At 65.2% G+C, this 171,154-nt stretch carries 146 protein-coding genes and 1 CRISPR repeat array; of the genes, 45 read left to right on the top strand and 101 right to left on the bottom strand.

The genetic code is table 11. From position 1 onward, the window contains the following. Window positions 1-37: 37 nt before the first annotated feature. Window positions 38-1,165: an integron integrase gene (locus ACYQ2W_RS00730; RefSeq protein ID WP_459862407.1), complete on the bottom strand. Its 1,128-nt coding sequence runs from the start codon at window positions 1,163-1,165 to the stop codon at window positions 38-40. Between the two features lie 344 nt (window positions 1,166-1,509). On the opposite strand from ACYQ2W_RS00730, the gene ACYQ2W_RS00725 reads away from it, so the two are divergent. The 7 genes from ACYQ2W_RS00725 to ACYQ2W_RS00695 all read left to right on the top strand — a co-directional run bounded on the left by ACYQ2W_RS00725 (window position 1,510) and on the right by ACYQ2W_RS00695 (window position 6,660). Continuing rightward, window positions 1,510-2,505, top strand: a complete 996-nt coding sequence (locus ACYQ2W_RS00725; protein ID WP_459862405.1) for an ABC transporter substrate-binding protein — start codon at window positions 1,510-1,512, stop codon at window positions 2,503-2,505. Beyond that, on the top strand, window positions 2,502-3,257 hold the full coding sequence (locus ACYQ2W_RS00720) for an ATP-binding cassette domain-containing protein (protein WP_459862403.1): 756 nt from the start codon (window positions 2,502-2,504) through the stop codon (window positions 3,255-3,257). The genes ACYQ2W_RS00725 and ACYQ2W_RS00720 overlap by 4 nt, the downstream gene beginning before the upstream one ends. Before the next feature lie 18 nt (window positions 3,258-3,275). Beyond that, complete coding sequence (locus ACYQ2W_RS00715; RefSeq protein ID WP_459862401.1) at window positions 3,276-4,598, top strand: hypothetical protein; 1,323 nt, start codon at window positions 3,276-3,278, stop codon at window positions 4,596-4,598. A 2-nt stretch (window positions 4,599-4,600) separates the two neighbouring features. Continuing rightward, complete coding sequence (locus tag ACYQ2W_RS00710) at window positions 4,601-5,377, top strand: ABC transporter permease (protein WP_459862399.1); 777 nt, start codon at window positions 4,601-4,603, stop codon at window positions 5,375-5,377. A 29-nt stretch (window positions 5,378-5,406) separates the two neighbouring features. Next, the gene (locus ACYQ2W_RS00705) at window positions 5,407-5,889 is read left to right on the top strand and encodes a cupin domain-containing protein (protein ID WP_459862397.1); all 483 of its coding nucleotides are present in this window, start codon (window positions 5,407-5,409) and stop codon (window positions 5,887-5,889) included. A 127-nt stretch (window positions 5,890-6,016) separates the two neighbouring features. Then, window positions 6,017-6,307: a type II toxin-antitoxin system RelE/ParE family toxin gene (locus ACYQ2W_RS00700; protein WP_459862417.1), complete on the top strand. Its 291-nt coding sequence runs from the start codon at window positions 6,017-6,019 to the stop codon at window positions 6,305-6,307. Window positions 6,308-6,318: 11 nt separating this feature from the next. Then, on the top strand, window positions 6,319-6,660 hold the full coding sequence (locus ACYQ2W_RS00695) for an addiction module antidote protein (RefSeq protein ID WP_459862395.1): 342 nt from the start codon (window positions 6,319-6,321) through the stop codon (window positions 6,658-6,660). Between the two features lie 47 nt (window positions 6,661-6,707). Here the strand turns inward: ACYQ2W_RS00695 and ACYQ2W_RS00690 are convergent, their stop codons facing one another. From ACYQ2W_RS00690 to ACYQ2W_RS00675, 4 genes are all read right to left on the bottom strand, one after another. Beyond that, window positions 6,708-7,520: an acyl-CoA dehydratase activase gene (locus ACYQ2W_RS00690; protein WP_459862392.1), complete on the bottom strand. Its 813-nt coding sequence runs from the start codon at window positions 7,518-7,520 to the stop codon at window positions 6,708-6,710. Then, window positions 7,517-8,017 (bottom strand): 2-hydroxyacyl-CoA dehydratase, encoded by a 501-nt coding sequence (locus tag ACYQ2W_RS00685; RefSeq protein WP_459862390.1) that lies wholly within the window; start codon window positions 8,015-8,017, stop codon window positions 7,517-7,519. The genes ACYQ2W_RS00690 and ACYQ2W_RS00685 overlap by 4 nt, the downstream gene beginning before the upstream one ends. Window positions 8,018-8,929: 912 nt before the next feature. Continuing rightward, window positions 8,930-10,057, bottom strand: a complete 1,128-nt coding sequence (locus ACYQ2W_RS00680) for a TonB-dependent receptor (RefSeq protein ID WP_459862388.1) — start codon at window positions 10,055-10,057, stop codon at window positions 8,930-8,932. Between the two features lie 65 nt (window positions 10,058-10,122). Next, window positions 10,123-11,181: a TonB-dependent receptor plug domain-containing protein gene (locus ACYQ2W_RS00675; protein WP_459862386.1), complete on the bottom strand. Its 1,059-nt coding sequence runs from the start codon at window positions 11,179-11,181 to the stop codon at window positions 10,123-10,125. Between the two features lie 425 nt (window positions 11,182-11,606). Here ACYQ2W_RS00675 and dmeF point away from each other — a divergent pair, with 425 nt between their 5' ends. Further along, complete coding sequence (gene dmeF, locus ACYQ2W_RS00670) at window positions 11,607-12,575, top strand: CDF family Co(II)/Ni(II) efflux transporter DmeF (protein WP_459862384.1); 969 nt, start codon at window positions 11,607-11,609, stop codon at window positions 12,573-12,575. A 340-nt stretch (window positions 12,576-12,915) separates the two neighbouring features. On the opposite strand, the gene ACYQ2W_RS00665 is transcribed toward dmeF, so the two are convergent. Next, window positions 12,916-14,397, bottom strand: coding sequence for an ABC transporter substrate-binding protein (locus ACYQ2W_RS00665; RefSeq protein ID WP_459862382.1), 1,482 nt, complete (start codon window positions 14,395-14,397; stop codon window positions 12,916-12,918). A gap of 45 nt (window positions 14,398-14,442) precedes the next feature. Between ACYQ2W_RS00665 and ACYQ2W_RS00660 the strand changes: the two genes are divergently transcribed. Further along, a complete protein-coding gene (locus tag ACYQ2W_RS00660) occupies window positions 14,443-15,291 on the top strand; it encodes an SDR family oxidoreductase (protein ID WP_459862380.1) in 849 nt (282 codons plus the stop codon). A 136-nt stretch (window positions 15,292-15,427) separates the two neighbouring features. Here ACYQ2W_RS00660 and ACYQ2W_RS00655 read toward each other — a convergent pair whose 3' ends face one another. Beyond that, the gene (locus ACYQ2W_RS00655; RefSeq protein WP_459862378.1) at window positions 15,428-16,324 is read right to left on the bottom strand and encodes a MerR family transcriptional regulator; all 897 of its coding nucleotides are present in this window, start codon (window positions 16,322-16,324) and stop codon (window positions 15,428-15,430) included. Window positions 16,325-16,416: 92 nt separating this feature from the next. On the opposite strand from ACYQ2W_RS00655, the gene ACYQ2W_RS00650 reads away from it, so the two are divergent. Continuing rightward, window positions 16,417-17,670, top strand: coding sequence for a methyltransferase domain-containing protein (locus ACYQ2W_RS00650; RefSeq protein ID WP_459862376.1), 1,254 nt, complete (start codon window positions 16,417-16,419; stop codon window positions 17,668-17,670). Between the two features lie 234 nt (window positions 17,671-17,904). Here the strand turns inward: ACYQ2W_RS00650 and ACYQ2W_RS00645 are convergent, their stop codons facing one another. The 4 genes from ACYQ2W_RS00645 to pgi all read right to left on the bottom strand — a co-directional run bounded on the left by ACYQ2W_RS00645 (window position 17,905) and on the right by pgi (window position 22,227). Then, window positions 17,905-18,516, bottom strand: coding sequence for a LysE family translocator (locus ACYQ2W_RS00645; RefSeq protein WP_459862374.1), 612 nt, complete (start codon window positions 18,514-18,516; stop codon window positions 17,905-17,907). Window positions 18,517-18,536: 20 nt separating this feature from the next. After that, a complete protein-coding gene (gene ybaK / locus ACYQ2W_RS00640; protein ID WP_459862371.1) occupies window positions 18,537-19,013 on the bottom strand; it encodes a Cys-tRNA(Pro) deacylase in 477 nt (158 codons plus the stop codon). Window positions 19,014-19,083: 70 nt separating this feature from the next. Further along, a complete protein-coding gene (locus tag ACYQ2W_RS00635; protein WP_459862369.1) occupies window positions 19,084-20,277 on the bottom strand; it encodes a PP2C family protein-serine/threonine phosphatase in 1,194 nt (397 codons plus the stop codon). Window positions 20,278-20,583: 306 nt separating this feature from the next. Then, window positions 20,584-22,227 carry a glucose-6-phosphate isomerase gene (gene pgi / locus ACYQ2W_RS00630; RefSeq protein WP_459862367.1) on the bottom strand — a complete coding sequence of 548 codons (1,644 nt, stop codon included), beginning with the start codon at window positions 22,225-22,227 and terminating at the stop codon, window positions 20,584-20,586. Between the two features lie 234 nt (window positions 22,228-22,461). On the opposite strand from pgi, the gene ACYQ2W_RS00625 reads away from it, so the two are divergent. From ACYQ2W_RS00625 to ACYQ2W_RS00610, 4 genes are read left to right on the top strand one after another with little or no spacing between them, the layout of a single operon-like run. Then, complete coding sequence (locus ACYQ2W_RS00625; RefSeq protein ID WP_459862365.1) at window positions 22,462-23,457, top strand: glycosyltransferase family 2 protein; 996 nt, start codon at window positions 22,462-22,464, stop codon at window positions 23,455-23,457. Next, a complete protein-coding gene (locus ACYQ2W_RS00620) occupies window positions 23,454-24,476 on the top strand; it encodes a lysylphosphatidylglycerol synthase transmembrane domain-containing protein (RefSeq protein WP_459862364.1) in 1,023 nt (340 codons plus the stop codon). The genes ACYQ2W_RS00625 and ACYQ2W_RS00620 overlap by 4 nt, the downstream gene beginning before the upstream one ends. Then, window positions 24,473-25,816 carry an NAD(P)/FAD-dependent oxidoreductase gene (locus ACYQ2W_RS00615; RefSeq protein ID WP_459862362.1) on the top strand — a complete coding sequence of 448 codons (1,344 nt, stop codon included), beginning with the start codon at window positions 24,473-24,475 and terminating at the stop codon, window positions 25,814-25,816. Before ACYQ2W_RS00620 ends, ACYQ2W_RS00615 begins: the two co-directional genes overlap by 4 nt. A 32-nt stretch (window positions 25,817-25,848) precedes the next feature. Further along, a complete protein-coding gene (locus tag ACYQ2W_RS00610) occupies window positions 25,849-27,489 on the top strand; it encodes an ArnT family glycosyltransferase (protein WP_459862360.1) in 1,641 nt (546 codons plus the stop codon). A gap of 138 nt (window positions 27,490-27,627) precedes the next feature. On the opposite strand, the gene ACYQ2W_RS00605 is transcribed toward ACYQ2W_RS00610, so the two are convergent. From ACYQ2W_RS00605 to gnd, 3 genes are all read right to left on the bottom strand, one after another. Next, a complete protein-coding gene (locus tag ACYQ2W_RS00605) occupies window positions 27,628-27,777 on the bottom strand; it encodes a hypothetical protein (RefSeq protein WP_459862358.1) in 150 nt (49 codons plus the stop codon). A 97-nt stretch (window positions 27,778-27,874) separates the two neighbouring features. After that, entirely contained in the window at window positions 27,875-29,386 is a 1,512-nt protein-coding gene (gene zwf / locus ACYQ2W_RS00600; RefSeq protein WP_459862356.1) for a glucose-6-phosphate dehydrogenase, read from the bottom strand. 3 nt (window positions 29,387-29,389) lie between these two features. Next, window positions 29,390-30,304: a phosphogluconate dehydrogenase (NAD(+)-dependent, decarboxylating) gene (gene gnd, locus ACYQ2W_RS00595; RefSeq protein ID WP_459862354.1), complete on the bottom strand. Its 915-nt coding sequence runs from the start codon at window positions 30,302-30,304 to the stop codon at window positions 29,390-29,392. Window positions 30,305-30,449: 145 nt separating this feature from the next. Here gnd and glgA point away from each other — a divergent pair, with 145 nt between their 5' ends. Further along, a complete protein-coding gene (glgA, locus tag ACYQ2W_RS00590) occupies window positions 30,450-31,913 on the top strand; it encodes a glycogen synthase GlgA (RefSeq protein ID WP_459862352.1) in 1,464 nt (487 codons plus the stop codon). 172 nt (window positions 31,914-32,085) lie between these two features. Next, complete coding sequence (gene ppc, locus ACYQ2W_RS00585) at window positions 32,086-34,881, top strand: phosphoenolpyruvate carboxylase (protein WP_459862351.1); 2,796 nt, start codon at window positions 32,086-32,088, stop codon at window positions 34,879-34,881. A gap of 216 nt (window positions 34,882-35,097) precedes the next feature. Here the strand turns inward: ppc and ACYQ2W_RS00580 are convergent, their stop codons facing one another. From ACYQ2W_RS00580 to rluC, 9 genes are all read right to left on the bottom strand, one after another. Then, window positions 35,098-35,427 carry a Dabb family protein gene (locus ACYQ2W_RS00580; RefSeq protein WP_459862348.1) on the bottom strand — a complete coding sequence of 110 codons (330 nt, stop codon included), beginning with the start codon at window positions 35,425-35,427 and terminating at the stop codon, window positions 35,098-35,100. 319 nt (window positions 35,428-35,746) lie between these two features. Continuing rightward, window positions 35,747-36,187 carry a universal stress protein gene (locus tag ACYQ2W_RS00575; protein ID WP_459862347.1) on the bottom strand — a complete coding sequence of 147 codons (441 nt, stop codon included), beginning with the start codon at window positions 36,185-36,187 and terminating at the stop codon, window positions 35,747-35,749. Window positions 36,188-36,546: 359 nt separating this feature from the next. Beyond that, window positions 36,547-36,933: a NifB/NifX family molybdenum-iron cluster-binding protein gene (locus ACYQ2W_RS00570; protein WP_459862345.1), complete on the bottom strand. Its 387-nt coding sequence runs from the start codon at window positions 36,931-36,933 to the stop codon at window positions 36,547-36,549. Further along, on the bottom strand, window positions 36,930-37,343 hold the full coding sequence (locus tag ACYQ2W_RS00565) for a DUF6858 family protein (RefSeq protein WP_459862343.1): 414 nt from the start codon (window positions 37,341-37,343) through the stop codon (window positions 36,930-36,932). The genes ACYQ2W_RS00570 and ACYQ2W_RS00565 overlap by 4 nt, the downstream gene beginning before the upstream one ends. A gap of 46 nt (window positions 37,344-37,389) precedes the next feature. Continuing rightward, complete coding sequence (locus tag ACYQ2W_RS00560) at window positions 37,390-38,352, bottom strand: SLAC1 anion channel family protein (RefSeq protein ID WP_459862341.1); 963 nt, start codon at window positions 38,350-38,352, stop codon at window positions 37,390-37,392. 11 nt (window positions 38,353-38,363) lie between these two features. Next, entirely contained in the window at window positions 38,364-38,780 is a 417-nt protein-coding gene (locus ACYQ2W_RS00555) for a hypothetical protein (RefSeq protein WP_459862339.1), read from the bottom strand. 413 nt (window positions 38,781-39,193) lie between these two features. Further along, complete coding sequence (locus ACYQ2W_RS00550; RefSeq protein ID WP_459862337.1) at window positions 39,194-39,574, bottom strand: DUF6164 family protein; 381 nt, start codon at window positions 39,572-39,574, stop codon at window positions 39,194-39,196. Next, window positions 39,574-40,245 (bottom strand): HAD family hydrolase, encoded by a 672-nt coding sequence (locus ACYQ2W_RS00545; protein ID WP_459862335.1) that lies wholly within the window; start codon window positions 40,243-40,245, stop codon window positions 39,574-39,576. The genes ACYQ2W_RS00550 and ACYQ2W_RS00545 overlap by 1 nt, the downstream gene beginning before the upstream one ends. 4 nt (window positions 40,246-40,249) lie before the next feature. After that, window positions 40,250-41,200: a 23S rRNA pseudouridine(955/2504/2580) synthase RluC gene (gene rluC, locus ACYQ2W_RS00540; RefSeq protein WP_459862333.1), complete on the bottom strand. Its 951-nt coding sequence runs from the start codon at window positions 41,198-41,200 to the stop codon at window positions 40,250-40,252. Between the two features lie 316 nt (window positions 41,201-41,516). Here rluC and ACYQ2W_RS00535 point away from each other — a divergent pair, with 316 nt between their 5' ends. Then, window positions 41,517-42,704 (top strand): hypothetical protein, encoded by a 1,188-nt coding sequence (locus ACYQ2W_RS00535; RefSeq protein ID WP_459862331.1) that lies wholly within the window; start codon window positions 41,517-41,519, stop codon window positions 42,702-42,704. 273 nt (window positions 42,705-42,977) lie between these two features. Next, on the top strand, window positions 42,978-44,279 hold the full coding sequence (locus ACYQ2W_RS00530; RefSeq protein WP_459862329.1) for a Glu/Leu/Phe/Val family dehydrogenase: 1,302 nt from the start codon (window positions 42,978-42,980) through the stop codon (window positions 44,277-44,279). Here the strand turns inward: ACYQ2W_RS00530 and ACYQ2W_RS00525 are convergent. After that, window positions 44,276-44,968, bottom strand: coding sequence for a 2OG-Fe(II) oxygenase (locus tag ACYQ2W_RS00525; RefSeq protein ID WP_459862326.1), 693 nt, complete (start codon window positions 44,966-44,968; stop codon window positions 44,276-44,278). The genes ACYQ2W_RS00530 and ACYQ2W_RS00525 overlap by 4 nt on opposite strands. Before the next feature lie 287 nt (window positions 44,969-45,255). Between ACYQ2W_RS00525 and ACYQ2W_RS00520 the strand changes: the two genes are divergently transcribed. Then, window positions 45,256-46,164, top strand: coding sequence for a hypothetical protein (locus tag ACYQ2W_RS00520; protein WP_459862324.1), 909 nt, complete (start codon window positions 45,256-45,258; stop codon window positions 46,162-46,164). Further along, window positions 46,161-47,006 carry a sulfotransferase domain-containing protein gene (locus tag ACYQ2W_RS00515; RefSeq protein ID WP_459862321.1) on the top strand — a complete coding sequence of 282 codons (846 nt, stop codon included), beginning with the start codon at window positions 46,161-46,163 and terminating at the stop codon, window positions 47,004-47,006. Before ACYQ2W_RS00520 ends, ACYQ2W_RS00515 begins: the two co-directional genes overlap by 4 nt. Window positions 47,007-47,274: 268 nt before the next feature. On the opposite strand, the gene ACYQ2W_RS00510 is transcribed toward ACYQ2W_RS00515, so the two are convergent. From ACYQ2W_RS00510 to ACYQ2W_RS00490, 5 genes are all read right to left on the bottom strand, one after another. Beyond that, on the bottom strand, window positions 47,275-49,038 hold the full coding sequence (locus ACYQ2W_RS00510; RefSeq protein WP_459862318.1) for an asparagine synthase-related protein: 1,764 nt from the start codon (window positions 49,036-49,038) through the stop codon (window positions 47,275-47,277). A 192-nt stretch (window positions 49,039-49,230) separates the two neighbouring features. Beyond that, on the bottom strand, window positions 49,231-49,404 hold the full coding sequence (locus tag ACYQ2W_RS00505; RefSeq protein ID WP_459862317.1) for a hypothetical protein: 174 nt from the start codon (window positions 49,402-49,404) through the stop codon (window positions 49,231-49,233). A 94-nt stretch (window positions 49,405-49,498) separates the two neighbouring features. Further along, window positions 49,499-49,780: a PqqD family protein gene (locus ACYQ2W_RS00500; RefSeq protein ID WP_459862315.1), complete on the bottom strand. Its 282-nt coding sequence runs from the start codon at window positions 49,778-49,780 to the stop codon at window positions 49,499-49,501. A gap of 174 nt (window positions 49,781-49,954) precedes the next feature. Further along, the gene (locus ACYQ2W_RS00495) at window positions 49,955-50,563 is read right to left on the bottom strand and encodes a hypothetical protein (protein WP_459862313.1); all 609 of its coding nucleotides are present in this window, start codon (window positions 50,561-50,563) and stop codon (window positions 49,955-49,957) included. Between the two features lie 276 nt (window positions 50,564-50,839). Next, entirely contained in the window at window positions 50,840-51,682 is an 843-nt protein-coding gene (locus tag ACYQ2W_RS00490; protein WP_459862311.1) for a hypothetical protein, read from the bottom strand. Between the two features lie 154 nt (window positions 51,683-51,836). On the opposite strand from ACYQ2W_RS00490, the gene ACYQ2W_RS00485 reads away from it, so the two are divergent. Both ACYQ2W_RS00485 and ACYQ2W_RS00480 read left to right on the top strand, forming a co-directional pair. After that, window positions 51,837-52,763 carry a lysylphosphatidylglycerol synthase domain-containing protein gene (locus ACYQ2W_RS00485; protein ID WP_459862309.1) on the top strand — a complete coding sequence of 309 codons (927 nt, stop codon included), beginning with the start codon at window positions 51,837-51,839 and terminating at the stop codon, window positions 52,761-52,763. Beyond that, a complete protein-coding gene (locus tag ACYQ2W_RS00480) occupies window positions 52,760-54,610 on the top strand; it encodes a hypothetical protein (RefSeq protein ID WP_459862307.1) in 1,851 nt (616 codons plus the stop codon). Before ACYQ2W_RS00485 ends, ACYQ2W_RS00480 begins: the two co-directional genes overlap by 4 nt. A 106-nt stretch (window positions 54,611-54,716) precedes the next feature. On the opposite strand, the gene ACYQ2W_RS00475 is transcribed toward ACYQ2W_RS00480, so the two are convergent. From ACYQ2W_RS00475 to ACYQ2W_RS00445, 7 genes are all read right to left on the bottom strand, one after another. Continuing rightward, window positions 54,717-55,436: a glycosyltransferase family 2 protein gene (locus ACYQ2W_RS00475; RefSeq protein WP_459862305.1), complete on the bottom strand. Its 720-nt coding sequence runs from the start codon at window positions 55,434-55,436 to the stop codon at window positions 54,717-54,719. After that, a complete protein-coding gene (locus ACYQ2W_RS00470; protein ID WP_459862303.1) occupies window positions 55,433-56,941 on the bottom strand; it encodes an NTP transferase domain-containing protein in 1,509 nt (502 codons plus the stop codon). Before ACYQ2W_RS00470 ends, ACYQ2W_RS00475 begins: the two co-directional genes overlap by 4 nt. Continuing rightward, window positions 56,941-59,241: a hypothetical protein gene (locus tag ACYQ2W_RS00465; protein WP_459862301.1), complete on the bottom strand. Its 2,301-nt coding sequence runs from the start codon at window positions 59,239-59,241 to the stop codon at window positions 56,941-56,943. The genes ACYQ2W_RS00470 and ACYQ2W_RS00465 overlap by 1 nt, the downstream gene beginning before the upstream one ends. Beyond that, on the bottom strand, window positions 59,238-59,852 hold the full coding sequence (locus ACYQ2W_RS00460; RefSeq protein WP_459862299.1) for a PI-PLC domain-containing protein: 615 nt from the start codon (window positions 59,850-59,852) through the stop codon (window positions 59,238-59,240). Before ACYQ2W_RS00460 ends, ACYQ2W_RS00465 begins: the two co-directional genes overlap by 4 nt. A gap of 109 nt (window positions 59,853-59,961) precedes the next feature. Next, window positions 59,962-61,389: an arylsulfotransferase family protein gene (locus ACYQ2W_RS00455; protein ID WP_459862296.1), complete on the bottom strand. Its 1,428-nt coding sequence runs from the start codon at window positions 61,387-61,389 to the stop codon at window positions 59,962-59,964. 57 nt (window positions 61,390-61,446) lie between these two features. Next, window positions 61,447-62,571, bottom strand: coding sequence for a sulfotransferase (locus tag ACYQ2W_RS00450; protein WP_459862294.1), 1,125 nt, complete (start codon window positions 62,569-62,571; stop codon window positions 61,447-61,449). A 9-nt stretch (window positions 62,572-62,580) separates the two neighbouring features. Further along, complete coding sequence (locus tag ACYQ2W_RS00445) at window positions 62,581-62,808, bottom strand: hypothetical protein (protein WP_459862292.1); 228 nt, start codon at window positions 62,806-62,808, stop codon at window positions 62,581-62,583. 438 nt (window positions 62,809-63,246) lie between these two features. On the opposite strand from ACYQ2W_RS00445, the gene ACYQ2W_RS00440 reads away from it, so the two are divergent. The 4 genes from ACYQ2W_RS00440 to ACYQ2W_RS00425 all read left to right on the top strand — a co-directional run bounded on the left by ACYQ2W_RS00440 (window position 63,247) and on the right by ACYQ2W_RS00425 (window position 68,923). Then, window positions 63,247-64,773: an arylsulfotransferase family protein gene (locus tag ACYQ2W_RS00440; protein WP_459862290.1), complete on the top strand. Its 1,527-nt coding sequence runs from the start codon at window positions 63,247-63,249 to the stop codon at window positions 64,771-64,773. Between the two features lie 153 nt (window positions 64,774-64,926). Further along, complete coding sequence (locus ACYQ2W_RS00435; RefSeq protein WP_459862288.1) at window positions 64,927-66,792, top strand: hypothetical protein; 1,866 nt, start codon at window positions 64,927-64,929, stop codon at window positions 66,790-66,792. Window positions 66,793-67,093: 301 nt separating this feature from the next. Further along, window positions 67,094-68,002 carry a JmjC domain-containing protein gene (locus ACYQ2W_RS00430; protein ID WP_459862286.1) on the top strand — a complete coding sequence of 303 codons (909 nt, stop codon included), beginning with the start codon at window positions 67,094-67,096 and terminating at the stop codon, window positions 68,000-68,002. A 12-nt stretch (window positions 68,003-68,014) separates the two neighbouring features. After that, window positions 68,015-68,923: a 2OG-Fe(II) oxygenase gene (locus ACYQ2W_RS00425; RefSeq protein WP_459862284.1), complete on the top strand. Its 909-nt coding sequence runs from the start codon at window positions 68,015-68,017 to the stop codon at window positions 68,921-68,923. Window positions 68,924-69,053: 130 nt separating this feature from the next. On the opposite strand, the gene efpL is transcribed toward ACYQ2W_RS00425, so the two are convergent. Then, window positions 69,054-69,617 carry an elongation factor P-like protein EfpL gene (gene efpL / locus ACYQ2W_RS00420; protein WP_459862282.1) on the bottom strand — a complete coding sequence of 188 codons (564 nt, stop codon included), beginning with the start codon at window positions 69,615-69,617 and terminating at the stop codon, window positions 69,054-69,056. Window positions 69,618-70,148: 531 nt separating this feature from the next. Here efpL and ACYQ2W_RS00415 point away from each other — a divergent pair. From ACYQ2W_RS00415 to ACYQ2W_RS00405, 3 genes are all read left to right on the top strand, one after another. After that, a complete protein-coding gene (locus ACYQ2W_RS00415; protein WP_459862281.1) occupies window positions 70,149-71,168 on the top strand; it encodes a glycosyltransferase family 2 protein in 1,020 nt (339 codons plus the stop codon). 123 nt (window positions 71,169-71,291) lie between these two features. Next, a complete protein-coding gene (locus ACYQ2W_RS00410; protein WP_459862279.1) occupies window positions 71,292-72,251 on the top strand; it encodes a substrate-binding domain-containing protein in 960 nt (319 codons plus the stop codon). A gap of 17 nt (window positions 72,252-72,268) precedes the next feature. Next, window positions 72,269-75,349 (top strand): ATP-binding protein, encoded by a 3,081-nt coding sequence (locus ACYQ2W_RS00405; protein WP_459862277.1) that lies wholly within the window; start codon window positions 72,269-72,271, stop codon window positions 75,347-75,349. A 234-nt stretch (window positions 75,350-75,583) separates the two neighbouring features. On the opposite strand, the gene ACYQ2W_RS00400 is transcribed toward ACYQ2W_RS00405, so the two are convergent. The 12 genes from ACYQ2W_RS00400 to ACYQ2W_RS00345 all read right to left on the bottom strand — a co-directional run bounded on the left by ACYQ2W_RS00400 (window position 75,584) and on the right by ACYQ2W_RS00345 (window position 86,607). Then, window positions 75,584-75,775, bottom strand: coding sequence for a Fe-S-cluster oxidoreductase (locus ACYQ2W_RS00400; RefSeq protein ID WP_459862275.1), 192 nt, complete (start codon window positions 75,773-75,775; stop codon window positions 75,584-75,586). Between the two features lie 47 nt (window positions 75,776-75,822). Beyond that, on the bottom strand, window positions 75,823-77,583 hold the full coding sequence (locus tag ACYQ2W_RS00395) for an ATP-binding SpoIIE family protein phosphatase (RefSeq protein ID WP_459862274.1): 1,761 nt from the start codon (window positions 77,581-77,583) through the stop codon (window positions 75,823-75,825). A gap of 13 nt (window positions 77,584-77,596) precedes the next feature. After that, window positions 77,597-77,902: an STAS domain-containing protein gene (locus tag ACYQ2W_RS00390; protein WP_459862272.1), complete on the bottom strand. Its 306-nt coding sequence runs from the start codon at window positions 77,900-77,902 to the stop codon at window positions 77,597-77,599. A gap of 91 nt (window positions 77,903-77,993) precedes the next feature. Next, window positions 77,994-79,196: a methyl-accepting chemotaxis protein gene (locus tag ACYQ2W_RS00385; RefSeq protein ID WP_459862270.1), complete on the bottom strand. Its 1,203-nt coding sequence runs from the start codon at window positions 79,194-79,196 to the stop codon at window positions 77,994-77,996. A 277-nt stretch (window positions 79,197-79,473) separates the two neighbouring features. After that, a complete protein-coding gene (locus ACYQ2W_RS00380) occupies window positions 79,474-80,547 on the bottom strand; it encodes a protein-glutamate methylesterase/protein-glutamine glutaminase (RefSeq protein WP_459862268.1) in 1,074 nt (357 codons plus the stop codon). Between the two features lie 36 nt (window positions 80,548-80,583). Continuing rightward, on the bottom strand, window positions 80,584-81,231 hold the full coding sequence (gene cheD, locus ACYQ2W_RS00375; RefSeq protein WP_459862265.1) for a chemoreceptor glutamine deamidase CheD: 648 nt from the start codon (window positions 81,229-81,231) through the stop codon (window positions 80,584-80,586). Window positions 81,232-81,238: 7 nt separating this feature from the next. Beyond that, window positions 81,239-82,093, bottom strand: a complete 855-nt coding sequence (locus ACYQ2W_RS00370) for a CheR family methyltransferase (protein ID WP_459862263.1) — start codon at window positions 82,091-82,093, stop codon at window positions 81,239-81,241. A 46-nt stretch (window positions 82,094-82,139) separates the two neighbouring features. Further along, window positions 82,140-82,664, bottom strand: a complete 525-nt coding sequence (locus ACYQ2W_RS00365; protein WP_459862261.1) for an STAS domain-containing protein — start codon at window positions 82,662-82,664, stop codon at window positions 82,140-82,142. Further along, window positions 82,661-83,419: a ParA family protein gene (locus ACYQ2W_RS00360; RefSeq protein WP_459862259.1), complete on the bottom strand. Its 759-nt coding sequence runs from the start codon at window positions 83,417-83,419 to the stop codon at window positions 82,661-82,663. The genes ACYQ2W_RS00365 and ACYQ2W_RS00360 overlap by 4 nt, the downstream gene beginning before the upstream one ends. A gap of 47 nt (window positions 83,420-83,466) precedes the next feature. Then, window positions 83,467-84,057, bottom strand: a complete 591-nt coding sequence (locus ACYQ2W_RS00355) for a chemotaxis protein CheW (RefSeq protein ID WP_459862257.1) — start codon at window positions 84,055-84,057, stop codon at window positions 83,467-83,469. A 23-nt stretch (window positions 84,058-84,080) separates the two neighbouring features. After that, window positions 84,081-86,198 (bottom strand): chemotaxis protein CheA, encoded by a 2,118-nt coding sequence (locus ACYQ2W_RS00350; protein ID WP_459862255.1) that lies wholly within the window; start codon window positions 86,196-86,198, stop codon window positions 84,081-84,083. A gap of 46 nt (window positions 86,199-86,244) precedes the next feature. Next, entirely contained in the window at window positions 86,245-86,607 is a 363-nt protein-coding gene (locus ACYQ2W_RS00345) for a response regulator (protein WP_459862253.1), read from the bottom strand. A gap of 224 nt (window positions 86,608-86,831) precedes the next feature. On the opposite strand from ACYQ2W_RS00345, the gene ACYQ2W_RS00340 reads away from it, so the two are divergent. The 3 genes from ACYQ2W_RS00340 to ACYQ2W_RS00330 all read left to right on the top strand — a co-directional run bounded on the left by ACYQ2W_RS00340 (window position 86,832) and on the right by ACYQ2W_RS00330 (window position 90,565). Continuing rightward, window positions 86,832-87,953 (top strand): carbohydrate porin, encoded by a 1,122-nt coding sequence (locus tag ACYQ2W_RS00340; RefSeq protein WP_459862251.1) that lies wholly within the window; start codon window positions 86,832-86,834, stop codon window positions 87,951-87,953. 321 nt (window positions 87,954-88,274) lie between these two features. Beyond that, window positions 88,275-89,666, top strand: a complete 1,392-nt coding sequence (xseA, locus tag ACYQ2W_RS00335) for an exodeoxyribonuclease VII large subunit (protein ID WP_459862249.1) — start codon at window positions 88,275-88,277, stop codon at window positions 89,664-89,666. Between the two features lie 17 nt (window positions 89,667-89,683). Then, window positions 89,684-90,565 (top strand): peptidoglycan DD-metalloendopeptidase family protein, encoded by an 882-nt coding sequence (locus tag ACYQ2W_RS00330; protein ID WP_459862413.1) that lies wholly within the window; start codon window positions 89,684-89,686, stop codon window positions 90,563-90,565. Window positions 90,566-90,675: 110 nt separating this feature from the next. Here ACYQ2W_RS00330 and ACYQ2W_RS00325 read toward each other — a convergent pair whose 3' ends face one another. From ACYQ2W_RS00325 to ACYQ2W_RS00310, 4 genes are all read right to left on the bottom strand, one after another. After that, window positions 90,676-91,149, bottom strand: a complete 474-nt coding sequence (locus ACYQ2W_RS00325) for a Fe-S cluster assembly transcription factor (protein ID WP_459862247.1) — start codon at window positions 91,147-91,149, stop codon at window positions 90,676-90,678. 217 nt (window positions 91,150-91,366) lie between these two features. After that, the gene (locus ACYQ2W_RS00320) at window positions 91,367-92,719 is read right to left on the bottom strand and encodes a phosphohexomutase domain-containing protein (protein ID WP_459862245.1); all 1,353 of its coding nucleotides are present in this window, start codon (window positions 92,717-92,719) and stop codon (window positions 91,367-91,369) included. Next, complete coding sequence (locus ACYQ2W_RS00315) at window positions 92,712-94,142, bottom strand: mannose-1-phosphate guanylyltransferase/mannose-6-phosphate isomerase (protein WP_459862243.1); 1,431 nt, start codon at window positions 94,140-94,142, stop codon at window positions 92,712-92,714. The genes ACYQ2W_RS00320 and ACYQ2W_RS00315 overlap by 8 nt, the downstream gene beginning before the upstream one ends. Before the next feature lie 62 nt (window positions 94,143-94,204). Next, complete coding sequence (locus ACYQ2W_RS00310) at window positions 94,205-94,768, bottom strand: Uma2 family endonuclease (protein WP_459862241.1); 564 nt, start codon at window positions 94,766-94,768, stop codon at window positions 94,205-94,207. A gap of 347 nt (window positions 94,769-95,115) precedes the next feature. On the opposite strand from ACYQ2W_RS00310, the gene ettA reads away from it, so the two are divergent. Both ettA and ACYQ2W_RS00300 read left to right on the top strand, forming a co-directional pair. Then, window positions 95,116-96,783 carry an energy-dependent translational throttle protein EttA gene (gene ettA, locus ACYQ2W_RS00305; protein ID WP_459862239.1) on the top strand — a complete coding sequence of 556 codons (1,668 nt, stop codon included), beginning with the start codon at window positions 95,116-95,118 and terminating at the stop codon, window positions 96,781-96,783. A gap of 316 nt (window positions 96,784-97,099) precedes the next feature. Next, window positions 97,100-99,592, top strand: a complete 2,493-nt coding sequence (locus ACYQ2W_RS00300; protein ID WP_459862237.1) for a motility associated factor glycosyltransferase family protein — start codon at window positions 97,100-97,102, stop codon at window positions 99,590-99,592. On the opposite strand, the gene ACYQ2W_RS00295 is transcribed toward ACYQ2W_RS00300, so the two are convergent. The 13 genes from ACYQ2W_RS00295 to ACYQ2W_RS00235 all read right to left on the bottom strand — a co-directional run bounded on the left by ACYQ2W_RS00295 (window position 99,573) and on the right by ACYQ2W_RS00235 (window position 114,555). Then, window positions 99,573-99,803 carry a hypothetical protein gene (locus tag ACYQ2W_RS00295; RefSeq protein ID WP_459862235.1) on the bottom strand — a complete coding sequence of 77 codons (231 nt, stop codon included), beginning with the start codon at window positions 99,801-99,803 and terminating at the stop codon, window positions 99,573-99,575. The genes ACYQ2W_RS00300 and ACYQ2W_RS00295 overlap by 20 nt on opposite strands. A gap of 77 nt (window positions 99,804-99,880) precedes the next feature. Then, a complete protein-coding gene (gene glf / locus ACYQ2W_RS00290; RefSeq protein ID WP_459862233.1) occupies window positions 99,881-101,032 on the bottom strand; it encodes a UDP-galactopyranose mutase in 1,152 nt (383 codons plus the stop codon). Window positions 101,033-101,046: 14 nt separating this feature from the next. Beyond that, window positions 101,047-101,544: a glycosyltransferase family 9 protein gene (locus ACYQ2W_RS00285; RefSeq protein ID WP_459862230.1), complete on the bottom strand. Its 498-nt coding sequence runs from the start codon at window positions 101,542-101,544 to the stop codon at window positions 101,047-101,049. After that, the gene (locus ACYQ2W_RS00280; protein ID WP_459862228.1) at window positions 101,544-102,428 is read right to left on the bottom strand and encodes a glycosyltransferase family 2 protein; all 885 of its coding nucleotides are present in this window, start codon (window positions 102,426-102,428) and stop codon (window positions 101,544-101,546) included. The genes ACYQ2W_RS00285 and ACYQ2W_RS00280 overlap by 1 nt, the downstream gene beginning before the upstream one ends. Window positions 102,429-102,432: 4 nt before the next feature. Next, the gene (locus tag ACYQ2W_RS00275) at window positions 102,433-102,993 is read right to left on the bottom strand and encodes an NUDIX hydrolase (protein WP_459862226.1); all 561 of its coding nucleotides are present in this window, start codon (window positions 102,991-102,993) and stop codon (window positions 102,433-102,435) included. A gap of 4 nt (window positions 102,994-102,997) precedes the next feature. Beyond that, entirely contained in the window at window positions 102,998-104,179 is a 1,182-nt protein-coding gene (locus ACYQ2W_RS00270) for a radical SAM protein (protein WP_459862224.1), read from the bottom strand. Window positions 104,180-104,185: 6 nt separating this feature from the next. Beyond that, window positions 104,186-105,187 carry an NAD-dependent epimerase/dehydratase family protein gene (locus ACYQ2W_RS00265; RefSeq protein ID WP_459862222.1) on the bottom strand — a complete coding sequence of 334 codons (1,002 nt, stop codon included), beginning with the start codon at window positions 105,185-105,187 and terminating at the stop codon, window positions 104,186-104,188. Between the two features lie 37 nt (window positions 105,188-105,224). Further along, window positions 105,225-106,484 (bottom strand): nucleotide sugar dehydrogenase, encoded by a 1,260-nt coding sequence (locus ACYQ2W_RS00260; protein ID WP_459862220.1) that lies wholly within the window; start codon window positions 106,482-106,484, stop codon window positions 105,225-105,227. Window positions 106,485-106,581: 97 nt separating this feature from the next. Continuing rightward, window positions 106,582-108,519, bottom strand: coding sequence for a glycosyltransferase family protein (locus tag ACYQ2W_RS00255; protein WP_459862218.1), 1,938 nt, complete (start codon window positions 108,517-108,519; stop codon window positions 106,582-106,584). Next, a complete protein-coding gene (locus ACYQ2W_RS00250; protein WP_459862216.1) occupies window positions 108,516-110,477 on the bottom strand; it encodes a glycosyltransferase family protein in 1,962 nt (653 codons plus the stop codon). Before ACYQ2W_RS00250 ends, ACYQ2W_RS00255 begins: the two co-directional genes overlap by 4 nt. After that, window positions 110,461-111,666 carry an FkbM family methyltransferase gene (locus ACYQ2W_RS00245; protein ID WP_459862214.1) on the bottom strand — a complete coding sequence of 402 codons (1,206 nt, stop codon included), beginning with the start codon at window positions 111,664-111,666 and terminating at the stop codon, window positions 110,461-110,463. The genes ACYQ2W_RS00250 and ACYQ2W_RS00245 overlap by 17 nt, the downstream gene beginning before the upstream one ends. Window positions 111,667-111,771: 105 nt before the next feature. Further along, window positions 111,772-112,962: an FkbM family methyltransferase gene (locus tag ACYQ2W_RS00240; protein WP_459862212.1), complete on the bottom strand. Its 1,191-nt coding sequence runs from the start codon at window positions 112,960-112,962 to the stop codon at window positions 111,772-111,774. After that, window positions 112,963-114,555 carry a B12-binding domain-containing radical SAM protein gene (locus ACYQ2W_RS00235; protein ID WP_459862210.1) on the bottom strand — a complete coding sequence of 531 codons (1,593 nt, stop codon included), beginning with the start codon at window positions 114,553-114,555 and terminating at the stop codon, window positions 112,963-112,965. Between the two features lie 379 nt (window positions 114,556-114,934). Between ACYQ2W_RS00235 and ACYQ2W_RS00230 the strand changes: the two genes are divergently transcribed. After that, window positions 114,935-116,875 carry a CgeB family protein gene (locus tag ACYQ2W_RS00230; protein ID WP_459862208.1) on the top strand — a complete coding sequence of 647 codons (1,941 nt, stop codon included), beginning with the start codon at window positions 114,935-114,937 and terminating at the stop codon, window positions 116,873-116,875. Between the two features lie 23 nt (window positions 116,876-116,898). Here ACYQ2W_RS00230 and ACYQ2W_RS00225 read toward each other — a convergent pair whose 3' ends face one another. The 26 genes from ACYQ2W_RS00225 to ACYQ2W_RS00100 form a co-directional block, all read right to left on the bottom strand. Further along, a complete protein-coding gene (locus tag ACYQ2W_RS00225) occupies window positions 116,899-118,206 on the bottom strand; it encodes a hypothetical protein (RefSeq protein ID WP_459862206.1) in 1,308 nt (435 codons plus the stop codon). A gap of 2 nt (window positions 118,207-118,208) precedes the next feature. Continuing rightward, entirely contained in the window at window positions 118,209-119,369 is a 1,161-nt protein-coding gene (locus ACYQ2W_RS00220; protein WP_459862204.1) for a class I SAM-dependent methyltransferase, read from the bottom strand. Between the two features lie 127 nt (window positions 119,370-119,496). Beyond that, a complete protein-coding gene (locus ACYQ2W_RS00215; protein ID WP_459862202.1) occupies window positions 119,497-120,744 on the bottom strand; it encodes a glycosyltransferase family protein in 1,248 nt (415 codons plus the stop codon). A 111-nt stretch (window positions 120,745-120,855) separates the two neighbouring features. Continuing rightward, a complete protein-coding gene (locus ACYQ2W_RS00210; protein ID WP_459862410.1) occupies window positions 120,856-121,377 on the bottom strand; it encodes a class I SAM-dependent methyltransferase in 522 nt (173 codons plus the stop codon). A gap of 200 nt (window positions 121,378-121,577) precedes the next feature. Continuing rightward, a complete protein-coding gene (locus ACYQ2W_RS00205) occupies window positions 121,578-122,495 on the bottom strand; it encodes an SDR family oxidoreductase (RefSeq protein ID WP_459862200.1) in 918 nt (305 codons plus the stop codon). Window positions 122,496-122,584: 89 nt separating this feature from the next. Continuing rightward, a complete protein-coding gene (locus ACYQ2W_RS00200; RefSeq protein WP_459862198.1) occupies window positions 122,585-123,850 on the bottom strand; it encodes a methyltransferase domain-containing protein in 1,266 nt (421 codons plus the stop codon). A 111-nt stretch (window positions 123,851-123,961) separates the two neighbouring features. Further along, entirely contained in the window at window positions 123,962-124,504 is a 543-nt protein-coding gene (locus ACYQ2W_RS00195) for a WbuC family cupin fold metalloprotein (RefSeq protein ID WP_459862196.1), read from the bottom strand. Next, window positions 124,494-125,720: a class I SAM-dependent methyltransferase gene (locus ACYQ2W_RS00190; RefSeq protein WP_459862409.1), complete on the bottom strand. Its 1,227-nt coding sequence runs from the start codon at window positions 125,718-125,720 to the stop codon at window positions 124,494-124,496. Before ACYQ2W_RS00190 ends, ACYQ2W_RS00195 begins: the two co-directional genes overlap by 11 nt. A gap of 87 nt (window positions 125,721-125,807) precedes the next feature. Beyond that, window positions 125,808-126,470 (bottom strand): class I SAM-dependent methyltransferase, encoded by a 663-nt coding sequence (locus tag ACYQ2W_RS00185; protein WP_459862194.1) that lies wholly within the window; start codon window positions 126,468-126,470, stop codon window positions 125,808-125,810. 9 nt (window positions 126,471-126,479) lie between these two features. Further along, on the bottom strand, window positions 126,480-128,006 hold the full coding sequence (locus tag ACYQ2W_RS00180) for a PfkB family carbohydrate kinase (protein WP_459862193.1): 1,527 nt from the start codon (window positions 128,004-128,006) through the stop codon (window positions 126,480-126,482). A 23-nt stretch (window positions 128,007-128,029) separates the two neighbouring features. Continuing rightward, window positions 128,030-129,097, bottom strand: a complete 1,068-nt coding sequence (locus ACYQ2W_RS00175) for a radical SAM/SPASM domain-containing protein (RefSeq protein ID WP_459862191.1) — start codon at window positions 129,095-129,097, stop codon at window positions 128,030-128,032. Window positions 129,098-129,102: 5 nt separating this feature from the next. Then, window positions 129,103-130,023 (bottom strand): transketolase family protein, encoded by a 921-nt coding sequence (locus tag ACYQ2W_RS00170; protein ID WP_459862189.1) that lies wholly within the window; start codon window positions 130,021-130,023, stop codon window positions 129,103-129,105. Beyond that, window positions 130,020-130,892 (bottom strand): transketolase, encoded by an 873-nt coding sequence (locus ACYQ2W_RS00165; protein ID WP_459862188.1) that lies wholly within the window; start codon window positions 130,890-130,892, stop codon window positions 130,020-130,022. Before ACYQ2W_RS00165 ends, ACYQ2W_RS00170 begins: the two co-directional genes overlap by 4 nt. Next, on the bottom strand, window positions 130,873-131,922 hold the full coding sequence (locus ACYQ2W_RS00160) for an aminoglycoside phosphotransferase family protein (protein ID WP_459862186.1): 1,050 nt from the start codon (window positions 131,920-131,922) through the stop codon (window positions 130,873-130,875). The genes ACYQ2W_RS00165 and ACYQ2W_RS00160 overlap by 20 nt, the downstream gene beginning before the upstream one ends. 22 nt (window positions 131,923-131,944) lie before the next feature. Beyond that, window positions 131,945-133,447 carry a hypothetical protein gene (locus ACYQ2W_RS00155; RefSeq protein WP_459862184.1) on the bottom strand — a complete coding sequence of 501 codons (1,503 nt, stop codon included), beginning with the start codon at window positions 133,445-133,447 and terminating at the stop codon, window positions 131,945-131,947. Between the two features lie 15 nt (window positions 133,448-133,462). Then, complete coding sequence (locus ACYQ2W_RS00150; protein ID WP_459862182.1) at window positions 133,463-134,803, bottom strand: TIGR04372 family glycosyltransferase; 1,341 nt, start codon at window positions 134,801-134,803, stop codon at window positions 133,463-133,465. An 89-nt stretch (window positions 134,804-134,892) separates the two neighbouring features. Then, entirely contained in the window at window positions 134,893-136,638 is a 1,746-nt protein-coding gene (locus ACYQ2W_RS00145) for a radical SAM protein (RefSeq protein WP_459862180.1), read from the bottom strand. 243 nt (window positions 136,639-136,881) lie between these two features. Continuing rightward, a complete protein-coding gene (locus tag ACYQ2W_RS00140) occupies window positions 136,882-137,715 on the bottom strand; it encodes an SDR family oxidoreductase (RefSeq protein ID WP_459862178.1) in 834 nt (277 codons plus the stop codon). Between the two features lie 34 nt (window positions 137,716-137,749). Continuing rightward, complete coding sequence (locus ACYQ2W_RS00135) at window positions 137,750-138,820, bottom strand: radical SAM protein (RefSeq protein WP_459862176.1); 1,071 nt, start codon at window positions 138,818-138,820, stop codon at window positions 137,750-137,752. Window positions 138,821-138,859: 39 nt separating this feature from the next. After that, entirely contained in the window at window positions 138,860-140,143 is a 1,284-nt protein-coding gene (locus ACYQ2W_RS00130) for an FkbM family methyltransferase (protein WP_459862174.1), read from the bottom strand. Between the two features lie 4 nt (window positions 140,144-140,147). After that, on the bottom strand, window positions 140,148-141,020 hold the full coding sequence (locus tag ACYQ2W_RS00125; RefSeq protein ID WP_459862172.1) for a tetratricopeptide repeat protein: 873 nt from the start codon (window positions 141,018-141,020) through the stop codon (window positions 140,148-140,150). Next, window positions 141,017-141,988: a sulfotransferase domain-containing protein gene (locus tag ACYQ2W_RS00120; protein ID WP_459862170.1), complete on the bottom strand. Its 972-nt coding sequence runs from the start codon at window positions 141,986-141,988 to the stop codon at window positions 141,017-141,019. The genes ACYQ2W_RS00125 and ACYQ2W_RS00120 overlap by 4 nt, the downstream gene beginning before the upstream one ends. 73 nt (window positions 141,989-142,061) lie before the next feature. Next, a complete protein-coding gene (locus ACYQ2W_RS00115) occupies window positions 142,062-142,697 on the bottom strand; it encodes an HAD family hydrolase (RefSeq protein WP_459862168.1) in 636 nt (211 codons plus the stop codon). Window positions 142,698-142,701: 4 nt separating this feature from the next. Then, entirely contained in the window at window positions 142,702-143,331 is a 630-nt protein-coding gene (locus tag ACYQ2W_RS00110; RefSeq protein ID WP_459862166.1) for an SIS domain-containing protein, read from the bottom strand. A gap of 1 nt (window position 143,332) precedes the next feature. After that, complete coding sequence (locus ACYQ2W_RS00105; protein ID WP_459862164.1) at window positions 143,333-144,319, bottom strand: SDR family oxidoreductase; 987 nt, start codon at window positions 144,317-144,319, stop codon at window positions 143,333-143,335. Between the two features lie 16 nt (window positions 144,320-144,335). After that, window positions 144,336-145,439, bottom strand: coding sequence for a radical SAM protein (locus ACYQ2W_RS00100; RefSeq protein WP_459862162.1), 1,104 nt, complete (start codon window positions 145,437-145,439; stop codon window positions 144,336-144,338). A 382-nt stretch (window positions 145,440-145,821) separates the two neighbouring features. Here ACYQ2W_RS00100 and ACYQ2W_RS00095 point away from each other — a divergent pair, with 382 nt between their 5' ends. The 6 genes from ACYQ2W_RS00095 (at window position 145,822) to ACYQ2W_RS00070 (ending at window position 151,264) form a co-directional block, all read left to right on the top strand. Further along, the gene (locus ACYQ2W_RS00095; protein ID WP_459862160.1) at window positions 145,822-147,120 is read left to right on the top strand and encodes a motility associated factor glycosyltransferase family protein; all 1,299 of its coding nucleotides are present in this window, start codon (window positions 145,822-145,824) and stop codon (window positions 147,118-147,120) included. After that, entirely contained in the window at window positions 147,117-147,386 is a 270-nt protein-coding gene (locus ACYQ2W_RS00090) for a hypothetical protein (RefSeq protein WP_459862158.1), read from the top strand. The genes ACYQ2W_RS00095 and ACYQ2W_RS00090 overlap by 4 nt, the downstream gene beginning before the upstream one ends. Window positions 147,387-147,389: 3 nt before the next feature. Next, a complete protein-coding gene (locus ACYQ2W_RS00085; protein ID WP_459862156.1) occupies window positions 147,390-148,127 on the top strand; it encodes a VOC family protein in 738 nt (245 codons plus the stop codon). 216 nt (window positions 148,128-148,343) lie between these two features. Continuing rightward, entirely contained in the window at window positions 148,344-149,255 is a 912-nt protein-coding gene (locus ACYQ2W_RS00080; protein ID WP_459862154.1) for an Rpn family recombination-promoting nuclease/putative transposase, read from the top strand. 167 nt (window positions 149,256-149,422) lie between these two features. After that, window positions 149,423-150,508: a pseudaminic acid synthase gene (gene pseI, locus ACYQ2W_RS00075; protein WP_459862152.1), complete on the top strand. Its 1,086-nt coding sequence runs from the start codon at window positions 149,423-149,425 to the stop codon at window positions 150,506-150,508. Window positions 150,509-150,661: 153 nt separating this feature from the next. Continuing rightward, window positions 150,662-151,264 carry a Uma2 family endonuclease gene (locus tag ACYQ2W_RS00070; RefSeq protein WP_459862150.1) on the top strand — a complete coding sequence of 201 codons (603 nt, stop codon included), beginning with the start codon at window positions 150,662-150,664 and terminating at the stop codon, window positions 151,262-151,264. Window positions 151,265-151,520: 256 nt separating this feature from the next. Here the strand turns inward: ACYQ2W_RS00070 and ACYQ2W_RS00065 are convergent, their stop codons facing one another. The 8 genes from ACYQ2W_RS00065 to pyrC form a co-directional block, all read right to left on the bottom strand. Further along, window positions 151,521-152,132, bottom strand: coding sequence for a hypothetical protein (locus ACYQ2W_RS00065; protein WP_459862148.1), 612 nt, complete (start codon window positions 152,130-152,132; stop codon window positions 151,521-151,523). Window positions 152,133-152,419: 287 nt separating this feature from the next. Beyond that, window positions 152,420-154,684 carry an HAD-IIIC family phosphatase gene (locus ACYQ2W_RS00060; RefSeq protein WP_459862146.1) on the bottom strand — a complete coding sequence of 755 codons (2,265 nt, stop codon included), beginning with the start codon at window positions 154,682-154,684 and terminating at the stop codon, window positions 152,420-152,422. Further along, a complete protein-coding gene (locus ACYQ2W_RS00055; RefSeq protein ID WP_459862144.1) occupies window positions 154,657-157,053 on the bottom strand; it encodes a glycosyltransferase family 4 protein in 2,397 nt (798 codons plus the stop codon). The genes ACYQ2W_RS00060 and ACYQ2W_RS00055 overlap by 28 nt, the downstream gene beginning before the upstream one ends. 43 nt (window positions 157,054-157,096) lie before the next feature. Beyond that, complete coding sequence (gene pseG / locus ACYQ2W_RS00050) at window positions 157,097-158,170, bottom strand: UDP-2,4-diacetamido-2,4,6-trideoxy-beta-L-altropyranose hydrolase (RefSeq protein WP_459862142.1); 1,074 nt, start codon at window positions 158,168-158,170, stop codon at window positions 157,097-157,099. Further along, window positions 158,163-158,906 (bottom strand): cytidylyltransferase domain-containing protein, encoded by a 744-nt coding sequence (locus tag ACYQ2W_RS00045; protein ID WP_459862140.1) that lies wholly within the window; start codon window positions 158,904-158,906, stop codon window positions 158,163-158,165. The genes pseG and ACYQ2W_RS00045 overlap by 8 nt, the downstream gene beginning before the upstream one ends. Before the next feature lie 4 nt (window positions 158,907-158,910). Further along, window positions 158,911-159,843, bottom strand: coding sequence for an aldo/keto reductase (locus tag ACYQ2W_RS00040; protein ID WP_459862138.1), 933 nt, complete (start codon window positions 159,841-159,843; stop codon window positions 158,911-158,913). A gap of 15 nt (window positions 159,844-159,858) precedes the next feature. Continuing rightward, on the bottom strand, window positions 159,859-161,763 hold the full coding sequence (locus tag ACYQ2W_RS00035; RefSeq protein WP_459862136.1) for a glycosyltransferase family protein: 1,905 nt from the start codon (window positions 161,761-161,763) through the stop codon (window positions 159,859-159,861). Between the two features lie 10 nt (window positions 161,764-161,773). After that, window positions 161,774-162,811, bottom strand: coding sequence for a dihydroorotase (gene pyrC, locus ACYQ2W_RS00030; protein WP_459862134.1), 1,038 nt, complete (start codon window positions 162,809-162,811; stop codon window positions 161,774-161,776). Between the two features lie 113 nt (window positions 162,812-162,924). Between pyrC and ACYQ2W_RS00025 the strand changes: the two genes are divergently transcribed. Both ACYQ2W_RS00025 and ACYQ2W_RS00020 read left to right on the top strand, forming a co-directional pair. Next, window positions 162,925-164,637, top strand: coding sequence for a putative bifunctional diguanylate cyclase/phosphodiesterase (locus ACYQ2W_RS00025; RefSeq protein ID WP_459862132.1), 1,713 nt, complete (start codon window positions 162,925-162,927; stop codon window positions 164,635-164,637). Between the two features lie 283 nt (window positions 164,638-164,920). Then, window positions 164,921-165,709, top strand: coding sequence for a hypothetical protein (locus ACYQ2W_RS00020; RefSeq protein WP_459862131.1), 789 nt, complete (start codon window positions 164,921-164,923; stop codon window positions 165,707-165,709). 212 nt (window positions 165,710-165,921) lie between these two features. Here the strand turns inward: ACYQ2W_RS00020 and ACYQ2W_RS00015 are convergent, their stop codons facing one another. Next, on the bottom strand, window positions 165,922-166,206 hold the full coding sequence (locus tag ACYQ2W_RS00015; protein WP_459862129.1) for a (2Fe-2S) ferredoxin domain-containing protein: 285 nt from the start codon (window positions 166,204-166,206) through the stop codon (window positions 165,922-165,924). A gap of 65 nt (window positions 166,207-166,271) precedes the next feature. Here ACYQ2W_RS00015 and ACYQ2W_RS00010 point away from each other — a divergent pair, with 65 nt between their 5' ends. Beyond that, window positions 166,272-166,880 carry a DNA-J related domain-containing protein gene (locus ACYQ2W_RS00010; RefSeq protein WP_459862127.1) on the top strand — a complete coding sequence of 203 codons (609 nt, stop codon included), beginning with the start codon at window positions 166,272-166,274 and terminating at the stop codon, window positions 166,878-166,880. Between the two features lie 284 nt (window positions 166,881-167,164). Beyond that, complete coding sequence (locus ACYQ2W_RS00005) at window positions 167,165-167,800, top strand: flagellar brake domain-containing protein (RefSeq protein WP_459862125.1); 636 nt, start codon at window positions 167,165-167,167, stop codon at window positions 167,798-167,800. Between the two features lie 528 nt (window positions 167,801-168,328). Further along, window positions 168,329-170,546: direct repeats of the CRISPR family, unit length 36 nt; unit sequence GCTTCAATGAGGCCCCGGCAAAATGCCGGGGAATAG. Window positions 170,547-171,154: the final 608 nt, after the last annotated feature.

The following is a 171,154-nucleotide window of genomic DNA, read 5'->3' as shown; positions in this document are numbered from 1 at the left end:
ACCTAGGTGGTGGATGCCAGATCAGAGATTGAGACGATCAAATTCGTCCTTCAGTAGAACGAATAGCGCTCACTGGGAGGGCATCAACGGAGACGCCATCAACGGTTTCGACCGCGCGCGAAAACGAGCCGGGTCGTTGGGCGTCTACCGTACTATCAACTCCCGCGAGCGCGTCCATTGGACTACGCACCCCTGCACTACCTCGTTGCAGGACGTGGGTATATATTTGAGTGGTCTTCACGTCATTGTGCCCCATCAACTCCTGAACCGTACGGATATCGTAACCGGACTCCAGCAAGTGAGTAGCGAAGCTATGTCGAAGGGTGTGAGGCGTCGCCCTCTTGCGTATTCGGGCACTGCGCACCGCTTGCTTGAACGCTTTCTGGACCGGACTTGGATCCATATGGTGGCGCTTCTCACGCCCGGACATCGGATCGATCGCGCGGTTGAGCGAGGGAAACAGATACCACCACCCCGCCTCGAACGGCGCGTTCGGGTATTTCCGTTCCAACGCATCAGGCAGCGACACCTCGCCGAATCCATCGTGGAGGTCGGACTCCCGCACCCGCTCCGCTTCGCCGATCTGATCCCGTACCGCCACGACGAGCGAATCCGGCAGCGGCACGAATCGGTCCTTTCCTCCCTTGCCGTGGCGCACCACGAGCTGGCGGTATCCGAAATCGACATCCTGAAGCCTCAGCCGCAGGCACTCCATAACCCGAAGTCCCGCCCCGTACATCAGGCTCGCCATCAACCAATAGCGGCCCCGCAGCCGGGAGAGTACGGCCGCCACCTCCTTTCGGGTCAGTACCACCGGCACCCGCTCCGGACGCTTCGCCCGCACCACGTCGTCAAGCCAGTCGAGCTGGATCTCCAGGACCTTCTGGTACAGAAAGAGCAGCGCGCTGAGCGCCTGATTCTGGGTAGAAGCCGCGACGTGCCGCTCCGTGGCGAGGTAGGAGAGAAATCGTTCCACCTCCGGTTTTCCCATCTCCCGAGGATGGCGCATCCCAGAAAAGCGGATGTAGAAGCGAATCCAATAGAGGTAAGACTGCTCGGTGCTGTAGCTATAGTGCAGCATACGCAAATGGTCCCGTACCTGCTGGAGCAGGCGGGGCGATTGTCGGTGGTTGACGACGGACTCCATGCGGCGCACCTCGAACATGCTGGTTTTTCATACACCATACATTCAAGTACAGCTACACGAAAAGCGCAAGCGCTGCGTCGTCTATTTCTCCAGCCTGGTAAGCATCCTGTTGTTTTTTGGAATATTTTCAAGAAAGCCAAAAGGGGTTTTATGCGGCTGGTATTCCAATCCGCGAAATATGCCGCTAAGCAGCGGCATAGCGTCCCTGGAGAATCCCTTGAATGTGGCAATCAAGCATGTGTAACTAAAGGTAATTTTTGGAATACTTGGCGATTATGGTGGCTTTGTGCCGCCGATAATGCTTTGAATTGTAGTTAGCGCCCAAAGACCAATTCCTGTCAAAATGTTAACCGGAGATTCAAATGAAGAGCACTTTTCGTAAGGCAATAAGCTTTTACTTGCCTTTCCTCACGTTTTTAGCGCTTGTGGGATGCGGGGACCAACAACAACCGTCAACTACGGCAACATCACAAACTGAGTCAGTAAGAGTTGCGTACCTCCCTATAATCCCCGATCTTCCGATTTTTGTAGCCCACGAACGTGGGTTATTTGAGAAACATGGTTTAAGACCCACTTTAAAAAAAGTCGCTGGAAGCGGTAACCAAGTGTTAGAAACTCTCGCCAGGGGGGATGCTGATTTTGCCTACTTGGCTTACTCTACTGTCCTAGAGGGAGAACTTCAGGCACCTGGAAGTTTTATGGTTCTTCAGCACAATATTGACTCCAACGAATACCCTGGATTATATGCGCTAATAGTTTCACCCAAGTCGGGGATCAGTTCTGTTCATGATCTAAGAAATAGAACAATTGGTACATTTCCTGGGGCGGCAATGCTTGTGCTTACCAAATTAATGCTGTCAGCAGAGGGCATTCAGCCCGGGCCAGAAGCTAGAATTGTCCAGCTTGCGCCCCCTGCACAGGTATCTGCATTGCAAACAGGCCAAGTTGATGCTCTTCTCGCTCTGGAGCCAATCGGTGCGCTAGCCGTTAACGCTGGCGTAGGAGCTTATGCCGATCATTGGCCGCTTACTCCTCGTGTGTCTCCACTAATTCCCACAGGTGGCTCCGTTGTTATGAAAGAGGCGTATAAAACACGTAGAGACTATGTGCTAAATATCGCTACTGCAATCGATGAGGCAATTGACTTCATTCGTCAGCACCCTGAAATGATGTCGGAGTACTATGTAAAGTACTGCGATGTCCCTGAAACGGTCGCAAAGAAACTACCGGTTCTGCACTTCTGGAAGAGTACGGAGATAGAGGTAGAAGCTGCACAAGCATACGCAAATCTTTTGGCAAATGAAGGTGTCTTGGCTAGACCAATCAATGTTTCAGCCATGTATATGCGCGCACCATGATTATTACCAACAATGCATTGGAGGCGGTCAATCTGTCTGCTGTTTTTGATAATCGAGTCATATTCGCCAATATCGATCTTTCCGTAAACCGAGGTGAGGTTGTTTCTATACTGGGAGCAAACGGCGTTGGAAAAACTACTCTGCTGCGTACGCTCGCTGGCTTGCCTCTGTTAAGACAACAGAAGACAAATGGCGAACTGCGACGTCATGTTTCATTTGCGTTCGTCCATCAACAATACCAAGCATCACTTCTTCCATGGTATTCCGCCCGCCGAAACATTCTTTTGGGAACGGAGTTCACGAAATCAAATAAGTTAGCGAAGCCTGAATACTTAGAGGAAAAACTTGCTGAATACGGTTTTGGTGGTCGTTTGCCACTTGATCGCCGACCTGAACAACTTAGCGGAGGACAAAGACAAATGGTCGCATTAGGAAGAGCGCTTATACTAGAGCCTGAATTACTTTTTTTGGACGAACCGATATCCGCTTTAGATAAGAATGTGCAAATAGACTTTGCTATGAATTTACGGCGGTCCACTAAAGAAAACAAACGAGCCGTGCTTGCTGTGCTTCATGATGTACACTTGGCAGCATTTTTATCTGATCGCTGTATAGCTTTGTCGGGAAATCCCGCCGGGGTCGCACTGGATATTCGATTAGACGAAAAACATAGAGAAGACATTACAGAGTTTCTTGCTCAGAAAAAAACACAAACAGACATATCTCTTCTCGCCGAAGCGATATATTCTTGATTGAGGAAGAAGGTAGCAATGAGTGATAACTACACGGCCTGGGGGCTTGTCGCTGGAAATGATGCATTTTATGCAGAGTCGCTTGGCTATCTATACCTTTTTTTGGCCGAAGGAATACTAAAGCATCTAAAGGATGATAGCATAGAGGAAGCATTGATCCTTAATTTTCATGTTGGGCTTCGTTGCTCTGGTGAATTCAAAATCAAGAGCGTCGCAGGATCTGATGAAAAGATAAGGATTCCTTTTGATATTTCTCTTTCAAATCCGTCCGGTACTTTAGTAGCGAATAGTAGCGATTTTCGTCCTAGCTTAATTTCAATGATAGCGGAACGTTTAGGAGGGAGATCGCTCAAGCTGGGTGTATGTTCCGCAGCCGTGGTAACAGAGGCGTATAGGGATGTAGCCAGGAATTCAGGGAAGATGGCGAAGTTTATGTGCTTGGACTATTCACCAGGGTACTGCCTTAGCGGACCGCAGTTTGAAAAGTCAGTAATGCGGCGACTACAAGAATTGGCGGCACAGAATATTGAACCTCATTTGTTTCATAGTGCATCAGATTTGCCTCTAACTGTATTATACCTAAAGTTCTCTAAGCCTATACTGCCTTTGGCCCCTTATGCTAATGTTGAGCCAGACCACGACGCATCCAAAATCACAGAAATACTTGCTACAGGTATTTATGAACCGCGAAATCCAACCGATGTACTACAGGAAGGAGGCGATATAGAGATTCCAACGCAAATACTAGTTGCTAGAGGACACCAGGGAAATAGTAAGATTTCTCGTCAAATTACAAGTTTACGCAAGATGTACGAGGCCCATCTAACCCGATCTTCGGTTCCATTAGCTGGCGTCGGCATGGATGTGTCGGCCCCGCACAAGACAAGAATATTTTTTGTGCACCAGAATAGACCTCGTGATTGCAAAGTAGCAGAGCGCATAAAGGATTTAATCGCGGGACATAGCGCAAATCATGATCTTGAAGTTCAAGTTGTTGGAGGGTTAGATGAGGATACATGGCAGCACGGCCAGACTTTTTACGCTAAGCTACAAGAATGGGTTCAAGCATGTGACTACGCGATAGTTCTGCTCCCGGTAAACGGTGGGCGGTATAACGTACCATATGAACTTGGCCTTTTTCAGCAAAGATATATAGGAAATTACAAAAAACCCAGTGCTAGAGCAATATTAATTGCAAACTCCGAGTCTATCCCAGACAAGTTCAGCGACTATTCTGGTGTATTTGTAATATCGCGAGAACAAGAAGTGGAATCATGGGATGCAGAGGGAAGCGAATTATTTGCAAAGCTCGCGTCACATATACCTTTTTTGGAGGCATAATCTTGCGAAACTATACTGGCAATTATATTGGCATTTCGCTGATTATAGGCGGGTTGCTAGCACTGGAATTTATGAATGTTACCTCTACTTGGGCTCGCCTTGTCTTTCCACGCCCAATAGCCGTGACCGAAGAGCTTTACGTTGCGCTTTACCCATCAGACCAATCTGCTCTCGGCGATATCGCGATCACTTTAGGTCGGATCGTTACTGGATTGCTGCTAGGGTCGTTAATAGCCGTACCCCTGGGATTATCAGCCGGCGTATTGGGTAAAGCTTTTGGCAGTCTCCGTGCTATCGTGGATTTTTTACGATCAATACCGCAAATTGCATTATTCCCGATATTTGCATTACTTTTTGGTATCGATAATTTTGGAAAAATTATGATGGCTACGGTATCGAGTTTTTTAATTGTATTTGTAGCTGCAGCTGACGGTGCTACCTATGGTGTTCAGGAGCGCCATGAAACGATGGAATGGATGGGCGCAACATCTTGGGAGCGATTTATTCATCTTACATTCCCGCAAAGTCTTCCTGCTATAGGAGTAGGCATTAGAATCGCGGGGTCAGTCGCGGTTATTGTAGTTTTGGTAGCAGAAATGTTGTATGGCACACTGGATGGAATTGGTTATCGCTTATATTTAGCTCAATTAGGATACCGGGTTGATGAAATGTGGGCCTATATAATGGTAATTGGGCTTCTTGGAATGACGATTAACTGGCTATTATCGTATCTACAAGCAAGCCTAGTCCCTTGGGATCGTATTTCTTCACATGGCTGATTAGAACTTTGATTATCACGGGGAATAAAATGAATGATCTTTTGCCGAAGTCCATAGTTACATTTCCTGGCGGTTACGTTCAAATATTCAATCCGCGATATCCAATTCGGAAGGTGTGGAGCGACGTATTGCACCTTGATCCAAGATCGGTTTTGCCAGCGCACATCCATGCAGAAACGTCATCGTTACTTATATGTATAAATGGAGCCGGCGAAATTGGAGTTGATGGGAATAAGGTCCTATTAAAAAAGGGGAGCTGTGTTTTTATCCCGGCAAGGTCGGTTCATTACGTTAAATCCTCAGAAACACAATCTTTGGAATGCATATCGATAAACGAAGGAATTATTAGGCCGGGAAATGGTACCGACCTTCAATTCCTAGATGACGGAGGACAAGAAAAAGAGGGATGGGATGATTTCTCAAATACATGTTCTTTGCGCTCGAAAGAATTACAGAGCTACCTGATGAATTATTCCGGTTTGTTTGCATTTGATTTAAAACTCGAAGAGTAACAGTATGCCAAAAAATTGCGCTAACAAAACCATCCAGCGGACGCGCCAAAGGCGCGCGCCGCTGATGGTTGGCGTTGGGCTTGCAGGGAAGGTTGACGAAGTGTAGCCAGGGGGCTACAGTATGGCCATGGTGGAGATTCGCAAAACGGATGTCTATGCCAAGTGGCTCAATGGGCTGAGGGATATTCGGGCGCGTGCCCGTGTTCTCGTGAGAGTTGAACGCTTGGCGGCAGGAAATCCAGGAGACGCCGAACCCGTCGGAGAAGGAGTCTCTGAATTGCGAATCAACTATGGCCCCGGCTATCGGGTCTACTACAAACAGCAAGGAAGAGAGCTGGTGATCTTATTGGCTGGTGGTGACAAAGGCAGCCAATCGAGGGACATCAAGACGGCTCTACGGCTTGCTCGTAATCTGTAGGAATTCTCTCCATGAAGAAGACAGCAACTTCCCGCTACGACGTTGCCGAGCATCTGCGTACTCCCGAAGAAATGGCCGCTTACCTGGAAGCATGCCTGGAAGAAGCAGGCGGTGATGCCGCGTTTATAGCAAAAGCTCTTGGAGATATTGCGCGTGCTAAGGGTATGTCGCAAGTCGCTCGTGATGCAGGCGTGTCGCGGGAAAGCCTTTACAAAGCGCTTTCTGGTGAAAGATCTCCCAGCTTTGACACGATTCTCAAGGTGGTGGCGGCGCTAGGTATTAGGCTTCATGCCGAACCATCCTATATCGTGAACCATGCCCAACAAGGTGCTCCAACCGACGCTTGTCCGTAGCGCGGTTGAGTGCTGGCGTTGAGCCCTGTCACCACGAAATGCCCAACCTACTCCTCCCCCTCCCTCTCCGCCAAATACTCCTCCCACGCAAGAATCGCCGCCCCGAACGCCGTCGTGGTCTGCGGCTGCTCCGGCACCACCAGCTCCCGCTGCAACTCATCCTCGATCGCGGCGACCAGCCCGCGGTTGAGCGCCGGCCCGCCGTCGAAATAGACCCGCTCCTCGATCCCCACCCGTTTGGCCAGGCGCACCGTGCGCTTGGCGATGGAGAAGTGGATGCCGGCGACGATCGCCTCCTTGGCGTGGCCGCCGGCGAGCAGGCCGATGATCTCCGATTCGGCGAACACCGTGCAGGTACTGTTGATGGTGAGCGGCGCCTCGGAGCCGTTGAAGTGGTAGTCGCCCAGCTCTTCGAGGTCGATCTCCAGGTTGCGCGCGGCGACGTCGAGGAAGCGGCCGGTGCCGGCGGCGCACTTGTCGTTCATGGCGAAGTTGGCGACGTGGCCGTCGGCGTCGATGCGGATCGCCTTGGAGTCCTGGCCGCCGATGTTGATGATGGTCTGCACCCCGCCGAACGCCTTGCCCGCCTCGTGGGCGCCGATGGCGTTGGCGGTGATCTCGCTGATCGAGTCGTCGGCCTCCTTGAACAGCTTGCGGCCGTAGCCGGTGGCGATCAGGTACTTCACCTGTTCGCGCGCGACGCCGCTCTGCTCCAGCAGCCGCGCCAGCGCCTCCTTGGCGTTGCGCTGGAACAGGCTGCCGGAGGCGGTGACGTGGCTGCCGACCCGTTCCCCGCGCTCGTTGACCAGGGCGGCCTTGATCGCGGTGGAGCCGATGTCGAGTCCGGCGAAATAGTTCATGGGCGCCTCCTGCGGCGGGTCTTGATCGATTCGAGAAAGGCCTCGACGCGGTTGGCCGAGCAGGTCTCGTCGGCCACCACCACCCCGCCCGACTCCTCGATCAGCAGCGGCAGCTTGAGGTTGGGGAAGATCGACGGCGAGCCGGTGAAGAGGATCCGCGGCGCCTTGCGCTGGGCGGCCTGGAAGCCCGCCTCCCGGCGCGCGGCGAGCTCGGCGTTGAGCCGCTCCACGGCGTCAGTCCAATTCTCTATATTGTCGAAGAAGAAGGCGTTGGTGACCAGGAAGGCGTCCTTGCCGAGGAACGGCGCGGGGGCGGCGCGGCGCAGCTCGTGGAGCCGGCGGAAGGCGGCGCGGGCGCGGGCGGTGCGCGCCATCGCGGCCTTCAGCCCGGCGCGGGTGAGGCGGCGGCCGGTGGCCTCGCTGAGCCGTTCGGCGAGCTGGTGGATCGAGTCGCGCCAGTAGAGGCGCGCCGCCTCGCTCTCCTTGCCCGGCGGCACCCTCACCGAGCCGCAGGCGGTAGAGGAACACCCCGAAGCCGAGCGCCACCACCACCGCGATCACGGTGAGGAAGGCGGGCTGCTTGGCCGCCCACTCCCGGGCGGAGGGGTGGTAGGTGAGGGGCCGGGTCATGCGGTAGTGGACCCGTTGATAGGGCTGTCCCGCCCACTCGCCCGTCGCCGCCAGCTCGCTCTCGGCGGTGACCAGCAGGCGGTACTTCACCCGGCGGCGCTGCTCGATGCCGACGTGGGCGGTGGTGGGGAGTTCGAAGCGGGCGAAGCCCTCGGCGTCCGTGCGCAGCCGCCGGCCCCAACCATCGGCGGTGAGCAGTTGCAGGGTGGCGTCGGCGGCGGGTTGGCGGTCACGGTAGACCTTCACCCCGGCGATGTCCCCGGCGTAGACGCAGCAGGAGACGTGGTGCTCGCGCTGCGGCTGCTGCAACACCAGCTCGAAGGGCAGCTCCTCCAGCGGCGGGCGACCGTATTTGGAATCGCTGGTGCGCCCGCGCACCTCCTGGAGCAGCGCCTCGCCCGGCGAGCCGCCGCTGTTGTAGAGGCGGTACTTGGCCAGCTCCACCTGGAGCACGCCGTCGCGCACCGTACGCTCCAGGTAGACCACCCAGTGGTGCCCCTTGCGCGGGGTGTCGAAGTGGAGCCAGCCGCGCTCGACACGGGCCGGCGCCACCGCGCCTTGGGAGTCGATCAGATAGGCCTCGACCGCCGACGGCGCGGCGAGGTGGAGCCGCCCCTCGGGGAACGTCCCCTCGACCACCCGCAGGCGCCCCTCCCCGCCGCCGGGCGGTGGCTTGGCGATCCAGATCGAGGCGGCGGCCAGCGGCGGCAGGGGCAGCAGGAACAGCGCCAGCAGGGCCCGCCGGCGGGCCACAGGGATTCCATGCATGGCCATACCGCTCAGAAGTCGATCGAGAGGTGGGCGCTGACCACCCGCCCCGGCGAGACGTAGTACTCGGTGTAGCCGCGGTCGAACAGGTCGTTGACCTCCAGACTGACCCGGTAGCCCTCGCCGAAGCTGCTGGCCAGGTTCAGGTCGACCAGGGTGTAGCCGTCATAGGGGGTGTTGTTGGTGTCGTCGGAGTAGCGCTTGCCGACGTGGCGCACGGTGGCCTTGGCGGAGAGGCCGGCGGGGTCGGCGTAGGTGAGGCCGAAGGCCCCCTTGTGGCGCGGCACGTCGGGCAGCCAGTTGCCCTCCAGCGCCGGATTGGGGTCGTAGCGCTCCACCGTCGAGCGGCTATAGGTGTAGTTGGCGAACAGCCCCCAACGGTCGTCGATGGCGTGGTGCAGCTCCGCCTCCAGCCCCGCGGTGGTCACCTCGCCGACGTTGCCTTTGCGGTAGCAGCGGGTGAAGGCGGGGTCGGTGCAGGCGACCGAGAGGGTCGAGATGAAATCCTCGGCGTCGTTGCGATAGAGGCTCAGCGAGAGATCGGTCGAACGGCCGAATCGCCGCTCCAGCCCCAGCTCGTAGGCGAGCACGCTCTCCGCGCCGAGGTTCGGGTTGGGGGCGTAGACGGTGGTGCCGGCGATGTAGGTGCGGTAGAGGTCGTAGAGGGTCGGTGCGCGGAACGCCTTGCCCACCGAGCCGCGCACGGTGGTCTCAGCGGTGAGCCGGTAGCTGGCGGCGAGCTTGGGATTGAACGAGGTGCTGGTATCCGTGGCGAAAGTACTCGCCGTCGGCGAGGCGAAGGTGTCGAAGCTGTAGCCGTCGTAGTTGTGCCAGTAGTCGTAGCGGCCACCGAGGTTGAGCACCAGCGCGTCATCGAGCAGGAACCACTCGTCCTGCAGGTAGAGCCCGGCGTAGCGCTGGCCGCCGGAGGTCTTGACCAGGCGGTTGCTGCCGTCGAAGTAGTGGTCCTCGCGGCTCACCTCCCCCTGGCGGAAATCGAGGCCGGTGGTGAGGATGTGGTCGCCGCCGACGGTGGCGAAGAGGGGGTGGGTGTATTGCAGGTTGCCGCCGAAGTTGTCCTGATCGCTGGCGCTGTCGGAGAGGGTCGAGGTGTAGCCGGTGCGCGAGTACGCCCGCACCCAAGTCTCGGCAACATCAGCGCCCCCCAGATGCGCTCAGGCAAGGCGCCGTCCGCCGGCCAGGGTCACCCCTGGTCAAGGACGGCAACACCGCATGAGCACATCTGAGGGGCGCCCTGCGGGCGAGCTGCTGGCCGGCCTTCTGCGGCGTTGCACGCTCTTGAAAGGGGGTGGCCCTTCCGGCGAGCGTGCGACTTGCAGAAGGCCGGCCAGCGACTCGCTGATATTGCCGAGACTTGGGTGCGGGCGTACTGGCTGACCGAGTCGTAGCCGCTCTCCTCCGACTTGCCGTAGAGGCTGAGCGAGAGCTCGCGGCCGTCGCCGAGGCGGCCGGTGAGCGAGCGGTTCTCCTGCTCGTAGGGGTTGTAGCCGGCGATCGCGTAGGTGCCGGTGCTCTGGTGGTGGTAGTAGTCGCCGCCCAGTTCGAGCGACGCGGCGTCGCCGAGGTCGAAGGTGACGCTGCCGCGCAGGTTCTCCTGCTCGCTCCCCTTGTCGATGGAGGTGGCCTTGCGGTCCTTGGCCTGCAGCGGGTCGTAGCCGTCGCTGCGCATCACGCTGCCGGAGAGGCGGTAGCCGAGGCGCCCGTCGGTACCGCTGACGGCGAGCGAACCGTCGCGGGTGTTCATGCCGCCGTAGCCGACCACCGCCCGCACCTGGCGCTCCGCGGTGGGCCGCTTGGTGAGGATGTTGATCACCCCGCCCATGGCGTTGGAGCCGTAGAGCGCGGAGCTGGCGCCGCGCACCACCTCGATGCGCCGGATATCCTCCACCGGGATCAGGTTCCACTCCACCCCGCCGTTGTAGACCTCGTTGACCGGCACCCCGTCGATCAGCAGCAGCGCGCGCGCCTCGGTGAGTCCGCCCATGCCGCGCAGGATCACCTTGTTGGAGGTGCCCACCGAGAGCGGGCCGATGCCGTGGCGCACGTCGACCCCCGCCAGCTCCTGGAGCAGCTCGTCGGCGCTGCGCGCGTTGGAGCGGGCGATCTCCTCGGCGGTGATCACCGAGACGCTGGCGGGGACGTCCGCCACCTCGCGCTCGGTACGCGTGGCGGTCACCACCACCGTCCCCAGGTCGACCGCCTCGGCGGCGGGGGCGGCGAACGGCAGGGCGGCGCAGAGCATCCACCCGACAGGGGATTTGACGGGAGGAGTGCGGGATAACGCGCACGTAATATATTTCCTACTCCTTATGTCGACATCTGCCGATACCCACCGACACCCGACGAACCCTGCGTAATGGAATAGCCACACAATTGCCAATCATTCTCAGTTGCATTTGTTGCTGAGGCGCCGTATAACAAAAATGGTGTGTGGCGGCACTGCGCTGCGAGGAACGCTCCATGCGCCATGGTGGATCGGCAACCGCGCAATTTGCCGGGCTGGAGTGAATTCCGGCACAGGTGCCTTCGTTGGCGGCGGATTACGCTGCGCTAATCCGCCCTACCCGGCTATCCGGCTGCGGGGCGCCGTGGATGCCGTTGCCGCCGGGTTTGGCGCCAAGTGCGCGGTGCCTTTCTCCTCCGCCTTCGATCTTCAGGAGCCCTTCCATGAACGCCCACGATTCGAGCCAATGGCAGCACAGCCACGACTTCGGCACCGCCGCCGAGGCGCGGGCCGAGCGGCGCACCCGCTGGGTGGTGGCGCTGACCCTGGTGATGATGGCCGGCGAGCTGCTGTTCGGCTGGATCACCGGTTCCATGGCGCTGCTCGCCGACGGCTGGCACATGGGCACCCATGCGCTGGCCCTCGGCCTCACCCTTTCCGCCTACGCCTTCGCCCGCCGCCGCGCCGACGACCGGCGCTACACCTTCGGCACCGGCAAGGTACCGTCGCTGGCCGGCTTCACCAGCGCCCTGCTGCTCGGCGCCGGCGCCATCGTGATGGCGGTGGAGTCGTTCAGCCGCCTCGTCGAGCCGGTGCCGATCCGCTACGGCGAGGCGATGGTGGTGGCGGCGCTCGGCCTCGCGGTCAACCTGCTCAGCGCCTGGCTACTCGGCCACGACCACGGCGACAGGCACGATCACCACCACGCCCATCACGACCACGACCATCACAGTCATAGTCACGCTCACCACGACCACAACCTGCGCGCCGCCTATCTGCACGTGCTGGCCGACGCCCTCACCTCGGTGCTGGCGATCGTCGCGCTGGCGGCAGGGATGCTCTGGGGGTGGGCGCAGCTCGACCCGTTGATGGGTCTCGTCGGCGCCGCGCTGGTCGGCTCGTGGGCCTGGGGGCTGCTGCGCGACAGCGCGCTGGTGCTGCTCGACGCGGGCGACCACCGGGCGCTGGCCGACGCCATCCACGAGGAGCTCAACGCGGCGGGCGACAGCGAGGTGGCCGATCTCCACCTGTGGCGGGTGGGCCCGCGCGGCCATGCCTGCATCCTCTCGGTGGTGACCCACTCGGAACGGAGTGCCGACGACTACCGCCGTCGGCTGGAACACATCGCCGGGATCTGCCACCTCACCATCGAGGTGCGCCACTGCCACGACCGGCGCTGTCTCGCGGCCTGAACGACAGGGAAACCCGTCGAGGTCCTTCTTCCGATTTCCGCGCATCAGAAAGGCTATGTCGGAGTTGGCTGTTGCGGCTACCCAAACGGTAGGAGCGGCCCTTAGGACCCGCGTGGGAGTGCAGCCGGCGACGCTCCGGCGTCGCGTCAAGCAGGCGGCAGGGCAATAGGATAGGGACGCTGGAGCGTCCGGGAGGCGTTCCCACGCTGGAGCGCGGGAACGATCGGATGACACCCTCTCCGCTCGCCCCCGCCGGCATATTTGAACACCGCCACTCCGCACCATCGCGGCCTTGGGGCCGCTCCTACAGGGATGGGGTAGCGATTGTCGAGGAGGGGGATCAGGGACGCCTCAGGCGCACCGCGGCGAGCGCGTCGTAGCTGCCGTCCGCCACCGGCCGGTAGCCCTCCACCCGGCCGCCCAGGGCGACCACCTGGGGCTCGTACCAGAGCGGCACGTAGGGCAACTCCTCCGCCAGATCGGCCTGCAACCGCCGGTAGAGGGGCGCCTGGGCCTCCAGGTCGGGCGCCGCTTCCGCCGCCTCGATCAGCCGGTCGGCCGCGCGGCTGCGGAAACGCCCGCGGTTGGCCCCGGCGGGAGGCACCGAGGCGCTGTGGAAGACGTAGCGGAAGATGTCCGGCGTGCGCAGCCCGACCCAGCTGAGGGAGTAGAGCTGGAAGCGCCCCGCCTTGATGTCGCCGTAGAAGGCGCCCCAGTCGAAGCTGCGCACCTTCACCTCAACCCCCACCCGCGCCAGCTGATCCTGGATCACCGTCGCCAGCCGCACCCGGAACGGGTCGGCGGAGGTCTTGTACTCCAGGCGCAGCGGGCGGCCTGGCCCGTAGCCCGCCTGCGCCAACAGCCGCCGCGCCTCAGCCGGGTCGTAGGCGACGCCGTGGAGATCGGGATGACCCGCCCAATGCTCCGGCGGCAGCAGCGCGCCAGCGAGCCGCGCGCCGGGCAGCAGGTGACGCACGATCGCCTCGCGGTCGATGGCGTGGGCCACCGCCCGACGCACCAGCGGACGGCCGGTGTCGCCATCCTCCAGATTGAAGCCGAGGTAGGTGAAGTTGGCGCCGGGGCCGCGCAACAGCCGCACCCGCGGGTCGCGATCGAGGTAGTCGGCCAGCTCCGGCGGCAGGTCGTTCTGCAGCAGATCCACCTCGCCGCGCAGCAGCTTGAGCACCCGCACCGTGGGGTCCTTGACGGTGACGAAGTCGATCGCCTGACCGTCTTCGACGCGGCGCAGCCGCAGCCGCCCCTCGTCGGGCCAGTCGACCAAGGCCAGCGGCCCGCTGCCCATCGGCTGGCGGTTGAAGGGGTGGCCCGCCGTGGCCAGTGCCCGCGGCACGATGCCGAGCACCAGCAGCGCCGGGAACAGCGGATCGGGGCGCGACAGGTGGAACCGCAGTCGCTCCGCGTCGAGCCGCTCGATGCGCTCGATGTGGGCCAGGGCGAGGCGGTGGGGCGAGCCGTTGGCGGGATCGAGGACGAAGTCGTAGGTCGCCTTCACATCATCCGCGGTGAGCGGGGTGCCGTCATGGAAGGTGCGCGCCGGCCCCGGTTGCAGGGTGACCCGGTAGTCGGTGGGCGAGAGCCGCTCCCAGCGGGCCAGCGACGGCTGCGGCCGGGAGGCGTCGTCGAACTCCACCAGCCGGCGGTAGAGCAGGCGGTTGATCCGCTCCGAGGCGGCATCGGTGGCGAAACGCGGATCGAGGGTGACCGGCCCCTGGGAGAGGGCGAAGCGCAGGGCCGTATCGGGCGACGGCGCACAGGCGGTGAGCAGCGACAGCAGCAGGAGGATCGGCAGGAGACGCATCATGCGGCCATAGGATATCCGAAGCGGGAGTCCCGTATAATCCGCGCCATGAAACAACGCTCGATCCTCATCACCGGCTGCTCCAGCGGCATCGGTCTGTGCTGTGCCCGGGGCATGCAGGCCCGCGGCTGGCGGGTCTTCGCCACCGCGCGCAAGGCGGCGGACGTGGTGCGGCTGAACGGCGAGGGGCTGGAATCGCTGCAACTGGACCTCGACGACTCCGCCTCCATCGATGCGGCGGTGGAGGCGGTGTTCGAACGCACCGGCGGGACCCTCGACGCACTGTTCAACAACGGCGCCTACGGCCAGCCCGGCGCGGTGGAGGACCTCTCCCGCGAGGCGCTGCGGGCGCAGTTCGAGACCAACCTGTTCGGCACCCACGAACTCACCTGCCGGGTGCTGCCGGCGATGCGCCGCCAGGGCCACGGCCGGATCGTCCAGGACTCCTCGGTGCTCGGGCTGGTGGCGATGCCCTACCGCGGCGCCTACAACGCCACCAAGTTCGCCCTGGAGGGGCTCACCGACACCCTGCGCCTGGAGCTGCGGGGGAGCGGCATCCACTGCGCGCTGATCGAACCGGGCCCGATCCTCTCGCGCTTCCGCGCCAACGCCTTGGAGAAGTTCCGCGCCAACGTACCCATCGAAGGCAGCGCCCACGAGGAGTACTACCGCGGGGTGCTCGCACGCCTCAAGAAGGAAGGCCCCGCCGCCCCCTTCACCCTGCCGCCGGAGGCGGTGTTGGAGAAGCTGATCCACGCCGTCGAGAGCCGCCGCCCCAAGGCGCGCTACTACGTCACCTTCCCCACCTACCTGCTCGGCTACCTGCGGCGGGCCCTCTCCAGCGCCGCCATGGACCGTTTCCTCCACCTCCTCGGCGAGCGGGAGAACCGCGAATAGGGCGCCCCGCGGGCGCCGTCGGCATACCAGAACGGGAGGCGGTTTCGTTCGGCACGGCACCCGCGGGGCGCCCTATGCCGGGTCCGGGCGAACGGGGTGTGCCGACATGCGACGCGCACCGCCGTCCGACGAAAGCTCATGCCCCCTCTGAACGTTCCATCAACACACCAAGCATACGCAGGGCATCGCCCTCCTCCGCCCCCACCGACACCACCCGGCCGACCGTCTCCTCCAGCCCCACCGCCACCACCGGCAGTGACACCTCGCGCTCCAGCCGTTCCAACTCGGCGCGGATCAGCCGCCGCGGGAGCGCGCGGTCGACCCGCACCAGCAGGACACGGGCGTCCCCTCCGGCGATCAGCGGGGCGAAGGTCGCCGGCGACAGGGAGGCACCCAGATAGAGGGGGCGCCAGCCGCGGGTCTCGGCGGCGACGCAGAGCGTCAGCAGCTCCAGCTCCTCCCCCTCCCCGGCCAGGGCGACGGCGGCGAAGCGGGGGGCGTGGTGCTCGCTGCGACCGTGGGCGAGACGGGCGACCAGCTTGTTGCGCAGGATCAGACGCAACCAACGCTCGCGGGCCGCGCCCCCCACCTCCTCCCGCCTCGCCGCCGCCTCCGCCAGCAGCGGTCGCAGCAACTGCCGGGAGACGGTCTCCGGCGGATAGAGGGCCGCCAGCTCGTTGTAGAGGGCATCCAGCGCCTCCGGCCGCACCGCCTCCAGGGCGGCGAAAAATCGCTCGCGGGCGCGGCCCCATTCGTCCTCCACCCCGCCGCCCGCACCACCGGTCTCGGCGACCACCGGCTGCGTACCGCACACCTGACGGGCCGCCTCGCGGATCGCCATCCCTCCGGCGAGCAACGCATTCACCCGGTTGATCCGCTCCACATCCTGCGCACTGTAAAGGCGGTGCCCCTTGGCGGTGCGCTCGGGCCGGAGCAGGCCGTAGCGCCGTTCCCAGGCGCGCAGGGTGACCGGGTTGACCCCGGTGAGCTGGGCCACGATGCGGATCGGATAACGGGGGTCAGTGGCGTCCACAGGCGGCCTTTTGTATAGAAAAAAATATTTTTATTTGTACAAAATAAAAAAATAGCTATACCAGTATGAACGCTTTTACGGAGGAAACCACCATGAGTTCACCGGCACTCTCACTCCCCGCCGAACCCCGCTCCCGCGCGCTGAACGTCTCCTTTGCCCTGGAATGGGCGTCGGAGCGGATGCGTCACACCGAGGAGCGGGTGATCCCCAAGTACAACACCTGGCGCGACCTGCCCCCCACCGGGCTGGAGGCACTGCTCGCCGAGGGCGTAGCGGGAGACGGCGAGAGCTGCCGCTACCGTCCCGGCGAGCTGGCGCCCATCAGACATCCGCGGCTCACGGTGGAGGTCCCCGCGGCGCGCTTCAACCGAGGGCCGGGGCGAATCCCGCTGGAACCGCAGGTGGGGCGTTTCTATCCGCGCGGGATGATCGCCGGGGTGCGCGGCATTTTCTCCTCGGAGTACCAGCCGATGCGCCTGATCGAGGCCGATGGCGGACGGCTGCGCTTCGATCTCAACCACCCCCTCGCCGGGCGCGAGCTGACCCTGCGGGCGACCATCCACGAGGCCCGCGACCTGCCCCACGAGCACGGCGGCGCGTGCAATGACGTGGCCGCGCTGATGACCGGCTACGGCCCCGGGATGCAGGCGCGCCACGACGACCGCCCCACCCACTTCCTCGACGACTCCGCCCTGCGCCGCGGCGATGGGGGGGACGACGCCCGCTTCTACGCCGCGCCGCGGCTGGTCAGCCACCTCGACGCCACCGCACGGGCACGGCTGGCCGCGCGCATGGAGGGGCTGATACCGGCCGGCAGCCGGGTGCTCGATCTGATGAGCAGCATCGACAGCCACCTGCCCGACGGACTCACCGCCGCGGTGACCGGCCTCGGCATGAACGAGGAGGAGCTGGCCGCCAACCCACGCCTCGCCCGGCGGGTGGTCCACGACCTCAACGCGGAGCCGCGCCTGCCGTTCCCCGACGGCAGCTTCGACGTGCTCACCTGCCACCTCTCGGTGGAGTACCTGATCCGCCCGCTGGCGGTGTTCGAGGAGGCGGCGCGGGTGCTGCGTCCCGGCGGCCGGGTGGTGGTGAGCTTCTCCAACCGCTGGTTCCCGCCCAAGGCGATCCACCTCTGGACCCAGCTCCACGAGTTCGAGCGGATGGGACTGGTGGCGGAGTATCTGCTGGCCGGCGGGCGTTTCGAGGCGCTGGAGAGCTGGTCGCTACGCGGCCTGCCGCGGCCGCTGGACGACCGCCACATCCGCCGCTCACTCGACGCCGATCCGCTCTATCTGGTCAGCGGCGTGCGGCACAGAGAGAACCACTCTTTTGGCGATATCTGAGTTAGCGATTGCGACATTCATCGAATGTAGGAGCGGCCCCGAGGCCGCGATTGCCGACCGGGAAGTAGGTACTTGGCGGATGCAGGATGCGGAAGCCGGGCGCCATGTCCGTTGCAAACAGTTGCCAAATCGAGGCGCCTCACTCCGTCGTGATCGCGGCCGCTCCTACAGTGAAGCGCGGCGCTATCGATCGATCGCAACAAATAATTCGGACATCGCCATTTTCTTGACCGATCACCGATCGGTCACCGCCAACCTCGCCGCCAGGGCGACGAACACCCCGGAGAAGGCGCGCTGAATCCAGCGCACCGGCCCGGGCGAGTGGGCGAGGTGGTGGCGCACCCGGTCGGCCACCACCCCGTAAAGGGCGAACACCACCAGGGTCATCGCCATGAACAGCGCCCCCAACAGGAGCATATGGCCGAGCGGTGAGGCCGTACCGGCGGGGACGAACTGGGGCAGGAAGGCGAGAAAGAAGATCGAGAGCTTGGGATTGAGGATATTGATCAGGAAGGCGCGCAGCGCCACCGCGGCGCCGCTCCGTTCGGCCGACCGGCCGTCCAATTCCACCACCCCGCTCTCCCGCCACATCGCCCAGGCGAGGTAGGCCAGATAGGCGACGCCGAGAAACTTCACCGCCTGGAAGGCGACGGCGCTGGCGTGGAGGATTGCGGCCAGACCGAGCACGCTCGCCAACAGATGGGGAAGAATGCCGGCGGTACAGCCCAGCGCCGCAAACAGGCTGGCGCGCGTGCCGCGGGTCAGACCGACGGAGAGGGTGTAGAGGACGCCGGTACCTGGCAGCAACACGACGATCAACGAGGTAACCAGGAATTCGATGTTCATCACGGATTCTCCTCAGCAGGCTAGGTTCGAGCGATTTCGGCAACCTTTGCCCCGATCAACCGCTGGAGATCGGCCGGGGCCAGCTCGATCTCCAAACCGCGGCGGCCGGCGCTGACGAAGAGGGTCTCGAAGTGGAGGGCGCTGCGGTCGAGCAGTGCCGGCAGCCGCCGCTTCTGTCCCAAGGGGCTGATCCCACCCACCACATAGCCGGTGGCCCGCTCCGCCGCGGCGGCCTCCGCCAGCGCCGCCTTCTTCGCGCCGATCGCCGCGGCGAAGGCCTTCAGGTCGAGCTGCGCGCTCACCGGCACCACCGCCACCGCGAGCCGCCTCGAATCGCCGTCGAGGGCGGCCACCAGGGTCTTGAAGACCCGCTCGCGGGGAAGACCCAGGGCCTCGGCGGCCTCCTCGCCGAAGGCGCGCCGGGCCGGGTCGTGGGCGTACGAGTGGACCCGATGCGCCACCTTCGCCCGCTGGGCGGCGACCACCGCGGGGGTCATCGCGGCACCCTGTGCAGGGCGGCGGCGCGCGACGGGAGACGGGAACAGGGCATGATCGAATCGGCAACCATCAGGCCAGGCGCACCGAATACCCCTCCTCGTCGGCGTGGTCCTTGTCGCAGACCAACTCGATGAAGGTGATGTCGTCGCGCTGCTCGGCGTAGCCGATGTGGCGGGAGACGGTCTGGCGGATGTGCTCGACCATCCCCACCGCGAGCCCCTCGCGGATCAGCGCCTCCAGCCGCTCCTGGCCAAACATCCGCGGCTCCAGGTCCTCGGCCTCGATCAACCCGTCGGAGTAGAGATAGACCCGGTCCCCCTGGGAGACCGGCACCCGCTCCAGCTCCTTGCCCATGCCGTCGCCGGGCATCACCGCCAGCGGCAGGTTGCTCGACGGGACCCGCCGGATCTCGCCGTCCCCGGAGCGCACCAGGATATCCGGCAGGCCGCCGTTCCACACCGTCACCCCCATGCGCACGGTATTGAACTCGACCACCGCCATGGCGAGGAACAGGCCGGTGGGGAGCAGCTCCTTCAGCTTGCGGTTCATCACCGTCACCATGTCCTCGATGGGGAAGCCCATGGTGGTCATGTTCTGAAAAATGTCGCTCACCGGCAGGGCACCGATGGCCGCGGTCAGCCCGTGGCCGGTGAAGTCGCCGAGCAGGACGCGCTGATCGCCGTTGGGTTTCTGGCCGACCAGCACCAGATCGCCGGAGGCGACGCTCTGCGGCTGAAGGAAATAGTGGATGTTGGGCGCCTCGAAGCGGCGGTTGCCGGCGACGCTGTTGAAGATGTTCTCGGCGATCTGGTATTCGCGCTGCAACACCGCGCGATGGAATTCGAGCTGGCGGTGCTGCTCGCGCAGAGTCATCTCCATCTTGCGGTCGCGCACCAGGGTCGCCACCTTGGTGCGGATCGCGGTGGGGTTGAGGGGGCGCAGCACGAAATCGTCGGCGCCGCAGCGGGCGCACAGCGCCATCCCCTCCTCGTCCTCGTGATCGGCGAGGATCAGCACCGAATTGCGCCCCCTCTCCGGGTCGTCGGAGGCGGCCCGTTTGAGCAGACGACAGCCGTTGGCCGAGGCGGCGACCACGTCGAGCAGGACAATGCACGGCTTGCGCCGCCCCACCCCCTCGCGCAACTCGCTGGAGGGGCACTCGAAGAACTCGTATCCCTCCTTGCCGAGAATCCGGCGCAGCGCGGCGCGCTCACGCGCGTCGTCCAGCGCGATCAGGATCCCGGCTGCCGGTTTTTCTGCCATCTAATAAACTTCCCGCAAGGTAACTGCTCACCCCACAACGAGACTCAACCGCAGATTAAGGGACGCGGAAAGAATAAATTACCCCAAATCGCTTGTCTCGCGGCCCGTCTTCGGCGTTGCGGCAAGGGTTACATAGCCGGGCTATGCGCCCCTTGCCGCGCCTTGAAGACGAACCGCGATCCGGCGCGATTTGGGGTAATTTATTCTTTCCGCGCCCCTAACGCCGATTCCCGCAGATCGGGCCAACAGCTCATCTGCGAAAATCTGCGTCAATCTGCGGTTCAATTCCGAGGGGCGACTCGCGCCCTACCGTCTCCCTTTGTAGTGGTTGATCAATCCGTTGGTGGAGGCGTCATGCGCTTCGACCACCCCCTCCCCCTCCAGTTCCGGCAGGATCGCCTTGGCCAGCTGCTTGCCCAGCTCGACGCCCCACTGGTCGTAGGAGTTGACGTTCCAGATCACCCCCTGGACGAAGATCTTGTGCTCGTACATGGCGATCAGCGCCCCCAGGTTGAAGGGGGTGATCTTCTGCACCAGGATCGAGTTGGTGGGGCGGTTGCCCTCGAACACCTTGTGGGGGAGCAGTGCCTCCAACGCTTCGCCCTCCACGCCGGCAGCCGCCAGCTCGGCGCGGGCCTCGTCGCGGCTCTTCCCCTTCATCAGCGCCTCGGGCTGGGCGAAGAAGTTGGAGAGGAGGATCTTGTGGTGCTCGCCGAGCGGGTTGTGGCTCTCGATGGGGGCGATGAAGTCTGCCGGGATCAGCTTGGTCCCCTGATGGATCAGTTGGTAGAAGGCGTGCTGGCCGTTGGTGCCCGGCTCGCCCCAGATCACCGGTCCGGTCTGGTAGTCCACGCGGCTGCCCTGGCGATCGACGAACTTGCCGTTGGACTCCATGTCGCCCTGCTGGAAGTAGGCGGCGAAGCGGTGGAGATACTGGTCGTAGGGGAGGATGGCGTGGCTCTCGGCGCCGAAGAAGTTGTTGTACCAGATGCCGAGCAGCGCCAGGATCACTGGCAGGTTGGCCTCCAGCGGCGCCTCGACGAAGTGGCGGTCCATGGCGTGGGCGCCGGCGAGCAGCTCCTCGAACCGCGCCATGCCGAGATAGAGCGCGATCGGCAGGCCGATCGCCGACCACAGCGAGTAGCGCCCGCCGACCCAGTCCCAGAACTCGAACATGTGGGCGGTGTCGATGCCGAAGGCCGCCACCCCCTCGGCGTTGGTGGAGAGCGCGCAGAAGTGCTTGGCCACATGGGCCGGATCGCCGGCGCTCTTCAGGAACCAGTCGCGGGCGGTGTGGGCGTTGGTCAGGGTCTCCTGGGTGGTGAAGGTCTTCGAGGCGATGACGAAGAGCACCGTCTCCGGATCGACCCGCTTCAGCGTCTCGGCGATGTGGGTGCCGTCGACGTTGGAGACGAAGTGGACCCGCAACAGGTGGTCGTCGCCATAAGCCTTCAACGCCTCGGTGACCATCACCGGTCCGAGGTCGGAACCACCGATGCCGATGTTGACCACGTCGCGAATCACCTTGCCGGTATAGCCACGCCACGTCCCGGAGCGGACCCGCTCGACGAAACCGCGCATCTGCTCGAGCACCCGGTTGACCGCCGGCATCACGTCCTCGCCGTCCACCGTCACCGGCGAATTGGCGCGATTGCGCAGGGCGGTGTGGAGCACCGCCCGATCCTCGGTGAGGTTGATCTTCTCGCCCGAGAACATCTTCCCGCGCCACCCCTCCAGATCCGCCTGACGGGCCAGCTCGAAAAGCAGCGGCATCGTCCCGTCGGTGATGCGGTTCTTGGAGTAGTCGAGAAGGATCTCGCCGAACGCGACGGAGAACTTGGTGAAGCGCTCGGGATCGGCGGCGAAGAGCTCGCGCATATGGAGGTCGGAGACCTCGGCAAAATGGTGTTCGAGGGCCATCCAGGCGGGGGATTTGGTAAGATCGGACATGGGATTTTTCGTTGGAATGCTCGGCCGGATCGGTGACGAAAAGGATATCACGGTTCGCACCGTTTCCCTGACTGCCCGGAGATCCGCGCGGCGTGGAAACGACGAGAGAAACGACTTGTCGCAGGCAGACGCTTATGTTGAGATTCGGCGGCGACCGATCCCCCCGATCCTTGCAAACCCACCCGCTTGCGGACGCCCCGCCCCGCTCGACGGCACCGCCCGAAGTCTGCACCCGTGACCGACACCTCACCGCCTGCCACTCTGCTCTCCGTCGTCATCCCCTGCTACAACGAGGAGGCGGTCGTCCGCGAGTCCTACTCGCGAATGGTCGCCGCGTTCTCCACCTTCGACGGGGTGGAGTACGAACTGATCTTCGTCGACGACGGCAGCAGGGACGATACCGGGACGATCCTGCACGCGCTCCAGGCGGCGGACCCGCGGGTACGGGTGCTATCGTTCTCACGCAATTTCGGCCACCAGATGGCGGTGACCGCTGGCCTGGAGCACGCCGCCGGTGATGCCGTGGTGATCATCGACGCCGACCTGCAGGACCCGCCGGAGGTGATCGGCGAGATGCTCGAGCGGTGGCGCCAGGGGGTCCAGGTCGCCTATGGCCGGCGCACCGAGCGGCAGGGCGAGGCGCCTTTCAAGCGCTGGACGGCCAAGGCGTTCTACCGCCTCGTCAACCGCATCTCCGACATCCCCATCCCGTTGGACACCGGGGATTTCCGGCTGATGGACCGGCAGGCGGTGGACGCCCTGCTGGCGATGCCGGAACGCGACCGCTTCGTGCGCGGCATGGTGGCGTGGATCGGCTTCCGCCAGGAGGCGGTCCCCTACCGCCGCGAGGCGCGCTTCGCCGGCACCACCAAGTACCCGCTGTTCAAGATGCTGCGCTTCGCCACCGACGGCATCCTCTCGTTCTCCCTGGTGCCGCTGCGCCTGGCCAGCTGGATCGGTTTCCTCGCCGCCGCGCTGGCGCTGGTCGGCATCCTCTACGCCCTGTTCATGCGCCTGCTCACCGAGGTGTGGGTGCCGGGCTGGACCCTGCTGTTCATCGCCCTGCTGTTCATTGGCGGCGTCCAGTTGCTGTTCCTCGGCATCTTCGGCGAATACCTCGGCAGGATCTACGGCGAAGTCAAACGCCGCCCGCTCTACCTGGTGAAGGAGCGCCTCGGCTTTCCCCAGGACGACGGGGAGGCTCCGCCGCCGGGACGGCGTGGGCGATGAGTTTGCCGACGCGCCTCCTCCGCCCGCTGTTGGGGCTGGCGGTCACCGTGCTGTTCCTCTGGCTGTTCCTGCGCCAGTTGGACGGCGACTCGCTCGGCGCACTGTTCACGCGCCTCTCGCCGTCGATGGTGGTCGGCGCGCTGCTCTTCCTCGCCGCCGGCTACACCCTGCGCGTCGTGCGCTGGTGGTGGATGCTGCGGCTGCTCGAACCGACCGTCCCGCTGCGCGCCTGCGGCTGGCCCTTCCTGGTGAGCATCGCGCTGAACAACCTGCTGCCCTTCCGCGCCGGTGACATGGCGCGGGTGGTCGGCTTCCGGCGCCAGCTGAACGCCCCGCCGATGGGCGTGCTCGGCACCCTGGTGGTCGAGCGGCTGCTCGACCTGCTGACCCTGCTCGGGCTGTTCTTCGTCGGCCTGTGGGGCGGCGCCGGCGACGCCCTGCCCGCCGGCTTCGTCTGGATCACCTCGGCGATCGCCGCCGGCGGCATCGCCACGGTGGCCGCGCTGCTGCGCTTCTCGCCGCAGATCGAACGCCTGATCCACTGGCTGGCACACCGGCCGCTGTTTGCGGAGCGCGGCTGGTCGGCCACGCTGGTCGACCACGGCGGCCATTTTCTCCGCTCGCTGCATACCGTACGCGCCCCTGCCGTGGTGTTCCGGCTGCTCCTGGTCTCGCTGCTGATCTGGATCCTGGAGGGGGGCGTCTATCTGGCGGTCGCCCGCGATCTGGTACCGGGCGCGGCGCTCCTCGCCCCCTGGTTCTCGCTGGCCACCGGCACCCTGGCCACCCTGCTGCCGAGCTCCCCCGGCTACGTCGGCACCTTCGACTACTTCGCCATGCTCGGCATGGTCGCCTACGGGGCGGAGCGCAGCGCCGCCGCGGCCTTCGCGGTGGCGGTGCACCTGATGTTGTGGACCCCCCTCACCCTGGCGGGGCTCGCCTACTTCCTCCGCCCCGCCAACCGCACCCTGCGCCGACGGCTCTCCGGCGCCCTTACCGAAGAGGGAGGATTGAAATGAGCGATCGGCAGGGCGCACCGCGCGCGGCGATCATCGGCGGCGGCTTCTGCGGGCTCGCCGCCGCCCTCGAACTGAGCCGGCGCGGGGCGCAGGTCACCGTGTTCGAGCGCGACCCCGAGATCGGCGGCCTGGCCGGGAGTTTCCCGGTGGGCGGGGCGGCGCTGGAGAAGTTCTACCACCACTGGTTCACCAACGACCGGCACATCATGGGGCTGATCGACGAACTGGGGGCCGCAGAGGAGGTGGTGGCACGACCGACCCGCACCGGGATGTACTACGCCAACCGCTTCTACCGTCTCTCCTCGCCCCTCGACCTGTTGCGCTTCGAAGCGCTGCCTTTGATCGACCGGCTGCGCCTGGGGCTGCTCACCCTGCGTGCCCGGCGGGTCAGCGACTGGCACCGCCTGGAGTCGCTGACTGCCGCCGAGTGGCTGCGCGCGATGGGCGGCGAACGGGTCTTCGAGGTGGTGTGGGAACCGCTGCTGCGCGGCAAGTTCGGCGATTTCGCCGATGAGGTCTCGGCGGTCTGGTTCTGGAACAAGCTGAAGCTGCGCGGCGGCAGCCGGGGCAAGGGGGGCGAGGAGCGGCTCGCCTACTTCCGCGGTGGTTTCGCCGCCCTCGCCCAGCGCATCGCCGAACGGATCGAGGCCGACGGCGGGCGCATCCTCACCGCCACCGGCGTCGACGGGCTGGAGGTGGAGCAGGGACGGGTGAACGCGGTGGTCTGCGGCGGACAGCGCTTCGCGACGGACGCGGTGATCGCCACCCCGGCGCTGCCGCTCGTCGCCGACCTGCTGAATCCCCACGTCGAGCCGGACTACGCCGAGCGACTGCGACGCATCCGCTGGCTGGGCAACGTCTGCCTGGTGCTGAAGCTGGACCGCTCCCTGTCGAGCACCTATTGGCTCAACGTCAACGACCCGGACTTCCCCTTCGTCGGGGTGATCGAACACACCAACTTCGAACCCACCTCGGCCTACGGCGGCCACCACATCGTCTACCTGTCGAAGTACCTGCCGGTCACCGAGTCCCTCTACCGGATGGCCGACGACGAGCTGCTCGACTTCACCCTCCCCCACCTGCGGCGCATGTTCCCCGACTTCAAGCGGGAGTGGATCCAGGACTACCACGTGTGGCGGGCCGCCTACTCCCAGCCGGTGGTGGAGCGCCACTACAGCACATTGATCCCGCCTCGCGAGACGCCGCTGTCGAACCTCTATCTCGGCTCGATGGCCCAGATCTACCCCGAAGACCGGGGGACCAACTACGCCGTGCGCGAAGGACGACGGGTCGGCGAGGCGATGGCCACCACCCTCGGCCTGCCGTCCGCAGCGCCCTGACCCAAAAGAGCCCCGGCAAGGAGAAGCGCAGCATGACCCAACCCCACCCCCCGCTGGCGTACCGCACCCAACTGATACTGGCCTGGCTGGCAATCCTCGCGGTCTACATCCTGTTCCGTCTCAATCTTGTGGATATCCCGCTGGAACGGGACGAGGGCGCCTTCGGCTACATGGGCCAGCTATTGAACGCAGGGGGGATGCCCTACCGCGACGCCTTCGACCACAAACCTCCGCTGGTCTACCACCTCTACGCCTTCGGCCTGCAGTTCTTCCCGGCCAGCGCCCGCGGCATCCACCTCTACGGCCAGCTCTACAACCTCGCCACCGCGATGGCGCTCTTCTTCGCCGCCCGCCTCTATTTCCGCGCCACCCTGCCGGGGCTGCTCACCGCGTTCTCCTTCGCGATCTTCTCCAGCAGCCGGGCGATCCAGGGCTTCACCACCTCCACCGAGCTGTTCATGCTGCTGCCGATCGCCCTCAGCCTACTCTTCGCGGTGGCGGCGCTGCGCGCGAGCCGGCGGTCGCGGCGCTTCGGCGCCCTCCTCCTCAGCGGCCTGTTCGGCGCCGCCGCCTGCTGGACCAAGCAGCCCGCCTTCACCAGCGTGCTGGCGATCTTCCTGATGGTGACCCTGCCGCGGCTGGGCGCGAGCCCCGCCGACGAGGACACCCCCCGGGCGATCCGGCTGCGCGCCGCCCTGACCTGGCTGGCCGGCGGCATCGCCTTCAGCGCCCTGGTCATCGGCTACTACGCCTACCACGGGCTGCTCAAGGAGCTGGTCTACTGGGCGTTCCAACACAACACCGTCTACGCCGAACAGGGGCGTACACCGGGCCAGAACCTGGCCGACGTCGGCAGCCGCGTGCTGGAGATCATGAAGGGGGAAGGGGTGGTGATGCTGGCGGCCCTGCTGGGCATCGTCCAGGCCCTGCGCCGGGAGCGCAAGACCGGCCTGTTCCTCGCGGGCTTCCTGTTGCTGTCGCTGGCGGCCACCGTGCCGGGCCACAACTACTCCCACTATTTCCTGCAACTGGCCCCCGCGGTGGCGATCGCCGCCGGCTACGGCTTCACCGCCCTGCTCCGTTCGACCCGGGCCCCGCTGAGGCCGGTGGGATACGCCGCGCTCGCCGCCGCGGTGGCACTGCCGCTGGTGGTCCGCTCCGAGTACTACTTCACCGGAGACCCGACCACCCTCAGCCGCACCTACTTCGGCCTCAACCCCTTCCCGGAGTCGGAACTCATCGCCGACTACCTGGACCGCCACTCCCTGCCCACCGACACCGTCCTGGTCTTCGGCTCCGAGGCGCAGATCCCGTTCCTCGCCCAACGGCGCAGCGCCACCCGCCACATTATCTTCTATCCGCTGATGCGCTCGTTCCCGCGCCACATGGAGTTCCAGCACCAGGCGTGGGAGGACATCGAGCGCAACGCCCCGCGCTACGTGGTGGCGGTCAACGTCCCCACCTCGTTTCTCTGGGACGGACAGGCCCAGACATGGATCGCCACGCAGATCGACGGGATGCTGAAGAAGGGGTATGGACTGGCGGCGTGGATCCCCATCAGCGTGAAGCTCCAGACGATACGGGAGATCACCGCCGCCAACGCCACCGCCGAACTGGAGGCGATGAAGCACTACAAATACGCGATCCGCATCTTCCGGCGGAACGGGCCATAGCGACCCGCTGATTCGGTTTCCATACGCCGATATTCTCAACGCGAAGGGCACGAAGATAGAGGTACGAAGAACACGAAGGGAAAAGTGCTTTTCCTTCCTCCGTGTCCTTCGAGCGCTTCGTGTCTCTTTCTTGCAGGGCTAATGCCCGAGAAAAGCCGAGGGCATGCTCGCCAGACCGGGAAACAGTCCCAGAAGGCGGCGATCGAACGTCACGACGCGAGTGCCGCGCAGTTCCGCCGCGGCGATGAACAGGGTGTCGGGCAGATTGCGGATGGTAAGGGTCGGCATGGTGGACTCCGGAAACGGATGGTTGCGCCCATCCCGCGGTAGCGAAGAGCTGTGTCCGCGTACCTCTCCGGCTACGCGGCGGGAGCGGCGGATCGGATCAATCCTCGCTCCCCTCGTCCATCAGGTCGTTGCGCCAGCGCTGATCCTCCCGCTCGAACAGGCGGTTCGACTCGCGCGGCCCCCAGATGCCGGCCGGGTAGGTGTGGATGTAGTCGCGCTCCATCGACCAGATCTTGAGGATCGGATCGACCACCTTCCACGCCCAGCTCACCTCGTCGTAGCGCAGGAACAGCGAACGATCGCCGACGATCACGTCGAGCAGCAGCCCCTCGTAGGCGTCCAGGGTACGCTCGCAGGCGGTACAGTAGGCGGCATCCAGCTGGGTGGTGGTGGTGCGCAGCTCCAGCCCCGGCTGCTTCACCTGCAGCTCCATGCGCAGCACCTCGTCGGGCTGGATGCCGAGCAGCAGCCAGTTGGGCTTGATCTGCTCGATCGGCGTCTCCTGGAAGAGCTGCTGCGGCGGGCGCTTGAAGCGGATGGCGATCATCGAGTTGCCGCGCGCCATGCGTTTGCCGGTGCGCAGGTAGAACGGCACCCCGCGCCAGCGCCAGTTGTCGATGTAGAGCTTCACCGCGGCGAAGGTCTCGGTGGTGGAGCCGGCCGGCACCCCCTCCTCCTCCAGGTAGCCGGGCACCTTCTCGTGACCCACCCGGCCGCGGGTGTACTGGGCACGGAAGGCGTGGGCATGCACCGCGTTCTGCGGGATCGGGCGGATCGAGCGCAGCACCTTCACCTTCTCGTCACGCAGCGCCTCGGCATCGAGGCTCGCCGGCGGCTCCATCGCCACCAGGGTGAGCATCTGCAGCAGGTGGCTCTGGATCATGTCGCGCAGCGCGCCGGAGCCGTCGTAGTACTCGGCGCGGGTCTCGATCCCCTTCGACTCGGAGTGGGTGATCTGCACGTGGTCGATGTAGTTGCGGTTCCACAGCGGTTCCAGCATCAGGTTGGCGAAGCGGAAGACCATCACGTTCTGCACCGTCCCCTTGCCCAGGTAGTGGTCGATGCGGAACAGCTGATGCTCCTCGAAGTCCTTGTGCAGCCGCGTGTTGAGGATCTCGGCGCTCTCCAGGTCATAGCCGAAGGGCTTCTCGATCACCAGCCGGCGCCAGCCGCTCTCCTCCATCTGCAGGCCCACCTCGGCGATGTTGTGGCTCACCGCGCCGAACTCCTGGGGGCGGATCGCCAGGTAGAAGATCATGTTGTCGGGGTATTGGGCCCCTTCGGTGAGGTGGAGCTTGAGGCGGTGGAACGCCTCGCGGTCGGTCATGTCCGCCTGGAAGTAGTCGACCCGTTCGAGGAAACGGTCGAGCAGGTCGTCGCCCAGCCCGCCCTTCACCTGATCGCCGAGGATCTCGGCCACCTCGCGGCGCCAACCGGCGTCGTCCAGCTCGCGCCGGCCGATGCAGACGATCCGCGTATCGTTGGGCAGCCGCCCCGCCTCCTCCAGGTGGATCAGCGCCGGCAGCAGCTTGATCCGCGCCAGGTTGCCGGTCGCCCCGAAGATGACGAAGGTGCAGGGCTCGATGCTTTTCAGATTCGCTGTGACCATGATTCAACCGGACTTCTTGATCGCGTGCCCGCCGAAGGCGTTGCGCATGGCGGCGAGCAGGCGGTTGGTGTAGCCGCGCTCGTCCTGACTGGCGAAGCGCATCTGCAGCGCCAACGTCATCACCGGCGCGGCGATCCCCTGGTCGATCGCCTCCATCGCGGTCCAGCGCCCCTCGCCGGAGTCGGCCACGTAGGGGGCGATCGCCTCCAGCTTCTGATCCTCCTTCAGCGCCTCGGCGGTGAGATCGAGCAGCCAGCTGCGCACCACCGAGCCGTGGCGCCAGATCTCGCTCACCTCGGCCAGATCGAGATCGAACTCCTGCTTCCCTTCGAGCAGCGCCAACCCCTCGGCCAGCGACTGCATCATCCCGTATTCGATGCCGTTGTGGACCATCTTGGTGAAGTGGCCGGCGCCCACCGGGCCGACGTGGGCCCAGCCTCGATCCTCGCCCGGAGCCAGCGCGCGGATCGCCGGCTCGATGGCGGCGAAGGTCTCCGCGGTGGCCCCGACCATCATGCAGTAGCCGTTCTCCAGCCCCCACACCCCGCCCGAGGTGCCGGCGTCGGCGAAGCCGATCCCCTTCTCGGCAAGCAGTGCGCCGCGACGCTGGGAGTCGTGGTAGTTGGCGTTGCCGCCGTCGACCACCACATCTCCCGGCGCCAGCAGCTCGCCGAGACGGTTCAGGGTCTCCTCGGTGGGTGCTCCCGCCGGCAGCATCAGCCACACCACCCGCGGTGCGTCGAGGGCCGCCACCGCCGCCTCCAGGGTCGGCACCGCAGTGGCGTTGGGCTCCTCGGCGGCGAGCTTTTCGGCCGCCTCGTGGCTGCGGTTGAAGCCCACCACCTCGATCCCGGCGCGGGCCAGCCGGCGCGCCATGTTGCCGCCCATGCGGCCCAGTCCGATCATCGCCAATCTCATGAACGCTTCCCCTCGTAGCTGCGGTGAATTCGTCAAATATCCAGGGTACAGTATAGCGATCCCGATCACCCCAAAATGGCCACCAAGAACGACGACGACTCGCGTCGAGGCACATCCACCCAGTTTGCCGGAACCAGATGACACCATGAAGATCCTGTTCGCCGCCAGCGAAGCCCACCCGTTGATCAAGACCGGCGGCCTTGCCGACGTTGCCGGCAGCCTGCCGCCGGCGTTGAAAAGTGCCCGCCACGACGTCCGCCTGATCCTCCCCGCCTACCGCACCACCCTCGCCCGCGCCCTGTCGTTCAAGCTGGTGGCGGTGCTCGATGAGCTGCCCGGCAGCGACGCCCCGGTGCGCCTGTTCGCCGGGCGGCTCCCCGGCAGCAACGTCACCGCCTACCTGGTCGACGCCCCGGAGCTGTTCGACCGCGACGGCGGCCCCTACCTCGACCCGGAGGGCCTCGACTGGAGCGACAACGCCGAGCGTTTCGCGCTCTTCAACCGGGTGATCGTCGAGCTGGCCCAGGACCGCCTCGGCCTCGGCTGGCGCCCCAAGGTGGTCCACTGCAACGACTGGCAGACCGGGCTGGCACCGGCGCTGCTCTCCCTGGAGTGGCCGCGGCCGGCCACCGTCTTCACCATCCACAACCTCGCCTACCGCGGCCTCTTCCCGGCCGAGGCGCTCAAGCGCTTGGAGCTGCCGGCGGAACTGTGGTCCCTCCATGGTATGGAGTTCTTCGGCGGACTTTCGTTCATCAAGGGCGGGCTGGCCTACGCCGACTGGATCACCACGGTGAGCCCCACCTACGCCGAGGAGATCCGCACGCCGGACTTCGGCTGGGCGATGGAGGGGCTGCTAAGCGCCCGCGCCGGGCGCCTCACCGGCATCCTCAACGGCATCGACTACGAGGAGTGGGACCCGCAGAACGACCCCTTCCTGCCGGCCCACTACAGCGTCAAGGAGCCGGCCGGCAAGGCGCTGTGCAAGGCGGAACTGCAGCGCCGCTTCGAACTGCCGGAGGAGGAGGATACGCCGCTGCTCGGTCACGTCGGCCGGCTGGTGGACCAGAAGGGGATCGACCTGCTGATCCGCGCCCTGCCTCAGCTCAACCACCACCGCCTGCAGATCGTCATCCTCGGCGCCGGCGACAAGTGGTACGAGAAGACCCTGCGCGACGCCGCCGCCCGCCACCCGGAGCGGCTGGCGGTGCGCATCGGCTACGACGAGGAGCTGGCCCATCTGGTGGAGGCCGGTTCCGACATCTTCCTGATGCCCTCGCGCTTCGAGCCCTGCGGCCTCAACCAGATCTACAGCCTGCGCTACGGCGCGGTGCCGGTGGTACGCCGCACCGGCGGACTGGCCGACACCGTGGACGACGTCACCGAGGAGAGCCTGGCCGCCGACGAGGCCACCGGTTTCCTGTTCGACGAGCCCTCCTCCGACGCGCTGCACCACGCGGTGGAGCGGGCGCTGGAGCTCTACGCCGATCCCGTGCTCTGGGCACAGGTGCGCAACCGCGGCATGAAGCGCAAGTTCGACTGGGAGCACAGTGCCCAGGCGTACATTGCCCTCTATCGCCAGGCGGTGGAGTCCCTGGAGGGCGGCTGAGCACCAGAAGATTTGCCCCGCCCATCCGGGTATAATGCCGCCCACCCCGGCACCCCAGCGCGCCATTCCTGTTTTCACAGGGACCTTCCCGGACCACCCCCGCGGGGCACTCCGCCCCGCTCCCCGACCCCGACCCCATTCCGCGATCGTCCCCCAGCGAGAGAGGCTCTGTATGAGCGAGACCGTGCGCGACAAAGAGTTGACCACCCAGGTACGCCAGTTCGGCAACCTGCTCGGCAATGTGCTCCGCAACCACACCCGCAAGCGGGTGCTGGTGGTGGTGGAGCGGCTGCGCAACGGCTTCATCAAGCTGCGCAGCGAGGAGGATCCGGAGCTGCGCGCCAAGCTGATGCACATGATCGAGGCGCTCGACCCCGACACCCTGAGCGACGTGGTGCGCGCCTTCAGCATCTACTTCAGCCTGGTCAACATCGCCGAGGAGGCCTACTTCCACCGTCAGCGGCGCAACCTGGTGGCGAAGAACGGCCCGCTGTGGATCGGCTCCTACGACGACGCCCTGCGCAAGTTCAAGGGCATGGGGGTCACCCCCGGGCAGATCCAGGAACTGCTCGACCAGATCAGCTACCAGCCGGTGTTCACCGCCCACCCCACCGAGGCGAAGCGCCGCGCCATCCTCGAAGGGATGCGGCGGATCTTCGTCATCACCGAAGACCTGCGCAACCTGCGCCTCTCCCGCGAACAGAAGACGGAACTCACCCGCGCCCTGGAGACCCAGATCCAGATCCTGTGGAAGACCGACGAGGTGCGCGTCCACAAGCCGAAAGTAAGCGACGAGATCCGCAACGGCCTCTACTACTTCCGCAATTCGCTGTTCCGGGCGGTGCCCGAGTCCTACCACAACCTGGAGAAGGCGCTCTCCCGGGTCTACGGCCCCGACCACGGCATCACCGTCCCCAGCTTCATGCGCTTCGGCTCGTGGATCGGCGGCGACCGCGACGGCAACCCCTTCGTCCAGCCCGAGACCACCGAACTGGCGCTGCGCCTGCAGGGCAAGCAGATCCTCGAGGAGTACATCAAGCGGGTCTCCCTGCTCGGCCGCCAGCTCAGCTTCTCGATCTCCATGTGCACCCCCAGCGAAGCGCTGATGACCCGCCTGGAGCAGGCCGCCAGCCTCTGCTCGGAGCTCTTCGGCGACAACCCCGAGCGCTACGCCACCGAGCCCTACCGGCGCATGTTGCTGGTGATGCAGCGCCGCCTGGAGTGCAGCCTGAAGGTGGTCGATGCGCGCATCGACCAGCGGCCGATCACCGCCCCCGCCGGGGTCTACTGCGGCGAGCAGGAGTTCCTGGACGATCTGCGGATGATCCGCAACTCCCTTGAGAGCCACGGCGACGGCGCCGCCGCCGAGGGCGAGCTGCGCGACCTGATCCGGCTGGTGGAGACCTTCGGCTTCTACCTGATGCAGCTCGACGTGCGCCAGGAGTCGACCCGCCACACCGAGGCGGTGGCCGAACTCTTCTCCCGCCAGCCCGGCGCGCCGATGTACCTGGCCCTCGGCGAGGAGGAGCGGATCGCGCTGCTCGCCGAGACCATCGCCGAGCCCCGTCCCTTCGTCATCGACAAGGCGACGCTGACCCCCAACACCCGTGAGACCATCGAGGTGCTGGAGGTGATGGCGCGGATGCGCGCCGAGGTGAGCCCCGACTGCTTCGGCTCCTACGTCATCTCGATGACCCACCAGGCGAGCCACGTGATGGAGGTGATGCTCCTCGCCCGCCTCGCCGGTCTGGCCGGCCGCGGCCACCAGGGGTGGTTCTGTGACGTGCGCATCAGCCCGCTGTTCGAGACCATCGAGGACCTCGGCCACATCGAGCAGGTGATGACCCGGCTGCTCGACAACGAGACCTACGCGGCGCTGCTGGCCGCCTCCGGCAACACCCAGGAGGTGATGCTCGGCTACTCCGACTCGTGCAAGGACGGCGGCATCGTCGCCTCCACCTGGAGCCTCTACCAGGCGCAGAAGAAGATCATCCGCCTGACCGGCTCGCGCGAGGTCAAGTGCCGGCTGTTCCACGGCCGCGGCGGCACCGTCGGCCGCGGCGGCGGCCCGACCCACGACGCGATCCTCGCCCAGCCCCCGGGTACGGTCCACGGCGAGATCAAGTTCACCGAACAGGGCGAGGTGCTCTCCTACCGCTACTCCAACATCGAGACCGCGGTCTACGAGCTCTCCATGGGCTGCAGCGGCCTGATGAAGGCGAGCCTCGGCCTGATCATGGAGCCCGACCACGACCGCGACGAGCACCTCGACATCATGGCCGACCTCACCTTCCATGGCGAGAACGCCTACCGTGAGCTGACCGAGCGGACCCCCGGCTTCCTCGACTACTTCTACGAGGCCACCCCGGTGGACGCCATCGCGCTGCTCAACATCGGCTCGCGCCCCTCCCACCGCAAGAAGGCCGACCGCTCCAAGGGCTCGATCCGGGCCATCCCGTGGGTCTTCGGTTGGGCCCAGTCGCGCCACACCATCCCCGCCTGGTACGGCATCGGCACCGCCCTGGAGAAATGGCGTAGCGACAACCCGCAGCGCCTCGCCCAACTGCAGCAGATGTACGCCGAATGGCCCTTCTTCCGCGTGCTGCTGGCCAACACCCAGATGTCGCTGTTCAAGTCCGAAATGCATACCGCCGAGGAGTACGCCGCCCTGGTCGGCGACCAGGCGATGGCCCAGCCGATCTTCGCGCGCATCCGCGAGGAGAACGCACGGACCATGGGCCAGGTGTTCCAGGTGGCCGGCATCGGGGCGCTGCTCGAAGAGAACCCCTCGCTGCAGCTCTCCCTGCTGCGCCGCGAGCCCTACCTGGACCCGCTCAACCACGTCCAGATCACCCTGCTCAAGCGCTATCGCGACGAAAACCTCTCCGAGGAGGAGCGCGAGCGCTGGCTCGATCCGCTGCTGCGCACGATCAACGCGATCGCCGCCGGCATGCGCAATACGGGATAGGCTATCGCCTATCCCGTATTATTGGGGTGCAAAAGTGAAAAGGGGGAAGGCTGGCGCCTTCCCCCTTTTTCGTGTCGGCTCCAAGGGAAACGGATGGATGTGGGTAGGGTGTGCCGACGATAGGAGGCGCACCGGTTTCGGAGTGGCGCGCCTCGTACCGCGGCCCACACCTCCCGCTTCCGCATCCTTTCTTTGAACTCCGATCCTTGCTCCGCTTTACCGCCGGTCTTCGAAGTCGTAAATGACGACTCTTTCGACCAACGGCTGGAGGACCACACGTCTGGCCTGGAGGTGGATGGGGTGGGTAAGGTAGGTTTCCAACCCCCGGCGGTCGGCGAAGGAGACGTCGACCGCCACGTCGAAGCTATCGTCGACGATCTTCCGCTCGCTCGCCACCGGCTCGCCCAGCTGGACGTCGAGGACGCCGGGAATCGAACGGAAGCGCTCGGAGGCGGCCATGATCGCCTGCCGTTGGGCGGCATTGCCGGGCTCCTTGAGCCAGCACAGGACCACGTGGTGGAGCCGTGCCTGATCGGCCGGCGGCACGGAGGCGCATCCGGCCAGGAGAAGAAGGAGGAGAAAAAGAATCCCTGTTCGTAGCGTGCGCACCATCCGTCCTCATTGGGTTGGGGGAGTCGATCCACAACTCGAATGCCGGCATACGCCGGACTCCTTGCAGAGCGAGCGTCGCGATTCGGCAACTCGAGGTGAATTTCGGCACGCCAGTATAGACGCAAGCACAGCGCTCTGCCCCACACCGACCGGCCGTGAGTCACCGATGGCCGAATTGCAGGTAACGCGCTACGCAAGCGTGGGCGCCGCGCGATTGCGGCGCTTCACAACCACCCGACCGAGACACCGAGGATCAGGCGACGTGGACGACCTCCAGCGGGCCGTGGGCATGGCGGAGGACGTTGCCGGCGACCGAGCCGAACGGCTCCTTCGCCCCCTCGTGTACCCGGCTGCCGATGACGATCAGGTCGCAGTGGTGCTCGTCGGCGTAGTGGATGATCTCGTGGCCGGCGTCGGCGCAGGTGAACACCACCTCCGGCTCGGCATCGTCGCCATGCACCCGCTCGACCTGGCTCGCCAGGGCCTCGCTGGCCTTGCGCAGGCGGAACGCCTTGGGATCCACGTTCTCCGGGGCGATCCACTGGTTGGAGCAGTCCACCGGGAAGTGGTCGACGACGTGGAGCAGGGTCAGCTTCGCCCCGTTCTCGCGGGCCAGGGCCATCGCGCGGACGATCGCCCGGTCGCTGTCGGGAGTGAAATCGGTGGCGCAGAGGATGTTGCTGTAACGGGTCATGGTCAATCCCTCCGAGGATCCACGGAAGCGGGGTGGAGTGACCGCACGCGGATACGGATGACCCGCGGGAACCGGGTCACTCCACCACCACAAAGATAGTCCGGAAATTGCTCGAGGGTGCCGCCCGCGACGCCTCAATAATCGCCGCAGTGATCGTCCGCAACCCCGCTACCGCGTCCTGCTCTCGCGGGGTATGTGCCGCGTTTCACACAGGATTTCTTCTCCTTGCCGCAGTGATCGTCCGCAACCCCGCTACCGCGTCCTGCTCTCGCGGGGTACCTACATCCTGTAGGCAAAAAAAAGGGCCCGAGAGGGATGGGCCCAAAAGTCACGAGGACGTCGCGGAGAAAATCGGGAAATCAGTGTCCGCCGTGATGGTGATGGTGGTGGTGATGTTCGTGGTGCTCATCCTCCGGCGCCGGCGGCGGCAGCGGGCGGCCTTCGAGCAGCGCCTGGGCGGCGGTCAGCGGATCACTCTCGCCGGTGGTCACCACCCGCACGCCGCGGGCGCCGAGACGGTTGGCGAAGCCGGCACCACAACCGCCGGTGATCAACGCATCCACCCCGTCCAGCGGGTGGGCGCCGTGACCGTGGAACTCGTGAAAGGCCATCTCCTTCGGCAGATCGAGCCGCTCCACCTCCTGCAGCCGGCCGTCGCCACCGGGGGAGTAGATCAGGAAGCGCCGGGCACGGCCGCCATGGCCGGTGACCGTACGGAAATTTTGACTGGTGACCGCGATCTTCATGCTGCCTCCTCCGCCGCCGGCGTGGCGCGCAGTGCCCGGACCCACCCCTCCATGGCCTGATTGGCCATGGGCATCGGGGCTTCCAGGAAATTGACCACGAAGCGGTCCGCCAGTTCGGTGACGCCGATGGAGCGGGGACGCACCGCCATCACCCCCGGCGCCGGCAGCTTGGTGCCGAAGCAGAAGACGATGTTCTTGGCAGCGCGGATCTCCTCGGCGATCTCGCCGTCGGGCAACTCCCGGGTGTGGGCGTAGTGGTCGAAGACGGCAATGAAGCGGGCCACCGGATGCAGCTCGATCCGCGCCTTCAGCTCGGCAAGGATGTCGTCGACCGAGCCGCAACGGCTCTCCGACTTCTCCAGTTCCAGGGTGTAGATGGGGTATTTCTCTTGCAGCATGCTCTGTTTCATGAACAGGGACTCCAGTGTGTGGACTCGTCGTGGGGGGGCTGGCGGACTATTCCTCCACGCAGATCTCGCCGCGGGCCATGGCGAGCGCGGTGCGCCCGAGCAGGCCGGCGATGATCAGGGTGAGTAGCGTCAACAACAGTACGCTGAGCGGCCGCAGCAGCGGGCCGCCGAGCCGCTCGTAGAGGACGAAGGTGGCGATGGTGATCGCCGCCATCGGGAAGGAATAGGCCCACCAGGAGAGGAAGAAGCGGAGCTTGGCGAAACGTCCCACCTGGGTGAACAACAGCAGGGTGAGGAACAGCCCCGCGTAATAGAGCACCCGGGCGAAGGCGTCGAGCTCGCCACCCAATTTCAGGTAGGCGATGAAACCCACCGCCGGCGGTGCGATCAGGATGAAGAAGGTGGGCACCAGCTTCCCCGGCAGCGGCGGATGGAAGATCACCCGGTAGAAGACGATCACCAGCAGCACCAGCCAGAACAGCAGGCCGATGCTGAAGAAGAACCAGGAGGTCTCCGGGTAGCCGTGGGCCACGCCGGCCACCGGCACGATGATGTTGCCCACCACCGGGATGAACCACGAGGGATTCATGTGCTGGATCTCGAAATGGGTGTGGTTGATCCACGCCCCCAGCACGTAGACGGTAAAGCCCAGGTGGAGCGCCGCCCCCGCCAGCCACAGCCCTTCGGAAAGCGCCGGCTGCCGGTGCAGGGTGGCAACGGCGAGCAGCAGCAGGCTGATCGAGACGGCGGGGAAGAAGCTCAGTTTGATCGGGTGGTGGAGTTCGGCCACCACCGCCGCCCGACGGCTCACCAGCTTCATCAGATAAGCCACCGCCAGAAGCCCGAAGAGCGCCGCGGTCAACCACAGCAGGGTGGCGCTCACCGGCGGCAGCCCGAGCACCGCCTCGGCCTTCTCCCAGGCGATGGTGAGCCCGGCCAGTCCCATCACCACGGAGAAGAAGGAGATGGGGAAGGCGGCCAGTCGATCGGTTCGATCCATGTCGGTCATCTCTCGCTCCGCTACGGCAACATCACGCCGTGTTCGTGATACCACTGACGATCCACCTCCCAGCGCACCCGCTCGATACCGGACTCGGCCAGCACCCGCTTGCGCGCCAGCCCCTGGACTTCGCCCAGCTCACGCTGCGCCGCCACCACCGCCGGATCGTTGGTCCCCTTCCCCGCCAGCTCCGGGTGGAGGATCGCCAGGAAGCGAACCGCCGGCACCTGGGGCGAGCGGGGGGTGGTGAGGGTGGCGGTCCCACCGTCCACCGCCACCACCTTGAAGCGGTAGGGGTAGGCGGCGAGCCGCGGCTCCCCGGCCAGACGGTCGCTCAATTCACCGGCGCGAAAGTCGAGGCTCGACAACCAGGCGACCAGCAGACCGAGGGCGATCACCGCCAGGGCGATGGTGTAGTTGCGGGTGAAACGGTCCAAGCGGGACTCCTTCGGGGCATGGGAACCCACGGCGTGTCGGTGTTGCGTCAGCCACATAAGTGCAACCCGCGGGCCAAAACCCGAGCAAACAGGTTGGGTTCGACAACATGCCGACAACCAATTGTTTTTACGTAAAATTATTTAGCCAAACGGGAAAGCGGGTGGAGAGAGAGGAGGTACGGCAAAAGGCGCTGCCGCCGAGAATGGCAGCCAGCACCGACAGCCAACGCCATTTTTGACAGAACGGTACCTTCGTTCGACGACTCGGAAAGGATTCGCTCCATCCATCCCGAGCGGTGCCCTCGTTCGGCATGGCGCGCCCCACAGGGCGGGCCGCGCCCACCGGCGCCGTGGAACCCACTCCCGGACGCCGATGCCTGGAGGGAGCATCAACGAGCAAGACCCGGCCGATTTCAGGGCGAGGGGGCGTGGCGTATCAGACCGACGAACGGAGTGATGGAGAAGTAGAGGATCAGGACGACGGCAAGCAGCGCGAAGAGCACCTCCAGCGGCCGCTCCCGGATGCGATCGAGCAACCCTTCGGCCCGCCCCTCGCGGAGCGCCTGCCGGTACTCGCCGCGCACCCGCCGGCTGCGCGCCTGCTGGTACTCGCCGATCAACCTCCGCGCCTCCTCCAGGCGATGATCGTCGCGCAGCCAGATCGCCGCCACCGAGATCCGCCAGCGCCCCGCCTCGGTCTCATAGAACTCGATGCCGTGGTCGGTGAGCAGCGCCCGCACCTCGTCGGCCTCCTCCTCACCAACGCCATTGAGCCGAAACAGCAGCACCCGCATCAGCAGGCGGCCCCGGAGCAACCGAGCCAGGCGGGCAGCTCGGTAATGGCGTCGATGCAACCCACCGGGTGGTGGCGGACGAGCCGCTCGGCGTCGTGGACCCCGTAGGTGACGCCGAGGGCATCCATCCCCGCGTTGGCGGCCATCACCAGGTCCCACTCGGTATCGCCGATCATCAACGCATCGCTCACCCCGGTCTCCAGCTCCTCCAGGATCTGGTGGAGCATCAGCGGATCGGGCTTTGAGCGGGTGACGTCGGAGGTCCGGGTGGCCTGGAACAACGGGCGGAGGCCAGTCTCATCGAGCACCCGATCGAGCCCGCTGCGCCCCTTGCCGGTGGCCACGGCCAACCGGTAGCCGGCGCCGCGCAGCGTCTCCAGGGTCTCCCTCGCGCCGTCGAAGAGCGGTGTCGGCGAGGGACCCGGGGGGAGGTAGTGATCGCGATAGCGATCGGCCAGCTCGCGATGGAAGGCGGATCCGCGCCCCGGGTAAAGGGCGTCGATCGCCTCGGTCAGACCCAATCCGATGATGCCCTTGATCCGCTCGTCGGGGAGGATTTCCAATCCCATCTCGGCGGCGGCGAGCTTGATGCAGTGGACGATGTGGGAGACGGAATCCATTACCGTGCCGTCCCAGTCGAAGATCAGCAGTTTGTAGTCGCGTGAAGTCATTGCGCTATCCCTTCCGTTCCAAGCGCTGGAGCAGCGCCTCCAGCTCCTCCGGCAGCGGGGTGGAGACGATGATCTCCTCCCCCTCGGGCAGCTTGACGGCCAGCGAACGGGCGTGCAGGAAGAGCCGCTTCAGCCCGCGCTCGGCGACGTAGCGGTTGAACGCCTCGTCGCCGTACTTCGGGTCACCGGCCAGGGGGTGGCCGAGGGTGGCGGCGTGGACGCGGATCTGGTGGGTTCGCCCGGTGAACAGCTCCGCCTCCACCAGGGTCGCCCCGCGATAGCGCTCCACCACCCGGAAACGGGTGTGGGCCGGCTTGCCGTCGGGGGCCACCTTGACCACCCGCTCGCCGCCGCGCAGGGTGTTCTTGCGCAGCGAGAACTGGGCGTCCACCACCTCCCCCTTGACCCTCCCGGCAACCAGGGCCAGGTAGCGTTTATCGACCCCGTCGCCGCGCAGCAGTTCATGCAGGGTGCGCAGCATCGAGCGCTTCTTGGCGATCATCAGGCAGCCGGAAGTGTCGCGGTCGAGGCGGTGGACCAGCTCCAGGAAGGGGGCGTCGGGACGGGAGGCGCGCAGCGCCTCGATCACCCCGTGGCTCACCCCGCTGCCGCCGTGGACCGCCATCCCCGCCGGCTTGTCCACCACCAGCAGCCCCTTGTCCTCGTAGATCACCGACTGCTCAATCCGCTTCGCGGCAAAGAGCGGCGCCCCCTCCTTCCCGGCCGCCACCCGTACCGGCGGGATGCGTACCGAATCGCCCTCCTCCAGCCGGTACTCGGGCGCGACCCGCTTCTTGTTCACCCGCACCTCGCCCTTACGCAGGATCCGGTAGACGCGGCTCTTCGGCACCCCCTTGAGCTGGCGCAGCAGATAGTTGTCGATGCGCTGACCGGCCTCTTCGGGGGCGATGACGGCAAACCGCACGGCGGCGGCAGGGGGGGAGGGTTCGTTCATTAGCAAATCATAACACTCGGACGGCCGATACCGGATGCCTACAACAACCGGCCGAGGCCACCTCTGGTTACCACGCTCCGCGTGGTAACCCGGCCTCGGCAGCGGCCGCCAACCGAACGCTCCGCGTCGGCGCCCTTCTCCGCAGCCACCCCGACCGAAGCAGGACGCAGAGCGTCCAAGGCGCCTTGGTTACGACGCAGAGCGTCGTAACCAGGAGAGACCTTTTAACTTTCGCCTTTGACCTCGCATCCGAATACCGCTCAAGCCGCTCCCCCTCCGGCCGCTAATGAAGTTACCGGCTAATGGAGTCCCCCCCATGAAAATCGAACAGGCCCAGGTTCAACTCTCCTCCAGCCACCGCAAAACGGAGAACAGCGAGACCAGCGAGCATCTGCGCGCCTGGCAGGATGGCGTCGGCTCCCTCGAATACCAGAGCGACACCGGCTCCAGCTCCCTGCGCGCCGAGGCGGAGCGGCTACGCGACGCCCCAGCCGACGGCGCCAATCCCGGCCCCCCCTCCCTCGACGACGTGCACAAGCGCATCGACGACCTGCGCAAGCGCCTCGGCGACGACGACCAGGTGAGCCTCTCTCCCGAGGCGCTGGCCGTCCACGCCGGCGAAGTGGCCAAGGCCAAGCAGGCGAGCGGCGAACTGGACGTCGAAAACCTGGGCGACCTCAAGCTCTCCATCACCAAATTGATGGTGGAGGCCTATACCGGCCGCAAAATCGAGTTCTACCACCCCAACCAGGATGGTGCTTCCGGCGGCAGCGGCGGCACATCGCCGGTCGGCGGGAGCCAGGGACGGGACGCCACCCAAGGCACCGACGAGCGCGAGGGGTGGGGCATGGTCTACGAATACCGGGAGAGCCACAGCGAATCCGAGCAGACCAGCTTCGCGGCCCACGGGGTAGTACGCACCGAAGACGGCCGGGAGATCAACTTCACCGCCGCGGTGGAGATGGCTCGCGAGTTCACCAGCAACGAAAGCCTGTCGATCCGCGCCGGCGACGCCCTCAAGGACCCGCTGGTGATCAACTACAACGGCACCGCCGCCCAGCTCAGCGAGGAGCAGATGGCCTTCGACATCGACAGCGACGGCAAGAAGGACCAGATCGCCGTGCTCTCTCCCAACAGCGCCTTCCTGGCCCTCGACCGCAACGGCGACGGCACCATCAACAACGGCAACGAGCTGTTCGGTGCGCAGACCGGCGACGGATTCAAGGAGCTGGCCGCCCTCGACGAAGACGGCAACCGCTGGATCGACGAGAACGACTCCGGCTACTCGAAACTGCTGCTGTGGTCCCCCAGCGCCGAAGGGAACGGCAGCCTGAGCACCCTGGCCGAGCGGAACATCGGCGCCATCTACCTGGGCAACGTCTCCACCCAGTTCGACCTCAAGGACAGCAGCAACGACCTCCAGGGCCAGGTGCGTTCCAGCAGCGTCTACCTCAACGAAGACGGCACCCCCGGGACGATCCAGCAGATCGATCTGGTGGCCTGAAGGCATTCGACGACAATCACGACAACGGGCCAACGCCCCCGCCCGTTCACCGAATTGGGCCACTCCCCCAGTGATGGGGAAACGCCGGCGACCGCCGGCGTATTTTTTTCCGATTTGGCATGCCCTCACCTGTAGGAGCGGCCCTAAGGGCCGCTCCTACAGGGAAGCAAGGTGCCCGACCCGGGCCTCGCCGGATTCTCCTCCCCCCGCTGGCACCACACCCCGAAACACGGTTTAATCCTCCACACTCCCCGACCAGAGGCAGGACCCACCATGACCGATCAGGAATTCGACTCCCTGCGCAGCCGGCGGCTCCAGTTCGAACGGGCGGCGGCCCACGTCGAGCTGCTGAAGCAGGGATTGGTGGGGTTCCTCACCGCGCCACGGCGCACCATCACGGTCAACTTCCCGGTGGAGATGGAGGATGGCTCGGTACTCACCTTCACCGGCTACCGGGTGCTGCACAACACGGTGTTCGGCCCCGGCAAGGGGGGCATCCGCTACCACCCCGCGGTGGACGCCGAGGAGGTGGCGGCGCTGGCCGCGCTGATGACCTGGAAGTGCGCCCTGCTCCAGCTCCCCTTCGGCGGCGCCAAGGGCGGCGTGGTGTGCAATCCGAAGGAACTCAACGAGTGCGAGCTACGGCGCATCACCCGCCGCTTCATCTGGGAGCTGGGCGAGAACATCGGACCCCACACCGACATCCCCGCCCCCGACCTCTACACCGACGAGCTGACCATGGCGTGGCTCTTCGACACCTACGACATGACCCATCCGGGGCGCAACAACCGCCCGGTGGTCACCGGCAAGCCCCTCGACCTGGGTGGCTCGCTGGGGCGCAAGGGGGCCACCGGCCGCGGCTGCGTGCTGGTCGCCGAGCGCTTCCTGGAGAAGAGCCCGTGGGGCGGCATCTCCTCGCTGGAGGGGGCGCGGGTGGCGGTGCAGGGGTTCGGCAAGGTGGGCCTCTCCGCGGCGCGGCTGTTCCGCGAGCGCGGCGCCAAGGTGATCGCCATCAGCGACACCCAGGGCGGCATCCTGGCGGAGAACGGCGAGGGACTCGACATCGACGCCATCGCCGCCCACAAGGCGGCCAACGGCACCGTGGTAGGGCTTCCCGAGACCCGCACCATCACCAACGACGACCTGCTCGCCCTGGAGTGCGACCTACTGGTGCCGGCTGCGCTCGGCAACCAGATCCACAGCGGCAACGCCCACCGGGTCAACGCCAAGCTGATCGTCGAGGGGGCCAACGGTCCGGTCACCCCGCAGGCGGACGAGGTGCTCGCCTCCCGCGGCATCCCGGTGGTGCCGGACATCCTGGCCAACGCCGGCGGCGTCACCGTCTCCTACTTCGAGTGGGTGCAGAACATAGAGAACGAGCAGTGGCCGCTGGGCGAGGTGCTCGCCAAGCTGCAGGAGAAGCTCTACGGCGCCACCGACGCGGTGGTCGAGGAGTGGAACCGGCTGAAGGTGGAGAACCCCGAAGAGCCCGCCCTCGGCCCGCGCACCGCCGCCTGGACGATCGCCCTGCGGCGGCTGGCCAAGGCGACCTTGGAGCGCGGGATCTGGCCTTAGGGCCCGCGGAACCAGGCCACATGGGAAATCCTGTTTTTTGTGGCGGCCTCTGGAGAGTGAGGGGTGACGTGATGTTGCGTAGTCCGGGAGGGGATGAACAGCACCACGCGATTGAAGACGCAGTGAATCTCCTGCTCCCCGCCCTCTTCCATTCCCATCATGAGGCTGCCGCCGTCACCGTCTTGCCATCCGCGGCTCAGATAAAAGATGGCGCACAGCTTCCGCTTCATCCCGGCATCGTTGTGCGACTTGATGAAATGGCCGGCGGCGTGGGAGTGGGTGACCTGGCTTTCCAAAGCCAGGGGGGCGCCGATCAGCGATGACAGATAGGCCGGGAGCAGGCGGTGACAAAACTCCCAGAAGCCCCGATAGGCCAGGAAACACGGGCTCAGCTCGCATCCTCTCCTCGCCCCCACCACCCGGAGGAAGTGCAGCATTCGCTCCTCTTCCGGGGCCTGCCGAAATCGCTTCTCGTCGACGAAGTGCGGTTCGCCGTACAACTTGTACTGATCCTCGAACTTCGCCTCGTATTCGACGGCCTGGAAGAGTTCGTCGGCCTTCGGCTCGCGGAGGAACCGGTCCAGGCCGACCCCGTTGCGGAAGAGCCGCGGGGAGCGTTGCAGGTCGCGGAACCGCTTCCCTCCTTCCCGGTAGGCGGGGTCGATCCAGTCGTTGGCGCCGATGTTCATCAGGTTGCCCTTCTCGATTCGACGGCTGCAATCGGCCTTGCCTCCGGCCCCTTCCCGGCCCGCGGCAGCCGAAATCATCGGATTGGCGGAGTACGGCGAAGCGTAATCCAGCGTAACGTCGAAACAATTAATTTTGTCCGCCTTCTGAAGGAGGGGCGGGGTTGTCCGACTCCTTTATCGTACTCCAGAATAACGGTCGTCTGATGCCCCGCCGATGCAGCAAAGATCGCGCTAGTGTTGTAATATTTTTCTTACAGCACGCTCACTTTCCGAGAATCACGATTACCATGCATCACGACCTGACGCTGTGCGACTGGCGTTTGAGCAGCGAATTACCCCTTCCCGGCCTCGCCCCCTGGCGCGGCGACGACCGTCCCGCCGATATCGTGTTGACCCTGGGCGAAGTCCCCCCCATGGAGGATCCTCACCCCCTCTACGACGGCCCGCTGGTCAAGCTCGGGCGCGATCACTCGGTTCGCTTCGAGGTTCCCGGCGTGATCACCTTCCAGCTGAGCGAGGGCCGCCGCATCGTGACCCAATTGCACGGCGACGACCCCACCGACCCGACCATTCGCACCTTCCTGTTCGGCGCCATCCTCGGCCTGATCTGCCATCAGCGCGGGCGCCCGATCCTGCATGCCAGTTGCGTCGAGATCGACGGCCGGGCGGTGGCGCTGGCGGGCCCCTCGGGGATGGGCAAGTCGACGCTCGCCGCGGCCTTGATGGCCCGCGGGCATCGCGTGCTCTCGGATGACCTGTGCCTGATCGATCTCGACGGCCCCGTGGCGATTCCCACCTTTCGCCGTCTCAAGTTGTGGCGGGACAGCAGTGAAGCGTTGCAGATCGATACCGCCGCCTTGCCGCGGGTTCGCCCTGAACTGGAAAAGTACGAGCTGCCCCTCGACGAGGACTTCTGTTCCCGGCCGGTTCCGCTGGCCGCCGTGGCGTTGCTGGCCCCTCCCACCCAAACGCACTTGGTGACATTCGGACGGCTGCACTCCGTGCAGGCCGCCTCGAGCCTGCATCGCCAGGTGTTCCGGCGCAGCCTGGCCAATCGAATGGGGCGGCATTCGGCGATGTTCGCCGAGATGACCCGCCTGGCCGACGAGGTCCGCGTGGAGCGGACGATGGTGAAACCCGGTTTCGAGGCGCTCGGATCGATGACGCGATGGGTGGAGGATCTGGCCCGGGCATGAACGGCTTCGTCTGGTTGGTCTCCTACCCCAAGTCCGGGAACACCTGGATGCGCTTTCTGCTCGACAGCGTCTTGCGCGGCGGGGCGGCGGTGGACATCAACCGCCCGGAATTGCCGACCTTCTCCTCGTTCAACCGGGCCGGGCTCGACGACATGCTCGGGGTGAATACCGCCGATCTCACCGAGGCGGAGTGCGACGAGTTCCGTGGCGAAGCCTATCGGATGGTCGCCGAGGAGGCGACCTCAGCGATCTTCTCCAAGGTGCATGAACGTTGGGCCAGGAGCCTCGGCGGACGGACGATCTTCCCCCCCGAGGCCGGGAACCGCGGTATCTATCTGGTGCGCGACCCCCGTGACGTCGCCTGCTCCCTGGCCAACCATCTCGGCTATTCGCTCGACGCCACCATCGACTTCATGGAAGACCCCGATGCGGGGCTGGCGGTAACCGACAATTGCCGGGGGAGCGGCCAGATCGTCCAGCGCCTGGGGGTGTGGAGCGACCATGTCACCAGCTGGCTCGATCAGACCGACATCGCCATGCATTGCATCCGTTATGAGGATCTGCTCGCCGATACGGTGGGGACGCTGGCGACGATGTTTGCGTTCCTCGGGATGGAGGTGGAGAGAGAGGTCCTGCGCAAGGCGAGCGAGGCGACCCGCTTCGAGACACTGCGCGAGGCCGAACGGAGCGTGGGATTCCGCGAGCGCCCTTCGAGTTCTCCCCAGTTTTTCCGCAGCGGCAGGGCCGAGCGTTGGCGCGAGGAACTCACCGCCGGGCAAGCCGGCCGCCTCCAGCGGGAGCACGGCGCGGTGATGGCGAGGCTGGGTTATGTGCCCGAGTAGCCTGTTGTGCCATGGGGGATCGGCCTCGGAAGCGGGATGACGACTTATCACTGGCAGCGCCCCCGCCGTCGGCGCGGTAGCGCCCTCCCGTAGGTTGGCGCTACCGCGCCGACGCGAACGAAGGCAGCGGGCTCACGGCCATGCGGACCCTTCCGAGCGGAACACCCCATCCGGAAGGTTCGGTGGAGACAGCGAAGGGCCGCTGACCTCGTTCGCGTCGGCGCAGTAGCGCCAACCTACGCCCTCTCCCCCACAGTCCGGTAGGCTCCTACGATCCAAGCCGCTCCGCCCACATCAGGAATTGCCCGAGGTGGATGCCGCGTAGCAGCGCCCCGCGCAATGGAAAGGCGGCCCTCTTGGCGGCCGCCGCGTCGGCGGGCCAATCGTCGATGATCCGCTGCATCATCGGAAGATCGAGGCAGTGGCTGGCCAAAGGGGAGCTCCGCATCTGCTCCAGGACGGCGGCGAACTCGTCGCGCCGCCCCTGCACCCGCGAGAACCACTCGGGGCATTGATTGCCCCGTAACCGGTTCTCGAACACCTCCGGCGGGGAACGATCGGCGGCGACCCGGCGGGCCAGGCGGCGGCGGACCCCGTCCTTGAGAAACTGCTCGTCGGGGAGCGACAGACAAAAATCGACCATCCGGGGGTCACCCAGGGGGTCGCGGGGCTCGACGCCCCACCACTGCCGCAGGGCGTTCGTCATCTCGCGCCCCCCCGCCTGCCCCTCGATCATGGCCCGGCGCATCTCCCGGCCGGTAACCCGCCACCCCGCGGGAATGGGGCGAGCCTTCACCCCGCCCACCTCCCGGGCAAACCCGGGGGCGATGCCGCTGACGGTGGAAAGCACCTGCCATTCGCGACGCTTGCGCCGCAAAGGGCTCAATATCTCCTGGCGTAAGGCCCCCCGCCAACCGATCCCCTCGCTCTCCCCCACCAAGGCCAGCTCGCGGGCCGCACGCCACCACCGCCCCCGGCGCAGCTGTCCGATCACGGCCTGGTTGCCGAACCAGCTCAACGTGTGGTTGCCCGAGGTTCCGGTCATCACCACGTGGATCCCCAGCTCCCTGATGCGCCGGTAGAGCGCATCGAACCAGAAGATGTTGATCACCTTGAGCAGCGGCATGGCGGAGCGTTCGAAGAGGGGGGTTGGATCGACCTCCAGCGGGTGGGGTCCACCACCTGGCGTCAGATGGAGGTGCATGTTGGGATGCATGTCGGCCAACGCCTGAACGAAAGGGGTTTCGTCGTCGTACCAAGGGAGATGGGGCGGAGAGCGCGGGACTTCCGGCCGGGGAATGGCGGTCAGGACGTGCAGCGGGTCGGGTGCGATCAAGCGGGCGGTGGTGGCGGCGACGGTCGACGAGTCCAGGCCGCCGGTGGCGAAGGCCGCGACCGGGCCGGCGTTGCGCAGATGGGCCGCGACGATCCGATCGAGCAGCTCGCGGGCCGCCTCGACATACTCCTCATCGCGGGCAAGGCGCAGGGTGGGTCGATCCCCACCCGGACGCCAATACCGCTCACGCCGGAGTCCGGCGGGCGAAAACCGCGCCCAGGTCGCCGCGGGCAGCGATTCGATTCCCTCGAAGAAGCTCTCCCCATCGGTGGGATAGCGATCCATCAGGTAGGCGGCAATGGTCTGGAGATCCACGCGACAGGGGACTCCCGGCAGGGCCATCAGGGTGGTGGCGTCGGTGGCGAAGGCGACGCGCTTGCCGCCTTGATGGAAGAGCAGCGGGCGCCGCCCCTGCGCCGATGCGAGCAACCACAAGCGGCGGCCGGACTCGTCCCATGCGGCCAGGGCGAAATCACCGATCAGTCTGCCGATGCCCTCTTCGCCCCAGCGCTCGAGGACGGCCAAGGCCAATCGGGCATCGCCGCAACGGTCGGGGAGATCGAAAAGAGGAACGAGTTCGTCCCGATTGTAGAGATGGCCATCGAAGAGCAGCGCCAAGCCGCCGGCGCCGCGGAGAAAGCCCTCGCCACCTTCATCCCCGGCATGAACCAGAAACGCCGAGGTGGCGTGCCACACCCTTCCTTGCGGGAACCTCGCCCGCAAAGGAAGCGCTTGGTCAGCGGACACGGGGCCACTGAGATCGACGATGCCCGCAAAGGCCATTCACATGAACCCAAACGCAAAGGGGTAAAACATCAGGGGAGACGAGCGGAGGAGACGAAAACGCCCGCCCCGACCAACCACCGCAAGAGGGCCGGTGTGGCCCCCTCAAGAGGCTTTGGGTGCGAAACTCCCATCGGTATAAATCGGGCCGTTGGAATGTTGCGTCGAAGGGCCGATATCGGCCGCGGTCAGTTTGGGGCGAGACCAGCGGGGACGTTCGTCGAGCTCTTCCGTTTCGGAATCGACGGATGCAGGCGGCGTAAGATCTTGCTCGGACACGGTGACGCTCCTTACTGAAAAGGGAGGGATATAACCAACTCCGCAAGGTGGAAGTGACCCGCCTTACGAAAAAATTGGGGAGAAACGGACGGGCTCAGTGAATCTGAAGCAACCCTTTTTCGAGAAGTTCTCCCAGCAGATCGACGGTATCCCTACGTATTTCTCCTTCATCGGCCCGGTAATGCTGCTCCAGGGCGGCGAGCAGGGCCTCGACACGGGTCGGCTCAGCCAACCGCTCCCAAACGTCACTACCTACCGCGTCCAGGCCGTAGTACTCTCCGTTACTCACGCTCATCAAAACCACCTCACCGTTGACGACGGCGTGCAGGATGTCCGGATGGCGGGCAACAATGGTGCGTTCATCAATACTGGACATGAGGAATCTCTCTCCGGAAAACGGGCTGCGCTGAACATCAAGCCCACCTAAAGATTATAGCGCCATTTGCCGTGTCAACCAATCTAACGCGCGTATTCCGAAGCGATTCAGGCCACCCGTTGCAGCGTTCCTCTTTGCACGCCTATCTCGACGCCCAACAGCAAGAAGTCATGCCTAAATCGGGAGCCAATGATTCAGATTCCGGCGTGGATCGATGTGCTTCCCGGGAACGATATCGAACGCTATGGTGACTCGCGGCCGATCGCTGTTCCATTGGGACGACCGGTGCCGGTCGTCCTCGCTCTTGCCGAACACCAGCAGATTGTCCTTGCTCGGGATCCTGATCGTATTTTTCATGAACGGGAACAGGTATTCCGTATAACTCGGCTCCACCTCCACATCCACGCAATAGAATCCGTGCCACACCCCCATGCCCGCCGGCCAGTGACGATGCCAGCCGATAAACTCCCCCTTCTGGAAGACATTCAACCAACATTGAATATAATATGGATCGGAGGGATTTACGACACCACGAAAAATAGACCTGATCGCTTCATACAACTCATGTAATTGCGGAAAAGGATACATCAATACATTGTACTTTTCATAAAGATTGGTGACCATGGTCGCATGCCCGCCATAGTGATTCACACCCTCCTCGTAGAATTTCTCCGCGATCAAATCATAGAGCTTTCCGCCACTATCCCGGATCGCGCCAAGATCCAGACTCAGGCGCTTGGTATACAAATAATCGAAATAATTATCATCGTACATCTTGTCCAACCCCAACAGATCGTGTTGACTCGAACCGGATCCCACCCTCATCCCGTGCGGCACCGGATTCCACCCGGCTTGGAATTCCCGACAGGTCGTGAACCTCTCTTGAACTCACTCCGGGGCGTCTCCGAAGTGCACCGGTACGATGACCGATATATCCAGAGGCTCATTGGAATCAACAGGTGTCATGGCAACCAGGTCGTGGCTCGTGGATTGCACCCGGCGGCGGCGCGGGCTTCATCCGTCCCTGGAAGGATCGCAAAGGCGAGGCCGGGAGCACGATCAATACGCGATCTGTCCCTTGCTTCGGAGCTTCTTGAAGCGAGTGAACCCGGCCTCGGCCAGGGCGGCCACGTCGAATTCGGTCATCTCGTCAAGGCTGGCGATGAACGCATTGTAGCGGGGATTGTGCAGTTGGGCACAGCTGATTTCAGCACCCGGAAAGCGCTTGTTCATCAGCGTGAACGACTCGTAGCACTCCATGGTGGGACAGCGATACATGCAGCCGGCATTGGCGAACAGGCGAATGCGCTGCTTCGCCGCGATGGTGGCCAGTTCGTCCCGTTTGGTGTTGAGTCGGGGATGCAGGACCACCACGTCGTAGATCCGGAACCAGGCATCGAGGTCGTCGACCGAGGTGATGCGGTTGATCACTGAGGCCTCGATTTCGTAGTCGGGGAAATCCTCGCGAATCCACTGGGCGAGATCCGTGTGGGTGACGATCACGCTGTTGCCCTTGCGGTGATAGCGGGCCAGGAACGGTTGGTTGCGCAGGTAGTCGGCCCGGTTGAGCAGCGAGGTCTGCAGCGGGATGCGGTAACCGATCCCGTGATCGTACATCCAGGCGACGTCGGCCTCGGACAGCTCCGGCTCGACGAACCGTCGTCCACCATACAGCGACGAGTATTCCCGGAAGGCGAACACGCTCCTGACCGGAACGTCGGAAAAAAACTCCGCCAGAAACGCGCCGATCGGCTGATCGGGAGCCTTCCTGCGGGCGGAAACGGAAAAGTCGAGGGAGGCGATATCCATTGGATGAGGGTAGGCGCAACCGGTGGAAAAGGGAAAGCGCTCTGTGCCGGCCTCATGGACCTCCTCCAACTCCGGAGAGACTGGCGCCGACATCTTGACAGGCTCCCGAAGGGCCGGGATGATTCGGCGCAACCAATTGGATTTAAGATTCTTTTTCTTCTTCCCGGAGTAAGGTCGCGCGCCTCGCACGCATCCCCAAAGCAAATTGACGAGTGTTAATACCCTTCTCGTGTCAGGGGCGAAGCTGGTGGTTGCCGCGGCCATCATCTGGCTTATCCGCGATCAGTTCGAGCCGAAGCATTTTCGGCTGCTCCTGGAGCAGCCGCTGATCGCCTTGGTGGTGCCCCTCTCCTGGATCCTGAACCAGCTCGCCACCGGCATACGCCTCGCCCATCTGCTGCGCTGCGTCGCACCGGTCAAAGCCCAATCGGAGATCCTGCGGGCCAATTTCATCTCTCTCTTCGTCGGCACGGCGGTGCCCGGATTCGCCGCCGACGTGGTGAAGCTTTTCTACCTCAAGCGCGCCTGCCCCTCGCTCGGCAAGACGGAGATCGCCGTTCTGCTGATCCTGGATCGCCTTCTCGGCCTCCTCGCCATCCTCTTTTTCGCGGCCCTGTCCAGCCTCTGGCTGTTGCCGGGAATGGAGGGTCGAAACCGATTGCTGTTGCTGGTGCCGATTGGCCTGTTGCTGCTCTTTTTCGCCTCGATCGGGCTCAGCGGGGGCGTGGCCAAGGCAATCTCCGGCCGGGTGAGCCGTTCCCGGTTCCAGCGGGCGTTGCAAGTCGTCCGGCAGGTCGCTCGCCGGGAAAATCTCCCGCTGCTGGGAAAGGTCCTCCTGTGGAACCTGGCGGCGGTCTTCGTCCTGATCTTCGGCCTGACCCTTGCCGGCGGCTATCTGCATGAGACCTTTCAGGGCGAGGCCCACTACGCCTTGCAGTTCCTGCTCATTCCGGTATCGCTGATCGTCGCCATGATTCCGCTGACGCCGTTGGGGATCGGGGTCACCCAGGTCAGCCTGGGTGTCCTGTACGGCGGGTTCTCCCTCGCGGCCCAGGTCGGGGTCTCGGTCAGCAGCCTCAGCCAGATCGGCTACCTGGTGGTCGCCCTGTCGATTGGCGTCCCGCTGTTTATCGGCTATCGTCGGCGAATCGAAGAAGAGAGCAAAGCCTCATGAAGCCCGGCACGATCAAGGCGATGGTGGTGGTCGCTGGCGCGCTGGTCGGTCTCGCCTACTGGGCCGCCGCTTTCCTGCTCTATCCCGACGAGCCGTTCTACCTCAAGGTCGTCTTCCGCCTCGGCGACCTGCAGTATTTCCCGCTCATCGAGTCGCTGGCGCGCCTGGATCTGTCGCCGACCTACAGCGCGGTATTCTCCGGCTCCGGCCTGGTCCGCTTCCCCCTGCCGCCGCTGATCCCCCATGCCGTCGGCTTCGCCCTGGCCGGCCCCGCCGGGCTGATGGCGGCCGACGTGGTGGTGGTGGCGGTCGCCGGCTACGCCTTCTATTGGCTGTTTCGGGTCGCCTCGGCCTCCCGGCAGTGGGCCGCGGTGCTCGCGCTGATCTGTATCAGCACCTACTTCGTCCTGCCGACCCACGGCATGGTTTACGGCCTTCGCCTGCCGCGCCCCGAGGTCACCAATCTCTTCATCGTGGGGTTCCTCGGCTATCTGCTGCTGTGGATCCGCCGCCCCGGGCGGCTCCTCAAGCGCGGCTGGCGGATCGTCGCGTTCGGTGCGCTCACCGCCCTGGTCTTGCAGGGCTCGGTCTACTTCTTCCTCATCGGCGTGACGCTCCTGGCCGCGGCGGTGGCGGAGAGTCTGCTTTCGTGGCGGGTCCTCCTCGACCGGCGCCTCGGGCGGGCCGCCCTCCTCTTCGTCGCCGCCTTTCTCGTCGTCGGCCTGCCGTTCGCCGTGCAGGCGCTGTGGGGGGCACCCGATCTGGCGACCCGCTTCGGCCTCTATCCGGCCGAGCAGCGCGCGGCGGTGGTGGCCACGTTTTTCCGGCCGCTGCTGGCCGCCATGGGGCCGCCCTGCATTGCCGCCGCGGCGATCCTCGTGCTCCTGCGCCTGCGTGGCCGCAGTACCCGGCTGGCGGCCGCCCTGCTGAGCTTTCCGCTGCTGGCGGGCGGGGCGGCGCTGATCTTCTTCCTCCTCAGTCCGGCCTACGTCCAGCTCTTCCATTTCCCCGACAGCGTGGCCGACACGGGCCGCTTCGTCCTCATGCTGCTGCTCGCTCAACTCGGCCGCCTGGGCCTGCCATCGCTCCCGCGGCGCTGGAGCGGGCCGGCGACCGCTGCCGCGCTGCTCGCGTCGGTCGCGCTGATCTTCGGCTGGCAACTGCACAGCCTGCCCCATCACAAAGTGACCGGCTCCGCCAACACCTTCGCGGCGGAGCGCCAGCGGCTGCGCGACGACGTGGCGACGCTCATCCAGCGTTTCGGCGCGGCCCCCGGCGGGGCGCCCCGTCAGTTGCTGACCAACGACCACCACCTGCTGACCTGGTGGGTGATGGCCGGCCAGGGGACCCTGCTGATGCCCGACGTGTTCGAAGTGGTGCTCACCGACCAGCAGATCGAGACCCAACTGGTCCAGGTGGGCAAGTATCTCGGCTGGAGCGGGGCGACCTGGTCGGGCTATATCAATCAGGACCGGTTGATGCCCCACCACGTGCATAACAGCGTCCTGCTCTATTTCCACAGCCACGCCAAGTATCAGGCCTCCTCGCTGCACTCGCGGGCACCGCCGGCCGACTATCCGGCGCGCCTGCGCCCGGTGATCGCCCGGGCACGCTCGACCTGGAGCCTCGCCCTCCCCTTCTCCGCCCGCCAACGGTTGGACACCGCCTACGCCGCGACCGGGCGGGACCCGCGCTTCGCACCGGATCTGATCGTGTGGGGGAAGTATCGGGGCACCCCCGCGGCATCGCCGCCGGCGGAGTACCACCGGGTGCTCGACCTGCCGAACTACACGGTGTGGCAACGGCAAGCGGGGCTTGGAGAGCAGACGCCGATCCCACTACCGTAGGATGGGCAAAGGAGCACAGCGACGTGCCCATCAAACGAAGGCAGTGAACGTCACGTTGGCAGTTTCGTTTTGATGGGCACGCTGACGCTTTGCCCATCCTACGAACTCAAATCCACCCACCGGCCACCCGCAACACCACCAGGTACCACAGGTTCCTCGCCATGAAGCGCAGCCGTGAAGGGAGGGAGAAGGCCCATTTGGAGCGGCCGGCCTGGCGTTCGAGAAACCGCACCGGCACGCTGACCACCTCCCTTCCGGCGCGCACCGCCTTGTAGTAGGCGTAGATGTCGAGTTCATAGCCCACCGGCGGGTGGCGGAACTGCTCCAGCAGGCTGCGGTGGAACAGCTTGGGCTGGGCGTTGATCTCCTCCAGGCGCAGGCCCAGGATCAGCCGCGAGAGGCGGGTCTGTAGCCGGGTGAGCCGCCCGGCGCGGCCACGCTCGTTGACCCGATGGCCCTTGCCGAAGCACGCCCGCGGCGCGGGGCGCGCCAGCACCGCGTCGAACAGGCGCACCACATCCTCCGGCGGGCACTGCAGGTCGGCGTGGGACCAGGCCAGGTAGTCGCCGCCCGCCTCGGCCAGACCGCTCAGGATGCCGTGACCGTAGCCGCGGTTGTGCGCGACGGTGGCGCCCTTGATGGCAAACGGCGCCCCCTTCGCCACCTCTTCGGTGATGCGCCGGGCAGTGTCATCGGTGGAGCCGTTGTCCACCAGGATCAGCTCGACGCCGGCACGGCCGGCCAGCGCCCGGCGGTAGCCATCGACCAGCCGGCCCAGGGTCGACCCTTCGTTGTAGCAGGGCAGGACAATCGAGAGCGTGTTCATGAAGCGGCGAACAGCTCGCGGCGCTCGCACCAATAGCGATGTTCCATGAACTCCTCGGGGGTGCCGAGGTGGACGTACTGCTCCAACGGATAGGCCATCACATCGAGTCCCTCGGCAACGAAGTGGGCGAAGGCGTTGTCGGCCACCATCTCGCCGCCGTGCCACGGCGGCACCCGGTCGAGCCGCTGGAAGATCGCGCCATCGGCGACCCAGAAGAAGCCGGCCAGTCCCGGATCGTCCTGCGCGCCCTTCCCTTTCACATGGACCGCCGTTACCCGGTCGCCCTCGACGCTGACGTGGGTGTGGTGGGCCGCCATCTTGCGCTGGGTGAGCGAGGGCCGGAAGGTGAAGATCACCGCGTCGGGCCGCCGCCGCGCCAGCGTGGCGCGGAAATGCTCGGGGTCGAACAGGCCGAAGGCGTCGCACGAGGTGAGGAAGAAATCGCGCTGCCGGCAGAGCAGCGGGGCGGCCTGGCGCAGGGTCTCGAACTGGGAGCCGGTCTGCTGCGGCAGGACCAGCCGCTCCTCCTGATCGCCCCGGGGGGAGCCCAAGGCGTCCAACTGCCCGGCGATCGCCGGCGTGGTGATCAGGGTCGGCGCGGCGGCGGGGAAGCGCGCCGCGCAGTAGCGGTACATGGGCTGCCCGTCGATCGGAATCAGCGCCTTGGGCTGCGCGGAGAGGCCGTCCATGCGCTGGCCCAAACCGGCCATGGTCAGGATGTTGCGCCCCTCGCCCGCCTCGGCCACCGGCGGTGCCGAGGTCAGCACACGCTTCCAGCGGAGAAAATCCACGAGCTGTGCGGGCACCCCCCAGTGGATGAAGAAGGGCACCGGTTGCAGCGACACCTCCGCCCCGTCGGCCGCCAGGTAGTTGAAGATCAGCGAGGGAAAGAACTCCCCGCTGACCCGGACGTCGTCCTCGATCAGGCGTCGCGTCGCCGCCATCATGGCACGGCCGTCGCGCACGAAAAAGGCGCCGATGGAGAGCGGCTCGGCCATCCAGTCATCGGTGAACGAGCCCTTCTCGCGCAGCGCGTCGAGCCGCTCCGGGGCATCGGCACGCGGCCGGCAGAAGGCCGAGTAGTTGTCGGCGATCAGGTGGGGGTGGAAGCCCTGGTGGGTGTAGATCACCGCGTCGTGGTCGAGCCGGGCACGCACCGCGTCGAAGTCCCAGCGCCAGGCGATGTCGCAGTAGGCGATGAAGAACGACTCGTCCAGCGGCAGTTGATCGGCCGCGGCGGCGAGCGACCAGGCCGGCCCCTCGCGATGGGGCGGGATGAAGATCAGCGTGCAGCCGAGTTCACCCTCCAGATAGCGGACCTCGCCCGGCGAGAGTAGCTCGCGGCAGGTGACGATGAAGCGGCGCACCTCGGTCGGAAAGCGCTCCACCACATGGGCGATCATCGGCCGGCCGTCGATCTCGATGAACGGCTTGAAGGTGTCGTAGCCGGCCTCGCGGAAGCGGCGGCCCTGTCCGGCCATGGGGATCACCAGGTTAAGGGGCATCACGCCTCCGCCAGCCGCTGTTGCAGGCGCCGCAGCCGATCGAGGGTGGCCTCCTCGCCGTCGGCGCGGACGATGGACCAGCCGGCGAAGAGCCGGGCGCCGGCACGGCGGCACGGCTCGATGACGTCCAGGGTCAGCCCGCCGTCGATCTCGATCAGGAAGCGGCGGCCGTCGGCCCGCGCCAGGCGCTGGAGCGCCGCCAGCCGCTCCAGGGTGGCCGGGTCGAAGCGCTGTCCGCCGCGACCCACCGGCACCCCCATCACCACCGACCAGTCCAGGTCGGCCTGGCGCACGATCGTCCACAGGGCGTCGTCGATGGGCCGGTCGGTCTCCAGCACCAGGCCGGGCCGGGCCCCGCGGCGGCGGATGTGGTGCAGCGCCGCGATCAGCGCCTCCTCCCGTGCCACGGCACGGGGGTGGAGGGCCACGGCGTGGCAGCCGGCGTCGAGGTAGCGATCGATGAGCGAGACGCCGCCCTCCTCCGCGGCCTGGGGCTCTTCGGCCATCAGGTGGGCGTGCAGCCGCACCTCGGGATGATGGCGGCGGAGGTAGTGCACCTTGTCGAGCACATCGATCACCCGCGGGATGAAACGGCCGTCCCCCACGTCGATGTGGAAATGGCGCACCCCTTCGGCCACCAGCCGATCGACCAGGCGGCAGTAGTCGGGGCCGAACGGGACCTCGATCATCGAGGCGGAGAAGGCGCAGTCCATCTCGTCCGCGGCCGGAGTGTTCCGCCGGAACGCCTTGAAACGTCGGCACAACGCCTCGTCGTCGCTGCGCAGGGCGATCAGATGGTGACCCGCGCGGACCGATATGCCACCGCCGGCAGCGACCAGTTCGTCGAACAGCGCCAGCTCCGCGAAACGGGAGAAACGCTGCACCCACACCCCGCCGCGGTCGAGGAGACGACGCAGCCCCTGCGTCGGCGAGAGGGCCTCGTCGGCTGCCTCGATCGCCAGCGGATAGTCATGCAGGAAATCGGGCAAGGTGAACGGCGCGGGGGTAAGCAGGCGCGGAGGGACTTCGTGGACAGGGAGCGGATGGTACGGTGCGCTCACCCGCAGCCGCACTCCGTCCGGCGGTGTCACCGCGCCAATCTCCCGCTCGATCCGCACCCGGGAGCGCCCCCCCGCCCACACCACCTGGATCTCCAGCGCGCCGTGAGCGACCTCGGCCAGGAGATGGAGCGGCTCGCCGCGCGGGGCGGTAACCGAGACGCCCAGCGACAGCGGCAGCCGGCGGGCATCGACTCCCGGCGAGGCGTGGGTGTGGCGCAGACGGAAACGGATGGCGTGGTCGGCGAAACGCCGCTCCAATCCGGCGAGCAGGGACTCGGCCTGCTGAAACGGATCGCCGCCCACGCCCCCCGCATCTTGGCGCAGGTACTCGCCCACCATCCGATCCCAACTCACCACGGCGTCGAGCAGGGCCTCCAGCGCCGAAGATAGGGCTGACTCCACGAAAAGCGAGGGGGAGAGGAGACGTGCGGCGACACCGGAAACCCCTTCGTGGAGGCTCTCCCCGGACGGCGCGTCATCGCCCAGCCAGGCACGAACGAAGGCGAGCGACTCCAGGCGGGGCGCGCGGTAGTCGCTGTTGTCGACCACCCGGTCGAAACGGCTGCCGAAGCGGGCGAGGTGGTGGCGGAACGAGGGGAGGTCGATACGCTGGAAATAGTCCACCGCCTCGGCCTCGCCGCGGTAGCCGCTGACCCGCGCCACCTTGCGCCGCAGCAGCTCCTGCGGGCTGCTCAACAGCAGCAGGTTGAGGTCGATCAGCTCATCCAGTTCGGGACGGGCGGTGTAGTGGCCCTCGATCAGGATCACCAGCCCCGGTTCGAGCCGGCACTCGGCGCCGCCGACCGCGCGCCCGCCGTCGGGCCGCGAATAGAGGCGGTCGAGGCGGATCACCTGCGATCGACGGGGGCCCGTGGGATCGGCGCACAGCGCCTCGCGGAAGCGGCGGACCTGTGCGAGAAACCCGCGGGCCAGATCGAGCCGCATGTGCAGCTCCCCCTCGAAGGGGAAGGTGTCGACCCGCGCCTCACGCAGGTGGGCCAGATCGGCCAGCCGCGGCTCCCGCTCGGCCAAGGTCCAGTCCAGGCGATAGGACCAGACCGGCCGGCCGTCGCGGCGCAGCAGCTCGGCCAGATCGTCGGCGAGGATGGTCTTGCCGGCGGCGGTCGGACCGTCGATGCCGATCACCGCGACGGTGTCCTCGTAGGCCGCCAGGGTCTGCGGCAGGACCTCCTCGTAGAGCCGCCGCGCCAACGGACCGGGGATGCGTTCCGCGCTCACGCGGTCTCTTCACCGCGGAAGGGGGCGCCGGCCCACGCCTCGGGCGTCTTGGTGCAGACCGCGTCGATGGCGATGCCGCGGGTCGTCAGCTCGGCCCGCATCGCCGCCACCGGCGCGGAGCCGCTACGGCCCACCAACTCGGGGGAGACCAGGCAGAGCCGCAGCCCCGCCTGCTGCAGGCGTTGCGCCTCCTCCCCGGTCAACGCCAGGTGGGTGAAGGTGTCGACCCATACCCAATCGACCCGCCCGGCGAGGCGCAGGGCGGTTTCGACGCTTTCGTATTCGGACACCCGCACGGCGCAGCGGCGTTCGCCGGCCAGCGCGCTTTTGAGCAGGAAGGGGAAGGACTGGTCGAGGAAGAAGAACGCCTCGATGCGGTGCTCGGCCAGCCGCGCCAGGACCGCCCGCTCCAACCCCTCCTCCTTCACGTTGACGATGAGGAAGCGGTGGCGGTAGGCGGTGAGCCAGTCGGCGAATCGCTCGCCGGTGACGAAGGGGTCGTGGGCCAAGATCAGCTCGCCGTCCCGGCTGCGCAGGTCGATCTCCACTCCCAGTTCGGGAGGCGTCGCCTGGAGGTCCGAAAGCGTGTTGCAGCGATGGCGAATGATCAAGGCGGGTCGGTCGGTCAGGTACGAGGCCAATAATGCCGCCGGAAGCGGGCGGTAATGATAGCGTAGAAACGAACGGTCGGGACGGCGTTTCGACGTTCACCATCCCCCGTCACCGGCAGGCACTCCCGGCCAGCTCGGCGAAGCGCGGAGGATAGCGGGTGGCCTGGGTGATCCTCGCCACGTGCGTCTCGTCATAGCGGTTGATGAACTCCCACACGGTCTTGCCGCCCGGCGTGACCTCGAAGGCCCTGCCACCGTCGAAATCGGTGATCAACAGGTTGCCGTTGCCGAGACGCTGCACCTTTCCACCGATCTGCGAATAGAACGGGTCGGTGGCGTCTCCCTGGTAGCCAATGGTGACCTTGCGGGTTGCGGGGTCGATCACGGCGATACGGCTGCCGCCCAGATTCCGCCCTCCCGCCCCGTCCGATCGATTGTCGAACAGCAGGATCGTGCCGTCGGCGAGGAACTGCGCGTCGTGCTGTTGCCGGAACGGTCCGGTCTGCGTCCACACGATCCGTCCGCTATCCGGCCGGATCACCGCGAGCATGTTGAGCATTCTCAACGAAACCAGGATGTCACCGGCCTGGAACATCGGAAACCTCGCGGCGTCCCTCTCCTGCAAGACGGCGACGGAGTTCAAATGGGTCAGATCCGCCACCCGCTCGCCCTCCTCGGCACCGGCCCCGGAGCCCTCTCCCGGATCGCCGGCGATCTGGCCATTCCGCGGGGCGGTTACCAGATGGTTCCAGCGGCCGTTGAACAGATCCGCTTCCAGCCCGCTCTTGTAGAAGGCGTCGATGACCGACCATTGGCGGAGGATCGCTCCATCCGGGGCGACCTCGGTGACGAAGTTCTCGTAGTAGGCGATATCCAGGGGGCGGTAGTGGATCGCCTGCTCGTCGTGCACCTTCTGGATGGGGACCCAGAAGTGCCCCTTCTCGTCCAGGAACAGCGAGTGGTGGGTGTGCTCCGGCAGGATCCAGGAAACCTCACCGCACCGGTTCATCCGAACCAGCGCATGGCCGTCGTAGTTGAAGGCGATGCCCCCATCGGGAAGGAGGATGGCGCCGTGAATCAGGACGTTGAAGTCGTCGCTGTCGTCGCCGATGGCGTGGCGGAGCTTGCGGTAGGCCACCTCCCACTCGTGGAGAATGGCGCCATCCCCGGCGAGGAGCTTGATACCCACGTGATCGTCCCAGAAGCCGGTAATCAGCGTCGGCCCGGGCTCCATCGCCTGCCGGTCATGGATCACCACCCCGGAGCCGGGACGGGTGGCGGGGCGCAACTGGCGGGTCGGCTTCAGGTCGAGATTGTCTCCCCAGTTGCCCATCCAATCCCTCGCCGCCATGCGCGCCTCGGTGAACAGACGGTCTCCCGCGTCGAAGAGGTGGAAGGGATAGATCCGGTGTCGTCCCACGGCGAAGCCGTAAATCATGGCGACAAGGAGCAGGGTCAGGACGAAGTAGACGAAGAGGAGATTTTTTCCGCTCCACTTCATCACGTATCCGCGGGTCTTGGAATCGATTTTTGGCATGCTGTTTTCGTTTCGTTCGGGTGCCGGGGAGAGGACGCCACTTCCGGCACGACGCCCCTATGTTGTCGGTGGCGAGCCGGCGAGAGCGCATAGGCGTTGGTAGACCTCATCGGTCTCTTCGCGGATGGCGGCAAGCTCCGCGACGGAAAATTTCGGTGTGTAGTAGGTGGGGCTGCTGATCCGGGCGGCGTGGGTCGCCAGTTGCCCGGGCGTGATATCGAGCTGGCAGTGCGCGAACAGGCGTGCCAACAGATTGCCGGGATTGCGGCACAGCTCGTCGTAGTCCGCGATGAACAGCTGTCGCGATATTCGCGGATCGCGCTCGATCAGCTCCGCGACGTGGCCGTACAGCGAGGCCCAGCTCGCCGCCGTTCCCCGGACCTCCTCACCGGCCTGCCAGAGTCCCTGGATCCGCTCGACCGCGCCGTGCTCACCGACGTTTACCGCACGGCGATCCAACCCGAACTCGAAATGCCCGAGCCGCTGGAGGTAGCGGAGCACGGCGGGATTGCGGCGCCCGGCGGCGACGAACAGCCGGTGCTGCTTGATCAGCGAGGCGACCTGCGCCACCGGATGGCGGACCGGAACCACCAATCGGGCATCGGGAAAGAGCCGCAGCAGGTAGCCGAGCCGGGAGAGGTTGTAGTTTCCCTTCGCCAAGTACCGGCTGCCCCCACGCAGCAGCAGGATCTTGCGCAGGTGGTCGCGGTAGAAGGCCTCGAATTCCGGGTGGTGACCGGTGGCGTCGAGCACGTTGTCGACGGCGGGGTCATGGGCGTGTGGAAAGAAGGCCATCCAGACCATCTCCTCGACGGCCTCCGGGCTGTCGGGGGTGATCTTGATCCGGTCCTTGTGCGCCCGTTCGACGGGTTCCATGGAGCGCTTCGCGGCGCGGTCGAGGAACGCATTCCAGATTACCGGGGTGAGGGCGAAGGGGTAGTCGCGGTAGCGGTGGCTGGCCGTCTCCCGGTGCTGCTCGAGCATTTCGAGCAGCACGGTGCTTCCCGAACGGGCCATCCCGGCGATGTAGATCGGGCGATCGATGGGGATTGCCCGCAAACGCCCGGCAAGCCATCCGGCCTCGATTCGCCCCAACCGGACGAACAGCCTCTGCCACGCTGCGGCCAAGCCGCCGGCCCAGTCGTCGAACCGCGAGACCTCGATGGCGGCCCCCTGAGACAAGGCCCTGCCCTACTCCCCGGAGGTTTCGTCCGGTGCATCCTTGCGGTCGGCCTCGGACCGACCCTTTTTCAGCTTTTGCCGCAACATCCGGATCGGCCACGCCAGCAGCCCCCCGGCGGCGATCGCCAGAAACGAGATAACGGCGCCCAGCGAACCCAGCAGGGTGATGCCGGCACCGGGACCGACGTAGGCCATCGCCGGCGGGGAGAGCGACACGATCCAGGTGGCGACGAGCAACGCGGCAGTGGTCGGGAGTTTGCGACCATTTCGACGTGAGCATTTCATAACGACGTTTCTCGAACGATCAAAGGAAGGCCACCGATAAACAGATAAAATAACTTTAAATACAATAGGTTGAAAAGGAGTATTTCAGCCATCCCCAACCCTGTCAAGGTAGCGTGGAGCGCCCGGGTCGGCGCGCTGGCAGCGGCGCCATTTTCGCGACCGCTACCGCAGCCACGCCGACCAGGCGTGATCGCGCTCGACCTGGCATCGGCCGCGAACGCCGCCACCACCCCTTCTTGTCCACGCGATTCCAGACGCTTAGACTGTCGCCCCCGCCTCGCCGCACAAGGCCGTTCGTCCCGGGGCCAATTGCTCGGAAGAGACGATACCATGCCCAGGCCTGCCTTCGGCCCACTCCTGACAACGCCCGTCATCCTCGCTGTCGCCCTTGTGGGCATCCCTTTCGGGCTGGCGATGTGGAGCTTCCTCGCCGGTCAGCCGCCCTCGCAGTTCATCCCGTTCGCCGCCTTCGGTCTCACCACCGAGGACTGCTTCGCGCTGTCCGCAATCGGCTTGGTCGTCGTGTTGTCGTTCAACTGGATCCGGCGAAATCCGCTCTTCGCCTACTTCATCGTCTCCCTGGTCGTGCTCTCCGTCACCTACGGTTTCGCGGTCGGCAAGCACAGGATCTACCCCTATCCTCTCTTCGCCGCCGGCGATCGGTTGTGGGCCCAGGCGCGTATGGCCGCCACGGACTGGGGGAGCGATTGGCAAGACAACCTCCAGCTCCGGCCCACCCGCCAACTTCACCGCACCACCCGCTCCGGAAACGGCGTGCTGCGCCGGTCACCGCAGGCGATGCAACCCGGCCCGACGCTGCTCGTCGGCTTTTGGGACAACCACCTGGGCGTGAAGCTGATCGCCGCCGACGGCGCGCTCCTCCACGAATGGGATGTGGCGTACGGGAAGTTCAGGCAGGCGGTGTACAACAAGCGCAACGACGCCAACGGGGACAGCGACTTCAACCGCTTGATCCACGGCGTCGTCCTGCTTCCCGACGGGGACATCGTCTTCAACTACGACAACAACGCGATGGTGCGGATGAGCTGGTGCGGGACGGTCTCCTGGATCCTGGAGGAGAGCACCCACCACGCCATCTCCCGGGATCAGCAGGGCAACTTCTGGGCCCCGCTCCAGCGCCCGCGTGACGGACGGGAGCAGAATCTCCCATTTCCCGATGGTTTGTATTGGGAAGAGTCCGTGGCGAAGATCTCACCCGATGGCAAGATTCTGCGGGAGTTCCCGGTGATCGAGGCCCTCTATCGCGGGGAGTTCGAATCGGCCTTGGCCACCCGCTGGAACACCTTGTCAAAACAGATGCGCAATCCCCGGGGCGAACACCTCGTGGAGGACCTCTCGATGGTAATAAACGGGGCGATCATCCCCAACGTCACCCACCTCAACTCGGCTCAGGTCCTGTCGCCGGCGCTGGCCGACCGCTTCCCCGCGTTCAAGGCGGGCGACATCCTCGTCTCCCTGCGCGGCATCGACATGATCGCGGTCATCGACCCAAATACGGAGCGGGTGGTGTGGGCGCAATCGGGGCCGTTCCTGCGCCAGCACGACGCCCAGTTCCTGCCCGACGGCCACCTGCTGGTGTTCGACAACTATCTGCAACCCCTGGGAGGCAGCCGCATCGTGCTCGTCGACCCCGATACGCGCAAGGTCACGACCCGCTATCGTGGAACGCCGTCCGATCCCTTCTTCACCGCCATGGGCGGGAAGGTGCAGCCCCTCGCCAACGGCAACCTGTTGATCACCGAGTTTGCCGGCGGACGGGCGTTCGAGGTCACCCCCGCCGGGCAGATCGTCTGGGAGTTCCTGAACCGATACGACCAGGATCACGTGGCGACGCTCACCCAGGCGACCCGTTACCCGCCGTCATTCGCCGATTTGGCGGGGCGCTCCTGTCATTGAAGATCGGCGTTGACCTTGCCGTTGGGATGTCCCCACCGGTTGATCTTGAGTTCCGGATCGTGGCGGTACCAATCCTTGACGAGTGGCAGGACGATCGATCCCGACGCCTGCCGAAGGGGACATGAATCCATGCGGACATCGGTTTACAGGACCATGGTACTGGTCGCCGGGGCGCTCATCGGCGCCTCGTATTGGGCGGTCGCCTATCTGCATTACCCGGCGGAACCGTTCTACGTCAAACTCCTTCTGCGCATGGATGCGCAGTACTTCCCGCTGATCGAGTCGCTGTCCAGGCTGGAGTTTTCCCCCACCTACAGCGCGGTGTTTTCCGGTTCCGGTCTGGTCGATTTTCCCCTGGCGGCGCTGATCCCTCACGCCATCGGCTTCGCCCTGGCCGGTCCGCACGGCTTCATCCTCGTCGACATGCTGGCGGTCGCCATCGCGGCCTACGCCTTCTATACCCTGTTTCGCCTCGGCACGGCGCCGAAGTACCTGGCCGCGCTGCTGGCGATCGTCTGCGTCGGCTCGATGTTCATCCCCTTCATCCACCACAAGATCTACGCCTTCCGCATCCCCCGCCCGGAGATCAGCAACCTCTATTTCACGCTGTTCCTCGGTTACGCCCTGCTCTGGTTTCGCCGTCCGCGCCTGTTTCTCGCCGGTCGGGGAAGCAGACGGCGGACGGTCGCCTTCGGTGTAGTCACCGCGCTGGTGCTGCAGAGCCAAATCTACTTCTTCTTCATCGCCCTGGCGGTCCTCCTCTTCCTGCTCACCGAGAGTCTGGTGTCCCGGCGAGTCGCGCTCGACCGGGGCACGGGAAAGGCCGTCGGGCTCTTCGTGCTGTCGTTCGTCGTCGTCGGTCTGCCGTTCCTGATCCAGCTGCAGTGGGGCGAACCGGACCTGAAGGCACGAATGGGCGTCTACGCCGCCAGCCACCGCGAGCTGGTCCTGGGATTGTTCACCAAGCCCATCCTCGCCGGCCTTGCCTTGCCCTGCGGGCTGGCCGCGGTGCTCGCCTATCTCTCACGCCGTCGCCGCCGCGCGCTGCGTGTCGCCTGGTTTTCCACCGTTATGCCGCCGCTGGCGGCGATCGCCGGCATCGGCTTTCTTGCCGCCAGCCCCCTCCACATCCTGCCCTATCACGTTCCGTCGAGCGTGCGGAACGTCGATCAGATCGCCCTGCTGTTGCTGATTCCGCTGCTGCGCCTGCTGTTGTTGCGGGTTCCGAGAAGGTTCACTCTTTCGCTGCGCAAGATCCCCCCACGCCTGACCGGCGCCATGGTCGGCGCGGCGATCCTGGTGGTGGTCGCACGGAGCTTCACCGACCGCTATGCGGGCATGCCCACCAATTCACTTGCGGTAAGCGCCCGCTTCGGGCTCCAGGCCCTCGACCGGTATCGGGAAGATCTGGGAGCCGTCATCGACCTGCTGCGACGAGCGCCGGGGAGCGCGCCTCGTCTGCTGTTGACCAATGACTACTACCTGTCGGTGTGGTGGGTGATGGAGCGCCAGGGGACCCTGCTGATGCCGAACGTGTTCAACGTGGTCCTCACCGATCGGCAGGTCGAGGAGCAGCTGATTCAGGCCGGGAAATATCTGGGGTGGAACACCGCGGCGTGGGCCTCCTTTCTCACCCAGGACGCGCTGCACGACGGACGGATCGACAATCTGAACCTGGTGTTTTTCCTCGGCTGCAACAAGTACCAGGCCTCCGCGCTCCATTCATGGGCCCCGCTGGACGACTATCCCGTCGAGCTGCGCGATGCGGTGAGCGGGTCCACCTCGTCATGGAGCACCTCCCTGCCATTGTCGGAGCGACGCCGGCTGAAGGCGGCCTATTCGGCGGCCCCCCTCGATCCCCGCTTCGCCCCCGATCTCATCGTCATGGGAAAACTGCGGGACACGCCCCCGGTTTCGCCGTCCGCGAACTATCGTGTGACGAACGATCTGGCCAATTTCGAGGTGTGGCAGCAACGCGCCGCGGACGATGTCGTGGGGACGAAGCGCGTGGTGCCTTGATCCCGATGAATGCCCCCGCTAGAGTTGGTCCCTTGCCCGGAACGGATTCCAGTGGAGGAATCGGCCGCGAAAGTGGGATGATGGCTTATCGCCGACGGCAGCCGCCCGCCGTAGGTTGGCGCGAACGGGGGCTGCGGCCTTTCGTCGTCTCCGCCGAACCTACCGAACGGGATGTTCCCTCGAAAGGATCCTCATGGCCGGAAGCCCGCTGCTTTCGTTCGCGTCGGCGCGGTAGCGCCGACCTACGCCGCCCCCCCCGTAGGGGCCCTGTCGGTTCCGGTGAAGGCGTGAATATACCCTGATGAACCTCTCAGACCTGCTCGGACCGGTGGCATTGGCCGACATCACGGCCGCCATTCAGGAGCGCCGGCTGCTCCATCAGCCCTGTGGCCAGGGCGAGCGACTCTCATCGCGGTTCAGCTGGGAGCGATTCGTCTCCATCCTCAATCTGCAGAGCACGGACATGACGGGTATCCGCGTCTTCAAGGATGGCCGGCGGGTCCCGCTGGATTGGCTGACCGGCCGCCCTGCGGAGGTCTCCATCGACGGAGATGCGTTCAAGGCGTTGGCCCAACAGGGGATCAGCGTGGTCCTCAACCGGATCGAACACCGCGCCAAGGAGGTCCACGACCTGTGGCGCGAAGCTCGCGAGATATTCGCCTGCCCCCTCCAGATGGCCTATTTCGCGAACTTCGGCCCCGGCTACGCATTGAATGCCCATTTCGATCGGGACGATATCGTGATCATCCAGATCGCGGGCAGGAAGGAGTGGGAGATCATCGGCGAGGTGGTCGACGTCGCTCCCAACCGCAAACCGACCCGGGTCGACGACGATGCCGTCACCCGGCGCTTCGTCATGACACCGGGTGACGTCCTGGTTCTCCCTTACGGCCTCGCGCACCGCTGCCACACCCCCGAGGCGTCACTCCAGTTGGGCATGCTGGTGGAACGTCCGCACGGTTGGGACTACTTCAAGCGGCTGGTCGAACTGGCGGGTAGCCGGCCGGAGTTTCGTCGACCGGCACCGGTCGACCGCCGGGACAAGGCGGCCGTCGACCGCTACGATGAAGAGCTCCGGCAGGCGGTGGTGGCATTGATGGATTCGTATGGACCACGACAGTTTCTGGCCGAGGCGCTGCGGGGGAGCGGAAACCGCACGATCACCCTGGCCGACCTGCCGCCGACGGTGGATTTGAACGCTGACGACTAGCGAGAGACCGCCTTGACGCCCAACGACGCCCCCCGACCAAGAATCACCATCCCCCGGGTCGAAATCCCCAGCGCGGCCCGACGGCAGTGGCGTGAGGCGATCCGCGAGCGGCTTCAACGCGACCCCGGACAGCGGGAGGCGTGGCTGGCGTTGGGTAGCATGGAACGGGCCCTGGGCAATCTGGAGGCGGCGGCACAGGCCTATGCCGCGTGCGGCCCCGACCACCCGCTGGCCGCCTATATGCACGACCTGCTGGTCGGCGCGCCCCGTCCCGAGTCGACACTCGGGAGCGAGCTGCGCACCCCCCCGTTTATCTACCTGGAAGATTTCCTCTCCGAAACGACCGTCGCCGAGATCCACTCGGCCTTCGAGCGGCAGCGGGAGGCCTTCCATCCCCACGAGGTCACCTCGGGCGGCGGGGTCACCGGCCGCCTCGACGACTACCGCCGCTCCTTCGGCACCCGCGGGGACGATGAGACCCGTGAACTGATCCTGACCCCGGTGCGTGCCGCATTGGCCGAACAGCGCATCCCCGAGCGGCTGGGGGTGTCGTTCGATGCGGGCGATATCGAGATCGAACTCTCCTCCCATCTCGACCACGGGATGTTCGTCCCCCATCGCGACGCGGTACCCGCCGTTCCGACCCGCCGCCTGACCTTCGTCTACTACTTCCATCGCCTGCCCAAGCGTTACCAGGGGGGTGACATCCTGTTCTACGACGACCACGGCCCGCGGCAGCTCTGGATCCGCTCCTGTTTCACCCGCCTGACCCCCAAACACAACAGCATCCTGTTCTTTCCCTCCGACCGGGTGCATGAAGTCACCCCCGTCTCCTGTTCCAGCGACGATGTGTTCGACGGCCGGACCACCATCCGCGGCTGTTTCCACGACGGCTGGATGTCGCCGGCCCAACCGGCCTAGCCGCCTGTCGGCCTATGGCTCGTAGGTTGGGTTGAGCGCAGCGAAGCCCCTCCCCCATGGGTCAGCGAAGAGGGGTCAATGCGGGTCGAGACCGGTCCGGCTGACCAGCCCCTTCGGCGTCCACGTGGCCCTACGCCCGCGACATGAACTCGCCGCTGGTGGTGTTGACCTTGATCCGTTCGCCCTGAGCGATGTACTCGGGCACCTGCACCACCAGGCCGGTGGTCAGGGTGGCGGGCTTGGAACGGGCCGCGGCGGTGGCACCCTTGATGCTCGGGGTGGTCTCCACCACCTCCATCTCCACCGAACCGGGCAGCTCGACGCCGGCCGGCGCCCCCTCCACCAGCAGCACGTTGATCCCCTCCAGGCCGTCGATCAGATAGGGCAGCTCCGCCTCGATCGCCTCGTTGTCCAGGGCGTACTGCTCGTAGCTCTCGTTGTCCATGAAGGTACAACTGTCGGTCTCGCGGAACAGGAACTGCACCGCGCGGCGCTGGAAATCCGCCTCGGCGAGCACGTCCTCCCCCTTGAACGCCTTGTCGAACTTGCGCTTGGTCACCGCGTGGCGGAACTCCACCTTGTAGAGGGTGTTGCCGCTGCGCGAGGAGGAGGTCTGCACCTGCACCCCCTTGACCACGTAGGCCTCACCGTCGATGGTCACCACCGCGCCCTTCTTCAGCTCGCTCGCTCTCATCGCCTCGATTCCCGGTTGTTGCGAAAGGGCGGAAGGGTACCCGAGAACGGCGGCCTGCGCGACGGGGAAGAGCCCGTATACTTCGGCGTACCGATCCACATATTCATCGCTATACTCATCCGCACGCGAACCATACGGATGACCCTGGACGACGAGCTGGTGGCGGGGGTGGATTCGATCGTCGCCGCGCAACACACCACCCGCTCCGCATTCCCCCGTGAGGCGCTGCGCCTGGCGGTGGACGCTACCGGAACAAACCGATGGAGGCGGACGAATTCTCCGCCCGGGAGTCGGAACCGGCGTGGCGTGACGGGTGAAGGGGGGCGAGGTGCGCTGGAGTTGTAATCGGTAACGGGGCGACGAGCCCGGCCGCTCCGTCCGGCGGCGTTGCGCAAAGGATTGCATACGGCAAGTATGCGCCCCTTTGCGCGCGTTGCCGGACGGGCGTCTCGACGCCCCAAAACAGGAAGTTATTCTTTCGCGGGCCCTAAACGTTTTCGCCTGAAACCCGAAGCCTGACCCCCCCCGCCCATGCCCTCCCCCCGCGTCTCCGTCCTCCTCCCCCTGCACAACGCCGAGACGACCCTCGACGAGTGCCTCGACTCCATCGCCGCCCAGACCCTCGCCGACTACGAGGTGGTGGCGGTGGACGACGGCTCCACCGACCGCACCGCCGAGCGGCTGCGCGCCCGCCGCGACGCGCGCATCCGGCTGCTCCAGCCGGGGCGGCTGGGTCTGGTGGAGGCGCTCAACCTCGGCCTGCGCGAGGCCCGCGCGCCGCTGGTGGCGCGGATGGACGGCGACGACCGGATGCACCCGGAACGGCTCGCCGCCCAATGCGACTGGCTCGACGCCCACCCCGCGACGGCGCTGCTCGGCAGCCAGGTACGCCTCTTCCCCGCCGAGCAGGTCAGCACCGGTTACCGCGAGTACCTCCGTTGGAGCAACGGCTGCCTCAGCGCGGAGCAGCTCGATCACCAACGTTACGTGGAGTCTCCCCTGATCCACCCCTCGGTGACCTTCCGCCGGGAGGCGGTGCTCGCCCTCGGTGGCTACCGCGATGGCGACTTCCCGGAGGACTACGAGCTGTGGCTGCGCATGCTCCGCCACGGCCTGCGCCTGGAGAAGCTGCCGCGGATACTGCTGGAGTGGCGGGAGGCCCCCACCCGGCTGTCGCGCACCGATCCCCACTACGCCCGCGAGGCCTTCGACGAGCTGCGCGCCCGCTACCTCGCCGACGACCCCCGGCTACGCGCCGCGCGGGCCGCCGGCCGCCCCTTCGCCTTCTGGGGCGCGGGCCGCAAGACCCGCCGGCGCAGTCAACGGCTGATCGAACGCGGCTACCCCCCCGCCGCCTGGATCGACATCGATCCGCGCAAGCTGGGCAACCGACTGCGCGGGGTGCCGGTGGTCCCTCCCGAGTGGCTGGCGCGCACCGAACGCCCCTTCGTCCTCAGCTACGTCGCCAACCACGGGGCGCAGGCGGAGATCGCCGAGCGCCTCGCGGCCATGGGCTACCGCCTCGGCGAGGATTTCCTCCCCGTCGGTTGACTTTCCGCCTGCCGGCGCGTTGCCTATAACTACCTTATTTCCTCCAGGCCCTTTCGCCGCCAAAATATGTAAGAAATTTGCCTATAATCGAGTAAGAAAATAGCGATACCAGGAACGTACACCATGCACCACCCACGCCTCGCGGCGATCCTCGCCCTGCTCTCCTCCCTCGCCCTCGCCGCCCCGCCACCGGAACCACCGCCGGCGCCCCGGACGACCGCGACCCGGCTGGTCGGCTTCGCCCAGGACAACTTGGCCAACGACTGGCGTCTCGCCCAGGTCCGCGAAATGGAACAGGCGCTGGCCGATGAGCCCGGCGTCCGCTTCATCTACAGTGACGCCGGCGGCAGTACCGCCCAACAGGTCCTCGACATCGAGGAGATGATCGCCCGGCGGGTCGACGTGCTGGTCACCAGTCCGCGCGACAGCCGCGCCCTCGCCCCGGCGGTGGCCGCGGCCCGGAACGCGGGAATCCCGGTGGTGCTGCTCACCCGCCGGGTAAGCAGCGACCACTACACGGCCTTCGTCGGCCTCGACGACCGCGAGATCGCCCGCCGGGCGGCCGAGCGGATGGCCGAGCGCCTCCATGCCAGGGGACAGGAGCGGGGACGGGTGCTGATCCTTCAGGGCCTCCCCAACACCACCACCGCGAAGGCCCGCACCGAGGGCTTTCTCGCCGGGATCGCCGCTCATCCGGAGATGCAAGTGGTGGCGCTCAAAGCAGCCAACTATCTACGCGCCGACGCCATCCGCGCGGTCGAGGAGACGGTGGCCGAAGGGATCGTCTTCGACGCCGTCTTCGCCCAGAGCGACAGCATGGCGAGCGGTGCCCGACTCGCCCTGCGCCGCCTCGGCGTCGATCCGCGCTCCCTGGTGATCGTCGGCATCGACTACATCGGCGAGGCCCGCGAGGCGATCCGCTCCGGCGAGCAGGACGCCAGTTTCACCTACCCCACCTGCGGCGCCGAGGGGGCCCAGACGGTGATGCGCATCCTGCACGGCGAAACGGTCGCGAAGGAGCGACTGGTACCCTCGCGCATGGTCACCCGTGAGAACGTGGAGCGGGTGGAGCCGATTTTCTGATGGGAGGCGGTCGAAGCATGGTGCCGTTCAACAGCCTGAAGCACCGCCTGGTGGCCCTCTGGTTCGCCTCCTTGCTGCTGGCGCTGCTGGCGCTCGGCGGCATCTTCACCCACCTGGTGGACGAGCTCCACGAACAGGGTGCCCGCGAGGCGATCGATTCGGCCTTCCTCACCCTGCGCGGCCGGCTGACCGGCAAGGAGGCGGCCCTGGAGGCCCACACCCGGCTGCTCGCCCGCCGCCGTGAGGTGGTTGCCGCCCTCAACCTGATCGACCGCTACCAGGACCGCAAGGACTACCAGCCGCTGATCTTCGACCCGGAGAAGCGCAAGCTGGCCGGCGAACTGGCGCGAGCGGCCCTCGGCGGCGGACTGCGGCTGGTCGCCGCCTACGACACCGCCGGGGAGCTGGTGGCCTTCCGCGACCGCGGTACCGACGGCACGCGGATCGGCTACCTCAGCTACCGCGATGGGCAGGCGGTCGTCCTGGTGAGCGACAACCAGGGACGCGACTTCCACCCCGGCGAGGGTCCGGGGTGCCTCGCCCAATCCCCTGACGGAGTTCAGCCGATGCCCCGCCTGTTCTCCTGTCCGCAACCGCCGGGTCTCGCCATGGCCGCACGCATGCCGGTACAGCGGCGGCTCGCCGACGGCAGCGAGCGGACCATCGGACGGATCGAGGCGGTGACCCTGCTCGGCGATGCCTTCGCCACCGAGCTGGCCACCGAGCTCCACCTCCACTTCGCCTTTCGCGCCGGCGATGCCCCGCCGATCGGCGACCTGTCGAAGGCGGAGCTGGGCGAAGGGGTGATCACGGACGAGGGCAACGGGCGGGGGATCCGCTGGCGGGTCACTCCCGAGCTCTACCTCGGCGAGAAGCGCCTGGCGGGCGTGCCCACCCCGATCCGCTTCTACTTCGCCCGCGACAACAGCGCCCGCACCAGTGAGCTGGAGACCTTTCGCAACGCCCTGCTGCTGTCACTGCCCGCCATCGGGCTGGTGATGATCCCGCTCGGGCTGTGGCTGATCGGCCGCACCATCCTGCGTCCCCTGGAGCGGCTCTCCCGCGGTGCGGCCGAGGTCCGGGAGGGGCGCTATCCCACCTTGGAGGGGTTCACCGGCAATGACGAACTGAGTGGCCTGGCCCACGCCTTCAACACCATGAGCGAGGGGATCCACCGCCGCGAACGGGATCTCCGCCGCCTCTCCCAGGTGGTGGAGCAGGGCCCGGTGAGCGTCATCATCACCGACACCAGTGGACACATCGAATACGTCAACCCGAGCTTCTGCCAGATCACCGGCTACCGCGCCGAAGAGGTGCTCGGCCGCCGCCCCAGCCTGCTCAAGAGCGGCCACACCGACGAGGCCACCTACCGCGAGCTGTGGCGCACCGTGCTGGCCGGCGGCATCTGGCGCGGCGAGCTGCTCAACCGCACCAAGGAGGGGCGCCTCTACTGGGAGTCGGCCGCCATCAGCGGGGTGCGCGACGAGCAGGGCCGGATCGCCCAGTTGCTGGCGGTAAAGACCGACGTCACCGAGCGCAAGCGCGCCGAGCAGGCGCTACGCGACAACCGCGCGCTGCTCGCCGAGGCCCAGCGCATCGCCCACCTGGGAAGCTGGCAATGGGAGCTATCCGAGCGGCGGATGCAGTGGTCGGAGGAGCTCTACCGCATCTTCGAGGTGGACGAGGAGCGCTTCATTCCCACCCTCGACGCAACCCTCGATCGGGTCCACCCGGACGACCGCCCGCTGCTGCAGCGGCGGATCGCCGGGGCGACGACCGGCCGTCGGCGCTTCAGCGCCATCCACCGCGTCCTCCGCCCCGGCGGCGGCGAGCGGGTACTGCACACCGAGGGGCGGGTGGAGTGCGACGGCAAGGGGGAACCGCTACGCCTGTTCGGCATCTCCCAGGACATCACCCAGCGGCGGCGGATGGAGGACGAGCTGCGCGCCGCCAAGGAGCAGGCGGAGAGCGCGAATGCCGCCAAGGGGGAGTTCCTGGCCACCATGAGCCACGAGATCCGCACCCCGATGAACGCCATCATCGGCATGGCCGACCTGCTCGAAGAGACCCCTCTGGACGATCGGCAGCGCCACTACGTGGAGGTGCTCGAACGCAACGGTTCGATCCTCCTCACCCTGCTCAACGAAGTCCTCGACCTGAGCCGGCTGGAGGCGGGACGGATGGAACCGGACCGGATCCCCTTCGAACTCGCACCGCTGATCGACGAAATATTCACCCCCTTCCGCAACCCCGCCGCCAACAAGGGACTGCGCCTCGAAGCGGTGGTCGACCCGACCATCCCCCCGCAACTGCTCGGCGACCCCGGCCGGCTACGCCACATCCTGCTCAATCTGGTGGGCAACGCCGTCAAGTTCACTGAACGGGGGTACGTGGAACTGCGCGTCGAGCGGCTCCCCGACGACCCGCAGACGCTCCGTTTCCGGGTCACCGACAGCGGCATCGGCATCCCCGCGGAGAAGCACCGCACGGTGTTCGAGGCGTTCACCCAGGCCGACGGCTCCACCACCCGCCGCTACGGCGGCACCGGCCTCGGCCTAACCCTGTGCAAACGGCTGGTGGAGCTGCTCGGCGGCGAGATCCGGCTGCGCGACAATCCAGGCGGGGGCACCTTGTTCGAATTCGAGCTCCACCTTCCCCCCCACCTCGACAACGACGGGCAGCACCCCGCTCCACCACCGCCCCAACTGCCCCGCGGTCTGCGCGTGCTGCTCGCCGAGGATGCGGAGGACAATGTCCTGCTGGTCGAACGCTATCTCGCCGCCAGCGGCGCCGAGGTGAGCGTCGCGGAGAACGGCCTGGAGGCCCTGGAGCGGTTTACCCATGGAGAGTTCGACGTGGTATTGATGGACGTGCAGATGCCGGTGATGGACGGCATCGAAGCCACCGAGGCGATCCGCCGCTGGGAGAAGGAGAGCGGACGCCAGCCCACGCCGGTCCTGGCGCTCACCGCATTTACCCTGAGCGGTGAGGTGGAGCGCTGCCTCGCCGCGGGCTGTGACCGCCACCTGGCCAAACCGGTGAAGAAGGCGACGCTGTTGGCCGCCATCACCGATAGTCTGCGGCGGGACGCGGCGTGAAGGTGGGCCTGGATGCCGGATGGCACAACGACGACGCAGAGCGTCGAAGGAGACGCCGCTACCAGCGGAGAGGCTGAGGAGGTTACCACGCGGAGCGTGGTAACCAGGGGGGGCGTCTGGCAATGGAAATCCTTTGTCCTGGTCACCACACGGCCCTGGTCAAGGCCCTGACCAAGGCCCTGGTTACGACGCTCCGCGTCGTAACCGGTAACCTTGGACGCTCCGCGTCCTACCCTACGTCTCTCCATTCGCGGTCAGTCGCTCCAGCTCTCCGATCAGCGCCATCGCCTCCCCGGCGCTGCCGCCGCAGAGATCGGCCACCGGACGCTCCGCCGCGCCGAAGATCCGGCAGCGCAGCGCCGCGTCGAGCTGCGCGCAGGGCACCCCCGCCGGCTTCCCGGCGGGCATTCCCGGGATCGATTGCAACCGGTGCGCCTCCTGTCTTCGGCACACCCCAGGGGCACCCCCGGCAGTTACCAAGTATAGAGCGCCTCAACCTCGTTGCCGTCACCGAGGAAACGGACCTCCGAACAGAGGGTGCGGACCAGGGCGATACCGCGCCCCTGGCGCTCGACGTTGCCACTCAGCCCCTTCCCCGCCTCCTGGTGATCGAAACCGCCGCCGCTGTCGGCGATGGCGATGCGCAACCGCCCGCCCCCCTCCGCAAGCGGATGGTGCTCGAAGGTCAGCCGGATCCACCCCTCCTCCAGCCCTTCCAGGGCCGTCTGGCGCCGGGTGTAGTACTCGGCGAAGCCGTGGGGGTTCTCCTTCAACCCGGAATCGAGCCGCAACACCCCGTGCTCGAGGGCGTTGGAGTAGAGTTCCGCGAGCACGGTGTAGATACGCGCGCGGTGCTCCTCCAATCCCTGCAGCTCGGTCAGCACCTGCACCAGTTGCGGCAGCGGATCGACGTTGCGCAGGGTGTCGGCCTCCATCCGCACCTCCACCCCCCAGTTCATCGGGGGCCGTCCCGGCAGGTGGACCGACTGGCGGTCGTAGCCGGAGGCGAGCAGGTCGGCATCACAGGTCACCTCGATCAGGGTGATGTCGTCGCTCTGCGCGGCGCCGTCACGGAAGCGGTTCAGCGACTCCTGCACCTCGCCGAACAGCGCCTCGGGCGCATGACCGGCATCGAGCACCCCTTCCAGCCGCTCCTGGCCGAACATCTCGCCGGCGGGATTGACCGCCTCGATGACGCCGTCGGAGTAGATGTAGATGCGGTCCCCCTCCATCACCTCGAAGATCTCCAAGCGGTTGTCCAAATGGTTGCTGTCGACCACCCCCAGCGGCAGGTGGTTGGAGGCGACCCGCTCGACGATCCGCCCGCCGCGGCACAGCAGCACGTCGGGCAGACCGCCGTTCCATACGGTCAGCGTGCTGTGGGAGGCGTCCAGCTCGATCAGGGTGGCGGCGAGGAACAGGCCCGTCGGCAGGCGATCCTTCATCCGCTGGTTCAACTCCACCACCAGGTCGAGGATCGAGTAGCCCTTCTCGGTCATCCGGTAGAAGAGGTCGGACACCGGCATCGCACCGATCGCCGCGGAGAGACCGTGGCCGGTGAGGTCGCCGAGCATCACGTGCTGGCCACCGGAGGGCTTGCCCGCGGCGAGCAGCAGATCGCCGTTGGCCACCGCCATGGAGGAGAGCAGGTATTTGAGGTTGGCCGCCTCCAGGCAGCCGGGCTGGACGATGTTGGCGAAGACCTTCTCGGCGATCTCCTGCTCGCGCTTCAGCCGCTGGTTGTGCAGCCGCAGCTCGTCGTGCTGGCTCTGCAGGGTGGCGTAGAGGTTGCGCACCCGCCTCATGGCGTCGATCTTCGCCTTCAGGATCACCCGGTTGTAGGGCTTGGCGAGAAAATCATCGCCGCCGTACTCGACGCATCGGGCCAGCGCCTGGTCGTCGTTCACCGCGGTGAGGAAGATCACCGGAACGAAGCGGTCGCCGGACAACTCCTTGATCCGCCGGGTCGCCTCGTAGCCGTCCATGACCGGCATCATGACGTCCATCAGCACCATGTCGTGGCGGTCCCGGTCGAACAGCTCGACCGCCTCCCGGCCATCCTCGGCCATGGCCACCGAGTAGGATTCCTTGACCAGCATGGCACGCAGGATCAACCGGTTGGTGTAGTCATCATCGACGATCAGGACGCGCAACGGTGCCGCCGGCCTGCTGGCCGACGGCACGCCTCCCGCCACCGGTGAGCCCCCCGCGGGGGGGGTATCGTCGTACTCCATGCCGCGCCGCCGCTCAGTCGATCTTGAACAGTCGCTGGAAATTGGAGATGGTGAGGATCTTCTTGATCTCGGGCTTGGTGTTGATGATCTTGATGTCGCCCTGATCGCCGCCCGCCCGCTCACGCAGCAGCAGCAGCATGCCCAGCGCCGAGCTGTCCATGTACTCGGTCTGGCCGAGATCGATGACGTACTTGGTGTCCTGATGCTTGGCCTGCTTGTAGGCCTGACGGAATTCCTGATAGATGTTGAAGTCGAATCGACCGCTGATCTTGATCGTGATCGTCTTCTCGTCACCGGAGAGTTCGGTGTTCAGTGGCATTGTCCCGCTCCTGTTTTTGACATCATTCGTTACGGACCCGGCCGGGGGGACCCGTTTGCGCTAGTTTAACCCAGCGCCCCCCTGATGGCCGCTAGAAAAGTTCCACCTCTCCCTCTTCCATGGACTCCTGGGGAACCGGTTTGTGACGTTCGGTGGTCCATTGGCCGCGCAGCGCTTGCAGCTCTCCACGGATGGAGAGGATCCGTCCGGTGTAGCGGGAGAGGTCACCATCCTCGCGGGCGGACTCCAGGCCGTCGAGGTTCTGGCGCAAGGTGGCGGAAAAGGCGGAGAGCTGATCCAGCTGGGTGTTGGCGAAACCGAGGATCTGGGTCACGATGTCCTCGAACTGCAGCGCGCGCACCGCCAGACCCACGCCGTCGTTGATCTCGCCGGTGATCTCCGCCACCCCGGCCAGGGTGCCACTGATCCGATCCTCCAGGTTCGCCAGCTCGGCCAGCATCTCGTCGGCCTTGCCCTTGCCGTTGATCGCCACGTTCATGTCCTTGGCGGCGATCTCGCCGATGATGTCGCGTGCCTCGTTGACGGTGGTCTTGGCCTGCTCGACCTGGCTGCGGATCTGCTCGTTGAACGCGTTGGAGTGGCGCGAGAGCTTGCGCACCTCGTCGGCGACCACGGCGAAGCCACGCCCGGCATCCCCGGCGCGGGCCGCCTCGATCGCCGCGTTGAGCGCCAGCAGGTTGGTCTGGTCGGCGATGGTGCGGATGTCGGCCACCAGGGTGAAGATGCCGTCCATCTGCTGGATCATGTCGTCGATCTTGTAGACCGTCTCGATGCTCTGCTTGGAGATGTTGACCAGCAGATCGATGAGGAAGTGGAGGACCTCGCCGGTCTCCTCGATGACGTCGTGCATGGTCACCTTGCGCTCGCCCTCCTCGCGCATCGCGCCGGCCATGCTCTCGACCAGTGCGGTGACCATCCGCTGCTGACGCATCGCCTGCTCGTTGAGGGTGGTAAAGCTCCGGCTGAGGGAACCCACCGCCTCACGGACGATCTCCTGCATCTGGTCGTTGTCGCGGCGCAGGGCGGCGAGCTCCTCCTCGACGATGCCGGTGATATCGTCGATCAGCCCGCGCAGGGCCCCCTCCAGCTCCTCCACGCCGGTGCGCTCACCGCTCGCCCGCGACACCTCGCGGCGACGACCGGAGAGCGCCGCATTGACCGCCCAGGCGGCGCCGGTGAAGGCCACCGCCAGCATCGAAACGATCGGCGACGGGAAGAACAGCGGCAGCGCCGCCGCCGCCACGGTCGCCGCGGCGGCAGGCCAGAAGGTCAACACCCCCCGTCCGTCATTGTTCGGCTGATCCAACGTAACCCCTGAATCTTCTTCTAATTTCGGTTGCAACCGTCGAGCACCGCCAACTCCGTTTGCGTTTCCTGTCCGGATTTTCCGTCGCGGACTTCACAGGCGGGCGCCGACTCGTAAGATCCGAGGATCCGCATCCATCGGGGTATCCCGCGGTTCCGTTTGACTGAACGGTGACCTGCGCCCCATGCAGGCACCAGGCGGGGTAGTGTAACGCCTTCCATCCGCCAACACCCAACGGTGCGGATCAGCGCGCGCTCGCCAGTTGCAGGATCCGCTCGGCCACCTTCAGCAGCGGCAGCACCTCACCCGCGCCCCCCAGCTTGACCGCGGCCCCCGGCATCCCCCATACCACCGAGGTCTTCTCGTCCTGGGCGATGGTCGGCGCACCCGCCTCGCGCATCTCCTTCAGGCCACGGGCGCCGTCATCGCCCATCCCGGTGAGCAGCACCCCGATGGCGTTCTGCCCGGCGTTCTGCGCGACCGAGCGGAACAGCACGTCGACGCTCGGCCGGTGGCGGTTGACCGGCGGCCCGTCGCTCAGCCGGCAGACGAAGCGGGCGCCGTCGCGGGCGAGTAGCAGGTGGTGACTGCCGGGGGCGATGTAGACGTGGCCCGGCAGCACCTGCTGGCCATCGCGGGCCTCGAACACCTTGACCGCCGAGCAGCCGTCCATGCGCTGGGCAAAGGGGCCGCTGAAGGCCTCCGGGATATGCTGGGCGATGACCATGCCGGGGGCGTCGGGGGGCAGTCGGATCAACACCTCCTTGATCGCCTCGGTGCCGCCGGTGGAGGCGCCGAGGGCGACCACCCGGTCGGTGGTGCGGAAGTGACGCGGGTGGGCCCCCTGCTTGATCACCGCGTCGGCGGAGTACTTCGGCACCACCGCCGGGACGCTCGTGCGCTCCAGGGTGCGCACGTGGGCGCCGGCGGCCGCCTTGACCTTCGCCACCAACTCCTCGGCGTAGTCGCGGAAGGTGTGGGCGAGGTCCACCTTGGGCTTGGAGACGAAGTCCACCGCGCCCAGCTCCAGCGCCCGCAGGGTGGTGTCGGCCCCTTTCTCGGTGAGCGAGGAGACCATCACCACCGGCATCGGCCGCAGCCGCATCAGGTTGCCGAGGAAGGTCAATCCATCCATCCGCGGCATCTCCACGTCGAGGGTCAGCACGTCGGGGTTGAGCGCCTTGATCTTCTCGCGGGCGGCGTAGGGATCGCTGGCGGCCCCCACCACCTCGACGTCCGGATCGGCGTTGAGGGTCTCGGTGAGGATCTGCCGCACCAGCGCGGAATCATCGACGATGAGTACTCGTACCTTGGCCATGGATCACATCTGTCGAGCAGCCTCTCCGGGAACGCCTCAGAAGAGCTCGATCTCTCCCTCCACCGGTTGCTGTTTGAGGGCATCGAGGTAGGCGTTCTCCCGCGCGAGGATGGTGTTGTTGTGCAGCGAACGAAGCTTCTTCACCCGCACCTTGCCGGTGGTGGGGAAGAAGTAGACCTTGCGCGGGTAGATGTCGCCGACGTCCTCGGCGGAGAGTCGCAACCCCTCGGTGTGCAGGTAGTCGTGAACGAAGGCGATGTTGCGCCGGCCGATGTCGGTCATCTGGGCCAGGATGCGGCCGCCGCCGAACACCTTCACCTCCAGGTTCTCGCGCCGCCCGCCGTTTTTCAGGATGTCGTTGATCAGGTGTTCCATGGCGAAGTTGCCGTAGCGGGTGGAGTCGCTCAGGTCCGAGCTGCGCCAGGCGTCGGAAGCCCCCGGGCTGACGGCGGAGCTGGGCAACATGAAGTGGTTCATGCCACCGATGCCGAAGACCCGATCACGCACGCAGGCGGAGACGCAGGAGCCGAGCACGGTGACCACCGCCTCCTCGTGGAGGGTGACGTAGTACTCGCCCGGCAGGATCTTCGCCGTATAGACGTCGTGGAGCGGATCCCAATAGCGGTTGATGTGGCCGAATCCCTTCAGGGGCCGCTTCGGCGGATGGGGGCCCTGCCTGTCCATTGCGGGATTATATCCGCTTCCGGTAGATGGTGTTGCCGAGCGGATCGAAGCGCTCGGTCACCTTGAACAGCGATTCGGAGTGGCCGATGAACAGATGCCCCTGCTCGGGCATCAGGTCGGCATAGCGGTCGAACAGGCGACGCTGGGTCTCCTTGTCGAAGTAGATCACCACGTTGCGGCAGAAAATCACGTCGATCGGCCCGCGGATCGGCCACTCGTGCATCAGGTTGAGCTGCTTGAAGGTGATCATCTCGCGCAGCTCGCCGGCCACCTTCACCAGGCCCTCCCGCGCCCCGGTGCCGCGGCGGAACCAGCGGCGCAGGCGCTGGCCGCTCAGCCCGCTCACCCGCTCCAGGGTGTAGACCCCGCGGGCGGCGGTGGTCACCATGTTGGAATCGAGGTCGGTGGCCAGGATGCGCACGTCCCAATACTGCCCCGGCGGCAGTGCTTCGCGCACGGCGATGGCGATGGAGTAGGGCTCCTCGCCGCTGGAGCAACCGGCCGACCAGATGCGGATGCGGCGGTCCGCGCCCTTGCGGCGCATCAGCTCCGGCAGCAGCGTCGTGGTGAGGAACTCGAAGTGGTGGTTCTCGCGGAAGAAGGCGGTGAGATTGGTGGTGATGGCATTGATGAAGTTGACCAGCTCCTCACCGCTCTGGTGGTCGAGCCGTTGGAGATAGACGTCGAAACTGGTCAGCCTCAACTCGCGCAGCCGCCGCGACAGGCGGCTGTAGACCATGTTCTTCTTGGCATCCGAGAGATGGATCCCGGCGTTCTGCTTGACCAGTTCGCGGATGCGTGCGAAGTCCCGGTCGGTGAAGACGAACTCGCGTCCCGGTGCGCCCCCCTCCGATCCTGCCATGGGCGTTCGGTCCGTTGCTGCGCAGGTCGACGTGGGTCACCGCCGCTCAGGCGGCGAGACCCAACGCCTCCCCCAGGTCGAGGAGGCGTGCGGCCTCGCGCAGCGGCGCCGCCGGCTCGCCGCGCCACTCCAATCGCCCCCCCAGCCCCTTCAGCTCGCGGCCGTAGGCGGCCAGGAGTTGCACCCCGGCAGCATCCACCCGCTCCAACGCCGTGGCGTCGAGGGCCGGCTGCCGCCCCTGCCGCAGCACCTCGACCAATCGCTCGTAGAGCTCACCGACATGGGCGATGTCGAGGGCCTCGCCGAGGACGACGACCCCCTCGTCGAGCGGCTCCACGGCCGCCACCGACTCCGCCGCCGACTCCGCCGCCGTGGCGACTTCGCGGCCGTCGTCCGCGGCTTCGGCCGCCGCTTCCAGCGGAGCGGAGGCCGGCTCGGGCGGCGCCGGCCGGGTGGCCGGCGGAACGGGCGGGATGGCCGCCGGAGCGGGCGCCGGCGCGGCCGACGTCTCCTCCTCGCGCATCCAGGCCAGGGGATCGAAACCGATCAGACTCTCGTGCTCTTCGCTCATTTCAACGCCCTCCCGAGGGCGAGATCCTCAGCCAGGGTGCGGTAGTCCTCCGCACCACGGCTCTCACCTTGGTATTCGAATACGCTCTTGCCGAAGCCGGGGCTGATCGCCAACTCCTCCGACTCGCGCACCACCGTCGCCAGCACCTGCCCCGGAAAGTAGCCGAGCAGGGTCTTGCGCACGTCCCATCCGAGGCGCCGCCCCTCGTCGAAACGGGTCAACGCCAGCAACTTGCCGTGGTCGATCTTCAGCACCTTCTCGATGTGGCGGACGATGCCGAACAGCCGGGAGAGCCCCTGCAACGCCAGATAGTCGGCGGAGACCGGGATCAGCAGCTCGCGGGTCGCCAGCAGGGCGTTCATCGACAGCAGCCCCGAGGAGGGGGGGCAGTCGATCAGCAGGTAGTCCGCCTCGCCGTGGAAGGCGTCCAGCGCCCGCTTCAGCAGCCAGCCGCGCTTGGCCCCGCCCTGGGCAATGTGCTCCAGCTCGCCCAGCTTGACCCCCGCCGGCACCAGGTGGAGGTTCTCGCGTACCGGCCGCCACATGGCCTCGATCGGCACCTGCTCCAGGATCACCCGATCCAGCCCGCGCACCGCGCGGTCGGTCACCCCGAAGCTCACCCCCAGGTGGCCCTGTGGATCCAGATCGAGGGCCACCACCCGTTCCCCGCGCAGTGCCAGGGCGTGGGCGAGGTTGAGGGTGGTGGTGGTCTTGCCTACCCCTCCCTTCTGATTCATTACCGCGATGATGCGCATCCAGATCCTCGCCGGACAGCGGAGCCCGATTCCCGAAAGTGAGGGGCCTACTGTAGCGTCGGCGCCTCGGTTCCGCGAGCGCCGTCGCGATGACTGCGGCGGGAGGGGCGCCGGCTCAGGTCCACCTCGTCGAACTCCTCGACATTGAGCAGCTTGTCGCTGTCGAGCAGGATCACCATCTTCTCGCCGACGGTGGCCAGCCCGCGCACGAAGTCGGTGCTGATGACGCTGCAGAAGTCCGGCGGCGGACGCATCTCCCTGGTGGCGACGTTGTAGACGTCGGAGACCGCGTCGACCACGATCCCCATCACCTTGGAGGCATTGCCCTCGCCCACCTTGAGCACGATCACCACGGTGCGCGGACCGTAGGGGATGCTCTCCAGGGCGAAACGCTCGCGCAGGTCGAGGATCGGCACGATGGTGCCGCGCAGGTTGATCACCCCCTTGATGTAGGCGGCGGTATTGGGCATGGCGGTGACACTCTCCCAACCCTTCACCTCCTGCACCCGCAGGATGTCCACGCCGTACTCCTCACCGGCGAGGATGAAGGTGAGGTACTGGTTGGTGTCGGCGTTGACCTCGAAGCCCTCCTCGGCGGCTTCGTCTCCCGGGTTCGGTCGCTTCACCTTATCGGTCATTAGGTTCTTCTCCCCTGCGGCGATCAGGCGGCCTGGCTCTCACCGGAGACCCGGTCGCTCAGGCTGATCAGTCCGGAGATGTCAAGGATCAGGGCGACGGTGCCGTCGCCGAGGATGGTAGCCCCGGAGATCCCCTCCACCTTGCGGAAGTTGCTCTCCAGGCTCTTGATCACCACCTGCTGCTGGCTCAGCAGGTCGTCGACGAACAGCCCCACCTTCTGGCCGTCCCCCTCCACCACTACCAACAGCCCGTCCCTCAGGTTGGTGCTGTCGGGGACGATGCCGAAGACGTCGTAGAGGCGGACGATGGGGATGTAGTCGTCGCGCAGCTTGTAGAGCTCCGCCTGGCCGGCGATGGCGTTGATCTGCTCGGCGCGGGTCTGCAGGGTCTCGATGATCGAGACCAGCGGGATGATGTAGGTCTCCCGGCCCACCCGCACCAGCTGACCGTCGAGGATGGCCAGGGTCAGCGGCAGGCGGATGGTGAAGGTGGAGCCCTTGCCCACCGCGGAGCGCACCTCGACGGTGCCGCCGAGATCCTTGATGTTGCGCTTCACCACGTCCATGCCGACCCCACGGCCGGAGACGTCGCTGACCACCTGCGCGGTGGAGAAGCCGGGCTGGAACAGCAGGTCATAGACCCGTTCGAGGGGCAGGTTCTCCTCGGCACCGACCAGACCGCGCTCACGGGCCTTGGCGAGGATCGCCTCCGGATCGATCCCCTTGCCGTCATCGGTGATCTCGATGACGATGCTGCCCCCCTTGTGATAGGCGTTGAGATGGACGGTACCCACCTCCGGCTTGCCGGCGGCGAGCCGCTCGGCCGGCGATTCGATGCCGTGGTCGAGGGAGTTGCGCACCAGGTGGACCAGCGGGTCGCCGATCTTCTCCATCACCGTCTTGTCCAGCTCGGTCTGCTCGCCGGAGATCTTCAGCTCGACCTCCTTGCTCAGCTTCTGACAGAGATCGTGGACCATCCGCGGGAAGCGCGAGAAGGAGAAGGAGATCGGCAGCATGCGGATGCTCATCACGCTCTCCTGGAGCTCGCGGGTGTTGCGCTCCAGTTGGGCGAGACCGTCGCGTAGCTGCTCCAGGCGGCTCATCTGGAACTCGGCGCCCATCTGGCCGAGCATCGACTGGGTGATCACCAGCTCGCCGACGAAGTTGATCAGGGCGTCGATCTTGTCGATGCTCACGCGGATCGAGCCGGTCTCGGGGGTAAGCGGCTTCTTCGCCCCGCCCTTGCGCGCCGCCGCGGGTGCCGCCACCGACGGTCCCGTCGCCGGGGAGGCGACTGGAGAAGCCGCGGGATGCGCCCGCGCCGCGACGGTGGCCGGGACCTCGACCTGCTGCGGTCTCTCCTCCGCCACCGGCGGCACGGCCACGCTGGCCGGGGCCGGGGCCGGAACCGCCCCGCCGATCGGGGCGATCTCCAGCTCGCAATCGCCGTCCACCCATTCGAAGACCTCGTCCACCTGCTCGCGGGGAATCGCCCCCTTCAGGGTGAGGGTCCAGGCGGCATAGGCCTCTTCCGGCTCCAGATCGGCCAGGGCCGGCAACCGGGAGAGGTCGCTCGCCACCTCCAGCTCGCCGAGGCTGCGCAGCTCGCGGAACATCCGCACCGGGTCGTTGCCGGTGCGCATCAGGTGGGGCAACGGACGGAAACGGATGGTCCACCCGATGATCGCCTCCCGCGGGTCGGGGGCGGGTTCACCGGAAGCCGCAGCCGGTGCCGCGGCACCGGCCTCGCCGCCACCGGTGAGCAGCGCCTCCATCTGGCCCGCCAGGGCGGCGATGCGCTCCTCGTCCAGCGTCTCCTTGGCGCGCACCGCGGTGAGCATCTCGCGCAGGCAGTCCACCGATTCGAGCAGCAGGTTAACCGTGCCCTCGGTCACCGCCCGCCGCCCGTCGCGCATCTCGTCGAGGATGGTCTCCATCTTGTGGGTGAACTCCGCCACCGCGACGAAGCCGAAGGTGGCGCTCCCCCCCTTGATCGAGTGGGCGGCGCGAAAGATGGTGTTGATGGCCTCCGCGTCCACCCCGCTGGTATCCAGTTCCAGGAGTCCGGACTCCATCACGTCCAGCCCTTCGAAGCTCTCCTCGAAAAAGGTCTGGTGGAACTGCTCGAGGTCGATATTCATTGTTCTGCTACCCCCGGGCGAAGAGTTTCGATCGACACTGAGCCGGCTAACCCAGCACCTTCTTGACGGTGGCCAGCAGCTGGGTCGGATTGAACGGCTTGACGATCCAGCCGGTCGCCCCCGCCTGCTTGCCCTCCATCTTCTTTTCCGGGGCCGACTCGGTGGTCAAGGTAAGGATAGGTGTAAATTTGTAGTTGGGCAGCGCACGCAGTTGGCGAATCAGGGTGATCCCATCCATGTTGGGCATGTTGACGTCGGTCAACACCAGATCGACCTTCCGATTCTTGGCGCTCTGCAGCGCCTGCACCCCGTCCGCAGCCTCGACCACGTCGTAACCGGCCCCCTTCAGGGTGAACACCACCATCTGGCGCATGGAAGCGGAGTCATCCACCGCGAGAATCGTTGCCATTCCAAGCCTCCGGAAAAAAAAACAGAAAATGGGGATTCCGAGTAATAGCCGGTGATTATAAAGACCAGCGCGCAAATGTCAGGTGATTTGTCCGCCCCACCGCATCGCCGTACCGCAATCCCTTCCTTTTCCGCAAACGTCACCGAATCCATCGCCCCGTCTTCGCAATGGACTCCGCTTGCGGCAAAATGTGCGCATCAGGAAAACCCAACGGACCCCCCGCCATGCACCACCACCGACTCAAGCCTCTGCTCACCGCCCTGCTGCTGACCGGCCCCGCCGCCGTCCCGGCAGCCGAATCCGGAGCCTCCTTCGAAGGGGGCGTCACCGCCATCTTCCAGGATGCCAGCGGCAGCCGCATTCGCCACGACGGCACCTTCTCGGTGGACCTGGTGGCCACCCTCCCCGCCGGCCGCGGGGTCTGGACGGTCTATCTGGAGGGGGGCAACGCCCCGGCCGACGACGGCCCCGCCGCGCTGCTCGGCGAGGCCAACGGCGACGCCGGCTCGGCCCTCGACAGCAGCGGCAACGGCCGCCTTCAGCTCTCCGAGCTGCACTACGCCCTGCCCCTCGGCGACGGCACCCTCACCGCCGGCCTGATGGACACCAGCGCCTTCCTCGACACCAATGGGGTGGCCAACGACGAGACCGCCCAGTTCCTCAATGCCAACCTGGTCAACAACCCCACCATCGGCTTCCCCGACTACACCCTCGGGGTGGCATGGCAGGGCACGCTCGGCGGTGGCCCCGGCTTCACCCTGGTGGCCGCCCGCTCCCACGGCCTGGGTGACGACTACGCCTCCTACTCCAGCCTCTTCGACAACGACATCGAAGACGTCGATGGGGACGGCCAGCCCGACGACAAGGGGCTGTTCCTCGCCGGCGAGCTGGCCTGGGCGGTGGGCGAGACGGCGCTCCAGGCCGGCCTGTGGGCCAACACCTCCGACCACGCCCACCTCGACGGCAGCGCCGGCACCGACAACAACGCCTGGGGCCTCTACGGCCTCGCCGAGGGGCCGATCGGCGGCCACCTGAAGTGGAACCTGCGCGCCGGCTGGGCCGCGCCGAAGCTTTCCGAGGCCAACGCCTTCCTCTCCGGCGCCCTGGAGATCCCCACCGAGCTGGCCACCGTCGGCGTCGGCGCCGGCCGCACCTGGGTCTCCGACGATCTGGCGGGGGGCAAGGACACCTCGGTAGCCGAGCTCTACGGCCGTTTCGCCCTCACCGAGCAGTTCGCCGTCACCCCGTCGGTACAGTGGATCGGCAACTCCAACTTCGACGGCAGCGGCACCGTCCACGACGACGACGAGTGGGTGATCAGCGTGCGCGCCCAGCTCGATTTTTGAGGGGCGGGGCGCTGGGGGCGCCCACCCCTCGAAAATCGCGTATGGGGTTGATGGGAGTGGGGTTGTGGTAATCGGAAAGGTCCTCGTGTAGTCATGCTCCGTTGTCTCCGGTTGCCGTAGGTCGTCGCTACCGCGGCGACGTGAACGGAGGCACTCCCGCGAAACCTCACGCCAATCTCTCCGAATGGGACGAAACCGTCGGAAAGCGACTGCCAATTCGAATCCCGCTGCCTCCGTTCGCGTCGCCGCGGTAGCGGCAACCTGCTCGCCGCCCGGCGCCCTCCTTCCCTCCCCGCCCGTTTCCCTTTACCCTTGCCGCCCATGTCCTCCCCCACCCCGCAGGCCGCGCGTGAGCGTCTGGTCCTCACCGTCAGCCAGCTCAACCGCGAGGTGCGCGCCACCCTCGAAGGGAGCTTCCCGCTGCTCTGGGTGGAAGGTGAGATCTCCAACCTCGCCCGCCCCGCCTCCGGCCACCTCTACTTCTCGCTGAAGGACGGCGGCGCCCAGGTGCGCTGCGCGCTGTTCCGCAACCGCGGCCAAGGGCTCCGCTTTCGCCCCGACAATGGCCAGCAGGTGCTCGCCCGCGGCCGGGTCAGCCTCTACGAGCCGCGCGGCGACTACCAGTTCATCGTCGACTCCCTGGAGGAGGCCGGCGGCGAGGGGGCGCTGCGCCGAGCCTTCGAAGAACTGAAGAGGAAGCTCGCCGCCGAGGGGCTGTTCGACGCCGAGCGCAAAAAACCACTGCCCACCCTGCCGCGGGCCATCGGCGTGGTCACCTCCCCCTCCGGGGCAGCGGTCCGCGACATCCTTACCGTGCTGCGCCGCCGCTTCCCGGCGATCCCGGTGATCCTCTATCCCACCGCGGTACAGGGCGAGGGGGCGGCCGAGTCGATCGCCTCGCAGATCCTCACCGCCGACGCCCGCAACGAGGTGGACGCGCTGATCGTCGGCCGCGGCGGCGGCTCCCTGGAGGACCTCCAGGCGTTCAACGAAGAGGTGGTGGCGCGCGCCATCGACGCCTGCTCGATTCCCACGGTGAGCGCGGTGGGCCACGAGATCGACTTCACCATCGCCGACTTCGTCGCCGACCGCCGCGCCCCCACCCCCTCGGCCGCCGCCGAACTGCTCGCCCCCGACCGCAACGAGTGGCTTGCCCGCCTGCAACGGGAGGTCAACCGGCTGGAGGCCGCCCGGCGCCGGTGGATGGAGGGGCGCCGCCAACGCATCCAATGGCTCGACCAGCGGCTGGAGCGGCTCCATCCGGGACGCCGGCTGGAGCAGCGCGCCCAGCGCCTCGACGAACTGGAGGGCCGGCTACGCCGTGCCTGCGCCCACCGCCTCAGCCGGCACGGCGGTACCCTGCGCGAGCTCTCCGCCCGCCTCGCCCGCCACCTGCCCAGCCACCGGGTGGAGCGGCTGCGCGACCGCCACGGCCAACTGGCCGGGAGGCTGCGGGGAGCGCTCGAACACCTGCTGGAGCGGCGCGGCCACCGCCTCGCCGCCGCCGGCCGGGCGCTGGAGGCGGTCAGTCCGCTGGCCACCCTGTCGCGGGGCTACGCCATCGTCCGCCGCGATGACGGCCGGGTGATCCGCGCATCCTCCGAGGTCGTGGAGGGCGACCGGCTGGAGGCCCGTCTCCACCGCGGCCGTCTCACCTGCCGTGTCGAAACCATCCATTCGCCAAAGGAAGAGAAAAAGGAGGTCCGCAAATGAACGCAAATGCACGCAAATTGAAGAACAGTCACCCTCTTATTCGCGTTCATTCGCGTTCATTGGCGGACAAGATCCTTCTTCTGCTACTGCTTATTCCCGCCGCGGCCTCTGCGCTACCGCGAAACGATCCGGTGCCCGGCGGGGTGGCGCTGGTCCCGCTGGAGGCCGCGGGCGACGCCCGCCCGGAGGTGCGCTACCGCCAGCGCAAGGTGCTGGTGCTGCGCGACGGGGATCAATGGACCGCGGTGGTCGGCATCCCGCTCTCCGCCGAGCCGGGGGAGCAGCAGGTGGTCGAGCGGCAGGGGGGGCGGGAACTCACCCATCCCTTCCACGTCGAGTCCAAGGCGTACACCGAACAGCGCCTGACGGTGAAGAAGAAGTACGTCGCACCCAGCGCGGAGCAGCTCGCCCGCTACCGGCGCGACCGCGAGAGCATCAACCGGGCCAAGGCGAGCTGGCTGACCCCCGCGACCATCGAGACCGACTTCGACCTGCCGGTCCACGGCGTGCGCAGCAGCCCCTTCGGCCTCAAGCGCTTCTTCAACGGCGAGCCGCGCAGCCCCCACAAGGGGCTCGACATCGCCGCCGCCGAAGGGACCCCGGTGAAGGCGCCGGCCGGCGGCACGGTAGTGGGGGTGGGAGACTACTTCTTCAACGGCAAGACCGTCTTCATCGACCACGGCCGCGGCCTGCTCACCATGTACTGCCACCTGAGCCATATCGACGTCGAGCCGGGGCAGGCGATCGGCCGCGGCGAGGTACTCGGCAAGGTGGGCAAGACCGGCCGGGTCACCGGCCCCCACCTCCACTGGAGCGTGCTGCTCAACCGCACCCTGGTCGATCCGGGGCTGTTCATCAGCGAAGAGGACTTGGCGAGCCTAGTGCCAACCAAGGAATAGAGTAAGAAATATTAACCGCAGATTAACGCAGATTAGCGCAGATTCAGACGAAAAAAATCTGCGTTAATCTGCGTTAATCTGCGGTTCGATTTCTTCCTCTTTGCGGGGCGTCAGGCAGCTGAACGGTGCAACGGCTGCTCGCGGGCGCCGACGTCGTCGATCCGCTCCGCCGCCAGGCGAACCTCGGGGCGGTTCACCAGATCGGAGAGCGAGATCCCCGAAAGGAAGGTGAAGATCTCGTTGCTCAGGTCACACCACAGCTCGTGGGTCAGGCAGGTCACCCCGTCGCGGCAGTTCTGTTTACCGAGGCAGCCGGTGGCATCGACCTTCTCATCCACCGCGCTGATGATCTCGGCGATGGTCACCTCGGTGGCCGGCCGCGCCAGCCGGTAGCCGCCACCGGGGCCGCGGATCCCCTCGACCAGCCCGTTGCGGCGCAGGCGGGCGAACAACTGCTCCAAGTAGGAGAGCGAGATGCGTTCGCACTGGGAGATGTCAGCCAGGGTGACCGGCTTCTGGTGCTCGTGCAGCGCCAAATCGAGCATGGCGGTGACCGCGTAGCGGCCCTTGGTGGACAGTCTCATAGCTGGGTTCCTCCCGGCCCCCGGCGGTCTTCACCGCGGGATGCCAATAACCGATGAAAGTACATGGTTTTGAGTTATATGATACCCAAGCTATTTAGTCAACCTTTTATCCAATAATTTTCCTGGGAAATAGAGGGAGCGATCGGCGAGTAGGGTAGAGTATCCGAACCGGCGCGACTTCGATCAGCGCCGTTTTCCGACACGAAGGGCAGGAAGATCAATCTTGCAGCAGGGCGAGCAGTTCGGCGGTACGCGCCTCCATCAGGGCGCGGTCGCCGCGGGACTCGACGTTGAGGCGCAGCAGCGGTTCGGTGTTGGACTTACGCAGGTTGAGGCGCCAGTCGGCGAACTCCAGGCTGAGGCCGTCGAGGTTCTCCTCGCGTAGCGCCTCGTGACCGTAGCGCTCGCGCACCGCCGCGATGGCCCCGTCCGGGTCCTCCAGGCGGGTGTTGATCTCGCCGCTGGCGGGAAACAGCGCCTGGCGCTCGGCGACCAGCTGCGAGAGCGGTTGGCCGCTGCGCGAAAGCAGCTCCAGCGCCAGCAGCGCGGGAATCATCCCACTGTCGCAGTAGGCAAATTCGCGGAAGTAGTGGTGGGCGCTCATCTCACCACCGTAGAGCGCATCCTCGGCGCGCATCCGCTCCTTGATGAAGGCGTGGCCGGTCTTGCTCTGGATCGGCTCGCCCCCGGCGGCACGCACCACGTCGATGGTGTTCCAGGTGAGGCGGGTGTCGTGGATGATCTTGGCCCCGGGGTGATGGGCGAGCAGCGCGCTCCCCAGCAGGCCGACCAGGTAGTACCCCTCGATGAATTCGCCCCGCTCGTCGAAGAAAAAGCAGCGGTCGAAGTCGCCGTCCCAGGCGATCCCCAGGTCGGCGCCGTGCTCGCGCACCGCGCTCGACGTCCCCGCGCGCCGCTCCGGCAGCAGCGGGTTGGGGATACCGTTCGGAAAGCGCCCGTCCGGCTGAAAGTTCACCTCGACCAGCTCGATCGGCAGGTGCCGCGCCAGCTCACCGAAGACCAGGCCGGCGCCGCCGTTGCCCGGGTCGGCCACCACCTTGAGCGGCTGCATCGCCGCGGGATCGATGTAGCCCAGCAGGTGCTCGATGAAGGCGCCACGGCTCTTCAGGGGCGTCACCCGCACCCCCGCCACCGGCGCTCCAAACTCCCCCTGCGCGGCCAGCCGCTCGATCTCGAACAGCCCGCTGTCCCCGCTGATCGGTCGCGCATCCTCGCGCACCAGCTTCATGCCGTTATAGTCCATGGGGTTGTGGCTGGCGGTGACCATCACCCCGCCATCCAGACCGTGATGGAAGGTGGCGAAGTAGACCTCCTCGGTGCCGCAGACGCCGATGTCGAGCACCTCCACGCCGGCGTCCACCAGCCCCCGTGCGAGCGCCGTGCAGAGCGCTTCGCTGGTCAGCCGCACGTCGCGCCCCACCACCACCCGCCGCGGGCTCAGATGCGCGGCGTAGGCGCGGCCGATGCGATAGGCCAGCCCCTCGTCGAGCTGATCGGGAATGCGGCCGCGGATGTCGTAGGCCATGAAGCAATCGAGCCACTCACCCATCGCCGTTGCCCTCGCGGCCGTAGTAGTCCTCGAAGCGGACGATGTCGTCCTCCCCCAGATACGACCCCGACTGCACCTCGATGATCTCCAGCGGGATGATGCCGGGGTTCTCCAGGCGATGCCTCACCCCCACGGGGATGTAGGTGGACTGGTTCTCCGCCAGCATCACCACCTCCTCACCGCGGACGATCCGCGCCGTGCCCTTGACCACGATCCAGTGCTCGGCGCGATGGTGGTGCATCTGCAGCGAGATGCTGGCACCGGGGTTGACCCGGATCCGCTTCACCTTAAAACGCGACTCTTCGTCGATAGTCTCGTAGCAGCCCCACGGACGGTAGACCTTGCGATGGAGCACCGCCTCCTCGCGGTTCTCCGCCTTCAACCGATCGACCAGCGCCTTCACCTCCTGGGCGTGGTCACGGTGGGCCACCAACACCACGTCGGCGGTCTCCACCACGATGTGGTCGTTGAGCCCCACCGCCGCCACCATCCGCTCCTCGGCGTGGATGAAGCTGTCGCGCACGTCGTGCAGCAGCACGTCACCCTTGACCACGTTGCCCCCCTCGCCGCGCTCGCCCACTTCCCACAGCGCCGACCAGGAACCGACGTCGCTCCAACCGGCGTCGAGCGGTACCATCACCGCATCGCCGGTGTGTTCCATCACCGCGTAGTCGATGGAGTCGGCGGGCACCGCCGCGAACGCCTCCTCGCCGACGCGCACGAAGTCGGCATCGCGCCGCGCCTCCCGGTGGGCCAGACGGCACCCCTCGGCGATCTCCGGACGGAACCGCTCCAGCTCCTCCAGATAACGCGAGGCGCGGAAGGCGAACATGCCGCTGTTCCAGTAGAAATCCCCCGCCGCAACATAGCGCTCGGCGGTGGCCAGATCGGGCTTCTCCACGAACTCGGTGACCACGAAGGCCACCCCCTCCGCCCCCTCGACCCGTGCACCGCCACGGATGTAGCCATAGCCGGTCTCCGGCCGCTCGGGCACGATGCCGAAGGTGACCAGGTGCCCCGCCTCGGCGTGCGCCACCGCGTCGCGCACCGCCAGCAGGAAGCGCTCCCCCTCGCGGATCAGGTGATCGGCCGGCAGCACCAGCAGCACCGGATCATCGCCGTCGGCCATCGCCTCCAGCGCCGCCATGGCCACCGCCGGGGCGGTGTTGCGGCCGACCGGCTCGAGCAGGACGCGTCGCGTCCCGCCGACCGCCTCCATCTGCTCGGCGACCACGAAGCGGTGGCGGCTGTTGCACACCACCAGCGGCCGCTCCACCCCGGCGAGGCCGTGCAGCCGCGCGGCGGTCTCCTGGATCATCGTCCGCTCGCCGGTCAGCGCCAACAGTTGCTTGGGATAGGCCTCACGGGAGAGGGGCCAGAGACGGCTGCCGACGCCGCCGGAAAGGATTACGGGAAGGATCATTCGGGAGGGTATTTCCAAACAGGGCCGGGGTCTCGCCCACCCGGCAAACGAGCGGTAACGGATCAGCGGAACAGATCGCCGTGGGAAAGGAGGCAATCGGGAAGCTGGCGAGGCGAAAACTCACCATCTTCCACCACCCGGCATTCGCCGTAACTACCGTCCTTCAAGCCGGAGTGGCACTCTACCCGCCGCGCCGAGAGATCGACGATCCACACCTCGGGCACACCGCTCGCCCCGTAGAGGGGCAATTTGGTGTGACGATCGAAGGCCAGGCTGCGGCTGAAGACCTCCACCACCAAATAGGCATCGGCGGGAGTGGGCAGCGCCGCCTCGTAGTCGTCCTCCCGCGGCCGCAGCACCACCAGATCGGGCCGTGGCTCGCTCAGCTCGGAGAGACCCAACGGATTCTGCACGCTTACCCGGCCGCACCCGGCGACACAAGCGGCGAACAGCGAAGTCAGGCGATTGACCATCGAGACGTGCGGACTGCCGATCGGCACCATCTCCAACACCTCCCCCTCGATCAACTCCACCCGCGAGTCCCCGTCGAGGATCCCCGACTCGGCCATCTTGTGGAAATCGTGGACCGTGAAGTGGTGAAGTTGTGAATACGCCACGCTGCCCATGGCCCGCTCCTCGCTGCTCAACGCCTGGATGAACCCATTATACCGGGGTATCCGCTGGAAGAGAGAAGAGAAGAATTGGACAGGATTTTCAGGATTAACAGGGTGGATACGGGGCGCACCGGTTGGAACGGATCGAGTGTCTCGCACCTTGGCTCCCCCTGCGCTCTCCTCCGTTTCCTCACGCACTTTGAACAATGATCGGGAACAGCCTGTCAATCCTGAAAATCCTGTTAATCCTGTCCAATTCTTCTGTCGAAACCGTGCGCGGGGGTCTCGGCTGCTGCGACGGCGCAAATTCCGTATACTCTCCCGAGCTTTTCCATATCCAAATATGAATCGGACGCCCAATGGCCCAGTACATCTACACCATGAACCGCGTCGGCAAGGTGGTCCCGCCGAAGCGCGAAATCCTCCGCGACATCTCCCTATCCTTCTTCCCCGGCGCCAAGATCGGCGTGCTCGGCCTCAACGGCTCCGGCAAATCGACCCTGCTGCGGATCATGGCCGGGATCGACACCGACATCAACGGCGAGGCCCGACCCCAGGCCGGCATCCACGTCGGCTACCTGCCCCAGGAGCCGCATCTCGACCCGGAGAAGGACGTGCGCGGCAACGTCGAGGAGGCGCTCGGCCACATCCAGGAGGCGATGGCCGAACTGGACAAGGTGTACGCCGCCTACGCCGAACCGGACGCCGACTTCGACGCTCTGGCCGCCAAGCAGGCGGAGCTGGAGAACATCATCCAGGCCGCCGACGGCCACAACCTCGAGCGCAAGCTGGAGATCGCCGCCGACGCCCTGCGCCTGCCGCCGTGGGAGGCCGACGTGACCAAGCTCTCCGGCGGTGAGCGCCGTCGCGTGGCGCTGTGCAAGCTGCTCCTCTCCAACCCCGACATGCTGCTGCTGGACGAGCCGACCAACCACCTCGACGCCGAGTCGGTGGCGTGGCTGGAGCGCTTCCTCCACGACTACGCCGGCACCGTGGTGGCGGTGACCCACGACCGCTACTTCCTCGACAACGTCGCCGGCTGGATCCTCGAACTGGACCGCGGCCACGGGATTCCCTGGGAGGGGAACTACTCCACCTGGCTGGAACAGAAGGAGAAGCGCCTGGAGATGGAGCAGAAGCAGGAGCAGGCCCACATCCGCGCGATGAAGGAGGAGCTGGAGTGGGTGCGCGCCAATCCCAAGGGGCGCCAGGCCAAGAGCAAGGCGCGCCTGCAGCGCTTCGAGGAGCTCTCCAGCCAGGAATACCAGAAGCGCAACGAGACCCGCGAACTCTACATCCCGCCGGGCCCGCGGCTGGGCAACGTGGTGATCGAGGCCAAGGGGGTGCGCAAGGCGTTCGGCGACCGCCTGCTGGTCGACGACCTCAACTTCAACCTGCCCCCCGGCGGCATCGTCGGCATCATCGGCCCCAACGGCGCCGGCAAGACCACCCTGTTCCGCATGCTGGTCGGCCAGGAGCAACCCGACGCCGGCGAGATCCGCGTCGGCGAGACGGTGCAGGTCGCCTACGTCGACCAGAGCCGCGACGCGCTGGCCGGCGACAAGACGGTGTGGGAGGAGATCTCCGACGGCCAGGAGATCATCCAGGTGGGCAGCTACCAGGTGAACTCGCGCGCCTACGTCAGCCACTTCAACTTCAAGAAGACCGACCAGCAGAAGCGCGTCGGCGACCTCTCCGGCGGTGAACGCAACCGCGTCCACCTGGCCAAGCTGCTGAAGAGCGGCGGCAACCTGCTGCTGCTCGACGAGCCGACCAACGACCTCGACGTGGAGACCCTGCGCGCGCTGGAGGAGGCGCTGCTCGAATTCCCCGGCTGCGCGGTGGTGATCTCCCACGACCGCTGGTTCCTCGACCGCATCGCCACCCACATCCTGGCCTTCGAGGGCGACTCGCAGGTGGTCTGGTTCGAAGGCAACTACGCCGACTACGAGGCGGATCGCAAGCGTCGTCTCGGTGATGAGGCGGATCAGCCGCACCGGATCAAATACAAGCCGCTGGAACGTTGAGCGAGCGAGGGACGCCCACCGGTATCTCGCGCTCTGGCAAGGGGCGCAGCGTACCCATCGGAACGGTCCACCACCGCGAAGTTCGCTGCCTTCGTTCGATGGGCACGTCGCTGCACTCCTTTGCCCATCCTACGGCGGGAAATCAGTGTCTCGAAGAAAGGGAAGTATCGTATATCAAACCGACCGCTGGGCCGGCGTTCCGCCCCCACGCCGTCAAGTATCCGGTAGGCCGGCCGATTCGTTACAGGCGCCACGGGGACAGCACGGCAATGTCGGCTTACCTCCACGCCTCAGAAAAAATCAGGAGTAGCGAGTAATGGCGGAAACCCGCAACGCCGAACCGATCGACCTCGGCGCCTTCCTCACCAACCCTCACGGTGAGGAGTACCTCTACACCGTCAACCGCTCCGCCTTCGCCAACACCGCCTCGAAGAGCGTCTTCGACGCCCACTTCGCCGACCAGCTGTTCCGCGAGGACACCCTCTACCTGATCAGCGGCAGCGACTCCGGCCTGCTCATCCGCCATCTGCTCAACCACGACCCGATCCCCGGCACCCGCTACCTGGTGATCGAATTGCCCGAGGTACTCTCCACCCTGGAAGGACGCCTTCCCGATCTGCAAGCGGACCGACGGGTCGTGCTCGCCGGCTCCACCGACTGGACCCGGGTGGCGACGGAACAGATGGATATCGAGGGCTATCTGTTCATGGGCAAGGTGCGGCTGATCCGCTCCATCGCCGCCATCGACGGCCACTACACCAACTACGTACAGCTCGCCGAGCAGGTGAAGGACGTCTTCGACCAGTGGGAGTGGAGCACCCAGGCCGGCCTCGGCCAGGAGACCTTCATCAATGCGCAGATGGCCAATCTGGCGGAGAACCGTATCTCCACCTACGCGCTGCGCGGATTGCTCGACGACCTCACCTGCGTGCTGCTGGCCGGCGGCCCATCCCTCGACCAGACCCTCCCCTGGGTGAAGGAGAACCGCGACAAGCTGGTGGTGATGGCGATCTCGCGGGTCTGCGAGCAGCTCTATCAGGAGGGGATCACGCCCGACATCATCTTCGTCATCGACCCCCATCCCGCGGCACTGGCGGTAAGCCAGGGGATCTACCGGTTTGCCGAAGACGCCCTACTGCTCCATGCCTACCACGTCTACCCGCCGGCCCTCCACCAGTGGTCGGGGATCAGCGGCTTCATCGGCTACCTGCTGCCGTGGCAGAGCGAGCTCAATCCCGACAACTTTCTGGTCACCGCACCGACGGTCACCAATACCGCGCTGACCGTCGCCATCCGCTGCGGCGCCAGGGAGGTGATCCTCGCCGGCGTGGACCTCTGCTATACGGTCAACGGCTACACCCATGCCTCCGGGAGCGCCGAATTCGCGGCGGGCCCTTCGCTGGCCGAATTGACCACCTACGTGGAGACCAACGACGGCTCCCGCGCGGAGACCAACCACGCCTACAAGAACGGGGTGGCGACCCTCGCCCAACAGGTCGAACAACTGACCGTCGAAAATCCCTGCAAGGTGATCAATCCGGCCCCCCACGCGGCAAAGATCCCCGGGGTCCACTACCTCCCGCTGGAACGGATCGAACTGCAAGCGATTCCGGCGGAACGGCGGGAAGCCTTCCGCGCACCGTTCGCCCACGACAGTCGGGAGGAGCGACTACGCCATCTGCAAAAGGTACTCACCGAGCTGTTCGCCATGCGCCGCGACACCGAGAGGGTGAAGGAGTTGACCGACGACGCCTTGAAGGCGGTGCAACTCGCCTTCGATGCCGGCGGCAAGCTGGTCAACCCGAAACAGAAAAAGGAGCTGGATCGCATCGAGCGGCGTCTCGACGACAAATACAAGCGAGCCGCGCGGCTGATCAAGACCTACTCGATCCTCGCCTTCACCCGTGCCCTGCGTCCGGGGGGCAAGGAGTGGACGGAAAAGGAGATGAAGAGTTGGGCCAACGCCTACTACGGCGCCTACCGCAGCGGTGCCGAGCGGGTGCTCTCGCTGCTCGACTCCACCATGCACCGTATCGAGCTACGCATCGAAGAGGAGCTACCCGACGCCGACCTGCTGCGCCTGAGTGGTTTCTGGCTGAAGGAGAAATGTCCCGGACGCATCGAGGTCTTCCGTAAGCGCCGCGGACCAAGCCTCGAAGAGCTCAGCGCGCGCTACCCGATCGTATCCCGCCTGCACGAGACCTTCCTCGGCCAGCGCAACGCAAATCAGACGATGGCCCACGCCAAACACGCCGACTTCACCGACCACAAGCAGTTGCTGATCAAGGCGCGCACCCTTTTCTCCCAACAGAACCTCGCCGGCACCGAGCGCCTCGCCGCGGGCCTGGGCAAACTGGACGATCCGGAACTCGACCAGCTCAAGCTGCTGGTCGACGGCCACCTCGCCGAGCTGCGCGGGGAGAGTGAGCCGGCAATCGACGCCTACTACCGGATCACCGACCCCGAACTGCTCGAAGAGAGCCTCTCGCGACTGTGCAACCTGCTCCTGGACCGCCAGGACTACGACAACGCTCTGCTCGCCCTGGAAGCGCTCACCCACCTCTCGCCCACCTACATGCCCCAGCACGCCGAACTGCTGCGCCTGACCGGCGCCACCGACCGCGCCCTGGACGAATACGCCCGCTACTTCGGCCTCGTCCCCAACGATACCCGCACGATGTTCAAGCTGGCGCAGCTCTACCGCGACCTCGGCTCCCGCGAAGGGGCGCAGGTGGTCCTCGAACACATCCTTGAACACGAACCGGAGAACCGCGCCGCCCTCGCCATGCTCAAGGAGATCGGGGAATAACGGACACGGAAGACGGGCCGGCACAGGCGGCAAAGTAGGCATTGAGCTGGTTGACCACGGCGACCTGGCGGCTGCCGATCGGGACCATCTCAACTACCTCCCCCTCAATGAGTTCCACTCGCGAATCCTCCGACAGGATCCCGGCATCGACCATCCGGTGATAGTCGTGAACCGTAAAGCGGTGAGGTTGTGCGAACGCCGTGGCGACCATGTTTCCTCCCCCAACAACACCAAAGCAGATGTCTTCACCCGACGGTGGAATGATAGAACACCCCCCGGAAAAAGACCTCAACCACCCTCGATTCGGGCAAAACAATCCAACGCGCGCGCCACCGCATCATCCATATCGAAATACTTGTACTCCGCCAAGCGGCCGAGGATCACCAACCCTGGGACCCGCTCGGCATACGCCCGATAACGTTCGAAGAGTCGCTGATTCTCCGCGGTGAACAGCGGATAGTAGGGCATCCCCTCCCCTTCCCGCTCGCCGTCATAGGCCTTCGGATACTCGCGCATGATCACGTCGGGACCGTCGGCACGGCCGACGAAGTGGCCGAACTCGGTGATCCGGGTGAAATCGTGGTCGTTGGGATAGTTGACCGTCGCCACCGGCTGCCACGGCCCGCTCACCGCCTCCAGCTCGAAACGCAACGACCGGTACGGCAGCCGTCCGAAGCGGTAGTCGAACAAGGCATCGATCATCCCCGTGTAGATCACCCGCCCCGCAAACGGCCGCCCGTCGAAAAGCACCCGTTCGCACTCCCCATCCACCCGCAACCGCTCCGCCATCGGCGTGTTCAGGCAGAGTGCGATCCGCGGATGATCGAGCATCCGCTCGACCATCCGCGTATAGCCCTCCCGAGGGATCCCCTGGTAGGGGTCCAGAAAGTAACGGTCGTCGCGGGAGATCCGCACCGGGACCCGGCCGGTCACCTCGGGTGCGAGGCGATCCGGATCGACCCCCCACTGCTTGCGCGAATAGCCGCGAAAGACGTTGGCATAGACATACTCCGCCAACGCCTTCAGCGCCGGGTCGTCGGTCGCCCGCAGCTCGAGGATCGGCACCTGCGCCCCCTCGCCTAAGCGCCCGATCAACGCCCGCTCCAGCGCCGCCGCACGCTCGGCGGGAAAGAGCTGCTCCAGGGTATTGAGGTTGAAAGGTAGCGGTACCCGCTTCCCCTCGATACACGCCAACACCCGGTGCTCATAGGGAAGCCAATCGGTGAAACGGGAGAGGTACTGCCACACCATCTGGCGGTCGGTGTGGAAGATGTGCGGACCGTAGCGGTGCAGGTAGACTCCGGCGTCATTGGCCTCATCATGGCAGTTGCCCGCCACATGATCGCGCTGCTCCAACAGCAGCACCCGTCGCCCGGCGACGGCCAGTCGCTCCGCCATCACCGCGCCGGAGAGCCCCGCCCCGACGACGACATCGTCCACCGGCGCCCCCCCCCTCATCGCCGCAACCGCCCCAGCCACCACGGCAGCCACAACGACGCGACGACCACCAGCGGGACCGCCAAAAGCATCGCCAACGGCGCCGTCAACACCTTCGCCGCGACCATCCGCGCCAACCGGCCGACACCCAGCTCGCTGATTTCACCGAGCGAGCTGCACACCACACGACGACTCGCCGGCAGCGAGAACGAGAACAGAAAGACGTTGAAAAAGCCGCCCCCCGTCGGATTGGCTACCGGCACCACCACCCGATCGAAATGCTCTCCGCGCAGCTCCTCCAGTCCGCGTCCGAAGCGGAACGGCCCGGAGTGACGATAACGGTAGACGTGCTCCAATGCCGGATACTTCTCCACCGCCGCCACACCATGGGGATGGGTCAGAATCGAAATCGAGTGGTCGGGGAAGGCGGCGCGAATCGCCTCGAGGTTGCCGTCCAACTGCTGTACGCTGACCGAGCGGACGATCAGCAATCGAGGCCTCTGCTGCATGCTCATCAGCGAAACTGCGCGAAGGCGTTCTCGAACGCCACCCGCGCCCCGTTGACGATCTCCCGCGCCACCGGCTTGCGCTTGCCGCGCAGGCAGCCGCCGTCGCGAAACGCCGCCCACATCGCCCGCAGGTAGACCGAACTGCGCTGCTCCAGGGCATGATAGAGGCAACGGTGAATCAATCGCGCGGTAGTGGTCAACGCCAGATCCAGCGGATAGTTCTTCCACACCATCCAGAAGGCGTTGCGGGTGTAGAAGAAGGGCGCGCGCTCGCTGGCGCGGTTACGCGGGGAGAATTTGTGCAGGGCGATGATGTCGTCGTGGGTCTCGATGCGGTAGCCGGCATCGAGCACGCGGAACGCCGTGTCCTGTTCGTTCCAATAGAGGAAGAACTCCGCCGGGTACCAGCCGACCTGCTCGAACAGCACCCGCCGGATGCCGAAGCCAGCGCCGTTGAACGACATCTGATAGGCGACCGCCGCGCCGGGCGCCGCCGGAGCGGCACCGGGCCGCCACTGGAAACTGGCCGCGTTGCGCACATCGAAGGCCACCACCCCCAGCTTTGGGTCGGCGGCGAAACGCTCCACCATCCGCCCCAGCGCATCGGGGGCCGGGTAGGAGTCGTCATCGAGGACCACCACGTATTCGCCCCGCGCCGCCTCGAAACCGGCGTTGTAGCCGGCGATGCCGAGGTTCTCCGCCATCCGCAGCAGGCGTGCCCGAGGGTGGCGCTCGGCGACCATCTCCGCCGTGCCGTCGTGCGAGGCGTTGTCGACGACGATCACCTCCAGCCGGGGATACTCCACCTCGGCGATCCGCCCCAGCACGTCGTCCACATCCTCCCGACGGTTCCAGCAGAGCATGACGATGGAGACCAGCGGTTGCGCCATCCCCTCACCCTCCGCCGAACAGCGCGGGGAAACGCAGGCGGGCGCGGAAATAGGCGCCGACCTGGGGGCCCATGGAAAACTCCCCGCGATCGATCATCCGCTCCAGTTCCGCCACCGACACCCGCTCCACCTCCAGCCACTCGGTCTCGTCCAGCGCCTGCTCGCCGAGCCGCTCGACCCCCTCGACCACCACCACGTGGTAACGATTGCGGAAATGGGAGGGATGGACCGTCATCGGTTCGAGCAGCACCCCCTCGCCACCACCGAAACCGCTCTCCTCGCGCAGCTCGCGCATCCCGGCGGCGAGCGGACCATCATCCTCGACATCGATCACCCCGGTAGGGAACTCGATGGTCACCTCATCGGAACCGGGCCGGTACTGACGGACCAGCACCACCTCCCGCTCACGGGTCACCGCGATAGTCACCACCCAATCCGGATAGTGGAAGAGATAGTAGGGCTCGATGATCCGACCGTCGTACTCGAAACGGTTGGCGCTGAGGTCGATCCAGCGGTCCCGATGTACGCTGCGCCGTTCCAGCTGACGCCACTTGCCGATACTCATAGGCTCACTGTGGACAGAAGTTGCAGATGGCGTTCCCCTCGGCGGAGAACATCGATTGACGAAAACGGCGATAACCCTCGCCGAACCAGACCGCGCGCAAGCCGCCCTCCACCGCCTTCCCCAGCCCGGCGAACTCCGGTTCCATGCGGATGCAGCAGGGGGTCACCCAGCCGTCGCAGCTGAGGAACATGCCGGCGAACGGCCAGTGGCACGCCCCCCGGCGGGGCGCCGAGCCGGTGTAGGTGACGCGCACCCCCGCCGCCGCCAGCGGCGCCCGCTGCGCCTCGATCAGCGCAACGATCTCCGCCTCCCGCGCGCGCGCCGCCAGCGCCGCCGCACGCCCCGCCTCGAACCCCTCCTGCCCCGGCACCTTCCAGTTCTCCACCAGGTGGAAGTGCAGCTCCTGCGGCGGATGGCGCAGCGCCCAGCGGGCGATCCGCGGGATCCCGGCGAGACTCTCCTCGCCGACCACATAGTTGTAGGAGAGACGCACCGGGGCATCGCCGCGCAACCACAGGAACTCCCCCAGGTGCCCCTCCAGCTTCTCCAGGGTGCCGCCGATGCGGGAGACGAAGGCGTTGCCCTCGCCGCTCTCGTCCACCGACACCACCAGGCGGTCGAGGGCCTGCAACTGGGACTCCGTCAGACGGTGGAACGGGGCCATCGCATTGCTGGTCAGCGACACCGCGATCCCCCGCCCGGCACACGCCTCGATCATCGCCCCCAGATCCCGGTTGAGCAGCGGTTCGCCCAACCCTTGCAGATGGACCCGCTTCACCCGCGGCAACTCGTCGAGCCACCCGGCCAACCGCTCGGCGCTCAACTCGTGGCTCTTGCGCGCCTCCGGCAGGCCCTCGCGGGTGCAGTAGCTGCACGCCAGGTTGCAGCGGGTGGTCGGCTCCACCTGCAACAGGAACGGGTCCCACCACACCTCGCGGCAGATCCGCTCCGCGCCGATACCGAGCGCGCGCAGCCGCTCCATGGCGCCGGCGAAATCGAGGGTGGCGACGATCACCTGACAGTCGGCCAGCCCCCCCAGGCGCGCCAACGGCTCCACCCGCCACGCCCCCAGCGCGGCGCCGAGACGCCGCTCGTCATCGTCGACCACCGCCGCCACCCGCTCGGCGTCGAGCGCCTCCAGGATGTGCTCGGCGAGGCCGAGGGAGCCGTAGAGGACGAAGCGCAACGGCCGCTACGCCTTCCGCGGCAGGGAGTCGAAGTGGTCGCGGATGTAGCCGATGGTGTCGTCGAGGATGTAGTCCACATCGTACTGCGGCGTCCACCCGAGCATCTCCTTGGCCTTCTCCGAGTAGCCCACGCGGAAACGGACGTCGGCGGCGGGCGCCTCCAGGTGTTCGAACGGCGGCATCGGCTCGTCGGGATTGATCCGCTCCCAGATGGTGCGCGCCAGGTCGGCGACGTTGAACGGGGTGGAACCGCAGAAGTTGAAGTCCTCGTTGACCACCCCCTTCTCGATGGAGAGCACCATCGCCTCGGCGATGTCGCGGGCGTGGGTGAAGGTGCGCACCTGCTCGCCGTCGCCGAGGATCTGGAACGGGTTCTGTTTGACCAGCGCCTTGTAGATAAAATCGGGGATCACGTGCGCCATACCGAAGGCCACCTCGCCCTGCCGGTCGAGCATCGGCAGCTCGCCGCTGCCCACCGCGTTGAACGGCCGGAAGATCAGATAGCGCAGCCCCAGCTCCTGGGCGGCGCCGCGCACCAGATACTCGCCGTAGAGCTTCTGCATGCCGTACTGGGTGAACGGCACCAGTTGGCTGTAGGCATCCTCCTCGGTGACCGGACGCTGCACCCGCTCGTAGACCATGGAGGAAGAGGAGTAGACAAACAGCGCCTCGGGACAGGCGGCCAGCGTGCAGTCGATGGCGTGGGCGAGGATCTCGTTGTTGTCGCGGGCAATCTGGTAGGGGATACGGTGGAAGTAGCGTATGCCGCCGATCAGTGCGGCGAGGCAGATGACCACGTCATACCCCTTGAACTCCACCGGATACATCGCCCGCACGTCCTTCACCACCAGGGTGACGTTGGGATGCTTGAGGAAGTCGTGCTCAAGATGGCCGTACTTGCTGAAGTTGTCCACCAGGGTAATCCGGTAGTCGTGCTTGAGCATTTCGCGGACCACATAGGAGCCGATGAAGCCGGCCCCCCCCAACAACAAGACATTCTTCGACATGATGCAACCTTCGCTGTTTGCTAATTGAAATGGTGAATCAGGCGGTTTGATAAAACATCTTTCCGCGCCCGGTCATGTTCCAGACGTCGACGATCAGCGCGCCCGGCGGAATCTTCTCCAACAACACATCCCACGATTCATCGAAGGCGCTATGATTGTTGGCGATGATCACCACATCGGCACCCTCGACGGCCTCCTCGGCCGAGTGGTTCGGGAACTGGAAATAGCCACAATCGAGCGGCTCGTCGCCAGCGATATTGGGCTCACTCACCTTGATCGACTCCGGCACCTCACGTAACAGATAGCGCAGCAACTTGGGCACCAGGCTGTCACGGAAGTCGTCGCTGTCCTTTTTGAAGGTAAAACCGAGCACCGCCACCCGCTTGTCGCCGAGATCCATCCGCGTCTTGACCTCCTCCACCAGCGTCTTCGGCAAGGACTCGTTGATCCGCCACGCCGCGGTGAAGAGATCGGACTGCGGAAAGAGCTCGCTGATCATGGCGAAGTCCTTACGCAGGCAGGGCCCGCCGGCAAATCCGGGAGAGTAGAGAATGGGCCGCGGATAGTGCTTGTTGGTCACCTCCAGCAGTTCATAGATGTCCTCACCAAACTTGTTGGCCACCATGAAGAAGTAGTTGACCAGCGCGAAATAGACGTAACGGCCGGTATTGCAGAAGAGCTTGACCAGCTCGGCACCGCGGAAGGTGACGTGGAAGATCTCCGGGGCGATCACCCGGAACAGCGCATCGGCGGCAGCAAAACTCCCCGCGTCCTCCGCGCCGATGGGCTGGGGCAGCGTCGCCAACTCCTCCAGCGCCTTGCCCTCAAGGATACGCTCGGGAGCGAACGCGAGGAAAAACTCCTCCCCAACCTTCCACCCACGCTCCGACTCGATTCGTCTTTTGACGAACTCGGTGGTTCCCACTGCAACGGTGCTGCGCAGGATGATCGTCTGCCCGGGATGCAACGCGGGAATCAAACTCTTCAACGCCTCGTTGAGGTGACCGAGGTTCATCTCGATGTGCTCGGTGAAGGGGGTGCCGACCGTGATCACGATCTTCTCGGCGTAAGCGCATTCTGCGGCATCGAAAGTGGTGTCGATGGTCACACCCTCGTCGAGCAGCGGCTGACACCCCTGCTCCTCGAACGGCATCTGCCGACCACGCACCGCCTTGATGATCCACTCGTCGCGATCGACGCCGAGCACGCGCAGCCCCTTGGCGGCAAACAGCAACGCCAACGGCAAGCCGACGCGGCCGATGCCGATCACCGCCAGATCATATTTCCACTCACTCATCCGGATTTCCTAAGCTGTTCACAAACCCGATGCCCTACACCACACGGGTGGCCGGGAGTATACCCCACGCCTCACGCCCCCGACGGGCCACACCATTTCAGGACAACACCACCTGCCACACCGGATCATACGGATCGAAGAGCGGCAGCAGAGTGACGCGCGCCTGCAGGTGACCCAATCCCCGATAGATCGCAGGCCCCGAAGTCTCCGCCGCGATCAGCAGATATTCCGGCAGCAAACGCTCGATCGCCTCGGCCGGGTAGACCGGCAGCCCAGCCACTTCGCCACCGGCCAGCGAGCGGTCGACGAATCCGATGAGCGCGCCGTCGAGCCCCTCCCGACGCAGCAAGGCGATCAGCTGATCGACCATCTCCCCGCGCGCCGCGTACACCAGCATCCTCTCCCCGCGACGCACCGCATGTGACGTCAGCTCACGCACCAGCGACAGGTAGCGCGGCTCCGGCATCGCGTCGCCGGGCCTCGACGGCAGCCTGAAGTCACCGACCACCCGCCCCGTATCCTCGATCCGCAACGCCCTCAGTCCCGCCACATCCTCTTCGAGGTAGGCCTTCAACAACGCGGGCAGCGCCGCGGGACGCACCAGGCGGTTGCAGAGCGGATAGGCCCACCGCTCATCCTCGATCCAAACCACGTCCCGCCGCAGGCGTCGACGCAGCGAGGGGTCGAATCGCCCGACCTCGACCCGCTCGCCGAATGCCACACCATGGATATCCTGGCGCTTGCGCTGCACCGTGTTGCCATGCAACGCCGCAAGCTGGAAGTAGCCGCGCACCCCCCAGCCATCCACCGGCCAGCGCTCCCAATCTTGCGGGAGCTGCGTATGTTCGAGGTGATACCCCGTCACGACGCCGGCAACCAGTTGCACGGCGGTCACGCCATCGAACCGCTCTTCGCCACGCTCGATCCGCGAGAACAGCTGCCGTAGCGCGTCTCGATCGGCGAGCTCGATTACGCGGATCACCGGATGCAGGGCGCGCCGTTCCGTCGACGCCCGCTCACCGAAGATCTCCGCCAGCCGGTGAGCGGTGGTGTGCTCATGGTGGGCGCGGCGCGCCGCCGCCGCCGCGATGGCGCGCCACGCCTCCTCGTGCTCGACCACATAGGCGAGCCGCTCCTCTAATTCGCTAGCGTCGCGATAAAAGAGGATCTCCTTCCCTTCGCGGAATAGATCGGCCAGTTCCGGATTTTCATTAACGACCTGACAGCAGCCCAGCCCCGCCACCTCGAAGTGGCGCAGCTTGGTCTGCCAGGTGAAGTCGTCATCGGCGGTCAACCCCGGATTGAAAACGACGCGGGCATGCCGGTAGACCTTCACCATCTCGTCGTGGGAAAGGAAGCCGCCATAGCAGTCGCACAACACCGGATGGCGCTCCCAACCGAAGCCGAACACCTTGAAGCGCAGCCCGAGACGCTGGCAGATGGCGTGAAGGTCCACCAGGATCTTCTGCCGTCCCCAGCCGTCGCGGCAGTAGAGTTCGGCGTTCTCCTGGTGGCTAAGATTGGTGCCGACGAAGACCACGTCATAGAGCGCCTCCGGCGGCTCCCCGCAAAGGGCGGGAAAGCGCCGCGGGTTGAACCCCCAAGGGAGATAGCGCACCCGTTCACCGACCCCCTTGGCGCGCCGGCGCGCCACCCCACGGGTGGACGGTGAGAGGATCAGATCGTAGCGATGATCGTGAACCTCGTTCTGCGCGTACCACACCTCCGGGTCGTCATCCGCATGGAAAGCAACAACGCGCAGCCCGGCGGCGCGCACGTTGTCGAAGAAGTCGTCGGAGAAATCCCGCTGCACTGCGTCAGAGTAGAAAAAGAGAGTATCGAAGCCCCCGTCGCGAATCAGGCGGTAGAGGTATTTTTCATGAAAATCACCGCGATAAGCATCACGCAGCAGTGAAACATCCACAAACACCGCATCCAGCGCTTCACGCATCGGCTCGACCCAGTGGTCACGCACGTAACCGATGGAAAGCGCCCCGACCACCAAGATGCGTCCGCTGCCTGCCGCACCACTCACGAAGACATCACTCCCCAGACGGGATGACCAAGATCGTGCAACGGAATGAGGGCCATCCGCGCCGCCAACCCGCCGATCGCCTCATGGATCGCCTTGCCGGAGTGGGCGGCCGCGATCACCACCGCATCGGGACATAGCGCCGGCAGCGCCGAGGCGTCGTAGACCGGCAGGCCGTCCACCTCTTCGCCGGCGAGCCGGCGATCCACCCAACCGAGCACCTCCAACCCGGTCTCGGCGGCCACCGCCCGCGCCCGCTCGGCCATCTCTCCGCGCGCGGCATAGATCACCACCCGTGCGCCACGCGCCGCCAGTTGCGCCGCCAAGCGGCGCCACGCGGTGATGTAAGGCGCCTCGCCCAAGAATCGCGGCCGCTCCTCGAGCCGCAAATCGGCCACCACCACCCCGGTCTCATGCACGGGATGACGGGAGAGGAACCCACCGTCTCCGTCAACCCAGGCCCGCAGCAACGGCAGGGCCCCATCGCGTCGCACCACCAACGACACCAGCGGTACGCACCACTCCCCGTCGGCCAGACAAGCCAGGCGTTCCGCGACGAAACGCTCAACCCGTTCGCTTACGGCGCGAGGATGAAACCGCTCGGGCAGCAGCTCACCGACGATGTTCTGGGGCTTGCGCTGCATGGCGTTCTCGTGGATCACCCCGAATTCGATAAAGCAGCGTGCCGCAAACAACATCGACGCCCCATCGACCAGAAGCGGCGCCAACAACGAGTAGTCCAAGGAGACTACGCCGAAACGACCTACTGCCAGATGAAGATAGGGCTCGTCCCCGGGGAACGCCTCACCCATTTCGCATCGGCTCAGCAGCTCCACAGCCGCCTCCTCGCTGAGCCGCAGGGTACGCACCGTGGCACTCCCCGCCCCTCCCCAAACCTCCCCCGTCGCGCCGCATAGACGATCCGCATGACCGAAGAGCCGGCGCAGGCGGCCGGCGGTGGTGTGTTCGGCAATGGCACGACATTGGGCCGCAGCGGCAATCCGTTCCCGCGCCTCATCGTTCTTCAAATAGAAGTCCACCCGCTCGAACAGCTCGTCGCGATCCCGGTAGAAGACCATCTCCTCATCGGCGACGAACAGCTCCCGCAACTCCGGATTATCGTTGACCAGTTGGAAGGCGCCGCAACCGGCCACCTCGAAATGGCGCAGCTTGGTCTGGTAACCACCCTCGGCATTGTCGGCGGAGAGTCCGGGATTGAAGACGATCCGCGCACGATGGTAGACGTCGAGCATCGACTCATGATCGAGCGCGCCGCCGGCGCATTCGGCAAGCCGCGGATGCCGCTCCCAACCGGCGCCGAACAGCGCGAAGGAGTAACTACGAAGACGACAATGCCGATACAGCGCCTCCAACACGCGCTGACGCCCGTCGCCCCCCGAGGACTCCATACCATAAACGTTGTTGGTACCGATGAAGACCACGTCCCAACGCTTCTCCAGCGCACCCGCCGACAGATGAAAACGCGCAGGATTGTAGCCCCAGGGGAGATAGAGGGCCCGTTCGCCGATCCCCTCGGCACGCCGCCCGGTCCCGCGCCGAGAGTGGCTGGCCACCACATCGAAACGGTGGTCGTAGGGGGCGTTGGCGGCAAACCACGCTTCCGGCTCATCGTCCGCATGAAAAGCGATGACCCGCACGCCTGCCGCACGAACGGTCTCGAAAAAGGCGTCGCGAAAATGGCCGTGGAGGCTATCCGAATAGAAAAAGAGATAGTGGCAGTCGCCCTCGCGCAGACGGGCGAGCAGATACTCTTCCAGATAGGCGTCGTTGCGCGCCGCCAACAGCGGGGCCGCGTCGACGAATCCCGCCCGGGCGAGTCCCGCCAGCGGCTGGACCCAGCTGTCGCGCACGTAGTCGATGGAGAGGAGGCCGACCATCAACACCTTCGAATGGATCGCCCCACCTCGCACCCCGGCACCATCTTCAGTCCCGCAAGGCATACAGCACGGTTCCCCACACGAAGACATCCTCTCGGTGTTCCACGAACAGCCGATACTCCGGCCACCGCGCCTTGATCATCAGCGGAATCTTCCACAGATGCTCGGCACGATGGTAGATGCAGATCGCCAGATTTGGTCGGAATCGTCCGATGGTCTCCACGGCGCCGTCGATTGCCCGAATCTCCTCGCCCTCGATATCCATCTTGATGAAATCGACCCGTTCGAGCCCCATGCGGCGGACGAAGCCATCGACGCTCTCGATCCGCGCCTCCCCCTCGTCACGGTCACTGATAAAGGAGGGAACGGGGACCACGTTGGGATAGAGCGCGGCAAGCACCCGCAGCGGCCGCGCGAACACCTCGCCGGGCTCGAACGCGTAGACCGTTCCATCGCCTTCGACCGAGGCGAACAGCGCCGCGCTGTCACCGCAGAAGGCGCCGATATCGAGTACCACCGAACCGGGCTCGATCGCCAGCTCACCACCGCGCAGGTAGTGTCCGGCGCTCAGGCTGAGCGCGATGCTATCGATCATCCAGTCGTCGAGCGGCTCCGGCAATCGCGCGCGCAGCTGCTGCCGGTGCCGCTCGACATCCGCCCGCATCCGCGCCCGCTCGTCGTAACCCAGCGGAAGATCGGCCTCGCCGAGTCGCTCGACATCAAGGATCAGCGAACGAAAACGCAGGACAGAGCGGTACACCGCCTTCGATGCATCGTCCTCCAGCAAGGACAGGACCCGCTCGAACTCCTCGCGATGGGCGGCAAAATAGGCGTCGAAACCGCGACCGATTTCCGCATCGAATTCCGCCGCCATATCGGCGTAATAGTCGTGGCGCGAGTAGTGGACGAAATCGACGCAGGGACGCAGCGCGAAATGCTCGATCAGCTGCCGGGAGATGGGGACGAAATGGAGGGACGAGATGACCACCCGCATCCCGGCCAGGCGATCGGCTCGTGGCGCAAGCACTTCCAGGCCGTCGAAAGTGCCCCCCTCCTTCCGGGCATCGTTGTCGAAGAAGCACACCACCCGAGCACCGCGCTCCTCGAGCCACCGTCGGGTGAGCCTCCCGCTCTCCCCGGCGCCGAAGATGGCAAACGGGCGCCGATCCTCAGAATCGAGCAGGAAATTCCGGATATCGGCCAATGAGTGGCGGGCGCCCGGCACCACCACACCTTCGTGGAAGTCCTCCACGCCATCCCCTTTACGCACCGTCACGCGACATACCGGTTCGCCGGCCTCCGCATCACGACAAACCGCCGACCACCGTGAATGCGCAGGTACGCGTACGAAGAGGGACTAATCACAGATCGCATAGAGCACGGTCTCTTCGATGGTGGGCGAATGGTGTCCGATGAAGAGCCGATAAGAGGGAACCAGGGCCTTGATCAGATGGGCCACCTCGAAATAGTGCTCCGAGCAGTGGTAGATGGAAATCTGCAACTTGGGTCGAAAACGCCGGATCGTCTCCGAAGCCCCCTTCAGCGCCTCCACCTCGGCCCCCTCGATATCCATTTTGATCAGGTCGACCCGGATCCCTTCGCGCTCGACGAAGCGGTCCAGCGGCTCCACCTCGATCTCTTCGGTGCCCCCCTCATCGGCGATACGATAGGCCCCGCGCTCGTGGAAATCGGCGCGGAATCCGAGAGTGGCGCTGCTCGACCAGAGCCCACGTTTGATCGGCACCACCATCTCCTCCAGTCCGTCGCGGGCAATCCCCGCGAGCAGGTCGCGATGGTTCTCCTGCGAAGGCTCGAAAGCATAGATGCGACACCGTTTACCCACCGATTCGCAATACATGCTGGTGGTATCGGCGACGTAGGCCCCCCCCTCGACGATCAAATCCCCTTCCGCCGCCTGAACCCGAGGGTGCCGATATTGCGGGTAGTCGGAAAACCGGACGTAGACGTCGTCGCCAAGCCCCCGCGCCTTGATCGCCGCCGCGAACACTATTTTCGAGGCGCCGTCCTCCAACCAATCGTAAACCTGGGAGAGTTCCCGGCTCCACCACCCGAGCATCCGCGGATCGCGCCACAGATGCCCGACGATCCCCAGGAAATAGTCGCCGATTCCCGCCTCGGTCAAACGCCGAGCGATCTCCCACTCGTGGATACTGGCGATGACGATGGGATACCCCCGCGCCTCGAGCAGCGCCTCCGGTCCACGGCACGGCGCATCGTCGATGCGACATCCCGCTTTGGCCGGATCGCCGTCGAACCAGCCCAGTACCTTGATACCAAAGCGCTCGAGGCACTCCGCCATCAGTCGCCCGCGGCTACCGGCGCCATAGACGAAGACGCCGTCACCGGCAAAGGCGGTGGGCTCGAAACGCCGCGCCGACACCGCCGCCATCATCCCTTCGAGGGAATCCGCGACAGGCTTCCCGCCGACCTCTCCCTGCGCAGGCAGCACCGCCGGCAGCACCCCGAAGGCTGCGGGCAGTCCGCCCGAAACCGCGACCGTTCCGTCGTCCGCTTGCCGTGCCAGCATTTAGACCTCCATCACCTCACCGCCCATGGTCACGGCGATGAGGGTCGTAGAGACGTCCCGTGCCAACGCCCGAACCTCCTCATAACCGGAACCGGTAGCGTTGTTGTAGGGGACGACCACCCCGTCGAAGCGGGTCGCCCCACCGACCTCATCGACCACCGGTTTGAGCGCCTTGTAGCGAAAGTCCCCGCTGTTGGAGAAGGCATGCACCTCACCGTTGCGCACCAGATCCTCGAAGCTCTCCATGAAGCGCTGATGTCCCAACAGGTGAACCTCGTAACCGAGCCCTTGAAGCTCACGAATCACGCCGCGAGTCAATGGAATCGGCGCCGACTGCATCACCAGCACCCGTCCCTTCTCCGGCACACGCTGTTTGACGAAACCATCGAAGCGCCCACGGAACGCCTCGCCCTCCAGCATCTGACCGATGCGCTGCTCCTCCCAGCGGCGGTAGGCGAGCTTGACGTACTCCTCCAACTGCTCGCCGGAGAAGCGCTCGGTACGCGAAACCGCCTTGGCGGAACCATCGTAGTCGGTCCATTCGTTGGAGGTGAGCCACCCCTTCTCCTTGTAGATCTCGTACATCGAGGTGCCCGGAAAAGGCGTGGCGATGGAGAACTGCACCGAGTCGGCGGGCAGCCGGCAGGCCAGATCGATGGTCCCCTCGATGGTCTCCTCGGTATCGGCGGGCAGACCGAAGGTGTAGGTGAGATGCACCTTGATCCCCACCTCCTTGGTCTTCTCGACCATCTCCACGATGCGCTCGATCTCGATCCGTTTATCGATCTCATCCAACACCGTCTGGTCCGCCGACTCGACCCCGTACTTGACGCTGTAGAGCCCCGCCTCGCGCAGTGCCACCAACACCTCCTCGCTCATCAGATCGGCGCGGCACATCGCCCCCCACGGGATATGACTGAGCCCGCGCTCCTTGAGCAGGCGCGCGAACTCCAGCACATGCTTCTTGTCGATGTTGAAGGTGTCGTCGTCGATATAGAAGCTCTTGTAGGGGTATTTCTTGAAGTTTGCCTCGATCTCGTCGACCACATCCAGCGGCGAACGACGGCGATACTTCTTCCCCTTGTAGACCATCTGAGGCCAGACGCAGAAGATGCAGCCGTAGGGGCAGCCGCGGGTGGTGTTGATCTGCAACTGGGGCGACTCCAGCCCGCACACCGCGTCGAAATAGTTCTCGTCTGGGAGATCGTCGCGCTCCGGCCACGGCAACGAGTCAAGGTCCACCAGCGGGCCGAACGGGCGCTTCACCACCCGACCATCCGCCGCGCGGTAAAGCAGACTGTGCAGCGAATCTACCGGCTCGCCCCGATCGATCGCCTCGAGCAGATCGCAAACCGCCGAATCGTACTCCCCGTAGACCACGTAATCCACCTGATCATGGCTACGAAGAAAACGCTCCTCCTCCAGCTCCGCGTGAATTCCGGTGAAGACAATCACCACACCGGGAAGCATCGCCTTCAGCCGCGCGGCAATTTCCAAATCGTTGCCGAGGCTGGGGGTCGACGTCTCCATCACGACCGCATCCGGCGCGAATGATTCAACGAAACGGTAGTAGTCGTCGTAACGCTCTCCCATACCAACCGAATCGCGCACTACCGCGACCATCCCCCGGCGTTTTGCCAGTGCCCCCGCGGTGGCGAGAAAGAAGGGGAACGGGAGATACCCTCCGCCCCCGGTCAACGCGCCGCCGTAATAGCGCATGGTGTGGGGCCAGCGCGATCCCGCCCGGATTCCGCGCCAACCCGGCTCACCTTCCGTAGGCGCCTGGTACCAAGGAGCATTAGAGAAAATTACGCGCATTGCGGCCCCCGAAAAGGTGTTCGATAGTGAATGGTTGATTATTACTGTCGGCCAATACCCATTCAAGCTTTAGCGCGGTTCGCCGTATACTTGACTCGAAAACCCCTTCCACGCTAGGCGAAAGCCACACCAAACCACAAACAATCAGCGAGTTATGCGCATTCTCTCGATCGGCAACTTCAGCTTGGCCTATGTCCGTGACAACTGGGAGACTCCTCTTCGGGAAGAGGTCCCGGGAGTCGTCGTCGACGCGACTCCACTCCTCGCGCAGGGCGACTACGGCAACCAATACTGCCTCCACTACATCTTATCGCTGCTGAGAAATGACCACTTCGACGCCATATTTTTCTACAGCGACGGTCTGAACGCCGATTTCCGCGACGAATTCTTCGATCAGCTGCGCGGCAGCGGCACACCGGTCATCACCTTCCACGCCGACGACGAGCCGAAGACCGCCTACGCCACCAACGCCCGCTTCGACCACCGCTTCGACATCGTCGCCACAAGCTCCAGACGCGGCTACCTTCGCCGACAGAAGGAGGGCTGGGGCGAGCGCGTCCTCTACCTGCCATGGGGCTACAACCCCCGCCGATTCTACCCGTTGCGCGACGAGGAACCGCTCTACGACGTGGTCTTCATCGGCAAAAACAAACAGGGCGGGAAGACTTCGGTGATCAACGAGGACGGCCTCATCCGTCGCCAGACCCTGATCGATCTGAGGAAGTTCTGCGACAAAAACGGATTGCGCTTCAAGCTGTTCGGCATCGGCTGGGAGACCGATCCCGAGCTGGCCCCGTCGTCCGGCGGCGTTCTCGATCATGAGGCGATGCTCAGGGTCTACGCACGAACCCGCATCGTCTTCAATCCCGGCTGGTCCTTCGACGAAGGCTCCTCCGCCCATCAGATCAAGCTCCGCCATTTCGAGGTGGCCGGCTGCGGCGCCTTCCAGATCACCAACGAAAACCCGAACCTCGCGGAGCTGATGGCGCCGGATCAGGAGATCGTTTTCTTCTCCTCCTTCGACGACCTGACCACGAAAATACTCTACTACCTCGAACACGGCGATCGGCGCCGCGCCATCGCCGCCGCCGGGCTGACCCGCGTCCGCCGTGAGCACTCCATGAGCGAGCGCGTCGCCACGCTGGTCCGCCATATAGGGAAACGCCATCCGGCAACGGAGCCCCCCCCGCACTCCGCGCGCCCGACCGTCATTCAATTGGTCATCGGCGACCCGCAAACGATCGGTGCCGCTCCCCACCGCATCGCCCTCTCGGCAGCCACCCCTCGAAACGACGAACTCGCCGCCGTTCTCTCGCGCTACGACTACGTCCACCTGCTCGATGCGCACACCGTGTCGATGATCCGCAACACCACCTATGACGCCCTGCCCTCCCGCGCCACCCTTCACGATACCAAGGTGCTCGCCGTCCACTGCATCGCCCGCTTCCCTTCACTGGGAAGAAACCGCATCCAGGTCGATCGCAACAATTTCAACGGCACGATCCTCTCCGCCGACGCACCCCGTGACCCGAACCTCCACGCCTTCAAGGAGGCCTTCACCGAAACAGAGCTCGCGGGACAGCGCTACTACCTGGCCAACCTGCTCCTCTCCCCCGACTACATGCTACGCGCCATGGGTGAGCGGATCGCCCCTCCCGCCGTCCTGCCAGCGACGGAGGCATTCTTCGATAGCCGCCGAATCGTTCTCGACATCGAATTTCCGGAAGAGGCTCCGCTCATCTACCCGCCTCTCCACCGCCATATCCGTGAGACCCTCGCCGCCCTCGAACACCTCGACCGCAGCTACATGGTCTACGGTGCCCGCGGATCGCTGATCCCGGTACTGCTGAACCACATGGAGAAGAGCGGCGGCCGGTTTCTCGGTTTCATCGATCGCTCATTGAAAGGGGAGCGGCTCTTCGACCACCCGGTCTACGATGCCGCCGACATCGAACGTCTCGATCCCGACGCGATCTTCATCGCCGCCACCACTTCCGGTTCCGAGATATACCGAACCCTTCAGGGCGCCTCCTGCCGGCGGGCAATCCTGCCCCTTTACGACCTGTCCAACGGCGCCTGGCAGACCCCCTTCTGAACCCGCCGCCTCCGGGGCGCCCTCTACAGATAGATATCCCCGCTTTTCAGCACCAGAAAATCCCCCCCTTCGACGAAACCGGAGCGGATCAGCTGTTCGCGGATCTCCTCCCACCACATCGAAGCGACCACGATGAACTCATTCGCCGCTGGTGATCCAGGCGGCTCCAACACCGGAACTCCACCGTAGACCCTCCCCCGCTTGTTCCGGTCGTTGTCGTAATGGGCGTGAGCGAGAGCGCCGTACATCACCAACCCCCGGCTCACCAACAGCCCCAGATCACCGGCACCAAAGATCGATATCCGCCTTCCGCCGGCGCGCGACAAAACGTCGAGGAATCCGTTGTAGATACGCCCCTTCGCCTCCAACACCCGCTCAACAACCATCCCGGAGGCATCCACCGCCTCGGCCCAGCGTTCGTCGAGGTCCTCACCGTGAACGAATATCGGTCGGGAAAAGTAATCGATGTGCATCTCGTGAGTGGCGAAATTGGCCCACATCGCGACCACTTCAGCAGCCGGTCGAGCGCAAATTGGGCGCTTCTTGCGAACCTCCCCCCTCTCCATCAACGAGGCGATGAGAAGCTCATCGGAGTCTCTCACCACATAGACGCTGGAAACATCCCGACAGGCGCGCTGCAGGTAATCGACGTCCGGCGTCCAGTGAATGGTCGCCGACTTGTCGTCAGGATCGACGAACACCGGCATCAGCCGGAACGACCTCACCACATACCCCACGTCGTCCACCCGCCAGTAGAGGGAATCGACGGGATCGAGAACACACTCCTCATCCCACAGAAAACGTGATGTCTCCTCATGTTCGCTCGCCAACAGCAGGCGAGTGAATTCCCGCCCATCCACACCGTTTCGGGTTCGGTACAACTCCCAGAAGCGCTGCCTGTCCGAACAGAAGCTGTGCGCCACCACCGCCCGCCAGCCGCTGCGCCATAGGTCCATGATCCAGGAGAAGGTACCATCGGGAAACGCGGTATCCGGCTGGAAAAAAATCATCGCCGCCCCCTCTCGATTGGCACGGCGAATAGCGAAGGCATAGATCTCCGTCAATGCGTAGAGCTTGTTGGAGTAGTCGATCTCCGGAACTGCAACCACCTCGACCGCCAGCGCCCGGGCGACCTGGTGATAGGACGGGAACTCCTCGAAGCAATGGCGGTCCTCCTCCCGGGTATAGAAACACAGCCGTGCATCCTCCCCGATCAGCGCCAGCAGATTGCCCCCGGTGAGGTGCGCGGGAACGGCATTCGACATGAAACGGTGAATATAGTCACGCCCCCAAACGGGGACGATCACATGAAGCCGGGACGACCGCCGCATCCTCACCTGCCCTCCCCGGGGAGCGCCGCCGTCGGCAACGGTGGCGGAACCCGATAATCCACGCCGTCTCTCGCTAAGCGGGCCGCCACTTTTCTCGCGATGGACGGCGAGAGCGCAACCAACACCGTCGCCCCCCGCGGCACCTCATCCGGCGAAATCACCGGACGCCCCAAATGAGTACGGCCAACCCGCGCGCGATCCTCATCGACGAAGAAACCCACGACGTCGCCCAACACGCCCGCCAGCCAACCGGCCGCATTGGCCGTCCCGAAGAGCCCCAACCGGCCGCGGGGCGCCCCTTGGGCCCAGGCAGCGGTCGCGTTGAGCCACTCGACCAGCGCTTCCACCCTCAACAACGCCCCCTCGCCGCCGCCATCGGGGAGCGGCACCACGCCCCCGACCCCCGCCACCGCGGTGAGCTCCTTGGGCACCCAGGAATCGGTCAACCGTCGAAACGCCAACCCCGCAGCGCCAACGGCTCGCCGCAGGCTATGCAGGTCGAAGTGAGTACGATGATCGGCCACCAGCAATTCGAATGGATTGATGCAATGGAACGGGACCTCCACCACCAGAATCCCGTCGTCGGCCAAGTGAGAGCCGAGGGCCCGCAATAGTGAAACCGGCTCCTCCACATGCTCCAGGGAATGAATCAGGCTGATCATCCGGTAATCACCGGTCACCTCATCCAGGGTGCCATACACTCGACGCACACCGTCGATCGACGCGACCGCCGCGCGGCTGTCACCGTGAGGCTCAACGCCATCCAGCCACCACCCGGGGAGGAGCTTGGAAGCCGTGCGAAGCATCGCCCCGTTGCCGCAACCGAAATCGAGCAATGCCCCGCGAGGTCGCGTCGAAAAATCATCGAGAACCCGTTCCAGCAACCGCCAGGAACGAGCCGCTCCCGTACCGTCGGTCTGATCGAAAACCGGTTGTTCTTCGCCTCCGGATTGCGTGTAGAGCGCGTATTCCCCGTAAATTCGCGCGCACTCCTCCCGCCACTGCGGCGTCGCCGGCTTCTGCACCGCACCGCAACGGGTGCATACGCTGAGCCGGCCGCCGGCCGGCCAGGGACGACAATCGGAAGTGACCCGGGCAAGCGCTTCGAAACCCGTCACCGCCACCAACGACTCTGCGCCACACAGATGGCAAGCCATCGTCATTGCGTGCCTCCCGGCAAGGCATCAAGCACCTCGCCCGACCCCGTCACACCAGCGGGAACTGTCGGGAAGGTCTCCTGCCCCCTGGTGGAGACGGCGCACCCGGGCAGGCGGTTCCGCGGAAACGTACTCATAACGCCTCCGACAAAAGCCGGTGCAACTCATCACACCGCCGATCAACCGTATGATCGCGTAACGTCCGCTTCCTCCCCGCCTCGGCGATCGCCCGCCGCTCCGCCTCATGATCGAGCAGGTAGGACACCTTTTCCCGACACTCTTCCACGGAACCATAGGTGACGACCTCCGCATCCGGCACGAACAGCTCCGCGAGATTCTCCGCCTCATTGTTGACCAGACACCCGCCGACACCGGTAACTTCGAACAAGCGGATATTTCCTGCACATCGGCGATTGCTGGGATGAATGTTGAAATTCAGCCGCGATCGCATCACCACATCGAAATATTCGACGCCGTAAAAGGGGGACGAACAACGCTCAGGGAATATCGACGCCAGCGGCACGACCGGGGTCAAGGAGCCGGTCCTTCGAACATGGATGTCGCGAAGAGTGGTCAACGCCGTCGCCGAGTCCCCCTCCACGCAGGCAGCGAGTTCCTCGGCAAGCGATTGGTGACGCAGGGACTGCTCACGGAGTGCGGGGACGTCGCCGCGCTCGTAGAGCCACATCGACACCCGTGTGCTCAACAACAGGTCGATCAGCGCCCAGTAACGATCCATATGGGTCTCGCCGAACCCGAAACCGGAGGAACCGAGAAAGGTGAAATCGTAAACCTCCGCGGACTTCCCGTGACCATCCGCCCGCCAACGCGCGACCCGCTCAAGCACCTTCGGATCGAAGCTGTGATAAAGCGTCCTGGCTTCGATGCCGGCTTGCCGGAAACGCTCGGCCATACACGGCTCGTTGACGAGCACGAGATCCAGCGAACCGAGCGCCGCGCAATCCATCAAGTGACCTACGTAGCCGACGACCAGGCGAACGAAAGGGAAGCGCTGACGGAGGTCGTCGGTGAGAATGGCCTCCGCCCAGTAGGGGTCGGCACCCTGGAGATAGATCACCTCCGGCCGGAACGCCTCGATCTGGGCCAACATGATATCGGTAAGCCAACGATGATCGTCGTACTTGACCCCATTTTCCCGCGCCCACCGCTTCTGAATCAGCCCGGCGTTGCAGAGAATCTCGAGCGTCTCGTTGCCGAGCGCCTCCATCGCGCGAGAGAAACCGTCCGAGTAGATCACCGCATGGTCAAAAAACCGCTGTTGCAACTCCTGGTACGACGCTCCTTCGCCCGCTGCACGGGCGATGAGCTCGAAGGAGTCCCGATGGGCCAGGAAGGTAATACGACAGATCCGATAATTCATCATGAAATTCTTAATACAGGGACCGACTGGCCAAACAAACGCCCCCCCCATCAACGCCGCGTCTCGATTCGTGCGGAAGAGCCGGACGGACACTTTGGCACACGAACGTTCCTACCTTTTCACACCGGCGCACAACGCCATGATGTAATGCGCCATCTTGTGAAACCCGGTATGAACCACTTCATCGTTCATCGAAAACATAAATACATATTCGAAATACCTGCCCATCACGCCCTTCAGCGACGGAAGATCCTTGCAGTTGACATGTCCCGCCCGGCTCGTCGCCGACGCATACTGCTGACTTTCCAGCGTCGGCATACCCACCACCATCACACCGTTGTCGGCGAGCGCATGCAGGGAGTTGGTCAGGAATGAATCCTCATCCTCGGGCGAGATATGCTCAAGTACATCCAGCGCGAACATTCCATCGTAATCCCCCTCTAGCGGGGCTGCCAATATGTCGTGCTGAAAAACCGAAAAATCCCAGCGATCCACCATCCGATCCTTGACGTCCTCGATAAAAACGGAATCGAAATCGGTAGCCGAGAGCTGATCGACCTCCTGCTGCACCAACCGCGTGCCGAAGGCGTCCCCACAACCGATCTCCAATACCCGCCGACGCCCCGACAGCATCTTCGCCACGAACTTATATCTCGCCAATCGAAACAGGAGATGCCGCGGGTCGTCATGCCAACTCTGGCTACTTCTCAATCCCAACCTCTCGAATCCGCGTTCGACGGCCGCGTCGACGCATTCGCCATACTGCGGCTCGCGCGTCTTCGCTTCACGCAAATACGACTTGGATAAATTCTTCACAAGAAAATGACTCTTTGTTAAAAAACGACTTCCGCGCCCGCCGCCATCTCCCGGTACAAATCGTCCACCACGGAGTGCAGCGTCTGCGGCGCAAGACCGGTCAAGCGGGTAGTGCGCGCCATCGAAAGACCGCTATAGGTAGGACTAAATGCCAGCCGGACCCCTTTCTCCGTCGACGTGGTAGGAACGATCAGGCGCTCGTCGACCCCTCCCTTTTCCGCCATCGCCTTAGCCAAATCTACGTAGGAAACATTATCTGCACCCGACAGGTGAAAATTCCCGGCAATCCTCAGCTCACCGATCGTCAATAGCGAATGCGCAACGTAGGCACGAGATACCGGTGAAAATATGAGGTCCGAAAAAGGCTCGACGGCCTCGCCCTTTCTCCACGCCGCTCTCCACCCGGGGAGCGGACTGGTGTCGCGCCCCAACACCTTGGTCAGCCTTACGACATTGAAATCCTCGCCACGCCCGGCGTCGCTCAAAAGTTCCCTCAGCGCCCGCTCTCCATCCGCCTTCTGCCGGGCATAGGAAAAATTCGGTACGTGCTCGGCGTCTTCCTCCGGCCACGGCGTCTCTCCACCGAACACCGTATTCGAAGAAATGAATGTCACGAAAACACCCGCCCCAACCAACTTCTCGACCAACCTCGGCAACACGCGCACATTGAAATCATAAGCCCTGCCATCCGACTCGCACTGCTCATAGTTGCTGATGGCGGCAGTAATATACGCATAGTCAACCCCCGGGGGGATGACCAGTGAGTCGTAGTCCTCAATATCCAAAAACAGCCGCCTGCCGCCGGTCGTATCGGCGCGGCGCGTCGTCCCATAGACCTCGTGCCCCTTCACCGCAAGGGCCTTCATAAGCGCGGATCCGACGAACCCGTCCGCTCCCACGATCAAGAACTTCCCCATACCATCCTCTTTACTCATGTGCCCCTTCGAGCGAACCGTTTGCGGGGCCTCGCCCGCCGACGACTCGCTCTACGGCCGCCTACCGGATCATTCGTCACCGTCGATTCTCAATACTTCTCCACGCCATCGATCCCGACCACCTTCAACTCCGGACACAGAACGACAAAATGCCCTCCGTTCTCCATATATTCCTTGTTGTTCTCGATAATCCTCTTCTCGTGAACCCACGCCAAAATAACCGTATATTTCGGCATTCGTTCCAACAGCGCCGCCGTCGGCAGAATCTCAAGACCATCGCCGGAAGTATATTTACCGACTTTCTGGGGGTGGTCATCCACCACAAATTCGAGAATTCCCGCCAGGCCCAACTGAGAGATCAGCGTCGGTCCGCTTCTCGCAGCCCCATAGCCGGCGATCACCTCGCCCCTTCGCTTCAGTGTGGACAACAGACCGCTTGCCCTGAGGCGAAGGTCGGACAGCCTGACACCGAAATCGGCAATGACGCTTGGCTTATCGAGCCCGAACTCCCGCTCAGCCTCCACCATCGCCTTGACCGAAGGAGCAGGTGTTCGCGCCCCCCCCTTGACCTGGGCGGTCCCGATTATCGACCCGTGCTGAACCGCCACTTTCTCGACATCGATCAGCTCCAATCCGTGACGATCCAAAAAGGCAATCATGGGAATCACCGAATGATGACTCATGTGCTCATGGAAAATCGTCCCGACCAGCAAACCCTCCACCACGTCCCGTAGGTACTGCGCCTCGAAAATGAACACCCCGTCATCGTCCGTCATCGACCTTATGGCGTCCGTCATGGCCCCGAGGTCATCGACGTGCGCGAAGGAATTGAATGCGCAAACCACTCCAGCCCTCCCCCGCTCACGCACGACTTCGGAGGCGAGCTCCCCGGTCAAACCAGACGGAATCGTTTCGATCCCCGAGGCAGTCGCCGCATTCGCGATCTCAACCGCCGGATCGATACCCAGCACCTCGTACCCCGCATTCTTGAAAAAGCGGAGCATCGACCCATCGTTGCTACCGACATCAACCACCAGCGAGCTCTTTTTTGGGCCGTATGTACCCAAAACCTTGTTGACGACCCATTCGAAATGTTCAGGCATCCCTTTGGCATGACCCGAATGGTAGGAATAGTCGGCCCACAACGTATCGCAATCCAATACGTCCAACTGCTGAACGTGCCGACAATCCCCGCACATATAGAGGTCCACGGGATATCGCTCGGCCGCTTTGCCTTCCGCTTCGCTATCGCAGTAGTTTTCGGCCACCGGGATCGGTTCGAGCTTCACCACAAGCTCGACATTAGGAGAGCCGCACAGCCTGCACGTAGACCTACGAAAGTGTTTTGTAGCCATCCTGTTTTCTCCATGCCAATGGGGCGTCGCCGCCATTCCACCCTCCGCGACAATCCGCAGGGCCATACCACCCGCGCCGATCCCGGGAACCACCGACGAGCGAGCCCCGGTTCACGACCGTCCGCCCGCCACCCCGAGGAACTTATCGACCCGCTGCTGCAGTACACGCACATATCGGGCGACCGCTTCACGGTCCCCTTCTTCCGGTGCGAAGTCCGCCAGCTCCGTCTGCCGCGGATCGAAGGGCCCGTTGGTCACTTCATGCATCACCAACCAGGGTGAGCGGACCACCAGCGAGTGAAAAAGCGCTTCGCCTAATCGGCAATAACCGCTCCGCCCCCCGCCCGGCTCACCCAACTCGACCACTCGGATGATCTCCCCGGTGGAATCGAAAATCACCACGTCGACCGCCCCCTCCATGATATGGAAAGACTCCGATTTGCCGACGTGCCGGTGGGGGCGAACATAGCTGTCCCGATTGACCGCGATGATCATCTCGTGCAACGGATCGTCCAGCGATCGATGTGCGCAGATTCGCGCCCTGCTGCGCGGGCTTTCCACGGCCATCCGTTTCAGTTCGGCATAATCCGACGACGCGACCACGACCACCGAATCGGTCGCTTCCAGCACCTCGTCACTCGCTTTACGGAACAACGTCAACCACCTCGGCGCTCTCTTGGTAAAGTCCGATATCACTCGCGGAAAAAATCGAGCGGAACTCGCCGCCCCGCTCGATGAAGTCCGCGTGCGATGCGACCACCCGCCGCTCGCTCTCGGGACTCAACGCCAGCAGGCACAGTCCGATCCTCCCGTCCGACAGAATCGAAGAGTTCAGCACCGGCAGCTCGGAACCCGGCAACCGCAACCCCTGCTTGTTGGGGTTATCGTCGATCACGCCCTCAAAGGCCCCCGCCAAACCATAGAAATTCACCCATTTGATGGCGAGATGCCCCGCGCCATAGAGGACCGGATAACGCCGGCGACGCACGGCCTCCTCCACCAGCGCTTTCAACGCCCTCCGGCGATGTTCGAACATCGTCGAGAAACGCTCCCCCCGAGCGATTTCCGCCGCGACTTCCGTCCTCCGACGCTCACCGCTCGAAACGTTGCGGACCACCGCTATCAGCGAGTCTTCCAGCGCATAAGGCTCCACCACCGACTCCGCGTCGCTGAACCCGTTCGCCGCCAGCAGCGCCGATAGCGTCGCGGGCGTGAAGTAGGAGATGTGCTCCTCCCACAGGAAAGCGTACTCGCCGACCTCCAGGAACTTGCGACACTCCGGGACCTCGAAGAGCATCAGGCCCCCGGGCCGCGTGAGCCGGGCGCACGCCTCTACCAGCCTCGACGGAGAACGGGCATGTTCCAGGATGTGACGGGCCACGACGATATCCGCGCGGCCGAACCGGGTGGCGAGCGAAGCGCCGAGCTCGCCGTCGAAGCGCTCGGCGATGGCGCCAAGATCGGCATCGACGCCGGCAAACCCGAGATCCGCGTCCGGCATCAGGCGCCGACAATGGGAAACACCGGCGCGCCGAAAACGATCCAACGTCGAATCATCCTTCGAACTCAGCCCGAGCACGGAAATCTCCGCCGGACCGGCCACCCTGGAGAGCACGCGCTCCACCATCCGGTCGCAATGGCCCTCGGGCTCGTTGTACTGAATCCAGTCGAAGCGGGAACGCACCATCTGTGCCGGCATCGGGTCAATGAGCTGAACCAGACCGCACGCGGAACACTGGCCGACAACCAGCGGATGGCAATCCGCAGAGCGCTCTCCGCTCGCCAGGTAACGATTGCTCGGCGGCTGCTCGCCCAGGTTCAAAAGGACCTGCACCTGCGCTGCTCCACAACCTATGCAACACCCACCCATGACACCACCCGCAAAGCCGAAACCGAAACCTGCGTCAACCGACACGCGCCTCCCACCGACCGGGGAAAAGCGTCCCATCTGCGCCGTCTATTCGAAGTAGATAAAGGAGAAATCCCCTTGATAACCGGTGTGCCGGAACAGCCAGCGCCACTCCTCCGGTTTATGGAATGCCCGACAGGTGAGCTGCCAATACATCAGATTGACCTTCTCCCGCTCGTCGCGATAGGCCTCCACCGTCAGATAGGAGGTCCCCCGACCGACCCGCTGGATCTCGCGCAAGGCGTTCCAGAGATCCGGCAGCAGAAGGTTGTGCAAGGTATTGATGCTGATGACCAGATCGAAGTGGTCATCCGGAAACGGCAGTTGCGCCGCATCCCCCAACGTCAACCCCCGCGCCACCGACTCCTGGGCATTGCGCAGCGCATACTCCGACAGGTCCAGACCAACGACCTGACTGCCCGGCAGCAATTGGGCAAACTCGTGAAGCAGGAATCCCTTGCCACACCCCACGTCGAGGATCGATGCCCCGTCGCTCAGCCCGTAGTGTTCCACCATCGCCTCGGCGACCACCCGCCAGCGACCGTCATAGCGATACCCGCCGTACCCGGCGTGTCGATCGCCATCCCAATACGCCTGGTCGAAGCGCAAGGCGACTTCCGCGTCGGCCGCCTTGTCACGGCCAACGACCCGGGCAAGATAGTCCCGATTGGAGGCACGATGGAGCGCGCCGATGAAATCCACCTCAGCCATCGCCTGCCCCTATTTCATCAATGCCGTCACATGCTTGGTCAACCCGCTCACGCTGATCGCGTTCCGATTGCCCAGGTCCCCGACCATCTCCGCACCGGCGAGATTGCCGAGGAAGCCAACCACCTCCCACGGCGCACCCGACTTGACCAGCAGGCTGGTCACGGCGAATACCGCATCCCCCGCCCCGACCCGATCGGAAACGGTGGTGGCCAGGGAAGGCACCGACTCCACCCCCTCACCCTTGGTGAAGTGGGACGAGCCCTCCCGGCCTCGGGTCACCGTGAAGTGACGACAGTCAATCCGCTCCCCGAGCCTGGCCAACAACGCCTCCCAATTCAGGTATTTGTCCCGGACTTCGAGAGATACCTCGTGGGTAGCCAAGGATACGTAATTCGCCTTCGGGTACTTCGAAATGAGGTTGTAACCGCGATTGCCGGCGTTGGCCTGCGTATTCACCGCAAGGAAAGGAGCGAGCTCGACCAATTTCGAGACGATTCTCTGGGAGATCAGGCCATGGCCATAATCGGCCACCACCACCAGGTCATAGTCGCCGACGATCGCCTCCAGCCGCTCGATAAACCGCTGCTCCTCCACGCCATCCAGCGGTGAATCCTCCATCTGATAGGTCTCGAACAGCCGCGTTCCGGTATAGGAGTCGACGTATCGTCGCTTGTGGATGGTGGGGACACCCGGCTCCTCGACGAAGTTGAACGCAATATTGCCCGCCAGCGAATTGCGCACGAACTCCTCGCGCGATCGATCGCTGCCGAGGGCGGTGAGCAGTCCGACCTCGCCGCAGATCCCCGCAAGGTGATTGGCAACCGCCAACGCGCCTCCCGCATAGGTCTCGCGGGAGCGTTCGAGAAACGCCAACATCGGATCTTTGTTCGATTTTCCCAATCCATCGCAGAATACATACTCATCGATGATCGCCTCCCCGACCACCAATGGCCTCAATCCACGAACCCGCTCCAGCTCCGTCAGCACCCCGTTCAACGAATGCTTCTCCCGGAACCGGGCCAACCACCGCTCGGTCTCCGGAGGAAATACATTGAGGTAGGCGTTGATCAGATGCGAAGAGCTGAAGGTCAGCTCATCGGTGAACAACACCCGGCCGCCAACACTCAGGATCGCCTGCTCCTCATCCCGAATCTTTCCCGTAACATCACTGTCCTTGTCCGCGTATTCGCTGCCCTTGACGTAGACGCTCGGTTGCAGCGCGTGAATGACCTCTACCGCGCTCGGACAATCGCTGATCGTCACATAGTCGACACAACCCAGCGCGGACAGCGACTCGACGCGCAACGTCTCGTTGAAGGCGGGCCTTCCCGGTCCTTTGTTGACGTACCGGTCTGTGGTGATGGAGACCACCAGCACATCACACTCCCGGCGGGCCGCCTGCAGATGCCGAATATGCCCGGGATGGAGCAGGTCAAAGACACCATGACATAACGCGACCACCTTTCCCCGCGTCTTCTCGTCGGCAATCAGCTCTGCCAGTACGTCGACTCTGCGAAATTTCTCGAGTTCACCCATTGGGACATTCACCTCAAAGCAGGCTATACGAACGGAAGATGATCGGTATCCAGCGAGAGGTACTCGAGAATCGCCAGATTCTTGTTATGAACGGTGCAGTGATGCCGGCATGACTGCGCGGGGTTGAACGTGTAGATCCGCTCACGATTTTCCGGGGAGAACCAGAACTCCTTGAACGAGCGATCGACAATGGAGCCGAGCAATCCCTCCTTGTTGAACGCCTTGTCATGGCAGGTATACACCATCTGATCGGCGGCGATGACCGGTTGGAACATGAGAAACGGACAGGTGGTGTAGTGCTTCTCGAAGACCCGCGATTCCAGACCGTGATAATGGTCGACCACGGTGAAATCGGACGTGTTCAACGCCTGACAGCGGCCGATCTCCTGCTCCACTTCCGCGCGAATAGGATCGTGATAGGCGGTGTTCTCCTCCACCGAATTCCCAACCACCACCCCTGAAAGTTTGACGTGATTGACCCCTGCCTCCTTCAACTGGGCGCACACGTCGTAGATATGACCGTGATTGCCGTGATCGATGATGAAGCTCACCCCGAGAACACACCGGGTACCCCGCGCCAAAAAGTCGCGGACATTGTCGAAAAGCTTCTCGTAGGCGGAATCCGGCACTCCACGGGCGGCTCGATAGCTGGGCCCATCCCACCCATCCATCGAAATCCTCACCCACGTTCCGTGTTGTGCAAGGACGTCGGCGACCCGCCCCTTGAGGTTCGAGCCATTGGTCAATACGCCGATCTTGATGCCGCCCGCCGCCAGCCGTTCCACACACTCCGGCAACGGCCGGTAGAGCAAGGGTTCACCGCCGCCGGAGAACGTGACCGCGCGAACCCCCATATCGATGACGTCGGTGATGATCTGATCCATCTTGGCGGGAGGGATCTCGTCACGCATGTCCATGTCCTCCCCCAATTGGAGGTTGCCGACATGGTAGGCGCAGTACCAGCAATCGTGGTTGCAGCGATTGGTGGGCTTCATCCGGATGTGAACCGGGGCAAGTACCCGCTGATCCCGAATGGCCTGCAAATGCTCCGGAAATCCGAGAAACTTGAGGTTGCTGTAGAGTCTGCCCATATCGCTCACATCAGCGCACTGGATACTGCCTCGGCGATCGCGTCCCCACGAAGGCCGAACCCGGCGAGCAGGCTGTCCTGAGACCCGTATGCCGTCGGGAATCGGTCTTCGATTCCCCTCCGCAGGATCCTCCCGTGATCGATCCCGTTGTCTACCAGCGCCTCGATCACCGCGCTACCGAACCCGGTCGCCAACATATGCTCCTCCACCGTCACTACCAACCGCCTCCCCGGAACCCAACGGGCCAGCGCCGCGACATCCAATGGTTTGACCGTGTGCAGGTGCATGACCCCGCAACTCACCCCGGCCGTCCCCAGGGTATCGGCCGCGTCCAAACAATACTGAGCCATCACCCCGGTGGTGAGCAGCAGCACCTCTCCGGGCTCGCGGAGCAATAGCGCCCGCCCAAGCTCCAGCGGCGCCTCGTCCGGGGTAACCACCGGATCCCCGCCCTTGCCCAGGCGAATGTAGAGCGGCCCTTTGTGCTCCACCGTCTGCGGCATCAGCTTCGCCATCTGCAACGCGTCCGCCGGAGCCACCACGCCCATGTTGGGCAACGCACGCATGATTCCCATGTCCTCGGTGGCGAGATGGGTAGAGCCGAGCGGGGCGTAGACCACGCCCCCGCCGCTGCCGATCAGCCGAACCGGAAGATTCTGCAAGCACAGATCGATCGCTACCTGTTCGTAGCAGCGCCGGGTCATGAACGTTGCGATGGTGTTGACGTAGGGGATGTAGCCTTCGATCGCCAGTCCCGCCGCCATACCGACGATATGCTGTTCCGACACGCCCTCCATGTAGCAACGGTCGGGAAACTCCTCGAGCATCTCGCTCATCGTACCGGCACCGAGATCCGAACCCACAAAAACGATCCGCGGATCGCGTTTTGCCAGTTCGTATACGGAGTTGAGGCAGGTCTTTCTCATTGGTAACCGTCCAGCGCTGACTGCATTTCGGCGATATCCTCCGCCGAAATCCTGGATTTATGGTGCCACAGCGGGTTGAACTCGGCGAACGGGAAGCCCTTCCCCTTCACCGTATGGCAGATGATCACGCTCGGCCTTCCGGGCTCGAATGGAAGTGCCCCGAGCGCCTCGCGCAACGCCGATACGTCGTGCCCGTTGATCTCGCGGCAGGCGAAGCCGAAGGCCCGCCACTTGTCGGCAAGGGGCTCCAACGCAAGCACTTCGTCCACCGGACCGTAGGACTGAAGTTTGTTGTAATCGACCATGACGGAGAAATTCTCCAGCCGATGCTTGGCCGCCGACAACGCCGCCTCCCACACCGATCCCTCGTTCAACTCGCCGTCGCCGGTCACCACGACGACCCGGCTGCTCCGGCCCTCCATTCGCGCCGCCAGCGCCATCCCGACACCGATGGAAAGCCCGTGCCCCAACGCCCCGGTAGAGGCCTCCACCCCCGGAATCTTGCCGAGCTCCGGATGGCCACCGAGGACCGTATCGCTCGAACAGAAACCTCTCAACTGTTCGCGGGAGATGAACCCCTTGTCGGCAAGAAGCGCATACAACGCAAGGCAGCCGTGGCCCTTGCTCAGGATGCAGCGGTCCCGTTCCGTCCAGCGCGGATCATCCACGCGATAGTTCAGGAAATCGTCATACAGCGCTCTCAGTATCTCGATCAGCGACATCGAAGAGCCCAGGTGCCCGCGCCCCCCCCCTTCCAGTGCCAGCAGCACGAGCCTCCTCAGATCCCGCGAACGATCATCCAGCGCGACCTCCTGGGAGAGGCGCTTGAAGTCTTCGACACCCGTCTCGTCAACCGAAAAATTGGCCATCGGCCTCCTCCAACTCGTTGAGCAGCGTCGTCGCCTTGTCCAGCTGTCGACGCCTTACCTCCTCCCGATCAAACCGCCCCCCATCCCGTGCAAAGCTTCGCCGGGCGAACCCCTCGCCGAGAAATTCGTTGAGCATGATCAGGCACCAACGCAACCCGTACAACGGGAACAGCGCCCGAAAGCGGCACTCGAACGGGTGGTCATCCCCAAAGATCGGCAGCATTCGCCGAAAGAAGAGGCTCCGCCACGCCGGCGACAAGCGCATCCCCGGATGGAGCAGAAAATCCGCGACCAGCTTCACCGGATCGTCCCAGCCGAAATATTCGAAATCGACGAAACAGTGGCGACCATCCTCTCTCCTGAGCATATTGTGGAGCCCGAAATCAGACGGACTCAGCGTCTGATGGCCGACCTCCAGGCAGCGGCGCATGTCACTCCCCGCCCGCCCGTAGGCGGCCCTCGCCCGGCCGACGAAGCGCTCGCGCGCCGGCACCAGACGTTCACGCAAAAACCGCCTCAACGCCTCTCCCTCGCCCTCCGCCAACAATCTCCGCTCCCGATCCAGCAATTGGTTCACCAGCTCTTCCCCGCACAGACAGGCCTCGGTCGCCAGGTGCAACCGGCGACTGCCCGGCGAGTGGCGCGCCACCCGTAGAAGTTGTCGGACGAAGTCCACGACGGCATCGAGCGCCGCCTCGTCCCCTTCCGGCGCGGCGCCATCGATCCACTCGAAAAGCGCAACCCGTGCACGACGATCCTCTCCCGCCGGCTCGGGCACGCAGGAAACCCCCTCCACCCGTAGAAACGTCAGCGCCGCCCGTTCCCGTGCCATCCGCTCCAGTCCACCGAGCGGCTGTGGAGGATACCGCTTTGCCGCCAATCGGGTTCCGTCCACGAGGTCCACCCGATAGAGGCAGCTGTTTCCTCCACCCTGGACAACCGCCACCGAACGCACCTCCACCCCGGTCAGCTCACGCACCGTGCGGGAAATGTCGGGCATCGCCATCGCCTCGATCGACTGTTCGGCCACCGGCATCTCCACAGCGCCCCGCTCAGGCCGCCCCCGCCATATCCCGCCGCGACCGCCAATGGGCGACGACCTTCGCATAGAACGCGCGCAGCCGGCCGGCATTCGCTTGCAGGGTGAGCCGGGCGGCCGCAGCCGGCGGCACCGCGGGCGGTCGTTGCAAACCCGCCCAAAACGCTCGGCTACGCAATGTCCCGGTATCGACACACACCGCACCCGCGTCACGGGCAAAACGACAACAGAACTTCATCGCCGCATGAACGATGGGCGTCACCCCCGCATCGAGATAGTCCACCATCCGGTTCCCGTACGAATACAGGTCCTTCTCCACGCGCCGAATCGAGTCGCTGGAGTAGTTGTCGTTGGCGTGGTGCAGCCCATGCAAACCGTAATCGAAACCGGCCATCGCAGGCACGTAATCCCGCGGCGGCAAGGTGCGATGAATGGTGCAGTGGTGGCTCCGCTCACAGGTCGCCAGGTAACCGCGGAACCGCTCGCGGAACTGCGCCTCGCTGGCGCGATAGTCGAACGCCGGGAATAGGTGCAGCTCGACGCCGCAGCCATCCAGCAGATCGATCAACCAATGGATGGAATCCGGATGCCGGGGGTCCTCGCCGGAATCCAGCGTCCCCGCCACCGCCACACGGATGGCCCCGCCGGAGCGGGGTTTCCGCTCGATCGGGAGATCGCCCCAACAATATTCGGGAAACAGGATAGACGGGCAATGACGCGAAAGTTCACCACGGCGACGCATCGGCTGAATCTCCAGACTACGGGCGCACAGACCATCCACCTGCGCCAGCCAGAGCCGTTCGAGCGCCGCCTGATGGCGCCAATATCCTCGCCGGTCGATCAGGTAACCTTCGCCGATGACGTCGTAGAAATCGCCGATGACCGGCAGCGAGGTCGTCGAGAGTAGGCGATTGATCCCCTCATTCTCCTCCATGCTGCAAAAGACATGCACCACTCCCGGCCCGTGGCGGGCAACCGCCTCCTGCAGGCAGGCGCCCACTTCCGCAAGCGTGGCGAACGAATAGATCCCCTCGAACGACTCCTCATCGAGCGCATAGGACACACCACCGGAAAGAAGCAGTACCACCCGACCACCGAAATGGCGGATGGCCCGTGCGATCTTGATCTCCCTGACCCGGATGGCGGCGGGAGCAACCAGGTAGACCCGATCGGCGAGGGGCTCGCCGGCGGAGAGGGAAGGCCGCCCACCGCCACGCAGCCAGGCCGCAAATGCGGTATTGGAGGCCCCCCGCACGCCCCACCCCATGCGCGCCTCCAGCGACGCCAGCAGCTCCACCACACGAGTCTCCGTCGGCAACGCGCGGGCCGCCATGCCAGCCACCCGGACGCCCGCCTCCATGCCGGCGCTCCGCAGATGCGCCTCCAGACCGGGAAGGAAACGGTCGTCCTCTGACAACCGGTTGAAGAGGTCGATCGCCTCCCGCCGCCCGCCCGCCATCCAGAGCCGTTCCGCGGACTCCAGTGCCGCATCGAGATTCCGGGCACCTTCACGCATCCGACACATCCCCCTTCACGCAGGCTCCGAATCGAGAAATCCCGGAAACCAGTCGCAATAGGCCTCGGAGACCTCGAAGTAGGGAAGCGCCCCCAGACTGAACCAGTTGCGCAGCGACTGTTGCCAACGTTCGCGGCCGACCGCTGAAGAGAGCGCCCGTCCATGCTCGATCTGCGCGATTCGACGAAAACGCTCCTGCCGGGGGCCGGTCAACTCACCACCCCGCCGCAACCACTCCTCGGTGACCGCGAGCAGAACATCCGGCGGCAAGCCGTGCAGTTCGAGACCGGCAGCGGCGAACTCCGCATCCCGTTGCAGATGGTAGACACCGCCCTCGACGATCTCTCGATGGGACAAGTAGCGCCCCCGCCGACGATCGAAATAGCGCTGATAGGCGTTGAATTCGACGGCGGTGGGCGTTCGATTGTAATGGTAGGTGGCATTCAGCGCGAGCACCGGTACCCCCCATGCCCAAGCCAGCGCCCCCGGTCCTGAATCGGAGAGAATCATGAAACGACTGTGGGAGACCACGAACCAATCCAGAATCGGATCGTAGGCGCGATGGTGCGGCAGATCGATAATCTCCTTGGCGAACGGAAAGAGGAAAGAGAGTGCGGGCATCCCTCGATCCCCGATACGGACGACCCGATACCCTTCTTCAATCAGCTTCTCGAATACCGGACCGTAGTCTCGGATCGCCACATCCCGCTGTTTCTGGCTACCGGAGCTCTCCCGCACATGCACCGCAACCAAGCGGTCATCCTCACCGATGCCGACCGAGCGCGCCACCTCCGCACCGAGCTTGCGGTGAAACTCACCAACCATCGGCGGAGAAGGCTTTACCCCGCGAGCATAGCGCTCGTCGAAAAGCTTTCTTGGAAAGAAAACCTCGTTGGTCAAAAGAAAGAAACTGTCCTCGAAATCGAGGATGCCCACATCGCATTTCGCCAGCGACAGAATGGCCGGATCGTCGACTTCCACGTAGGTAACCGAAGAGAGCATGATATCCATGACCCGCCGGTTGGCCGCGTAGGAGAGGGCGGGGCCGACGATGACCAAATCGTCGAACAGGTCGGAATAGAGTTCACGGTAGCCCCAGATCTCGCGAACCAGATTGCCCATCATACTGGCCCGGTCGAATATCCAAATCAGCGTTCTACGCTGTCGCGAATTGGTATGCGCCTTGATAGCCGAAAGAGTTCGCCTCAACAATGGTGCCAACCACACCCGCCACTTCTCCCGCCACGCAAGTGAATTCTCCCTCCCCCAGATGGTCTGTCCCAACTGGTCAATGGAAAACCTGATCAGGTCCGTATGAGAAAGCGCGCTAGAAAGGTTCAGCTCCCCACTAGCCATGATCAACCCCCTACTGAGCGACAAACAAAACTTCGCTGTATTCAACCATGCGAAATCGGACCAAAGCCAGGCATCGCCCAGGCCACCAATCAAACCACCGAGTAAACTCGCAGAGAACTCCCATATAACTCACGAATAGATTCGGCGATAGCATCTCGTGATCCGCGACTGGCAATCAACACATCGGTACCGTAGCAGCTGATTCTACCGGGGGCCACTACTGGCACGCCCTCCACGGCCTTCCCCCAAATCGCCATATTGCTGTCCGCCACCGCTTTGACACAGATAGAGCCAATCCGCGTGCGGCTCATCAGTTCCTTAAACATCTCACCAGCTCCGTAAACGACCACATCCCGACCAGCCAGAGATACCGCCAACCGATTGGCGGAATCGATCTCAAATTGAGCCAATGCGTTTAGATCATGAACTTGGATGTGAGGCCAGCGCGTACTGATTAAATTTGTCGCCCGCTGCGCCCAATCACCAACCGCGAACAGAAGCACCTCTTCCGCTCGATCCATAACCATCTCCGGAGGACAAATCTCGACGCCCCCAAACCATCGCCCTTCATGTCGCCCCCCATCATCAACGATTCCCTGAATATCAAGGTCATCAAATATTCCAGCAGACATTAGCGAGATCAAACGTCGATCCACCCCCCAAGCAACCACACGCTTCCCGACGAGTTGAAGCTCCGCAATGCGGCGCGCCATATTCTGCATTTCGGAATCGGAAAGAAGAATTCCCCGACGTCTCTCACCATCATTCTCCCCTTCCAAATCCGCTCGCAGTCGTACCAATCGATCAATCAGCAAGTCATTGCCATAGCGTTGAGCGATGCGCTGGCTCTCGCCCAATGCTTCTCGCCAACTCAGTTTTTCCAGAAGATCAGGAAACAAAAAAACATTTTCATCCCAGTACTCTCCTGAAATCCCACTAATTCCAACATCAATGCCGAGCGACGATGCCAGCTCTATTAATTTTGGAAACGATTCTATTGACGAACGCATAATCACGCTGTTGATGGATACACGCCATCCCGGATGACGATCGCGCGCCTGCGCGATTAGCCGAAGATTTTCTTCCACTACCGACCACTTGGCTTTCCGACGAATAATCTCATAAGCATCTCCATAGCCATCAACACTGATCCAAAAATCCAGCCCCTCGAGCTTTTCAAGCATCGGCAGATACTTGTGCAACAACACGCCATTAGTATACATACCAAGGCGCGGCCCACAGCGGTATTCAGCAAAATAGTCAAGCACCGCCTTGGTCTGCTTCATATACAGCGGTTCACCCCCCGAGAGTTTGACGATCGCCATACCCTGATAGCCTACCTCACGAACCAGCTCAATCAACGCCTCACCGCTCACCTCATGAGTTGGATTATCGCGCGTCTCCTTATCCCCAAGAACACACATCACGCAATCAATGTTGCACCGTGTGGTAAGAAGGATAGAGAACACCAGCGGCAAATAGGATAGGCTTAACTCCCCGGCGTGATACGACGCCTCAATCCGTTCCCATAACTCGGCGTAACGCGGATCAGTCAGTGGTGGAACTTCCGGCAGAGTCGATATCTGCCTGTTCGAAGCGATACAACTTTCACAGGGGAGGCCCGATAAATCACCCCGAATAAGGCGCGAACGGAGCGATTTCATCTCGGTCGAGTTGAAGCGGGCCCTCACACCCTCCACCGCCATCAAATTCGGCGCATCCATCGGCGCCTTGAAATGGAGGAAGCAACAAGGCGTATACGACCCATCGGGAAATCCCGACAAGTAGAACCAAGGATTAGCGCACGGCGAAATTGCCATCTGGCTCTCCAGCATTTGGTGGTATCAAGCAATAACCCAATATGGCCTAGCCGAAACCAAGGTCCGTCCCTCGGCAGACCAAATATGATTTTTTGATTTGGCTGACTTGCGCTAGAGGTCGAGGCTTCCAATACCCCTGTCTACTTCTTGTTCGTAGAATTCGAACTATCCAAAAGAGGCCGCAGCCGTAGATCACTGAAAATGCCACTGCAGTATGAACGAACCAGTTTTTAAGGAACCGCGTCAACGCAAAATGGATCACGCCAAGTATTCCAGCAGAGAAAGTTTCCAAGAGCGTAACGGACCAACCACCTCGCTAGCCAACGCGGTATTCAGCGGCTTATAGACACCGGAGCCGAACTCGCGATCGAGGGCGGGCTCGATCGTATTGTCCGTCCCCAGTATTCGCGCGATCTCCACCACGAAGTCGTAGTAACTGGTCACCGGTTCACTGGCGAGGTGCACGATGCCGCGACTCCCCCCCGGAGCAATCGAATTCAGGAGCGATTCGGCCACATCCAGAGAGTAGGTGGGCGTATCGATCCGGTCGCGGGCGATACGCAGCGTGCGCCCCTCGCCCAACCACCGCACCACCTTGTCGACGAACCCCTCGGCCCCACCGCTCAACCGGCGCCCGAACAGGGTCGGAAAACGAGGGACAACGGCTTCGCTGCAATACTCCCGGGCCAGATTCTCGCTGAGCACCTTGGTCGCCGAATAGATGTTCATCGGGTGAGGGGGGTCGGATTCGGTATAACGCCCTTCCTTCTTGCCGTCGAAGACCGCATGGCTACTCGGCTGAACGAACACACTCCCCTGCGCCTCACACGCCTTGGCGATCTCCGTGACCGCACCCACGTGCAATCGCATCGCCAGCTCCGGTCGGCTTTCACAAAGTTCGATGCTCGGCAAGGCAACGAAGTTGCACACCGCGTCCGGCCGGTGCGCATCGATATACGCTGCCGCCGCGCCGTCGTCGGCCAGATCCACCTCCCGGTGGGAGGGCGAAAGCAACTCGTGGCCGGCTTGGCGGGCCGTCTCCACGAAGCCGGCCCCGACCAGCCCCGTACCTCCGAAAACAACGATCCTCATCGACATCCACTCCAACGGGACAAGCGCCCAAGGTTCACACGAAATTCACATGGTCCGGCGGGTTCGACAACTGGTCCAGGAACTGGTTGACGTAATGCTGGCGGCAATTGCTCTCGCAATCGCGGTTTACGTTGACCTTCTGAATCCGCTCCTGCACTTCCCAGTAGCGATCGCTCTTCACGATCGCCTCCAACCCCTGCTCGACCACGTTCCCCATGAGGAATTCATCCCTCCGGATGTTGAACCAGTGGCCGCAAGGAAAGACGTCGCCGTTACCACTGATGGCGATGATGAATTGGGTACCGAAACAGACCGGGTAGTCCTTGATTCCCTCGTTGCCCAACTTGCTCCACTTGATGATCACCGAATAGTCCTCGGTGGCGAACGATTCCGCCTCGCGAAACAGATCGCCCAACCCGGCATACATCCCGGTGGGTGAATCGAGATCACCGTCGTAGGTGTCGGAGCAGGGTTTGACGACCAGATAGTCCACTCCGCACTCCCGGCCCAGGCGAGCCAGCGGAACGACATCGTTCACGTTGTCCTTGACCAGCACCATCTGCATGCCGATGGTGGTGGTCGATCCGCGTTCCCGTTTGTGCTCGACCAGGGAACGGATGTTGTCAATCACCTGCTCGAAACGGTTGACCTGATGGATCCTGCCGAACGATTCCTGACTGGAGGCGCTGATGTTGAAGCGAATCCACACCAGCGAATCGAGCAGCGTCGGCATATCCTCGGAGCGCATCCGGATGCCGTTGGTCGCCAACCCCAAATCGAGGTCGATACTCTTGCCGTGTCGGACGACGTCGGCCAACGCGGGATTGAGCGTGTTCTCCCCTTCACCGATCAGCGCGATGGAGCGGACACCGATACGCTTGGCATCGTCGAACACCCGCTTGACCGCCTCGGCCGGCATGTTGTAACGGGAGTTGCTGTTGTTGCCGCCGTACCCCGCGCGGTTCTGCAAGACGCCGTAACAGTAGGTACAGGCCATGTTGCAGCCGGTGGAAATACCCATGTCGATATGCAGGGGGGCGATGCGTTCCCCTGCCTTCCACTGAGCCACCCGGTCGGGATGCCACAACAGTTTGTGGCCATCCATATTGTAACGATCCGCCATAGCAGAACCCTCCTATTCGTGTCACCTGCAATAAAGCACCAGAGAAAAAGGCCCCTCCATCTTGCAGCGCACATACAATTCGGTCGGTCCGAGATCCCGCACCAACTTGGGCAACTCCAGTATGTCCTTGGAACTGTGGTACAAGCTGACCGCCAACACCGGACGATGCTTCTCGATCGTTTCCCGCGCCCCCCGCAGCACACACTCCTCGAAACCTTCGACATCGAGCTTGATGAAATCGACCCGTTCGACACCCTCGCGCCGGCAATAGCTGTCGAGGGTCGTCACCGCCGCGACCGAATCACCGCTCGACGCGGCGAACGCCCAGGGCGCCCCGCTGATCGAGGCCGCCATGGCCACCTCTCCGTCGTATTCACCCACCGCCGAATTAACCGCGGTGACCCGTTCGGACAGCCCGTTTCGATCGATGGTTCGCCGCAACATCGCATAGCTCTCCGAGGTGGGTTCAAACGCATGAACCCGCCCCGAAGGGCCGACCAGGTCGGCGAAGTAGACCGCGGTATCTCCACGGTAGGCGCCCGCGTCGAAGACCACGTCTCCCTCTTTAGCGCGGATGAACTCCATCTCGTACAGCTCGGCGAAGAGTTCCGCGGTACACACGTCATCCATTCGGTCCAGGCGATAACCCTTGTACAGGACCTCGTCGCCGCTCACCTCCTCCTCCCGGCCGGTGCGGAAGATCTCGGTCATCCCCTCGTCATTCATGGTCCGCGACAGCATCGTTATGAGCAGCGTCTGTCTCGACTTCTCGTCGGCCAGCATCTCCAACACGTCGGAAAGCTCGTTCACGATCCGCTCTGCCGACCAACCATCGGGGTAGGAGTAATCGAACATCGACAGCCGAACCACCTCACCACGATAGCCGTCCAACACCTCATCGAGCGTACGCTCGGTGCGTTGCAGGTAGTGGTTGCTGGTGATGTAGAGCGTGGTGATCCGGTCGCTGAGCGCGGCGAAATCCGCCAACGCCTTCACCTCGGCGCCAACCAGCGACGTGGCGCCGGGGTTGCCGTCGAAGACGCCCACGATCCGCGATATGCAATCCGGCGAGCGACTCGCCGCCTTCTCCAGCACCGCGTTGGCCAGCCGGTTGCACGGGTAGAATGCGACCCCGTCGGGGTTGGCGGCGATTCGCTCGGCGATCCGCTCCAGCGATTCGACGCTCTCGAGCCGCCGCTTCAAGAGATCCAGCGCGTAGTTGACAAAACTCATGAATTTCTCGACCCCAACAGTAACGATCGCAGTTTGCCCTGCCGGTTCCTCCCGGCCCGGTGATTGATGCACGCGGTCACCTCGCCGCGCCGGCCTCCGGCTCTGCCTGGCGTTCAGCCGTCATGCGGATCACCTCCGAGAAGTGCTCCTCCGCCTGCCGCCCTCCCTCCTTTCCAAGAAGACCTTGGGCATAGAGCTGCCCGAGAGCGACGTGCGCCATCACATACCCCCGGTCGGCCGCCATCGAGAGATACTTCCTGGCCTCCTTCACGTCGACCCCGGCCCCCCACCCACGCACGTAGCAAACGCCGAGATAGTAGAGACTGAGCAGATCCCCCGCATCCGCCCCGCCCCTGAACAGCTCCGCCCCCTCGCTCCTCACCCACTCGCTCGCCCTGGGCTCGCCATTGTCCATGGCGACTACCAGACATCTCGACATCTCGGCCATCGATGCGGAGTCCGCGCCCTTTTCATGAAGCGCCTTCGCCAGGGAATAACCGACCTCGAACTTACCGTGGTCAAACACCCCGCGGAAAAGTTCGATGGCCCGATCGAGATCCCTCTCCAGCCCCAGCCGCCCTTCGGCATACGCCGTTCCGAGCATCTCCTGGGACGAGAACGACCCCTTCTCGGCCCCCTCCTCCAGGTAGGTGACCGCGCGGGACAGGTCCACTTCGCCAAGCTCGCCCTGGAGATAGATCTCCGCGAGCAGGTGGTAGGCGGAAAGGTGGCCACGACCGATCGAGCGCTCGAACCACCGGACGGCTTCCTCGACATTCTTCTCGCCGCCAAGACCGTAATAGGCCATCCGCCCGAGATTGAACTCCGAATTCGCATCCTGCTCTTCCGCGAGCTTCAAGAAGATGCTTTTGGCGAGACTCCAATCCTCCCGGTAGTAGGCGGACAGCGCGGTCTCATACTCTCTGGACACGTCGCTCTTTTCGTTCATACCTCGGCTCCTTCATGGGCGGCGTACATCTCTCGGTACGGCTCGAACACGTCCCTTCGGAGGGTCTCCCGAACGCGCTCGGCCAACGCGGAAGTCATCTGGCTCACATACTCCGACTCCGGTCGGGAAATCCCGCCACCAGGGAGACGTCGACAGAACTCCCTCTGGGACGAAGCGTTCCCCGACAACACCCTATCGAAAAAGGAGAAGAACTGCCTCTTGTAGTGCAGGAACTCCCGTTCTCCCAGATCCGCGTTGATCGACAGCCAGTTGACCACGCCGTTGAAGTGCGAAAGCACCTCCGTCGCCTGATCGGAGAGCGACTCGTTCTTTCTCCTGGAGGGGTCGGGGAACAGGGGTATTTCACTGAATTCACGAATATCGCTGAAAAACCTGCGCTCGTCGTGCGCCAGCAATTCCAACGGCAAAACCAGCACGTTATCCGGTCCGAACTCGGCGACGTAGACCTCCACCAGCCGATCGACGGAGTAGGCACCGAGGAGATAGCCGTGCTGACACCGACAAAATCCTTCCAGATCCCGCTCGACGCCCACCTTGACGTGTTGCTTGTAGAGACTGTTGATCCACGCCCGCGGGTTTCGCGCGACGATCAGCACTTTCCCGCGGGGAAAGGCCTCCTTGAGATGTCTTGCGATTCCACGCTGGTAGGCATCCAGCTGCCGATCGTCCGGGATAAGGGTGTTTTCCCAATAGTGCCAGCCGGCCAGCCGTTCGTCGGAAAGGAACACGGACCTCGCGTCGGTCTCGTCGACCACTCCGTGCAACGTTTCATCCGCCGGCTGTTGCGGAGTCTTGCCGAGGATATCCCGATCGAAGACGGCATAGCGAAAACGCTCCAGCGGCATGAACGGTACGTATTGGATGTCCGGTGCTCCGTCGGCAACATTCTGCAGATAGGTGGAACCACACTTCTCCAGCCCCACATGAATCAGCACATTCGAATTCATCAATACTCAGTCCACACCGCAGGTTGATGGAAAACCGTGACCATTTGCCGCCATCGGAGCGCCCTCCCTCGCATCAGCGGAAAACCAGCTTCTCGATTCCCGCCCACGAAGTGGCTACCCGGATACCGTTGAAACGGGCCGTCGAGGGCGCCGAAGGATCAGGCTCCAGGCTCGAAGGAGAGAACAGGATGCAGTTGACGGATTCCGGGAAAGTGGACTCCGCAAACACTTCGGGCAGATCGTCGACGAACCAGTCGCACGCCAATTGTGCGATTCGCTCGACCTTCTCCCGCCGCGTATTCTCGAAATAGACGCTTTCCCTCACCAGCCCGATGTCGTTCGGCATGAAAAACCCTTGATCCTCCATCCATGCCATCGCAGCCTGACGCAGGTTGACGCGTTCCTCATCGAAATGACCGAATTCCGTCTTGTGGCTCACCACGGCAACCTGGACGCCCCGCTCCCGGCAGCGCCGGACAAAACGTTTCACGCCGTCCATCGGCGATGCATAGGGCATGTATTTGCCGTAGACCTTGCCCTGCAGACGCTGCCACTCCAACGCCCCCTCCGGACGCAGCAGGATCAGCTCCTTGACCCGCCTCTTGTCCTCTGCAATCGCCTCCGGCAACAGCCCCCATTCGACCGCGACCTGCCTGAATACCGAATCGTATCCGGCGATCGTGTTGTCGAAATCGATGCCGATCCGCAAGCGCTCAACCCCATCGACCGGCGAAATCGATCACCGCGTGACAGAGCATCTGATGCGCCACCTCAACCGAGCCGTACAGGGGAGATGGAACATACAGGTTCATGTCGCCGCTTCCGCGCAACGGATTGTCGGGCGCGAATCCGCTGAACGTGACGACGGAGCAGCCGGCCGAGCGCGCAGCCGAGACGCCCTCCAGGATGTTCATCGAGGCCCCCGAACTGCTGATGGCGACCAGCAGATCGCCCTTGCGGCCGTGCAATTCGATCTGCTCGGCGAAAACCCGCTCGAATCCGAGATCGTTGCCCATACAGGTGAGGCTCGCCCCATCGTTGAACGCCATCGCGGCCACCCCACCGTTGCGGGTGAAATCGATGGCCAGATGGCTGGCAATCGCCGCCGAGCCGCCATTCCCGATCACCATGACCTTGCAGCGCCGGGAGTGCACCGCAGCCACCTCGTCGATGATCCAGTCGAGCGCGCCGTCAACGCTGTAGGCCATACCGCGCTCATCGGTGGCGGAGGCGTTGCGGAACAGCTCCAGCAGGCCGTTCAAATGACCGTCGTACCGGCCGCTCTCGCGCGGCTTCCCCCGTTTCGCCGGGGAGGAATCAAGCAGATGGGCAACCGAAGTCATGTCACTCTCCTCCCAGGTAACGGAACCAGTCGCGTGTCGCATCGCTGATCCCCTCGACCGTCCATACCGGCGCCTCCCGCCAGTAATCGATGTGTTCCACCATGGTCGCCACGCCCTCCTCGAAGGGGACGTTCGCCCGCCAATCCAGCAGCGAGTGGATCCGACGAACATCGGCAAAAGTGCAGTCCGGCTCGCCGGGACGCTTGGGGATGTGGACGACCTCTCCACCCAACAGCTCCACCAGGCGGTTCACGCTGTAGGTATTGTCCGAGCCGACGTTCATGATCTCACCGCTCAGATCGGACTGGGCGGCGCGGACGAAGGCCTCGACCACGTCGGAGACGAAGGTGAAATCGCGGGTTTGGGTGCCGTCACCGACCACGGTGAACGGTTCACCCGCCAGCTTCTGGGCGAGGAAGACACCGAACACCGCGCCGTAGGTCCCGGAGGTGCGCGAACGGGGTCCGTAGACGTTGAACATGCGTAGCGAGACCGCCGGCAGACCGTAGACCTGGCTCCAGTGCATCACGCACTGCTCGCCGAGCATCTTGGCCAGGGCGTAGGGGTACTGCGGGCGCATCTCGGAACTCTCCGGCGTCGGATAGACGTCGGGGATGCCGTAGCACGAGGAGGAGGCGGCATAGATGAAACGCTTGACCCCCGCCGCGCGGGCCGCCTCCAGCACCGAGACGGTACCGTCGACATTGGCGCGGTGGTAGGGCACCGGCTGCTGGATGGAGGGGACGATGTCGGCCAGCGCCGCCATGTGGAATACCCACGACACCCCCTCGAAGAGCGGTCGGATCGCCGGATCGTTGATGTCGATCTGGTGCACCTGGAGCGCCGAATTGTCGGCAAGATGGGCGACGTTCTCGAAGCGGCCGGTGGAGTAGTTGTCGAGCACCACCACTTCATGCCCTTCGTTGAGCAATCGCTCGACGATGTGACTGCCGATGAATCCCGCGCCGCCGGTAACCAGTGCCTTCATGCTCTGTCTCTCTCGCTCAGATGAAGTTGACGTGGGGCACCCGCCCCTCTTTCAGGTCGAACAGGTAGCGGTTGACCTCGTCCATGCGGCAGTTGCGGCGGCACTCGGAGATATCGAGATCACGACGTACATATTCGAAGTTGCGCCGTCGCCGCTCCCCCTGCCACACCGACTTGAAGCCCGCCTCGAAGACGTTGCCCAGGGCGAAGCGCTCGTCCTTCAGGTAGGCCGGGCAGGAGAAGAGTTCGCCGTTGGTCATGATGTGCGCCCAAAACAGCGGCGTGGAGTAGCAAGTGGTGTAGCGCTGGGCAATCGCCTGACCGTACTTGCGCATGGTGTTGGCGCGGAACACCACCTGGAAGTCGTCGGTGGAGTAAGGAGCCAGGACTTCTTCCAGGTGGAGGTAGTCGTCGTAATCGATGTTCTCGTAGCGGTGGGTATTGCTCGCCAGGTGCTGCGAGTAGGGTTTGATGACCAGATAGTCGAGACCGATCTCGTCACGGCAGAGCTGGGCGAGCCGCTCCAGCTCGTCGGCGTTCTCCGGCAGCAGGATCGCCTGGGCGCCGATGGTGGTGGCGAAGCCGCGACTGCGGCGCACCTCGACCGCATGGCGAAGATTGCCGATTACCTTGTCGAAATCCCCCTCCTTGGAGCGGTGGATCGCCTGGTAAGTCTCGGCGCTGCCGGCGTTGATCGACACCTTCATCCAGGTCACCTTGTCCAGCGCCTCATCGACGAAACGCGAGTTGACCACGGTGCCATTGGTAGTAATGCCGAAATCGAGGCCCGCCTCGGCGCCGGCGTTGATCGCCTCGACGATCTTCTTGTGCAGCAGCGGCTCCCCCTCGCCGGCGAGGTGGACGCTCTTCACGCCCTGCTCGCCCATCTCCCTCATCAGGGTAACCAGCGCCTCGTCGTCCATGGTGACCGGCTCGTAGCCGATGTAGTCGTAGGCACAGAAGGTGCAGCGGTGGTTGCAGGCGCCAACCGGCGAGAGTTCCACATAGATCGGGGCGATCTCCCGGGCACGCTCCCAGTCATCACCGGCGTCCAGGAAGCGAGCCACCTCCCGCGGGTGGTACATCATCTTGTGGCCATCGATTCGGAACTTGTCACTCATATGCCACCCAACCGGTTGCGGCTCCCGGAAAAAACCTGTTGTTCACTGTAACCGCAACCCGTGCGCGCAAAAAACCGTTGCCCTGCGGGTGAATTCGCATCGGCCGCCCTCCGAAAATGGGAAGGTCCCGATCCCCGTATTCGGCGTAACGGCCTCCAGAGGATTTCCTTGAGGCGCCCTGGAGAGCTTCCGCGAGGCGCCGTCCGAGTCCTTTCATAATTCGTCTAATTGTGATCCCGCCGGACTATATCATGGGCACCTGACATAGCGTACCCCAATATGTTGGTAGGAAACGGAGGTACGCCCGCTGGACAGATGGCGATAGAGAGACGCCTCTTGGTGAGGTAGTATGAGGAGGCAACCGTTCACACCGGACGATACCGTGAGCCCGACGACGACGCCCTCCAACGCCCCTCATTACCAACGCTATCGAGATGCCATCCGGCGACGCTGGCCGGGACTCGCCAAGCGCCTGGAAGGTGTTACGGAGGCGGCGGCTCAATGGGTAGAGGACGGGCCGCACGGCGCCCTCACCGCCTCCGCCATCCATCTTTCCAGCGGCTTCGATCCGCAAGCCGAAGCCCGCCTCCAGGCCCGCCTGATCCCCGAACAGAGTGCCGAGGCGTGGGTTTACGGCGTTGGCAGTGGTGAGCTGCCGAAAGCGTTGCTTGCCCGTGATACGCTGCGCCGCCTCCATGTGGTCATCCTCAACCCCGCCCTGTTTCTCGCGATCCTCCACCACTATCCCGATCATGAATGGCTGGAAGACCCGCGGGTGGAACTCACCCTTGCGGATCACGAGCGCGCGCTGAACACCCCCTTCTGCGCGGTCCCCCCCGAACTGTTCCTCGCCGCCGATGGCGCCGCGCCGCTGCGCGACCGCATCCAGTTGGAACTCGACACCCTGCTGATCAACCGCCGCGTCAACGAGGAACAGGACCACTCCGGGCATATCGAGGAGAACCTCGCCACCGTCGCCGCGGACGGCGACGTGAGCGAACTCTTCGCGACCCGCCCCGCCGGTGCGGTCAGCATCGCCGCCGCCGGCCCCAGCCTCGATTTCCACTACGGCTTCCTCGCCCTGCCGCAACCGATCATCGCCGTCGACCGCGCCCTCAAGCTGCTGCTGAGCCGCGGCATCACCCCCGAGATCGTCGTCTCCATCGATCCCCACCCGCTGGTGACCGACTATCTCGACATCCCCGCCGAGCAGGCCGCTTCGATCACCCTGGTCTACTCGCCGACCATCCCCCCGGAGGCGGTAGCCCGCTGGCCAGGCCGGCGCCTCGCCGCCTACGGCGAAAGCGCGCTGTTCGATGAAGCCGCCGCGCGTCTGCCACGCGGCCGGCTCCATCAGGCGGGGAGCGTCATCCATCCGGCGGTGGACCTGGCGATCCAGATGGGCGCCCGCCATCTCCTGCTGTTCGGCGCGGACTTCTCCTTCCCCTACAACAAGCGCCACGCCAACGGCTCGATGGTCGCCGGCCCGCCGGAAGCGGTGGAGAGCGGCGCCTGGGTCCACGACTGGGAAGGCAAACGCGTGCCGACCCTGCCCAACCTGCGGGGCTATCTGCGTGACTTCGAAGACTTCATCGCCCGCCACCCGCAGGCGCGCTTCTACAGCTTCGGCGCGAAAGGCGCGCGAATCGCCGGCAGCCACCTGATCCGATCGACGTCATGAACGACAGCGAAATCCGAGTCGACGCCCTGTTGCACCAAGTGGCCTCCCACTTCCGCCTCGGCATGCAGGGAGCCGCCGCGGAGGGGCTGGTGCAGCTAATCGACCGTCTGCTGATGGAGCTTCAGAACGCACCGCTGCCGCCGCTACGGATCAACGAGCTGAGCGCCCTGCTCGGCGAGGTGCTGGCCGCCCAGCAGCGCCACGACCACCTCTACCTGGCCGACCTGCTGCAATACCGGTTGGCGCCGTTGCTTCCGCGAGGTTGATGAGTGATCCCCGATGACGACCTGTTCACCCGCCTCGGCATCCGCTACCTCGACCATGTGGCGGTCACCACCCCGGCGCTGGAGACGACCCTCGCCCACTATCTCGCCCTGCCCGACAGCCGGCTGCTGCGCGGCCCGGCGGAGAATCCCGCGCAGCGGGTGCGCTACGCCTTCGTCACGGTGGCCGGAACCACCTTCGAACTGCTCTCGCCGCTCGCCGACTCGCCGATCGCCCACCACCTGCGGCGCGGTGGCGGCGCCTACCACCTCTGCTACGCGGTCGACGACCTCGATGGCGCGCTGAACCAGGCGCTCGCCGGCGAGGCGCGGGTAATCGCCGCGGCGACGCCCGACCCCGCCTTCGACGGCCGTCGGGTCGCCTTCCTTCATCACCGCGCCCATGGGCTGTTCGAACTGGTCGAGGCGTACCCTCCCGGTGGGGCTCGACCGACCACTGCCATCGCCGCCGAAGCGCACGCCGATTCCGGCGAAGCGTCTCCCGCGGCCGATGACACCGCGCGCCGCCTGATACGCATCCTGAACAGACTCTTTCCCACCCTCGCCGCCAGTGAAGCGGAGCAGGCCGCCCTCGACCACACCGACGGCTGGGACTCCGCCAGCCATTTGGTCTTGATGATGGAGATCGAGAGCGAATTCGACCTCGACATCCCCACCGAACGGATCGCCGAGGCGACCGATTACCCGAAACTGATCGCACTGATAGAAAAGCTGGTCCGGTGAAAGCGGATTGGAAAGGGCTGCTGAAACCCGCGTAGGGCGCCCCGCGGGACACGCACCCCGACACCGTTTGACGACCGACGGCCGTGCCGCCCCTGGCACGGCGCGCACGGCACGCCCTATAATTCGGACCGCTCCGGACTCCCGGGCGATGCACATACGCGATATGAATTTCCGCCCGCGGCAGCGGCAACCACGCAATCGAACGAGGAGCCCGTCGTGCGCTTTCTCAACCCCAAAACCGACTTCGCCTTCAAACGCATTTTCGGATCCGGCGAAAGCCGAGACATCCTGATCTCTTTCCTCAATGCGCTGCTGGAACTCCGTCCCCCCTACCACCTGGTGGAAGTGGAGATCCTGGATCCTTATCTGGCGCCCAAGATCCAGGGGATGAAAGATACCTATTTGGACGTGCGGGTGCGCGACGGTGAGGGACGTCAGTACATCATCGAGATGCAGGTACTGAACGTGGCGGGTTTCGAGAAGCGGGTGCTTTACAACGCATGCAAGGCCTATGCGGGGCAGATCGGGCGTGGTGAGGACTACCACCTGCTGACCGACGTAATCGCTATCACCATCACCGACTTTCTGATGTTCGAAGCTCCGGCGGGACTGGTGAACAAATTCAAGATGCGCGGCGAGGAAGGACGGGTCTATGCGGACGACCTGGAGCTGGTATTCGTGGAACTGCCCAAGTTCACCAAGGAAGAGGAGGAGCTGGAGACGACGCTGGAGCGTTGGCTCTATTTCCTCCGACACGCCGGGGACCTGACCGCGGTGCCGAAGGGGCTGGAGATGGAGCCGGCGATCACCCACGCGTTTGCGATCGCCAACAAGGCGAATCTGACGGCGGAGGAGTTGGACGACCAGGAACGCCGAGAGATCTTCATTCAGGACCAGCGGGGTGCGCTAACCAAGGCACTGGAGACGGGAATGGCGAAGGGAATGGCGAAGGGAATGGAAAAAGGGATGGAGAAAGGGATGGAGAAAGGTCGCGAGGAGGGCCGAACGGAAGAGCGGGAGAGGATCGCGGCCGCATTGCTGGCGGTAATCCCCGACGATCAACTGATCGCGGAAAAGACCGGACTGTCACCCGAGACAGTAAGAAAAATGCGCACGACGACGCGATGAGGCGGGGGAGGGACATAGCGAATTCCAGCTCACGGCAACCTAGATGCTCCCGGGATCTCCTGCACTGTGGCGGTGTATTATATGGGTGCATGAATAGGGGAGCCGGAATGGGCGTCACGCCCCGTTTCGTCTTCGACCACCCCAACTAACGCAATCCGAAACGCCGCATGCCCTCACCACCATCCATCCATTCGGCGTCCACGTTACGTATCGCCGACCGCGTTGTCGGCCCCGGCGAGCCCCCGTTGGTCATCGCCGAGATGTCGGGCAACCATAACCGCTCCCTCGACCGTGCCCTGGCGATCGTCGACGCCGCCGCCAACAGTGGCGCCCACGCGGTAAAGCTGCAGACCTACACCCCCGAGACCATGACCCTCGATCTCGACCGCGGGGAGTTCTTCATCGACGACCCGGCCAACCCCTGGGCCGGACAGTCGTTGTACAAGCTCTACGGCGAGGCCAACACCCCGTGGGAGTGGCACGGCGCGATCTTCGAACGCTGCCGCGAGCGCGGTCTGCTCTGTTTCAGCAGCCCGTTCGACGAGACCGCGATCGACTTCCTCGAATCCCTCGACGCCCCCGCCTACAAGATCGCCTCCTTCGAGAACACCGACCTGCCGCTGATCCGCCGCGCCGCCGCCACCGGCAAGCCGCTGATCCTCTCCACCGGCATGGCCACCCCGGCCGAGCTGACCGAGGCGGTGGAGGCGGCCCGCGGCGCCGGCTGCACGGAGCTGATCCTGCTCAAGTGCACCAGCAGCTACCCCGCCCCGGCAGAGAACTGCAACCTGGCCACCATCCCCCACCTGCGCGAGCTGTTCGGCTGCCAGGTGGGGCTCTCCGACCACACCCTGGGGATCGGCGTGGCGGTGGCGGCCACCGCGCTGGGCGCGACGGTGATCGAGAAACACTTCACCCTGCGCCGTGCCGACGGCGGGGTGGACGCCGCCTTCTCCATGGAGCCTGCGGAACTGAAACAACTGGTGGAGGAGACGGCGCGGGCCGCCCGCGCCCTCGGCACCGTCCACTACGGGCCGGTGGGTGCCGAGGATGCGTCCCTCCAGCACCGCCGCTCGCTCTACATCGCCGAGGATCTGAAGGCCGGGGAGATCCTTACGGAGAAGAATCTGCGCCGCATCCGCCCCGGCCTCGGCTTGGCGCCGAAACACTACGAAACGGTTCTGGGGATGGCGGTGAGCCGCGACGTGGCGACGGGAACGCCGCTGAGCTGGGAGCTGCTGAAGCCCGCATAGGGCGCCCCGCGGGCGCCGACGCCGCTGGAGAACCAACCGCCGTGCCGGCCCTGGCGCGGCGCTCGCGGCACGCCCTATGAAAACCACCGGAGACGATGGATTAATATAGGCTTCGACGACTATTCTAGTGGCCACTCCAGGGAGACCCCGACCATGAGCGTACCGGCCCTCCAACTCGACCCCTACCTCAGCCCGCCGCTGGCCCGCCACCGCATCGACGTGGAGACCTACCACCGCATGGGGGAGGCGGGGCTGCTCCGCCCCGAGCAGCGAACCGAACTGATCGAAGGGGAGGTGATCGACATGGCGCCCATCGGCAGTCCCCATGCGGGGAACGTCAACTTCCTGCTCAACCGCCTCCTCGCCGCGATCGGCAGTCGTGCGATCGTCGCCGCCCAGAACCCGATCGTCCTCGGCCGCCACTCAGAACCCCAGCCCGACCTCTGCGTGCTGCGCCCGCGGGAGGACTTCTACATCGACGCCCACCCCACCGCCGCCGACGTGCTGCTGGCGGTGGAGGTCTCCGACACCACCCTCGCCTACGACCGCGGCGTCAAACTGCCGCTCTACGCCCGCCACGGCATCCCGGAATACTGGCTGGTTGATCTCACCGGCGGCCGGCTGGAGGCCCACCACACCCCGCGGGACGGCGAGTACCGTCACATGGACCTCTACCGCGACGAGCGGATCTGCCTGCAGGCGCTGCCCGAGGTGTGTATCGAGCTGGCGCCATTGCGCTTGACGAAGCCGAAGTAACCGCTGCGTCGATACCCGTGAAACGCACCGATCACTACGACGCCCCTTCACCCGACACCGGCAACGGACGCCCCGCGGGCGCCGACGCCCTCCTAGGAGGCTGTCGGACTTAGGATGAATCGGCCGCGGAAGCGGGATAGCGGCCCCACTTTTCCGGAAATTCTCGTCAAATAGCTCACTATTCTCCTCAAATTTCCGAAAAATTGGGACCACTCTCCCACTCCCGCAGCTCGATCCCCCTAAGTCCGACAGCCTCCTAGCCGACCGCTTCCGCATTGAGCAGGTCCATAGTCTCCTCGCCCATCGCCATGGCGTAGATCCCCTCGCGACTCAACAGTGCCACCGTTTCCTCCGGGATGGCGAGTGAAGAAAATATGGGAATCAGCCGCCGCCCCGCGTACTCCGGGAAATAGTCGAAGAACTCCCCGCTACGCAGGAAATCGACGAACTCCATCACATAGGTGGTTCGCGGCGTCGACTTGGTCTCGTTGAGGATCACCCGGTCGGCACACACCGCCACCACATCGAACTCCCGCCGCCGCGACGCATCCCCCGGCACTCGCTTCACCACTCGCGGGGCGAGCAGCTCCAATTCGGCACAGCCGAAATGCTCCCGCGCAATCCGCGGGATATTGGGCAGCACGATGTCCTCCACCACCGTCCCCATCTTATTGGCCAATTCTCCCCAACGCTTGTTGAGATCAGCCCGATCCTTACGCATCTCATCCTTGAACGCCTTCATCTCTCCTTTGAATTCGCGCATCTCGTTCGAGAGGCGCTGTATCTCGAGTTGAGTATTGAACTGGGCGTAGGCCATCTTTTCGAGGGCCAACTCCAAGTCGCTGACACGTTCGGCTACCTGAGGCACGGCGGCTCTCCACAATCACTGTATGAAACCATAGTGGATACTGTGCAAAAAGATAGCACTCGAACACCCGGGAGGCAATGTCGACACGCGAAAGTCCACTGCCGTATCCCCCCCGGCGGGTCGGATGGCAGGGAGTCCCGCCGGCGAACCGCTGCCTCCGTTTAACGTGCGCTATCGCTTATCCATCCCACGCCCGCCGACACCTGCATAGGGCGCCCCGGGCAGGCGCCGACACCGTGCGATGACCTACCGCCGTGCCGACCCGGGCACGGCGCGCGCGGCACGCCCTACACGAACCACGCCGGCCGTTCCAAGGTAGCCTGCGCCAACTCCGCCGACCAGTGCCCATCGCCCTCGTCGCGGAAACCGTGATCGGCATAGAGGGTACGCACCGGCATGTTGCGCGGCGTCTCGACGATCTCCCCTTCCAGCCGCGCCGCCCCCCGCGCCCGCGCGCGGGCCGCCAACTCCGCCAGCATCGCCGTCTCCACCCCCCGGCCGAGCACCCGACAGGAAAGCAGAAACGTGTCGACCATCGCCCGTGTCGGCCCGGGGAAACGGAGGATCGCCAGACCGATGATCTCCTCCCCGCCGAAGCGATCGGCCAACCCCACCGCCACCACCTCGCCGCCCTCGGCGAGGATCGCTTGCAACTCCCGTTCGCCATGGCGGCGGGTGGTCGCGTTGAACTGGTTGGTCTTCGCCAGCAACTGGAGGATACGCTGCCAATGGACGGGCTCGGCACCGTAGAAGGAGAGGCGCATGGCCAGCGAGGCGAGGAACGCCTGACGGTCGGCGAAGCGCCCTTCCTCGCGGCGCAGGGTGGCGCGGTGGCGGTACTGCTCCGCCCGCCGGCGGTCCTCGGCGGTCAGCGCGAAGGCGGCCAGCATCGGCAGGTCGGCGAGGAACGCCGGCCACGCCGCGGGATCTGCGGGCAGCTCCGGCACCACCACCTCGGGCAACGCGGCACGCACCTCGGCCCGCTCCGCCGGGTTGTCGTCGAGAAAGAGCAGGGAGCCGAGCCCGAGCCCCACCTCCTCAGCCAGTTCGGCGAGGTTCTGCGGCTTCGGCGACCAGTTGATGCGCATCGCCACGAACTCCTCCGGTCGCAGCACCATGCCGGGGTGCTCGCGCAGCGCCTCCAGCGCCACCGCCTCGCTGTTCTTGCTGGCAATCGCCAGCGCCACGCCCCGCTCATGCAGCCGCTTCAGGTAGTGCTGGAATGCCGAAAACAGCGAGCCGGGGTGGTCGCCGCCGAGACGGATCCCCGCCAACCCGTCGTCGCCCACCACACCGCCCCACAGGGTGTTGTCCAGGTCGAGCACCACCAGCCGCGCGGCGCGCCCCTCCCAGGCGAGCATCGCCCCGAGCAGCCGGCGGCAGAGCGCCTTGACGAACTCGCCATGGAACGGCGCCCGCCCGAGGTGCCAATACTTGCTCGGATCGGCGCGCCGCGCGCCGAACTCGGCGACCAGCGCGGAGAGCGCCACCAGCCGGCAGTCGGCGAGCCCCGCCAGCCCCTCGCGCAGCCGCCGGTTGAGGCGCTCCAACAGGGCGGCCAGCGCCCCCTCGTCGCCCGCCTCCAGGGAGTCGGGGGCGGGGCGTACCGGGGCGAGGTCGAGGACCAGGAAGCGGCCGGCGAAGCGCCCCCGCGCCGCGGCGATCTGCGCCAGGTAGTCGTCGAGACGTGCCGCCAGCGCCGCCTCGGCGCCGGCCGCAGCGCAGTGGTGGGGCCCCTCCAGCAACTCCTCGAAGCGCTGGCAGAAGACCAGATAATCCGCCTCCGCCAACCCCGTGTCCCCCTCGGCCAGCGCCATCCGCCACTGGCCGAAGGGGAGCCGGACCACCCGGCTCGGCCCCGCCGCCGCGGCCGCGCTCTCCACCTCGAAGGGGGCCGCCGCCAACCCCCAGTTGGCGTCGCCGAGCAGCGCCACCCGGCGGGGCGCCGGGGCGGGCGCGGCGCCAGCCCCGGCGACCGCCGCGTCGGCCGGGGTCAGCGCCATCACCACCAGCTCGTCGCGCCCGCCCGCACGCTCCACCGGCTTTCGCGCCACCTCGCGGAAGCCGAAGCGGCGATGCAGCGCCAGCACCGGCGCATTGCCGGCCAGGGTCTCGCAGAGCAGTCGCCCGAGCCCCAGCCCCGCGAAGGCGTGGCGTACCGCCACCTCCTCCGCAACGAGCCAGCGGTGCATCCGCCCGGCGCCGTCGTGCCGCGCCATGTCGGTGAGATAGAACCCCCACCACCCCTCGCCCGCCGTCGCCCCATCGGCAGGAAGGTCGCCGGCGGGAAGGTCGTAATAGTTGATCACCGCCAGCGCCTCGCCATCGCGCTCCAGCAGGTACCAGCGGCGGGTGGGGTCGGCCTTCACCCGCGCCCACCACGCCCGGTGCTCCTGCGCGCCGATCTCATGGTCGTTGATCATGCTGCGGCGCACCTCCGGATGGTTGCGCCAGGTGAGCAGCCGCGGCTGATCGGCGTCCGTCGCCGGACGCAACTGGTAGTCGCCGTAACGCCCCTCCGCGCTCACCCGCTCCGCTCCGCCAGCGAGCATTCGATCTCCCGCTCCATCCGCGCCACATAGGCGCGGGGATCGGTGCGCCGGGCGTGGGTCTCCACCGCCGCCTGCGACCACTCGCGGTAGAGCGCCGGATCGGTGAGCAGGCGCACCGCCCGCTCGACGTAGCCCTCCACATCGCCCGCCGTCACCGCCCGCTCGACGCCGAAGTACTCGCCGCCGTAACGCGCCTGGGGGATGCCCGCGGGATCGTACATGGTGACGATCGGCAGCCCGGCGGCCATCGCGTCGAGCAGCGCCAGGCCGCTGCCGAGGGGGAATTCGTTGAGGTAGAGGTCCATCGCCCGGGTGTACTGGGTGGGGTCGGCGGCAAAACCGATCGGGATGACCCGGTCGGCCACGCCGTAGGGGGCGAAGCGCGCCTTGAACCCCGGCACGTCCCGCACCTCTCCGATCGGCAGGTAGACCGCCTCGGGCACCTGCTGGAGAATCCGCGCAAAGGCATCGACCACCCCGGAGGTAAGCCGCGCCTCCAGGTGGTTGGAGACGGTGGTCATGATCCGGATCCCGTCCGAAACGCCGAAATCGCGCTTGGTGAACGGGGCCGGCGACCACTCCTCGCGCACATCCACCACGAAGGGGTTGGCGACGACCCGCTCACCCAGCGAGCGGTGGAAGTCGGCGCGCCCTCGCGCGCCCTGCTCGCTGCTCGCCAGGATCAGGTCGAAGCCGCCATAGGGGGGAAGCAGATGGTGGTCGAAGAACACCTTCAATGGCACCTCGCACAGCCGCGAGGCGAGCAGATTGATCTCGTCGGGGCCGTGGAACACCGCCACGTCCACCGCCAGCTCGGCGAGAAAATCGGCCAGCTCCTCCGCGGACTCCTCGAACCGCCCCCGCCCGTCCAGGCTGTAGGCGGTCACCCCCATATTCCCCCACTGCGCCAGGGTCTCGCCGGCCCGCTCACTGGAGGGAGCGGAGGTGATCCGGGGAATCGGATAGAGTCCCTGACGCTCCACCAGCAGCTCGGTGGAGAGCACCGCGACCTCGTAGCGGGCGTGATCGTGGTGCTTGATCACCGTGCGCAGCAGCCGCGACGGCGCATGTCCACCGTCCACCACCTGGGGGGTGACATGGAGCAGCCGCAGCCGCTCCCGGCCCGCGGGGATCCGCCGCGGCGAGCGGCGCGGCCGCAGCGCGTCCAGTTGCCGCTTCAGCCGGTCGACCGCCGGCGGCCCCAGCGAGCGCCCGGCCGGCACCTCCCCCTTGTGGGAATCCCGCCAGTGGTGCTGGTGATCGGTCGTGCGGATCGCCAGCTCCCGGCTCGGCCCCAGCCGCCGATACCTGCGCGCGGCGACGATCTTCCGCCCCAGCCGGTAGAGCCAGTCGCCCGCCGGGGTATCGACCGGGGAGGCGGCATCCTCCAGCGCGGCGGCGACCGCCTCGGCGAGCAGCCCGGCGTGAGCCGCCATGACCGGGCAGGGGGTGAGCGGAAGCGGCGCGAAACGCCCCCCCTCCCACCCCGCCGGTCGGGCCGCCCACTGGGCCAGCGGGTAGGCCTCCAGCACCAGCACCCGATGGGCCGGATCGAGCAGCGCCTCGACCACCGCCGGAAACTGGAGCGCCTGCATCAGCTCGGTCCGCTCGACGAAAAGCAGCAGCGCCGGCCGTCCCTCCAGCGGCGCCAGCACCTCCGCCCAGTCGAGTTCCCACAATTCCATCAGCAGCAGCGGGATCCCGGTCGTCGTCTCGGCCACCCATTCGGCCGCCCGCCGTGCCGAATCGTCCGGCGCGAAGCTGAAAGGGAGAAATGGCGGCGCGTCGTCGTCGAGCGCGGGCAACAGCTCGGGCCGCGCCGCACGCAGACGCAACCGACCGTCGAGGATCGACAGCATCCGCGCCGTGGAGTCGCGCAGCGGCGGCGGCGTACGCTCCAGCACCCACGCCCGCTGGGCCGGCTCCAATCGCCGCCCCAGACGCTCCATCAGCCAATACCCCAGCTCCGGAAAGCGGATCGAGCTGTGCTCCAGGGAGAAGCCGGCGGCGAGTTCGGCGGAGATCTCGCCGCTGGCCACGATGGCGGCGATCCGCTCGTAGGCGAGGGTGCTCACCCCGGGCAGGAGGTCGTAGGTCAGGCGGCCGTCGCCGGAGCGCTGGCGGTACGCCTCCAGCCAACCCTGGATGCGGTGGGCATGGACCGGCCCGCCGAACAGCATCCCGTCGAGGTATTCCGCGAACAACCGCCCCAGCCCCGCAGTGCCGCAGGCCTCGTCGTAGCACGACTGCGGCGTCGGCAGGGCGAGGCGTGCGGCGGCGAGCCGGTCGCCCGCGGCGTAGGCCGCCAGGATCGCATCTTGATTGCCGCCGCTCATCGTCCCCCCGTCATCCGCACCATCCGCCACCATCCCGCCCCCCTTGCCACTGCGTAGCGCCGCATGATAACAAGCATCACACCCCCGCCAGCAGGAGATCGGCCACCCCGTCGGCCCCCCGCCAGCCGGCCATCACCGCCGCCGAACGCTCGCCCAGCGCCACCACCCGCGCCGGATCGGCCAGCAGCCCCTCGACGGCAGCGCGGATCGCCTCCGCGGAGACCGTCGCATGCCACCCCAGGGATTCGATCGCCCCGCGGCGGGCGAGCACCCCGGCCACCTCGCGCTGGTTCTCCGCGGTGATCACCGCCACCGTCGGCAACCCCACCGCACAGCGTTCCAGATAGGAGGCGCCCACCGCGCCTAGCGCCAGATCGGCCGCGCCCATGCGCCGCGCCATGTCCTTCACCTGCACCGCCAGCTCCGCCGCGGGGTGCTCCGCGCAGAGCCGGCGTAGCGCGTCGAGGTAGGGGTTGGCGGCGCCGGCGACCACCTCCAGCGCCACCCCCTCCAGCCCCTGCAGGGCTCGCAGCGCCTTGGTCGTCTCGTCGGTGGGGTCGGTGCCGCCGAAAAAGAGCTGGATCCTCCGCACCCGACCGTCGCGCCGCCGGCGCGCCCTTCGCTCGCGCAGGAAATCGGGGCGCAGCAGCGCATGGGCGGGGCCGAGCAGCGGCCGACACCCCGCCGGCAACCGACCGGCGTAACGCGTCTCGGGCGCCTCGTAGAGATTCTGGTCGAGCAACAGGTCGCAGGCGTGGTCGCGGTCCGCCAGGTCATCGATCGCCAGCAGCCGCTCCACCCGTCCTCTCACCGACCGTTCCCAGGAGGCGTCGAGGCGGTAGTGGTCCACCACCAGCGCCGCCGGGCGAAAGTGGCCGAGGAGCGCCAGGGTACCCAGCGCATCGCGCCGACGGGCCAGCTCCAGCGCCTCCCCGCGGGGGCCACCGGCATCGAGGGCCGGCTCGCCGGGCAACCATTGCAGCCGGCGTCCATCCACCAGCCGCGCGGCACCGTCGTCGTGGGCGGCGCAGAGGAATAGCGACTCCGCCCCCCGCTCGCGCAGCCGCTCGGCCAGGGTCAGGCAGCGCATCAGGTGGCCGGTCCCGATGGCCTGCGAGGCGTCGACCCGGAAGAGGATCCGTTTAACCATAGGTGGCCCGATAGAGCGCCTCGTTCTCCCGCGCCAGCACCTCGTCCTCGCGCACCAGGCGCACCGCATCGAAGAGCGACACCAGCTCACCGGGGCGATGCAGGCGACGGTAGATCTCGCGCATGAACTCCAGGTCGCGCTGGGTATCGATGGAAAATTTGAAGCGCCCCGCCAGGCGCGGATCGGGGGCGACGAAACGGGTCTTCAGCTCACGCCAATGGTCGCGGGCGTAGGCCACCACATGCTCACGGGCGCGAGGGTGGTCGGCGGCCCGCTCACGGCTCCAGAGGAGCGTTCGCAGGGCGACCGCCTCGGCCCCCTGCTGCGCGTGGGGGCCGCTTTCCGGCGGCCACAGCACCAGGTCCGCATCCTCCTCGCGCAACGCCTGAACCTCCCGGGCGATCTCCCCGGGATCCACCAGCGGGGCGTCGCCGCAGAGGCGGATCAGGTACTCCGCCCGCGCCCGCTCGGCGGCATCGATGAAACGTTGCAGGACGTTCTCCTCGGAGCCGCAGACGGGGGTTACCCCCATCTCCCGCGCGTAGCGCACCAGCCACCGGTCGTCCGGCGCCCCGGTGGTGGCGAGCACCACCTCGTCGACCCCCGGGATCGCCTGTGCCCGCGCCAGCACGTGGTGGATCAGCGGCAGCCCGGCCAGCTCCTCCGCCATCTTCCGCGGCCGGCGGGTGGAGCCCATGCGCGCCTGGACGATGGCGACCGTGCGACCCGCAGCCATCGACCTACGGAATCCCCCAGAACCGCGGATCGATCACTTCGGGTTCGCCCACCGCCAGTCCCTCGGCCTCACCCAGCGCCGCCTCACCCAGCCCCTCCCCGGCCGCCACCCGCAGGGCGAACTCCAGCTCCGAGCGCCCGCCGACCCCCACCAGCACCACCCCCGGGAACCGCTGATCGAGGCAGAAGCGCAGCGCGCACTCGGCCAGTCCCCGCCCCCGGGCCTCGGCCCAGCGCGCGGCCCGCTCGGCCGCCTCGCGCAGCGCACCCAGATGGGCGGGCAGGTGATCGCGACGATCGGTCAACGCCCCCTTGAGGAAGGCCGAGCGGATCATCAGCGCCGTACCGTTGGCCGCCGCCGCCGGCGCCACCTCGGCGGCCATGCGTCGATCCAGCAGGTTGAAAGCTACCTGCACCGCCGCCAGTTCGGGATCGTCCACCGCCGCCCGCGCCGCCTCCACCCCGTAGACCGAGGCCCCCAGCCGCTCCACCCAGCCCCGCGCCAGCGCATCACGCAGCGCACCGCGCAGCAGCGGATCGCACAGGTCGGCGGGCTCGGCGTTGTGCATCTGCAGCAGCTCGATGCGGTCGCGGCCCAGGCGGGCGCGGCTCTCGTCGATGGAGCGCAGGATCGCCGCCCGGCGCTCGCCGGCGGGCAGCCCGCGGAACGCCTCCACCTTGGTGGCGACCACCAACGACTCGCCGCGGCCGCGCAGCGCCTCACCGACGATCGCCTCGCTCGCGCCGTAGCCGGGAGCGGTGTCGAACAGGTTGATCCCCGCCTCCAGCGCGGCGTGGATCAGCGCCACCGCCGCCGCCCGCGGTGGGCGCCCCGCCTCGCCGGGGCGACGGATGCCGTACTCCACCCCCAGCTCCACCGTCCCCAGGGCGAGCCGCGCGAGCCGCCGGCCGAGCGCATCAATGTCGTGATATTCCAATCCCACCTCCCCCGCTCACCCGAGTGCGGGCTCGATCTCGGCGACCCGTCGATCGTGCCCGACCGCCGTCGCCTCGTCGCCCGCCGCCCGGTAGCGCCCGGCCAGTTCCCGGTGCAGCGAGGCATTGTCCGGAAACAGCGCCAGGGCTTGCGCGCCGAACTCGAACGGCGCCACCTCGGCCGCCAGATAGCGGTAGCAGTGCCAGCGGATGAAATCGCGGTAGACCCCGCCGACCGCCGCGGCATCGGCGCCGTGGCGGAGCAGCGGGATCTCCAGCAGTGCGGTCCGCGCGTCGTGGTACTCCCGCGGCGAGAGGTAGGCCGGCTGGAGTTGGCTGTTGAAGATCAGCGCCGGGTCATCGAGGTCTTCCCCATCATCGGCCGCCTCGGCCGACGTCAGCATCTCACGCACCCGCGCCTCGTCGACCCCGCCGCCGTGGAGCTGGGCGGCGAAGCGGTTCCAGCGCCCGAGCAGGGTCTGCGGGACCCGCTCCCCGAGATAGTCGACGAGCGCACCGATGCCGCGCGAGACCCGCCCGGCGAGGGCCGGGTAGGGGCGCAGCAGCCCCTCCAACTCGGCCGCTTGGTACCACTCGAACAGCCGCGGCAGCACGGCGAGGAGGTTGTTGTCGCGCACCGACGGCGCGCTCTCCAGGATCGACGGCAGCGACAGCACCACCAGCCGCGAAATCGCGGGGTTTTCGTAGTGCCAGTAGAGCTGGCCGACATGGAACAGCGACGCCTCCTCCGAGGGACGGGTGGTGAAATCGAAATCGATGCTCGCCACCGCCCGGATCATCTCCTCGTAGAGCCGGTCGTAGCCGTAGCGCTCCTCCAGGAACTGCTGGCCGGCGCAGGCGATCCGCGCCACCTCCTGCGGCGCTTCGAGCAGCCCCAGCAGGCGCTCCTCGAAGTTCTCCAGATCGAAGGAGACGTAGTGCTCGCCGTCGACGAAGTAGTCGTCGAGGGAGACGTCGAAGGGGTAGTCGGCGGTGGACAGCTGGAAGAGCAGCGCGCCGGCGTTCATCACCTCGCAGGTGCGGTAGTTGTAGGGACCGTGGAAACCGACCACGTTCAGCGAGATGCGGCTATCGCGCAGCAGTTCCAGGTACTCCCCCTTCTCCAGGCCCGAGGCGAAGACGATGCGGTAGCGCTCCCCGTAGTGCTCGGCGAACGCCTTCGCCCGCTGGTAGACCCGGGCGCGGAAATTGCCGTAGTAGGACCCGACGCCCGCGCCGAAGGTGATCGAGACGTCGATCGACTTCTCCTCCTTCGGCTGGATCACATCCCCCAGCGATCCCCAGTTGAGGCCGAACGGCAGATCGACGATGTGGGCCGAATCGAAGGCGGCGACCAGCGGAGTGAACCGGGTGGAGAGCGGCAGCACCACGTCGAACACCTCGCAGACGTGGCGAATCACCCCACGACGGAACATGTGGCACAGGCCCGCCACCGTCGGGATCGGCGCCCGCTCCAGACCGAGCGGAATGTGGTGCTCGCCGTCGACCTGGTTGTCCCAGAAGAGGTGGGGCTCGAACCCCTCCGGCAGCCGCGCCATGATCTCTTCGAAACGATCCGAGAAGGGGTTCCAGTAGACCCGGTCGACCCGCGGGTCGTCGCGCATCCCGGAGAGGGAGACCACGTCGGCGACCCGCAGCAAACCGAAGGTATGGAAATTGGGAAAGGTCTCGAAGTTCATCGCGCCGATGAGAAAGCGCGGCCGCTCGAAGGAGAGTCTCCCGGCGTTGCGGATGCGGAAGCGGTTGTACTGCTCCAGCACCGGGAAGTAGCGGGGGAACCGCGCCACCATCTGGCGGTACTGGGAGTCGATGCCGTTGAGGACGTTCTCCTGTATCCCGTCCATCCCCTCCAGCTCCGCCAGCTGACGGAGGATCTGATCGACCTGGGCCTGCGGATCCATGGCGCGCCCCCTATTCCGCGTCCGCCAGCCGCCAGGCCAGGGACTCCCCGGCGCGCAGCGGCACCACGGTATCGGCGCCGAACGGATAGCTCTCCGGCACGCGCCACGCCACCTTTTCCAAAGTGATCGTTCCGCGGTTGCGCGGCAAGCCGTAGAAATCGGGACCATGGAAGGCGGCGAACGCCTCCAGCTTCTCCAGGCAGCCGGCCTGCTCGAACGCCTCGGCATAGAACTCGATCGCCCCGTGGGCGGAGTAGATGCCGGCGCAGCCGCAGCCGCACTCCTTCGCCCCGCGGGCGTGGGGGGCGCTGTCGGTGCCGAGGAAGAAGCGCGGGCTGCCACCCTGGACCGCCTCGATCAGCGCCTGGCGGTGCTCCTCGCGCTTGAGCACCGGCAGGCAGTAGTGGTGGGGACGGATCCCGCCCTGGAAGATCGCGTTGCGGTTCATCAGCAGGTGCTGCGGGGTGATCGTCGCGGCCACCCCGTCGCGCGCCTCCGCGACCAGTTCGGCCGCCTCGCGGGTGGTGATGTGCTCCAGCACCACCTTGAGCCCGGCGTGGCGCTCGATCAGCGGGATCAGCCGGCGGTCGAGAAAGACCCGCTCGCGGTCGAAAACGTCCACCGCCGGCTCGGTCACCTCACCGTGGACCGCGAGCGGCATGCCGACCTCCGCCATCGCCTCCAGGGTCGGCGCCACCCGCTCGAAGTCGGTCACCCCCGAGTCCGCGTTGGTGGTCGCCCCCGCCGGGTAGAGCTTCACCGCGAATACCACCCCGCTCTCGGCGGCGCGGCGGATCTCCGCCGGCACGGTGTTGTCGGTGAGGTAGAGGGTCATCAGCGGGGTGAAGCCGCTCTCCTCCGGCAGGGCGGCGAGGATGCGGGCGCGGTAGGCCAGCGCCTGGGCGGTGGTGGTCACCGGCGGACGCAGATTGGGCATGACGATGGCGCGGGCGAAGCGCCGCGCGGTGTGGGCCACCACCGCGGCCATGGCGGCGTCGTCGCGCAGATGGAGGTGCCAGTCGTCGGGGCGGGTGAGGGTCAGGCGCATGGCGGCTCCTGCATGGGTCACTGGGGGCATTGAACGGCCATTATGCCATGCAGTGGCGACGGCCCGCCGATCTCCTTAGAATGGACCGTTCGGTAGAAACACGGACGATACGGATGTTCCACAGGCCCGCCCGCGCCGCCAGCTTCGACAGCGCCTTCTTTCAGCTCCCCGACACCCTGCTGGTCACCATGGACTACGCAGGCCGGGTGGAGCGGCTGAGCGTCGGCCTGCTGGAGGTGATGGGCTACGACCCGGAGCAGTTCCACGGCACCCCCTTCGTCGAGATCGTCCACCCCGACGACCGCGAGGCCACCACCGCCCGCCTGCGCGAACTGGCCGAAAAGGGCGAGACTGCCCGCTTCCCCGCCCGCTGCCGCCACGGCGACGGGCGCTACGTGGGGCTGATCTGGAACGCCGCGGCGAGCGCCGAGGAGGGGCTGATCTACGCCTCCGCCCACCCTACCGCGATGTCGCTCACCGACGACGAGGCGACCGTCCCCGACGCCTACCTCGACGGTCTCACCGGCCTGCCCAACCGTTCCCTCTTCCTCGACCGGGTGGAGCACACCTGGCAGCGCTCACGGCGCCGCGGCGACGTCCGCTTCGCCGTCCTCCAGGTGGGCCTCGACCGTTTCAAGCTGATCAACGAAAGCCTCGGCCACCGCCTCGGCGACCTGCTGCTGAGCCACGTCGGCAACGCCCTGCGCAGCGTGATCCGCCCCACCGACATGGTGGCGCGCCTCGGCGGCGACGAGTTCGCCCTGCTGCTCGAGGACATCCGCGACGCCAGCTCCACCCTGCGCGTGGTGCAGCGCATCCAGGAGCGCCTCACCCTCCCCTTCACCCTTCACGAACACGAGGTGCATACCAGCGTCAGCATCGGCATCGCCGTCAACCACCCGGACGAGGGGAGTGGCGAAGGGGGCGCCGACGAGACCCCCGACCAGTACCTGCGCGACGCCGACATCGCCATGCACCGGGCGAAGAAGCGCGGCGGCGCCGGCTACGTGGTCTTCGATCCGCAGATGCACGACCAGGCGGTGCGCCGCCTGAAGCTGGAGATGGACCTGCGCAAGGCGGTGGATCTGGGCCAGCTGGAGGCCTTCTACCAGCCCATCGTGCGCCTCGCCGACGGCCGCCTCAACGGCTTCGAGGCGCTCGCCCGCTGGCGTCATCCCGAACAGGGCCTGATCTCGCCGGTGGAGTTCATCCCGGTGGCCGAGGAGAGCGGCCTGATCGCCCCCATCGGTCACTGGATGATCGGCGAGACGTGCCGCCGCGCCGCCCGCTGGGACCGCGACTTCCCCGACCACCCGCCGCTCACCGTCAGCGTCAACCTCTCGCCGCGCCAACTGATCCGCCGCGAACTGGTGCCCGAAGTGGAGGCGCTGCTGGAGGCGAGCGGCTTCCCCGCCGAGCGGCTCAAGCTGGAGATCACCGAGAGCGCGGTGCTGGAGGACGCCGACGCCTCGCTGGCCCAGCTCAACCGCCTCAAGGGACTCGGCATCCGCCTCTCGCTGGACGACTTCGGCACCGGCTACTCCTCGCTCAGCTACCTCCACCAGCTGCCCATCGACGTGCTCAAGGTGGACCGCTCCTTCGTCAGCGGAGTGGACGGCGACGGCCACCACCGTGGCTTCGTCGAGACCATCATCGGACTGGCCCGCCACCTCGACCTGGAGGTGATCTGCGAAGGGGTGGAGAGCGAGGAGCAGGCGCGCATCCTGCGCGAGATGGGCTGCGACTACGCCCAGGGCTTCCTCTACTCCCGCCCGGTGGCCGAGAACGAGGCGCGCATCCTGATCGCCAGCGGGGTGGGCTCCTGACGTCGCCCACCCCGTATTGCCCCTATAGGGCGGGCCGCGCCCGCCGCGGCATCGAACCCCGGTACTCGTCCCGTGCCGGCACAAAGCTCCCGACGGGCACAGACCACCTCGTCGACCTGAAATCGTGAAGGTGATGAAGGAAGAGCATGAAATCGACGTATCTCATCCCTTCATGTTCCATCTTCATGCCTTCCATGGTTAATCTCCCCACCAGTACGGTTAATCTTCCCCACCCGGTTTGTGGCAAAATCCACCGGCACTGAACCGCGGAGAATATTTGCAGATGAAACGATTCCTGGTCATCGGCGCCACCGGCGTCGCCGGCAGCGCCGGCATCGAGGCGATTCGCCAGCACTACGGCACGGAGGCCCACGTCACCGCCCTGTGGTACGGCCGCGGCGAGCGCGACCAGCTGGTGGAGGGGGCCGACCTCACCCTCTACGGCGACATCAGCGACCCCGCCTGCCTCGACCAGATCGCAGCGCAGGCCGGCGAGCAGTTCGACTGGTGCCTTTACGCCACCGCGCTGGGCGACGTCGGCTTCCCCTCCGACGAGGCGAGCGCCGAGCAGATCGCCGACTCCAACCGCCTCTCCTTCGACCCGCTGCCGGTCCTCGAAGAGCGCTTCGCGATCGGCACCTTCATCGGCTACTCCACCTTCTACAATCTGGCCCACCAGAAGATCACCTACGGCGCCATGGCCCACTCCAAGCGGGCGATCGAGGAGTGGACCCTGGCCGAGGGCAAGAGCCGCCGGGTCTGCCTGCGCGCCGGCGCCTTCCGCTCCGCCTCCAGCCAGGGGATCAAGCTGCTGGTGCGCCGCCGCGCCAAGGAGCTGGCCGCGTCCACCAACCCGCTGCTGCGCAGCTTCTTCGAGAACCAGAAGCCCTCGGTGGCGGTGGAACGGCTGGAGCGGGCGGTATTCGAGGAGGAGCGCGCCACCTATGAAGACACCGGCACCGACAAGAGCAGCCTGATCACCGCCCACCTGAAGATCTTCGCGGGCGAGGGCCCCTTCGTGAACGTCTGCGGCCGCCACATCTGGACCTCCAAAGAGGCGCTGCCTCTTTAGAGCATTTGAGGGTGAAGGGCGTAGAGTGCGCCTTCCGCGATTCAACACGGTGCCTTCGTTCGACACGGCGCCCACGGGGCGCCCTATAGGGCGCCCCGTGGGCGCCGTGTCGAACGAAACTGCCACTGAAAAACCCACTCCGGGAAAACAGGCGGGATGACGGTCTTCTCCCTCCTTCATGCTGAAAAACCTACGCGTGGATTGGTACCACCCTACGACTCCTCTTCCGCCGCCGCGGCCAACCGGTCGACGATGACCGGAATCTGCTCCTCGGTCACCCCCTCGAAGAAGGCGCCGCCGGGGGCGATGCGCACCACCGGGCCGGTGAGGCAGCGGCTGAAGCAGCGGATCGGCTCCACCTTCACCGCCAGCCCGCGACGCGCCACCTCCGCCTCCAGCCGCTCCAGCAACCCCTCGCTGCCGCGTCCGCCGCAGGAAGCCTCGTCGGTAAAGCGCCGGTGGATGCACACCAGCAGCGTCGTCTTCATCTTCGCCATCCCCGCCCCTCCGTGCCATCCTATCCCCTGATTTGGTGACGCAGAGACGCGAGAGCAACCCCAGGATGAACGATACGGCAACCCACCTCCACGACGCCTACTTCGACCGGCTGGGCGAACTCCTGCTCGACGAACTGCGCCGTTTCCCGCCGGGGCGCAACGAGCTGCAACTGATGCGTCGGCTGGAGGCCGAGGCGCTGCCCGGCTTCACCGGGCGCCCCGAGCCGGGCGACTCCCTGGCGCTGTTCCGTGCCCACTTCCTGCTCTTCCACGCCCTCTACCGGCTGCGCGAGCGGCTGGTGGCGAGTGGCGACGCGGGGCTGGAGATCCACTGCATGAACAGCCGCCTGCTGCCCCTCGGTGCGGGGGAGCAGGCGCTCGCCCACCACGACCCGTTGCGCGACTACTACCTCGACCTCAACCAACTGGCGGAGACCGACCGCGCCGGGGTGGAGGCGATGCTCCAGGGGTTCTGGCTCCGGCAGCGGGCCCGCGAGCGGCGCGGCGAGGCGCTGGCGGTGCTGGAGCTGGAGGAGCCGGTGCGTTTCGACGAGATCAAACGCCAATACCGCCGCCTCGCCGCCCGCCACCACCCCGACCGCGGCGGCGACAAGGCCCGCCTGCAGGCGATCAACGCCGCCATGTCGACTTTGCAGAAACTCTACACGCCCTGACAGGGAACGCGGAGGACGCAGAGGCGCAGAGACGCGGAGATAAAGAGGTGAAGGCCCCTTGGCGCAAGGTGCACCTCGACGCGAAAACGAGCCCCGCGAAACCGGTCTGTCTCTCTTTTCTCCGCGTCTCCGCGTCTCTGCGTCCTCCGCGTTGATCATCCCAAGCCGAACCGATGCGTGGAAGCTTTCGCGGCGAGTCACGGAAAGCGCGCCATGAATAACGGTTTGCATTACAATTCGGAGGGGAAACGCACACACTGGCCCGCACGAACTCCGGAGGCGCCATGAGCAATGAGAACAAGGAGCAGGCGGTCGATCTCGGCACGTTGATCCAAGTGGAGGTGGGGGGGCTCAACTCCCGCCTGCCGACCCACCTGATCGGCATCGAGCCGGGACGCTACTGGATCCTGCGTACCCCGGACAAGATCGTCCGCGGCGACTACCCGCTCTCCTCCGGCGATTTCGTGGTGCTGCGCTACCTGTGGGAGGGGACCGCCTACGCCTTCCGCGCCGAGATCCTTGCCTTCAACAACCACCCCGACCGGCTGATGTTCATCGCCGCCCCCAAGGAGGTGGCGGAGCTGAGCCTGCGCGCGATGGAGCGGCTCACCGCCCTGCTGCCGGCCCGGCTCGGCATCGCCGAGCGGCGACTCAACGGCGCGCTGGAGAACATCAGCAAGAGCGGCTGCCGCTTCGTCACCCGCAAGGAGCAACTGGAGGAGAGCGGTATCCAGCCGGAGAAGGGGACGGAGGTGGCCATCGAGTTCGCGGTCACCGGCCTGGAGGGGCTGCAGCAGATCCCCGGCACGGTATGCAACGTCGACCACCCCACCGACCGCTGGTACCTGGGGATCAAGTTCGCCCCCTTCACCCACGAAGAGCAGCACCGGGCGGTGGAGCGGGTATTAAGCTCACGCTGACACCGCGTCCTCCGCGGCTCGACGCCTCCGCCGTGCCGAAAAGACCCCGAACAGACCACCCTTCAACGCGATCCGGCCCTCTATAGGACGACGTGCCACCCCGGCGGAAGCCGGGGTATGGCGTTGGCGACGTGTGAACTACGTGCTGCGATCGATCGATAGCGCCGCGCCCCACTGTAGGAGCGGCCCCTAGGCCGCGATCACGACGGAGTGAGGCGCCTCGTTTTGGCAACCGGCAGGAACGGACACGACGCCATCGCGGCCTAGGAGCCTGTCGGACTATGGATGAATCGGCCGCGAAAGCGGGATGGCGGCCCCGCCCTTTTCCGAAAATCCTCGTCAAATAGCTCACTATTCTCCTCGAATTTTCGAAAAATTGGGGCCGCTCTCCTGCCCTCCCGCGACTCGATCCCCCATAGTCCGACAGGCTCCTAGGGGCCGCTCCTACATTCGAGGAGTGTCACAACAGCCAACTCAACCACAGCCATAGCATTCGCCTCGGGCTTGGCCGCGGGCGATGAGGTCATCACTTCTATGAGGCCCCTGAAAAATGCCGGGGAATAGGCTCGCGGCGGCCGGCCCTCGGTGATCCTGTGCGGCACGCTTCAATGAGGCCCCGGCAAAATGCCGGGGAATAGCGGGGCGGAAATCGACTCGTTCTCTACCTACTCGGGTAGGCTTCAATGAGGCCCCGGCAAAATGCCGGGGAATAGCTGGTAGGTGCGCTGACGGCGGAGTATGCCGCGCAATGCTTCAATGAGGCCCCGGCAAAATGCCGGGGAATAGAACATCAACGCCAAGCTGAGGCAACAGTGATGCGCGGGCTTCAATGAGGCCCCGGCAAAATGCCGGGGAATAGAAAACGTTACCCGTCCACGCGGTCGCCCGCGGGTGGGCTTCAATGAGGCCCCGGCAAAATGCCGGGGAATAGATACAGAGACTAGAACGCTCCGTAGACCTAGCCACTGAGCTTCAATGAGGCCCCGGCAAAATGCCGGGGAATAGTGCACGGCTACCTGACCTTCAGTTTGAACTCGGGCGCTTCAATGAGGCCCCGGCAAAATGCCGGGGAATAGCACCCCCTGGCGGCGCAGGGCGCGGTTGGTTATCGCGCTTCAATGAGGCCCCGGCAAAATGCCGGGGAATAGGGCAGACTGGACCACAAAGACCTCGCCGGCCGCGCGGCTTCAATGAGGCCCCGGCAAAATTCCGGGGAATAGCTAAACGATCCGTGGTTCCGCTGGACCGTGATCGAGCTTCAATGAGGCCCCGGCAAAATGCCGGGGAATAGCCCCACGAAAACAGGGAAGACCACCAGAACCCGAAGGCTTCAATGAGGCCCCGGCAAAATGCCGGGGAATAGGCGCCCAAGGCCGCCACCGTATCGGCCGCCAAACCGCTTCAATGAGGCCCCGGCAAAATGCCGGGGAATAGCTTTCAGGTCGAGCCAAATACTCACGCCGACCTGTACGAGCTTCAATGAGGCCCCGGCAAAATGCCGGGGAATAGTGCACTCTCCAGCCCCGTCCCAGATCGCCCGCAACAAGCTTCAATGAGGCCCCGGCAAAATGCCGGGGAATAGCAAATCTACCCTGCGAAAGCGCTCCTTGAAGCGTGCATGCTTCAATGAGGCCCCGGCAAAATGCCGGGGAATAGTCACCCACGACGGGGTTGCCTACTGCGTCCTCGTCGCTTCAATGAGGCCCCGGCAAAATGCCGGGGAATAGATCGTAATTATATGTAATATCGACTCTAGTGCATTTCCGCTTCAATGAGGCCCCGGCAAAATGCCGGGGAATAGACGTCCAAGTTCGCACTCTTCGGATTTAACTTCTAACAGCTTCAATGAGGCCCCGGCAAAATGCCGGGGAATAGCTTTAAATGGCTACTTAGATAGCTTTAGGGAATCGAGCTTCAATGAGGCCCCGGCAAAATGCCGGGGAATAGGACACCATGGCCGACTTCCTGGACAACGTTTCCGACGCGCTTCAATGAGGCCCCGGCAAAATGCCGGGGAATAGGCAATGGGCCGGACGACCACATACCGGAGTTCTGCGGCTTCAATGAGGCCCCGGCAAAATGCCGGGGAATAGCTCTACCACAGACTATGTGCTGGCGGCTGGGTGGGAGCCGCTTCAATGAGGCCCCGGCAAAATGCCGGGGAATAGACCGCCGTCGTGCTGGATGACGCCGACGTAAAAGACGCTTCAATGAGGCCCCGGCAAAATGCCGGGGAATAGCGCGGAACCGCCCTCGGTGATCGTACCGGAGTAGGCGTCGCTTCAATGAGGCCCCGGCAAAATGCCGGGGAATAGCGAAGTCGCCGAGCGATATGGTGCAGCCATGAAACTTGCTTCAATGAGGCCCCGGCAAAATGCCGGGGAATAGGCGCGCGGCGACCTCCAGGACATCGCAAACGTCAAGCTTCAATGAGGCCCCGGCAAAATGCCGGGGAATAGGGACGTACGAGACATGCTCGAATCGCTACTCAAATCGCTTCAATGAGGCCCCGGCAAAATGCCGGGGAATAGATAAAGCTTGCGGAACAGGAAGTTGAGCGTGCTAAGCTTCAATGAGGCCCCGGCAAAATGCCGGGGAATAGCCCCGATGGGCGTCATATCCTCGGCGCCACCAAGGGCTTCAATGAGGCCCCGGCAAAATGCCGGGGAATAGGATCACCTACGGCAGTATAAGCAATTCTACGCCCCAGGCTTCAATGAGGCCCCGGCAAAATGCCGGGGAATAGGGACCCTTTTGAAGCCCTTGCGGGGCAAGGGTTTCAGGGCCATTTTGCGAGCGGTCCCTGTCGGCGAAAAAGTTATCCACAGAAAACGCCCCTTCCAACCGTTTGGCAACAACCGTTTTCGTCTTTATTTTCAAAGAGCTGGCGTTTTGCGAGCGGTCCCCCCGGGATGGCGTCATCACTGGACCGCTCGCAAACGGGCGGCGGATCGGGCCGCCGTCCGGAGAGGAAGGCGGCAGGCGCCCTCCGCCCATGCCCGCTCCGGGTCGATGCCGGAGCGTGGGATTCATGGTGAAGGAATCTGGGGTGGACGGCAAGCCCACCACACTCTCCATACGGGAATCGATCTTGGGCACGGGATTCGGCGCCCGAATTACGTGTTGCGATCGACCGATAGCGCCGCTATTCGCTGTAGGAGCGGCTCCTAGGCCGCGACGGCGCCACGTCCGTTCCTACCGCTTGCCAAATCGAGGTGCCTCACTCCGTCGTGATCGCGGCCTAGGAGCCTGTCGGACTATGGGGGATCGAGTCGCGGGAGTGGGAGGGCGGCCCCAATTTTTCGAAAATTCGAGGAGAATAGTGAGCTATTTGACGAGGATTTTCGGAAAAGT

This window comes from Endothiovibrio diazotrophicus, assembly GCF_054657215.1.
This window is presented reverse-complemented; position numbering and strand designations above follow the sequence as displayed.

Excerpts from the sequence above, each read along its gene's own strand:
- ACYQ2W_RS00730 (WP_459862407.1), bottom strand. The coding sequence starts at position 1,165 with ATGTTCGAGGTGCGCCGCATGGAGTCCGTCGTCAACCACCGACAATCG.
- ACYQ2W_RS00725 (WP_459862405.1), top strand. The coding sequence starts at position 1,510 with ATGAAGAGCACTTTTCGTAAGGCAATAAGCTTTTACTTGCCTTTCCTC.
- ACYQ2W_RS00720 (WP_459862403.1), top strand. The coding sequence starts at position 2,502 with ATGATTATTACCAACAATGCATTGGAGGCGGTCAATCTGTCTGCTGTT.
- ACYQ2W_RS00715 (WP_459862401.1), top strand. The coding sequence starts at position 3,276 with ATGAGTGATAACTACACGGCCTGGGGGCTTGTCGCTGGAAATGATGCA.
- ACYQ2W_RS00705 (WP_459862397.1), top strand. The coding sequence starts at position 5,407 with ATGAATGATCTTTTGCCGAAGTCCATAGTTACATTTCCTGGCGGTTAC.
- ACYQ2W_RS00700 (WP_459862417.1), top strand. The coding sequence starts at position 6,017 with ATGGTGGAGATTCGCAAAACGGATGTCTATGCCAAGTGGCTCAATGGG.
- ACYQ2W_RS00695 (WP_459862395.1), top strand. The coding sequence starts at position 6,319 with ATGAAGAAGACAGCAACTTCCCGCTACGACGTTGCCGAGCATCTGCGT.
- ACYQ2W_RS00690 (WP_459862392.1), bottom strand. The coding sequence starts at position 7,520 with ATGAACTATTTCGCCGGACTCGACATCGGCTCCACCGCGATCAAGGCC.
- ACYQ2W_RS00675 (WP_459862386.1), bottom strand. The coding sequence starts at position 11,181 with ATGCTCTGCGCCGCCCTGCCGTTCGCCGCCCCCGCCGCCGAGGCGGTC.
- dmeF (WP_459862384.1), top strand. The coding sequence starts at position 11,607 with ATGAACGCCCACGATTCGAGCCAATGGCAGCACAGCCACGACTTCGGC.
- ACYQ2W_RS00665 (WP_459862382.1), bottom strand. The coding sequence starts at position 14,397 with ATGATGCGTCTCCTGCCGATCCTCCTGCTGCTGTCGCTGCTCACCGCC.
- ACYQ2W_RS00660 (WP_459862380.1), top strand. The coding sequence starts at position 14,443 with ATGAAACAACGCTCGATCCTCATCACCGGCTGCTCCAGCGGCATCGGT.
- ACYQ2W_RS00650 (WP_459862376.1), top strand. The coding sequence starts at position 16,417 with ATGAGTTCACCGGCACTCTCACTCCCCGCCGAACCCCGCTCCCGCGCG.
- ACYQ2W_RS00645 (WP_459862374.1), bottom strand. The coding sequence starts at position 18,516 with ATGAACATCGAATTCCTGGTTACCTCGTTGATCGTCGTGTTGCTGCCA.
- ybaK (WP_459862371.1), bottom strand. The coding sequence starts at position 19,013 with ATGACCCCCGCGGTGGTCGCCGCCCAGCGGGCGAAGGTGGCGCATCGG.
- ACYQ2W_RS00635 (WP_459862369.1), bottom strand. The coding sequence starts at position 20,277 with ATGGCAGAAAAACCGGCAGCCGGGATCCTGATCGCGCTGGACGACGCG.
- pgi (WP_459862367.1), bottom strand. The coding sequence starts at position 22,227 with ATGTCCGATCTTACCAAATCCCCCGCCTGGATGGCCCTCGAACACCAT.
- ACYQ2W_RS00620 (WP_459862364.1), top strand. The coding sequence starts at position 23,454 with ATGAGTTTGCCGACGCGCCTCCTCCGCCCGCTGTTGGGGCTGGCGGTC.
- ACYQ2W_RS00615 (WP_459862362.1), top strand. The coding sequence starts at position 24,473 with ATGAGCGATCGGCAGGGCGCACCGCGCGCGGCGATCATCGGCGGCGGC.
- ACYQ2W_RS00610 (WP_459862360.1), top strand. The coding sequence starts at position 25,849 with ATGACCCAACCCCACCCCCCGCTGGCGTACCGCACCCAACTGATACTG.
- ACYQ2W_RS00605 (WP_459862358.1), bottom strand. The coding sequence starts at position 27,777 with ATGCCGACCCTTACCATCCGCAATCTGCCCGACACCCTGTTCATCGCC.
- zwf (WP_459862356.1), bottom strand. The coding sequence starts at position 29,386 with ATGGTCACAGCGAATCTGAAAAGCATCGAGCCCTGCACCTTCGTCATC.
- gnd (WP_459862354.1), bottom strand. The coding sequence starts at position 30,304 with ATGAGATTGGCGATGATCGGACTGGGCCGCATGGGCGGCAACATGGCG.
- glgA (WP_459862352.1), top strand. The coding sequence starts at position 30,450 with ATGAAGATCCTGTTCGCCGCCAGCGAAGCCCACCCGTTGATCAAGACC.
- ppc (WP_459862351.1), top strand. The coding sequence starts at position 32,086 with ATGAGCGAGACCGTGCGCGACAAAGAGTTGACCACCCAGGTACGCCAG.
- ACYQ2W_RS00575 (WP_459862347.1), bottom strand. The coding sequence starts at position 36,187 with ATGACCCGTTACAGCAACATCCTCTGCGCCACCGATTTCACTCCCGAC.
- ACYQ2W_RS00570 (WP_459862345.1), bottom strand. The coding sequence starts at position 36,933 with ATGAAGATCGCGGTCACCAGTCAAAATTTCCGTACGGTCACCGGCCAT.
- ACYQ2W_RS00565 (WP_459862343.1), bottom strand. The coding sequence starts at position 37,343 with ATGAAACAGAGCATGCTGCAAGAGAAATACCCCATCTACACCCTGGAA.
- ACYQ2W_RS00560 (WP_459862341.1), bottom strand. The coding sequence starts at position 38,352 with ATGACCGACATGGATCGAACCGATCGACTGGCCGCCTTCCCCATCTCC.
- ACYQ2W_RS00550 (WP_459862337.1), bottom strand. The coding sequence starts at position 39,574 with ATGCGGGTGCTGCTGTTTCGGCTCAATGGCGTTGGTGAGGAGGAGGCC.
- ACYQ2W_RS00545 (WP_459862335.1), bottom strand. The coding sequence starts at position 40,245 with ATGACTTCACGCGACTACAAACTGCTGATCTTCGACTGGGACGGCACG.
- rluC (WP_459862333.1), bottom strand. The coding sequence starts at position 41,200 with ATGAACGAACCCTCCCCCCCTGCCGCCGCCGTGCGGTTTGCCGTCATC.
- ACYQ2W_RS00535 (WP_459862331.1), top strand. The coding sequence starts at position 41,517 with ATGAAAATCGAACAGGCCCAGGTTCAACTCTCCTCCAGCCACCGCAAA.
- ACYQ2W_RS00530 (WP_459862329.1), top strand. The coding sequence starts at position 42,978 with ATGACCGATCAGGAATTCGACTCCCTGCGCAGCCGGCGGCTCCAGTTC.
- ACYQ2W_RS00525 (WP_459862326.1), bottom strand. The coding sequence starts at position 44,968 with ATGAACATCGGCGCCAACGACTGGATCGACCCCGCCTACCGGGAAGGA.
- ACYQ2W_RS00520 (WP_459862324.1), top strand. The coding sequence starts at position 45,256 with ATGCATCACGACCTGACGCTGTGCGACTGGCGTTTGAGCAGCGAATTA.
- ACYQ2W_RS00515 (WP_459862321.1), top strand. The coding sequence starts at position 46,161 with ATGAACGGCTTCGTCTGGTTGGTCTCCTACCCCAAGTCCGGGAACACC.
- ACYQ2W_RS00500 (WP_459862315.1), bottom strand. The coding sequence starts at position 49,780 with ATGTCCAGTATTGATGAACGCACCATTGTTGCCCGCCATCCGGACATC.
- ACYQ2W_RS00490 (WP_459862311.1), bottom strand. The coding sequence starts at position 51,682 with ATGTCGGCGCCAGTCTCTCCGGAGTTGGAGGAGGTCCATGAGGCCGGC.
- ACYQ2W_RS00480 (WP_459862307.1), top strand. The coding sequence starts at position 52,760 with ATGAAGCCCGGCACGATCAAGGCGATGGTGGTGGTCGCTGGCGCGCTG.
- ACYQ2W_RS00475 (WP_459862305.1), bottom strand. The coding sequence starts at position 55,436 with ATGAACACGCTCTCGATTGTCCTGCCCTGCTACAACGAAGGGTCGACC.
- ACYQ2W_RS00470 (WP_459862303.1), bottom strand. The coding sequence starts at position 56,941 with ATGCCCCTTAACCTGGTGATCCCCATGGCCGGACAGGGCCGCCGCTTC.
- ACYQ2W_RS00455 (WP_459862296.1), bottom strand. The coding sequence starts at position 61,389 with ATGCCAAAAATCGATTCCAAGACCCGCGGATACGTGATGAAGTGGAGC.
- ACYQ2W_RS00435 (WP_459862288.1), top strand. The coding sequence starts at position 64,927 with ATGGTACTGGTCGCCGGGGCGCTCATCGGCGCCTCGTATTGGGCGGTC.
- ACYQ2W_RS00430 (WP_459862286.1), top strand. The coding sequence starts at position 67,094 with ATGAACCTCTCAGACCTGCTCGGACCGGTGGCATTGGCCGACATCACG.
- efpL (WP_459862282.1), bottom strand. The coding sequence starts at position 69,617 with ATGAGAGCGAGCGAGCTGAAGAAGGGCGCGGTGGTGACCATCGACGGT.
- ACYQ2W_RS00415 (WP_459862281.1), top strand. The coding sequence starts at position 70,149 with ATGCCCTCCCCCCGCGTCTCCGTCCTCCTCCCCCTGCACAACGCCGAG.
- ACYQ2W_RS00410 (WP_459862279.1), top strand. The coding sequence starts at position 71,292 with ATGCACCACCCACGCCTCGCGGCGATCCTCGCCCTGCTCTCCTCCCTC.
- ACYQ2W_RS00405 (WP_459862277.1), top strand. The coding sequence starts at position 72,269 with ATGGTGCCGTTCAACAGCCTGAAGCACCGCCTGGTGGCCCTCTGGTTC.
- ACYQ2W_RS00395 (WP_459862274.1), bottom strand. The coding sequence starts at position 77,583 with ATGGAGTACGACGATACCCCCCCCGCGGGGGGCTCACCGGTGGCGGGA.
- ACYQ2W_RS00390 (WP_459862272.1), bottom strand. The coding sequence starts at position 77,902 with ATGCCACTGAACACCGAACTCTCCGGTGACGAGAAGACGATCACGATC.
- ACYQ2W_RS00380 (WP_459862268.1), bottom strand. The coding sequence starts at position 80,547 with ATGGCCAAGGTACGAGTACTCATCGTCGATGATTCCGCGCTGGTGCGG.
- cheD (WP_459862265.1), bottom strand. The coding sequence starts at position 81,231 with ATGGACAGGCAGGGCCCCCATCCGCCGAAGCGGCCCCTGAAGGGATTC.
- ACYQ2W_RS00370 (WP_459862263.1), bottom strand. The coding sequence starts at position 82,093 with ATGGCAGGATCGGAGGGGGGCGCACCGGGACGCGAGTTCGTCTTCACC.
- ACYQ2W_RS00365 (WP_459862261.1), bottom strand. The coding sequence starts at position 82,664 with ATGAGCGAAGAGCACGAGAGTCTGATCGGTTTCGATCCCCTGGCCTGG.
- ACYQ2W_RS00360 (WP_459862259.1), bottom strand. The coding sequence starts at position 83,419 with ATGCGCATCATCGCGGTAATGAATCAGAAGGGAGGGGTAGGCAAGACC.
- ACYQ2W_RS00355 (WP_459862257.1), bottom strand. The coding sequence starts at position 84,057 with ATGACCGATAAGGTGAAGCGACCGAACCCGGGAGACGAAGCCGCCGAG.
- ACYQ2W_RS00350 (WP_459862255.1), bottom strand. The coding sequence starts at position 86,198 with ATGAATATCGACCTCGAGCAGTTCCACCAGACCTTTTTCGAGGAGAGC.
- ACYQ2W_RS00345 (WP_459862253.1), bottom strand. The coding sequence starts at position 86,607 with ATGGCAACGATTCTCGCGGTGGATGACTCCGCTTCCATGCGCCAGATG.
- ACYQ2W_RS00340 (WP_459862251.1), top strand. The coding sequence starts at position 86,832 with ATGCACCACCACCGACTCAAGCCTCTGCTCACCGCCCTGCTGCTGACC.
- xseA (WP_459862249.1), top strand. The coding sequence starts at position 88,275 with ATGTCCTCCCCCACCCCGCAGGCCGCGCGTGAGCGTCTGGTCCTCACC.
- ACYQ2W_RS00325 (WP_459862247.1), bottom strand. The coding sequence starts at position 91,149 with ATGAGACTGTCCACCAAGGGCCGCTACGCGGTCACCGCCATGCTCGAT.
- ACYQ2W_RS00320 (WP_459862245.1), bottom strand. The coding sequence starts at position 92,719 with ATGGGTGAGTGGCTCGATTGCTTCATGGCCTACGACATCCGCGGCCGC.
- ACYQ2W_RS00315 (WP_459862243.1), bottom strand. The coding sequence starts at position 94,142 with ATGATCCTTCCCGTAATCCTTTCCGGCGGCGTCGGCAGCCGTCTCTGG.
- ACYQ2W_RS00310 (WP_459862241.1), bottom strand. The coding sequence starts at position 94,768 with ATGGGCAGCGTGGCGTATTCACAACTTCACCACTTCACGGTCCACGAT.
- ettA (WP_459862239.1), top strand. The coding sequence starts at position 95,116 with ATGGCCCAGTACATCTACACCATGAACCGCGTCGGCAAGGTGGTCCCG.
- ACYQ2W_RS00300 (WP_459862237.1), top strand. The coding sequence starts at position 97,100 with ATGGCGGAAACCCGCAACGCCGAACCGATCGACCTCGGCGCCTTCCTC.
- ACYQ2W_RS00295 (WP_459862235.1), bottom strand. The coding sequence starts at position 99,803 with ATGGTCGCCACGGCGTTCGCACAACCTCACCGCTTTACGGTTCACGAC.
- ACYQ2W_RS00285 (WP_459862230.1), bottom strand. The coding sequence starts at position 101,544 with ATGAGCATGCAGCAGAGGCCTCGATTGCTGATCGTCCGCTCGGTCAGC.
- ACYQ2W_RS00280 (WP_459862228.1), bottom strand. The coding sequence starts at position 102,428 with ATGGCGCAACCGCTGGTCTCCATCGTCATGCTCTGCTGGAACCGTCGG.
- ACYQ2W_RS00275 (WP_459862226.1), bottom strand. The coding sequence starts at position 102,993 with ATGAGTATCGGCAAGTGGCGTCAGCTGGAACGGCGCAGCGTACATCGG.
- ACYQ2W_RS00265 (WP_459862222.1), bottom strand. The coding sequence starts at position 105,187 with ATGTCGAAGAATGTCTTGTTGTTGGGGGGGGCCGGCTTCATCGGCTCC.
- ACYQ2W_RS00260 (WP_459862220.1), bottom strand. The coding sequence starts at position 106,484 with ATGAGTGAGTGGAAATATGATCTGGCGGTGATCGGCATCGGCCGCGTC.
- ACYQ2W_RS00250 (WP_459862216.1), bottom strand. The coding sequence starts at position 110,477 with ATGCCTTGCGGGACTGAAGATGGTGCCGGGGTGCGAGGTGGGGCGATC.
- ACYQ2W_RS00240 (WP_459862212.1), bottom strand. The coding sequence starts at position 112,962 with ATGCTGGCACGGCAAGCGGACGACGGAACGGTCGCGGTTTCGGGCGGA.
- ACYQ2W_RS00235 (WP_459862210.1), bottom strand. The coding sequence starts at position 114,555 with ATGGGAGAGCGTTACGACGACTACTACCGTTTCGTTGAATCATTCGCG.
- ACYQ2W_RS00230 (WP_459862208.1), top strand. The coding sequence starts at position 114,935 with ATGCGCATTCTCTCGATCGGCAACTTCAGCTTGGCCTATGTCCGTGAC.
- ACYQ2W_RS00225 (WP_459862206.1), bottom strand. The coding sequence starts at position 118,206 with ATGCGGCGGTCGTCCCGGCTTCATGTGATCGTCCCCGTTTGGGGGCGT.
- ACYQ2W_RS00220 (WP_459862204.1), bottom strand. The coding sequence starts at position 119,369 with ATGACGATGGCTTGCCATCTGTGTGGCGCAGAGTCGTTGGTGGCGGTG.
- ACYQ2W_RS00215 (WP_459862202.1), bottom strand. The coding sequence starts at position 120,744 with ATGAATTATCGGATCTGTCGTATTACCTTCCTGGCCCATCGGGACTCC.
- ACYQ2W_RS00210 (WP_459862410.1), bottom strand. The coding sequence starts at position 121,377 with ATGCTGTCGGGGCGTCGGCGGGTATTGGAGATCGGTTGTGGGGACGCC.
- ACYQ2W_RS00205 (WP_459862200.1), bottom strand. The coding sequence starts at position 122,495 with ATGAGTAAAGAGGATGGTATGGGGAAGTTCTTGATCGTGGGAGCGGAC.
- ACYQ2W_RS00200 (WP_459862198.1), bottom strand. The coding sequence starts at position 123,850 with ATGGCTACAAAACACTTTCGTAGGTCTACGTGCAGGCTGTGCGGCTCT.
- ACYQ2W_RS00190 (WP_459862409.1), bottom strand. The coding sequence starts at position 125,720 with ATGGGTGGGTGTTGCATAGGTTGTGGAGCAGCGCAGGTGCAGGTCCTT.
- ACYQ2W_RS00185 (WP_459862194.1), bottom strand. The coding sequence starts at position 126,470 with ATGGCTGAGGTGGATTTCATCGGCGCGCTCCATCGTGCCTCCAATCGG.
- ACYQ2W_RS00180 (WP_459862193.1), bottom strand. The coding sequence starts at position 128,006 with ATGGGTGAACTCGAGAAATTTCGCAGAGTCGACGTACTGGCAGAGCTG.
- ACYQ2W_RS00175 (WP_459862191.1), bottom strand. The coding sequence starts at position 129,097 with ATGGGCAGACTCTACAGCAACCTCAAGTTTCTCGGATTTCCGGAGCAT.
- ACYQ2W_RS00170 (WP_459862189.1), bottom strand. The coding sequence starts at position 130,023 with ATGAGAAAGACCTGCCTCAACTCCGTATACGAACTGGCAAAACGCGAT.
- ACYQ2W_RS00165 (WP_459862188.1), bottom strand. The coding sequence starts at position 130,892 with ATGGCCAATTTTTCGGTTGACGAGACGGGTGTCGAAGACTTCAAGCGC.
- ACYQ2W_RS00155 (WP_459862184.1), bottom strand. The coding sequence starts at position 133,447 with ATGCGTGAAGGTGCCCGGAATCTCGATGCGGCACTGGAGTCCGCGGAA.
- ACYQ2W_RS00150 (WP_459862182.1), bottom strand. The coding sequence starts at position 134,803 with ATGGCTAGTGGGGAGCTGAACCTTTCTAGCGCGCTTTCTCATACGGAC.
- ACYQ2W_RS00145 (WP_459862180.1), bottom strand. The coding sequence starts at position 136,638 with ATGCTGGAGAGCCAGATGGCAATTTCGCCGTGCGCTAATCCTTGGTTC.
- ACYQ2W_RS00140 (WP_459862178.1), bottom strand. The coding sequence starts at position 137,715 with ATGAGGATCGTTGTTTTCGGAGGTACGGGGCTGGTCGGGGCCGGCTTC.
- ACYQ2W_RS00135 (WP_459862176.1), bottom strand. The coding sequence starts at position 138,820 with ATGGATGGCCACAAACTGTTGTGGCATCCCGACCGGGTGGCTCAGTGG.
- ACYQ2W_RS00125 (WP_459862172.1), bottom strand. The coding sequence starts at position 141,020 with ATGAACGAAAAGAGCGACGTGTCCAGAGAGTATGAGACCGCGCTGTCC.
- ACYQ2W_RS00120 (WP_459862170.1), bottom strand. The coding sequence starts at position 141,988 with ATGAATTCGAATGTGCTGATTCATGTGGGGCTGGAGAAGTGTGGTTCC.
- ACYQ2W_RS00110 (WP_459862166.1), bottom strand. The coding sequence starts at position 143,331 with ATGACTTCGGTTGCCCATCTGCTTGATTCCTCCCCGGCGAAACGGGGG.
- ACYQ2W_RS00105 (WP_459862164.1), bottom strand. The coding sequence starts at position 144,319 with ATGAAGGCACTGGTTACCGGCGGCGCGGGATTCATCGGCAGTCACATC.
- ACYQ2W_RS00100 (WP_459862162.1), bottom strand. The coding sequence starts at position 145,439 with ATGAGTGACAAGTTCCGAATCGATGGCCACAAGATGATGTACCACCCG.
- ACYQ2W_RS00090 (WP_459862158.1), top strand. The coding sequence starts at position 147,117 with ATGAACGACAGCGAAATCCGAGTCGACGCCCTGTTGCACCAAGTGGCC.
- pseI (WP_459862152.1), top strand. The coding sequence starts at position 149,423 with ATGCCCTCACCACCATCCATCCATTCGGCGTCCACGTTACGTATCGCC.
- ACYQ2W_RS00070 (WP_459862150.1), top strand. The coding sequence starts at position 150,662 with ATGAGCGTACCGGCCCTCCAACTCGACCCCTACCTCAGCCCGCCGCTG.
- ACYQ2W_RS00060 (WP_459862146.1), bottom strand. The coding sequence starts at position 154,684 with ATGCTCGCTGGCGGAGCGGAGCGGGTGAGCGCGGAGGGGCGTTACGGC.
- ACYQ2W_RS00055 (WP_459862144.1), bottom strand. The coding sequence starts at position 157,053 with ATGGTGGCGGATGGTGCGGATGACGGGGGGACGATGAGCGGCGGCAAT.
- pseG (WP_459862142.1), bottom strand. The coding sequence starts at position 158,170 with ATGGTTAAACGGATCCTCTTCCGGGTCGACGCCTCGCAGGCCATCGGG.
- ACYQ2W_RS00045 (WP_459862140.1), bottom strand. The coding sequence starts at position 158,906 with ATGGCTGCGGGTCGCACGGTCGCCATCGTCCAGGCGCGCATGGGCTCC.
- ACYQ2W_RS00035 (WP_459862136.1), bottom strand. The coding sequence starts at position 161,763 with ATGGATCCGCAGGCCCAGGTCGATCAGATCCTCCGTCAGCTGGCGGAG.
- pyrC (WP_459862134.1), bottom strand. The coding sequence starts at position 162,811 with ATGCGCCTGACCCTCACCCGCCCCGACGACTGGCACCTCCATCTGCGC.
- ACYQ2W_RS00025 (WP_459862132.1), top strand. The coding sequence starts at position 162,925 with ATGTTCCACAGGCCCGCCCGCGCCGCCAGCTTCGACAGCGCCTTCTTT.
- ACYQ2W_RS00020 (WP_459862131.1), top strand. The coding sequence starts at position 164,921 with ATGAAACGATTCCTGGTCATCGGCGCCACCGGCGTCGCCGGCAGCGCC.
- ACYQ2W_RS00015 (WP_459862129.1), bottom strand. The coding sequence starts at position 166,206 with ATGGCGAAGATGAAGACGACGCTGCTGGTGTGCATCCACCGGCGCTTT.
- ACYQ2W_RS00010 (WP_459862127.1), top strand. The coding sequence starts at position 166,272 with ATGAACGATACGGCAACCCACCTCCACGACGCCTACTTCGACCGGCTG.
- ACYQ2W_RS00005 (WP_459862125.1), top strand. The coding sequence starts at position 167,165 with ATGAGCAATGAGAACAAGGAGCAGGCGGTCGATCTCGGCACGTTGATC.